This window comes from Flavobacterium sp. XN-5, assembly GCF_008033395.2.
GTDB classification, from domain to species: domain Bacteria; phylum Bacteroidota; class Bacteroidia; order Flavobacteriales; family Flavobacteriaceae; genus Flavobacterium; species Flavobacterium hiemivividum.
The window spans coordinates 1-229,277 of the sequence record NZ_VOGZ02000006.1 but is presented as its reverse complement, the minus strand read 5'-3'; the positions used below and the strand labels follow the sequence as shown (position 1 = coordinate 229,277).

182 protein-coding genes and 2 pseudogenes are annotated in these 229,277 nt (G+C 34.6%); 81 read left to right on the top strand and 103 right to left on the bottom strand.

Features of this window, described 5'->3' with window-relative positions; genetic code table 11:
* The first annotated feature begins 188 nt into the window (after positions 1–188).
* The gene (gene pafA / locus FQU23_RS12010) at positions 189–1,805 is read left to right on the top strand and encodes an alkaline phosphatase PafA (protein WP_147674033.1); all 1,617 of its coding nucleotides are present in this window, start codon (positions 189–191) and stop codon (positions 1,803–1,805) included.
* Positions 1,806–1,895: 90 nt separating this feature from the next.
* Here pafA and FQU23_RS12005 read toward each other — a convergent pair whose 3' ends face one another.
* The 4 genes from FQU23_RS12005 to gltB all read right to left on the bottom strand — a co-directional run bounded on the left by FQU23_RS12005 (position 1,896) and on the right by gltB (position 10,914).
* Positions 1,896–3,311, bottom strand: a complete 1,416-nt coding sequence (locus tag FQU23_RS12005; protein ID WP_147674032.1) for an alkaline phosphatase — start codon at positions 3,309–3,311, stop codon at positions 1,896–1,898.
* A gap of 151 nt (positions 3,312–3,462) precedes the next feature.
* Positions 3,463–4,683 (bottom strand): diaminopimelate decarboxylase, encoded by a 1,221-nt coding sequence (gene lysA / locus FQU23_RS12000; protein WP_147674031.1) that lies wholly within the window; start codon positions 4,681–4,683, stop codon positions 3,463–3,465.
* Between the two features lie 258 nt (positions 4,684–4,941).
* Positions 4,942–6,396: a glutamate synthase subunit beta gene (locus FQU23_RS11995; protein WP_147674030.1), complete on the bottom strand. Its 1,455-nt coding sequence runs from the start codon at positions 6,394–6,396 to the stop codon at positions 4,942–4,944.
* A gap of 3 nt (positions 6,397–6,399) precedes the next feature.
* Complete coding sequence (gene gltB / locus FQU23_RS11990) at positions 6,400–10,914, bottom strand: glutamate synthase large subunit (RefSeq protein ID WP_147674029.1); 4,515 nt, start codon at positions 10,912–10,914, stop codon at positions 6,400–6,402.
* 430 nt (positions 10,915–11,344) lie between these two features.
* On the opposite strand from gltB, the gene sucC reads away from it, so the two are divergent.
* A complete protein-coding gene (gene sucC / locus FQU23_RS11985; protein WP_147674028.1) occupies positions 11,345–12,538 on the top strand; it encodes an ADP-forming succinate--CoA ligase subunit beta in 1,194 nt (397 codons plus the stop codon).
* Between the two features lie 68 nt (positions 12,539–12,606).
* On the opposite strand, the gene FQU23_RS11980 is transcribed toward sucC, so the two are convergent.
* From FQU23_RS11980 to FQU23_RS11955, 6 genes are all read right to left on the bottom strand, one after another.
* Entirely contained in the window at positions 12,607–13,128 is a 522-nt protein-coding gene (locus tag FQU23_RS11980) for a hypothetical protein (protein ID WP_147674027.1), read from the bottom strand.
* A gap of 80 nt (positions 13,129–13,208) precedes the next feature.
* Positions 13,209–13,865, bottom strand: coding sequence for an oxidoreductase (locus FQU23_RS11975; RefSeq protein ID WP_147674026.1), 657 nt, complete (start codon positions 13,863–13,865; stop codon positions 13,209–13,211).
* 7 nt (positions 13,866–13,872) lie between these two features.
* Positions 13,873–14,337 carry a DUF1456 family protein gene (locus tag FQU23_RS11970; protein ID WP_147674041.1) on the bottom strand — a complete coding sequence of 155 codons (465 nt, stop codon included), beginning with the start codon at positions 14,335–14,337 and terminating at the stop codon, positions 13,873–13,875.
* A gap of 47 nt (positions 14,338–14,384) precedes the next feature.
* Complete coding sequence (locus tag FQU23_RS11965; protein ID WP_147674025.1) at positions 14,385–15,428, bottom strand: aminotransferase class I/II-fold pyridoxal phosphate-dependent enzyme; 1,044 nt, start codon at positions 15,426–15,428, stop codon at positions 14,385–14,387.
* A gap of 6 nt (positions 15,429–15,434) precedes the next feature.
* Complete coding sequence (locus tag FQU23_RS11960; RefSeq protein ID WP_147674024.1) at positions 15,435–16,445, bottom strand: dipeptide epimerase; 1,011 nt, start codon at positions 16,443–16,445, stop codon at positions 15,435–15,437.
* Between the two features lie 68 nt (positions 16,446–16,513).
* Positions 16,514–17,317 carry an alpha/beta hydrolase gene (locus tag FQU23_RS11955; protein ID WP_147674023.1) on the bottom strand — a complete coding sequence of 268 codons (804 nt, stop codon included), beginning with the start codon at positions 17,315–17,317 and terminating at the stop codon, positions 16,514–16,516.
* Positions 17,318–17,562: 245 nt separating this feature from the next.
* Between FQU23_RS11955 and FQU23_RS11950 the strand changes: the two genes are divergently transcribed.
* Positions 17,563–17,901 (top strand): hypothetical protein, encoded by a 339-nt coding sequence (locus tag FQU23_RS11950; RefSeq protein ID WP_147674022.1) that lies wholly within the window; start codon positions 17,563–17,565, stop codon positions 17,899–17,901.
* A gap of 264 nt (positions 17,902–18,165) precedes the next feature.
* Positions 18,166–18,561, top strand: coding sequence for an excinuclease ABC subunit B (locus tag FQU23_RS11945; protein WP_147674021.1), 396 nt, complete (start codon positions 18,166–18,168; stop codon positions 18,559–18,561).
* Here the strand turns inward: FQU23_RS11945 and uvrB are convergent.
* The 10 genes from uvrB to FQU23_RS11895 all read right to left on the bottom strand — a co-directional run bounded on the left by uvrB (position 18,558) and on the right by FQU23_RS11895 (position 35,704).
* A complete protein-coding gene (gene uvrB, locus FQU23_RS11940; protein ID WP_147674020.1) occupies positions 18,558–20,549 on the bottom strand; it encodes an excinuclease ABC subunit UvrB in 1,992 nt (663 codons plus the stop codon). The genes FQU23_RS11945 and uvrB overlap by 4 nt on opposite strands.
* Before the next feature lie 128 nt (positions 20,550–20,677).
* Positions 20,678–23,713, bottom strand: a complete 3,036-nt coding sequence (locus FQU23_RS11935) for a TonB-dependent receptor (RefSeq protein ID WP_147674019.1) — start codon at positions 23,711–23,713, stop codon at positions 20,678–20,680.
* Between the two features lie 369 nt (positions 23,714–24,082).
* Complete coding sequence (gene rlmF, locus FQU23_RS11930) at positions 24,083–25,042, bottom strand: 23S rRNA (adenine(1618)-N(6))-methyltransferase RlmF (protein ID WP_147674018.1); 960 nt, start codon at positions 25,040–25,042, stop codon at positions 24,083–24,085.
* Between the two features lie 114 nt (positions 25,043–25,156).
* Positions 25,157–25,819: a thiamine diphosphokinase gene (locus tag FQU23_RS11925; protein ID WP_132110786.1), complete on the bottom strand. Its 663-nt coding sequence runs from the start codon at positions 25,817–25,819 to the stop codon at positions 25,157–25,159.
* Between the two features lie 96 nt (positions 25,820–25,915).
* Positions 25,916–26,737, bottom strand: a complete 822-nt coding sequence (locus FQU23_RS11920; protein WP_147674017.1) for a DUF4249 domain-containing protein — start codon at positions 26,735–26,737, stop codon at positions 25,916–25,918.
* Between the two features lie 27 nt (positions 26,738–26,764).
* Positions 26,765–29,146, bottom strand: a complete 2,382-nt coding sequence (locus FQU23_RS11915; protein ID WP_147674016.1) for a TonB-dependent receptor — start codon at positions 29,144–29,146, stop codon at positions 26,765–26,767.
* A gap of 146 nt (positions 29,147–29,292) precedes the next feature.
* Positions 29,293–31,515 carry an NADP-dependent isocitrate dehydrogenase gene (locus FQU23_RS11910; RefSeq protein WP_147674015.1) on the bottom strand — a complete coding sequence of 741 codons (2,223 nt, stop codon included), beginning with the start codon at positions 31,513–31,515 and terminating at the stop codon, positions 29,293–29,295.
* Positions 31,516–31,786: 271 nt separating this feature from the next.
* Positions 31,787–32,137 carry a 50S ribosomal protein L19 gene (gene rplS / locus FQU23_RS11905; protein WP_132110778.1) on the bottom strand — a complete coding sequence of 117 codons (351 nt, stop codon included), beginning with the start codon at positions 32,135–32,137 and terminating at the stop codon, positions 31,787–31,789.
* A 161-nt stretch (positions 32,138–32,298) separates the two neighbouring features.
* Positions 32,299–32,976 (bottom strand): tRNA (guanosine(37)-N1)-methyltransferase TrmD, encoded by a 678-nt coding sequence (trmD, locus tag FQU23_RS11900; RefSeq protein ID WP_132110776.1) that lies wholly within the window; start codon positions 32,974–32,976, stop codon positions 32,299–32,301.
* A gap of 208 nt (positions 32,977–33,184) precedes the next feature.
* Entirely contained in the window at positions 33,185–35,704 is a 2,520-nt protein-coding gene (locus FQU23_RS11895) for a M14 family zinc carboxypeptidase (RefSeq protein ID WP_147674014.1), read from the bottom strand.
* A gap of 336 nt (positions 35,705–36,040) precedes the next feature.
* On the opposite strand from FQU23_RS11895, the gene FQU23_RS11890 reads away from it, so the two are divergent.
* The 4 genes from FQU23_RS11890 (at position 36,041) to FQU23_RS11875 (ending at position 41,637) form a co-directional block, all read left to right on the top strand.
* A complete protein-coding gene (locus FQU23_RS11890; protein ID WP_147674013.1) occupies positions 36,041–38,170 on the top strand; it encodes a M3 family metallopeptidase in 2,130 nt (709 codons plus the stop codon).
* A gap of 260 nt (positions 38,171–38,430) precedes the next feature.
* On the top strand, positions 38,431–39,429 hold the full coding sequence (locus FQU23_RS11885; RefSeq protein WP_147674012.1) for an alpha/beta fold hydrolase: 999 nt from the start codon (positions 38,431–38,433) through the stop codon (positions 39,427–39,429).
* Positions 39,430–39,505: 76 nt separating this feature from the next.
* Complete coding sequence (locus tag FQU23_RS11880) at positions 39,506–40,660, top strand: MFS transporter (protein WP_245181114.1); 1,155 nt, start codon at positions 39,506–39,508, stop codon at positions 40,658–40,660.
* A gap of 44 nt (positions 40,661–40,704) precedes the next feature.
* Positions 40,705–41,637: a peptidylprolyl isomerase gene (locus tag FQU23_RS11875; RefSeq protein ID WP_147674010.1), complete on the top strand. Its 933-nt coding sequence runs from the start codon at positions 40,705–40,707 to the stop codon at positions 41,635–41,637.
* A gap of 277 nt (positions 41,638–41,914) precedes the next feature.
* Here the strand turns inward: FQU23_RS11875 and FQU23_RS11870 are convergent, their stop codons facing one another.
* The 3 genes from FQU23_RS11870 to FQU23_RS11860 form a co-directional block, all read right to left on the bottom strand.
* A complete protein-coding gene (locus FQU23_RS11870; RefSeq protein WP_147674009.1) occupies positions 41,915–42,472 on the bottom strand; it encodes a thioredoxin family protein in 558 nt (185 codons plus the stop codon).
* Between the two features lie 239 nt (positions 42,473–42,711).
* Positions 42,712–43,101 (bottom strand): GreA/GreB family elongation factor, encoded by a 390-nt coding sequence (locus FQU23_RS11865; RefSeq protein ID WP_147674008.1) that lies wholly within the window; start codon positions 43,099–43,101, stop codon positions 42,712–42,714.
* Between the two features lie 6 nt (positions 43,102–43,107).
* On the bottom strand, positions 43,108–44,661 hold the full coding sequence (locus FQU23_RS11860) for an FMN-binding glutamate synthase family protein (protein WP_147674007.1): 1,554 nt from the start codon (positions 44,659–44,661) through the stop codon (positions 43,108–43,110).
* A 408-nt stretch (positions 44,662–45,069) separates the two neighbouring features.
* Here FQU23_RS11860 and FQU23_RS11855 point away from each other — a divergent pair, with 408 nt between their 5' ends.
* On the top strand, positions 45,070–45,405 hold the full coding sequence (locus FQU23_RS11855) for a tRNA-binding protein (RefSeq protein WP_147674006.1): 336 nt from the start codon (positions 45,070–45,072) through the stop codon (positions 45,403–45,405).
* Positions 45,406–45,604: 199 nt separating this feature from the next.
* On the top strand, positions 45,605–46,936 hold the full coding sequence (locus tag FQU23_RS11850; protein WP_147674005.1) for an erythromycin esterase family protein: 1,332 nt from the start codon (positions 45,605–45,607) through the stop codon (positions 46,934–46,936).
* Between the two features lies 1 nt (position 46,937).
* On the opposite strand, the gene FQU23_RS11845 is transcribed toward FQU23_RS11850, so the two are convergent.
* The 7 genes from FQU23_RS11845 to FQU23_RS11815 form a co-directional block, all read right to left on the bottom strand.
* Positions 46,938–47,624 (bottom strand): GNAT family N-acetyltransferase, encoded by a 687-nt coding sequence (locus FQU23_RS11845; protein ID WP_147674004.1) that lies wholly within the window; start codon positions 47,622–47,624, stop codon positions 46,938–46,940.
* A gap of 12 nt (positions 47,625–47,636) precedes the next feature.
* Positions 47,637–48,437, bottom strand: coding sequence for a sulfurtransferase (locus FQU23_RS11840; protein WP_147674003.1), 801 nt, complete (start codon positions 48,435–48,437; stop codon positions 47,637–47,639).
* 11 nt (positions 48,438–48,448) lie between these two features.
* On the bottom strand, positions 48,449–50,968 hold the full coding sequence (locus FQU23_RS11835) for a cation-translocating P-type ATPase (protein WP_147674002.1): 2,520 nt from the start codon (positions 50,966–50,968) through the stop codon (positions 48,449–48,451).
* A gap of 111 nt (positions 50,969–51,079) precedes the next feature.
* Positions 51,080–52,249 carry an MFS transporter gene (locus FQU23_RS11830; RefSeq protein ID WP_147674001.1) on the bottom strand — a complete coding sequence of 390 codons (1,170 nt, stop codon included), beginning with the start codon at positions 52,247–52,249 and terminating at the stop codon, positions 51,080–51,082.
* A gap of 121 nt (positions 52,250–52,370) precedes the next feature.
* Positions 52,371–53,288 carry a mechanosensitive ion channel family protein gene (locus FQU23_RS11825; protein WP_147674000.1) on the bottom strand — a complete coding sequence of 306 codons (918 nt, stop codon included), beginning with the start codon at positions 53,286–53,288 and terminating at the stop codon, positions 52,371–52,373.
* Positions 53,289–53,399: 111 nt separating this feature from the next.
* Positions 53,400–53,783, bottom strand: coding sequence for a PUR family DNA/RNA-binding protein (locus FQU23_RS11820; RefSeq protein WP_132110832.1), 384 nt, complete (start codon positions 53,781–53,783; stop codon positions 53,400–53,402).
* A gap of 71 nt (positions 53,784–53,854) precedes the next feature.
* Entirely contained in the window at positions 53,855–55,615 is a 1,761-nt protein-coding gene (locus FQU23_RS11815) for an ABC transporter ATP-binding protein (RefSeq protein ID WP_147673999.1), read from the bottom strand.
* 202 nt (positions 55,616–55,817) lie between these two features.
* Between FQU23_RS11815 and FQU23_RS11810 the strand changes: the two genes are divergently transcribed.
* The 3 genes from FQU23_RS11810 to yajC all read left to right on the top strand — a co-directional run bounded on the left by FQU23_RS11810 (position 55,818) and on the right by yajC (position 58,343).
* Entirely contained in the window at positions 55,818–56,924 is a 1,107-nt protein-coding gene (locus FQU23_RS11810) for a Glu/Leu/Phe/Val family dehydrogenase (RefSeq protein WP_147673998.1), read from the top strand.
* Positions 56,925–57,130: 206 nt separating this feature from the next.
* Complete coding sequence (gene nusB / locus FQU23_RS11805) at positions 57,131–58,042, top strand: transcription antitermination factor NusB (protein ID WP_147674040.1); 912 nt, start codon at positions 57,131–57,133, stop codon at positions 58,040–58,042.
* A gap of 28 nt (positions 58,043–58,070) precedes the next feature.
* The gene (gene yajC, locus FQU23_RS11800) at positions 58,071–58,343 is read left to right on the top strand and encodes a preprotein translocase subunit YajC (RefSeq protein WP_132110740.1); all 273 of its coding nucleotides are present in this window, start codon (positions 58,071–58,073) and stop codon (positions 58,341–58,343) included.
* A 79-nt stretch (positions 58,344–58,422) separates the two neighbouring features.
* On the opposite strand, the gene FQU23_RS11795 is transcribed toward yajC, so the two are convergent.
* The 4 genes from FQU23_RS11795 to FQU23_RS11780 form a co-directional block, all read right to left on the bottom strand.
* Entirely contained in the window at positions 58,423–58,839 is a 417-nt protein-coding gene (locus tag FQU23_RS11795) for a hypothetical protein (protein ID WP_147673997.1), read from the bottom strand.
* Positions 58,840–59,040: 201 nt separating this feature from the next.
* On the bottom strand, positions 59,041–59,628 hold the full coding sequence (locus tag FQU23_RS11790; protein WP_147673996.1) for a YdeI/OmpD-associated family protein: 588 nt from the start codon (positions 59,626–59,628) through the stop codon (positions 59,041–59,043).
* Complete coding sequence (gene pepT / locus FQU23_RS11785; RefSeq protein ID WP_147673995.1) at positions 59,629–60,912, bottom strand: peptidase T; 1,284 nt, start codon at positions 60,910–60,912, stop codon at positions 59,629–59,631.
* Between the two features lie 101 nt (positions 60,913–61,013).
* The gene (locus FQU23_RS11780; RefSeq protein ID WP_147673994.1) at positions 61,014–61,559 is read right to left on the bottom strand and encodes a phosphoglycerate mutase family protein; all 546 of its coding nucleotides are present in this window, start codon (positions 61,557–61,559) and stop codon (positions 61,014–61,016) included.
* A 174-nt stretch (positions 61,560–61,733) separates the two neighbouring features.
* On the opposite strand from FQU23_RS11780, the gene FQU23_RS11775 reads away from it, so the two are divergent.
* The 5 genes from FQU23_RS11775 (at position 61,734) to guaB (ending at position 67,464) form a co-directional block, all read left to right on the top strand.
* Positions 61,734–62,753, top strand: a complete 1,020-nt coding sequence (locus tag FQU23_RS11775; RefSeq protein ID WP_147673993.1) for a quinone-dependent dihydroorotate dehydrogenase — start codon at positions 61,734–61,736, stop codon at positions 62,751–62,753.
* 126 nt (positions 62,754–62,879) lie between these two features.
* Complete coding sequence (locus FQU23_RS11770) at positions 62,880–63,743, top strand: hydroxymethylglutaryl-CoA lyase (RefSeq protein WP_147673992.1); 864 nt, start codon at positions 62,880–62,882, stop codon at positions 63,741–63,743.
* Between the two features lie 108 nt (positions 63,744–63,851).
* Positions 63,852–64,403: a hypothetical protein gene (locus FQU23_RS11765; RefSeq protein WP_147673991.1), complete on the top strand. Its 552-nt coding sequence runs from the start codon at positions 63,852–63,854 to the stop codon at positions 64,401–64,403.
* Complete coding sequence (locus FQU23_RS11760; RefSeq protein WP_147673990.1) at positions 64,400–65,800, top strand: DUF5723 family protein; 1,401 nt, start codon at positions 64,400–64,402, stop codon at positions 65,798–65,800. The genes FQU23_RS11765 and FQU23_RS11760 overlap by 4 nt, the downstream gene beginning before the upstream one ends.
* A 191-nt stretch (positions 65,801–65,991) precedes the next feature.
* Positions 65,992–67,464: an IMP dehydrogenase gene (gene guaB, locus FQU23_RS11755; RefSeq protein ID WP_132110724.1), complete on the top strand. Its 1,473-nt coding sequence runs from the start codon at positions 65,992–65,994 to the stop codon at positions 67,462–67,464.
* 251 nt (positions 67,465–67,715) lie between these two features.
* On the opposite strand, the gene FQU23_RS11750 is transcribed toward guaB, so the two are convergent.
* From FQU23_RS11750 to FQU23_RS11735, 4 genes are all read right to left on the bottom strand, one after another.
* Positions 67,716–68,078, bottom strand: coding sequence for a hypothetical protein (locus tag FQU23_RS11750; protein WP_209282348.1), 363 nt, complete (start codon positions 68,076–68,078; stop codon positions 67,716–67,718).
* Positions 68,079–68,423: 345 nt separating this feature from the next.
* Positions 68,424–70,664 carry a cation:proton antiporter gene (locus FQU23_RS11745; RefSeq protein WP_147673989.1) on the bottom strand — a complete coding sequence of 747 codons (2,241 nt, stop codon included), beginning with the start codon at positions 70,662–70,664 and terminating at the stop codon, positions 68,424–68,426.
* A gap of 332 nt (positions 70,665–70,996) precedes the next feature.
* Complete coding sequence (purB, locus tag FQU23_RS11740; protein WP_147673988.1) at positions 70,997–72,343, bottom strand: adenylosuccinate lyase; 1,347 nt, start codon at positions 72,341–72,343, stop codon at positions 70,997–70,999.
* A gap of 68 nt (positions 72,344–72,411) precedes the next feature.
* Positions 72,412–73,104, bottom strand: a complete 693-nt coding sequence (locus FQU23_RS11735; RefSeq protein ID WP_147673987.1) for an SIR2 family NAD-dependent protein deacylase — start codon at positions 73,102–73,104, stop codon at positions 72,412–72,414.
* Positions 73,105–73,366: 262 nt separating this feature from the next.
* On the opposite strand from FQU23_RS11735, the gene FQU23_RS11730 reads away from it, so the two are divergent.
* Complete coding sequence (locus tag FQU23_RS11730; protein WP_147673986.1) at positions 73,367–75,373, top strand: response regulator; 2,007 nt, start codon at positions 73,367–73,369, stop codon at positions 75,371–75,373.
* A 115-nt stretch (positions 75,374–75,488) separates the two neighbouring features.
* Positions 75,489–76,151, top strand: coding sequence for a TrmH family RNA methyltransferase (locus tag FQU23_RS11725; RefSeq protein ID WP_147673985.1), 663 nt, complete (start codon positions 75,489–75,491; stop codon positions 76,149–76,151).
* A gap of 145 nt (positions 76,152–76,296) precedes the next feature.
* Here FQU23_RS11725 and katG read toward each other — a convergent pair whose 3' ends face one another.
* From katG to FQU23_RS11690, 7 genes are all read right to left on the bottom strand, one after another.
* Positions 76,297–78,564, bottom strand: coding sequence for a catalase/peroxidase HPI (gene katG, locus FQU23_RS11720; protein ID WP_209282347.1), 2,268 nt, complete (start codon positions 78,562–78,564; stop codon positions 76,297–76,299).
* 434 nt (positions 78,565–78,998) lie between these two features.
* On the bottom strand, positions 78,999–79,517 hold the full coding sequence (locus tag FQU23_RS11715; protein WP_147673984.1) for a MepB family protein: 519 nt from the start codon (positions 79,515–79,517) through the stop codon (positions 78,999–79,001).
* 119 nt (positions 79,518–79,636) lie between these two features.
* Positions 79,637–82,981: a preprotein translocase subunit SecA gene (gene secA, locus FQU23_RS11710; protein WP_147673983.1), complete on the bottom strand. Its 3,345-nt coding sequence runs from the start codon at positions 82,979–82,981 to the stop codon at positions 79,637–79,639.
* Positions 82,982–83,066: 85 nt separating this feature from the next.
* Complete coding sequence (locus tag FQU23_RS11705) at positions 83,067–83,288, bottom strand: DUF2795 domain-containing protein (RefSeq protein ID WP_007138072.1); 222 nt, start codon at positions 83,286–83,288, stop codon at positions 83,067–83,069.
* Between the two features lie 195 nt (positions 83,289–83,483).
* Positions 83,484–84,053, bottom strand: a complete 570-nt coding sequence (locus FQU23_RS11700) for a cob(I)yrinic acid a,c-diamide adenosyltransferase (RefSeq protein ID WP_147673982.1) — start codon at positions 84,051–84,053, stop codon at positions 83,484–83,486.
* A gap of 52 nt (positions 84,054–84,105) precedes the next feature.
* Entirely contained in the window at positions 84,106–84,963 is an 858-nt protein-coding gene (locus FQU23_RS11695; protein WP_147673981.1) for a RimK family alpha-L-glutamate ligase, read from the bottom strand.
* Positions 84,964–85,102: 139 nt separating this feature from the next.
* Positions 85,103–85,789 carry an ABC transporter ATP-binding protein gene (locus FQU23_RS11690; RefSeq protein ID WP_147673980.1) on the bottom strand — a complete coding sequence of 229 codons (687 nt, stop codon included), beginning with the start codon at positions 85,787–85,789 and terminating at the stop codon, positions 85,103–85,105.
* 414 nt (positions 85,790–86,203) lie between these two features.
* On the opposite strand from FQU23_RS11690, the gene FQU23_RS11685 reads away from it, so the two are divergent.
* Positions 86,204–86,863 carry a hypothetical protein gene (locus FQU23_RS11685; RefSeq protein WP_147673979.1) on the top strand — a complete coding sequence of 220 codons (660 nt, stop codon included), beginning with the start codon at positions 86,204–86,206 and terminating at the stop codon, positions 86,861–86,863.
* 59 nt (positions 86,864–86,922) lie between these two features.
* Here FQU23_RS11685 and FQU23_RS11680 read toward each other — a convergent pair whose 3' ends face one another.
* The 4 genes from FQU23_RS11680 to FQU23_RS11665 all read right to left on the bottom strand — a co-directional run bounded on the left by FQU23_RS11680 (position 86,923) and on the right by FQU23_RS11665 (position 92,521).
* Positions 86,923–87,714, bottom strand: coding sequence for an O-methyltransferase (locus FQU23_RS11680; protein WP_147674038.1), 792 nt, complete (start codon positions 87,712–87,714; stop codon positions 86,923–86,925).
* A gap of 267 nt (positions 87,715–87,981) precedes the next feature.
* On the bottom strand, positions 87,982–89,844 hold the full coding sequence (locus FQU23_RS11675) for an ABC-F family ATP-binding cassette domain-containing protein (RefSeq protein ID WP_147673978.1): 1,863 nt from the start codon (positions 89,842–89,844) through the stop codon (positions 87,982–87,984).
* Between the two features lie 298 nt (positions 89,845–90,142).
* Positions 90,143–91,414 (bottom strand): DUF445 domain-containing protein, encoded by a 1,272-nt coding sequence (locus tag FQU23_RS11670; protein ID WP_147673977.1) that lies wholly within the window; start codon positions 91,412–91,414, stop codon positions 90,143–90,145.
* Positions 91,415–91,552: 138 nt separating this feature from the next.
* On the bottom strand, positions 91,553–92,521 hold the full coding sequence (locus FQU23_RS11665; RefSeq protein WP_209282346.1) for a T9SS C-terminal target domain-containing protein: 969 nt from the start codon (positions 92,519–92,521) through the stop codon (positions 91,553–91,555).
* 161 nt (positions 92,522–92,682) lie between these two features.
* On the opposite strand from FQU23_RS11665, the gene FQU23_RS11660 reads away from it, so the two are divergent.
* From FQU23_RS11660 to FQU23_RS11580, 17 genes are all read left to right on the top strand, one after another.
* A complete protein-coding gene (locus tag FQU23_RS11660) occupies positions 92,683–93,846 on the top strand; it encodes a glycosyltransferase family 2 protein (protein ID WP_147673976.1) in 1,164 nt (387 codons plus the stop codon).
* Between the two features lie 84 nt (positions 93,847–93,930).
* Positions 93,931–95,253: a dihydrolipoamide acetyltransferase family protein gene (locus tag FQU23_RS11655; RefSeq protein ID WP_147673975.1), complete on the top strand. Its 1,323-nt coding sequence runs from the start codon at positions 93,931–93,933 to the stop codon at positions 95,251–95,253.
* 175 nt (positions 95,254–95,428) lie between these two features.
* Positions 95,429–96,202 (top strand): 3'-5' exonuclease, encoded by a 774-nt coding sequence (locus FQU23_RS11650; protein ID WP_147673974.1) that lies wholly within the window; start codon positions 95,429–95,431, stop codon positions 96,200–96,202.
* Between the two features lie 69 nt (positions 96,203–96,271).
* Positions 96,272–96,883 (top strand): fumarylacetoacetate hydrolase family protein, encoded by a 612-nt coding sequence (locus tag FQU23_RS11645; RefSeq protein WP_147673973.1) that lies wholly within the window; start codon positions 96,272–96,274, stop codon positions 96,881–96,883.
* Positions 96,883–97,227 carry an Hpt domain-containing protein gene (locus FQU23_RS11640; protein ID WP_147673972.1) on the top strand — a complete coding sequence of 115 codons (345 nt, stop codon included), beginning with the start codon at positions 96,883–96,885 and terminating at the stop codon, positions 97,225–97,227. Before FQU23_RS11645 ends, FQU23_RS11640 begins: the two co-directional genes overlap by 1 nt.
* A gap of 105 nt (positions 97,228–97,332) precedes the next feature.
* Positions 97,333–98,586, top strand: a complete 1,254-nt coding sequence (locus FQU23_RS11635; RefSeq protein WP_147673971.1) for a CinA family nicotinamide mononucleotide deamidase-related protein — start codon at positions 97,333–97,335, stop codon at positions 98,584–98,586.
* A 72-nt stretch (positions 98,587–98,658) separates the two neighbouring features.
* Positions 98,659–98,895 carry a 50S ribosomal protein L28 gene (rpmB, locus tag FQU23_RS11630; RefSeq protein ID WP_007138096.1) on the top strand — a complete coding sequence of 79 codons (237 nt, stop codon included), beginning with the start codon at positions 98,659–98,661 and terminating at the stop codon, positions 98,893–98,895.
* A gap of 30 nt (positions 98,896–98,925) precedes the next feature.
* Positions 98,926–99,108 carry a 50S ribosomal protein L33 gene (gene rpmG / locus FQU23_RS11625; RefSeq protein WP_016988713.1) on the top strand — a complete coding sequence of 61 codons (183 nt, stop codon included), beginning with the start codon at positions 98,926–98,928 and terminating at the stop codon, positions 99,106–99,108.
* A gap of 77 nt (positions 99,109–99,185) precedes the next feature.
* The gene (locus tag FQU23_RS11620; protein ID WP_132110668.1) at positions 99,186–99,338 is read left to right on the top strand and encodes a DUF4295 domain-containing protein; all 153 of its coding nucleotides are present in this window, start codon (positions 99,186–99,188) and stop codon (positions 99,336–99,338) included.
* A gap of 128 nt (positions 99,339–99,466) precedes the next feature.
* Positions 99,467–100,420 (top strand): signal recognition particle-docking protein FtsY, encoded by a 954-nt coding sequence (ftsY, locus tag FQU23_RS11615; protein WP_132110666.1) that lies wholly within the window; start codon positions 99,467–99,469, stop codon positions 100,418–100,420.
* A gap of 282 nt (positions 100,421–100,702) precedes the next feature.
* Positions 100,703–101,803, top strand: a complete 1,101-nt coding sequence (locus FQU23_RS11610; protein WP_165425765.1) for a sensor histidine kinase — start codon at positions 100,703–100,705, stop codon at positions 101,801–101,803.
* Positions 101,803–103,140, top strand: a complete 1,338-nt coding sequence (locus FQU23_RS11605) for a sigma-54-dependent transcriptional regulator (protein WP_147673969.1) — start codon at positions 101,803–101,805, stop codon at positions 103,138–103,140. The genes FQU23_RS11610 and FQU23_RS11605 overlap by 1 nt, the downstream gene beginning before the upstream one ends.
* A gap of 433 nt (positions 103,141–103,573) precedes the next feature.
* Positions 103,574–104,854 carry a Glu/Leu/Phe/Val family dehydrogenase gene (locus FQU23_RS11600; protein WP_132110658.1) on the top strand — a complete coding sequence of 427 codons (1,281 nt, stop codon included), beginning with the start codon at positions 103,574–103,576 and terminating at the stop codon, positions 104,852–104,854.
* A 90-nt stretch (positions 104,855–104,944) separates the two neighbouring features.
* Complete coding sequence (locus FQU23_RS11595; protein ID WP_147673968.1) at positions 104,945–105,361, top strand: GreA/GreB family elongation factor; 417 nt, start codon at positions 104,945–104,947, stop codon at positions 105,359–105,361.
* Complete coding sequence (locus tag FQU23_RS11590) at positions 105,358–105,777, top strand: hypothetical protein (RefSeq protein ID WP_147673967.1); 420 nt, start codon at positions 105,358–105,360, stop codon at positions 105,775–105,777. Before FQU23_RS11595 ends, FQU23_RS11590 begins: the two co-directional genes overlap by 4 nt.
* A 378-nt stretch (positions 105,778–106,155) precedes the next feature.
* Positions 106,156–106,599, top strand: coding sequence for a hypothetical protein (locus FQU23_RS11585; protein WP_147673966.1), 444 nt, complete (start codon positions 106,156–106,158; stop codon positions 106,597–106,599).
* Positions 106,580–106,876, top strand: coding sequence for a DUF721 domain-containing protein (locus FQU23_RS11580; RefSeq protein WP_147673965.1), 297 nt, complete (start codon positions 106,580–106,582; stop codon positions 106,874–106,876). Before FQU23_RS11585 ends, FQU23_RS11580 begins: the two co-directional genes overlap by 20 nt.
* Before the next feature lie 150 nt (positions 106,877–107,026).
* Here the strand turns inward: FQU23_RS11580 and FQU23_RS11575 are convergent, their stop codons facing one another.
* From FQU23_RS11575 to FQU23_RS11565, 3 genes are all read right to left on the bottom strand, one after another.
* Positions 107,027–107,446, bottom strand: coding sequence for a nucleoside-diphosphate kinase (locus FQU23_RS11575; protein ID WP_073021421.1), 420 nt, complete (start codon positions 107,444–107,446; stop codon positions 107,027–107,029).
* 88 nt (positions 107,447–107,534) lie between these two features.
* Entirely contained in the window at positions 107,535–109,124 is a 1,590-nt protein-coding gene (gene bshC, locus FQU23_RS11570) for a bacillithiol biosynthesis cysteine-adding enzyme BshC (RefSeq protein WP_147673964.1), read from the bottom strand.
* Between the two features lie 87 nt (positions 109,125–109,211).
* A complete protein-coding gene (locus tag FQU23_RS11565; RefSeq protein WP_147673963.1) occupies positions 109,212–113,273 on the bottom strand; it encodes a T9SS type B sorting domain-containing protein in 4,062 nt (1,353 codons plus the stop codon).
* A 166-nt stretch (positions 113,274–113,439) separates the two neighbouring features.
* Here FQU23_RS11565 and FQU23_RS11560 point away from each other — a divergent pair, with 166 nt between their 5' ends.
* The 4 genes from FQU23_RS11560 to FQU23_RS11545 all read left to right on the top strand — a co-directional run bounded on the left by FQU23_RS11560 (position 113,440) and on the right by FQU23_RS11545 (position 119,288).
* Positions 113,440–115,629: a B12-binding domain-containing radical SAM protein gene (locus FQU23_RS11560; RefSeq protein WP_147673962.1), complete on the top strand. Its 2,190-nt coding sequence runs from the start codon at positions 113,440–113,442 to the stop codon at positions 115,627–115,629.
* Positions 115,630–115,810: 181 nt separating this feature from the next.
* Positions 115,811–116,296, top strand: a complete 486-nt coding sequence (locus FQU23_RS11555; RefSeq protein ID WP_147673961.1) for an acetyl-CoA carboxylase biotin carboxyl carrier protein subunit — start codon at positions 115,811–115,813, stop codon at positions 116,294–116,296.
* A gap of 4 nt (positions 116,297–116,300) precedes the next feature.
* Complete coding sequence (accC, locus tag FQU23_RS11550) at positions 116,301–117,743, top strand: acetyl-CoA carboxylase biotin carboxylase subunit (protein ID WP_147673960.1); 1,443 nt, start codon at positions 116,301–116,303, stop codon at positions 117,741–117,743.
* A gap of 3 nt (positions 117,744–117,746) precedes the next feature.
* The gene (locus tag FQU23_RS11545; RefSeq protein ID WP_147673959.1) at positions 117,747–119,288 is read left to right on the top strand and encodes an acyl-CoA carboxylase subunit beta; all 1,542 of its coding nucleotides are present in this window, start codon (positions 117,747–117,749) and stop codon (positions 119,286–119,288) included.
* Between the two features lie 139 nt (positions 119,289–119,427).
* Here FQU23_RS11545 and FQU23_RS11540 read toward each other — a convergent pair whose 3' ends face one another.
* Positions 119,428–119,862, bottom strand: coding sequence for a DUF4268 domain-containing protein (locus FQU23_RS11540; RefSeq protein ID WP_147673958.1), 435 nt, complete (start codon positions 119,860–119,862; stop codon positions 119,428–119,430).
* An 84-nt stretch (positions 119,863–119,946) separates the two neighbouring features.
* Between FQU23_RS11540 and FQU23_RS11535 the strand changes: the two genes are divergently transcribed.
* Both FQU23_RS11535 and FQU23_RS11530 read left to right on the top strand, forming a co-directional pair.
* Complete coding sequence (locus tag FQU23_RS11535) at positions 119,947–120,597, top strand: NUDIX hydrolase (protein WP_147673957.1); 651 nt, start codon at positions 119,947–119,949, stop codon at positions 120,595–120,597.
* A 132-nt stretch (positions 120,598–120,729) separates the two neighbouring features.
* Positions 120,730–121,539, top strand: a complete 810-nt coding sequence (locus tag FQU23_RS11530) for a lysophospholipid acyltransferase family protein (RefSeq protein ID WP_147673956.1) — start codon at positions 120,730–120,732, stop codon at positions 121,537–121,539.
* An 88-nt stretch (positions 121,540–121,627) separates the two neighbouring features.
* On the opposite strand, the gene FQU23_RS11525 is transcribed toward FQU23_RS11530, so the two are convergent.
* Together FQU23_RS11525 and FQU23_RS11520 are read right to left on the bottom strand one after the other, a co-directional pair.
* Complete coding sequence (locus FQU23_RS11525; protein WP_147673955.1) at positions 121,628–122,260, bottom strand: hypothetical protein; 633 nt, start codon at positions 122,258–122,260, stop codon at positions 121,628–121,630.
* 5 nt (positions 122,261–122,265) lie between these two features.
* Positions 122,266–122,760, bottom strand: a complete 495-nt coding sequence (locus FQU23_RS11520) for an RNA polymerase sigma factor (RefSeq protein ID WP_132110628.1) — start codon at positions 122,758–122,760, stop codon at positions 122,266–122,268.
* A 315-nt stretch (positions 122,761–123,075) separates the two neighbouring features.
* Here FQU23_RS11520 and FQU23_RS11515 point away from each other — a divergent pair, with 315 nt between their 5' ends.
* Both FQU23_RS11515 and FQU23_RS11510 read left to right on the top strand, forming a co-directional pair.
* On the top strand, positions 123,076–124,380 hold the full coding sequence (locus FQU23_RS11515; protein ID WP_147673954.1) for an NAD(P)/FAD-dependent oxidoreductase: 1,305 nt from the start codon (positions 123,076–123,078) through the stop codon (positions 124,378–124,380).
* A gap of 338 nt (positions 124,381–124,718) precedes the next feature.
* Positions 124,719–125,939 (top strand): 3-oxoacyl-[acyl-carrier-protein] synthase III C-terminal domain-containing protein, encoded by a 1,221-nt coding sequence (locus tag FQU23_RS11510; RefSeq protein ID WP_147673953.1) that lies wholly within the window; start codon positions 124,719–124,721, stop codon positions 125,937–125,939.
* A 117-nt stretch (positions 125,940–126,056) separates the two neighbouring features.
* Here FQU23_RS11510 and FQU23_RS11505 read toward each other — a convergent pair whose 3' ends face one another.
* Positions 126,057–127,043, bottom strand: coding sequence for a DUF3810 domain-containing protein (locus FQU23_RS11505; RefSeq protein WP_317165202.1), 987 nt, complete (start codon positions 127,041–127,043; stop codon positions 126,057–126,059).
* Positions 127,044–127,458: 415 nt separating this feature from the next.
* Entirely contained in the window at positions 127,459–128,556 is a 1,098-nt protein-coding gene (locus FQU23_RS11500) for an acyltransferase family protein (protein ID WP_147673951.1), read from the bottom strand.
* Between the two features lie 602 nt (positions 128,557–129,158).
* Between FQU23_RS11500 and FQU23_RS11495 the strand changes: the two genes are divergently transcribed.
* Positions 129,159–130,622 carry an aminoacyl-histidine dipeptidase gene (locus tag FQU23_RS11495; RefSeq protein ID WP_147673950.1) on the top strand — a complete coding sequence of 488 codons (1,464 nt, stop codon included), beginning with the start codon at positions 129,159–129,161 and terminating at the stop codon, positions 130,620–130,622.
* A 335-nt stretch (positions 130,623–130,957) separates the two neighbouring features.
* Here the strand turns inward: FQU23_RS11495 and FQU23_RS11490 are convergent, their stop codons facing one another.
* The 4 genes and pseudogenes from FQU23_RS11490 to FQU23_RS11475 all read right to left on the bottom strand — a co-directional run bounded on the left by FQU23_RS11490 (position 130,958) and on the right by FQU23_RS11475 (position 136,689).
* Positions 130,958–131,725 (bottom strand): carboxypeptidase-like regulatory domain-containing protein, encoded by a 768-nt coding sequence (locus tag FQU23_RS11490; RefSeq protein WP_147673949.1) that lies wholly within the window; start codon positions 131,723–131,725, stop codon positions 130,958–130,960.
* Between the two features lie 87 nt (positions 131,726–131,812).
* The gene (locus FQU23_RS11485) at positions 131,813–133,744 is read right to left on the bottom strand and encodes a DEAD/DEAH box helicase (protein WP_132110614.1); all 1,932 of its coding nucleotides are present in this window, start codon (positions 133,742–133,744) and stop codon (positions 131,813–131,815) included.
* A gap of 203 nt (positions 133,745–133,947) precedes the next feature.
* Complete coding sequence (locus FQU23_RS11480; RefSeq protein WP_147673948.1) at positions 133,948–134,526, bottom strand: non-canonical purine NTP diphosphatase; 579 nt, start codon at positions 134,524–134,526, stop codon at positions 133,948–133,950.
* A gap of 692 nt (positions 134,527–135,218) precedes the next feature.
* Positions 135,219–136,689, bottom strand: a pseudogene (locus FQU23_RS11475) (FMN-binding glutamate synthase family protein).
* A gap of 211 nt (positions 136,690–136,900) precedes the next feature.
* Between FQU23_RS11475 and FQU23_RS11470 the strand changes: the two are divergent.
* A complete protein-coding gene (locus FQU23_RS11470; RefSeq protein WP_147673947.1) occupies positions 136,901–139,276 on the top strand; it encodes a hybrid sensor histidine kinase/response regulator in 2,376 nt (791 codons plus the stop codon).
* On the opposite strand, the gene FQU23_RS11465 is transcribed toward FQU23_RS11470, so the two are convergent.
* Positions 139,273–140,076 carry an NYN domain-containing protein gene (locus FQU23_RS11465; RefSeq protein WP_209282345.1) on the bottom strand — a complete coding sequence of 268 codons (804 nt, stop codon included), beginning with the start codon at positions 140,074–140,076 and terminating at the stop codon, positions 139,273–139,275. The two genes, FQU23_RS11470 and FQU23_RS11465, sit on opposite strands and share 4 nt — an antisense overlap.
* Before the next feature lie 251 nt (positions 140,077–140,327).
* Here FQU23_RS11465 and FQU23_RS11460 point away from each other — a divergent pair, with 251 nt between their 5' ends.
* On the top strand, positions 140,328–141,590 hold the full coding sequence (locus FQU23_RS11460) for an aminotransferase class I/II-fold pyridoxal phosphate-dependent enzyme (RefSeq protein WP_132110606.1): 1,263 nt from the start codon (positions 140,328–140,330) through the stop codon (positions 141,588–141,590).
* A 121-nt stretch (positions 141,591–141,711) separates the two neighbouring features.
* Positions 141,712–142,188: a hypothetical protein gene (locus tag FQU23_RS11455; RefSeq protein WP_147673946.1), complete on the top strand. Its 477-nt coding sequence runs from the start codon at positions 141,712–141,714 to the stop codon at positions 142,186–142,188.
* A gap of 89 nt (positions 142,189–142,277) precedes the next feature.
* On the opposite strand, the gene FQU23_RS11450 is transcribed toward FQU23_RS11455, so the two are convergent.
* On the bottom strand, positions 142,278–143,396 hold the full coding sequence (locus tag FQU23_RS11450) for a GTP cyclohydrolase (protein ID WP_147673945.1): 1,119 nt from the start codon (positions 143,394–143,396) through the stop codon (positions 142,278–142,280).
* A 9-nt stretch (positions 143,397–143,405) separates the two neighbouring features.
* A complete protein-coding gene (locus FQU23_RS11445) occupies positions 143,406–144,371 on the bottom strand; it encodes a transporter (RefSeq protein ID WP_165425764.1) in 966 nt (321 codons plus the stop codon).
* 132 nt (positions 144,372–144,503) lie between these two features.
* Here FQU23_RS11445 and FQU23_RS11440 point away from each other — a divergent pair, with 132 nt between their 5' ends.
* From FQU23_RS11440 to FQU23_RS11415, 6 genes are all read left to right on the top strand, one after another.
* Positions 144,504–144,782 (top strand): DUF4834 family protein, encoded by a 279-nt coding sequence (locus tag FQU23_RS11440; RefSeq protein WP_147673944.1) that lies wholly within the window; start codon positions 144,504–144,506, stop codon positions 144,780–144,782.
* Between the two features lie 48 nt (positions 144,783–144,830).
* Complete coding sequence (locus FQU23_RS11435) at positions 144,831–147,263, top strand: YfhO family protein (RefSeq protein ID WP_147673943.1); 2,433 nt, start codon at positions 144,831–144,833, stop codon at positions 147,261–147,263.
* A gap of 58 nt (positions 147,264–147,321) precedes the next feature.
* A complete protein-coding gene (locus tag FQU23_RS11430) occupies positions 147,322–148,614 on the top strand; it encodes a glycosyltransferase family 4 protein (protein ID WP_147673942.1) in 1,293 nt (430 codons plus the stop codon).
* Between the two features lie 17 nt (positions 148,615–148,631).
* On the top strand, positions 148,632–150,095 hold the full coding sequence (locus tag FQU23_RS11425; RefSeq protein WP_147673941.1) for a lipopolysaccharide biosynthesis protein: 1,464 nt from the start codon (positions 148,632–148,634) through the stop codon (positions 150,093–150,095).
* Between the two features lie 332 nt (positions 150,096–150,427).
* Positions 150,428–150,727, top strand: coding sequence for a hypothetical protein (locus tag FQU23_RS11420; RefSeq protein ID WP_132110592.1), 300 nt, complete (start codon positions 150,428–150,430; stop codon positions 150,725–150,727).
* Between the two features lie 49 nt (positions 150,728–150,776).
* The gene (locus FQU23_RS11415) at positions 150,777–151,577 is read left to right on the top strand and encodes a DUF3575 domain-containing protein (protein WP_147673940.1); all 801 of its coding nucleotides are present in this window, start codon (positions 150,777–150,779) and stop codon (positions 151,575–151,577) included.
* Positions 151,578–151,626: 49 nt separating this feature from the next.
* Here FQU23_RS11415 and uvrA read toward each other — a convergent pair whose 3' ends face one another.
* Positions 151,627–154,419 carry an excinuclease ABC subunit UvrA gene (gene uvrA / locus FQU23_RS11410; protein WP_147673939.1) on the bottom strand — a complete coding sequence of 931 codons (2,793 nt, stop codon included), beginning with the start codon at positions 154,417–154,419 and terminating at the stop codon, positions 151,627–151,629.
* 189 nt (positions 154,420–154,608) lie between these two features.
* Here uvrA and FQU23_RS11405 point away from each other — a divergent pair, with 189 nt between their 5' ends.
* The 9 genes from FQU23_RS11405 to FQU23_RS11365 all read left to right on the top strand — a co-directional run bounded on the left by FQU23_RS11405 (position 154,609) and on the right by FQU23_RS11365 (position 169,740).
* On the top strand, positions 154,609–157,410 hold the full coding sequence (locus FQU23_RS11405; RefSeq protein WP_147673938.1) for a triple tyrosine motif-containing protein: 2,802 nt from the start codon (positions 154,609–154,611) through the stop codon (positions 157,408–157,410).
* Positions 157,411–157,648: 238 nt separating this feature from the next.
* Positions 157,649–160,693, top strand: coding sequence for a SusC/RagA family TonB-linked outer membrane protein (locus FQU23_RS11400; protein WP_147673937.1), 3,045 nt, complete (start codon positions 157,649–157,651; stop codon positions 160,691–160,693).
* An 11-nt stretch (positions 160,694–160,704) separates the two neighbouring features.
* Complete coding sequence (locus FQU23_RS11395) at positions 160,705–162,183, top strand: RagB/SusD family nutrient uptake outer membrane protein (protein ID WP_147673936.1); 1,479 nt, start codon at positions 160,705–160,707, stop codon at positions 162,181–162,183.
* 11 nt (positions 162,184–162,194) lie between these two features.
* Complete coding sequence (locus FQU23_RS11390; protein WP_147673935.1) at positions 162,195–163,820, top strand: hypothetical protein; 1,626 nt, start codon at positions 162,195–162,197, stop codon at positions 163,818–163,820.
* Between the two features lie 11 nt (positions 163,821–163,831).
* Entirely contained in the window at positions 163,832–165,472 is a 1,641-nt protein-coding gene (locus FQU23_RS11385; RefSeq protein WP_147673934.1) for a family 16 glycosylhydrolase, read from the top strand.
* Positions 165,473–165,542: 70 nt separating this feature from the next.
* Positions 165,543–167,843, top strand: coding sequence for a beta-glucosidase BglX (gene bglX, locus FQU23_RS11380; RefSeq protein WP_147673933.1), 2,301 nt, complete (start codon positions 165,543–165,545; stop codon positions 167,841–167,843).
* 2 nt (positions 167,844–167,845) lie between these two features.
* Positions 167,846–168,601 (top strand): family 16 glycosylhydrolase, encoded by a 756-nt coding sequence (locus FQU23_RS11375; protein ID WP_147673932.1) that lies wholly within the window; start codon positions 167,846–167,848, stop codon positions 168,599–168,601.
* A 360-nt stretch (positions 168,602–168,961) separates the two neighbouring features.
* A complete protein-coding gene (locus FQU23_RS11370; protein ID WP_147673931.1) occupies positions 168,962–169,546 on the top strand; it encodes an RNA polymerase sigma factor in 585 nt (194 codons plus the stop codon).
* Positions 169,547–169,596: 50 nt separating this feature from the next.
* A complete protein-coding gene (locus tag FQU23_RS11365) occupies positions 169,597–169,740 on the top strand; it encodes a hypothetical protein (protein ID WP_165425763.1) in 144 nt (47 codons plus the stop codon).
* A 90-nt stretch (positions 169,741–169,830) separates the two neighbouring features.
* On the opposite strand, the gene FQU23_RS11360 is transcribed toward FQU23_RS11365, so the two are convergent.
* Entirely contained in the window at positions 169,831–170,481 is a 651-nt protein-coding gene (locus tag FQU23_RS11360; protein WP_147673930.1) for an endonuclease III domain-containing protein, read from the bottom strand.
* Positions 170,482–170,589: 108 nt separating this feature from the next.
* On the opposite strand from FQU23_RS11360, the gene bcp reads away from it, so the two are divergent.
* Positions 170,590–171,042: a thioredoxin-dependent thiol peroxidase gene (gene bcp, locus FQU23_RS11355; protein ID WP_147673929.1), complete on the top strand. Its 453-nt coding sequence runs from the start codon at positions 170,590–170,592 to the stop codon at positions 171,040–171,042.
* A 256-nt stretch (positions 171,043–171,298) separates the two neighbouring features.
* Here the strand turns inward: bcp and FQU23_RS11350 are convergent, their stop codons facing one another.
* Positions 171,299–172,774: a TonB-dependent receptor gene (locus FQU23_RS11350; protein ID WP_132110566.1), complete on the bottom strand. Its 1,476-nt coding sequence runs from the start codon at positions 172,772–172,774 to the stop codon at positions 171,299–171,301.
* Between the two features lie 96 nt (positions 172,775–172,870).
* Between FQU23_RS11350 and FQU23_RS11345 the strand changes: the two genes are divergently transcribed.
* Positions 172,871–173,635, top strand: a complete 765-nt coding sequence (locus FQU23_RS11345) for an MBL fold metallo-hydrolase (RefSeq protein ID WP_147673928.1) — start codon at positions 172,871–172,873, stop codon at positions 173,633–173,635.
* Between the two features lie 11 nt (positions 173,636–173,646).
* Positions 173,647–174,147, top strand: a complete 501-nt coding sequence (locus tag FQU23_RS11340; protein ID WP_147673927.1) for a hypothetical protein — start codon at positions 173,647–173,649, stop codon at positions 174,145–174,147.
* A 42-nt stretch (positions 174,148–174,189) separates the two neighbouring features.
* Here FQU23_RS11340 and FQU23_RS11335 read toward each other — a convergent pair whose 3' ends face one another.
* The 4 genes from FQU23_RS11335 to FQU23_RS11320 all read right to left on the bottom strand — a co-directional run bounded on the left by FQU23_RS11335 (position 174,190) and on the right by FQU23_RS11320 (position 178,464).
* Entirely contained in the window at positions 174,190–174,828 is a 639-nt protein-coding gene (locus FQU23_RS11335) for an alpha/beta hydrolase (RefSeq protein WP_147673926.1), read from the bottom strand.
* A gap of 75 nt (positions 174,829–174,903) precedes the next feature.
* Positions 174,904–175,230, bottom strand: coding sequence for a hypothetical protein (locus FQU23_RS11330; RefSeq protein ID WP_147673925.1), 327 nt, complete (start codon positions 175,228–175,230; stop codon positions 174,904–174,906).
* 9 nt (positions 175,231–175,239) lie between these two features.
* The gene (locus tag FQU23_RS11325) at positions 175,240–176,490 is read right to left on the bottom strand and encodes a dihydroorotase (RefSeq protein WP_147673924.1); all 1,251 of its coding nucleotides are present in this window, start codon (positions 176,488–176,490) and stop codon (positions 175,240–175,242) included.
* A gap of 45 nt (positions 176,491–176,535) precedes the next feature.
* Positions 176,536–178,464 carry a BatA domain-containing protein gene (locus FQU23_RS11320; protein ID WP_147673923.1) on the bottom strand — a complete coding sequence of 643 codons (1,929 nt, stop codon included), beginning with the start codon at positions 178,462–178,464 and terminating at the stop codon, positions 176,536–176,538.
* Between the two features lie 226 nt (positions 178,465–178,690).
* Here FQU23_RS11320 and FQU23_RS11315 point away from each other — a divergent pair, with 226 nt between their 5' ends.
* Positions 178,691–179,806, top strand: a complete 1,116-nt coding sequence (locus FQU23_RS11315) for a lactonase family protein (protein ID WP_147673922.1) — start codon at positions 178,691–178,693, stop codon at positions 179,804–179,806.
* Between the two features lie 66 nt (positions 179,807–179,872).
* On the opposite strand, the gene FQU23_RS11310 is transcribed toward FQU23_RS11315, so the two are convergent.
* From FQU23_RS11310 to FQU23_RS11275, 8 genes and pseudogenes are all read right to left on the bottom strand, one after another.
* Positions 179,873–181,225 carry a DEAD/DEAH box helicase gene (locus tag FQU23_RS11310; RefSeq protein ID WP_147673921.1) on the bottom strand — a complete coding sequence of 451 codons (1,353 nt, stop codon included), beginning with the start codon at positions 181,223–181,225 and terminating at the stop codon, positions 179,873–179,875.
* A gap of 242 nt (positions 181,226–181,467) precedes the next feature.
* Positions 181,468–184,020 carry a T9SS type A sorting domain-containing protein gene (locus FQU23_RS11305; protein ID WP_147673920.1) on the bottom strand — a complete coding sequence of 851 codons (2,553 nt, stop codon included), beginning with the start codon at positions 184,018–184,020 and terminating at the stop codon, positions 181,468–181,470.
* 79 nt (positions 184,021–184,099) lie between these two features.
* Complete coding sequence (locus tag FQU23_RS11300) at positions 184,100–185,365, bottom strand: YaiO family outer membrane beta-barrel protein (protein ID WP_147673919.1); 1,266 nt, start codon at positions 185,363–185,365, stop codon at positions 184,100–184,102.
* Between the two features lie 38 nt (positions 185,366–185,403).
* Positions 185,404–186,825 (bottom strand): glycosyltransferase family 2 protein, encoded by a 1,422-nt coding sequence (locus FQU23_RS11295; protein ID WP_165425762.1) that lies wholly within the window; start codon positions 186,823–186,825, stop codon positions 185,404–185,406.
* Between the two features lie 11 nt (positions 186,826–186,836).
* Positions 186,837–187,943: a hypothetical protein gene (locus tag FQU23_RS11290; protein ID WP_147673918.1), complete on the bottom strand. Its 1,107-nt coding sequence runs from the start codon at positions 187,941–187,943 to the stop codon at positions 186,837–186,839.
* Positions 187,944–187,948: 5 nt separating this feature from the next.
* Entirely contained in the window at positions 187,949–188,308 is a 360-nt protein-coding gene (locus tag FQU23_RS11285; protein WP_147673917.1) for a response regulator transcription factor, read from the bottom strand.
* Positions 188,309–188,633: 325 nt separating this feature from the next.
* Positions 188,634–189,399 (bottom strand): annotated as a pseudogene (locus FQU23_RS11280) (TIGR02757 family protein).
* A 54-nt stretch (positions 189,400–189,453) separates the two neighbouring features.
* Complete coding sequence (locus tag FQU23_RS11275; protein WP_147673916.1) at positions 189,454–190,119, bottom strand: ABC transporter ATP-binding protein; 666 nt, start codon at positions 190,117–190,119, stop codon at positions 189,454–189,456.
* A 245-nt stretch (positions 190,120–190,364) separates the two neighbouring features.
* Here FQU23_RS11275 and msrA point away from each other — a divergent pair, with 245 nt between their 5' ends.
* Together msrA and FQU23_RS11265 are read left to right on the top strand one after the other, a co-directional pair.
* On the top strand, positions 190,365–190,913 hold the full coding sequence (gene msrA / locus FQU23_RS11270; RefSeq protein WP_147673915.1) for a peptide-methionine (S)-S-oxide reductase MsrA: 549 nt from the start codon (positions 190,365–190,367) through the stop codon (positions 190,911–190,913).
* Positions 190,913–191,212 (top strand): hypothetical protein, encoded by a 300-nt coding sequence (locus FQU23_RS11265; protein WP_132110538.1) that lies wholly within the window; start codon positions 190,913–190,915, stop codon positions 191,210–191,212. The genes msrA and FQU23_RS11265 overlap by 1 nt, the downstream gene beginning before the upstream one ends.
* A gap of 7 nt (positions 191,213–191,219) precedes the next feature.
* Here FQU23_RS11265 and FQU23_RS11260 read toward each other — a convergent pair whose 3' ends face one another.
* From FQU23_RS11260 to FQU23_RS11235, 6 genes are all read right to left on the bottom strand, one after another.
* Positions 191,220–191,522, bottom strand: coding sequence for a DUF6787 family protein (locus FQU23_RS11260; RefSeq protein ID WP_147673914.1), 303 nt, complete (start codon positions 191,520–191,522; stop codon positions 191,220–191,222).
* A 32-nt stretch (positions 191,523–191,554) separates the two neighbouring features.
* Positions 191,555–191,989, bottom strand: a complete 435-nt coding sequence (locus tag FQU23_RS11255; RefSeq protein ID WP_147673913.1) for a DUF6146 family protein — start codon at positions 191,987–191,989, stop codon at positions 191,555–191,557.
* Positions 191,990–192,108: 119 nt separating this feature from the next.
* The gene (locus FQU23_RS11250; protein ID WP_147673912.1) at positions 192,109–192,672 is read right to left on the bottom strand and encodes a hypothetical protein; all 564 of its coding nucleotides are present in this window, start codon (positions 192,670–192,672) and stop codon (positions 192,109–192,111) included.
* Positions 192,673–192,765: 93 nt separating this feature from the next.
* Positions 192,766–193,716, bottom strand: a complete 951-nt coding sequence (locus FQU23_RS11245) for a D-2-hydroxyacid dehydrogenase (RefSeq protein WP_147673911.1) — start codon at positions 193,714–193,716, stop codon at positions 192,766–192,768.
* A gap of 170 nt (positions 193,717–193,886) precedes the next feature.
* The gene (gene serC, locus FQU23_RS11240; RefSeq protein WP_147673910.1) at positions 193,887–194,957 is read right to left on the bottom strand and encodes a 3-phosphoserine/phosphohydroxythreonine transaminase; all 1,071 of its coding nucleotides are present in this window, start codon (positions 194,955–194,957) and stop codon (positions 193,887–193,889) included.
* A 93-nt stretch (positions 194,958–195,050) separates the two neighbouring features.
* Positions 195,051–196,109: an acyl-CoA reductase gene (locus FQU23_RS11235; protein ID WP_147673909.1), complete on the bottom strand. Its 1,059-nt coding sequence runs from the start codon at positions 196,107–196,109 to the stop codon at positions 195,051–195,053.
* 135 nt (positions 196,110–196,244) lie between these two features.
* Here FQU23_RS11235 and FQU23_RS11230 point away from each other — a divergent pair, with 135 nt between their 5' ends.
* Positions 196,245–196,595: a 4Fe-4S dicluster domain-containing protein gene (locus FQU23_RS11230; protein WP_147673908.1), complete on the top strand. Its 351-nt coding sequence runs from the start codon at positions 196,245–196,247 to the stop codon at positions 196,593–196,595.
* An 83-nt stretch (positions 196,596–196,678) separates the two neighbouring features.
* On the opposite strand, the gene FQU23_RS11225 is transcribed toward FQU23_RS11230, so the two are convergent.
* Positions 196,679–197,212 (bottom strand): hypothetical protein, encoded by a 534-nt coding sequence (locus FQU23_RS11225; protein WP_132110524.1) that lies wholly within the window; start codon positions 197,210–197,212, stop codon positions 196,679–196,681.
* A gap of 239 nt (positions 197,213–197,451) precedes the next feature.
* Complete coding sequence (locus tag FQU23_RS11220; RefSeq protein WP_147673907.1) at positions 197,452–200,085, bottom strand: TonB-dependent receptor; 2,634 nt, start codon at positions 200,083–200,085, stop codon at positions 197,452–197,454.
* Between the two features lie 221 nt (positions 200,086–200,306).
* Between FQU23_RS11220 and ychF the strand changes: the two genes are divergently transcribed.
* The 5 genes from ychF to FQU23_RS11195 all read left to right on the top strand — a co-directional run bounded on the left by ychF (position 200,307) and on the right by FQU23_RS11195 (position 208,147).
* Positions 200,307–201,401, top strand: coding sequence for a redox-regulated ATPase YchF (gene ychF, locus FQU23_RS11215; protein WP_132110520.1), 1,095 nt, complete (start codon positions 200,307–200,309; stop codon positions 201,399–201,401).
* A gap of 278 nt (positions 201,402–201,679) precedes the next feature.
* The gene (locus FQU23_RS11210) at positions 201,680–202,204 is read left to right on the top strand and encodes an NADPH-dependent FMN reductase (RefSeq protein ID WP_147673906.1); all 525 of its coding nucleotides are present in this window, start codon (positions 201,680–201,682) and stop codon (positions 202,202–202,204) included.
* Between the two features lie 6 nt (positions 202,205–202,210).
* Positions 202,211–203,407, top strand: a complete 1,197-nt coding sequence (gene pncB / locus FQU23_RS11205; protein ID WP_147673905.1) for a nicotinate phosphoribosyltransferase — start codon at positions 202,211–202,213, stop codon at positions 203,405–203,407.
* A gap of 134 nt (positions 203,408–203,541) precedes the next feature.
* Positions 203,542–205,404 (top strand): DNA topoisomerase IV subunit B, encoded by a 1,863-nt coding sequence (locus tag FQU23_RS11200; protein WP_147673904.1) that lies wholly within the window; start codon positions 203,542–203,544, stop codon positions 205,402–205,404.
* A gap of 52 nt (positions 205,405–205,456) precedes the next feature.
* Positions 205,457–208,147, top strand: coding sequence for a DNA gyrase/topoisomerase IV subunit A (locus FQU23_RS11195; RefSeq protein ID WP_147673903.1), 2,691 nt, complete (start codon positions 205,457–205,459; stop codon positions 208,145–208,147).
* A gap of 71 nt (positions 208,148–208,218) precedes the next feature.
* Here FQU23_RS11195 and FQU23_RS11190 read toward each other — a convergent pair whose 3' ends face one another.
* From FQU23_RS11190 to FQU23_RS11145, 10 genes are all read right to left on the bottom strand, one after another.
* A complete protein-coding gene (locus tag FQU23_RS11190) occupies positions 208,219–208,878 on the bottom strand; it encodes a PolC-type DNA polymerase III (RefSeq protein ID WP_147673902.1) in 660 nt (219 codons plus the stop codon).
* Positions 208,875–210,794 carry a DUF294 nucleotidyltransferase-like domain-containing protein gene (locus FQU23_RS11185; protein WP_147673901.1) on the bottom strand — a complete coding sequence of 640 codons (1,920 nt, stop codon included), beginning with the start codon at positions 210,792–210,794 and terminating at the stop codon, positions 208,875–208,877. Before FQU23_RS11185 ends, FQU23_RS11190 begins: the two co-directional genes overlap by 4 nt.
* A gap of 174 nt (positions 210,795–210,968) precedes the next feature.
* Positions 210,969–211,739 (bottom strand): TerC family protein, encoded by a 771-nt coding sequence (locus tag FQU23_RS11180; RefSeq protein WP_147673900.1) that lies wholly within the window; start codon positions 211,737–211,739, stop codon positions 210,969–210,971.
* A 39-nt stretch (positions 211,740–211,778) separates the two neighbouring features.
* On the bottom strand, positions 211,779–212,153 hold the full coding sequence (locus tag FQU23_RS11175) for a DNA topoisomerase IV (protein ID WP_147673899.1): 375 nt from the start codon (positions 212,151–212,153) through the stop codon (positions 211,779–211,781).
* Between the two features lies 1 nt (position 212,154).
* The gene (locus FQU23_RS11170; RefSeq protein WP_147673898.1) at positions 212,155–212,658 is read right to left on the bottom strand and encodes a DUF1572 family protein; all 504 of its coding nucleotides are present in this window, start codon (positions 212,656–212,658) and stop codon (positions 212,155–212,157) included.
* Positions 212,659–212,660: 2 nt separating this feature from the next.
* On the bottom strand, positions 212,661–213,233 hold the full coding sequence (locus FQU23_RS11165) for a pentapeptide repeat-containing protein (RefSeq protein WP_147673897.1): 573 nt from the start codon (positions 213,231–213,233) through the stop codon (positions 212,661–212,663).
* The gene (locus tag FQU23_RS11160; protein WP_147673896.1) at positions 213,233–213,454 is read right to left on the bottom strand and encodes a DUF6095 family protein; all 222 of its coding nucleotides are present in this window, start codon (positions 213,452–213,454) and stop codon (positions 213,233–213,235) included. The genes FQU23_RS11165 and FQU23_RS11160 overlap by 1 nt, the downstream gene beginning before the upstream one ends.
* A gap of 66 nt (positions 213,455–213,520) precedes the next feature.
* On the bottom strand, positions 213,521–214,333 hold the full coding sequence (gene murQ / locus FQU23_RS11155; RefSeq protein ID WP_147673895.1) for an N-acetylmuramic acid 6-phosphate etherase: 813 nt from the start codon (positions 214,331–214,333) through the stop codon (positions 213,521–213,523).
* A gap of 67 nt (positions 214,334–214,400) precedes the next feature.
* Positions 214,401–215,069 (bottom strand): ZIP family metal transporter, encoded by a 669-nt coding sequence (locus FQU23_RS11150; protein WP_132110494.1) that lies wholly within the window; start codon positions 215,067–215,069, stop codon positions 214,401–214,403.
* Entirely contained in the window at positions 215,070–215,834 is a 765-nt protein-coding gene (locus FQU23_RS11145; RefSeq protein WP_132110492.1) for an SAM-dependent methyltransferase, read from the bottom strand. It lies immediately after the preceding gene.
* Positions 215,835–215,996: 162 nt separating this feature from the next.
* Between FQU23_RS11145 and FQU23_RS11140 the strand changes: the two genes are divergently transcribed.
* A complete protein-coding gene (locus tag FQU23_RS11140; RefSeq protein ID WP_147673894.1) occupies positions 215,997–217,196 on the top strand; it encodes a class I SAM-dependent RNA methyltransferase in 1,200 nt (399 codons plus the stop codon).
* A 74-nt stretch (positions 217,197–217,270) separates the two neighbouring features.
* Positions 217,271–217,507 (top strand): hypothetical protein, encoded by a 237-nt coding sequence (locus FQU23_RS11135; RefSeq protein WP_147673893.1) that lies wholly within the window; start codon positions 217,271–217,273, stop codon positions 217,505–217,507.
* Between the two features lie 182 nt (positions 217,508–217,689).
* On the opposite strand, the gene FQU23_RS11130 is transcribed toward FQU23_RS11135, so the two are convergent.
* The 5 genes from FQU23_RS11130 to FQU23_RS11110 all read right to left on the bottom strand — a co-directional run bounded on the left by FQU23_RS11130 (position 217,690) and on the right by FQU23_RS11110 (position 223,793).
* Complete coding sequence (locus tag FQU23_RS11130; RefSeq protein WP_147673892.1) at positions 217,690–218,541, bottom strand: DUF6048 family protein; 852 nt, start codon at positions 218,539–218,541, stop codon at positions 217,690–217,692.
* Positions 218,525–219,046 carry a DUF6452 family protein gene (locus FQU23_RS11125; protein ID WP_147673891.1) on the bottom strand — a complete coding sequence of 174 codons (522 nt, stop codon included), beginning with the start codon at positions 219,044–219,046 and terminating at the stop codon, positions 218,525–218,527. Before FQU23_RS11125 ends, FQU23_RS11130 begins: the two co-directional genes overlap by 17 nt.
* 80 nt (positions 219,047–219,126) lie before the next feature.
* Entirely contained in the window at positions 219,127–220,542 is a 1,416-nt protein-coding gene (rlmD, locus tag FQU23_RS11120) for a 23S rRNA (uracil(1939)-C(5))-methyltransferase RlmD (RefSeq protein ID WP_147673890.1), read from the bottom strand.
* Positions 220,543–220,835: 293 nt separating this feature from the next.
* Positions 220,836–222,152 (bottom strand): mechanosensitive ion channel domain-containing protein, encoded by a 1,317-nt coding sequence (locus tag FQU23_RS11115; RefSeq protein ID WP_147673889.1) that lies wholly within the window; start codon positions 222,150–222,152, stop codon positions 220,836–220,838.
* Between the two features lie 111 nt (positions 222,153–222,263).
* Positions 222,264–223,793 (bottom strand): carboxypeptidase-like regulatory domain-containing protein, encoded by a 1,530-nt coding sequence (locus FQU23_RS11110; RefSeq protein ID WP_147673888.1) that lies wholly within the window; start codon positions 223,791–223,793, stop codon positions 222,264–222,266.
* 280 nt (positions 223,794–224,073) lie between these two features.
* Here FQU23_RS11110 and FQU23_RS11105 point away from each other — a divergent pair, with 280 nt between their 5' ends.
* Positions 224,074–225,921 carry a CocE/NonD family hydrolase gene (locus FQU23_RS11105; protein WP_147673887.1) on the top strand — a complete coding sequence of 616 codons (1,848 nt, stop codon included), beginning with the start codon at positions 224,074–224,076 and terminating at the stop codon, positions 225,919–225,921.
* 112 nt (positions 225,922–226,033) lie between these two features.
* Here FQU23_RS11105 and FQU23_RS11100 read toward each other — a convergent pair whose 3' ends face one another.
* Positions 226,034–226,666 (bottom strand): SGNH/GDSL hydrolase family protein, encoded by a 633-nt coding sequence (locus FQU23_RS11100; protein ID WP_147673886.1) that lies wholly within the window; start codon positions 226,664–226,666, stop codon positions 226,034–226,036.
* A gap of 886 nt (positions 226,667–227,552) precedes the next feature.
* Between FQU23_RS11100 and FQU23_RS11095 the strand changes: the two genes are divergently transcribed.
* Positions 227,553–229,277 (top strand): Ig domain-containing protein (locus FQU23_RS11095; protein WP_209282344.1); only part of this gene is annotated, 1,725 nt, incomplete at its 3' end.

The window sequence follows — 229,277 nt, the reverse complement described above, 5'->3', positions numbered from 1 at the left end:
ATAGGCTTTTTTGTTTTAAATCGGATTCTAACTTGGAATCTGGTATATATGTTCTATTCATTGATTTGAATAGGTTTTTTGTTTTTAAGTTTTTTTCGATAAAAATCTGATTTTAATAAAAAATGATTGGGTTTTTTCTTAATCTTTATTAAAGTTTATGGGTATTTTTGTTATCAAAAAATTTGATTATGAAAAAAATATTTTTGTATTTACTTTTAAGCTTTGTTCTTACAATTCAAGCGCAACAACGCCCTAAATTAGTGGTAGGAATAGTGGTTGACCAAATGAAAATGGAATATCTATATCGCTTTTCGGAAGATTTTTCCACAAATGGTTTTAAAAGATTGATGAATAATGGATATGCCTTTCATAATATGCATTATAATTATGTGCCAACGTATACTGCTCCCGGTCACGCAAGTATTTATACTGGTGCCACACCTTCCACACATGGTATTGTTGGAAATGATTGGTTTAATAAAGCTATCGGAAAAGACATGTATTGTACCGAAGATAAATCTGTTAAAACAATAGGCAACGGTACAGAAGAAGAAGGGGCAATGTCTCCTAAAAATTTATTAAGTACTACCATTACTGATGAGTTGCGAATGGCAACTAATTTTAAAGGAAAAGTAATTGGATTAAGTGTAAAAGATCGTGGTGCAATTTTGCCTGCAGGGCATTTTGCCAACTGGGCATTTTGGTATAGTAAAACAGGTGCTTTTATCTCTAGTACTTTTTATGGTGATGCATTACCGGATTGGGTAACCGAATTCAACCAAGAAAAAAGATACATGAATTATATTAATAAAGGTTGGGATTTATTGAAACCCATTGCTACTTATAATGAAAGCCTTGCTGACGATAATCCGTATGAAGGGAAATTAGATAAAACTAATGCGCCTGTTTTTCCATACGATTTGAGTAAGATATATAAAGAAAGGGGAGCTGATGTTTTAAGAAGTACACCTTTTGGAAATGATATTTTGGCTGAGTTAGCGATGAAAGCTATAGAAAAAGAAGAGTTGGGCAAAGATGATATCACGGATTTTCTAACTGTTAGTTTTTCGTCCACAGATTATGTAGGTCATACTTTTGGTCCACGTTCTATGGAATTACAGGATACTTATTTGCGTTTAGATCAAACATTAGCTCAATTTTTAAACTATTTAGACAAGACAGTGGGAAAGGATAATTATCTGCTTTTTCTGACTGCAGATCACGCTGGAGCTGAGAATCCAAATTATTTGAAGGATAATAAATACAATGTAAAAAATATTCCTTCAAAAGATATCGTTACGGGATTAAAAAAATATTCTAATGAAACTTTTGGTGCTGATTTAATATTGGATTATTCGAATTTTAATCTGTTTTTCAATAAAGAAATTATAAAACAGAAAGTTTTAGATTTAACGAAGGTGAAACAAAGCTTCAAAGAATTTTTGATGACGCAAGAACAAGTAAAAAGAGTATATACTGAAGAGGAAATTTTAGCTTCTTCTGGTGATGATTATTTTTTAAGCTTTATTTCTAAGGGGTATGATCCTAAACAGAATGGCGAGATTGTCATTCTGGATAAGACGGGGTATATGCAATATCAAGCAACTGGGACTACACATGGTTCGCCTAATAGTTATGATACACATGTGCCATTACTTTTTTATGGATGGCAAGTGCCAAAGGGAGAATTACACTCTAAAAAATATATTACGCAAATTGCACCTACACTTTCGCAGATGTTGAAGATTCCTTTTACCAATGGAACAGAAGCAGAAGTATTGGAAACGCTTTTAGAAAAAAATTAAATTATTATATTTTTTTTGCTGTGTAATTAAAAAAAAACTCCTGTCTTTGAATGAGATAGGAGTTTTTTTAGCTTGTAACTTAAATAGATGCTAAAATTTATTTTCTACTTCAGCAGCTTCTAACATTAAATAATGTAAGTCCGTATTTTTAATGAAAGGCTTCAATAGATCACTTCCAGGACCATACATCGCTAGTTCACTATAATCAGCAGAATGATCCATACTAATCCAGCCAACTGAATTGTATTTCTTTTGAATATCAGCTAGTAGTTTGAAAGGCAAATGTCTAGGATTATAAAGACCTTCTTCTAATTTTATATTCGAATAAAAATTTAAAATTTCCTTAGCTTCGTCCTGTTTTAGAATTGTTTTATTTGCGTATTCGATTCTGTCAATTAACTGAGAAACTGTAGTTTCTTGGCCAATTCCATTTAAAATCCATTCATTAGTTTGTTTGTAATTTTGGATACTATCAAAATTAGCATCTGCATCTCTACCGTAGATAATTCCCGGATTGGCATTTCCATGGTCAGTGGTAATAATTACAAGGGTGTTTTTGTCTTTTTCAGCAAAATCAATAGCAAGTTTTACAACTTCATCGTGTGCTACTTGATCGTAAAGTAGACCTGTAATATCGTTTCCATGTGCCGCCCAATCCACTTTTCCAGCTTCTACTTGAAGTACAAAACCATTGGGATGATTTTTCATTTTATCAATAGCACGTTGTGCCATTTCTGCTAATGTAGGAATAGTTCCAGTTAATTCTTTACTACTTTCTCTATCTTTAGAATAGGGTAATCCATCGTTATAAAATACGCCAAGAATAGGTTTGCTATTACCGCAAGCAAACATTTCACTTTTGTTTTTTACTACAGAAAATCCATTGTTAGAAAACTCTTGATACAGATCCCGTTTATCTTTGCGGCTTTCAGAAGAAAAATAGTTATTTCCACCACCCATCATAATATCAAATTTCAGGTCAAGATACATTTCGGCAATACTATCCTGACTATTTCTGCTTTTTGAAGCAACACAAAATCCAGCAGGTGTGGCATGAGTAATAGGAACGGTAGTCACACAACCCGCCATTTTTCCAGCTTTTTTAAATTTCTGCCAAATTGGAAGGTAGTCTTCTCCGTTTACACCAACATTTAAAGAACCATTTTTTACACGGAAACCACTTCCCCACGAAGAACTTGCTGCTGCAGAATCAGTAACGATTGATGATGCCGAAGCCATATCCATCAAACCTCGAGTTACTTTATTGTCTTTATATAATTGAATCCAGTTACTCCCTTTTCCAGTTTTTCTATTGAGGTAGATATCAGCCATGTTTAGTGTACCAATGCTCATTCCATCGCTAACAATCACAATGATATTTTTTGCTTTTGTATTCTTTTTTAAAGTGTCAAAATCAAGTTCTTTTGCATTTCCTTCGAAAGGATTTAATATGGTCGCTCCAATAGCAAATAAAGAACCGTTTTTGAAAAATTTCCGTCTATCCATTGTTTTTGATTTTTTTTGTAAGAAATTCAAATGTAAATAAACTACTTCATTTAGTATGTTAAGAACTGATTATTTTTGGGTAAATATGTTTTTCGATTGCTTTTTTTGATAAAAAAAAATCCCATTCGGACTAACGAATGGGATTGTTGTTTTAGATTATTGCCGTTGTTACGGGAAGTGGAATTTGATTTTTAAGTAAATCTTCAAAGGTTTCATGAGCTCGTATTAAATGCCCTTCGCCGTTCATCCATAATACTTCAGCTGGTCTGTATCTTGAGTTGTAGTTAGATGCCATAGAATAACAGTATGCACCTGCATTTTTAAAACTTAATATGTCGCCTTCTTTAATTTCTGAAATTCTTCTATTATTAGCAAATGTATCTGTTTCACATATATAACCTACAACCGAATAGAATCGTTCTTTTCCCTTAGGATTAGAAATGTTTTCGATATGGTGCTGTGAGCCATATAGCATTGGACGAATTAAATGATTGAAACCACTATCAACTCCAGCGAAAACAGTCGAAGTTGTTTGTTTGATTACATTCACTTTCACTAAAAAGGAGCCTGCTTCACTTACCAAAAATTTCCCTGGCTCGAATATTAAAGTTAACTCTTTCCCGTATTCAGTACAAAAAGCGTTGAATCTTTTAGATAATTTTTTACCTAACTCTTCAATATCAGTTTCGATATCATCTTTTTTGTATGGCACTTTAAATCCACTACCGAAATCTAGAAATTCAAGGTTTTTAAAGTTTTTGGCTGCGTCGAATAAAATTTCGGCAGCATATAAAAATACTTCGATGTCAAGAATATCTGAACCTGTATGCATGTGTATACCTACGATGTTCATTTTTGTATTTTCTACAATTCGAACTAAATGAGGCAATTGATGGATAGAAATTCCGAATTTACTATCGATATGTCCTACCGATATGTTAGTGTTACCACCCGCCATTACATGAGGATTGATACGAATACAAACCGGCACATTAGGATGTTTTGCACCAAATTGCTCTAGTATAGACAGATTGTCAATATTGATTTGAACTCCCATAGCGTGTACCTCTTCAATTTCTTCAAGAGAAACACCGTTTGGAGTGTAAAATATTTTCTCTGGATCATATCCAGCATGAAGACCTAATTGAACTTCTTGTATAGACACCGTATCAAGTCCAGATCCCATTTCTTTTAATAGTTGAAGTATCGCAATATTAGACAATGCTTTCATGGCATAATTGATACGCAACTTTTCTACCTTAGAAAATGCCTTAGTTAATCTATTGTATTGAGATTTTATTTTTTCGGCATCGTAAACATAAATTGGACTTCCAAATTGTTCGGCTAATTGTAGTAGATCTTTTGATTGCATCGTTATTATTTTTTAGCAAATTTATTATTCTTTATTGATATAACAAGGGAATATTTAAATTCTAACAATTTGTAACAAAAAGTTACAAATACAACATTAAGTACGTTTTACTTAATTAGATTCAACATTCTTAAATAAGGCGATCTAAAATTGAAATAGTTGGCATAAATCTGACCTAGTGTGAATTATTGATACCTTCAAATAAAAATGGCTGTCAGAAAAAAAAATCTGACAGCCACTTTTCAATAGTAGTATCATTTATAGACCTGGTAAATCACCATTCCCTTTTGTAGGTAAATTAGTGTAGCCCATCAAATAATTATCAACTTCTCTTGCTGCTTCACGGCCTTCGGAGATTGCCCAAACAATTAAAGATTGTCCTCTTCGCATATCACCAGCGGTGAAGATGTGCGGGACATTTGTTTGATAATTTTTTGCTTTATAATTGCTACGCATATCTATTTCTAATCCCAGTTGGTCACTTAAGGTTTTTTCAGGACCTGTAAATCCAAGAGCAAGTAAAGCCAAATCACAAGGCCATGTTTTCTCAGAGCCTTCCTTTTCGACTAATTCTGGTCGTTGTCCTGGAGTCATTTTCCAAGCTACTTCTACAGTTTTTAATCCTACCAATTCTCCTTCTTCATTTGCAATAAATTCTTTGGTATTGATTAACCAGTTTCTATCACAACCTTCTTCATGCGAAGAGGATGTTTTTAATTGCAAAGGCCAGAAAGGCCAAGGTGTAGTTTCGCTTCTTCCAACTGGTGGTTTAGGCATAATTTCGAAATTAGTAACCGATTTTGCTCCGTGTCTGTTTGAAGTTCCTACACAGTCAGAACCTGTATCTCCACCACCAATTACGATAACGTCTTTCGCAGTCGCTTTGATTTGGTCAGGAATAACTTCTCCGTAAACTACTTTAGTTTGCTGAGTTAAAAAGTCCATTGCCTGAACAACACCTTTTGTTTCAATTCCTTTAGTAGGTAAGCTTCTTCTTTCGGTAGCTCCACCGCACAATACGATTGAGTCAAATTCATTCAATTGTTCTACACTATAGTTTACTCCAACATTTACGTTCGTTTTAAAAACGATTCCTTCGGCTTCTAATATTAGAACACGTCGGTCAATTATTCCTTTTTCTAATTTAAAATTCGGAATTCCGTAGCGCAATAATCCCCCAATAGCATTATCTCTTTCAAAAACAGTTACAGTGTGTCCTGCTCTGTTTAATTGCTGAGCAGCAGCTAATCCAGCAGGTCCAGAGCCAATCACAGCTACTGTTTTACCAGTTCGTTTTAATGGAGTTTGTGGTTTGATCCATCCTTCTGCAAAACCTCTTTCGATGATGTTTTTTTCAATATTTTCAATTGCTACAGGTTCTTCGATAATACCTAATACACATGATTTTTCACATGGGGCAGGGCATAAGCGACCTGTAAATTCAGGAAAATTATTTGTCGATTGTAAAATCTCTAAAGCACTTTGCCATTCTTCCTGATGAACCATATCGTTAAAGTCAGGAATCAAATTGCCTAATGGACATGCGCTATGGCAAAATGGAATTCCACAATCCATACATCTCGATCCTTGTTCTTTAATTTTATCTTTCGATAAAGGAATTGTAAACTCATTATAATTTGTGACACGATCCTTTACTTCTATATTACTTTCGTCAGTTCTATTGTATTCTTTAAATCCACCTATCTTTCCCATGACTTATGCTATTAATTCTTCAATTTTCTTTTCTTCTGCTAATCGTTGCAATGCTATTTTATAATCAGTAGGCATTACTTTGATGAAATGTTTTTGTTGGTTTTCCCAATCTTTCAAGATTCTTGAGGCTAACGGACTGTTAGTATACATCGAGTGATTTTTGATTAATCGTCTTAGCTTTGTCAAATCTTCTTCTTCCAATGTTTCTAAGGCTACCATTTCCATATTGCATAAACCATTTTCGAATTGTTTTTTCTCATCAAAAACGTAAGCAACACCACCACTCATACCAGCAGCAAAATTCCTTCCTGTTTTACCTAAAACAACTACTGTACCTCCGGTCATGTATTCACATCCATGATCCCCAATTCCTTCTACAACTGCTGTTGCCCCAGAATTTCTTACAGCGAATCGTTCTCCGGCCATACCATTAATATAGGCTTCACCAGTTATAGCGCCATACAATGCTACGTTACCAATAATAATATTTTCTTCGGGTTTAAACGTTGCAGTAGGAGGAACTTTGATGATTAATTTAGCTCCAGAAAGTCCTTTTCCTAAATAATCGTTACAGTTACCATGGATTTTAAAAGACAATCCATTCGTAGCAAAGGCACCAAAACTTTGTCCAGCAGAACCTTCAAAATCTACAAGAATAGTGTCGTCTGGCAAACCTTGGGCACCGTATATTTTTGAGATTTCGTTACTTAAAATTGCACCAACAGAACGGTCTGTATTTTTAATTTTAAAAGTTACTCTCGTTTTTTCTTTTCTATAAATTGAAGGAATTGCTTCTTTTATGATTGCAAAATCAAGTACATTTTCTAAGGCATGATCTTGAGTCGTTGTATTGTGATTTGGTACCGTTTTCGCTTTTTCTGGTTTGTACAAAATAGTAGATAAATCTAAACCACTTGCTTTATAATGTTTGATGGCTTTGTTGACATTCAGTTTTTGCGATTGTCCTACCATTTCTTTCAATGTTCTAAAGCCTAACTGCGCCATGATTTCTCTCAACTCTTCGGCAATAAAATACATAAAATTAATAATGTGCTCTGGTGTTCCTTTGAAATTTTTTCTTAATTCAGGATCTTGAGTAGCAATACCAACTGGACATGTGTTTAAATGACAAGCTCTCATCATAATACAACCTGATGCGACTAGAGGAGCAGTGGCAAAACCAAACTCTTCCGCTCCTAATAAGGCTGCAATGGCAACATCACGTCCTGTTTTTAATTGTCCGTCGCATTCTAATACAACACGACTTCTTAAATCATTTAATATTAGTGTTTGTTGTGCTTCGGCAAGTCCAAGTTCCCAAGGAATACCAGTATGTTGTAAGGAAGTCAATGGTGCAGCACCAGTTCCTCCGTCGTAACCTGAAATCAAAATTACATCCGCTTTTGCTTTTGCAACACCAGCAGCGATGGTTCCAACACCTACTTCAGAAACTAACTTAACGTTTACGCGAGCTTCACGATTAGCATTTTTTAAATCAAATATCAATTGGGATAAATCCTCAATAGAGTAAATATCGTGATGCGGAGGCGGCGAAATTAATCCAACATAAGGAGTTGAATTTCTAACTTTTGCAATCCATGGCACTACTTTTTCGCCTGGTAGTTGACCACCTTCACCTGGTTTAGCCCCTTGCGCCATTTTTATCTGAATCTCTTTGGCACTGGTCAAATAGTTAATAGAAACTCCAAATCTTCCTGAAGCAACTTGCTTAATAGCACTATTTCTTGAATCGCCATTCATGTCTTGTTGAAAACGGGTAGGATCTTCCCCTCCTTCTCCAGAATTACTTTTTCCACCTATTCTGTTCATGGCAATCGCCAAGTTCTCATGTGCTTCCTGGCTAATCGATCCATAAGACATCGCGCCAGTTTTGAATTTTTTTACAATTTCTGTCCAAGGTTCTACTTCATCAATTGAAATAGGATCCAAGTTATTGAATTCGAATAAACCTCTAATTGTCATTAGGTTTTTACTTTGGTCATTAACCATAGTTGAATATTCTTTGTAACTCTCAGGACTGTTTAAACGAACTGCTTGTTGCAATTTAGCAATAGTAGTTGGGTTAAACATATGCTTTTCTCCGGTTCTTCTCCATCTGTAGATTCCTCCAATTTCTAGGGACAATAGATTGGCAACTTTTGAATTCGGGAATGCTTTCTGGTATCTTTTTTTAATTTCTTTTTCGATTTCCATTAAACCGATTCCTTCAATTCTGGAAGGAGTATAGGGAAAATATTTAGTAGAAAAAGTTTTGTTTAAACCTAAAATTTCAAAAATTTGAGCAGCTCTATACGAATGTAAAGTAGAGATACCAATTTTATTCATGATTTTCAGAATCCCTTTTGCAATCCCTTTATTATAATTTGCAATTGCATATTCAGGTGTAATACCTGTAATGGATCCTTTCTCTACTTGATCATGGATAATTTCATTTACTAAATAAGGATTAATGGCACTTGCACCATATCCAAATAAAAGGGCAAAATGATGTGGTTCACGTGGTTCTGCAGATTCAATTATAATTCCGAATTTAGAGCGAACTTTTAGAAGATTCAGCGAATGATGAATGTAAGAGCAAGCTAATAGCATTGGTATTGGAGCCTTTTTGTCGCTAACCCCTCTATCTGAAAGTATAATGATATTGTATCCTTCTTGTACTGCTTTGAAAGTTGCTTGAACACATTTTTCTAGCGCACGCTCTAGTCCATTTGCTCCTTTTTCTATTTCATATAAGGTAGAGATCGTCGCCGATTTGAAATCGGGATGGTCAATATTTCTAATTTTATCTAAATCTTCTTTTGAAATTACCGGATTCTGAATTTTTAACTTTTTACAATGCTTTGGAGCAATGTCAAAAATGTTGAAATCTCCTCCAATCGCTAAGCTAACATCAGTAATAATTTCTTCACGAATTCCGTCCAAAGGTGGGTTCGTAACTTGCGCGAATAATTGTTTGAAATAATTATATAAAAGTTGGGGTTGGTCTGATAGCACAGCTAATGGAGTATCATTCCCCATGGAACTAATAACCTCTGCGCCTTTTGCTCCCATCGGGGTAATTACGGTCTTAACATCTTCAATCGTGTAACCAAATAATCGCAATCTCGTTTCGAAATCTACCTTTTCAGTAGGAGTGCTATTATTAGTATATGGTATTTGTGATAGTTGTAGTAAATTTTCGTCTAGCCATTTTCTGTAAGGACGTTTGGTTACAATAGCATTCTTGATTTCATCATCTTCTATAATTCGACCTTCATTCATATCAACAAGGAACATTTTCCCTGGTTCTAGTCGGCCGTGCTGGACTACATCTTCTGGCTTTATATCAAGAACACCTATTTCTGATGCCATAATCACAAATCCTTCTTTTGTAAGTGTGTAGCGTGAAGGACGCAATCCATTTCTGTCAAGAAGTGCACCTATCACGTTTCCATCCGTAAACGGAATAGAAGCAGGACCATCCCATGGTTCCATAATGCAAGCATTATACTCGTAGAACGCTTTTTTATCGTCGGACATGGTTTGGTGTTTTTCCCATGCTTCAGGAACGACCATCATCATAGCTTCAGGTAAGGAACGTCCTGTCATTAATAACAATTCGACAACCATATCCATAGAAGCGGAGTCAGATTTACCGTCTAATATTATAGGAAACAATTTTTTAATATCCTCGCCAAATACGTCACTTTGCATTAACTCTTCACGAGCACGCATTCTACTTACATTTCCACGAAGGGTATTTATTTCACCATTATGACACATGTACCTAAAAGGCTGTGCTAACTCCCAAGAAGGAAAAGTATTAGTGGAAAAACGCTGGTGAACCAAAGCTAGTCGAGTAACTAAATCGGTATCGGTTAAATCAGTGTAGTATCTACTAATGTCTTCTGGCATTAATAAACCTTTATATATTATAGTAGTGGTTGATAAACTAGAGAAATAAAACATATGACTTTCTGAAGTTTTTGAACTCAGAATTGTATGTTCGGCTATTTTTCTTGCTGCAAATAATTTGGCATTGAATTGTTGTTCGGTTAGTTCTAAACCGTTCTTACCAATAAATACTTGTTTTACTGTTGGTTCTTTTTCGGCTGCTATTTGTCCAAGGTTGGAAACGTCCACAGGAACATCTCTCCATCCGATGATATTCAAATTTTGATTGCGAATCGCAGTTTCAAAAGTAGTTTTGCAAAAATCAGATTGGTTTTCCTTTTTTGGTAAAAAAACCATTCCTACTGCATATTCTCTCGTTTCTGGAAAAGTAAAGTCACATACTTTTTTAAAAAAATCATGGGGAATATCAAAAAGAATTCCTGCTCCATCTCCTGTTCTTCCATCAGCGCTTACTGCACCACGATGCTCTAATTTAATTAAGATGTCGAGTGCTTTATGTATAATGTCATTAGATTTAATTCCATTTAAATTACAAATAAATCCTGCGCCACAGTTATCATGTTCAAATTCGGGCAAATAAAGGCCTTGTTCTTTAACTTTCATGTCTTTATAATTTTTTTTATACAAAAATAGAGATTTCATTGCGTTTAATGTATTGAAATGGGGTAAAACGGGTAATTTTTGCTATAAAATTAGAATAACGGTAAATAAATGTCAATAATCATTTTTAGGCATAGCTGAATTACAATATTGGTAAACTGATTTTTCTATTGAGACGATATAATGATAAATGGGAGGGGTATGTTCAAATTTACGGAATTAATTTCAAACGATATAGTGACTTTTGGATCACTGTTTTAATTTATTTTTATTTTTCGAAAAGCTTAATTTCCGCTGTTATTTTACAATTATTATGGAACTTATAATATAAGAAATTTAAATAGGTAAAAGATTTTTCTGTTCAGATGAATTTTGCTATTTTTGTGCCACTTATATTCTGAAATAAATTCAGGAGCCAGACAAATTCTATATTATGAACATACACGAATATCAAGGAAAAGAGATTTTAGCTAGTTACGGAGTTCGCATTCAACGCGGTATCGTTGCTAATAATGCAGTTGAAGCTGTATCTGCTGCAAAACATTTAACTACTGAAACAGGAACAAGTTGGTATGTAATTAAAGCACAGGTTCATGCAGGTGGACGTGGAAAAGGTGGAGGAGTAAAACTTGCCAAAAACTTACAACAAGTAGAAGAAATTGCAGAACAAATTATTGGAATGCAATTGGTTACGCCTCAGACTTCTGCAGAAGGAAAAAAAGTACGCAAGGTTTTAGTTGCTGAAGATGTTTATTATCCTGGTGAAAGTGAAACTTCAGAGTTTTATGTATCTGTTCTATTAAATAGAGCGACAGGTCGTAATATGATCATGTATTCTACTGAAGGTGGAATGGATATCGAGGAGGTAGCAGAGCATACTCCGCACTTAATCTTTAATGAAGAAGTTAATCCTTCTGTTGGACTTCAAGGTTTTCAAGCAAGAAGAATTGCTTTTAATTTAGGTCTTTCTGGAAATGCTTTTAAAGAAATGGTGAAATTCATCGACTCTTTATACAATGCATATATCGGTTCTGATGCTTCCATGTTTGAAATTAACCCAGTTTTAAAAACATCTGACAATAAAATTTTAGCTGTTGATGCTAAAGTTAATATTGATGATAATGCTTTATACAGACAAAAAGCGTATGCTGAGATGCGTGATATTCTTGAAGAAAATCCAATCGAAGTAGAGGCAAAAGAAGTAGGATTAAACTATGTAGATCTTGACGGAACTGTTGGATGTATGGTTAACGGAGCTGGATTAGCAATGGCAACTATGGATTTAATTAAGTATGCTGGTTTTGAGCCTGCAAACTTTCTTGACGTAGGTGGAACGGCTGATGCAAAACGTGTTGAAACTGCTTTCCGTATTATCTTAAAAGATCCAAACGTAAAAGCAATTTTGATTAATATTTTTGGTGGAATTGTTCGTTGTGACCGTGTGGCACAAGGAGTTGTTGACGCTTACAAAAACATGGGTGATGCTATTAAAGTGCCAATCATTGTTCGTTTACAAGGTACAAATGCAGCTATTGCAAAAGAATTAATTGATAATTCAGGAATGCCAATTTTATCGGCTGTTGAATTCCAAGAAGCAGCTGACCAAGTAAAAGCAGCTCTTTCTTAATTAGAAATCATTAGATATAAAAAAATCCTGTTTGCCTCGGTAAACAGGATTTTTTGTTTTTAAAAAAGTTATTTTGTGCCAATCGCTTCATAGCCTCTTAATATAATCTTGTTTTCATTGTCTAAATTTTCGTTGGTTTTCACCAAGATATTAATGATATTAAATTTGAATGCATTATTTCTTAAATTGTAAAACTCGGTTGAATTGGTGATTTCGACCTTTAAGATATAGTTTTTATCTATTTTGAACGTGTTGTAATTGTCTTTAATAAATGCTCCATTTATCATATAAATCGCATCGTTATTTTTTATTTTGGTAAATTGAGATTTTACTTGCTCTAAACTTATAAAAGCATATTTTTTTGGATTTTTTGAAGTAATATAAATTTGTCCAACATAGGAGATGTTATTAATTACAGTATCATTTTTAATAACATTTACTGACTCTAATTCGTCAGGATTAAAGTATTTCATTGTTTCCCCAGAAATAAAAGCTGAATCAAGAAATATAGCTGCTTCTTTAATTTTATTGTTTTGTCCAAAAAATAGTGCTGTAATGAATAGTAATGCAAGGGTTAGGAATAGTTTCATATTTGTGGAGCTAAAATGTTTTACAATAAATGAAATTTATAAAAAAATCCTGAACTTTCATTCAGGATTTTGAATTGGTATTATTTTCCAATTTCTTGAATCACATCTGATTCATATATTTTATAACCTTTATTATTTCTTTGGGCGATTTTTAAAAGTGCTTTTGCGACAACGGTGCTTTCAATGGGTTTGTATTTTTTTAATTTTCCAAGAAATAGAAAGGAAAAAACCTTCATGAAAAAACCACCCACTTTTTCTGCCATTCTAAATTCAGTTCTGTCACCCAAAAGTAATGAAGGTTGTACTACAGAAACGCTTTCGAAACTAGAATTTTTAAGAAACTCCTCCATCTCGCCTTTTGTTTTCAGATAGAAATTACCAGAATTTACATCAGCTCCAAGTGATGATATAATTAGGAATTGTTTGACCTTATTTTGAGCTGCCAAAGCCGCAAACTGACTTGGATATTCAAAATCGACTTTTCGAAAGGCTTCTTTACTTCCCGCTGTTTTTATTGTCGTTCCAATGGTGCAAAAGAAATCATCACCCTGAACTAAATCTTTATAGGTTTCTATTTTATCAAAATCTACAATATGTTGCGTTAATTTCGGATGCTTTATTTCGGATGCACTTCTTACAAAAGTGATTACTTTTTCATAGTCATTACTCGCTAAGAGAAGTTCTAATAAATGGGAACCTATTAAACCAGTACTTCCTATAATTAAGGCTGTTTTCATGTAATGATTATTTTTTATCCTTACCGAAATTGTATTTCACTTTTTCTACTACCTGCACTTTTGCGTTTCCTTTTGGGTATTGTTTTTTGGAAGGCTTTTTAGTAGCTGAACTTGATTTTGAAGGACTTTGATCACCTCTTGACTTTTCTTCGTCTCTTGGTTTTGCTTTAAATTCGGGTCTTTCTTTTGTGCTATCTTTTGCTGGAATTTGAGCTTTGTGTTTTGCTAAAACATCATTTGGGTTTTTCGGATTTTCTTTTGTTCCACGCAAATGGATAACCAAAGCATTTAAAAAGTTACGTAAAACCTGATCACCACATTCCATATAGTTTTCATGTTTTTCGTCACGGAAAAAAGCGCCTAATTCAGACTTGGTAATTCTAAAATCTACCAATTCTAATATTTCAACTATTTGGTCGTCACGTAACATCAAGGCTACGCGTAATTTTTTGAAGATATCGTTATTTGTCATCATATTCTAAATTTTTTACAAAGGTACGTTTTTAAAGCATTTGTACATCAATTTTGAGTTTTCTGTTGGCTATCGTTTAATACTTGAATTATTTTATCCAAATCTTCTTTAGTATGATTGGCTGTAAATATGATTCTATTCAAATCTTTACCATCGGTAGTATATTTAAAATTAGTCACAACGATGTTATTCGCAGTGAATATTTCATTTATTCCGGGCATGTCTGGGTAGATTACCGGATATTCAGGATTAAAGGGAAATCCTTTATTTTCTAATAATATGCTGTCAATATATTTAAGATTGTTTTTTAATTTTAAATGTTGGCTTTTATAAATTTCCTCAGCTTCACCCAAGGCTTCAATTAAAGCGGGACTCATTCCTGCGCTTGATACAAAGGAGGGATTGTTCATTATTTGGTTAATAAAGGATTGATCAGATGCAATTACACCTCCAGTAACGCCCATCGCTTTTCCTAAAGAAGCGAGCATAATCTTCCGTTTGATATTTTTGCAGTTAATAGACGAATAAATTCCGCAGCCGTTATTTCCTAAAACACCCAATGAATGCGATTCATCAATAACCAGAGTGATTTCTTTATTCGATACAATGGATTCTACGGCAGCAAGTTCTACAGCTTTTATTTGAAAGCTAGGCACGGCATCTGTCAAAATTGTAATCCGTTCAGTTGCGCTATCTAACAATCGAGGATTTAATTTGTTTTCGATTAAAAAAGGCAAGCTATTAGGAACTCTTAGCGCTGCGTGAGTATTGGGAAAGTGAAAAAAAACATCGGTAGTGTCGCTAAGCTCTTCGATTACTAATTTTGCAGCCAACATTCCTGAAGAAACAGTGACTACGGTTTCTGCTTTAATATAATCGGTTAGAAATTGTTCTCCTTTTTCGTATGCTGTAAGTTGTATGTTTGAATTTCTGGAACTTCCGTAAGCAGAACCCCAGCGAAGAATATTTTTTACAATTAACTGCTGGAATTCAGTATTGGCTGGCATTCCTAAATAAGCTGTTCCGCCAAAATACAAATAACTCTTGTCTTTAACCTCAATTATTCTATCTGGAAACTGATTGATTTTCATTGTAGATTATTTTAAAATAACGCCAGTTCCATTTAGCTCAGAATAGCTGATTTTTCCGTTTTTGATGGTCACTCCATTTGCGATATCTTCTGCAAGAAGAAGCGCACCGTCCATATCGACATAATCCAATTGCGGTAATAAATGAGCAATAGCTGAGATTCCGACAGAGGATTCCGTCATGCATCCTACCATTGTTTTTAAACCTAGTTTTTTAGCTTCTTTAATCATGCGTCGCGCCGGAGTTAAACCACCACATTTTACTAACTTTATATTTACGCCATGAAAATGATTGTGGCATTTAGCGACATCTTCTTCGATAATACAACTTTCGTCGGCTATTATTGGAAGAACTGAATGTTTAAAAACTTCTTTGTGTCCTTCCCAATTATCTGCTTTCATAGGTTGTTCTAGGAATTCCACGCCTAGTTTTTTCAATTCTACAGCATTGTTGATGGTTTCTTCAACTCCCCAACCACAGTTTGCATCAATTCTAAAAATAGCATCAGTATGTTTTCGAAGTTCTTTAACGATGGCAATATCTTCCTTGGTTCCTAGTTTGATTTTATAAATAGGCCAAGGCAACTCCTTCATTTTTGACACCATTTTATCGATAGATGCAATTCCAATAGTGTAATCAGTTAGCGGATTGTTTTCTGTCTTGTAGTTCCAATACTCGTACAGTTTCTTTCCTTTTTTTCGAGCATACAAATCTGTATAAGCCATGTCCAAAGCGCATAAGGCAAACATGTCTTCTTTTAAATAAGGATGCATTTTTGCCCAAAATTCTTCGGGAGTTTCATTAGTGGTAGATTCAATTACAGATCGGAATATGTTCAAATCGTCGATCATAACAGGAACGGTTGTTTTGTAATAAGGGTTTGATGTTGCTTCTCCAAAACCCGAAAACCCTTCGCTTTGTAATTCCACTATCAACGAGGGTTGCATATCGATCGATTCTCTTGAAATGGTAAACGTATGTTTAAGTTTGAGGTCGTATGCTCTTAGTATTAATTCCATAATTTATTGAGGATGTAAAATTTTATGTAAATCGGTTGCGAAAACAGTTTATAAATATAGTGAATTAGTTAATATCCCAACCAAAGAATGGCTTCTGTAAATCCATCACGCCATAATTTTTCGCTGTGCTTGCCTCCACTAATAATTTCCTTTTTATTTAAGTGCAAACAACTACATCGCTTCGTGTTTACTACATGTTCCATTTTATTCATGTCGGCAACCATATCTTCGCTTTCTTTATCGCCGCACATGAAATATATTTTAGTTTTTATTTTTTTAGTACTTTCTGCTAAGTCGAATATCTTATCGGAGAACCAAAATGAAGGGCTAAAGACTCCCGCTTTCCCGAATACATTTGGATGTTTCAAAATAGCGTAATACGAAACTAATCCGCCAAGAGAGCTTCCCATTATTAGGGTATTTTTCTTTTTAGTCTTCGTTCTGTATGTTTGGTCAATTTCTGGCTTTAAGGTGTTGACAATAAATTCAAGGTAAGCATCGGCATTTCCGCCACCATATTTTTCGTTTTTAAAGGGAGTCAGCTCGTCCATTCGTTTCTCATTCCCATGTTCGATTCCTATTACGATGAGCTGGGCATTTATACTGTCTAGCTTTTCGTCAACATTCCATTCGCCGGCATAGGAAGTTTTAGCATCAAATAAATTCTGCGCGTCGTGCATGTAAATAACAGAATAATTTTTCTTGGAGGTTTCGTAATTCTTTGGAAGATAAACCCATATTTTTTTTGTGGTTTTTAATTCTGGGGCTTCAATAGTAAAAGTAGAAACTTGTTTTGAGGCGGTGCTTTCTTGAGCAATTGTATTTGATAGGAAAAATAATAGTGCAAGAGTGGGAAGTAGTTTTTTAATCATTGAAAAGGGTTTTTATAGCTAAAAATAGTAATTATTTTATTTTACAACTGAATGTGTAGTTCTTGTTAGCACTAATATTTTTTTTATATTTTATTTAAAGATTGTAAATACCTGATTATGTGTATGTATAGTTTTTGTAGTTAATGATTTCAGTTGGCTTTAATAATTATCATTGTTTGTTGAACAATTAAGTGGCATAGTTATTGGCTTGGGTTAAGATAGTTGTAATTTAAATTTTAGAACATATGAAAAATATAAAAGTACTTGCAATACTAGGAATCGCCTTTTTTGCCTCAAGCACGATAAATGCGCAAGTTTCAGTGGGTGTCAACATCGGACTTCCATCAGTAGTTATATCAGGTCAGTATGAACGCGGCTATGAGCCACAAAGGAGAAATGTTGAATATCGTGAGGAACGTGTAATATATGTAGAACGTGAAGACTGTGATGATAGATGGCATGACGATCGAAGATATTACGAGAAAAATTATAAGAATAAAAAATACCACAACGGGAAGCATTATGACAAAAAATATAAAGGAAAAGGTCATAAAAAACACGACGATGATGATTGGGATGATTAATAGCAGATCAAGATAAGAGTACGTAAAGAGAACCAATTTTGGTTCTCTTTTTTGTTTCCTACTTTTTTAATGGAGCTCTAAAAGTAGTGAACTCCCATTAGATTGCGAAGTGTTTAATACGACCTTTAGTAAGTGTTTAGTGTTTTAATTAAGGTTTTACTGTTATTATGAAAAAAAAATAATATAATTGATGTGATTTGTTGAATCACTGCTTATTCTAGGGTTTTAATTTTAAAATCCATATTTTAGCTAAAATTAATTATTATGAACGAAGAAAAAAGGAGCCTGCTCAAAGAGATGATTGCGTTTTCGACCGTTGATGGCCATTTGCAAAAGAAAGAATACGAATTATTATTTCTAGTTGCCAATGAGTTGAATATCGAAAAAGGAGGTTTTAACGATTTATGCCATCAAAAATTACCGAAACTTTCGCAAAAGAAGGAGTCAGAAAGGATTCAGCAATTTTATAGATTAGCAGTATTATTGAATAGTGAAGGTAATTTGTATGTACGAGAAGCAGCAGCAATTAAACAAATTGGAATGAGTATGGGGCTGAATCCAGATGCTACCAAACGAGTTTTGAGGAAAATGGAAAAAGCGCCAACTATTACTATTACTGAAGATGTATTAGTACGAATTTATAAAGAGGAACAAAATTAGCTAAGTTGTGTTTGTAATTTTTTGATGTCATCACGCAGTTTTGCAGCTTGCATAAAGTCTAAATCTTTTGCAGCTTTCTCCATTGCTTTTCGTTTTTCACGAATTCGTTTTTCTAGTTCTGCTTTCGATAAATATTCGGTTTCAGTTTCAGCGGCGGTATCTAAAGTTAATCCTAGTTCGTAATCAACTAATGGATTTTTAGTGAAAGCACTTTCTATTTTTTTGTTCAGTGCTTGTGGAACTTGGTTGTTCTCTGTATTGTAATTGATTTGTTTGGTTCTACGGTACGTTGTTTCATCAATAGTCTTTTGCATACTTGCTGTAATTTTATCAGCATACATAATTGCTTTTCCATTTAAATTTCTTGCAGCTCGGCCAATAGTTTGTGTCAGTGAACGATGGCTACGCAGGAACCCTTCTTTATCGGCATCTAAAATGGCGACAAGAGAAACTTCCGGTAGATCCAGTCCTTCCCGAAGTAAGTTCACTCCAATTAATACATCAAACAATCCTTTTCTTAAGTCTTGCATGATTTCAATGCGCTCTAGAGTATCAATATCTGAGTGGATGTAGCGGCAGCGAATATTGACTTTTGTTAAATATTTAGCTAATTCTTCGGCCATTCTTTTGGTTAAAGTGGTTACTAAAACTCGCTCGTCAACTTCACTTCGTGCATGGATTTCCTCAATTAAATCATCGATTTGGTTTAAACTTGGTCGAATTTCAATTACGGGATCTAATAATCCTGTAGGGCGGATGACTTGTTCTACAACTACACCTTCCGTTTTTTGTAATTCATAATCCGCTGGAGTTGCTGATACGTAAATGACTTGGTTTTGCATAGCTTCAAATTCGTCAAATTTCAAAGGACGATTGTCCATCGCAGCTGGAAGTCTAAAACCATATTCTACTAAGTTTTCTTTACGGCTACGGTCACCACCGTACATGGCATGCACTTGCGAAAGTGTGACGTGGCTTTCATCAACAACCATCAGGAAATCTTTTGGAAAATAATCCAATAAGCAAAATGGTCTTGTGCCTGCTAATCTTCCGTCAAGGTAGCGAGAATAATTTTCGATACCAGAGCAATAACCTAATTCTCGAATCATTTCTAAATCGAAATTTGTACGTTCTTCTAAACGTTTTGCTTCCAGGTGTTTGCCAATTTCTTTGAAATAATCAACTTGTTTGACTAAATCTTGTTGGATTTCCCAAATTGCTCCTTGCAATACATCCGGAGAAGTCACAAACATATTGGCTGGGTAAATGGTCAGTTTTTCGAATTTCTCAATAACTGCTGCATTTTTTATATCGAAAGATTCAATCTCTTCGATTTCATCTCCAAAAAAATGAATTCGAAAAGCATCATCGGCATAACTAGGATAGACCTCGACGGTATCGCCTTTTATTCTGAAATTTCCCGGGGTAAAATCTGCTTCTGTACGCGAATATAAACTCTGAACTAATTGGTGAAGTAATTTGGTTCTTGAAATAACTTGATCTCTTTCGATCTCAATAACATTTTTCTGAAATTCCACAGGATTCCCAATACCGTATAGACAAGAAACGGAAGCGACCACTAAAATATCTCGACGACCAGAGAGTAGGGAAGAGGTTGTGCTTAATCGCATCTTTTCGAGCTCTTCATTGATAGACAAGTCTTTTTCAATAAATACTCCTGTGACCGGCATAAAAGCTTCGGGTTGATAGTAATCGTAATAAGAAACAAAATACTCAACCGCATTGTTAGGGAAAAACTGTTTGAACTCTGAATACAATTGAGCTGCCAAGGTTTTATTATGTGCTAAAACTAGTGTAGGCCTTTGTACTTCTTGAATAACATTAGCCACAGTAAACGTTTTACCAGATCCAGTGACTCCTAATAATGTCTGGTATTTATCACCATCAATTATTCCTTGAGTTAATTTTTCAATGGCTCGTGGCTGGTCGCCTTTTGGCAGGTAATCGGATACTACTTGGAAATTCATTTGTATAAGGGACAAAGTTTTAGAATTGCAAAGTTACAAAGTTTATAATCATTCTAATCGAAAGTTAGAAACCAAAAAAAAACCACCATGCTGAGCATGATGGTTTGGATTTTATAACTTGTGTTTTATTAGAAGCTGAAACTTAATCTAGCAAAAACGAATCTTCCGTTTTGTCCAAATTGAGATACGTTTCTTGAATACGTAAATTGATTTGAATTCGACAAATCTGATGTTGTTGGAGCTGCTGTATAATCAACAGCACCATTTACTATTCTAGGTTTAATCGCAGTTGATGGACCATAATTTGCGTCTGGGTAAATATCAAAGATATTATTAGCCCCGATAACAATTTTTGCTGATTTAGTAAAATTATAGGCAATTGACAAGTCTGTTATCACTTTTCCTCCCCAAACTGGGTGTTCCGTTTCAACTATTTGACCATTAATAATAGCGCCTTCAATTCTTCCGTCTCCATTTACATCAACTGTATTTGGGTCAGTAACTTCACCGAAATATACATTTCTCAAGAAGAAATCAAATTTATTTACAGAAAGGGAATTGGTTAAATTTGCTTTTACTCTTGGTACAGCCTCTTCTAGATAGATTCTACTAGTCTCAGAATAGTATCTGTTAATTTGGCCGTTAGCTTCTAATATCGGGGAAGCATGAATATCACCTACCCTTGTTGTTTTAGAAATAGTTCCCGATAAATCAGTTTTTAAAGTCAAACCATTTCCGATATTTCTTTTATGGCTAATTACAACATCGATTCCTTTTGATTTTGTGTCAATTGCATTAGCAAAGAATGTTGCTGCTGTAGCATTTGCTGAATCAAACAAAGTGTTTAATTGAGCCGCAGGAGTTCCAGGAGTAGGATTTCCCCCCGGTCTAGAGAACTGGTCTGTAAGTACTACTCTGTCATCAATATTTACAATGTAAGCATCTGCAGTTAAGGTAAGATTAGCTTCTGGAATTTTAGCTGTAAAACCAATACTTGCACTTTGAGACTCTTCTTGTTTTAATTGAGGAATTCCTAATAGTTTAGCCGCTGGTGAATCATTACTGAATGTTCCTACTTCAAATGGTACACCTCCTACGAATTGCGTAGCTGTAGAATTAAAGTAGATTTGGTGTAATGAAGGCGCTCTAAATCCAGTTGAAATTGCTCCACGTAAATTAATATTATCTGTTAATTTGTAACGAGAGGCTAATTTATAATTTGTAGTTCCTCCAAAATCAGAATAATTCTCGTAACGAAGGGCACCGTTCAATAACCATTTTTCAGTTACATCATATTCTAGATCTGCATATATTGCAGCACTATTTCTACCTTTGTCAACTGCATTTACAGGTTTGAAACCTGGGAACACCTGAGATGATCCAGGTCTAAAAGATCCGTAAAAATCAGTTACTTTAATATTATTAGGAGTAGTTGCAGTAACTATACCTCCGTTAATATCGTAGGTGTTATAAGATTCTGGTTGTCCCTCATTTATTTTAAAATTTTCATATCTGTATTCAGCTCCGAATGCTACATTCAGTTTATCAAATTTTCTACTAAAATCAAAATTGGTTGTGTTTTGAGAAAAACCTAATCCTCCAGCATCAAATTCTGTAGGGGATTGTTCTCTTAAAGTGGTATTTACTGTGTTTTCGATGGTGTAGTCGAAGGTGTTTTGACCATAGGTGTTACTTAAATCAAAATTCCAAGTTTCGAATATGTTTCCTCTAAGTCCTGCAGCTGCCGATACGTCATTAATAGTAGAGTGTATTTCAGGTAAGAAACCATTTGGATACAATGCAGTGTAGGCTCTTGATTGATTTGGTCTTCTGTAAAAACCTGCTGCTTCACCCTCTCTATAACTAGTACCTCCAAAAGCGTATACTTCAAGATTTTCATTAATTGGATAGGCTGCATTCAAAAAGAATTGTCCACTTTGTAATGAAGATTGACCTACCGCCATATTGAAGGCACTTCTTTCTAATTTTCTATAGGCCAATTCTCCTGCTGTTGCGTCAAAATTTAATGCAGATTGCATTTGCGTAATAGAAGTGGCTCCTAGTATTGCAGTTTGTTGACCAGCTGTGAAATAATCAACTTGTGGAGCATATGTTTTAATTAGACCAAGAATTTGAGTAGTGTTTGTCGTGTTATCAATATTTCCAAATAAAGCGTTAATATTAGTACCAGCTTCCACCGCTCTTTGTTCTACAGCATTAAAGGCACTAAACAAAGTACCAGTAGCATCTTTTGCTCTTCCTGTTTGCCCTCTTAATTGAAAACTTGCAGTTGCGTTGATAAAACTTTTCTCTTTACCAAGACTAGTACCGTAGTTCATATCTATTTGTACATTATTTCCATCATTACCACCTCTGTGGTCATTTGATGCTTTTGAAAAATGACTTCCTCCAAAAAGGGCAATGTCAAATTTATTAGTATCTTTTTTTACATTGATATTGATCACACCGGCAATCGCATCAGATCCGTACTGAGCTGAAGCTCCGTCTCTTAAGACTTCAATTTTTTCGATAGCAAAAGCTGGAATCGCATTCAAATCCGTTCCTACAGAACCTCTACCTGGTGAGCCATTAATGTTTACTAAAGAAGAAGTGTGTCTTCTTTTTCCATTTACCAATACCAATACTTGGTCAGGACCCAAACCTCTTAACTGTGCAGGGTCAATATGGTCTGTTCCATCAGCTACAGTGGCAGTGTTTGAAGTGAACGATGGTGCTACCATGTTCAAAATTTGATTTAAATTTACTTGTGCACCTTGTGACGAAATCTCTTTTATACTAATCACATCAATTGGCACCGCAGATTCAGTTACTGTCCTAGGAGCACTTCTTGACCCCAATACAACTACATCTTGAAGTGCTAGTCCGCTTTCGGCTAACTTAGCGTTTAAAGTAGTTCCTGTAACTTTTAGTGTTTTAGTTTCCATCCCTACAAATGTGAACTGTAAAAATTCTCCAATTTTTGCACTAATTGAATATTTTCCATCAGCATCTGTTGTTGTTCCTTTAGTTGTTCCTTGCACTAGGACTGATGTGCCTGGTAAAGGTGCATTTGAGTCGTCGGTAACAATTCCTGAAACTTTAATCTCTTGTGCAGTTAATCCTGCCGAAAAAATAAAAGTTAGAATAAATAATAATTTTTTCATTATGTGGTTGGTTTATGGTTAGTCTTGTAAACTTACATATTTAAAATCTAAATGTTATTTAAATGTTAAAAAATATATAAACAGTAATATGTGGAGGTTTTTAGTATCTATAATTGAAATATTGCACTCGTATTAGTATTTTTTTTAGGGATTTTCTTAACTTTTATTTTTTGTTATGGTGAATTTATGAACTGTAAACGACTAGTTAAGAATGTGATTCTAGTAAAAAAACACTTAGTTTTTATCAAAATTTGAATCATTAGTATGATTTTGAATATATCTTAAAAAAAAAGTATGGAAATTTATTTTACATATTGCAAAATAAATTTCCATACTTTAATAAAATCAGTATCAGATTAAATGTAACTTCTATTCAAATTTCCATTGCTTTTGTTGTCTTTCGCTTAGAAAAGTCCAAGCTATAATTCTACTATTTTTTTGGCCTTGAGCCATATCAATAGTTTTAATCATAGCAGCATTCACTTTATTCAAAGTTTTATAAATGCTCGAAAGATGAGATTGTTTTGATACTAATGTAGTGAACCAAAAACATTGCATCGGATATTTGGCACTCTCATATATCATTTGGGTAATGAATCCAAGTTCTCCACCTTCACACCACAATTCTGCATTGTGTCCACCGAAATTTAAAACAGGTTTTGTTGCTTTGTTTGTGACATCACGAGATTCTAGATTATTTACTTTGCGCAACGAACCCTTTGTTGCTTCTTCCTCTGATTTGTGAAATGGCGGATTGCAAATGGTGAAAGTAAATCTATCTTCAGGCGTAATTATATTTTTAAAAATAAATCGCGACTCTGTTTGTTGCTGCAGGCTAATTGATTCAATGAATTTAGGGTTGTTTTCAATTATATCACTACAGTTTTGAAGTGCTTTTTCATCGATATCTGTTCCTACAAAGCTCCAACCATATTCTACATTTCCTATTAGTGGATAAATACAGTTAGCGCCAATACCTATATCTAAACCTTGAATTACATTGCCTTTTGGGATTATTCCGTTGTTGCTACTGGCCAATAAATCGGCTATATAATGAATATAATCGGCTCTTCCAGGAATGGGAGGACAAAGATAATTGGCTGGTATATCCCAGTTTTTAATATCGTAATTCGTGATTAATAATGCCTTGTTTAATGCCTTTACAGCTTCAGGATCACTAAAATCTATAGTTTCGATTTTGTGTTCGTTGATTGAAACATACTTTTTTAAGGCTGGACTATTTTCAATTAAAAGCTTAAAATCGTATCGGAATCTATGTTGATTCCTGGGATGTAAATTTGTTTTCTCTGTATTCGTTTTAGTTGTCATTTTTTTTGTTTCAAGGCAAATATGGAGATTTTTGTAAAATCTAGTTTTGTAGCAAGTTATGTAAAAAAGAATCGCTTTAGTGATTTACTTAAGATTTGTTTTTCGATTTCAAAATTAATCAAAGCATTCCATCATTAATAAATCACCGGCATCATGTTCTATGACTACAATCCCATCTTTTGCTACATGGTTGCTGCTGCCGGTTCGGTATCCAATGGTGAGGCTGTCATTTTGCAAAGGATAAAATAAATTTTCAGAATGAATTCCACTAACATGGCCTATTGGAATTAGTGAAATAGGAGTATTTGCAGTATACCATTTTTCGAATCTTTTAGATAATAAAAAAACTTTGGAATGATCGTCCAGGATAACAATTTTTAATTTTTCGCGGTAGCGTACAATATTGGTAAGGTTCGTTATCGTATGATCGGTGCGTTTTCCTGTAGCCCAAACCACATTTACCGCAGGGATTTTTCTTTCGTACAAGTAATCAAAAGCTTTTTCGAGATCCGTTTTGTTTTGATCTGGCGCATGTATTATTTCAATGGGATACTGGGATTCTTTATATCGAGCCACATCAAAATTACGGTCAAAATCACCTAATAGCACATCTACTTTTATATCGAGCTTCATGACTCTTTCCATAGCCGAATCTAATACGATTACTAAAGGAGACCATTCTAATAATTGTCCCAGTAGCTCAGGGTCGCAAGAAGCACCATTAGCGATTATTAATGCGGGTTCTTGGTCGTCGCGTACAATATGGTGTGAGGACATTCTTGAAATTAGATTTTTGTTGTTCTTAATTTTAAAATTTGATTGTTATACAAACGAATTTCAGTTTGCAAAGTTAATCAAAATCTAATAAGCTTACTACTGTATTATATAGGTTCGTGTATCGGCTTCACTCAGGGCAAAATAACCCAGTGGATAATTTGCAGCATTTGTGGTGTTGATAATATTTCCTCTCACTGTTGCAGGTGGAGATTGAAAAGGCGCGCCACCGTTACCGCCTGCAATACTCACTAGTATTTTAATGTAATTATAATAAGACTTCGAAATACCGAAATGGCTAATAGCGACCTCGTCTCCCTGCTCTAAGTCGTCATTTTGCGAAATACTGAAAAACTTATTTCCCTGAAAAAAGGTATCTTCATCAGCATTGTAATTGATCTTTTTCTCCTTTGGATAACTGTATTTGTACAAGTAATAATTGGATTCGTTAGCCGGATCAGTAAAGTACGTTTTAATTTCAATGTTTTTTCCTGTAAAACCACCCTCATTATTTTGTATTATTTCTGATATTGGGGCTACTGATTTTAATTTTTCTGTAGCCGTATAAGTTTCACCGTCCTCTATTACAGTTAAAACGTAGTCTTCGTTGATGACTGGGACAAAGTTGTTGCAGATGTATTCTCCCGTATTTGGGGTTTCAATAAAATCAAATCGTATATTGGAACTGTTTGTAATGTAAACGGTGGCTCCAGATACCGTCGGAATTGTATTGCTGAAGTAGTCTGTTGTTGTCGTTAATTTTACTTTTTGTACTCTTCCAGTCGTTTCTTTATACCAGTTTATAGAGGCTTCAATAACTAGTTTTGGTGGAGTATTATTTAGATCTACGTCAACAACTTCTTCACAGCTGACAAAGAGGACTGATAGTAAGATTACGATATAGTGAATTGATTTTTTCATAGTATTTTTTTATTTCGAATTACATTCTTAAAATTTAAAATTGTAACTAACTGCGGGAACGATCCCAAAAATTGATGTTTTTACAGCCTCGTTATTTCTTGTGTCTTCATTTTTCCTAAAATTAATAGACGCCGCATTTCTTCTGTTGTATAAATTGTAAACACTAAAAACCCATTCTCCTTGCCATTCTCGGTTCTTATTTTTGCGCGGGGTCAAGGTGGCAGAAACATCGAGATGATGATAGGTGGGAAGACGGTTTTCATTTCGTAATCCATAACTCGGAACGGTAATTCCTAAGTATTCATATTGTCCGTTAGGATAACTCGTTGGTTGTCCAGTTTGCAAAGCAAAATTGGTGCCAAAAGACCATTTCTCATTTAAAGTGTATGATGCAGTTACAGCAAGGTTGTGCGGCTTGTCATAACTAGAATTGTACCAACTGCCGCTGTTTATTCCGGACTCTTCTGCAGTTCTTCCAGGAGTTTGCTGTTCTGACTTTGATAACGTATAGGAAATCCAACCGTTTAATTTACCTTCATTTTTTCGAAGTAGTAATTCAATCCCATAGGATCGCAACTGGCCATTTAAAATTATTTGTTCGATTGCTTTATTTGCAATTAAATTTGCGCCATCAGTATAATCCAATCTGTTTTTCACCTCTTTATAATAGGTTTCTACCTCCAGCGAGTAGCTATCATTTTTGAAATTCTTAAAATATCCAACTGCTACTTGATCTGCGATTTGAGGTTTTATGAAATTATCACTTGGCATCCATACATCTAGCGGAGTAGGTGAGGAAGTATTAGATATTAATTGTAAATATTGGGTCATTCTATTGTAGCTCCCTTTTATCGATTGGTTCTCGTTGAGTTGATACGAAACTGAAAATCGAGGTTCTAGATTATTGTAACTTTGAATGACTTTATTCTTGTCATAGAATTTGGTTCCTATAGGTGTCGCCTTTTCATAAATCTGTAAATCTGTATTGAAAGTCAGCGGACTGTTATTTTCATATATATTCACCGTCGATGATCCTAATCTATAAAAAAGGCTGTATCGCAGTCCATAAGAAAGAGAGAGCCTATCTGAAACTTCTTGGACGGCACTAATATAAAGAGACGGTTCGAATGCATATTTTTTATCTAATTGATCGAAATTGATTCCAGAGTCTTCATTGGATGGCTTTATGGTTCCAGGATTAAAGTCATAATAAATGGCGTTTATTCCATAATTCAATTTAAATTTATCTGAAATATAATTTTTGAAATCATATTTTATATTGTAATTCTTAATACCAGAATCCCATTTGAAGCCAACGAAATCTAAATCCAATCCGTAATAATAGTCGCTGTAAATTATGGAAAGGTTCGAAAATAACTTGTCTGAGAAAAGATGGTTCCATCTTAGGTTCAAAGTCGAATTTCCATAAATATTAGAAAAGCTTTTGTTTATTGAAAACACATCTCTACCAAAATATCCCGATAGAAATAAGTTGTTATTTGGATCTAATTTATAGCTCAGTTTCGTATTCAAATCATAAAAATAAGCAGAGTTGTTTTTTTGCTCTTCAGATAGTTTTAAAAATAAATGGGCATAAGAGCTACGACCGCCTATCAAGAAAGAACCTTTGTCTTTTACTAATGGTCCTTCCAGTAAAAGCCTGGATGAAATTAATCCTATACCACCATTCATGTGGAATCCTTTGCTGCTTCCGTCTTTTTGGTAAATGTCCAATACAGAAGAAACCCGACCTCCAAAATTAGCTGGAATACCGCCTTTATATAACTTTAAATCTTTAATAGCATCAGGATTAAAAACAGAGAAAAAACCAAATACATGAGAGGAATTAAAAATGGTAGCTTCATCCAGTAAAATTAGATTTTGATCTGCGCCACCACCACGAACGTTAAATCCAGAAGCTCCTTCGCCTGCATTTGTTACTCCAGGAAGTAGTAAAAGTGATTTTATTACATCGACTTCACCTAGTACAACAGGCATTTTCTTAATGGCCGAAATGGAAAGCTTGTTGAGGCTCATTTCAGGCGAGCGAATAGCACTGCGGGGACTATTATCTGTAATGATAACTTCTTGGAGTATTTCACCACTTTCAGATAGGCTGAAGTTCATTTTTTTGTTTCCCGATAATTCTATATTTTCAGATACAGTCTGAAACCCGATGTAGCTAATTAAAACTGTATAACTATTTTTAGGGAGTGTTATCGAATAAAAACCGTATTCATTTGTTGTTGTACTAGATTTAATTTCAGGAATGTACACATTCACGCCTATCAGTGTTTCATTATTTTTTATATCGGTAATTGTGCCGCTAAGTGTAAACTTTTCTTGTGAATAGCAGGAAAGTGTAAATAAGAAACCGACAGTTAAAACGATAATTTTATTGAAAAACATACTATTTATTTAGAATTACAAAGTTGATACAATGGTACGTAAAATTCTATTAAACAAAGGTTAAAAAAATAGTAATAAAAAATAGTAATAAAAAAAAGACAACCGTTGCTAGTTGTCTTTTAGAGTGTAATAATAAGATAAATTTATTAAGCAATTTTAGCTAAAATAGTATTAAATGTTGCGCTAGGACGCAGTGCTTTGCTTGTTAATTCAGGACTCGGTTGATAATAACCACCAATTTCCTGAGGTTTCCCTTGGGCTCCAATTAATTCAGTATTAATTTTCGTCTCATTTTCCTCTAACTCTTTTGCAATAGGAGCAAATATAGCTTGTAATTCTGTGTCTTTGGTTTGCGCTGCTAAAGCCTCTGCCCAGTACATCGCTAAGTAGAAATGAGAACCACGGTTGTCTATTTGTCCAATTTTACGAGCTGGAGACTTATCATTTTGCAAGAATTTCTCTGTCGCTTGATCTAAAGTTTCTGATAAGACCAATGCTTTTGGATTTGAATAAATACCAGCTAAATGTTCTAATGAAACAGCTAGAGCTAAGAATTCTCCAAGAGAGTCCCAACGTAAGTAACCTTCGTAAGTGAATTGTTCCACATGCTTTGGAGCTGATCCACCAGCACCAGTTTCAAATAATCCACCGCCATTCATTAATGGAACAATAGATAACATCTTAGCTGAGGTTCCTAATTCTAAGATTGGGAATAAATCAGTTAGGTAATCACGCAATACATTTCCTGTTACAGAGATAGTGTCTAATCCTGCTTTAGTTCTTTCTAAAGTAAAAATAGTAGCTTCTATCGGGTTTAAAACTTGAATATCTAAACCAGCTGTGTCGTGATCTTTTAAATATTTCTTTACTTTTTCAATAACTTTTCTATCATGTGCTCTGTTTTCGTCTAGCCAGAATATAGTAGGTAAATTAGTTGCACGAGCTCTGTTTACAGCTAGTTTTACCCAGTCTTGAATAGGAGCATCTTTAGTCTGGCACATTCTGAAGATATCTTTTTCTTCAACAGCTTGTTCCATCAAAACGTTTCCTTTACTATCTGTAACACGAACAACTCCGTCTCCAGTCATTTGGAATGTTTTATCATGAGATCCGTATTCTTCTGCTTTTTGTGCCATCAAACCTACGTTTGGAACACTTCCCATAGTTGTAGGGTCAAAAGCGCCATTCTTTTTACAGAAATCAATTGTAGCCTCATATACTCCAGAGTAGCAACGATCCGGAATTAAAGCAAAAGTATCTTGAGATTTACCCGCCGCATTCCACATTTGTCCGGAAGTACGAATCATTGCAGGCATAGAAGCATCTACAATAACATCTGAAGGAACGTGAAGGTTAGTAATTCCTTTGTCTGAATTTACCATCGCTAAACCTGGACCATTTTCAATTGCTTGAGTAATGGCAGCTTCTACTTCTGTTTGTTTCGGGTGTCCAGCAATTTTTGCATAAACATCGCCTAATCCATTTCTGGTGTCAATACTTAATTCATTAAATAGGACTCTGTATTTTTCAAATACTCCTGCAAAGAAAACTTCGACAATTGCCCCAAAAATAATTGGATCTGAAATTTTCATCATTGTTGCTTTCAAGTGTACAGAAAGCAATACATTTTCTTTCTTAGCTTCGGTAATTACATTAGCAACAAAGCTTTTCAAAGCCTTTAAGTTCATTACTGAACTATCTATTATTTCTTCGGCTTTTAGCGGAGTACTCGCTTTTAAAATTGTAGTAGCGCCATCTTTTTCAACGAATTCAATTTTTACGTCAGTAGCTTCTGAAACAGTTACTGATTTTTCACTTCCGTAAAAATCACCCTTTTTCATTGTCTCTACTTTCGTTTTCGAATCTGCTGACCAAGCTCCCATCGAGTGCGGGTGTGCTTTTGCAAAGTTTTTAACCGCTTTAGGAGCTCTACGGTCAGAATTTCCTTCACGTAAAACCGGGTTTACTGCTGATCCTAAAACTTTAGAATATTTAGCCTTAACTTCCTTTTCTGCGTCGTTTTTCGGGTCTTCAGGGAAATTAGGTATTTTATAACCATGCTTTTGTAATTCAGCAATAGCTTCTTTTAACTGAGGTACAGATGCAGAAATATTTGGTAATTTGATAATGTTTGCATCAGGAGAAGTCGCTAGTTTTCCAAGTTCAGATAGAGAGTCTTCCACTTTTTGGTCTTGGTTCAAAACTTCTGGGAAGTTAGATAAGACTCTAGCGGCTAGAGAAATGTCTTTTGTTTCGATTTCAATCCCTGCTGTTGCAGTAAATGCTTGTACAATTGGTAAAAAAGAATAAGTAGCCAGCAAAGGCGCCTCATCAGTCAAGGTGTAAACAATCTTTGATTTTTGTATCATTTTTTTATTTTTATAGTCGTATCCCTATTAACTAGGATGTGAAATGTATGTTTTGCCTAAAATTTGGCGAAGCAAATATATGAAAATCAGACTGAAATCAGAGTGGATTTTACATAGAAATAAAGGAATTGTGAGATTGTTATGTTGGTAGTCCTAAATTGTCGATTCCTTGCTTTTTTTAGATAAAATAAGATTTTTATTATTTTTTTTTAATAAAACGCAAAAAAAAGTCCCGACAATGTCGAGACTTTTATGATAAAGAGATATTTGACTATCTTCTTTTGTCTTTAATTTTTGCTTTTTTACCAGTAAGTTCTCTGAAGTAGAAAATTCTAGCTCTACGAACTGCACCTTTTTTGTTGATTTCAACTTTTTGTAAAGCTGGTAAGTTTACAGGGAAGATACGCTCAACACCTACAGCACCTGACATTTTACGAATAGTAAAAGTTTCTGTGTTACCAGAACCTCTTCTTTGGATAACAACTCCTTTAAAAAACTGTGTTCTCGTTTTTTCACCCTCTCTAATTTCGTAGTAAACGGTGATAGTATCTCCAGCTGCAAATACAGGGAAATCTTTTCTTGTTACGAATTCGTCTTGAACGAATTTCATCAAATCTGCCATGATATATTTAATTATGGTTTTGAATTAGAGCAACATACGCGGATCTCGCCAGAGGTTAGTCTAAAGTGGCTGCAAAAGTAGCAAATTATTTTGAATTATAAATTATAAATTTTGAATTATTTAAATTCTTATAATGAGGTGTTTAGAATATAAAATAATGTTTAATCTTCCAGTAAATCCGGTCTACGATCTTTAGTATGTTCATAAGCCATGTCTTCTCTCCATTTATCGATTTTGGCAAAATTTCCGCTGGTTAAAACTTCGGGGACTTTCCATCCTTTATAATCCGCAGGTCTTGTATAAATAGGTCCGGATAATAAACCATCTTGAAAACTATCCGTCAATGCTGAGGTTTCGTCACTTAAAACACCTGGGATTAATCGGATTAAAGCGTCTGATAAAACCAAAGCGCCTAATTCTCCGCCAGATAAAACATAATCACCAATGGAGATTTCTTTTGTGATAAAATGATCACGCACTCGTTGATCTACTCCTTTATAATGTCCACACAAAATGATAATATTCTCATACATCGACATGGTGTTGGCCATTTTTTGGTTCAAAGTTTCGCCATCAGGTGACATATAGATGATTTCGTCGTAGGTTCTTTCGCTTTTCAAATGTGTGATACAGGCATCGATAGGCTGAACCGTCATTACCATTCCAGCGCCACCACCATAGGGATAATCGTCTACACTTTTTTGTCTGTTAGTGGTGTAGTCCCGCAAATTGTGAAAGTGAACTTCTACTAATCCTTTGTCGATTGCACGTTTCATAATCGAAGCCTCAAATGGGCTTCTTAACAATTCAGGTAAAACGGTAACAATATCAATCCGCATAATTTTATTTGTAAGTTTTGAAAGTGCAAAGGTACAAAGTTTTTTATCAGGACTTCATCTTGTTATTGAGCTCCGTTTTTTACAAGTATTTTATCATTCTGAGGTGTTTTTTAATAAAACAGTCCCGCAAGGTTTTGCCAAGCGGGACTGGATTTTATTTATAAAGTAATTCTGTTCGAATATGTATTTTGAAAGATTACTAAAGAGGTTACATCAATTTACTAAAGAAAATTGCGTTCCAAAGTAGCTTTTCTGTACCCAGCCAGAATGCTCTGAAATTTGTATTATCGGTAAATACAATGATTTTTCCTTCACCTTTTTTTATGGATTGAAAAGGAACACTTTCTTTTAATAACTCCAAATTTTGTTTCGAAATATAGCCACTTATCAATGGGTTTTTTGTGTATTGAATAGGGTTGCTGAAACTATTTTTGTTAGGCTCTATTATGATAGATGTGTTTCTAAAAATAGGCATGGTATTTCTAGGCATACCAAAATTGATAGGATGTGATAAATCTAATTTAGTTTCAAATATAGCTCCCGAAATTAGTTGGGCACCTTTGTAATCGTCCGCTTGTGCGAAGGAGACTTCTTTTGCTTCACTTGTAACGGTTTTAAAAGTTAAATCTATCAATTTATTGTCATTTAACCATTTTATAGCATCTTGATAAGCGATAAGAGTTCCGCCATTTTGTGTCCATTGTTCTATTTTATAAATAGCTTTATTGGAAAAACCAGAATAATTTCCATTGGCCAAAATTAAGGTGGTGTATCTACTCAGATCTAGGTTTTGAAGTTGATCAATGTTTATTTTGGTCAAAGGCATTGCTGCTTTTTGATCCAGTAAATGCCAAATTTCCCCTGCATCAGAAGGGTCTACACCTTGTCCTACCACCATGGCAACTTTGGGTTGTGTTAGGGTAACAAAATTTGGATTTCCTAGGTTGATACCTTCGGTAAATCCAGTTTCGACTCCGCTGATTTCGATAGCATACTCAGGAATGATTTTATTTAAATAATTGAATATTTCCTCAGAACCCATTTCTTGGTTTTGAATAGGAAGGAAAATACTACCATAAGAAAAGGTTTTTCCATTTGCTATAAATGACTGCTTGGTCGCTCTAACACGTAAGTTTTTAGAAAGAATTTGGTTTAGAAGCTTTGGAGACTCATAGTCGGTCCATTCGATTAAATAACCAATTTCACTTTTTTTCGAAACAAAACCGTTTTTTGCTACTGGCTCATATTTTGTGCCTGCTTGAGCAAGAGAGCTCATTCCTTCAAAATTTAGATTGAAAGCCAAATCAAAACTCCAAGTAGAAATGTCATAAAATAAACTGTCTTTGAAGGTGGTTTGTCTATCGAAAATAGCATTGATTAGCCTTGTATTTTGTTGCTCTACAGGAATAATATAACTGAGGTTTTTGTGGAATTTCTTTTTGTTTATCGTAATATCCTCTTTCAATTTCAGCATTTCAATTTTATGCTGATTTAATATTTTTGCCAATTCATTTACTCTGGTAGCATCTTTTTCATCACCAAAAATATAAGCTTTTGCTTTACTTTTTTTACTATCATCTTTAGCATTGACGTAAAAGTCTCTTTGATATTCTAAAAGTTCTTTTCGCATTTCATAAGCAGCTTGTAGCGAAGACAAACTAGTAGTGAATTGATTTCTAATTGTAAAAGGAAAAGTTAGAATTCCATTAGCACTTTCTTGCGCAAGTCCTCTTGAACTTGCTTGCTCAAACAAAATTCCTATTGATCCGTTGATATCGGGATAAGACGAACCTTTTCCATAATAAAAATCATCGTAATTCTTTTCGATAAAATACGAACTTCCTATCTTATCTAATGCTTTAGCGTGATAACCGGCAATTTTTCGAGTTAGGATTTGGTTAAGTTCCGGAGTTAAAGGATTGGTTCTACTAGGTTCTCCAGGTTGGAAAAAGTAAGTAGCGTTAGTTCCCATTTCGTGAAAATCACACAAAATATTTGGCATCCATTTGCGATAGGTTCTTATTCTAGCTTGGCTCTCCGGAAGCTGAACTGGTAGCCAGTCTCTGTTCATGTCAAACCAATAATGATTAAAACGACCTCTTGGCCACATCTCATTAAATTCCCGGTCATTGGGATCAGTAACTAAAGTTGTGCTTTTAGCACTGTTTACCCAGCTGGAAAAACGTTGTAAGCCATCAGGATTAAAACATGGGTCTAATAAGATAATTGTTTTGTCTAATGTTTTTTCAAGCTCTGGGCTTTCTGCTGCGGCGAGATAATAAGCTAGCGCAATTGCTGCTCCAGTTCCGCTAGATTCGTTCCCGTGAATGGAATACCCCAAATAAATAACAATAGGTAAATCAGAAAGGTCGCTATTATTGGCTCCAGGATCTGTAATAGCTTGATGTCTTTTTAGGATTTTATCAATATTAGCGAGGTTTTTTGGACTCGAAATAGTTAGTAATTGCAAGGGTCTATTTTCAAAAGTGTAACCTGTGGTTTCAATCGAAATCCTATCTGACGCTTTTGCAACTTCATTCATGTACTGTGCAACTTGGGTGTGATCCGTGTGCATTTCTCCCAGTTCAAAATGAAATATACTTTTAGGAGTAGGGATGTTTTTACTGTAAGTGATGTTTTGCGGCAAATAATAATCTAATGTAGGCTGCTTTGGCTGCGCAATTCCTAAAAAGCTAGAAAAAAGTATAAGACAATAGAGGGACTTCATAGGGGATTTGGTTTGTTTAGTGAAATGGTTTTTAATAAATGGTTCGTATAGTACTGTTTGGGGATTTTATAATTATAAAAAAAAGCTATGCTGTTTTATGGGTTACTTTAAAGTGTTTCGATGCTGTTTTTATCCAATAATCGAAAGGTATTGATGTAAAAAAAACTTTTAATTTTGTTTTTTAGTAAGCAAATATAATGATATTTCTTTATGAGCGTCGTCCTAATTTTGAGAAGCTTACCTACTTGATTTAATAAGCGATAATAGTTACGAAAACGTTTGAGTCACTCTGTTTTTTGACTACTTTTATGCCTCGAGAATTAAACTACTTAAAATATGCAAATCATTTCTAAAATTAATCTGGCAAGTGCCTTGTTTTTGTTTGTGGCTGCACTGCAAACTAACACGCTTCATTCACAAAGTAATTCGGTTAAAATGAAAAATCCTCTTTTACAAAAAAGTACGCTGCAGTATCAGGCACCGCATTTTAATCTCATAAAAGACGAACACTTTAAACCTGCTTTTCGATATGGATTAAGTGCTCATGACAAAGAAATAATGGCGATTGCAAACAATTCTGCTAAAGCCACTTTTCAAAATACGGTGCTTGCATTAGAAACTTCTGGAGTAGATTTAAAAAGAGCTACAGGCGTTTTTTATAATTTAACAGGATCTAATACAAACCCTACGTTGCAAGCTTTACAGGCTGAGTACGCACCTATCTTTTCGGCGCATAGTGATAAAATGTACTTAAATAGTAAATTGTACAAGCGTTTTAAATCCATAGATTTAAATACTTTAAAAGGAGAGGACAAAAGATTAACAGAATACTATTTGCAAGAATTTGAATTGGCGGGTGCTAATTTATCTGATTCCGATAAAGAAAAAATGAAAAAAATCAATGAAGAGCTTGCCAGTTTAGGGACGCTTTTTGGCACCAAATTATTGATTGCCCGTAAAAACGGAGTTGTTTTATTCGATAATGTTAAAGATTTAGATGGTTTGAGCGCTAATGAAATTGCTGCTGCAAAAGCCAATGCCGCTGAAGCAGGTTATGAAGGAAAGTATTTAATAGGATTATTGAATACAACCCAACAACCAGTTTTGCCAAGTCTTACCAATAGAGCAACAAGAGAAAAAATCTTTAAATCGTCTTGGACTCGTTCCGAAAAGAATGACGAAGGAGACACTCGCGATGTACTAGAAAAAATGGCCAAATTGCGTTTGCAAAAAGCCAACTTAATGGGCAAGAAGAATTTTGCAGAATGGAAATTGCAAGACCAAATGGCTCAAACTCCAGAACGAGCAATGAATTTATTAGCGAAAATTGCTGGTCCAGCAGTTGCTAAAGCAAAAGGAGAAGCAAAAGAAATACAAGATTTAATCGACGCTCAAAAAGGTGGATTTAAATTAGAACCTTGGGATTGGAATTTCTACTCAGAGCAAGTGCGTAAAGCTAAATATGATTTAGACCAAAACGAAGTTAAACCGTATTTTGAGTTGACAACAGTGCTAGAAAAAGGAGTGTTTTTTGCAGCCCAAAAAATGTATGGTATTACCTTCAAGCAACGCACAGACTTACCAGTGTACCATCCAGATGTTGTGGCTTATGAAGTTTTTGATAACGATGGAAAATCAATGGCGATCTATTATTTAGATTTCTATACTAGAGACAATAAAAATGGAGGCGCTTGGATGAGTAATTTCGTAGATCAATCTCATTATTTAAAACAAAAACCAGTAATTGTAAACGTTTATAATTTTGCAAAACCAGCTAACGATAACCCTTCATTAATAAGTTTTGATGACGTAACCACTATGTTTCATGAATTCGGACATACATTACACGGTTTGTTTGCAAACCAAAATTACACCAGTCTTTCTGGAACTGCAGTCCCACGTGATTTTGTGGAATTCCCTTCCCAAATTAATGAGCACGCTGCTTTAGATCCTGAAGTTCTAAAAAATTATGCGATTCATTATAAGACTAAAGAGGTGATTCCTCAGGCGTTGATTGAAAAAATTAAAAAAGCAGAGACTTTTAATAAAGGATATGATGTAACCGAACTTTTGGCCGCAGCCACATTAGATATGAGTTGGCATACTGTTGAAAACGAAGCTGATTTTAAACCGACTTTAGTTTTTGAAAATGAAGTGCTTAAAAAGTACGGCTTGTTAGTAAACGAAGTCCCTACAAGATACCATTCGCCTTATTTTGCTCATATTTGGAGTGGCGGTTATTCAGCGAGTTATTACGCTTATACCTGGTCTAAAACGTTAGATTATAATGTCTACGACTGGATGAAAGCAAACGGCGGTTTAACGAGAGAAAATAGTGAGCGTTTTAGAAAATACATTTTATCGGTAGGGAATAGTGTCGATTTAAATAAAGCTTTTAAAGAATTTATAGGACACGATATGGAAATCGAACCTTATTTAGAGAACGCAGGACTTTCTGATAAGTAATCTAAGTTCAACAATAATAAAAATGGCATTCGTAATGGATGCCATTTTTTTTGTACTTTTTTTTGAAGCAATTTCCAGCTGTCCACTATATCTATTGTTCCGAACCCCGGAACAATAGGATGCCGTTTCCATCTGGGCTAGCGCTTGTACTTCGGATTGTGTTTTAGTTTCCAAAATTATAAAGTTTCCTTAATGTTTTTCATACAAAACTCTTTATGTCTAAATTTACGCTTCGCCCTAAAAATTTTAAATGTTTAAAAATGAAAATCAAATTTATTCTACCTCTATTTTTTATCAGCTTGCTTTCTTTTGCTCAACAAGACCAGTTAAAATGGTTGGATCTTAATTTGAGTAATTATGATTATCCGCATCCAGTACATTTTATCACTTTAAAAGTTCAACAGCAGGAACTAAAAATGGGATATATGGATGTGAAACCGAGTAATTATAACGGTAAAAACATTTTGTTGCTACATGGTAAAAATTTCAATGGAGCTTATTGGCAAACGACTATTGCTGCTTTGACAAAAAAAGGTTTCCGAGTGATAGTTCCAGATCAGATCGGTTTTGGAAAATCAACTAAGCCGGATCATTTTCAGTATACTTTCCAGCAATTAGCACAAAATACAAAGCAAATTTTAGATACACTCGGGATTCAAAGAACTGCAGTCTTAGGGCATTCGATGGGAGGAATGCTAGCGACTCGTTTTGCATTAATGTATCCTGAACTTACAGAGAAGTTAATCTTAGAAAATCCAATAGGCTTAGAAGATTGGAAGCTTAAAGTGCCCTATCAAACGGTGGATTGGTGGTATAACAATGAATTGAAACAAAGTTATGAAGGAATAAGAAAATACCAGCTAGAGAGTTATTATGACGGGAAATGGAAACCAGAATATAATGAATGGGTCAATCTTTTGGCGGGATGGACTTTAAATTCTGATTACAAAAAAGTAGCGTGGAATTCGGCTTTGATGTACGATATGATATTTACGCAACCGGTATTGTATGAGTTTCAAAATTTAAAATGTCCTACTTTATTAATCATTGGAACCAGAGATAGAACTGCTGTAGGCAAACCTTTAGTGAGTGATGCTGTTCGGAAAACAATGGGCTTATATGAGGTTCTAGGAAAAGAAGCACAAAAGAAAATACCAAATTCTAAACTAGTCGAAATATCTAATATTGGACACATGCCTCATATAGAAGATTTTAATAAGTTCATTACTCCATTGCTTGAATTTTTAGAAAATAAATAACACTTTATTTGGTCTATATAATTCGTTATAATGTTATTTTTGCAAAATGAATTTATCAAAATCAAACGTACTGTTTATGGCAGTATGTACCGGACTTATAGTGGCCAATTTATATTATTGCCAGCCACTGATTATCTTAATTGCCAACGAATTTAATATCCCTGAAGCCGATGCTGGAACAATAACTTATCTTACACAAGCAGGTTATGCTATTGGTTTGTTCTTTATGGTGCCGCTTGGTGATAAAATGGAAAGAAAGCGTCAAATTTTAATTACAACTTTTGCATCAGTTATCGCGTTGATTCTTGCGGCTACTGCCAATAGTTTCTTTCTTCTTGCAGTTGCCTCACTTCTTATCGGAATTACTTCTATTGTACCTCAATTAATCCTTCCCTTAGCCGCTTCTTTAAGCGAACCTGAACAAAGGGGAAAAGTGGTGGGGACAATTATGAGTGGTTTGTTAATTGGAATCTTATTATCTCGAACCTTGAGTGGATTCGTAGGTGAAGTATTTGGATGGCGCGCTATGTTTTGGATTGCTTCGGCTTTGTGTTTGCTTATCTTTTTTATGATTCGAAAAAAAATTCCGCAAAACATGCCTACGTTTAAAGGATCCTATGGACAATTGATAAAATCGCTTTTTACATTGATAAAAGAGCAACCCTTATTAAGAGAAACGACTTTAATTAATATGTTTTGTTTTGCTCAGTTTGGTGCTTTTTGGACTACAATGGTTTTATTGCTTTCAGCAGAACCTTTTTCTTTTAACAGCGCAACCATTGGTTTATTCGGAATCGTAGGTGCTTCAGGGGCATTTGCTGCGCCTCTTGTGGGAAGACTTGGTGACAAAGGAAACTCTAGAATTGCAGTAGGTTACGGTTGTTTGTTAATAGCCATCAGTTTTTTAATATTTTACTTTTCAGCAAGCAGTGTTATCGGTCTTGTTATTGGAATAATATTCATCGACCTTGGTTTGCAAGGAGTTCATATTTCGAATCAAACTAGGGTTTATTCCTTACTTCCCGAAGCTAGAAACCGAATGAATACTGTATTTATGTCTTTTAGCTTTTTAGGAACTGCCGTAGGATCTGCTTATGGTTTGTTCTTATGGGAACTAGGAGGATGGCATGCGGTTGCTTTAGGTTGTTTGCTTTTGTCAGCCTTGGCATTTGGAGTTTATGGATATACTTTTAAATCCAAACGCAAAGCATTAGAAAGCATCAATGAATAAAAAATTAATTCGTAAATTTGTACTTCAATAAAAATTATACAACAATGGAAAATGGAATATATGCTAAATTCAACTCTGCAAAAGGGTCGGTATTAGTAAAATTAGAGCACGAATTAACACCGGGAACTGTTGGTAACTTCGTAGGATTAGCGGAAGGAAACTTAGAAAATAAAGTAAAACCTCAAGGAACAAAATTTTACAATGGGTTAAACTTCCATAGAGTAATTCCTGATTTTATGGTTCAAGGTGGATGTCCACTAGGAACTGGAACTGGAGATCCAGGTTATAAATTTGATGACGAATTTCACCCAAGTTTAAAACATGATAAACCAGGAATTTTAGCAATGGCTAATTCAGGGCCAGGATCTAATGGTTCTCAATTTTATATTACGCACGTTCCTACTTCTTGGTTAGATGGTAAACACACTGTTTTTGGACATGTAGTAGAAGGACAAGATGTTGTTGATGCAATTGCTCAAGGCGATGTTCTAGAAAGTGTAGAAATCGTAAGAGTAGGAGAAGAAGCTGAAAAATGGAATGCTATCGAAGCTTTTATTGAATTCAAAGGAGCGCGTAACAAACGTGATATCGCTTTGAAAGCAGAAGCAGAAGCAGCAATGGAAAAGTTAGCTGCTGGATTTGAAAAAACAGAAAGTGGTTTGCGTTACCAATTCATCCAAAAAGGTGAAGGTAAACAAGCAGCTGCTGGGAAAATGGTTTCAGTACATTATGAAGGGTCATTAGAAAACGGAAAAGTTTTTGATTCTTCTTACCCAAGAAAAAAACCAATTGAATTCAAATTAGGTCAAGGTCAAGTTATCGAAGGATGGGACGAAGGTATCGCTTTATTGAAAGTAGGAGATAAAGCACGTTTCGTTATTCCATCTCATTTAGGATACGGATCTCGTGGTGCTGGAGGAGCAATTCCACCAAACGCTACTTTGATTTTTGACGTAGAATTGATGGACGTTAAATAGTATGTATTCAGTGATCAGTTTTTCAATGGTCATTATACAAATTACAAAATCCCAATTATCATTTTAGATAATTGGGATTTTTTATATACAGTAAAAAAAATCTATCCGTTAATTCAATTCAGATTTTTAGTGGATTCAGGGAGTAAGTTCGTGCTAAGTGGATCAGCTTTTTTTTTTTTTGAAAAATATTTATTTTCTAAAAAACCTCGACGAAAATAGTTTAAACAACTCCAGAATTTTTAAATTCACCCTTCACTCTTTACTCTTCACTCTGTCCTTATTTCTTCCACTTAATATTACATCCTACGCTCGGTTTTTGATCTGGGTTAATTACTCGATTGTAAAGAACACCGTCTATCGCACCGCGTAGATCGTTAGCGCTTAATGGGATTCCGTTTCCAGGTCGACTGTCATCCATTTGTCCGCGATAGACTAGTTTATTTTGGTTGTCAAACAAGTAAAAATCAGGTGTGCAAGCTGCGTTATAGGCTTTAGCAACCTCTTGTTTGTCATCATAAAGATAGGGGAATTCAAAATTATTTTCGAAAGCAAATTCAGTCATTAGTTCAGGTGCGTCCTGAGGGTAATTAATTACATCATTACTTGAAATAGCAATTACGCCAAGACCTTGCACACGGTAATCATTGGCAATCATAACTAGCTCGGTAATGAGATGATGTACAAAAGGGCAATGATTGCAAATGAATAATACTAGCGTTCCTTTTTCGCCTTGTAAATCTGCAAAAGAAAAATATTCGTTAGAATTGGTATCTTTCAAATAAAACTCGGGGGCAGTGGTTCCCAGAGGGACCATTTTTGAAGCAGTTTTCGACATTGCAGTTTTTCTGATTTAAAGATTTAGCTTTAAAGTTAAGAAAAAAGCACAAGGATTTAAATGGAAAGCCTAATTATTGTAAGCAAACATTTAGTTGGCTGCTTTTTGCTTTCGAAGAAAAGGATGAATAGTAGAAACTGTCCTATAAGAGAGCAGCAATTAAGGCTAAGCTGTTGCCAGAAGAAAATGAGATAAAAAAAAACACCTTCATATAATGAGGTGTTTAAAAGATTCTGTATTTAGTTGCTAGGAGCATTAGATACAGTGATTATTTTTAAGGTCTTAATTCCAGAAGGTAGTTGCCATTCCACTTCATCGTTTTCTTTAAAGCCAATTATAGCAACGCATAATGGTGCTAAAACAGAAACTTTTCCCTCTTTAATGTTAGATTTAGAGGGCATCACAATTTGAACTTTCATTTGCTGTTTAGTGTTCACGTCTTCGATTGTTACCTGTGAATTCATTCGCACGGTGCTATCATCAACAATGTTGTCTTTGTTGATGGTAGCGCGATCTAATTCTTGCGTTAATAACGCTATTTCTCTAATATTTGTACTGTCTTTTGCGTTTTTTGTTAATTCCCTCAAAATATTATAATCGGAAATTGTTAAAGTAGGTATCGGTTTCATAGTAATTTAGTTTAAGTTAATTTTTTCAGTATTTGTTATATTTTCATAATCGTTGAAAAATAACGATGAAAAACTTTCATTAGTTTTGTGGTCAATTCTTCTGTAAAATACATCTGGAGTAATCGCCTTTGGATTATCAAAGCCACAAGCTCCTATGAATTCTGCAAATGCTTTCATTGTATTGTTATGGAAATGAGCAACACGTACACTTTTGTCTGTAATATTTAGACCTCGATATAATTTTTCATCCTGAGTTGCAATACCTACAGGACATTTTCCACTGTCACATTGTAATGCTTGGATGCACCCTAATGCAAACATCATTCCTCTTGCGCTATAACACGCATCAGCACCTAATGAAATCGCTTTGGCAATATCAAACCCTGTAATGATTTTTCCAGAAGCCATCAATTTAATCTGATCCCTTAGTTCGTATTCTTTTAAAACTTTGCTAGCAAAAATTAAAGCATCAGCAAGTGCCATACCCATATAATCGATAAATTCTAATGGAGCGGCACCAGTTCCCCCTTCAGCGCCATCTATGGTAATAAAATCAGGAACAATACCTGTATCTTTCATGGCTCGAATTATCGATATAAATTCATCCTGACGGCCAATACAAATTTTAAAACCAATGGGTTTTCCATTTGATAAGGCTCTCATTTTATTTAAAAATTGTAATAACTCAACACTATTTGTAAAAGCAGTGTGTCCCGCTGGCGAGTGTACTGCAACATGTGGCTGAATGTTTCTTATTTTGGCAATTTCAGGTGTGTTTTTTTCTCCTGGCAATAATCCACCATGACCAGGTTTAGCTCCTTGAGAGAGTTTTAATTCGATCATTTTTACCTGTGGATAGTTTGATTTTACAGCGAATAATTCATCTGAGAACGTACCGTCGTCGTTTCTACATCCGAAATATCCTGTTCCGATTTGCCAAATTAAATCACCGCCTTCTAAATGGAAATCACTGATTCCTCCCTCACCTGTATTGTGTGCAAACCCACCTATTTGAGCTCCTTTATTCAAAGAGGAAATAGCGGTTTTACTTAATGCACCATAACTCATGGCGCTAATATTATAGATGCTAGCGCTGTACGGTTGAAGACACTGGGTGTTCCCAACATTGGTTCTAAAATATTGTTTGTCTGCTCTTTTTGGATAAATAGAATGCGCCGCCCATTCATACCCGATTCTGTTGGGATCATCTTGCATTCCAAAAGAAATAGTTTGCTTTACATTTTTAGCTCTCTGATATACAATAGAGCGTTGTCTGCGGTTAAAAGGTTTTCCATCTAATTCACCTTCGAAAAAATACTGACGTATTTCTGGACGGAAAGATTCTAAGAAATACCTGAATCTACCTACAATTGGATAATTTTTTTTAACTGTGTGGCTGGATTGAAAAGTATCCATAACCAATAGGTACAGCAAATAAAAAGGAACAATCAAGAAGAAGTAACTGAGATAGTGAAAATAAGTCAGTGCGCAGCTGATTATTAAAAATGTAAGGATTGTCAGCCAGATAATTTGGTGTACAGCTAATTTTTTTAAAAACATGTTTTAAATTAGATTTGATTTCAAAAAGATAACTTTTAAAATCGCGGGTTAAATAAATGATTTACAGAAAAACCTTCGTCATGAAGTAGTTTGTTTTTTATAGACGAAGGTCTAAGCAACAAAGGCTTTGGAATGTGAGAATTTAGCACAAAGCACAAAATCCTCCTTAAAGAAAGAGGTAGGGGTCGATGTTATATTAAGAAAGTTCTTCATAAGAATTAAATTTCACTCTGCAAAAATACATCCATTTTTCTATTTTTAATAGTTTTTTTTAGAATTATGTTATATTTATGTTGTTTTTAAGACTCTTTATAAGCCTAATCTTTCTTTTTTTATAAATAGGTCTTGTTGGTATTTAGATTTTGACATAGTTGTAACTATTTTTACCTTTAAACAGAAAAATAATTTATGGATTTAACTTGGCAGGAATTTGATAGAGTGGAAATGTATGTGGGTACCATTGTGGAAGTTAATGATTTTCCGGAAGCTCGAAAACCAGCTTTCCAACTCACGATTAATTTTGGAGAGGCTATTGGCCTCAGAAAATCTTCAGCGCAAATTACTAAGCGTTACTCTAAAGCTGATTTACTCCAACGACAGATTGTTGCGGTAATAAACTTTCCTAAAAAACAGATTGGTAAATTCATGAGCGAATGTCTCGTATTAGGTGCGATGGGGGAAGACGGAGACGTAATTCTATTGGCTCCCGACTTTAAAATTAAAAACGGACTTAGAATCGGTTGATAATCGCTCGAAACTATGCCCTATTATAAAGATCTAAGTCCGTGTTTCTTTTGTATCTTAACTTTTTGTTAGTCAATGTATAGGGTATTTAATTGTAAGTTCAGTATATACTAAATCTAGTGCTTCTTCTTTAAAGATGATTTCACTTCTCAATTAATTTACAATTATTCTATTAATGAACTTAATTACTTAAAATAGTATGGATACGCCTGATTCTAAAAGGACATCACCTGAAATTCTCGATTTGAGGAAGTTAATTCTTGAAAATTCAATCGAATTAAACGAGGAGAATACTTTCGATACATTAATTGAAAAAATTGGTGCTGCTAAATACGTATTGTTGGGCGAAGCCTCGCATGGAACCCACGAATACTATGCGTTACGGATGAAGATTAGCAAAAGGTTAATAGAGAAAAAAGGTTTCTCTTTTATCGCTATAGAAGGCGACTGGCCTGATTGTTATAAACTGAATCAGTATGTGAAAAATGATCCAGATTCAGGAAATTCAGCTTTAGAAGTTCTTCACTCTTTCAACAGATGGCCAACTTGGATGTGGGCTAACTGGGAAACTGCTGCTTTGACAGAGTGGCTCCGTACATACAACGACCGCAGAGATAAGGCGAAAGTAGGATTTTATGGATTGGATATTTACAGTCTATGGGAGTCTTTCGATGCGGTAATTAAATATTTTGAAGATAAAGATCCAATAATTAAAGCGACGGCTAAAGTTGCCTTCCAATGTTTTGAACTCTATAAGAGAGGAGAAGGTCAAGAATATGGACGGGCTGCTCGCATGGTTTCAAAGTCCGGCGAAGACGAAGTAGCTAATCTACTGACAAAAATAACAGATTATATTTCCATCCAGAAGGGCGATTCTGAAGAAATTTTGAATCTCAAACAAAATGCACTCTTGATTCTTAACGCAGAAAGATACTATCGGGCGATGGTAACTGTAGGACCAAAATCTTGGAATATTCGGGATCGTCATATGGTTCAGACTGTTGAAAATCTTATGGAATTTCATGGGTCAGTTACGAAAGGTATTATCTGGGCGCACAATTCCCATATTGGTGATGCGCGAGCTACGGATATGGCGGACGATGAAACCATAAATCTAGGACAAATCTTAAACGAAGATCATAGGCCAGAAGAGGTGTTTTCTATAGGATTTGGTTCGTATCAAGGCACTGTTGTCGCGGGACGAGAATGGGGTGATGTTATGCAGCTCATGAAAATTCCCAAAGCTTTAAAAGACAGTTGGGAATATCAATTACACCAACTCGAGGCTAAAGATCGAATTGTATTTATGACCGAGGCTATGAAAGATAATCTCGGGAAAAAGGAGTTTGAACATCGTGCTATTGGGGTTGTCTATCGGCCAAAAAACGACCATTTAAGCAATTATGTTCCTAGTAAGATTCCTTATCGTTACAATGCCTTCGTTTATTTAGATAAAACTTCGGCATTGCATCCACTTCACATCAAACCGGATGGAAATCAAATGCCAGAAACATTCCCATTTGGAGTATAAATTAGACGTTTTTTGTAATATTCCAAAAACTGATTTTTCTTCTGGCCTCGAATCCTAATTTTTCATACAATTTAATCGCACCAAAGTTTTTTTCATAAACATGTAAAAATGCTGTTTTATTTTGATTAAAAATCACATTTGTAGCGTGCGCTACAAGCTGTTTTGCATAACCTTTGCCAATGTGATCAGGATGTGTAATTACCGCACTGACTTCAACAAAATCATTCATTTGCATTCGCTCGCCTGTAACGGCTGCTAGTTGGTTGTCTATGTAAATGCCATAATAGTTTCCTAATGTGGCTGTTTTAGCTTTAAAATATTCTGGATATACTATTTTGACTAATTCCAAAAGATCTTCTCTGTGACTTTCATCCAGTTTTATAATTGTATCAGTAATGGGAATGTCGATTGGTTTAAGAATAGTCATTTGGAGGCAAACCAATTCATTTCCTATTTTTAAAGTAGCTGGGATTTCTGGCTTTTCGCCAACAATAAAAAAGTTAGCGGATAATTTAGAATATTGAGCAATTGCATTCGAACTATTTTTAGTATCTAAAGCAGCTCCAAATGGAGAGTATTCAGGATCATAAAACTGAGTTTCATCATAGGAAATTGCATGTTTTTTTTGGCTCTCTAATAAGGAATACCAAACGGGATTGTCTAGTTTACTTAAGTCTTCGTGACTCATAATTTAAATTTTTTATTTTTCAATAGGCAAATTTAGGTCTTGTCCCCATTCTGTCCAAGAACCATCGTAGATTGCTTTAGGATTATCTGAAATTAGTTCGTAGGCAATCAAATCAATACAAGCCGTCACACCAGATCCACAAGTAAACAATAGTGGTAGGTCTTGCGGTTGGAGTATTTTTTTTAATTCTTCTTTGGGCAAATATTTTCCGTCTTTAAGCAGCTGGGTAAAAGGGATATTGATCGAGCCGGGAATGTGTCCGCTTCTCAATCCTAGTCTAGGTTCTTCCGTTTCGCCATGAAATCGATCTGTCGAGCGGGCATCGACTAGCAAGGCTTCTTTAGCCTGTATGTTTTCTAAAATTTGTTCCTTGGTTTTAAACAGCTGAGGTTGGAAATTTGCAGTAAAATTTCCTATTGGATAGGATTGCAGTTGTCTTTTTTCAGTAGGATGACCTTCATTTAGCCACTCAGGCAATCCGCCATCGAGCACCCAAACTTTTTCGTGTCCCATGACTTTAAAAAGCCACCACGCTCTAGGGCTAGAATATATTCCTTTACTATCATAAACAACAATTTTACTATTGTTGTTAATTCCGAGTGCACGGCAAGCTGTAGCAAAAGCTTCTGGATCTGGGATTGTATTGGGTAGTGGATTATTAGTATCGCTAAACTTATTTTTTATATCGAAAGTTCGGGCTCCTTTTATTTGGATATTCTCTGAAGGCATATCGATAAATGTATCCAGAATAATTAATTCAGGGTCTTGAAGGTGTTCTTGAAGCCAGGCTACAGATACTATTGGATTTTTCATGATTTTTATGTTTAGTTTGGTTGTTTGTTATTTCTTCTTTTATTCCATTTCCAAATTTCAATCCAAAGCACTGAAACGCCACTTACGCCAATGCAAACTGCAATTTGATAAAGTTCTAATGGAAGAACGTCAAAGAAGCGAGCGATTGGATTTATATATACGATAAGGGCTAGGAAAATCAATGTCAGTGAATTGGTTATCACCATCATGTTGTTTTTATTTTTCAACGAGGTAAAAATAGAATAATAAAACGAACGATTTACTAAGGACAGAATCACATTAGAAAAAACTAAAGTGGTAAATACCATTGTTCTTGTCAGTTGTTCGTTACCTCCATTATGTACGGTCCATTGGTACACAAATAAAATTCCTATGGTAATCCCAATTCCTTGAATAATACTTATTCCGAGTTCTTTTAACGATAAGAACGTACTGCCGGTAGGTCTTGGGGCTTCTTGCATACTGTTTTTTTCGGCAGGTTCATTTTCATACACAATGGAACACATAGGTCCCATTACTAATTCTAAGAAAATGACATGAACGGGTGTGAAAATATCGGGATAGATCCAACCCAGAAATAAGGGTAAGGACACGGTTAATATGATAGGAATATGAATAGAAACGATGTAGCGCACCGCTTTTTTAAGATTGGCATATATACGACGTCCTGCAGCTACCGCGATAATCATTTTTGATAGATCATCATTTACCAAAATAAGATCTGCGGCTTCTTTTGCGATTTCAGTTCCCTTTTTTCCCATGGCGATGCCAATATTTGAAGCTTTTAAGGCTGGGCCATCATTTACACCATCGCCCACCATGGCTACCACTTGCTTGTCTTTTTTTAAGGCATTTACAACGGCCAGTTTAGCTTCTGGAAACATGCGGGTCAAAAGCGTTGTGCCGTGAATGGCTTTTAGCATTTCGCCTTCGTTCAGTTTCATAAACTGTTCGCCTTCCATAACACTTTCGGTATTTTTAATTCCTGCTTTTTCAGCAATGGCTTTTGTGGTGAGCGTGTTATCTCCTGTTATGACTTTTACCTGTATACCTGCTTGATAAAATTGTTGGATTACGCTTGGTATGTTCGCTTTAGGAGGATCGTAAAACACCACCAAACCTATGAAATGAAAAGGTATTTCCTGTTGGTCTTTTGGGTAACTGGTTTCGGTATAATCAGAAGAACCAACACCAAGGATGCGATACCCTTTGGATGCCAGTGCACTAATTGTATCATGAATTTGTTTTTGTTGCTCGGTGTTGAGGTTGGATACCTTTATAATCGTTTCAGGTCCACCTTTGGCAGCAATAATGCGTTTTCCTTCCTTATTTTCAAACACATGCGTCATCATCGGCGGTTTCCCGTCAAGCGGGTATTCATGTGCCATGGAAAATTGTCTGCGTGTATCGATGGTTGTCGTTTTTTCATACGCCTCATGCAAGGTTTTTTCCATCGGATCAAAAGGCACAGGTTCGCTCGCCCACATTGCAATTTCAATGACTTTTTTAGCTTCTTCTGTATTCCATTGCTCTTTGTCGTATAATTTGTCGCTGCTAAAAGCGTAAACGGATTGCAAGCTCATTTTGTTTTGTGTCAGCGTTCCTGTTTTGTCTGTACAGATGATAGTAGCACTTCCCAAGGTTTCTACCGTTCTGATTTTTTTGACTATAACACCTTCTTTCATTAGTCGCCAAGATCCCAAAGCCATGAAAGTAGTAAATGCCACAGGTATTTCTTCGGGAAGAATGGACATTGCTAGCGTAAGTCCTTTTAATAAACTAGTTAATATGTTATGTGTTTTCCAAAAATAAACGCCCCAAACCAATAAGAAAACAGCAATACCCATAATGGCCATCACTTTTACAAACTTTTGAATCTGAACTTGTAATGGCGTAGGCGTTTCTTTGATGTTTTGTAACGAACTGCCTAATTTTCCAACTTCTGTATTAGAGCCAATTTTGGTTACTCGGTAAACAGCTAAACCAGAGGCGACCAAGGTACCACTGAAAACAGATTTTAGCTCTGTTTTTTCTGATTTGAAAACAGCATACGGTTCGCCGGTCAATAGGGATTCATTAACTGAAAAATCATTGCTGTGTATAATTTCACCATCTGCATTAATCGTGTTTCCTTCCTCAGCTACTACTAGATCATCAATTACTATTGCTGCAGTGGGTATTCTTGCAGGTTCTCCATTTCGCAAGACCGTACTCAGGGGCTCATTCAATTTTTCTAAAGCTTCCATCGCAATCCGACTGCGATTATCCTGATAGAAAGAAATTCCAGAGACAGCCACTATTGCAGCCAGCATAAAATAAGCTTCGCTATTTTGCTCCATGATAAAATAAATGATTGCTACGGCTATCAATAATAGCAACATGGGCTCTTTGAACAAGTCAAAAAGGCCTAGCCACCACTGGTGTTTTTGTTTGTGAATTTGTTTGTTGTGACCAAATTTTTTCCTTGAAGCTTGAACTTGCTCATCAGTCAAGCCGATGATGTTTTCGGGAATATTGATTTTTATAGACATAGTTTTGCGAATAAATACTGCTACTCAAATATAAGATTTTTAGTTGTAGTATACCCTTTATAGGCGGTGGTTTATGATGCGAAGAGTGGAATCAGAGTATAAATATTCAAATTATACTTTTTCGGTAGTCATGAAAATAAAATAAAGACTAATTAAAATACTAGCAACTGCAGTCACTATAAATGTGACATTCGCTCCAAACTGATACCAAATAAGTCCTGCCAAGGAACTGGCGAGCATAGTGAAAAAACTTTGAAAAGCAGAGTAAGTTCCAATAGCGGTTGCGGTATCTTTTTCATTTGAAATATTGCTAATCCACGCTTTAGAAATGCCTTCGGTAGCTGCAGCGTAGATTCCATAAAGTGCAAAAAGTCCAGCGAAAACATAAAAATTTTGATTGAATCCCATCCCAAAATATACAATCGAGAAGATACTAATTCCGAAAATCAGCATTTTCTTTAGCCCAATTTTATCGGCCAATATTCCTATTGGGAAAGCAAATAAAGCATAAACGAGATTGTAAAAAATATAAATCCCTATAACCATTGTGTCACTTAATCCAGATTCTTTCGCTTTAAGCAGTAGAAAAACATCAGAGCTATTAAATAAAGTAAAAGCTAAAAGTCCGATTACGACTTTGCGATACATCGGTGGGCTTATTTTCCAATAGTTCAGAAAAGAGAAGAAAGGAGTTGCTTTTTTATCTGTAGTAACTGTTCTTTGTTTTTCCTTTAACAAAAAGGTAGCGGCTATAGCTAAAAGTCCTGGAATAAAAGCGAGGTAAAATAAAGCAATATAATTCTCGGGATAGAAATAGAGGAAGAGCAAGGCTAATGACGGGCCTAAGACCGCGCCCAATGTATCCATAGAACGATGAAAACCGAATATTTTCCCTTTGGTTTGTGCAGTGGCTTCGTCCGAAAGGATGGCGTCTCTCGCTCCCGTACGGATTCCTTTTCCCAAACGGTCGATGGTTCTTGCAAAGAAAATCCAAAGCGGATAAACGAATACTGCCATCATAGGTTTTGAAATGGCGCTAAACGCATAACCCAATTGTACAAATGGAACTCTTTTGCCAGTCACATCAGAACGCTTTCCGAAATATCCTTTGCTCAATCCCGCAGTAGCTTCGGCAACACCTTCAAGGATTCCAATAAGTACAATGGAGAAACCAATCGACTTTAAGTAAATGGGCATGATGGGATATAACATTTCACTGGCCGTATCCGTAAACAAGCTTATCAAAGACAAAATCCAGACGGTACGACTGATGTTTTTCAAAATAGGAACGATTGAAAGTTATGCCCTATAAATGTAAATAAAAAGTCTGAAAAGCACATGGCTTTCAGACTTTTATGATAATGTTTGTATTGGAACAAATTAATTCTCTACATGAATGAGATTAAGATTTTTGAATTTCGTTGGTGTCATTTTTAACCTTGGCTTCTTCAGCATCTTTCGGTCGGTGCATTACCACTTGCGGAAACGGAATTTCTATTCCTTCATTATCAAAGGCAACTTTTAGTCTTTTGCGCAATTCACCAGTGACTTCCCATTGTTTACTGGGTAATGTCTCTCCTAATATTTTAAGCATAATGGAAGAATCGGCAAAGTCATTCACACGTAAAAATTGAGGAGCAAGGATAATGTTACTTTTCCATAACGGATCAGCGGCTAATTCTGTCCCCACTTTGTTTATCACTCCAATTACATGCTCCAAATTAGATGAATACCCTATGCCAATATCTAAGTTAATACGAGAGAAATCCTTGGAAAGATTGGAGACTTTCTTAATTTCTCCGTGAGGAATGTGGTGAACGGTTCCATCTAAGTCTCTTAGTGTTGTTTTTCGTAAGCTGATCTCTTGAACCGTACCACCAGCATTGTCAAAATTAACTACATCACCAACGCGGTATTGATTTTCGAGGATAATAAAAAGCCCAGAAATAATATCCCTAATAAGATATTGTCCACCAAAACCAAAGGCGAGTCCGACAATTCCGGCTGCTGCCAAAATGGGAGCGATTTCTACTCCAAATTCTTGAAGTATCATCAAACCAACGATAGTTATCAGAACAATTGTAGAAGTAGTAGTAAATATTTGAATTAGTGTATTTTCTCTTTTTTCTTCGGCATCTTTGGACGAAATTCCATCAGGTCTAACAGCAAGTCTTACCGCTTTTTCGATAAAGGTTATAATAACCTTGTTTAGAATTAAAGAACCTATAATGATAAAAACGATTTTTAGTCCGCTTGTTAAAAGCCATGGGATAATAAATTCAGCGTATTTATCTGTGTATTTCATGAAAATCTCCTGCATCGGTTGTGTTTTTAGTTGAAATTGGGTTTTTGTAAAAATGTAAAAAGTCCAAAAACCATTTGATTTTTGGACTTCTTGCTTCAGTAAATATATTTAATTTAGAATAAAAAATTAAATGTCATCAAAATCTATATCTGTAAAAGTTGATATGTTTGGCAAAGCTTCATCAGCGGTTGCTTTTTCAGTAACATATTCTTTTTTGAAATCTTTCTGATGTCTCTCTGAAATTACTTCTTCGCCTTTGTGGTTCAAAACGTAAGAAGTCATATCTCCAAGAATTTCTGCGAAAGAGGCAAAATCTTCTTTATACAAATATATTTTATGCTTTTTGAAGTGAAACGATCCGTCTTCTTCAGTAAATTTTTTACTCTCGGTAATTGTAATATAATAATCATCAGCTTTTGTAGCTCTCACATCAAAGAAATAGGTTCTTCTCCCAGCACGTAAAACTTTAGAAAAGATCTCTTCTTTTTCTAACATATCATTTTCTCTCATAATCCTTTTTCTCAATTTATGGTTGTTAAATCGTAACCAAAAATCATAAAAATATATTTATTAAACAACAATTACTGCAATTCTTTTTCGGAAAGTTGTTTTAAATATAATGAGGCATAATAGCCTTCTTGATTTACTAACTGGTTATGAGATCCTTGTTGAATGATTTTACCATCCTCTATAATTATAATCTTATGTGCATTTTTGGCCGATGAAACCCTATGACTTACAATAATGGTTGTTTTATCCTTGCATATTGTGTTTAGATTATTCAGGATTGTTTCTTCAGTTTCAGTGTCAACAGCTGATAAACAGTCGTCAAAAAGCAAAATTGGCGGGTTTTTAATGATCGCTCTAGCAATGGAAACCCTTTGTTTTTGTCCTCCCGACAGTGTAATCCCACGTTCACCCAGAACGGTATCATATTTTTTGTTAAAACCCATGATATTATCATGTACCACAGCACTTTTGGCAGCTGTTTGTACTTCTTCATCAGTAGCATCTTCTTTACCAAACTTGATATTGTTCTTAATAGAATCTGAAAACAGAAAAGCATCTTGTGGAACTATCCCGATGCTGTTGCGCAAATCATTAAGGTTTAAAATGCTTATCTCTTGATTGTCAATTTTAACTTTCCCGTCAGTCGCATCGTAGAGACGTGAAATCAATGATAAAATAGTTGATTTTCCAGATCCTGTTTTTCCAAGAATTGCTAAAGTTTCTCCTTTTTTAACCGTAAAAGAGATGTCTTTAAGTGCTGTAATATTAGTGTCTTCATAAGTATAGCTTACATTTTCGAATGAAATCGAACCGTTTATAATCGAATGCTTTGGGTTGCTATTTTTTATCTCTGGTTCTATTTTTAGGAATTCATTCAAACGTTTTTGCGAAGCTTCTGCTTCTTGAACCATTGACGAAATCCACCCTAACGACGCTACGGGCCAAGTAAGCATGTTGACATACAAAATAAACTCAGCGATCGTACCAATGCTTTTAATCGTTCCGTCAATATACATTAAACCTCCAAAGTAGATTACAACCAAGTTACTGATTCCGATAAGAGCTAGCATAAGTGGCCCAAATAAGGACTGGACTTTGGCTAAATTCAAACTTTTACTTTTACTTTCCTTAGCCAGCAATACCATATTACTCTGGTGTTGCTCTTCTAATGAATAGGCTTTTATCACTCGAATACCTGAAAAGATTTCTTGGGAGAAACTAGATACTTTCGATAAATATTGTTGAAAAACAGTACTTCTCTTGTTTATTTCTGTGCTTAATTTAAAAATACCATAGGACAAAATAGGCAATGGAAGAATGGTGTATAATGTTAGAAGAGGAGAAACATTGTACATGTATATAGTAACAATTGTAAAACGGATAAGCGTATTTATAGAATACATGACAGCGGGGCCCACATACATTCTCACCTTTGATACATCCTCGCTGATGCGATTCATCAAATCACCGGTACGATTCTTTTTATAGAAATTCTGAGATAAGTTTTCATACTGTCTAAAAACCTCGTTTTTTAAATCAAATTCGATATGGCGAGACATCACAATTAGCGTTTGTCTCATCAAGAACGTTAGAAAACCCGCAATTATGGTTGTGGCAATGATTAATAGAATATTCGAAAGTAATTCTTCTCTAATAACTGATGAAGGAATGCTAGAGTCTTTAGCAAATTCTTCAATAGCTTTAAATGAACTGCTAATCAACTTGGGAGTGAACAGCATGAATATTTGTGCGATAATTGTGAAGGCAATACCTAGTAAAAAACGGTATTTATATTTGACGAAATATTTGTTTAAATAGAGTAACTCTTTCATTCTTTTAAGATATTCTGTATTGGTTTTGTTTTATTTTTATGATTTTCTTTAAATATTTAATAATTAGCTAAATTTGTTTTTATAATAATATTGCCAAATAATTAAATTTTATTAAAAATATCGATAGATATTTATTTTTTATGTAATTTTGACTTGTCTTTTTTGACAAATTCATAATTTCACCACTATAAAAAATTATACTATGGATGCAACTTTCACAACAGGAAAGGAACTTCAAAAAATGGATCCCGTTTTTGGACAATTATCATTTGATGATCACGAACAGATTGTTTTTTGCAACGACAAAGATACAGGTTTAAAAGCAATTATTGGTATTCATAATTCGGTTATGGGACCTGCTTTAGGAGGAACTAGGATGTTTAATTATGCTAATGAGTGGGAAGCGCTGAATGATGTTTTGCGTCTTTCTCGTGGAATGACTTTTAAAGCAGCGATTACAGGACTGAATATTGGAGGAGGAAAAGCCGTTATTATGGGCGATGCCAAAACGCAGAAAACACCTGAATTAATGCGCAAGTTTGGTGAATTTGTACATGGTTTAAGCGGAAGATACATTACTGCCGAAGATGTAGGAATGGAAACTAGAGATATGGATATCGTACGCGATGTTACGCCTTATGTTACTGGAATTTCTGAGGAAAGAGGTGGGGCTGGTAATCCATCACCTGTAACTGCTTATGGAGTGTACATGGGAATGAAAGCAGCTGCCAAACATAAATTTGGGTCAGATGTGCTTACAGGAAAGAAAGTATTGGTTCAAGGTATTGGTCACGTTGGGGAAACTTTAGTAGATTATTTAACTAAGGAAGGAGCAATTGTTACCATCGCTGATATCAATGAGGAAAAATTGCTTGAAGTAGGAACGAAGTATAATGCTACTATTTACACCGGTGCTGATTTATATACAGCCGATGTAGATATTTATGCGCCTTGTGCGATGGGAGCAACGATCAACGATGCTACAGTTCACAAAATAAAAGCAAAAGTAATTGCCGGTGCCGCTAACAATCAATTAGCAAATGAAGATATTCATGGTGCAATTTTGCAGGAACGTGGTATTTTATATGCACCAGATTTCTTGATTAACGCGGGTGGAATCATTAATGTTTATGCTGAATTAGCGCATTATGGTAAAGAGGAAATTATGCGCAAAACAGAGAATATCTACAATACAACTTTAGAGATTCTTGATTATGCTGTAGCTAATGGAATTACGACGCATCATGCGGCGCTTACCATTGCTCAAAATCGTATTGATCAAAGAAAAATAGAGAATAGTAAGAAGTAATTTTTCTTTTATTTATCAAAAAGTCACAGTTTTCTAGATAGCCTTGAAAACTGTGACTTTTTTAGGATAAAAGAAACAAATTTATCAGCAAAACCTTTATTTGACATTTTAATTTTATTTTAAAAAAGGAAATGCTTATTTTTGCCAGCTAATTTAATAAAAGTTCTTACAAGGTGGTAAATAGAAGACACATACGCGTTAAAGTCATGCAATCCATTTATGCAATGCATCAAAACGGTTCTGATAATCTAGAAAAAGAAGAGAAATTCCTTTTTTACAGTATCGACAATATTCAAGATTTATACCTTACAATGATTTCTTCCTTAATGGAAATATGTAAAAGAGAGTCCGTTTTTTTACATAAATCAAGTTTGAAACATCTCGCTACAGCTGCGGAACTTAAACCCAACGAAAAATTTATTAAAAACAGTATTTTTCAAATACTAGCCGAAAACAATTCTCTTAGCATTGCTATGGAAACGCGTAAAGTTGACGCTTGGACTTTGAATGATGATTATATTTTGTTGTTGCTTAATGCTATAAAAGCAAGTAAGTTCTATACAGATTATATGAGTAATCCGGCAACTTCTTTTGAAGAAGACAAACAGCTTATTGTAGATTTGTTTATGGAAGTTATTGTGCCAAATGAAAAATTGTACGAATTCCTGGAAGACGATAAACTGACTTGGATTGATGATATACCATTGGTAAACACTCAAATCATTAAGCAGTTAAAAGCGATGAAACCTATCATGGATGATAATTTCACCGTACCTAAAGTGTATAAGGATAGTGAAGACAAAGCATTCGTTAAAGATTTGTTTAGAAAAACGGTTTTGAATGAAGCAGAACTTGCTAAGGAGTTTGTAAACAAAACACCTAACTGGGATAGCGATAGAATTGCTGAGGTAGATACTATTATTCTTAAAATGGCAATTTGTGAATTTTTAAAATTCCCTTCAATTCCAGTAAAAGTAACTCTTAACGAATATTTAGAACTTGCGAAAGAGTATTCTACACCAAAAAGTAGTATTTTTATCAACGGAATTCTGGATAATCTAGTTAAAGAGCTAGAAGTCAGTAAAAAATTAAATAAAACCGGTCGCGGTTTAATGTAACACTAATAAAAAAAAAGAATTTAAAATTATGGAACAATTAACTCAATTTGCACCTTTCTTATTAATGTTTGTAGTGATCTATTTCTTTATGATCAGACCACAACAGAAAAAAGCTAAACAAGAAAAAGAATTCGAAACAGCTTTAAAAGTAGGTGATAAAATCATCACTAAAAGTGGACTTCACGGTAAAGTTTCGGAGCTTGCAGATACTACAGTTGTAATTGAAACAATGTCTGGAAAATTAAAAATGGAGCGTTCTGCAATTTCTATGGAAATGAGCGCAACACTTGCTAAAAAATAATATTTTTTTAAGGTTATATAAAGTCCCATTCGGAATGTAATTCTGAATGGGACTTTTTTTTAGCAATTGTAAAAGGAAATCACTTTTTGCTTTTTTGCTTTTTCTTGCTCTTTTTTGCTTTTGCCTTGGCTTTTTTGTTTTTAAGCTTCGATTTTAATTTCGCTTTCTTGGCTTTGTCTTTTTTAGTTTTTTTGGCTTTAGCTTTTTTGTCTTTTACTTTTTGTTTGGCTATTTCTTTGCCAATGAGTTTTTTTAGTTTTTCCTTCTCTTTTTTCGCCAACTTTTTCAGCTTACTTTTTTCCTTTTTCTTTTCATCCTTGTTGTCTTCCGGAACTGGTTTTTTCTGAACTTCAATTGGCTTTTTATCTATAGTGGCTTTAGGGGCGACGTCAGCAGTTGGTTTATCAACTGTTGGTTTTCTAGATTTAACAGGGGCCACCTTTTTATTGGCGGCCGAAGCTGCTGGAGTTTTTACTTCTACTTTTTTTTCATCCATGATCGTCTATTCGTTTAGTTTTAATAGCACGACTCTTTTTACCGTAATCTAAATGATTTGATAAACAAGTCATTAGTAAATATAGTGAATAATGCGACACGATAATGTTAAGTTTTTGCCTATGGATTTGATTGGTGTAAAAAGTAGAAAATATTGATAGGCCTTAAAACTTAAAAAAAATCCGTTTTTACGTCGATTTTTTCATTTGTACTTATCATTCAAGCCAATGTTTTGTAGGATCATTGATTTTATTTTTTCTATTCTACTAAGTTTAGTGGCGTCTCTTTTAGCTTCCTCAATATACTCGTGAAATTCGCGTTGCTTGGCTTGTGAGAATTTTGAAAAGGCTTCCGCCAAATAAACATTGCTGTCTAATTCGGCTTGTAATTCGAAAGAGATAATCGTTTTCTTGGTCGTTGGTTTAATGACTTTACCCGCTTTTTTAATTTCGATTGCTTCTAGAATATAAGTAAGCACTTCTTTCTCATTAACTTCTTCAATAGAATTAAAACGCCATTGACGCAAAGATTTGGTTACACCTTCTTGTGCGTTTACCAATACTTTTTTTTCATCTTTTAGAAAAACGCCGTTGTAAAACCATATTCCAAAATAACTTTTAAACCCTCCGATTCCTAGTACATTCTTGCCGTCTAAAACATAAACCAGCCCGCCCCATTTTGTAGTGGCTACAAGTTCAGTTTGGGCCAGTATTTCTTTCAGGAGATTTAATTCTTCTGTCCAATTATTAGTTTTGTCCCAAGTATGTTTTTTAGATTCGGATGATTCCAATTATTTTTGCTTTTTCTTTTTGCTTTCCTTTGCTTCTAGGCCAAAGTTGGGCATTGTGGCCAACTCAGCAATTTTTACAATAACGTCAACTGCCTTTTGCATGCTTTCAACAGGAACATATTCGTATTTACCGTGAAAATTATGTCCACCAGCAAAAATATTTGGACAAGGCAATCCTTTGTATGATAATTGACAGCCATCAGTTCCACCGCGAATGGGTTTGATTAATGGTTTAATACCTACTTCCTTCATCGCTTTTTCGGCAATATCAACAATATGTTTTACAGGAACGACCTTTTCTTTCATGTTGTAGTATTGATCATTGATCTCAACTATTGCAATGTCTTCACCAAATTGTTTCGCATATTTCTTATTAATTTTGCGCGCAATTTTCTCTACTTTTTCTTTTCTTTTTTCGAATTTAATCTTACTGTGGTCTCTGATTATTAATTCTAAAACGGTTTCCTCGATACTTCCTGTTAAGTGATGTACATGGAAAAAACCTTGGTATCCTTTTGTGGTCTCCGGTGTTTCATCAGAAGGTAGTGCAGTAATGAAATCATTGGCAATTAACATGGAGTTGATCATCTTTCCTTTGGCATAACCAGGATGCACACTTTTTCCTTTAAAAATAATTTTGGCTGAAGCCGCATTAAAATTTTCATATTCTAATTCTCCCACTTGACTTCCGTCCATCGTGTAAGCCCAGTCAGCTCCAAATTTCTCCACATCAAAATGGTGTGCTCCACGACCTATTTCTTCGTCAGGTGTAAAACCAACTCTAATTTTCCCGTGTTTGATTTCTGGATTGTTAATTAAGTATTCCATTGCTGTCATAATTTCCGTAATTCCAGCTTTATCATCAGCACCTAAAAGAGTAGTTCCATCAGTTGTGATTATAGTTTGTCCCTTGTATTGTAATAAATCTTTGAAATAATTTGGAGATAAAACAATATTTTGTTCCGCATTTAGAATGATGTCTTTACCATCATAATTTGGAATAATTTGAGGTTTTACATTAGCTCCTGTAAAATCAGGAGTGGTGTCAAAATGAGATATAAACCCAATTGTAGGAACCTCGTGATCAACATTACTTGGCAGTGTGGCCATGATATACGATTTATCATCTATAGTCACATCCTGCATTCCTATGCTTTTTAGTTCTTCAACCAATTGATTGGCAAGAACCCATTGTTTTTCTGTACTTGGTGTAGTTTGTGAATTGGGATCTGACTCTGTGTCAACAGTAACATAACTGATAAAACGGTCTATAATATGTTGCATAATTGTATTTTTTAATGAAGAGCAAATATAAGGTTTATTTAGAAAGGAGTGTTCAAAACTCTAACTTTGAGAAGCAATTGCGAGAATAAAATGGTAATGTTTTAGTGCATCATTTGAGCGCCTTCTTTATAGGAATTAGCTTGTCCGTAATGCATTACTTTTACTTTAGTTTTTCCGTTAGGCTGTATTGTAAGCAGAAATAGATAATTGAACTCTTGATCATCAATAGAAGGTATTGGTCTCTTGCTTCCAAAAGCTTCAATCGTTTCTAAAACGGTATTAGAATGACCTACAATTAATGCTGTTTTTCCTTTATTTTCCTTTAGAATTTTGGCCGCTTCGACTGTTAAAATTTTAGCGTCATACAATTGAATATCTTTTTTTTGCTGCTTGGCGCTAGGTATTACTGTGCTTTGTGTACGCTTGTAATTTGTGCTGTAAATGTTGTTTATTGTTTTGTATTTTAGTTTTTTTGCAAGTGCAATGGCTCTTTTGTTTCCATATTCAGTCAATAACGGATCTTTTTCTTTTGGATCATTCGTCATCTTTTCGGCATGACGTACTAAGTAAATTCGGGTTGGATCTTCTACTTGCGCAAAAAGGCTAATGGTTAGAAATAACAGTAGAAAGCTGCAATAATTTTTCATGTTTTTGTTTATTAAATGCTGTGGCTAATTTATAAATAAATAATGATTCTTTCTTTCTCAGCCCGGTTTGTTATAGCCCAAAGTCGTTTGATAGATTTGAAGATCAAATTTTAAGGCTAAATATTTATTTATCGGCTAGATAATTCTATTTTTGCAGCACACAACAAAACACACATGTATAAACTACTTATTCGTCCCATTCTTTTTTGGTTTGACCCAGAAAAAGTGCACTATTTTACCTTTTCTTTGATTCGAACTTTATCTAAAATTCCAGGATTCAGTGCTATCTTTAAATCACTTTATGAAGTAAATGACAAGCGATTAGAAACTGAAGTTTTTGGATTAAAATTTAAAAATCCAGTAGGACTTGCCGCTGGTTTTGATAAAGACGCTAAACTGTACAAAGAATTGTCAAATTTTGGTTTTGGGTTTATAGAAATAGGTACGCTTACACCAAAAGGACAAGAAGGAAACCCTAAAAAACGATTGTTTCGCTTAAAGGCTGATTCCGCTATAATCAACCGAATGGGCTTTAATAATGGAGGAGTTTTAGAAGCAGTAGAAAGGCTTAAGGAAAATACCGGAGTTTTAATTGGAGGAAATATCGGGAAAAATAAATTGACGCCAAATGAAGATGCAACTTTGGATTATGAAATTTGCTTCGACGCCTTGTTTGATCATGTAGATTATTTTGTGGTGAATGTGAGTTCGCCAAACACGCCTAATCTTCGTGCGTTGCAAGACAAAGAGCCATTAACACAATTACTGCAGACTTTGCAAAATAAGAATTTGGCGAAGCCAAAACAGAAACCAATATTACTAAAAATCGCTCCCGATTTAACAGACGAGCAATTGCTAGATATTATAGACATCGTGGCACAAACTAAAATTGCCGGAGTTATTGCTACAAATACGACTATTTCTCGTGAAGGGCTTCAGTCTGAAAACAAAGCAGAAATGGGCGGATTGTCAGGAAAGCCATTAACAAGCCGTTCTACTGAAGTGATTCGTTTTTTGTACCAGAAAAGCAATAAGGCATTTCCAATAATAGGAGTGGGAGGAATTCATTCTGCAGATGATGCAATCGAAAAGCTCGAAGCAGGTGCCAGTTTAGTACAATTGTACACTGGTTTTATTTATGAAGGACCAGCTTTGGTGAAAGCCATAAATCAAAAGGTACTAAGTCGCATGTAAAAGCGATAACTTACAGTATTATCATAATGCGTAATTCTCGACTGAGGATTACGCATTTTTATTTGCTATAAAATTTTATAATCATAATCATTGCCACTTTGCAAGTTTTCTTATCTTTGAAAACCTATGGAGCCAATAAAAATTATAGAATGTCCACGTGATGCCATGCAAGGTATTAAGCCGTTCATTCCCACCGAAAGAAAAGTGGCGTACATTCAATCTTTATTGAGGGTAGGTTTTGATTCAATTGATTTTGGGAGTTTTGTATCGCCAAAAGCGATTCCCCAAATGCAAGATACTGCTGCTGTTTTGGCGCAATTGGATTTATCACAAACAACAAGTAAATTACTGGCAATTATTGCCAATACTCGAGGAGCCGAAATTGCTTCTGAGCATGCTGCAATCCAATATTTAGGCTATCCTTTCTCTATATCTGAGAATTTTCAGATGCGTAATACCCACAAAACTATTGCCGAGTCCTTAGTGACTCTGGAAGAAATTCTAGAAATTGCCGATAAAACAAATAAGGAAGTAGTTGCTTATTTATCAATGGGTTTTGGGAATCCTTACGGTGATCCTTGGAATGTAGAAATTGTTGGCGATTGGACTGAAAAGTTATCAAACATGGGAGTGAAAATTTTGTCGCTTTCAGATACGGTAGGAAGTTCCACTCCAGAGGTAATTAGTTATTTGTTTTCTAATTTGATTCCAAAATACCCCGAAATAGAGTTTGGTGCCCATCTGCATACCACTCCAGATAAATGGTTTGAAAAAATAGACGCTGCTTATAAAGCGGGTTGTCGCAGATATGATGGTGCGATTCAAGGTTTTGGCGGTTGCCCTATGGCCAAAGACGATTTAACGGGAAATATGCCTACTGAGAAGTTGTTGTCTTATTTTACTGCCAATAAAGAAAATGCAAATCTAAATCCATTAAGTTTTGAGAGTGCTTATAATGAAGCTTCTAAGCTTTTTGGAGAGTTTCATTAGAGTATAGCAGGCATAAATTCGTTGAGCTTCAGCTATAGGTAATACTAAGTTAAGAACAGCAACGTTGTAATTATAGTAACATTTATTTATTGCCCTGACATATTCGATATGAATCCATACCGCCCCAATAAAATTTTAGGATTTCTGCTACTCACGTTGCTCTTTTTCTCGTGCAGCAGTGATTTAGATTTTAATCAAGCTAACGATTTTAAATTAGAACCGATTTTTATTGCAAATTTAGCCTCTTTTGAAATTCCTGCCAATCAATTTATAGAGAAGGGAATGGAGCAAAATATTGCTATGGAAGCCCAGGAATTTGATGTTTTCCGGGATTCTTTTTTTCGAGAAAATTTAAGACGAGCCGACTTCTTTTTTGAAATCAACAATACTATTAATAGGTCGTACACTATTGATATCATTCTATTAGATGTCAATGACCAACCGCTTTTCAATATTCCTTTTGATGTTCCTGCCTATACTGGAACTAAAAATCAAGTAACTCGAAAAGTAATCTTCGAAGATGTCAATCTTGAATTGCTCAAAAGTACCAGAAGAATGGACTTTGTATTAACTATGAAAGCCGGTCCTGCGTTGAATGCCAGTAGTCCAGGGAGTTTAAAATTGCGATCGAGTGCAACTGCTTATTTGTTAGTCGAATGAGAAAAACACTTCTATTTTTGATGGTATTTTTCTCTGTTGCTTGTTTGTCTCAAAACAAACAAATCTTGTACAATTTTACCGCAGTCCCGCAGTCTTTAATGACTAATCCCGGTGCTGATGTTAGTTATAAATTTTATTTTGGAGTTCCATTACTATCTGGAATTTCTGCGAATGTTGGCTCTAGTGGTTTTTCGGCCTATGATTTATTTGCTGATAATGGAGTAGATTATAACATTAAATTACGCGACGTAGTGCATCAATCTTCCCGAAATGACAAACTAATTCTCAATGAACAAATAGAATTATTCAATGGCGGTTTTAAACTGGGAGATTGGTTAGAAAACAAAGGATATGTTTCGTTTGGAATGTATCAGGAATTTGATTTTCTAATGTATATGCCAAAGGATATCACTATACTTGCCTTAGAGGGAAACAGCGAATACATTGGAAAATCATTTAATTTAGGAGATTTAAATTTAAGAACAGAGCTGCTTTCGGTGCTGCATTTGGGTTATCATAAAAATGTAACTGACAAGCTTATTCTTGGGGCTCGAGGTAAAATTTATTTGAGTTCGTTTAATGCTACTTCAACTAAAAATTCGGGATATATCTATACCGTTCCCGGGACAACTAACGCATTCGAACAAGTCATTTCTTCCAACTTGCAATTAAAGATCTCTGGAATTTCAGAATATATCGCCGAAGGTTATGATGGTGACGCGGCCGCTGATTTTAGAAAAAAAGCGTTGTTTGGCGGTGACCTAGGCCTAGGATTTGATTTGGGACTGACCTATTATCCCAAAAAGAATATTCAGTTTACAGCGAGTATTCTTGATGTGGGTTTTGTAAAACACAGCAGAGATGTAGAGACATTTACCTATAAAGGCTTTTATAGATATGAAGGAATAAATCCTAATTTTAATGGCACGGATGATCCTGATGGTGCTTACACACAGTTTAGGAATGCTATCCAGCTCGACACTATTTATAACGGCTACAACACTTGGAGACCTATAAAAATCAATAGTTCATATCAATATTCTTTTAATGACTCAAGAGGAGGAGAAGATTGTGATTGTGTTACAACAGAATCAGTTTATAGAAATGCAGTAGGAGCACAGCTGTTTGTCATGACAACTCCTAGAGCGCCTTTAATGGCATTAACGGGATATTATAGAAGGAATGTCCTCGATAAATTACAAATGAAAGCGACTTATACGGTAGATTCTTTTTCATATAAAAATATAGGTTTAGGAATTTCAAGTACGATAGGGAAGTTCAATTTGTACATGATGGCTGATAATCTATTAGAATATCGGGATTTGTCGAAAGCCAAGAGCGTATCGTTTCAATTAGGCTTTAACGTTATTTTCGAAGACAGTAATAAACCATTTTAATATCGTTTTTCATTTCGAAAGGAAAAATGCAATCTGTTTTTAATTTTTCATGGCTAATTGTCAAATTACTTCGTAAGAGGAGTAGTATAAATTAGGAATATTGAAGTCTGTTTTTCACATGCTTGGGCTATCACTTTTTTAAATTAAAATAATTTGTTATATTTGCACGCAATTCAACTACAAATTGCAACATGATAGCACATAACTCCAAGATTATCGGCGAAGGTTTAACGTACGATGATGTATTATTAGTTCCTAACTACTCTAATGTGCTTCCTCGCGAGGTAAGTATCCAAACAAAATTTTCAAGAAATATAACGCTTAATGTTCCTATTGTATCCGCAGCTATGGATACCGTTACCCAAAGTTCTATGGCAATTGCTATGGCTCAAGAAGGTGGAATAGGTGTTTTGCACAAAAACATGACTATCGAGCAGCAAGCTGCCAAAGTACGTAAAGTAAAACGTGCAGAGTCAGGTATGATTATCGATCCTGTTACTTTACCGCTTACTTCTACAGTAGCGGATGCTAAAAATGCTATGAAAGAATACGGAATTGGTGGTATTCCAATTATTGATGAAGAAAGCCGATTGAAAGGTATCGTAACTAATAGAGATTTGCGTTTTGAAAAAAACAATGCAAGACCTATTATTGAGGTAATGACAAGTGAAAACTTAGTTACTGTAGCCGAAGGAACTTCATTAGAACAAGCCGAAGTAGTTTTACAAGGTCATAAAATCGAGAAACTTCCAGTTATAAGTAAAGATGGTAAATTAGTAGGTTTAATTACCTTTAGAGATATTACTAAATTAACTCAAAAGCCAATTGCTAACAAAGATGTTTTCGGACGTTTGCGTGTAGCAGCTGCTATTGGTGTTACTGGTGATGCAGTAGAAAGAGCAACAGCTCTTGTAAATGCAGGTGTTGACGCTATTATTATTGATACGGCGCACGGGCATACTCAAGGTGTGGTGAACACATTGAAAGAAGTAAAAGCTAAATTCCCTCAAATAGATGTTATTGTAGGTAATATTGCTACTCCTGAAGCGGCAAAATTCCTAGTAGAAAACGGTGCTGATGGGGTGAAAGTAGGAATTGGACCTGGTTCAATTTGTACAACACGTATTGTTGCAGGTGTAGGTTTTCCTCAATTCTCTGCAGTGTTAGAAGTTGCAGCAGCATTAAAAGGAACTGGAGTTCCCGTAATTGCTGATGGTGGAATACGTTACACAGGAGATATTCCTAAAGCAATTGCTGCAGGTGCTGACTGTGTGATGTTAGGTTCACTTCTTGCTGGTACTAAAGAGTCTCCTGGAGAAACTATTATTTTTGAAGGAAGAAAATTCAAATCATACCGCGGAATGGGTTCTGTGGAAGCAATGGAAGGTGGTTCTAAAGACCGTTATTTCCAAGATGTAGAAGATGATGTTAAGAAACTAGTTCCAGAAGGAATTGTAGGACGCGTGCCTTACAAAGGAGAATTAAACGAAAGCATGTTACAATTCATTGGTGGTCTTCGTGCCGGAATGGGATATTGTGGTGCTAAAGACATTCCTACTTTGCAAGAAACAGGTCGTTTTGTTCGTATCACCGCTAGTGGTATCAACGAAAGTCACCCACATAACGTTACAATTACAAAAGAAGCGCCAAATTATTCAAGATAATTTCTCGTTTTATTTCATATAAAAAGGCTGTCTAAAGTGTTGAAACTTTATGACAGCCTTTTTTTTGTTCTTTGCTAAATTTAAATTGAAACTTTGCTTGAGAAGAGAGGTGGAGAATTTGTATGCTTTTCAATTTTCTGCTTAAGGAAAACTTGATGCGAAACGGTGATTTTACTAGAGTATAGCTAGGTCAATGGCGGTTATAGGTTGTTATTCTTTTATCCAATTTGTGTTTATTCATATGATATGGCCTACAAAAAAAAGTCAGAGCGTTCGTTTCTGATTTCTTTCGACACGTTTTCAATCAATTCAGCACAATCCAAAACAAATTTGTCATTAACTTCAATTAAAGTCGAAACTTCTGCAATATCACCTTCCTCAAAGAAATTTTCTCCAATTAATTTTATTTTGAAAGGTAATTTAGTTGATTGTGAAACTAAAGCATTATAACTTTTCCCCTTTCCGTGTTTCAATACGTTTATAGCGCAAATAAATTCTTCGAAATTGTTTTTAAGAGTAATATTTCCAGCTTGAACAAGTATTTTTTTTGCTTCCTCAAAACCATTTCTGCAAGATAAGGCTTCTTGTAACATTGATTCGAATAATGAAAACATTCCAACAGCAATAATTGCTTTTTGTAACTGAATCGCTTGCAGATTCTTAACGGCAATTGTAGAACCTCCTGTTTGTAGTTCTTCTATAACTTTAGCACGTGTCTCTTCTAATACGTTTAAAGTAAATACTGTGGTTCTATTATTAAGTCGTCAAATAAGTGCATATTTTCTATTTATTATAACCCATAACCTAGTATACAACATCAAATATATACATCTTTATCTATCGTATTAAATAACTATAGATGTATTTTCTTATTTTTCAGCTATTAAGTTCACTGCCAGAATAGTTTTAAACTTTTGTAAAAATCTCTAATGCAATCAAATAAAGAAAAAAAAAGAAATTTACTCAGCAAAGAACTGATTCATTCGCTTTTTATCACCTACAACCCATAGAATATCATCTTTCTGTAACACTAAGTCAGATTCTGGATTCAATAGACGTTTACCATTTCGTTCGATACCTACGACCATACCGTTTGCTTTTTCTCTAATAAGAGATTGACTGATGCTTTTCCCTATCAAATCTACTTTGTTTAATTCCAGTTGTTGCAATATAATTTCCGGCTTTTCGACATTTTTAGGCGGCTCAAATTCGTGTTGATGTAAGTAACCCTTAAATTCTTTTACCTGTGCATCCGTACCGATGACACAAATTTCATCACCCGGAAACAAACGCTCATTTTTGGTTGGGATCTTAACCATTATTTCTCCTCTTTTTATAAAAGCAATGTTGATTCCCATTTCCTCGCGCAAACGTAATTCTTGCAAAGTTTTACCCGCAATGTTCGAGTCTTTGGCAATTGTAAATGTAGTCATGTGACCGTCCCAAGGTGTTAGACTAGCGTATTTCCTGTCTATTTTTATTATGTCACGATTGTTAAGATTTTGAAGGAAGTGATTCTCAATTTTAAGGTATTGGCTGTGCAATTTCTTTGGAAAAAATACATAAGCGGCAATAGCTGTAACCAAGGCAAAGAAAGCAATAAGAGGAGAGAAAAAGATATTGAGTAAGAAACCAATGTAAAAGATAGCTAATCCCATTCTAAATAAAACCATCATCATGATAGGTCCTTTGTATTTTCGCTCTTTACGAAGGATTTCTACTTCTTTAACGGCAACACGACGTAAAGACAACGCCCATAAAAAGGGAGCTAAAACAATTATTGTAATTAGTGCTGTAATCGCATTTCCAAATTTAGAGTTTTCTACTAACGGCAAGACAAACTTAGCCGAGAGCAATATGATCGCTAATATGATTATGGTGTGAATTACGATTTGTAAAATATAAGCTTTTAACACGACTTGCCAGGTACTTGCCGACTTAATAGCTTGCGTATTGGTACTGTATCGCGTTATATTTTTCAACCATTTTTTCGGCAGTTTTCGCTCTAAATAGGCAGAAAAAGGAGTCGCCATTTTCACCATAAACGGAGTTGTAAACGTGGTAACGGCGGATACTGCTACGACAACCGGGTACAAGAATTTACTGGTGACATTCATGGACATTCCTAATGTGGCAATAATAAAGGAGAACTCACCTATTTGTGACAAACTCATTCCCGTTTGCACGGATTGTTTTAAAGGCTGGCCTGAAATCAACGCACCAATGGTGGAACTTATCGATTGTCCAAAGATGGTTACGAAAGTCAAAACAACTACTGGAAACGCATATTCATACAGCATTTTTGGGTCGATCAACATACCTACAGATACAAAGAAAATAGCCCCAAATAAATCTTTTATAGGTTTAATGAGGTGTTCAATGTGTTCTGCTTGCGTAGTTTCGGCAATAATAGATCCCATGATAAAGGCTCCTAGAGCAGGTGAGAATCCTGCATTCGATGCTAAAATAACCATCATCAAGCACAGTGCTAAGGAGACAATTAAAGTCATCTCATCAGTTAGTAAATGTTTTATTTTTTTTAATAAAGTAGGAATAAAAAATATCCCACCCACAAACCAAGCAATTAAGAAAAAAACAAGTTTTAAGACAGAAAACATTAATTCACTTCCGGAGAACTGCTGACTCACGGCAACTGTAGAAAGTAATACCATCATTAAAATGGCAACAATATCCTGAACGATAAGGGAACCAATAACGATTCCGGCAAATTTTTGCGCCTTGACGCCTAGTTCATCGAAGGTTTTTAAGATAATCGTGGTGGAGGAAATCGATAGAATCACACCTAGAAAAATACTGTCCATTTGCTTCCAGCCAAGCCATTGGCCCACTAAAAAACCCATTATTACCATGGTGATAATCTGCGTGATGGCGGTGATAGAGGCGGTGCCGCCCACTTTCATCAACTTCTTGAAACTAAATTCGAGTCCCAAGCTAAAAAGTAAAATAATCACCCCTATCTCTGCCCAGACATCAACACTCTTCGGATCTGTTACAGATGGGAAAAAATCAATGTGGTTTCCCGCAAGAAATCCGGCTATAAGATAACCTAGCACTAAGGGTTGTTTTAATTTTTTAAATACTAAAACTGCAATACCCGCGGTCATTAGGATTAATCCTAAGTCGCTAATAAGTGGTGTTAAATGTTGTGATGCTTCAGCAACTGTCGCTACGGTACTCATATTTTATTTTTTATTAGGAGCAATTTCCTGCCTTTCATTTTAAGCTTTTGTCTAAAAACCTTTTTTATTAGGCATTTGCAGGAGCTTCCTTCGGTCGCTCTGCAATTTGCCATGAAAATTGTTTTTCGCCTGCAAGGCTTTCCATTGCAGTCAGGGCTAAACTTTAGATTTCCTCTTCACAATGAGTTGTTATAAGAGGATTGTCAAAAAAAAAGCTACCGATAAAGATAGCTTTTTTTGGAGTTGTTTGATTTAAAATAGCATTGGCACGATCTATTTTTATGAATTTCAAAAAAACAGAAGCTATGAATTACTATTTTATTGTTTTGGTATTAGATTCCAACGAAATTACTTGGTGTGATTTGCATTAATTCTGCTCTCACTTCTTCAGATACGTCTAGTGTTGCAATAAAACCATGAATCGCTTTTTTATCAATCGCTTCATTTGTTCGAGTTAATCCTTTTAATGCTTCATAAGGATTAGGATATGCTTCACGACGCAAAATAGTTTGGATTGCCTCTGCAACTACAGCCCAGTTTTTCTCTAAATCTTCGTGGAATTTTGGCTCGTTTAATAACAATTTGTTTAAACCTTTTAAAGTCGCTTCAAATGCGATGATCGTATGACCTATTGGTACACCTACATTTCTTAAAACTGTACTGTCAGTTAAATCACGTTGTAATCTTGACAATGGCAGTTTAGCTGAAAGGTGTTCGAAAATAGCATTTGCTATTCCTAAATTTCCTTCAGAGTTTTCAAAGTCAATTGGGTTTACCTTGTGTGGCATCGCCGATGATCCTATTTCTCCTGCTTTTATTTTTTGTTTGAAATATTCCATCGAAACATAAGTCCAGATGTCTCTGTCTAAATCGATGATAATCGTATTGATTCTTTTTAAAGCATCAAAAAATGCTGCAAAATGGTCGTAATGTTCGATTTGGGTTGTTGGGAAAGAATGGTGTAATCCTAGATTTTCTTCTACAAATTTACCTCCAAATTTTTTCCAGTCAACCTGTGGATAAGCCACATGATGTGCATTGTAATTTCCTGTAGCACCACCAAATTTAGCAGCAAACGGAATGTTAAACAACAAACGCATTTGCTCTTCTAAACGTTCCACAAAAACGCCAATTTCTTTACCCAAACGAGTAGGAGAAGCGGGTTGTCCGTGAGTACGTGCTAGCATAGGAACTGCAGCCCATTCGATACTTAAATCTTTCAATTTAGAAGTCAAAGTAATTAGAGAAGGCATATAAACTTTCTCAAAAGCTTCTTTTGTCGAAAGTGGAATTGCTGTATTGTTAATATCTTGAGAAGTCAACCCAAAATGGATGAACTCTTTGTATTGTGATAGGCCTAATTTCTCAAAGGCATCCTTGATAAAGTATTCAACGGCTTTTACATCGTGGTTCGTTACCTTTTCAGTTTCTTTGATCCACAGCGCGTCTTCAGTCGAGAAGTTTTTGTAAATGTCTCTTAGGGTATCGAATAAATCAGGATTTACCCCGTTTAATTGTGGCAAAGGCACTTCGCACAAAGCAATAAAATATTCAATTTCAACCAATACGCGGTATTTGATTAACGCTTCTTCCGAGAAAAAAGGAGCCAAAGAAAGAGTCTTGTTTCTATATCTTCCGTCAATTGGAGAAATAGCATTCAATTCGTTTAAAGTAGTCATTGTAGTGTTGTTTGTTCGAAAGGCACAAATATAAACCTTTAGAAACAATTTCGAAAAGGATTACTTTTTTAAATACCAGCAATTAGCATCTTTTTTAATCGTTTCATTCCTTCAGAAGCGATTTCTGGTATTACTTCTAATGGATTTCTGAGATTTGGAATCCGAATCGGTTTTGGATCAATATAAAAAACGGGAACTTCAGGATGCGTGAAGTCGATTAATCCCGCTGCCGGATATACTTGTAGTGAGGTACCTATAACTGCAAAATAATCGGCGGTTTTTGTAATGGCGATGGCTTCGTCTAAGGCAGGAACTTCTTCGCCAAACCAGACAATGTGAGGACGCAACTGGTTTTTTTGCGCATCGAAATCTCCAGTATTGAGATCTTCCGTCCAGTCTAGAATATGATTTGGGTTCGTCGTGCTTCGTACTTTTAATAATTCTCCATGGAGATGCAATACATTTTTACTTCCTGCACGTTCGTGCAGGTCGTCGACATTTTGTGTGATTACAAAAACATCAAAATGAGCTTCTAATTCCGCTAGGATTTCATGTCCTAAATTTGGGGTTACTTCTTTTAACTGTTGTCTGCGTTTGTTGTAAAAGTCAAGGACTAATTCAGGATTTCTTATCCACCCTTCAGGTGTGGCGACGTCCATAACGTTGTGTCCTTCCCAGAGACCGTCGCCATCCCTAAAAGTTTTTATACCACTTTCGGCACTTATTCCGGCTCCGGTTAGCACAACTAATCTTTTTCTCATAATGGGTACAATAGACATTGATAATGCGATACTGAAAATCTCAGATTACCGCTAAATTAATGATTTTTTGTATTCATTATTGATTTGATAATTTAAGTTGTAGACGAGTTTTACACAAAAACTATTAGAAACAGTAAAATATTATTAGTCGTAGCGTTTAATTTAGTACTTTTAATAGTTTCTAAGTTATTGTTATAGTATAAGTTATAAAAAATACCACGATGCCATTTTTTTAATCGAAGTAATTAAAGTAGCTATTGTTATGAAAAATAAATTCGTTGAATTTGACGCAAACGGACTAACGTATAAGTTGGTGTGTTTCTTTTTTCTTGGCTTGTTGAGCGTCGTAATTATCTTGTCTTATCTAATGTATACTAACTTTAATGCAATTACAAAAAAGCAAGAAAACCGGCATGAGTCCTATCTTGTTGCTGACTTATTAAGACAAAGTGCTGACGATTTAACCCGCTTTTGCAGATTGTATATCATTACCCAGGATGAGAAATATGAAAAGATGTTTTGGGAGGTTTTAAATATACAAAACGGTAATTTGCCTTTTCCTAAAAATTATAATAGAGTGTATTGGGACGTAGTTTTAACCCAAGAGAAAAAGGTGCAGGCTGATTTAAAAGCAGAGTCTTTAGCGGCTAAAATTAGGAATTTGGGTTTTACAACTGAAGAGCTTATAAAGTTAAAGGAAGCAAAATTAAAGTCAGACGATCTAGTCTTTATCGAAGAAAGGGCCATGAATGCCATCAAAGGATTGTATAGAGATGAATCTGGCAATTATACAATTAGGGATAAACCCAATAAAGAGCTCGCTACGGATTTAGTTTTTGGACCGCAGTTTCATAGGGAAAAGGCGGAAATCGCGGAGCCAATCAATGATTTTTTTGAAATGATAGATGTCAGAACAAAAAATGATATTGAGAAAGCTGTAAATCGAGAGAAATTGATCTTGGTTTTAATTTTTGTCTTTATTACAATTACCATGTTAGTGCTATTTTATATACTAATTGTTTTAATGAAGAAAACATTTGCTAATAAAGCCTTAATCGAAAAATACAATAAACGCCTTCGAAGGGATAATAAATTATTAGAAGAAAATAAAAACGAGCTGTCTAAGGCTACTGATATTGCCGAATTAGCAAATAAAGCCAAGTCAGATTTCTTGGCAAATATGAGTCACGAAATCCGGACTCCTATGAATGGTATTTTGGGCTTTATCGAGATCTTGTCTGAAAAAGAAACAGACGCCGAGAAAAAAGAATATTTAGACATTATCAATACCGCTTCTAATAACCTGTTGAACATTATAAATGACATTTTGCATCTCTCAAAGATAGAGTCCGGTTCTTATTCTATAAAGAAAGATGTAGTTGATCTCTATAATGTGGTCAAAAAATCCTCTAGACTATTTGAAGAGCAAGCAAAAGCAAAAGAAGTGAAGTTTATTTTTGAGTTTGATGATAATTTAAAAAAGCATGTGTTGCTATGTGAAATTTCAATTTTACATATTTTAAACAATGTGCTTTCTAATGCAGTAAAATTCACTCATACTGGATTTGTGAAATTATCGGTTAAAGAGCTAGAAGGCGGGATATTAGAGATAGTAGTGGAGGATACCGGAATTGGAATTTGCGAAATTAAGCAGCAAAATTTATACAATCCTTTTGATCAAGGCGAGCATTTTTTAACCAAAAAATATGGCGGAACAGGATTGGGTTTACCCATCGTAAAAAAGCTAGTGGATTTAATGGAGGGCGAGGTGCATTATAAATCAGTTGTAGGGGAGGGAACTACAGTTACCATTTTATTGCCTTTTGAAAGAGCCTCAGATCCTAAAAGTGATGAAATCATTAAGGCGGAGTACATAGAAGTGAAAAAGAACTTAAGAATTCTATCAGCTGATGATGTAGAGATAAATCAGAAGGTACTAGAGAAAATGTTGAAAGGACAATATTTAGAATTCAAAAAAGTATATGATGGAAATGAACTAATCGCTGAATTGGAGAAAGGACATTATGATATTGTTTTTATGGATATTCAAATGCCAGAATTAAATGGAATCGACACGACAAAGTGGATTAGAAACAACAGTAAGTTTCGTTCTATAGTAATTATTGGTGTATCTGCGTTTGCATTAGGTGACGATGCACAAAAAGCTATAGATGCCGGAATGGATGATTACATTACTAAACCGTACAGTAGAAGTGTATTAGTAAATATAGTTAACAAATGGGGAATTAAGATCTTTGCTGCAAATTAATGATTAAATAAATAAAGAGGACTACTTTAATACTCTTCTAATAGAAAGAAGTGCAGTATTGTAGTAAGAAACCTTAATGAATTATCATATTTTTGCAAAAAAAGAATAATTCATAATGATTGATATCGACTACTTAAATTTCCTTGAAAACATTCTTACCGATAACCGCAAAGAGAAATTTCTAAAAGTTTTAGAAAACAGAACAAAACATTTTACTATTGCGGTTGAAGATATTTTCCAGATGCACAATACTAGTGCGGTAATGCGCAGTTGCGAAGTTTTTGGAATTCAGGAATTGAATGTTATCGAACAACGTTATGGGAAAAGTATCGATAAAGAAATTGCAATGGGTGCTCAAAAATGGGTTGATATAAACACCTTTGATAGTATAACCGATTGTGTGGACACTTTGAAAAATAAAGGCTACCAAATCATTGCAACTACTCCCCATGACAGCGATTGTTTATTAGAAGATTTTGACATTTCAAAACCCAGTGCTTTATTTTTCGGAACGGAAAGAGATGGATTATCAGAAGAGATTTTGAACCGTGCTGATGGTTTTTTGAAGATTCCGATGGTGGGTTTCACCGAGAGTTTAAATATCTCTGTGTCTGCTGCAATTATCATTCAAGACTTGACAAATCGACTGCGAAAATCAGATATTGACTGGCATTTATCCGAAGAGGAAATCCTTGTAAAAAGATTAGCCTGGGCTAAGAATTCCATTAAAGATATCAAACGAATAGAGGAGCGATATTTTACAGATAATCCTATTTAATCTTGATACATTTTTCCTGCGTTCTAGTTCGTGAAAAACACTCGAACCGAGGTATTTAATCAATAAAATCCCCAACTACAGCGTGTAATTGGGGATTTTGAATATTATTCTGACATCCTTATTAAGTATATAGGACTGGAGAATATTATTTTAAATCGAAACGATCGGCATTCATTACTTTAGCCCAAGCTTTTACGAAGTCGATTACAAATTTTTCTTTGTTGTCGTCTTGTGCATAAACTTCAGAGTAAGAACGTAAAATAGAATTAGATCCAAATACAAGATCCATACGTGTTGCAGTCCATTTTACTACTCCTGTTTTGCGGTCGCAAATTTCGTAAAGGCCTTTTTCTGTTGGTTTCCATGTATTTCCCATATCGGTTAGGTTGACAAAGAAATCGTTAGTCAAAGCACCTATTGTATTAGTGAAAACACCATGTTTTTCATTGCGATAGTTAGTTCCCAACATTCTCATACCACCAACAAGAACAGTCATTTCTGGTGCCGTTAATCCCATTAGTTGGGTGCGATCCAGCATTAATTCTTCAGAACTCACTACGTACTCTTTTTTACTGTAGTTGCGGTAGCCATCAGCTAATGGTTCTAAAGGTTCAAAAGATACAGCATCGGTCATTTCTGCAGTAGCATCTCCACGACCTGCTGAAAAAGGAACAGTAATTGCATAACCTGCAGTCTTTGCAGCTTGTTCTACTCCTATATTACCTGCTAAGACAATCGTATCAGCGATACTAATACCAAACTCAGATGCAATAGGCTCAAGTACCGATAAAACATATGCCAAACGTTGTGGTTCGTTTGCTTCCCAATCTTTTTGCGGCGCTAAGCGAATACGTGCTCCGTTTGCACCACCACGTTTATCAGATCCACGGAACGTACGTGCGCTATCCCATGCAGTATTTACCATTTCTGAAATAGATAATCCTGATGCAGCAATTTTATCTTTTACAGCAGGTAGATCGTAATCTGTGGTACCTGCAGGAATAGGATCTTGCCAAATTAAATCTTCCTGCGGTACATCTGTACCAAAGTAATTTGCTTTCGGCCCCATATCTCTATGTGTTAATTTAAACCAAGCACGAGCAAAAGTATCTGAAAAATATTCTTGGTCGTTCATAAACTTCAAAGATATCTCTCTATAAATTGGATCAACTTTTAAGGCCATATCAGCGTCTGTCATCATTGGATTTTGGCGGATACTCGGATCTTCAACATCTACGGGTCTGTCTTCATCTTTGATATTCACAGGTTCCCATTGCAGTGCACCAGCGGGACTTTTGCGGGATTCCCATTCGTGATTGAACAACATCTGGAAAAATCCATTATCCCACTTTGTTGGGTGTGTCGTCCATGCACCTTCGAGTCCACTTGTAACAGTATAACGACCTTTCCCTGAATTAGTAGGGTTTCTCCAACCTAATCCTTGTTCTTCTATCCCAGCTGTTTCAGGATCATCGCCTAAAATACTAGCATCACCATTACCATGAGTTTTACCTACGGTATGTCCACCTGCAGTTAAAGCGACCGTCTCTTCATCATTCATGGCCATACGTTTAAATGTTTCACGCATTTGTCCAGCAGTTTTCATAGGATCTTGCTTTCCGTTTACTCCTTCTGGATTCACATAAATTAGCCCCATTTGTACGGCAGCAAGCGGGTTTTCCATCGTTTTTGGATCTTCTACATTAGCATAACGCTCGTCGCTTGGTGCTAGCCATTCTTTTTCAGCTCCCCAGTAAGTATCTGTTTCAGGGCTCCAAATATCTTCACGTCCAAATGCGAATCCGAAGGTGTTTAATCCCATATCTTCATAAGCGATGGTACCTGCGAGCGCAATTAAATCGGCCCAACTTACTTTATTTCCGTATTTTTTCTTGAGAGGCCATAATAATCTTCTTGCTTTGTCTAAACTAACATTATCAGGCCAAGAATTTAAAGGTGCAAAACGTTGATTTCCTGACGCAGCACCTCCACGACCATCAGATATACGGTATGTTCCCGCTGCGTGCCAAGATAATCGTATCATTAAACCTCCATAATGACCCCAATCTGCGGGCCACCAATCTTGACTATCTGTCATTAGAGCATGCATGTCTTTTTTTAAAGCCTCAATATCTAGTTTTTTAAGTTCTTCTTGATAATTAAAGGCTTCTCCTAAAGGATTTGTTTTAGTATCATGTTGATGCAAAATATCAAGGTTAAGGGCATTAGGCCACCATGACATAACACTTGATTTTGATGCTGTATTTCCACCGTGCATTACAGGGCATTTACCTACTGCTGGATCATGGTTGCCTTCAACAATAGTTGCGCCTTGATTTAGTGGAAGCTGTTCGTGATTGACTGGGCATTTACCTTGACCGTTTGCTGGATCTGTATTGTTATTATTTTCCATATTTAATGTTTTTATGAATTTAGTGTGTTTCTTATTTAGTAAATCTAGTGATATTGTATCTTAAAAATCGACATAGTTCATCTTCATGTTTTATCCTGTTATAGATATAATTTATCGCGAAAAAAAATAATATAGAATATACATATAGTAAGCTAAAGAAATAAAAACTATTCGATAGAATTTAAAAATTCACTTGTTTCTTGACTAACTTTTAATCTTAATCTAAGAAAAAACTTTGCCTTGGTTTCTCTCAAAAATAACGAAAATAGTTGAGTTAAAGCCAAAATAATGTGGCTTTAAATAAGTACCACATAGCAATGAAGTGATTTCAATCTGTTGTTTTCGAAGAATGTACGAAATACTGTTTGATTCATAAAATGCTAGTAGGCTTGTGGATTTTTCTATAAATAAAATTTCCGTTCAAGTCTGAAACATTACGATAAAAGCAATTTAGCACGGTCTATATTGATTGGAATATCAGATGGGATTTCTAAGAAATATTCTAATTGCCATTTTTGGGTTTTCTGTGCTTGATTGTTGGTCGCTAAATCCCAAGGAGGATAGACTCTAATAGCGCGCTTACCTTCTTTTCTGCTAGTTGAAATAATGCCCTGCTCGCAAAGTACTGATTTTGGAAATATAAACTGCCCAAGACGATCATCTTTTCTAGTGTTTATAATGACAAGATCAATTGGATCAGTATCGTCAAAGGGTTGAATTGGACCCTTCTCGATTCTTTTCCACAGCGTAACAAATTGTCCTGTTTTAGTGGGAGTGATTTTAGCAGTACGAAAAAGTACCGATTGACTATTTAGAGTAAAAACACAAGCTCCATATTCTGCGCTTTCTTTTTCCTTTTGCGGAAGCGAACATTCAAAACCACATTTATCATAAACTTGTTCTTTGGCGACAAGCAAATCATTATGAATTGTAGTACTATTTGTGCAAGTCATTCGATATAATTTTAAGATTGTTCCAAATATAAAAAATCCCCAACTACATTTCGTAATTGGGGATTGTAATTATTTAGGACTATTTTCAAGACCTGAAAATGGTAATTTAAAAGGATTTATTATTTTACAACAACCCATTGGCCAGTAGCGATTAAGCTTTCGGCTTTTTTAAATTTCATTTCTTGAGTTTGACCGTTAGCCACATTTTGAATCGTAACAGTATCATTACGGTTAATTTTTGGCATATCTCTCACTATAGTTTCAGTAACTTGTCGTTGTTGCGTTTCCCCAGCTTCACGATTTGCACTTTCACTATTTGGAATTGCGTCTTTGCTTAATTGTAAATTTTCTTTAGGACGTACCACTTCTCTAGCTTCCTGAATTTCTGGAGCACTTTGTTGTGGTAAATCACCTTTGAATAAGAAAGAAATCACTTCTTTATTTACACCGTTCAACATAGCGTTGAATAAGTTAAATGCTTCAAATTTATAGATTAGCAAAGGATCTTTTTGTTCGTGAACGGCAAGTTGAACTGATTGTTTCAATTCGTCCATTTTACGTAAGTGCTTTTTCCAAGCTTCATCAACAATAGATAAAGTGATGTTTTTCTCGAAATCAGCAATTAATTGTTTTCCTTCAGTATCATAAGCTTTTTTCAGATCAGTAACAACGTTCAATGATTTCACACCATCTGTAAATGGTACTACAATGCGTTCAAATTGGCTGTTTTTATCTTCGTAAACATTCTTGATGATAGGAAAAGCTTCTCTTGCGCTGCGCTCTGTTTTTTCTTGGTAATATTTTAAAGCTTCTTTGTATACTTTTCCTGTTAGTTCGATTTCAGTCAGTCTTGAGAAATCAGACTCACTAACCGGAGAAGTAATAGAGAAGTAACGAATAAGATCAAATTCAAAGTTTTTGAAACTATTTTCTGCTTTTGCGCTTTGGATAATTAACTCACAAGTATCATACAGCATGTTAGCAATATCCAGTTTTAAACGTTCTCCAAATAAAGCATGACGACGACGTTTGTAAACTACTTCACGTTGTGCATTCATAACATCATCATATTCTAACAAACGCTTACGAACGCCAAAGTTGTTTTCTTCCACTTTTTTCTGCGCGCGCTCGATAGATTTAGTCATCATAGAATGCTGAATCACTTCACCTTCTTCAAGTCCCATTCTGTCCATTACTTTGGCAACTTTTTCAGAACCAAATAAACGCATCAAGTTATCTTCAAGAGACACATAAAATTGTGAACTTCCTGGATCTCCTTGACGACCAGCACGACCTCTTAACTGTCTGTCAACACGACGTGAATCGTGACGCTCTGTGCCTACAATTGCAAGTCCACCAGCAGCTTTAACTTCAGCTGATAATTTAATATCCGTTCCACGACCAGCCATATTAGTTGCAATAGTAACCACACCGGCTTTACCAGCTTCTTCTACGATTTGTGCTTCTTGTTTGTGCATTTTTGCATTCAAGACATTATGAGTAACACCTCTCATTTTAAGCATACGGCTTAATAATTCAGAGATCTCAACAGAAGTAGTACCAATAAGAACTGGTCTTCCTGCATTTGATAATGCTGTAACATCTTCAATAACGGCATTGAATTTCTCACGAGTTGTTTTATAAATAAAATCCTCTTTGTCTTGTCTTGCCATTGGTCTGTTAGTAGGAATTTCTACTACATCCAATTTGTATATTGTCCATAACTCACCTGCTTCAGTAACGGCAGTACCAGTCATACCTGCAAGTTTGTTGTACATTCTAAAATAATTCTGTAAAGTAACAGTAGCAAAAGTTTGAGTTGCAGCCTCGATTTTTACATTCTCTTTGGCTTCGATTGCTTGGTGTAACCCATCAGAATAACGACGTCCATCCATGATACGTCCTGTTTGCTCATCGACAATCATGATTTTATTGTCCATGATAACATATTCTACATCTTTTTCGAAAAGGCTATAGGCTTTCAAAAGTTGAGTCAAGGTGTGAATACGTTCGCTTTTTATTCCGAAATCTTGGAATAATTTTTCTTTTTCTTCTGCTTCAGCATCCTTTTCTAATTTTTTCTTTTCGATAGCAGCAATTTCAGTTCCAATATCTGGAAGAACGAAAAAGTCTGGGTCAGTATCTCCTGAAAGGAATTTAATTCCGTTATCAGTTAATTCTACTTGATTGTTTTTTTCTTCAATTACAAAATACAAGGCCTCATCAATCTTATGCATTTCGCGATTGTTGTCTTGCATGTAGCTGTTTTCGGTTTTTTGAAGCAATTGACGCATTCCTTCTTCACTTAAAAACTTAATTAAAGCTTTGTTTTTAGGTAAACTTCTGTATGCTCTTAAAAGTAAAAACCCACCTTCTTTAGTTTTTCCTTCTTTAAGTAATTTTTTTGCTTCAGATAAAAAACCGTTTGCTATTTGACGTTGTAAACTAACTAAGTTTTCAATTTTTGGTTTTAATTCGTTGAATTCATGACGATCCCCTTGTGGTACTGGACCTGATATAATCAAAGGAGTTCTTGCGTCATCAATCAATACAGAATCGACCTCATCGACAATAGCATAATTGTGTTTTCTTTGTACTAAATCATCTGGCGAATGTGTCATGTTATCTCTTAGATAATCAAAACCAAATTCGTTGTTTGTTCCGTAAGTTACATCAGCGTTGTATGCTTTTTTTCTTCCTTCAGAGCTTGGTTGGTGATTGTCAATACAGTCAACAGTCATACCGTGAAATTCGAATAAAGGCGCTTTCCAGGTACTATCACGTTTTGCTAGATAGTCATTCACAGTTACTAAATGCACTCCGTTTCCAGTTAAAGCATTCAAGTAAATTGGTAAAGTTGCTACTAATGTTTTTCCTTCACCCGTTTGCATCTCTGCCACTTTTCCTTCGTGAAGTACCATACCACCAATTAACTGAACATCATAGTGAATCATGTCCCAAGTAATTTCTTTTCCGGCAGCATTCCATTTATTTTGCCACACCGCTTGATCTCCGTTAAGGCTAACATAAGCTTTAGTTCCAGAGAATTCTCTGTCCATTGCAGTTGCTGTAACAGAAATCTCTGAGTTGTCTTTAAAACGTCTTGCCGTTTCCTTTACAACAGCAAAGGCCTCAGGAAGAATATCTAATAAAGTTTTTTCGGACACCTCGTATGCTTCTTTTTCTAAAGCATCGATTTCCAGATAGATATCTTCTCTTTTGTCAATGTCATCAACTCCTTCAACATCAGTTTTAAGCGTTGCTATTTTAGCATCGATTCCAGCACGGTTCTGTTTAATTTTATCTTTAAAGTAGTAGGTGCGATCTCGTAATTCGTCATGTGTTAGGGCGATAAGACTGATTTCAAAAGTCTTGATTTTGTCAAGGTAAGGTTGCAAAGCTTTAACATCTTTGTCGGATTTGTCTCCAACAAAGGCTTTGATGATGCTATTTATGAAACTCATAATATATTTGTATTTTTAGTTTATTTTAAAATGTAAATTTAACCAAAAAAAAAGCCTCTTCTGAGACTTTTTCCTTGATTATTTTCTAATATTCATCCTCGTTCCAAAGATAATCTTCGTCTGTAGGGTAATCCGGCCAAATTTCTTCCATCGACTCATATATCTCACCTTCGTCTTCAATAGACTGTAGGTTTTCTACCACTTCTAACGGAGCTCCTGCACGTATAGCGTAATCAATAAGTTCGTCTTTGTTAGCAGGCCACGGTGCATCACTTAAATAAGATGCTAGTTCTAATGTCCAATACATTTTTTGTCGATTTAGTTTTGTGCAAAAATAAAAATTTTACTGAAAAAGACAAGTAAAATTCTATTTATTTTTAAAAAAAGTTAAGAACGTTTTGCTTTTAGTGTTCAGTTGTCAGTTTTTAGTGTTCAGTTAATGCTGAAAACGTATCATATATCAGATTTTTTAACTGTGGTCTGAATACTTTCTTACTGATTACTACTTCCTCGGAATCCATTTAACTTCCTCCGCGTTCAAGTCATGAGACAACTTTCGTGCCAATACAAAAAGATAGTCAGAAAGTCGGTTTAGGTATTTAATTGCTATTTCAGCGACTGGTTCATTATGGCTTAGATGAACAGCAAGGCGCTCTGCACGGCGGCACACGCATCTCGCTATATGACAATATGACACAGTTGTGTGTCCGCCTGGTAAGACAAAATGCGTCATTTGAGGGAGTTCACTCTCCATGCTGTCAATTTCGTTTTCTAATAATTCAATGTCAGTTTCTACAATCCCCAAATTTTTCAAGCGAAGTTCTCCACTTTTTAATACTTCTTTTTCTTGGGGCGTAGCTAGAATTGCTCCAATGGTAAACAAACGATCTTGAATTTCTGCTAGGGTTGCTTTGTAATGCGCATTCATATCCTGATCACGAACTAATCCTATATAAGAATTTAGTTCGTCTACAGTTCCATAACTTTCAATTCTAATATGGTCTTTAGGAACTCTTGTCCCTCCAAAAAGTGAGGTTGTTCCTTTGTCACCAGTTTTAGTATATACTTTCATCTCTTTATTTTTTTATTCGTGAATTTTCTTGCTTTTTCAAGGAACTCCAAATTTACTTTATTAATTCCACTATGGCATCAACAAATCGTTCTAAGGAACCTTCGCTTAGGTTAAAATACAAATCAGGTTCGATGCATTCTACTTCCATCAGGTGTAACTCCTTGTCTATTACAATTCCGTCTACTCTGGCGTACAATAATTTTCCTGTAAAGCTGTCTACAACTTTTTGCGCTTTAGCGATTAGTTCTGCGTCAGGATGTATCACTCGATATATTCCGCCAAATTGTACTTGAATCCTGAATTCACCTGGAACTGGTTTTTTATTTACCGCATGGGAGAACTTTTTATTAAAGAATATAAAGGAAGTTTCGCCTACAGTTTGAATTTCGGGCATAAATTGCTGTACTAGCAATTCTTTTTCGGAAGCAATAGTTTGATATTGGGTATTTATTTTGTCTATATCGGCAGTAACAAAGACTTCAGTGAGGTAAGATCCTGCAGAAAAGGCTGGTTTTATCACTGCTTTTTCCCAATGCGTCGGTATAATCTCTTTTAAATTGAAATCAGTAGTTTTATCTATGAATACGGTAGGGATAATTTTAATTCCCTGCTGTTCTAATTGACGCAGATAAAATTTGTGCTTGTTCTGTTTTATGACTTCAATGGGATTGAGTGTCTTAATTCCTAGTTTTTCTATTTGGTCAAGCCAAAGGTTGAATTCGGTTTCTTTTTCAAAATAATCCCAGGTATTTCGAAAAATCAAATAATCAAAATCATTCCAATTACTATTTTTATCATCCCAAATTTCAGCGGTTGCGGTAATATTGTATTTCGCTAATTCTGGAATTAAAAGTTGGTCTTGCGGCGTTAATTTATGAAGTTTTTGGCAGGTTAGTAAGGCTATTTTCATTTTCGAATAGTGTAATGGGTTAATGGATTCTATTTTAGAAACGATTCTCCTAGCCCAGATAGAAGTGAAAATCCTTTTTTATCCTGAGTTAAGGATAAAAAAGATTGTAGCGGATAGCTGGAAAAGCTCCTAACTAAAACTATTTTGTAGTATCACTTTCAATCATACCATCACGCAAACGAATAATTCTATGTGCGTAAGCGGCCACTTCCTCTTCGTGAGTCACTAAAATAACGGTATTGCCTTGTTCATGAATATCGTTAAAGAGTTTCATGATTTCATCAGAAGTTTTACTGTCTAAGTTTCCTGTGGGCTCATCAGCAAGAATGATAGACGGTTTATTGACTAAGGCTCTGGCAATGGCTACCCGCTGGCGCTGTCCACCTGATAATTGATTGGGCTGATGGTCCATTCGATCACCAAGGTTGACTTGCTCTAAAACTTCGGTAGCGCGAGCCGTTCTTTCTGATTTTGAATATCCAGCATAAATCATTGGCAAAGCAACATTAGCAAGCGCCGTAGTACGCGGTAAGAGGTTAAAAGTTTGAAAAACAAAACCAATCTCTTTGTTTCTGATTTCGGCTAATTCATCATCTTTTTGTTTGCTTACATCTTGTCCATTAAGAATATAGGTTCCAGATGTGGGTGTGTCTAAGCAACCTAAAAGATTCATCAAGGTAGACTTTCCAGAGCCTGATGGTCCCATAAGTGCTACGTATTCTCCTTTATTAATTTCTAAATCAATACCTTTTAAGACATAAATAATCTCGTTACCAAGGACAAAATCTCTTTTGATATCGGTTATTTTTATTAATGGATTTGACATGTTTTTTTGCAATTGATGAATTATGGTTTCTGAATTTTAAAAGTACAAAACACTTTTTAATTAAAGGTAAGTTGCTTAAAATAGATTTTTGTTACAAAAATTTAAAGGATAGTACTTATAATCTTTTGACAGTCACTTTCTATATAAGGTGTAAATTTTAAATTGACATCGACTATTTGATAGTAATACTATATAAAATGGATGAAATAATCTGTTCCTGTGCAATATAATAGTACTATTTTTATAATTGAATAGTTTAATATAAGCCTTCTCAATTCCTTTAGATTTGATGTTTATTCCAATTTATTTCACAATTTTGGGAATTGTTTATATAATTAACATGTTTATATTGAATGCAATACAATGCTATGTACATTTGAATTATAATATTTAACTAATATAAAATCAAACATTATGAAAAGTACAAATTTAGTATTGGGAATGGCGGTTATCGCCTTAGGATTTACATCTTGTAAAGACGAAAAAACAGAAGCAGCAAATAAAACAGTAGAGTCTTATGTTGTATATGTTGACTCATTAGAAAATGTAGCTGTAGAAGATGCTAAAGCGAACTGGTCTGCGATTGAAGCTACGTATGAAGTAAGAAGCAGTCAAGCTGAAACGGCACTTGTAGATTTAAAAGAAAGTGCAGACGCAAAAGCTAGAATAGAAGCAAGTAGAGCAAAATATGCTGCATTGCAAGCTAGAATGCAAGCAGACATGCAGGCTGCAGCTCCAAGTTCAAAACAACAAATTAGAAATTCATTGTTTGGTGAAGGAAAAATTGGAGATGATATGAATTTTGATTGGGTAAATAAAGACAATATTCTTAGTGTATACAGACAATTTATTCATACTGCCGAAGATAATAAAGACAACTATTCTCGTGAAGATTGGGATGAAATTAAATTAATGTATGAAGCATTAGACAGCAGAAAAAACACTGTAGAAAAAGAAGGTCTTTCTTCGTCTGACAATAAAGAAATTGCAGGTTTAAAATTCAAATTTGCACCAATGTTAAAAGTTAACAGAATGGGTGCTAAATCTGAAGAAATGCAAGAAGCTAAACAATAATGTTTTACTAATTTATAGTATAAAAGGCAGTCAGGGATGGCTGCCTTTTTTTGTATTTATCAAATTCTAATGATAAAATGTTCTTTTGGTTGTTCATATCTAAAGAAAACAAATCCCCATTGAAATGTGTCAATGGTTACTGTAACCTTTGGATGTTTTTTTATTGTTTCCCAAGCACCCTCCATTTCTGCTGACCAGTGTATATCATCAAAAATCCACACGGTGTCATTAGTTATGGTGGGTAATAAAAGGTCAAAATAGTCTAATGTTGCCTGTTTCTGATGGTTGCCGTCGAAGTAGATTAAGGAAAAGTTTTTAGTTTGTATTTTCGATGATAAATTCAATTTTTCTAAATAACTGCTGAACTCACTTACGACAAATTCTACATTGGTTAAACCAAATTTTTCTAATCGCTCTTGGGCAATTTTTGATGTTTCTGGACAACCTTCAAGTGTCGTTATTTTTGCGTTTTTATATCCCAAAGAAATCGCAGCTGTTGCTAATCCCAAAGAAGTTCCTATTTCTAAAACGGTGTCTGTTTCAAAATAATTACTAATTCGGAATAATAACTCCGCTCTTTTTTGAGATATTCCGGCCGTTCTTGCAATCTTGGCTATTTCTCTGTTATTGGATTTAAAGACTTTGGAACCGGCGCCAAAATCTGTGACCTCAATTGTGTTTTTGTTTGCTAAAAGTGCCTTACGATATTCTTTTAATACCTGGTATTCCGGTTTTGGCTTGCTATCATAAAAACATTTGGTAATCAAATTGAATACAAAAGGGGAGTGTACGGCATGCTCGTTCTTCGAGTGCCACAAGAAATTTATGTAAGATTTGATTTGGAATAGCATGGTCATATTTCGCAAAGATTCACAAAGAAAGCGCGAAGATACACAGAGAATTGTTTACAATAAATAGAAAACTCGCAGATTTATGCTTGTTGTTGATCTCAAGTGACTATTGTTTGATGTTTTTAGAAGTTTTTTAATTAGGGCTAAAGATATTGGATTAATAAAAACAAACCCCAACAATTCCAGCATTACTGCTAAAAATATTGGGGAATTTTAAATTATAAAAAGTTCTAGCAATCAGTTCCCCCTTTGGGGGTTAGGGGGATATTATCCCTCCATTTTTGCGCTCAGTTCAAACCATCTTTCTTCTTTGGCTTCCATTTTATTGATGAGGTTTTGTAGTTCTTTGCCTTTTCTTTCGATATCAACATCTGCTACTTTTCCTTCAGAGAATAATAGCTCAATCTTGGCTTTTTGTTCTTCCAAATCCTTAATTTCTCTCTCTGTTTTTTGGAATTCTTTTTGCTCGTTGAAAGTTAAATTCCCTGTTGGGTTATTTTGCTTCCAGTCTTTCTTCTCTGCTTTGTTTTCCTCTTTTTGTGCTACGTCTGCACTGTCTTCGTAAGCTCTAAAATCAGAATAGTTTCCAGGGAAATTTTCTACAACTCCTTGTCCTCTAAAGATAAACAAGTGATCCACAATTTTATCCATGAAATAACGGTCGTGCGAAACTACCAAAAGACACCCAGGATAATCCAAAAGAAAACTCTCAAGAACGTTTAAGGTTACGATATCCAAATCGTTTGTTGGCTCATCGAGAATCAAGAAGTTAGGATTTTGAATCAAAACGGTACACAAGTACAAACGTTTTAATTCCCCACCGCTCAAGCGATCTACAAAATCGTATTGTTTTTTGGCGTCAAAAAGAAAACGTTCCAATAATTGTGAAGCTGAAATCAATTTCCCTTTCATCAACGGGATAAATTCTCCATATTCCTTGATGACATCAATTACACGTTGTCCCGGTTTTGGGTTGATTCCACTTTGAGTATAGTAGCCTAATTTTATGGTTTCGCCGATAACCACTTTTCCACTATCAAGAGGCAACGTTCCAGTCAATAAGTTCAAAAATGTTGATTTTCCTGTTCCGTTTTTACCAATGATTCCAATGCGTTCTCCTGGTTGAAAGTCAAAACTGAAATTATCCATGATCACATGCTCCTTGAATTTCTTGGAGATTTTGTGAAGCTCGATAATCTTACTTCCCATACGTTCCATATTGATTTCCAGTTCCACTTTGTTTTCCTTACGGCGACTTTGGGCTTTTTCTTTAATGTCGTAGAAATCATCTTGACGCGATTTCGATTTAGTCGTTCTCGCTTTTGGCTGACGTCGCATCCATTCTAATTCTTTTACGAATAGATTTTGTGCTTTGTCAACGCTGGCGTTTTCAGAGGCAATGCGCTCTTCTTTTTTCTCTAAATAGTAAGAGTAGTTTCCTTTGTAGGAATATAATTTACCGTTGTCTAATTCGATGATTTCATTACAAACGCGCTCTAAGAAAAAACGGTCGTGAGTTACCATGAACAAGGTAATGTTTTCTTTGGCAAAATAGCTTTCTAACCATTCGATCATCTCTAAATCCAAGTGATTGGTAGGTTCATCTAAGATCAATAAATCAGGACGGTTAATCAAGATGATAGCTAGAGACAAACGTTTTTTCTGTCCACCCGAAAGATTTTTTACTTTCAGTTTGAAATCTTCTAATTTCAGTTTGAACAAAATTTGCTTGTATTGAGTCTCAAAGTCCCAAGCATTATGTCTGTCCATTCCGTCAAAAGCTTTTTGGTAAACCTCTTCATCTTCGGGGTTTTCCAATGCTTTTTCGTAGGCTTCAATTACTTTCAAAATCTCATTATCTGAGGCGAAAATGCTTTCTTCAATGGTCAGTTCGTCTTGTAGATTATTATTTTGAGATAAGAAAGCCATTTTGATTCCTTTTCTCAAAACTACTTGTCCCGAATCAGATTCTTCCAAGCCATTAATGATACTCATTATGGTGGTTTTTCCAGAGCCGTTTTTGGCTATAAAAGCAATTTTTTGGTCTTTATTAATCCCAAAAGAGATATTTTCAAAAAGCGTTCTCTCGCCAAAAGATTTCGAGATATTTTCAACAGATAAGTAATTCATGCTTGTAACTTGATGTATATGTTATGATTAGGGTCTTTTTTAATTGGGAATTTATAATTAGATGCCTAATTATAAGATGCCAAAAAAAAAACCACCGTGCAAAGGTAGTTTATTATTCTTAGGTTAAAATTATTTCGAAAAAAGAACTTTTTCTAATTCAGCGATTATAAGCCAGTTAAATAAATCATAAACATGTGTATTAATTTGAGATTTATCAGTTTATGCTACAGAGTTGATTGCATTAGAATTGCTTTTATTGATTCGAATTTTTCACACTGCTTATTACTTGCAATTATAGCTAAAGCAATTTAAGCAATGCAAGTATAACACCTACAATCCCGCCTACAACAGCACCATTCAATCGGATGTATTGTAAGTCATTACCAACTTTATCTTCAATTTGTTCGACAAGTTCTTTATTGTTGAGTTTCATCATGCTAGAGCGAACCATATTCCCTATTTCACTGTGGAATTTTACCAGCAATTCCGAAACGGTTTCCCGAATATAAATGTTGATTTTTTGTTGAGCAGCTGGATCCTCTCGTAAATCAACTAACATGCGATTGAGATTAGAAATCAGGAATTGCATCAGCGGCGTTTCATTGTTCTGCAATTGTGCCGTTAGCGTTTCTTTGGAACTAATCAAAAGCGTGTGTATTACTTTTTCCTCTTCAACATGCTGCATTACACGTTCTTTTAGATTTTCGATTAAGTTGATTGACTTTTCATCACCAGAAGTGAGTTGCTGTGCAAAACCAAGCATCCAGTCGTCAAATTTGGATCGAATGGGATGATTAGCGTCTGTTTTAGCATCTGACATCAGCTCTTTTGCTTTCAAAAGAAGGTCATCAGCAATAAGATTTAAATCAATTCCGCCACTTTTCTCCGCTAAAAACAGCGCTGTTTTTTTGAAAAAACCTTTCTCGGAGTATTCCTCTGCTGCCTCTTTAAGCTTTGCAAGAAGTAATGTTTTTGTCTCGGGATTTGTAATAGATTTTCCAGTTTCCTCAATAATTAGTTCCCATATTTGATGATGGTCTCCATTCTTAATCGATTTTTGTAACCAAGCGCCTAAAGGTGAGGCTAAATCGATACTGGAAACCTGATCTTTTAGTATTTTTTGTAAGGCGTCAGCAAATCTTGGATTGTCTAATTCATCAACTAATTTCAAAACTATATTTTGAATTAAACTAATCGCATTCTGTTGGTTTTTTGGTTGCTGGATGAAATCCAAAATAATTTTAGCCAAGTCCACTTCGTTTAGTTTCTCGGCAATAACATCGGGTGAAAGCCATTTATTAGTCACTAAATCGACGATTCCTTCGGTAAGTTTTTCACGATTCTTAGCAATTATATTCGTGTGCTTACGCACAAATGGAATTGGAATTTCATGAAATAATGCACTGACCGCAAACCAATCAGCAAATCCACCGATGGTCGCTGCTTCAAAACCTGCGGTGACAATTTTCCAACCTTGATGAGTTAGAATATCCATGCGAAGCAATACTTCAAAAAACACTAGTCCTCCGAAGGCAACAAGTAAAGAGATCGATCCGAGGTTGTTTTTCATGGGTTTTATTAGTTTAATAAAGACTTTTGACTGTAGAAATGTAGGGAATTATCGTGGAATATTTTTCGTAAAATCAATTTTATTGATACAAAAAGAATATTTTCTGTAAAATGAAAGCGTGAAATAATCCTACTCGAGTTATTGTCGTAGATAGTGAGACAAAAAAGGACTCAAATTCAATTGATGCAGCTGCTGGGGTACAGCTAAAAATGGTTTTCTTGTAAATTTTTCATTGCTTAGATAGTACTGCAAGCCATTTTGAGTGGTAATACCTTCAATTTGGTGAAAAGGGAGTGCTATTTTGATTTTTCGTTTATTGCCCGAGAAAAAGTTGGAACGTTCATAGTCATAGAAAAGATAAACAAACGGAGATAACGATTTACTATAACCGCTAAGTACAAGCAGTTTTTTATCTGGTACAATCGTAGCCGAAGTAATCAAGCCATTTACATTAAAAACGTCTTTCAATTGAGCGGTATAATTCCCTGGAGTCTTCGGGATGACATAGACAGTCGTTCTTTTTTGCTTCCATTGTTTTGTAAATAAGTAGATGCTATCATTTAAAACAACAAAGGCTTCGCAATCAAAATTAGTTGTGTTAGATTTTATTTTGGTAAAATCAGTCTGGTTTGAATATGAGAATGAAATAGTATCTATTTTTTGAGAATTCCCTTCTAGCGATTTTTTTTCGACTCTTAAAATACACAGGTCTTTTCTATTTCCTGATACATTATTTCCAAAATCACCAATATAAAAATAGCTGCCGTCCTGTGCGATTTCTTCCCAGTCTTTGTTGGTTACATTTTTGAGAGCTATTTTCTTTTGAATCACACCGCTGGTATGGACTCCGTAAATTGTGTTGTCAGTGTCGTCATTCATCGTCCACAATAGATTATCGCTGTAAACTAAGCCAGATGTTTCGTGAAGCGCGTCAGTTAATAGTGCAGAGTACGTCGGTTTTATTTTTGTCGAAGGATACTTACAACTGCCGTCATTTACAGTCGCTGTTGGATTGAAATTTTTAGACAGCGGATCTGTACATCCCGAAATTTGAGCGTGAATCTGACTAATGAAAAACAGGAATGTTATTAAAAATGCTTTTTTCAATGACGAGGATTGGTTTTATTATAATTTTTTGTTTTCCAAAAGTAGTTGATTCGCGGGATTAAAATCGGTTTTAGAGATGAATCATTGGGTTTTATTTGGATAATTGCAGCTCTGTTTTACTTTGTCGTTGTGATTTTGCATCTTAAAATATATCTTTGGAGATGCAATTGTCAGTAATCATTCTCAATTATAACGTCCGTTATTTCCTGGAATTATGTGTTTTAAGCGTGCAAAGTGCTTTAGAACATATTGATGGCGAAATAATCGTTGTCGATAATAATTCAGAAGATGATAGTTGTCAAATGATGAAGCTGCGTTTTCCGAATGTAAAACTCATTGAAAATAGAGATAATTATGGTTTTCCGAAAGGGAATAATATAGGTGTTGCTGTCGCTCAAGGCAAATACATTTGCATCCTTAATCCAGATACCGTAGTTGCCGAAGATACTTTTACAAAAGTATTGGCTTTCGCCGAAAGGCAAAAAAACCTCGGAATCGTGGGTACGAAACTCATTGACGGGGCAGGAAATTTTCTACCAGAAAGTAAAAGGGGAGTGCCCACACCTTTTGTAGCTTTTACAAAAATGATAGGCGTGTACAAGTTGTTTCCAAAAGTGAATGTATTGGGAAAATATTATGCACAACATGTATCAGAAAATGAAACGGCCAAAGTCGATATTCTCGTTGGTGCTTTCATGCTGATGAAAAGGGATTCGTATCAGGAATTAGGTGGCTTTGATGAAAACTGTTTCATGTACTCAGACGACATAGATTTGTCCTATAGAATGCTATTAAAAAGAAAGTCCAACTATTATTATCACGAAACTACAGTTATTCATTATAAAGGCGAAAGTACCATAAAAGATGGGGTTTACATGAAACGGTTTCAGGAGGCCATGGAGTTTTTCTATAAAAAGCACTTCAAAGTATCGAGGTTCTTTTCATTTTTCATGAAAACAGGGATTCTATTTTTTTCTTTTATAAAAATGTTTCAAGGTCAAGCCAAAGCAAAGAAGATCCCGCAGTCGTATATTTTATATTCTTCTAATGTTGAGTTAATTAACAAAATAGCGTCAAAACTTCAAAAAAAAGTGTTTTTACACGATTTGAAAACAGAAAAAATGGTAATTTCGTCAAAGATTTCATTGGAAACCAAGACAGAAGTATTGTTGGATAACAATTATATTTCATTTAAAGAACTAATAAATTTTATAGAATCGTTAGAAAACAAGAGGTTATCCTTTAAAGTGTTACCAAAAAACACTGCTTTTTTTATAGGCAGTGATCATTCTAATGAAAGAGGAGCGATTGTAAAATTAGAATGATAAATTACATTAAATGTAATTTATGTTTAAAATATTTAGTAATTTCGCAAACTGAAAACAAAAACGCCTTCTTAGGTTAACAATATGGCAAAATTTGAATTAAAGCTTCCTAAAATGGGAGAAAGCGTCGCAGAAGCAACCATTACAAATTGGTTAAAAGAAGTAGGCGACAGGATTGAAGCAGATGAAGCAGTACTCGAGATTGCAACTGATAAGGTTGATAGCGAGGTGCCGAGTGAAGTTTCAGGTATTTTGGTGGAGCAATTATTTGGTAAAGATGATTTAGTTCAAGTGGGTCAAACCATTGCAATCATCGAAACTGAAGGCGGAGAGTTGGTTTCGGTTGTTCAAACAGCTGCAACTCCAGAGGCTGTTGCCGAAGTGTCAAAAACCGTTGATGCTGCTAAAGAAAGTGTTGCTTCCGCAAGTTCGGGAACGGCTGATTATTCTGATTCAGATAAATTCTTTTCGCCATTGGTGAAAAATATAGCTTCGACAGAAGGTGTTTCTGTTGAGGAATTGGAACAGATAAGCGGAACAGGAAAAGACGGTAGAGTTACTAAAAATGATATTTTAGAATACGTTAAAAATAGAGGAAGTCAAGCAGCGGTTGCTCCGGCAAAAGTTGTGGAAGCTCCAAAACCGGAGCAAGCTGCGGCGCCAGCAGCACAAAAAGCAGCGCCAGTATCAGTAAACGGTGGTGATGAGATTGTTGAAATGGACAGAATGCGTAAGCTTATTGCGGGTTACATGGTCGCTTCAGTTCAAACTTCAGCACACGTACAGTCTTTTATCGAAGTCGATGTGACTAACATTGTGAAATGGAGAGAAAAAAACAAAGGTATTTTCGAAAAGAGGGAAGGAGAGAAATTGACTTACACTCCAATTTTCATGGAAGCCGTTGCTAAAGCTTTGAAAGATTTCCCAGGGTTGAATATTTCTGTAGATGGTGATTATATCATCAAAAAGAAAAACATCAATTTGGGTATGGCTGCCTCATTGCCTAACGGTAATTTAATTGTTCCTGTTATCAAAAATGCAGATCAATTGAACTTGGTAGGAATGGCAAAAGCTGTGAATGATCTTGGAGGACGTGCTAAGGCAGGAAAATTGAAGCCGGATGATACACAAGGTGGGACTTACACAGTAACAAATGTAGGTACTTTTGGAAGTGTTTTTGGAACGCCAATTTTGAATCAGCCGCAGGTGGGAATTTTAGCTCTTGGAGCGATTCGAAAAGTACCAGCAGTTATTGAAACGCCAGAAGGTGATTTTATAGGAATTCGTCAAAAAATGTTTCTTTCTCACAGTTACGACCATCGTGTTGTAGATGGAGCGCTAGGAGGTGGTTTTGTAAAACGAGTTGCTGAATACCTAGAAGCATTTGATGTGAATAGAGATTTTTAATTTCGAAATAAAAACATAAAGAAACCCAACAGATTTATTTTAAATTTGTTGGGTTTTGTTATTTTAGAATAGATTGCCACTTTAAAATGCTTTGTTATTTTGGGCGAAATTAATACCTGATTATTGGTGAAATTCAGCTTTAAAATTTACATTTGTATGATAATAAAAACAAAAAATGGAACTTAAACTTAATAAACCAATTTGCTTTTTTGACCTTGAAACCACTGGAATTGATGTTGGAAAAGACCGAATTGTAGAAATATCAATATTCAAAGTTTTTCCTAACGGAAATAAAGAAAGTAAAACCTGGTTAGTGAATCCTACTATTCCTATTCCGGCACAAACAACGGCTGTACATGGAATCACGGACGAAAAAGTAGCAAATGAGCCTACATTTAAGGAGCTAGCTTCGCAAGTTCATGCGATGATAAAAGATTGTGATTTAGCAGGATTTAATTCTGATCGTTTCGACATTCCTTTGTTAGCAGAAGAATTACTTCGTGCAGGTGTCGATTTTGACATGAAAAATAGTGTTTCAGTTGATGTGCAAACCATTTTTCACAAAAAAGAGGAACGTACATTAAGTGCAGCCTTGAAGTTTTATTGTGGTCAAAGTTTAGAAAATGCACATTCGGCAGAAGCAGATACTATGGCGACTTATGAAATTTTGAAAGCGCAGTTAGAACGTTATCCTGATTTACCAAATGATATGAAAGCGCTGTCGGAATTTTCGACAAGAAAGAAAATTGCTGATTTTGCAGGTATGATAGCCTTTGACAAAGATGGAGAAGAGATTTTCTCTTTTGGAAAACACAAAGGAATAAAAGTTGATAAAATTTTAGAAACAGAACCGGGTTATTTTAGTTGGATACAAAACGCAGATTTTCCTTTGTATACTAAAAAAGTATTAACGGCAATCAAACTTAGAAAACTGAATACTAAAAACTAAGTGAGTAGTGATTAGTGAATAGTGGAATAGACTATTTACTAATTACTATTTACTATTCACTAGAAAAAAATGAAAATAATCTGTATTGGTAGAAACTATGCTAACCACATAGAAGAATTACAAAATGAGCGACCGACGGAGCCTGTTATTTTTATGAAACCTGACTCGGCGATTTTATTAAAGCAACATCCTTTTGTAATTCCTGAATTTTCGGAAGATATTCATCACGAAATTGAAATTATTGTAAAAATTTCTAAGGTTGGGAAATACATCGAGCCAAAGTTTGCTCATAGGTATTATGATGAAATTAGTGTAGGTATTGACTTTACGGCTAGAGATTTACAATCGAAGTTAAAAGCCAAAGGATTGCCTTGGGAAAAAGCCAAAGCTTTTGATGGTTCTGCTGTGATTGGTGATTTTTTACCAAAAGAGCAATTTAGTTCGTTAGAAAATCTTACTTTTGAGTTAACTAATAACGGTAAAACGGTTCAAATCAGTGATTCCAGCTATATGTTATGGAAAATTGATGCGCTCATTTCGTATGTTTCTCAATTTTTCACATTAAAAATTGGCGATATTATTTTCACTGGAACTCCTGAAGGGGTGGCAGCGGTTAAACCAGATGATGTTTTAGAGGGATTTTTAGAAGGACAAAAACTATTTAGAATACAGGTAAAATAATGGCTTTAAAATACAACCTTGCAAAAGTGTACGCACTTTCAGATAACGATCCAGAATTTGTAAATGAAATTCTAACTTTATTTGTAACAGAAGTTCCAGCTGATTTGAAACAAATCAAAGAGGGAATAAAAAAGAAAGATCATAAGCATGCTTATGCTTATGCCCATAAGATTAAACCAACTTTAGACCTGCTTGGTTTGAATGTTGCATTCGAAGAAATCCTGCAATTAGAAGCTTGGACAAAAACGGAAGGTAAAAAGAAAGAAATAATTGATACTTTTAAGAGTATAAAGTCGCAGGTTAAAGAGGCGATCAAAGAAATTAAAAAGGATTTTGAGTTGTAAGATTCTTTCAATTCCTATTTTTTTAAAAAACACTAAAATTCAACATTCAAGTTATTTGGGTGTTGAATTTTAGGTATACAGCAAAACCTAAATCCATATAAAAAAATGAAGGCAACCATTGTTACTATTGGCGATGAAATTTTAATTGGGCAAATTGTCGATACAAATTCGGCTTTTATAGCGAAGTCACTCGATAAAATTGGAGTCGAAATCAACGAAATGATATCGATAAGCGATGACAAAAAGCATATCTTAGATACATTTGAAAAGCTTCAAAATAATGTAGATTTGGTTATTATTACTGGTGGTTTAGGGCCAACAAAAGATGATGTTACTAAAATAACTTTTTGTGATTATTTCGAAGATGAATTAATTGTAGATCACGCTGTTTTAGATCATGTTACTGCGTTGATAGAAGGTTTTTATAAACGGGCTATAACGCAAATTAATAAAGATCAGGCGCTTGTTCCTTCAAAATGTACGGTTTTGCACAATGCGGTGGGAACTGCTCCGGGAATGTGGATGAAAAAAGAAAGTACCGTTTTTATTTCGCTGCCTGGAGTTCCTTACGAGATGAAGTATTTGGTTGAAAACGAAATAATCCCAAAAGTAGTACGAGAGTATAGCAGGCCGTATATTATACATAAAACAATTCTTACTTACGGGCAAGGAGAGAGTATGGTGGCAGAGCGAATTGAAGCTTGGGAAGACAGTCTTCCAGATTTTTTAAAGTTGGCTTATTTGCCGAGTCCGGGGACTGTTCGTTTGCGGCTTTCGGCTCGTGGTACAAACAAAGAATTCTTGGAAAATGCATTAGAGCAATATGTTAGGTCTTTGGATGCGATTATCAATGATATTATCGTTGGCTTTGAAGAGGACGAAACTATTGAGTTTTTAGTTGGGAAAATGCTAAAACAACAACATAAAACACTTGCTACGGCTGAAAGTTGTACTGGTGGTAAAATTGCGGCTTTATTAACTGCGATTCCAGGCGCTTCTGAATATTTCCAGGGCAGCGTAGTCTCTTATGCTACGGAGGTTAAAACTGGCGTTTTAGGGGTTTCTGAGAGTGTGATTAATGAATTTTCTGTAGTGAGTGCGGAAGTGGCTTCGGCAATGGCTTTGCGCGTAAAGGAAATTATGAATACTGATTATGCGATCGCTACAACTGGAAATGCAGGCCCAACAAAAGGAGATGAAAAAGCCGAAATTGGGACTGTTTTTATTGCATTGGCAACGCCAAATGAAGTTATTGTCGAAGAATATAATTTTGGCCAACCACGTGAGAAAGTGATAGATAGAGCGGTGATAAAAAGTTTAGAGTTATTGAAGAAAGAAATTTTTAAAATTGTATTATAATTTTGTTGGTTTATAGGTTTATTTTTCTTTTCTTTGCACCCTGATTTTGAATAACGATAAAAGATAAGCATAATGTCAAGAGTTTGTGACCTTACAGGTAAAAGAGCGATGGTAGGAAATAACGTTTCTCACGCTATGAATAAAACTAAGAGAAAATTTTCTGTTAACTTAGTGAAAAAGCGTTTTTATCTTCCAGAAGAAGATAGATGGATTACTCTTAGAGTAGCTGCATCTACGGTAAAAACAATTAATAAAAATGGAATTGCTGCAGTTTTGAAAAAAGCGCAAGCACAAGGATTTATCAAATAATCTTTAACTTCCAATAAAAAAAATAGCAAGATGGCAAAGAAAGGTAATAGAATCCAGGTAATTTTAGAATGTACGGAACACAAAACAAGTGGTGTTGCAGGAACTTCAAGATACATAACTACGAAGAACAAAAAAAATACTCCAGATAGATTAGAGATTAAGAAATTTAATCCAGTCTTGAAACGCGTAACTGTTCACAAAGAAATTAAATAATAATTAAAAGTTTTAATACAGATCTCAATATGTTAGCATTTAGAGGTTTTATTTAAATTTAAATACACATTTGAATCATGGCAAAGAAAACAGTAGCATCGTTACAAACATCTTCTAAGAGATTATCAAAAGCCATCAAGATGGTTAAATCTCCAAAAACTGGCGCTTATACATTCGTAGAGACTATATTAGCACCTGAACTAGTTGATGAATTCTTGAAAAAGAACTAATTAATAAAAGCACTATATAGAAAAGCTACTTTCATTCGGAAGTAGCTTTTTTATTTTATATCTTTACCCTTCTGAAGAGGGTGTTAGTTCATTGTGTCTAATGCTTTATTCCTAACACTGTTAATACAATGAGTTTTTTTAAAAAATTATTTTCATCAGAAAAAAAGGAGACTTTAGATAAAGGTCTTGAAAAATCAAAAACAACTTTCTTTTCTAAATTAAGTAAAGCTGTTGCAGGAAAGTCTAAAGTTGACGATGCAGTTTTAGATAATTTAGAGGAAATTCTCGTTTCCTCAGATGTTGGAGTTGATACTACCCTAAAAATCATTACTCGAATTGAAAGTCGTGTTGCGGCTGACAAATACCTTGGAATTCAAGAACTCAATAAAATTCTGCAAGAAGAAATTTCAGGATTGCTTTCTGAAACTAATACAGGTGAAGCAACTGAATTTGTAATTCCAAAAGATAAAAAACCATACGTTTTAATGGTAGTAGGTGTGAATGGTGTTGGTAAAACAACTACTATTGGAAAGCTTGCATACCAATTTAAAAAAGCGGGTTATAAAGTGGTTTTAGGTGCAGGAGATACTTTCCGAGCCGCAGCGATTGATCAATTACAAATTTGGGCTGACAGAGTAGGTGTTCCTATTGTTAGACAAAACATGGGTTCTGATCCTGCTTCGGTAGCATTTGATACTTTGCAATCAGCGGTTGCGCAAGATGCTGATGTTGTAATTATTGATACTGCAGGACGTTTACATAATAAAGTTAATTTGATGAACGAATTAACAAAAGTAAAACGTGTGATGCAAAAAGTAATTGTTGATGCTCCGCACGATGTTTTGTTAGTTTTAGATGGTTCAACTGGTCAGAATGCTTTTGAGCAAGCTAAACAGTTTACAGCAGCTACTGAAGTAACTTGTCTAGCGGTAACTAAATTAGATGGTACTGCAAAAGGTGGTGTAGTAATTGGGATTTCAGACCAATTTAAAATCCCCGTAAAATATATTGGTGTTGGTGAAGGAATTGAAGACCTACAAGTTTTTAACAAACACGAGTTTGTGGATTCTTTCTTTAAATAATTTAACAATATGAATTTCTCTTCAATCAAGAATTTGAACCCAATGGTTTTGTACTTAGTCAGTGTTGTTTGCTTCGTTTTAGCAAATGTTGTCAGAGATAAATACATTGTTTTATACTACATATTAATAATTACAGGCGTATTATTATTTGTTGTTGGTTTATTTAATCGAAGTAGGAAATAAGAGTTTGAATATAAGTCGCTCTTTCTTTTTTAACGAAGTAGGGTTTCTTTAAAACTCGATTTTAAGCTAAAATTATTACTTTATATCCCTTTAAGCATCATGAATTCTACTATTTCTACAGAAGAATTACTTCAAGAACGGATCAAGGAATTATCTTGCTTATATGAAGTTTCAGCTATAATTGCAGCGCACCAAGGATCATTATCAACCACTTTAGATAAGATTTGTTTGGTTTTAAAACAGGCTTGGCGATTTTCTGAACATGCAATTATTGAGTTGCAGTTAGAGAGCTATTATTGTGCAACAGGTATAATTCCCGAAAATACTGTTTTTCAAAATTCAGCTATTATCATTTTTGATGAAGAAAGGGGATTTGTAAAAGTGCATTATCCATCAGATCAATTTACAGAAAAACACTTCTTAGCTGATGAAGAAAAATTGCTTAACAAAGTAGCTTCAGATGTCAGCGTGCTTTATGAACGACATTTGAACAAAGGAAAAGAGGAGTTGTTGAAACGAAGTGTAGAACGTGTAGATCGTCTTTCGATTTTAGGAGAAATCACTGCAGGAATTGCACACGAACTCAATACGCCACTTGGAAACATCCTTGGTTTTGCTGAATTTATACGAGATCGTACTGTTGAAAAACAATCGCAATTAGATAGTGCTAAAATTATTAAAGCTGCGATTTATTCGAGAGAAGTAGTAAAGAAGCTTATGTTTTTTTCCTGCGAAATGCCTCAAAACATGAAGTTTGTCGAAATAGTTCCTATTGTTTCGGATGCATTAAGTTTATTAGGTCCTAATTTTAGTAAAGCAGAAATTAGTTACGAGGTCGATTTTAAAGAATTGCAATTAGAAGCCCAGTTAGATCCTATTCAACTTACCCAAGTCTTATTTAATATTCTGATCAACGCAATTTATGTGTCTCCAAAAAACACAGTTATTAAGGTCAGTGTTTATTCTGATAATTCTAGTTTTTTTATCGAAATTGCCGATCAAGGTCCTGGTGTAGACGCAGCGCTGAAAACTAAAATATTTGAGCCGTTTTTTACTACGAAACCTATCGGAGAAGGTTCTGGTTTAGGACTGAGCGTAGTCCATGGAATTGTTAAAAGTCATAAGGGAGATATTCGTACTTTTGATAATAGTCCGAAAGGAACCGTTGTTCAAGTTCAATTACCTTTAAAGATGTCCTAATGAAATTAAAGAAAGAAAATATTTTAATTGTAGATGATAATTATGATATGCTTGAGTTGCTTCATCGCAATTTAAAAGCGCAGAATTTCCATACTTATAAAGCTTCTTCGGTAACGGAAGCAATTGAAATATTAAAGTTTAGCACTATTGATTTATTGATTACAGATTTGCAGATGCCTGCTATAAACGGTATGGAGTTGATAAAATATGTGCAAGAACATTTCCCTTCTATTCCTAAACTGGTTGTGACTGGATTTCCTTCGGTAGATAGTGCAGTTGAGGCTGTAAAATCAGGAGCATTAGATTATTTAGCAAAACCTTTCACTAATGATGAACTAAAAAGTGCAGTTCAAAAACTTATAGATTCTAAAGGGAATCCTAAAAATATTAGTGAAGAACTTATTGATAGCGCTAGTCATAAAATAACGGAATACGCAGGAATTGTAGGGCAATCTCAGCAGATTGTTCAATTAGTAGATTTGATTCAGCGTGTAAAAGACAATAGAGCGACTATATTAATTCAAGGAGAAAGCGGGACTGGAAAGGAATTAGTAGCCAGAGCCATTCATTTTAAAGGCGCTTTTGCAGCCCAACCTTTTATTGCTGTAAATTGTGGAGCGATCCCCGAAAATTTAATGGAATCAGAACTCTTTGGTTATGTAAAAGGTGCTTTTACTGGAGCTAATGAAACCCGAGGTGGATTTTTTCAAGCAGCTGTAGGTGGGACTATTTTTTTAGACGAAATAGGAACAGCTCCTTTGTCTGTGCAAACCCGATTGTTACGGGTATTACAGGAAAAAGAAGTGAGTATGATAGGCTCTCAGAAAACACAAAAAATAGATCTTAGAATTATTGCTGCCACAAATAGTGATTTATATGATATGTCAATCAATGGTAGTTTTCGTGAGGATCTTTATTACCGACTAAATGTTGTAAATATAGAAACGCCACCTCTTCGTAATCGAATGAGTGACATAAAGCTATTGATTGTCACTTTTCTTAAAAAGTACGGTCTGGAGTATAACAAACCTAAAATTACTATCTCAGATAAAGCTGTTACGGTATTAACGCGTCATTCTTGGCCGGGTAACGTTAGGGAATTAGAAAATGTAATCCAAAGAATGATTATCATGAGTGGTGATCAAATTGAAGTTGCAGATGTTCCGGAATACTTAAAATACCCTATGCCTTCTGAAAAAGAAGAGTTTAAATCATTAAAAGATATAGAGAAAGCGCATATTCTAAAGGTGCTTTCAGCTGTTGATAATAATAAAACTCGAGCCGCAGAGATTCTTCAAATCGATCGAAAAACACTGCGTCAGAAACTAGAAAAATAAATTTCTTTAAGCTGAGTAATTTTTCCTCTTCTGGGTAGTTTCGCCCCACTTTATTTTGTAACTTTAAAAATTGCATTTTCTTAATCCTTTGTATATTAGGTTTTTTTAATTTGCACTATATCGTTGTAGCTATTTGGCATGTTGTTTGTCTGATATGATCGAAATAATTATTGATTGATACAAACAATATTAAAATAAGATGAGATGAACATATTTGAGAGCCAAGGAATTGATTCTATTCCTCTAGTCGTTAACAATAAGAATAAAAGCGATAGTATACTCGTTGACTTGAATTTGCCTGTTATTGGAGCAGAAAAATCAGTGTTAAATGTAAGTTTAGGTGCGGGATTGTGCATCAATTGTAATAATAATAGCCATTGTACTTGGCAACATAGTAATAAAATGCATTGTGAACATTATCAATAAATAAAATATGACAGTTAAAAAAGAAACTACAAAAAGGAGTATGCTTGACAACGTGATGCAACAGTTTAATAAAACAGCTGATGCCATCCACTTAAATTCAAACATTAGAAGAATTTTATCAATAACTAATAACGAAATTATACTGCATTTTCCAGTAAAGATGGATAATGGTGAGGTAGAGATTTTTACAGGATACCGAGTGCAACATAACAATGCATTAGGGCCTTACAAAGGAGGATTGCGCTACCATCCTACAGTTGATGTAGAAGATGCTAAGGCATTAGCAATGTGGATGACATGGAAAACTTCGTTGGCTGGATTGCCTTATGGTGGTGCTAAAGGAGGAATTCAAATTGACCCAAGAGATTATTCTATTGGCGAATTAGAGCGTATTACAAGACGTTTTACTTATGCTTTAGGAGAGAACATAGGTCCGGAGCATGATATTCCAGCGCCAGATGTTAACACGAATGAACAAACTATGGCTTGGATGGCTGACACTTATATGTCAACTAAGTCTTCTTCCGAGCGTTCTCGTAATCAACATGTTGTAACCGGTAAGCCGGTAGGTTCTGGTGGATTAGAAGGAAGAAATCGTTCAACTGGATACGGAGTGTACTTGACAATTAAATTGTTGTACAAAAGTAGAGGAGAAAGCTTGAAAGATAAAAAGTTTATTGTTCAAGGTTTTGGTAACGTAGGTTATTGGACTTCTCATTTCTTAACTGAAGAAGGAGCAATTTTACTTGCGGTTCAAGATGCTCATGCTACCATAATTAATGAAAAAGGAATTGATGTAGAAGCTTTATTCGAACATTCGAAACCAAGAAAAGGCTCTATTCAAGGATTTACAGGTGCTGAAGAAATAGATCCTAAATTGTTTTTTGGCATGGAGTGCGATATTCTTATTCCAGCAGCTTTAGGAAATCAGATTACAGTTGAGAATGCATCAATGGTAAAAGCAACTATTATTGCTGAAGGTGCAAATGGACCTATTGATACTGATGGAGAACAAATTTTATTAGAAAATGGAATCGTTATTATTCCAGATATTTTATGTAATTCTGGAGGAGTAATAGGAAGTTATTTTGAATGGCTACAAAACAGAAATGGGGAGCTTTGGCAACTTGACGAAGTGATGCAAAAGCTTGATAAAAAGATAACGGAGGTATTCTATAAAGTAGAAGCACTTGTTAAAGCAGATAAGATAGACTGGAGAACAGCGGCTTATATAATAGCAATAAGAAGAATTGAAACTGCTTACATACAAAGAGGTATTTTTCCTTAATCTTTGATTAATTCTTTTTGATTTTAAAAGCCTTTATAGTTACTATCCAGTTCTATAAAGGCTTAAAATTTATATGTTTATACCTAAATTATGAAATACGGTCAATTATTAGTAGATAAGAGAGAGTATGATTTATTAAAAGATAATATTGCAAACTCTAAAAGTCAGGATGACAAAATATACCGAGACTCGATTAAGAAATTAAATTTTCAACTAGAGTCGGCTAAAATTGTGGAGGACGGTATGATACCTGAAGATGTGATTCGGTACAATTCTATTGTATCTATCGAAACACCTTCATTTGGGGAACGCAGTTATCAAATTGTAACTCCTGATAAAGGTAATATTCAGCAAAATAAAATTTCTGTTTTATCTCCCATGGCGATAGCTCTATTTGGTTACGCAACCGGAGATGAAATTGAATGGCACTTTCCGTCAGGGATGAACAAGGTTAATATTATTGGCGTAAAGCAACAAGTGGGACCTCTAGAAAATGAAATGGTATGAAAGATTTAATTTATAAGCACGAGACGGTTGACGATATCCAGATGAAGTTTATGGATAAAGATATTGAACTTTGGAAAGAAGATATTTCTATTATTAGAATCGAAATTCTTTTTTTTAAACGAATGCTGTATTCCTCTATTTTTAAAGATTTAGAATCCGATCAGCAGAAAAAAGAGGATTTGATAAAAGACCTTGAGAAGGTGAAGGAAATCAATGAATCGTATCAAGATAAATTAATTGACTTTATTAATAAGTTAGATAACATTAAAGAATGTGACGATGTGCAGTGTGAAACCTTCTATTTGAATAATCATACTAAATTTCGAAATGATATTGAAAGTCATTTTTCGGCGTATCGATTTTATAAGACCAATGTTATTTTGTTTTTTGACAATTGTTTAGAAGACAGGATGTAGAAAATAGATTTATACTTTCTATTTAATGGAACACATTTGAATTCGATTCGGATGTGTTTTTTTAGTTTAAAGGTATACTGATTGATAAAATACTTGAAATATTTAAAGTGGTTTTACAGATGAAATTGCTGATTGGAAAGTGAGCTAGTGAATTTTTTTTTAATGAGTTTTGCTATTTTTGTTTTCTTTAAAATTTAATAAGGTTAGCTTTGTGGTAAAATAGGAGCGCGCTAATTTATTCGATTTTTACGAGCTATTATTGTCCCGATCTTGACGAGTTGGGAAGGAAGAAATTCGTTTTGTTGTACTTTTTAAAATAAAAAGATTAAAGGGAAGAGTAATGACTTACTGCCATCTACTAATAAAAACATAATTGATATGAAGAATACATTTAGATTTTTACTGCTTAGTTTCTTATTTGTTAGTTGTCAGCAAAAGATTGAACCTGCTGATATTGCGAAATTAAATGGCTATTGGGAAATCGAGAAAGTCGTTTTTGACAAAGGGGAAGACAAGGCTTATAAAATGAATGAAAGTTATGACTATTTTGAGATTTCTAAGGAAAATAAGGGAATTCGAAAGAAAGTAATGCCGCAATTAAATGGTAGCTTTTTAGTAAATGATGCGTATGAGGATGTCATTGTTAGATTTAAGGATGGCAAAGCGTTCTTAGATTACTCTACTCCTTTTTCTAAATGGAGTGAGGAGTTGGTCGCAGTATCCGATAAGGAGTTGGTGGTGCGAAATGAAGAAAAAAAGGAATATCATTATAAGAAGGCAGGACCAATAAATTTGACAAACGATGGCGAAAAGACTAAATAATCAAAGTACGGTAGGGGATGTTTTAAAGCAAATTATCCAAGTCAATAAGTTGCAGCCAGGAATGGATCAGATTGATGTAAAAGACGCCTGGAAAAATTTAATGGGGAACGGTGTGAACAGCTATACTAAAAATGTGGTATTGAAAGGAAGTACGTTGTATGTAGAGCTAAGTTCGTCTGTACTTCGTGAAGAATTAAGTCATGGAAAAACTAAAATCGTGACCATGATCAATGAAGAACTGAGAAGAGATGTGGTGAAGGATGTTGTTTTGAGGTGATTAAGAAGTGTTCAGTATTCAGTTTTTGCAGTATTCAGTAAAAAAAAATCCCGTCAAGTTTATTAGAACTTGACGGGATTTTTATATGATGGCCCTTTTTTATTAGTTCTGTTATTTTAACAGAATAATAAAAAACGGGAACACTTAATACTAGAACTGCTCTCTTCCTGCAAAATGGAAAGCACCTTCGATAGCTGCATTTTCATCACTGTCAGAACCATGAACTGCATTCTCTCCAATAGAAGTTGCATATGCTTTACGGATAGTTCCTTCAGCAGCATCAGCTGGATTTGTAGCACCAATTAAAGTTCTAAAGTCTTCAACTGCGTTGTCTTTTTCTAAGATAGCAGCAACAATTGGTCCTCTTGACATAAATTCTACTAATTCACCGTAGAAAGGTCTTGCAGCGTGTACTGAATAAAATGCTTGAGCATCTGCTACAGTAAGTTGAGTTAATTTTAAAGAAACAATTTTGAAACCTGCATTTGTAATCATTGCAAGTATGTTTCCGATGTGTCCGTTAGCAACAGCATCAGGCTTAATCATTGTAAATGTTCTATTAGTAGCCATTTTGTTTATTTTTTTAAATTTTGTGCAAAATTAGTGTTTTTTTATCTAATTAATTTACAAAATCTGCATTATAGTGATAGTTAATAAATTATGTGATAATTATCTCAAATTTGTTATCCAATGGTTTTAGCCTTTCGATTAATTTCGGAATCAAATTTTCTCCACATTCCAAATAAAATTCTGAAAAATTAGCTTGACGTTCCTGCAGACTTTTGTTAGGAAAAAGTTCGTTTTGTAAATCGGTGATCCGTTCCAGAACAGTGCTTAACTTTCTTTTCTGCGCTTTTAATAATCGTTTTTCTAGATTGTCTAAACCTTTATTCTGTTTTATTTCCTGGGCTTTTACAGCGCCAATGAAGGATTTATCAGTTAGTTTTGTCCTCTCGTACAGCTCTCTAAATTGTTCTTGAAGTTGATTTTTTAAAGAGGACATATCAATTGGAAATTCTGATAATTGCTTTGTTTTTGTATCTATTAATTGGGCTTGTTTTGAAAACAAATCACTCCAGTTTAGTTCTAATTTGTCGGTTTTTTTAATTTGCTTTTCAGTTGCTAAAAGAACAGAATTTCGAACTAACAACATTGGGAAGGTAATGTTTACTGCCTTAAAAAATGATTTTAATTCTAGCCAATAAGCAATTTCTCCACCTCCGCCAATGTAGCAAAGATTAGGTAAAATTACTTCCTGATAAAGTGGACGCATAATTACGTTTGGGCTGAACATTTCTGGATTACTCACAAGTAACGTTAAGATTTCCTGCTGCGAAAATTCAATTTTGGTATTGTTTACCTTATATTTACCTTCTTCGAGAATAATACGTTCCCGCAATTTGTCTTCGATATAAAATAAATTGATTTCGCGCGGGTTTACCTGAATGTTGTATTTTTTCAGTTTTTCTGTCGTCGCTAAAACTGCCTTATGTGAAGTTTGGTTTAGTAGTTCTTCTTTTGCAAAAGGTATAAAGCTACGCTTCAAATCAGCATGATCAGCATCAAGAATTACCAGACCCTGTGCTCCAAAAAGTGCATTCGCTAAATGACGTGTAGCATCGGCTAGATTATCGTGTTTGAGATAGGCGTCCGTAAATTGATTCTTCAAGGTTTCAGCATTGGTACTTGAACCCAATTCCTGGGAGTACAATTCAAAAACATCTAATAGTCCTTCGGTAGACAATCTTCCCACTGGTCCAGTGCTTTCCTTGTTCCACCTGAATTTTTTTCCTTTAAAATTAAAATAATTAATTTCTTCAAAATCATGGTCTTCAGTCGCCATCCAATAAATTGGGACAAAGTTATAGGCCGGATATTTCGCTTTTAATTCCTTGGTAAGATTAATCGTGGAGATAATTTTATAAAGGAAATAGAGAGGGCCAGTAAATAGATTCAATTGATGTCCGGTAGTTATTGTAAAAGTATTGGGCACTTTTAAAGCTTCAATATTCTGAAGTGTTGACTGCGAACTTTTAATACAGGCATATTGTTTTTGCAGAACCGAAACTAAAGCGACTCTATTTGAATTATCAAAATTGGCCTGCTTTTCAAGGATTTGTCCCTCAAAGTTTTCGAATGTAGGAAAGCGATTATATAAGGAGCTTAAATTGTCGTTTTGATCTAAATAATCATTCATCAAAGGAGAGAAATATCCTGATTTTTGATAGCTGATACAGTCGGTAGGCATAGTTATGTAATTTCTAAATGTGATGCTAAAATAGTAAAAGTAAAGTTAACTTTTCAAGGATTATGATATGTTTAGGAAATCTAAAAACTATCGTTTCAAGGCAAAATGCCCTTTGTATACTTTTCCATCTGCTTTGGTCACGACAAACCAATAATCTGTTGAGGGAAGTTCATGACCGTTTAAAGTTCCATTCCAAGTCTGATTTTGATTCAATTGCTTAATTAATTTACCATAACGATCAAATAATTGCACGGTTAATCCAATCTCAGTATCTGAAAAATGTATGCTCCAAGTGTCATTGTGTCCATCACCGTTTGGAGTAAAGAATTTAGGGTACATCAGTAGATTGACTTTTTCTGTTACTATTCCGCAACCATTTTTATCTCTCACGTACACGTTATATGCTCCGCTAAGGAGGTTTTGAAATTCATTATTGTCTTGATAGCGAATTCCGTCAACAGAATATTCATAAATCCCAGCACCACTTACATTTATGCTAATCACATTGTTTTTATCTGTCCAGTCCTGTGTTTCAATTGAACTTATAGTTGCAATAGTAGATTTTATTACACTAAATCTTTTCGAATTTGAACAGGATATTTCACCGTAGTTATTTGTTACTGTTACAGTATATTCACCAGGGTCTGTTACTATAATTGAAGGAGTCGTAGCTCCAGTAGACCATAAAAAAGAATCTGTTGCAGAACCGGCGGTTATAGTAATAGTATAATTTTCGCAAATAGGAACAATATCAGGAATGGGAATAATTGGTTTAGCCACGACAGTTAATTTTAATGTGGCAATTGCATAACAAGGAGTATTTGAATTGATGCGAACATAAATACTATTGACACCTAAATTTAATTTGTAGCTCGAAGCGTTTGTAATTTTATTTGCAGGTAATTCGCGTTCGGCTCCAGCTAGGGTGGAGTAGTAAGAGAACGTATAATCTGTGGTATTCGAAATTAACATTGAATTGTAGTTATTTAAATTCACGATTTCTTTGCCGTCATTTAAATCATCACAAAGTAATTCTTCATAATTATTAGCAGCTAAAGTATTGATCAATTCTATTTTTACTGCTAAGCGAGTAGTGCTTTCACAACTGTTTTCTGTTTGTGATGCATAATATGTAATTCCATTTTGTAGCGGATTAGTACTTGGTAAAAGATTTCCATTTGTGTTATTGTCATACCATCTAATAGCTGTTCCAGAAAGAATAATAGTGGACAAAGTTGGGTTTTGACTGCTGCAAAATGTTTGCTGACTATTGCCTGATGGAGCAGAGGTACTTAATACGTTAATTAAAACAGGAACTTTTTCGCTTTCACATCCATTGATTGTTTGGGAAGCATAATAGTTAGTCCCATTTTGAAGTGCTGTATTATTTGGTAAAATATTCCCGTTTGTTAAAGCATCGTACCATTTTATGTTTTGTCCCGAAATAACAACAGCAGATAAAGTGGCATTTTGTTGGGTGCAAAATGTTTGAGGAGAAATTGCTGTAGGCAAAGGCTGTTGATTAATTATAATAGTTTGATTTTGAAAACTTGTATTTCCGTTTCCATCATCATAGTTCCAAATAACAGTATATGTCCCAGGCATGCTGTATGAAAGCGGACTAGTCGTCGTTGCTGTAATTGCTCCTGCGCAGGCATCAGTTGCTGTTGGAACAGTAGATATTATAGTTGTGCAATCTCCTGTAATAGTAGGTAAGCTTACTAAATCAGGAATTGGAGCAACAAAATCTCCTACGACCACATCGATTTTTTTGGTGTCATCACATCCACCAGTTCCCGTTATTGTACAGCTATATTCACCACTATTTAGAGCAGCTGCATTTGGAATTATTGGGTTTTGCTCGGTAGAAGTAAATCCGTTTGGACCAGTCCATAAATAATTTGTTCCACCTGAAGCTGTAAGTTTTAAATCGTTGCCGATGCAGATAGGGGAGTTGCTAGATGCTATAGGATTGGAAAGACAATCTTGGAACTTGGCTATAAAAGTATTACCACCTTGAAGTGTTGGATATTCCGTTCCTATAGTGCCAAGATTAGTACTTCCTGTTGTGGTACCAATAATGTAAATATTTCCATTTTTGTAATAAATGTTTTTGATAAAATCTTGATCAGAGCCGCCGTAGTAGGTCCCCCATAATAGATTGCCAGAAGTGTCAAACTTTGAAATGAAACCTTCATCAGAACCAGCACTCACTGGTTGAAAACTCCCTACGGTTGCAATGTCTGTTTGGCTTCTTGTATTTCCTGTCATAAACGTATCTCCATTTTCGGATGTAAAGCTACTTTCACAATTATCAATTCCTTGAAAATTTTCAGAACCATAATAGGTTCCCCATTCCCTGATTCCACTTGTATTAAATTTGACAATAAATGCATCAACACCGCCTATTGCTTGGTTTTCTTTATAAGCACCAGCTGTCGAAATGTTATTCTTGCTATTTGTTACTCCTGTTGCATATATATTATTAAAAGAATCTGTGCCTAAACCTGTTATACGATCGTAATAATCATTAACTGATATAGAAAATGAAGCATCACCTCCATAGTAAGTACACCAAAGTCTTTGCCCAATTGAATTAAATTTTACAATAAAACCATCCATATGATGAATTTGTGTTTGATGTGCTCCTGGAGTTGATATATCAGGTTGGTCAGAATCTAATATCCAATATTGTCCCGCTAGAATTAAATTATTGTTCTTATCAATTGTCGAATGATTTACTTTTCCGGGAAAATAACTTCCAGAAATCCTATCTCCTAAAGGGGAAAATTTGGCAAAGAAACCACAACCATCAAAAGGGTCATTATTAAGAGATTGAAAAGCATCTGAGGTAGCAATTCCTTCAATGCTATGTGTTTCTCCAGCGATTATTAAATTTTCTTGATTATCGAGACTTAAAGTATTAATCGATTCATTGGCTATTCCCCCATATAATGTTCCCCATATTTGTTGTCCATTATCGTTAAATTTTAGGATTAAACCATCTGACGAAAAATCAGAATTAATAGATTTGTATGCTCCAAAAGTAGATAGTCCGTTTCCAGAAGTATAAAAGACTGACCCACCAATATAAATTTCATTATTGGTGTTTACTACTAGGTCGGATATTCTCGCAGAATTAATATAAGTCCCCCATATTCTGTTGCCATCAGGAGTAAACTTAGAAAGGAATGACGCATCCGATATAGATGTTTTTGTAGTTTGAAAAGCACCCGATGTTGCAATATTCGTTGCGCTAGAGGTTTCTCCTGTAATAATTACATTTTCTAGCTTATCTGTTTTTATTTTTTTAGTGAGATTTGTGTTTCCCCCACCAAAATAAGTCCCCCAAAGTCTAACGGGAACGGGATCAATAATTAATGTTTTATTGGAGAACTTTTCGTTTGTTTTAAAACCGTAAACATTATTCTTTATTTTTTTGTAATCAATACTAATGTCTTTCCTGGCTGTTTTATCTTCTGTCCAGCTTGCTGGTATGGTTTCATCCATTTCACCAAAACGAACATGCATTCGGATTTTATTGTCAATTAATTCTGTTTTTGCCCCTGTAAATTTTAATTGAATGTCCGATATTTTTCCTTTTGGATGAACTATAAAATTGTATTCGACAGTTTTTAAAGTGTCGGCTGGAATAGTGAAAACTACGTCAATATTAGGGTAAATATTTTTGTAAGTGATTTGTTTGAAGCTATGAACTCCTAGTATTCCATTGGGTTGGTTTGGAATGTTATAATAATTATCAAAATCCTTTGATTCTTGTTCTTTAATGAATTCAACATTTGAATTTGAATTTACAAAATCGATGTCAACTCGATGAAATACGTATTCAAAATTATATTCGGGTTCTTTTTTTTCTTTATCAGGACCCTGATATATTATTTTTTTTGATATTTGTAAAGGTAGTGCAGTCGTTTTTTTTACTTCATAAATATCATATGAGAAACCATTTTTTCTTAATTGTACATTTAAGCCATTCGAATTCAATAGGAACTTTACATCTGGGTTTGTCTTTCCCTTTTGGTCAACAATCTGCCCTTTGTTTTCAGAAAAACTTGCTGATTTATTTTTGTATTGCGCAAATGAAGGAACAATAATTAAAATAAAAAGAAAGAGTAAAGTATATTTCATTCGAATAATTTAACAATTGTAAATGTAATTAAATTTGTACAAATTTCACAATAGCAAAAAAGCATTGCTATTTGCATTTAGAACTGGGTACGAATTAAAAATCTAAGCATTTATTTATGTGTAAACTATATAAATAACCCTTATTTTTGCAGAAAATAATTCCCTTTTGAAAACCAAACTATTCCTCATTACGCCTCCTTTTACACAATTGAATACGCCGTATCCAGCAACCGCTTATATCAAAGGGTTTCTGAACACTAAAAACATTGAATCCGTTCAGGCGGATTTGGGGATTGAAGTGATTTTGAAATTGTTTTCGAAAGAAGGACTGTCAGATTTATTTAAAATAGCTGCTATTAACGATGCTATTTCCGACAATTCTAAAAGAATTTTTGCATTGCAGGAGGAATATATTAAAACAATTGACGCAGTTATTTCTTTTCTGCAAGGGAAAAATCCAACATTGTCACTTCAAATCTGCCAAGAAGATTATCTGCCCGAAGCGTCTCGGTTTGCACAACTCGAAGAGCTTGATTGGGCCTTTGGAAGTATGGGAACACAGGACAAAGCCAAGCATTTGTCTACCTTATATCTGGAAGATATCTCTGATTTTATTGTGGAATGCGTCGATGCTAATTTTGGCTTTAGCCGATATGCAGAACGTTTAGGACGAAGTGCTAATTCTTTTGACGAATTGTATGAGGCGCTACAACAAGAAACTACCTATATTGATGAAATACTTCTTTCGATTCTGAAAGAAAAAATTGAAACGATCCAACCTACGATTTTCTTAATTTCTGTCCCTTTTCCAGGGAATTTATACAGTGCTTTTAGATCAGCGCAATGGATTAAAAATCATCATCCTGAAATTAAAATTACCATGGGTGGCGGTTTTCCTAACACCGAATTGCGTTCCCTTTCGGACGAACGTGTTTTTGAGTTTTTCGATTTTATTACTTTAGACGATGGCGAAGTACCTGTTGAGGAATTAATCAATAATATTGAAAACCCAGCTCACAACTCTTTCAAAAGAACCTTCCTTTTAGAAGAAGGGAAAGTCGTTTACAAAAATAATTCGCTAAAATCAGATTATAAGCAAGCGCAAGTAGGTACGCCAGATTATTCTGATTTGCCTTTGGATAAATATATTTCGGTTATCGAAATCGTTAATCCTATGCACCGCATGTGGAGCGATGGACGCTGGAATAAACTTACTATGGCACACGGATGCTATTGGGGGAAATGCACCTTTTGCGATATTTCATTGGATTACATCAAAATTTACGAGCCGGTTGCAGCGAGTTTACTTTGTGATCGCATGGAGCAAATGATGGAGCAAACGGGCGAAAATGGTTTTCACTATGTGGACGAAGCCGCACCTCCAGCATTGATGCGAGCACTAGCTCTCGAGATACTTCGAAGAAAATTATCAGTGACTTGGTGGACAAACATTCGTTTCGAGAAAAGCTTCTCCGGAGATTTATGTTTATTATTAAAAGCTTCTGGCTGTATTGCTGTTTCCGGCGGACTCGAAGTAGCCTCTGATCGTTTGTTGAAATTAATAGATAAGGGAGTGACGGTGGAGCAAGTAGCCAGAGTCACCCGTAATTTTACCGAAGCCGGGATTATGGTACATTCTTATTTAATGTATGGATATCCAACACAAACAGTTCAGGAAACGGTGGACAGTCTGGAAATGGTGCGTCAATTGTTTGAAGCGGGAGTATTGCAGTCTGGTTTTTGGCATCAATTTGCCATGACGGCGCACAGTCCTGTTGGAATGTTTCCAGAGAAATTTGGCGTTGTCAAAGAAACTGAAGTCATCGGAACTTTTGCTAATAACGATATTAACTATATTGATTCGACAGGAATTGACCATGACAAGTTTAGTTTTGGACTTAAAAAATCATTGTTCAATTTCATGCACGGAATCTGTTTCGACTACGAATTGCAGGACTGGTTTGAATTTAAAATTCCGAAGACTAAAATTCCCGAAGACTATATTTTTAATGCTCTAGAAGTAGCAGAAGATTTCAATATAAAAGCGACTGCCAAAATTGTTTGGTTGGGCGGGAAGCCTTCGGTTGATCATTTTACCAAATCTAAGAAAGGAAATTCTTGGGAAATGATGACACTGACTTTTCACGATAAAAAGGAAAGTTTTACCATTCAAACAAATAAGAAAGAAGGAGAATGGCTTGTGGCAATGTTGTTAAAAAGTAGTGTTTCAAACGCTAAGACTTATTCCTTTCAGGAAGTAAAAGCTGATTTTGAAACTCATTTAGAGGACTTTGAGCTATTTTGGTACTCAAAACCAATCAACACTTTAAGAGAATTTGGGTTATTGGTTCTTTAAAGGCCATTGTAACGTTTTTGAAAAAAGAGTTTTTTATATAATTCGAAAATTGAAAGGAATGAGTCAAATTTATATTTTCAAAATATAATTGAATAACTATAGCTTTTTAGCATAAATCTATCTTTTAATCTTACGAAAACGTTTTCTTTTACTTATTTTTACGACCATAAAAATTGCATTAATGAGTGATAGCTATAAAGTAAAAGTAAATGATTCTTTTCAATTTGACTTTGATAAAGAACAAGTTTCACAGCTCGACGCTGTAAATATGGATGCTAAAACATTCCATGTACTGCACCAAAATAAACCCTACAAAGCAGAGATTCTCTCCGCTGATTTTACCCAAAAAACATACACTGTCAAAGTAAATAACAATAGTTATACTGTTGCTATTGCCAATGAATTAGATCAGCTTATCATTGAGTTAGGTTTTGAGGTAGGATTGACTAAACAAATCAATGCTATCAAAGCACCTATGCCGGGATTGATCTTGGAAATTAGTGTGGTAGTGGGACAAACAGTAAAAGAGAACGACAGCCTGTTAATTCTAGAAGCTATGAAAATGGAAAACAGTTTTCTTTCTCCACGCGACGGAATTATCAAATCGATCTCAGTAACATTGGGAGACGCTGTGGATAAAGGGCAGTTATTAATTGAATTCGAATAAGGATATGAAAAAGATATTAGTTGCTAATAGGGGAGAAATTGCGATTAGAGTAATGAAGACCGCCCAGAAAATGGGTATAAAAACAGTGGCTGTTTATTCAACAGTCGATAGAAATGCACCACATGTCAAATTTGCTGATGAAGCCATTTGGATTGGGGAATCACCTTCAAACCAGTCTTATTTATTAGGGGATAAAATTATTGAAGTGGCCAAATCTTTAGGTGTAGATGCTATTCATCCGGGCTACGGTTTCTTAAGTGAAAATGCTGATTTTGCTGAAAAAGCAGAGAAAAACAACATCATTTTTATTGGGCCAAAATCGAAAGCCATACATATAATGGGAAGTAAGTTGGCAGCCAAGGAAGCAGTTAAGGCTTACAATATTCCAATGGTTCCAGGTCTTGACGAAGCTATTACTGATATTGAAAAAGCAAAAGTAGTTGCCCGTGAAATAGGATTTCCTATTTTGATTAAAGCTTCTGCCGGTGGTGGTGGAAAAGGAATGCGTGTGGTTGAGAATGAAGAAGAATTTGAATCCCAAATGAAAAGAGCAATCAGTGAGGCTATAAATGCTTTTGGTGATGGTTCTGTTTTTATAGAAAAATATGTTGCGTCTCCTCGTCATATCGAAATACAGATCATGGCTGATAGTCATGGGAATATTTTATATTTATTCGAAAGAGAATGTAGTATTCAGCGTCGCCATCAAAAAGTAGTCGAGGAAGCTCCTTCTTCAGTTTTAACACCTGAATTGCGTAAAGAAATGGGTGAAGCTGCCGTTATGGTTGCTAAATCTTGTGATTATCTGGGAGCTGGAACTGTAGAGTTTTTATTGGATGAAAACAATAATTTTTACTTCCTTGAAATGAATACGCGCTTGCAAGTGGAGCATCCAGTAACCGAGTTGATTACAGGTACTGATTTAGTTGAAATGCAAATAAAAGTAGCTCGTGGAGAGGCTTTAACGATTAAGCAGGAAGACTTAGTGATTAAAGGTCACGCATTAGAATTGCGTGTCTATGCCGAAGATCCTATGAATGATTTTCTTCCAAGTGTTGGACATTTAGATGTTTACCAATTGCCTGTTGGCGAGGGAATTCGCGTTGATAACGGTTTTGAGCAAGGAATGGATATTCCAATCTATTACGACCCGATGCTTGCCAAGCTGATTACATATGGCGAAACCCGAGAAGAGGCAATCCAACTTATGATCAAAGCAATCGATGGATACTTAGTCGAAGGGGTGCAAACTACTTTGCCTTTCGGGAAATTTGTTTGTGAACATGAAGCTTTCCGTTCTGGTAATTTTGACACGCACTTCGTGAAAAAATACTACAGTGCAGACTTGTTGAAAAACCAATTGGCACAAGAAGCGGAAATTGCCGCTATGATCGCTTTGAAGCAATATTTTGAAGATCAAAAAATAGTACGATTACCAAATCAATAAATTATGGAGTCTAAAATAAAAGAATTAAACGACAAAATTGCTCAAGCCCATTTAGGTGGAGGTAAAAACAGAATTGCAAAGCAACACCAAAAGAAGAAACTAACAGCCAGAGAGCGTGTTAATTATTTGATGGATGAAGGTTCTTTTGAAGAAATTGGTATATTGGTGACACATCGTACTACTGATTTTGGGATGGAGAAAGAAAAATATTATGGTGATGGAGTGATCACGGGATACGGAACCGTGAACGGAAGATTAGTTTATGTTTTTGCTCAAGATTTCACCGTTTTTGGCGGCGCTCTGTCTGAAACACATGCCGAAAAAATCTGTAAAGTGATGGATATGGCAGTCAAAATGGGGGCACCTATGATTGGACTAAACGATTCAGGTGGTGCTCGTATTCAAGAAGGAGTTCGCTCTTTGGGTGGCTATGCCGATATTTTCTTTAGAAATGTACAAGCAAGTGGCGTTATTCCGCAAATATCTGCTATCATGGGGCCCTGCGCCGGTGGAGCGGTATATTCTCCTGCAATGACAGATTTCACCATGATGGTAGAGGACACTAGTTATATGTTTGTGACTGGGCCTAACGTAGTTAAAACGGTTACTAATGAAACCGTAACTTCAGAGGAATTGGGAGGAGCAAGTACACATTCTACTAAGTCTGGTGTAGCACATATTACTTCTGCAAATGATGTAGAATGTCTGGAAGATCTAAAAAAATTGTTGAGCTATTTACCGCAAAGTAATAAAGAGGCGACTGCAAAGTTGCCTTATGAGCTAAACGGTGAGGTGCGCGAACAATTGGCAACGATTATTCCTGATAATCCCAATAAGCCCTATGACATGCATAATGTGATTGCTGGGATTATCGATGAAGATTCCTTTTTTGAAGTTCATAAAAATTATGCCGAAAATATTATCGTAGGTTTTGCTAGATTAGGCGGACGAAGTATAGGTATTGTCGCCAATCAACCTATGTATTTAGCAGGAGTTTTGGATGTAAATAGTTCGATTAAAGCGGCAAGATTTACTCGTTTTTGCGATTGTTTCAATATTCCTTTGTTAGTCTTAGTAGATGTGCCCGGTTTCTTGCCAGGAACAGATCAAGAGTGGCATGGAATTATTGTACATGGTGCGAAATTGCTTTACGCTTTAAGCGAAGCAACCGTACCAAGAATTACTGTTATTACTCGTAAAGCTTATGGTGGAGCTTATGATGTGATGAACTCGAAACACATTGGTGCCGACCTGAATTACGCATGGCCAAGTGCCGAAATTGCGGTTATGGGAGCAAAAGGAGCGTCAGAAATTATCTTCAAAAAAGAAATCAATGAAGCGGCTGATCCTGCAGCTAAACTTTTAGAAAAGGAAGCAGAATATGCAAATTTGTTTGCAAATCCCTATACTGCAGCGCAGAGAGGTTTTGTGGATGAGGTTATATTACCAGAAGATACGCGCAGAAAATTGATTAAAGCATACAGTATGCTTGAAAACAAATTAATTGTTAGGCCGGATAGAAAACACGGGAATATTCCGTTGTAATTTTTTTTAATATGAATCAAAAAAAGCGATTGTTAAATAGAGGAAATTCTATTTAACAATCGCTTTTCTACGTGTAGAAATATAATATAAAGTGGTGTTTTAAAAAGGAAAAAAAGCTAATAAAATTAGCCTTTTGCGACTAAGAAATGTCCTTTATAAAATCATCATATTCAGAATAGAAAAGCTCTAAAGCATTCATCTTTTCGTTGTAAAACGAAAATATCTCATTCCAGTAGTTTCTGTTGCTGACACTTACACCTAGTTTCTCAACCCAAATGCGACTGATTGTTTTTCCGTTTTCAAGAACGTACTCTCTTTCGAACACTAGATCAGCAATGAACTCTTCCGCTAGTATATTTTTTAAGGCTTCTAGTTTCTCAAAATAAGCAATTCGGGTTTCATTATTTCGATGCTCAATATCAATTAGAACCTGGGCTTTTTTATTATCTACATAAAACTTAAAAGAGAAGTCTTTAATTTTGGTGTCATATAAAACCCATTTTCTGGGATATTTTTCTGCGAATGTGACCCAGAACTCTCTCTTTAATTTTTGAGTTTCTTCTTTGCTATACATTTTGATTGTTTGATTATTAGAAAATTTGTGCACTATTATTTTCTGGAGTACTTTTACTATAAGGTGCAAAAATAGACTTTGATTATGGATTTTCAACATTTTTTAGAATATGTTCCTCTTTTCGCTCAAGCGAAACTTCCAGCGATGGAGGCGCATCTTAAAATGGCACCTTTTGAAAGAATGGAAAGCTTGAAAAATGCATTTAGCGAAAATAAAGACCCAAGAATGGCGGCGGTTATGATGTTGTTTTATCCTAAAAACGGGATAACTCATTTGGTTTTAATTGTTCGAAATTCCTATGAAGGCGTGCATTCAGGACAAATAGCATTTCCTGGCGGAAAGTATGAAACTGAAGATGAGAATTTTGCGGTGACAGCTTTGCGGGAAACACATGAAGAGGTAGGAATTCATCCTGATAAGATGGAAGTGATTAAATTTTTTACACCCACTTATATTCCTCCAAGTAACTTTATGGTTCATCCTTTTTGTGGAATATGTAAAGATGAGGTTTGTTTTATTCCACAACCATCAGAAGTTTCTAGCATCATTGAATTACCATTATCCGTTTTCTTGAGCGACAAAATAATTATTGAAACAAAACTTTCTACTTCCTATGCAAAAAATATAAATGTACCGGCTTTTGAAATTGAAGGACATATTGTTTGGGGTGCTACTGCAATGATGCTTAGTGAGTTAAAAGATGTTTTAAAGTCGGTTTTGGGTGCTGATAAATAAAGAGTGAGTCGGCTATTAGGACGAGGATAATCAGAGATTTAATTTCAGTCCGTCAGCTAGCAAAAAAGAGATAGTACAAAAATAATTTTCGTAAGTTTGTATACCAAATTTAGAAAATAAACACAATATTTTATGGGGTTATTGAAGAGAAATCCTTTTGGTCACATCCTTTTTGTAAAAAGATGGTTGATCCGAATTTTCGGGGGGATTACCCATAGACGATATAGAGGTTTCAATGAATTACAGATTGAGGGCTCCGATGTCATTAGAAATTTACCGGACACAAACGTGCTTTTTATTTCGAACCATCAAACCTACTTTGCCGATGTTGTAGCGATGTTTCATGTATTTAACGCCAGTTTAAAAGGGAGGGAAAATAATATAAAAAACGTATTGTATTTATGGAATCCCAAGTTGAATATCTATTATGTAGCAGCTAAAGAAACGATGCAAGCCGGTTTATTACCAAGAATTATGGCTTATGCTGGTGCCATCACTGTAGAGCGAACCTGGCGTGAAAAGGGTAAGGATGTCGTTGATAAAAAAGATGTAAATCCCAATGATACTGAAAATATTAAAATTGCACTCAAAGATGGTTGGGTAATTACTTTTCCTCAAGGAACGACTAAGTCATTCAAGCCTGTTCGAAAAGGAACGGCGCATATAATTAAGGAGCACCGTCCTATAGTAGTACCCATTGTGATCGACGGTTTCCGACGTTCCTTCGATAAAAAAGGATTACGCATGAAAAAGAAGGGGATTCTGCAGTCGTTCATCATAAAAGAGCCGCTTGAAATTGATTATGACAATGATTCTATTGAGAAAATCGTAGAAAAAGTGGAATATGCAATCGAGCAACATTGTTCTTTTCTAAAAGTAATTCCTGTCGAAGAAATTGAAGAGCATGAAAAATTAAATAAATTTCGAAAATGGGAATATTAACTTCGAAGTGTCATTTCTATAAAAAATACAAACCCAGCAATTATTTAAATTTGCTGGGTTTTTAATTTGAAAAAAATAAATATCATTACTACAAGTCTATCTTCTTCAGTTCTTTATAATTGCTATGCAATCTTCGCAGTAAAATACCGTACAATAGTCTATAAAACAGCCAGAATAATCCAAATAGCACAATGGTAACTATGGCTAATATACCAATCGTGATCGCCATTATTTTTGGGTCATGTTCAACTTTATTTCTTAGAATAATGGTTTCTGGATTGTAATATAAAGCGATTATGAAGCCCATAATTAAACCAAACACAATCATTCCCAGATTATACCAAACATAGTATTGTACCATTTTTCGCGTTTTCAATATGTCTTTCATTAATTGTTTTGTAGCTGCGATGGCTGAAATTCGGATGTAGTTTTTGTAAAACAAATAAATAAATATAACAATGACTGCATAATTTAAATAGGTAAAAGCCTTTAAAGTGAAGGACAACCCCTCGTTATTTATTTTTTTAAGGTAATCATCAGCACTAAAAACCATGCTAAATCCAGTCCATAACAAAACCTCCAAAATACTAATGATCAAAATCCACTTCACAATAGAAGAAGAGTTTTTATGAATCATTTTGTAAATTTCTATTTCTGATACCTGCTCAAAAGAATCCGTGTTCTTCTGCCAGTCTTTTTTTAATAAATCCAGCTCTTTCATATTCTTTAAGGATTTAATATTTTTTTTAATTTCCCTTTAATTCTATTCATCTTCACTCTCGCATTTACTTCGCTAATTCCTAGGGTTTCTGCAATCTCTCGGTAATCCTTATCTTCAAGGTACATAAAAACCAATGCTTTTTCGATATCGTTTAATTGGTAAACCGCCTTGTACATTAGTTTAATTTGCTCTTCCTCTTCATAATTGTAATCGACATCTTTAATAAAGTGCTGCCGGCCTTCGTATTCTACGGTGGATATCGAACGTTTGTTTTTGCGGTATAATGTAATCGCCGTGTTGAGCGCTACGCGATATGCCCAAGTGGAGAATTTGCTATCGCCTCTAAACTTTGGGAATGCCTTCCACAATTGAATGGTTACTTCTTGAAATAAGTCTTTATGTGAATCTTCGCAATCAGTATATAACCGACAAATTTTGTGGATTATATTTTGATTTTCCTTCAATTGTGTAACAAAAGAATGTTCTAGATTTTCACTCATAATTGATTAGTGTTCTTCAAGTCAATTTTGTTACAAAGTAATGCATTTTTTAGGAGCACAATTATTTCTTTGTGCATTTTCACCTCGTCCTGCTGTCCATTACAATCTCCCGACGTTTCGGGATCATCAGGGCTATTTTATAGCGTTTATTTTTCAAAATGCTATTTTGTTAAAAATGCGCTGCATCATTCGAAGGTTGAAATATACTTGTAGAATTTGGGCTCATTTTTACAATTCGATGCCATAATAATTGTTGTAACAATCAATTTGTGAAATGTTCCTTAACTTTGTTTTTATACTATAGTACACACATTTATGAATATCCCTAATTCAGCTTTGCCCAGAATCGTAATTATTGGAGGTGGTTTTGCAGGAATTGCAATGGCCAAAGAGTTAAAGAATCAAAAAGTGCAAGTCGTACTTTTGGACAAGCATAATTATCACACTTTTCAACCGTTGCTGTATCAAGTGGCTACGGGAGGTCTGGAGGCAGGCTCAATTGCTTACCCTATTCGTAAGGTAATTCAGGAGTATGATAATTTTTATTTCCGACTCACTTCTGTTCAGGAAATTGATACTAAGAACAAAAAAATCATAGCCGAAATAGGGGAGTTACACTATGATTATCTTGTTATCGCAACTGGTTCTAAAACCAATTATTTTGGGAATAAAGAAATTAAACGCAACAGTATGGCGATGAAAACCATTCCGCAATCGCTTAATATTCGAAGTCTTATTCTGGAAAACTTTGAGCAAGCAGTATTAACGACTGACAATGTCGAAAAAAATAGTTTAATTAATTTTGTACTTGTAGGTGGCGGACCTACAGGAGTGGAACTCGCTGGAGCTCTTGCCGAGATGAAAAAAGCAATTCTTCAAAAGGACTATCCCGACCTAGATATTACTAAAATGGAGATTAATCTCATTCAAAGTGGCGACCGAATTCTCAACACCATGAGTGAAAAATCATCGCTGGCTGCCGAAAAATTCTTAGTGGATTTAGGCGTTACGATTTGGAAAAATGTTCGTGTAACAAATTATGACGGTCGTACCATCACCACAAATTCTGATCTGACCTTTGAAACAGCTACCGTTATCTGGACTGCTGGTGTGCAAGGAGCTGTTGTAGCGGGTTTAGATGCTGATTCTTTGGTAGAAAGGGTAGAACGCATCCGCGTCAATCGATTCAGTCAAGTAAAGGGATATGAGGACATCTTTGCAGTAGGAGATATTGCTTCAATGGAATCAGAAGAGTATCAAGAGGGACATCCTATGATGGCACAACCAGCTTTACAGCAAGGTAGACTGCTGGGTGAAAATATTATGAAATTAATCCAAAATAAAACTATGAAGCCTTTCGAATACAATGACAAAGGATGGATGGCGACTATTGGCCGTAATAAAGCCGTAGTGGATTTACCTAGATATCATTTTAGTGGTGTTTTTGCCTGGTTTGTATGGATGTTTGTGCATTTATTTTCACTAATCGGATTCAAGAATAAAGCCGTAGTGTTTTTAAATTGGGTTTATAATTACATTCGATTTGATAGAGAAGGAAGACTAATAATCAGACCGTATAAAAAGAAAAGCTTTACTGCATTTACTAGTGATGAGGTTTAATTTTTTTATTGGTCAGGGCTAATTTTTAAGGTATGATTTACTGCTGTAGGTATACTTATATACTTTAATAGTTATTAAAAATTGCAACAAGATTCTCATGAAATAGGCTTGTATTATTGATGTAATTACATTCTTACATAGTTGATAATCAGTACTTAAGGAGTCGTAGTTTCATTCTTACAATGTTCTGATTAACAATACTTTAACTTTGTGTCGTTGATTTTAAAACACTTGTTATCAGTGAGTTATTTGGTTTTTAGTTTAATGTGTATTTACGGTCGTTTTTTTTTAATATAATTTTAATTTAAGTTTGACTTTTAAACCAAGTCATACAATAAATGAAAAGTATAATTATCTCGAATTTCAAACCCATTCTTGTGGGTAAATTAGTAGAACAACAAAAGCTTAATCAATACACCAAGTTTCTTTATCATCACTTTCAAAATCTGGCGGTACCTAGTGAGACTGGAAATAATGAAATGCAAATTGAACCTAATAGTTTTGATGTGATTTCAAAGCAAGTAGATAAATATTCTATTCCGCCTGAAAACATTAATAAAAGGCAAATTCTAATTTTTGAGGAGGTGGAAGATTTTCTTGAAAATGAAATGGACTATACGGCACCTTTAGATTATGATTTCCCCTCAAATTTGGAAACAAAAACAGGTGATACCTTTGGACCCAAAATTGGAGTTCGAATGGAATGGTTCAAGAATAAGATGGGATATGTTTTTGATGAATTTTATTCAAATGTAGATAAAGCTCCTGAAAACTTAGTTCATGTAACTTGTTCCGGTTACTCGTCGCCCAGCGTTGCTCAGCATGCGGCAATAAGCAGGGCGTGGGATACCACTCAAGTCACACATTCCTACCAGATGGGGTGTTATGGGGCTTTTCCTGCCATTCGTACAGCTAGTAGCTTGATAAGTGGTAGTACAACTAATGGAAGAGCTGATGTGGTTCATACCGAGTTGCTGTCAGCTCATTTGAATTTAACCGAATTTTCTGTAGCAAATACGATGATTTGCTCCCTTTTTGCTGACGGTTTTATTGGGTATTCTTTGTATGAAGAAGGCTCTTTCATGAATGATGAGACTATATTAGAGAAAAAAGGAATGCGCATTTTAGCTGCCCATGAAGTCATTATTCCAGATTCATTGGAAGATATGTCATGGGAATTAGGAGAATATAATTTTTTAATGACCCTTTCAAAAAGAGTTCCTGTTTTTATTCGTAAAAATATCAAGTCTTTTATAACGACGCTATGCGACAAAGTAGGTATTGATTTTGAAGAAGAAAAATCTACGATGCATTTTGCCATTCATCCCGGTGGTCCAAAAATTATTGATTATGTGGTAGATGCAATTGGAATCACGAAAGAGCAAGCCAGTTGGTCCTATGATATATTGTATCGTCATGGAAACATGTCTTCAGCGACTGTTCCTCATATTTTTAATGAAATAATTAACGATCCGAATATACCTGCAGGAACAAAAATTATAGCAATTGCCTTTGGACCCGGTCTTACGGCTACTGGATTACTACTTGAAAAAATATAAGAAGTTTAAAGATTATAGGCCAATATAAAACCAGATTACTACATTTATTGTAGTATGATTACACAGTAATGAGTTGTAAAAAATCAAGTTAGATATTTATTTAATCTTGCTCATTTTTTATAACTCATTATTTTTTTGACCGTAATAATTCACCATCAAATTCACGAACTTGCTGTAGCTCTCGATACCGTCTTTTTGTTGATTCAGTTTTAGAAATTGATCGTAAAATAGATGAAAACCGGTTTCAATAGGAGATCTGTATTCTTTTCTAAAATCAGTACTTTCTTTATAGTTTTTTATTATTCCAGGATGAACGGTTTTTATCAATTGGTCAAACGATTCCTGACTACTATATTCTAAAATCCCCAAACAATACCACAAAGCATAACTATAACCGGAATATTTTATATACAGATTATCATTTTTCACCGATGCGAGAAACCCAATAAAATTACATTCGCTTTCGCTTGCATATCCCATTTGGTGTGCCATTTCATGATTGGTGGTCATGGGGAAACTATACATTGGCCCTAGATAATTTACTTGAGCTTCATTCGTAAAAGGGTTCAAATAACCACCAAAACCCATGTAGGTCAACGGTAGACTGAATAGTGATTTTTTAGTGCTTAAATTTATAAATGGGAAATTTTGATGCTGCTTCGATAAATTCTTATACCCATTTAAAGTCATGGTAAAAACTTGTTCTTGCGAATATGGGAAGACAACTTTTAAGCTATCTGATTTTGTGATTTGGACTTGAATTTCGTTTGTTTTTTTTATCAATTTTTTTGTAAAAACAGCTAAATCACTATCTGTATACTCTCTTTCAATTTCCATTTTTTTGAAAAGCGGTTGGCGGTAATAATTGAGCGCCCATAAAATATGGAATAAAAAATAAAAAACGGAAAGAAAACTGAACAGCTGCATGCTATTGTCTTTCCAATTTTGTTTCCAAGATTTTCTTTTGGTCCAGAACCATTTTAAAACAAGGAAAATTAAGATAAAATAGAGGCAATCGCCTAATGAAAAAGGAATGCTGCCCAATAATGTTCTAGAGAACTGAGAAAGAGTTAAATAGAATTCGTTACTGTAATATCGCTCCACACTTTCGGGGAAAAACGAAATAATCTGTAGAAGGATTACTTGGACGATAAGAAAAAAAGGAAGAATGAATTTTTGTTTCACGAAGGGGAAAATTATTTGCGTTGCTGTTTTTGTGTGAATAGTAAATATAGTAACTTTTTGTTTTGTAGAGTGATGCTAGGTTTAAACATATAAGCCATGTACGTTTTTTATGCAAAGAAGTAATACACGGAGAGGTTCTATGTCTTTTTATCATATAAGTCAAATAAGTTTTTGTTTCGCAGAGAATTGAATAGGGGAAACTCAGGGAAATATTAAATCACACAGACAAACTCCAAAGATTCATTTCGACGAAAGAGAAATCTCATGATCTAAATCTGATAATTGTTGTGATAGCCTATTGCAAATGGGCTCTCGCCTTATCTTAAATTATATATTATCTCCTTGAGCGCCCTTTTAACTTATCGGTTAAATAACTTCGAAGCGGGAAATCTAAAAATTTAAATATCAAGTAGGAAAAACTTATAAGTAAAATTACTGAAATAGGAATTATCCACATCAAATCAGAAGTACTTGGTTTTTCTACTATTACATAATTCGCAAAAATCCACATAAACGGGTAGTGTGTCATGTAAAGCGGATAAGAAATATCACCAGAAATTTTGTTGATTTTGTAAAGTTTACTTGCCAAGCTTGCGCCCGCACCTAGAGAAACAATTAGTGGGAAATAGAAAACTACTATTATAGGTTCTATCAGCCAGTTCCAATTTTCGTTATAAGGTGTTAAAAAGGCCATCAATAACAAAGCACTCATACCTAGCAAACTTAATTTATTTTTAATTATCCAATTAGAGCGAAAAAGTAGCATTCCCATTAGAAAAGAAAAAGAAATACGAGCTAAGCCATCAAAAAAAGTGGATCCACTCCAACCACCAACTAAATTACCAGAACTCCAACCAACATAAAAAATACCTGCTGCAGCTATTAATACGAGTGGGGTAAGTATTTTTCTAGATGCTTTAAACAATACGGTTGCATATGCTAAATTAGCAACGTATTCCCAAAACAACGACCAACTTGGTGCGTTTAAATTAAATAAATTAAAATAGCGTTCTGATACTACAGGGTATGGGATTAATAAAAGCGATGTTATAAAAATCAATGCAGTTTCTTTAAAACCATAAATGGCATATAAATTACTATAAGGATCAAATAGAAAAGTAAGCAAACCTAAAATCGAGCCTAAAATAACTAAAGGCTGCAAACGAATTAATCTTAGCTTAATAAAAGTTTTTAGCCCCATACTAGCTATACGGGTATCGTAAGCATAGGTAATAACGAAACCAGATAAACAGAAAAAAAAATCTACTGCTAAAAAACCGTGAGAAATAAAATTTTTGCTAAAATCAGTTATAACTATTTCCATAAAGTGAAAAATGACTACTACTATGGCTGCTAAGCCTCGTAAGCCATCTAGTATTTCAAAATGAGGCTTACTTTTTAGAAACTTTGATTCCAGATTTTTTTCCTGCATGAGTTTTTATTTTTGTTTGGGTGTTTACAAAAATAGAGTTTTTGTTTCAAATTCAATTTCAATAATTTCAGATTCTGTATGGCTTTTACTACATTGTTAACTGTTTGATTACGATTAAATTGAAAGTTTATTGCAGTCCGAGAATCGCAAATAATAAAATAAGATACAAAACAATTTATGGTCCGTAAGTAGTAATTACATTATAAAAATCATTTGGTATTTTTAGTTATAGTAGTCTTGATCGTAATTGAAAGTAAAAATTAGTCCTAGTTATTAATTCTGAATTATTTTTTTTCTATAGCTTTTCATAGTGATTTTGGATGTGATTTTCTCCACTAAATTCGAGCACATTTGTCCCCTGGAAAATAATTAATTCTTTCAGCGTCACTAATAGTATTATTTTCTTCAAAGACAAAACAAACTTCTAGTTACTTACTTTAGATGATTTTCGAAATCTTGTTCCAGAGATTAGAGTATTAGATGTTCGGCCGCGTCCAAAATATTGTGCTAGTTTTCAGGGATAAATTCTTTTGTAAGGCTGAAAACGAATTTAAACTTTGTAACTTTGAGCTTTAAAAATGTTAAACTTCAAACAACTATAAATGAGTCAAGAGATAAGAAATTTAGAACCAAAAGTACTTTGGAATAAGTTTGCCGATTTGAATGCCGTTCCTCGCCCTTCAAAAAAAGAAGAAAGAGTAATTGAGTTCATGAAAAACTTTGGTGAAAGCCTTGGATTAGAAACTTTTGAAGATGATATTCGAAATGTGATTATCCGGAAGCCAGCTACGCCAGGAATGGAAAATCGTAAAGCAATCGTGATGCAAGGGCACTTGGATATGGTGCACCAAAAAAATTCAGATACTGTTTTTGATTTCGATACCCAAGGAATCGACATGTATGTAGACGAAGACTGGGTTCGAGCTAGAGGAACTACTTTGGGAGCCGATAACGGATTAGGTGTTGCAGCAATTATGGCGATTTTAGAAAGTACTGATATTCCGCATCCTGCGATTGAAGCTTTGTTTACCATAGATGAAGAGACTGGAATGACTGGAGCTTTGAACCTTAAAGGAGGAATCCTGCAAGGACAAATTCTTTTGAATTTAGATACAGAAGAGGATGATGAAATTGACATTGGTTGTGCTGGTGGAATTGACGTTACTGCTACAGCTGAGTATGATGAAGAGGAAACTCCTGAAGGTTCTGTAGGCTATTCAATTACCGTAAAAGGGTTAAAAGGGGGGCATTCAGGAATGGATATTCACAAGGGGTTAGGCAACGCTAATAAAATCATGAATCGCCTTTTATTTGATGGTTTTGATAATTTTGGATTGCAAATATCAGAAATTAAAGGAGGAAGTCTTCGTAATGCTATTCCACGTGAAAGTGTTGCCAAAGTAATTATTGCTTCGGTATTTGATGAAGCCTTTGTGTTTGATATGCAACAAGTGGTTAATGATATAAAAACAGAATTAAAAACGACAGAACCTAATTTAGAAGTTGTTTTCGAGAAATTAGATAAAGCTCCCGAAAAAGTAATGCCATCTATTGCTCAGTATTATTTTGTGAGAGCAATGTATACTGCTCACAACGGAGTGTATAGAATGAGTGCTGATTTTGCTGATTTAGTAGAAACGTCAAATAATATAGCTAAAGTAGTTGTAGGTGAAGGAAAGCTTTCTGTGCAATGTTTAACCCGTTCGTCTGTGGAAACGGCTAAATTTGATTTAGCAGCTGCTTTAACATCTGCTTTTGAATTAATGGGATGTGAAGTGGAACTTTCAGGATCTTATCCAGGATGGACCCCAAATGCAGAATCAGAAATTCTAGATGTTTTAGTGCCTATTTATGAGAAACAAACTGGTGAAAAACCGAGTGTAGTAGCTTGCCATGCTGGATTAGAGTGTGGAATCCTTGGAACTAATTATCCAGAGATGGATATGATTTCCTTTGGACCTACTATTCATGGAGCGCATTCTCCTGATGAAAGAGCGAGCATCTCCTCTTCTCAAAAATTCTGGAAATTTTTATTAGAAATTTTGGCTAATATTCCATTTAAATAGTATGTAGTGTTCAGTCGCAGTTTTCGGTGTAGCACTGAGACTTGCGACTGCGACTGAACACTAATTTTTAGTCTCTTTTTGGACTGTTTTTCTTTTCTCTCTTTTCTTCTTTCTTTTCTTTAGCCGTTTTAAGTGGCTCTTTTTTTGCGGTTTTCTTCGCGTCTTGACTTTTTGCCATGATTTTCAGTATTTTAATGTGCGTTTCTAATGTAAGTAAATGTATGCAATATTTTGATGTGTTCTAAATGTAATCATAAAAAAATCCCCAAAGACTGATGTAATTGGAGATAATTTTATTGGATTGTAATTTTTCGAAATAGATAGTTTAGTTCGGCTTATTTTTTCTTCAAAATTTTATATTCTTCATAACAGCCACTGATTGCGTCCATGATTTGGAGGTCGTTTGCTGTTTTTATAAAGGACTCAGAGTAGTTGCAGCGTTGTAATATTTCGGGAATTTCTTTTTTATCGATTCCGAGTAGTACAGCAATAGTTTCTCTATCAAACTTTGATTCTAAAAGATTTCGAACCGTATCATCCTTCTTCATTTCCTTCAGCTTTTTTAGCTCTTTTGGATTCTTACCAAAAAAATTATAAAGCATATCTGTAGGATTAAATATGGATCCAAGTACTCTTCCAAATGCATTTGGAGAATATTCACCAGCTTCATATCCATGAGTTAATCCAGAAATACTATAGCGGTAATTTTCGCTTGTAGGAATTGTTTTTGAATCTACTTCCAGATATCCTGTTAAGTTAAAAGGTCTGATGACTACTTCTTCAAGGGCGATAGCTCGCTCAGTCAAAAAGATCTTAGCCATTTTATTTTTGATCCAGTCATTTGTCACTTTTACTCTAAGCGATTGAAATCCTAAAAGAGAAATATGCAAGGTATCAGTTGGTTGCACATCAATTTCAAAATATCCACTAGCGTCCGTTCTTGCTCCTCTAACTTTATTAATGTTGATGATATTTGCATTGTTCAATGCCGACTTATTCAGGTCGTTATAGATGTAGCCGGATACTTTTTGGGAAGGAACTATCTCTTGTGCAGATGCAGTTAAGGATAGCGCTAAAAAAAAGAGAACTATAGAATATTTCATAAACTGGTTTAAAACTTTAAAAGTACTAAACAGTATCAAATATCCTATAGTTCTCTACTATAATTATAAGAAAATTAACAATAAATGTTAGTCTCTTCTTGGTCTTCTTGGTCTAGGTGAGTCACCAAAACTTTCAGAACGTCTAGGAGCTCTGTCTGAAGAACCTTCGCTTCTTGGAGCTGAGCTTCTTCCGCCAAAACCACCTTCTCTAGGAGCTGAGCTTCTTCCGCCGAAACCACCTTCTCTTGGAGCTGAGTTTCTATCGCTTCTAAAACCACCACCAGAACCTTCTCTTCTTGGTGCAAAACTACCTTCTCTTCTTGGAGCAGAACTTCTTCCACCACCAAAACTACTACCACCAGAACTTCTTCCGTTGTGATCACGTCTTCCGCCACCATCATTTTTAGAAATTTCAACATTGATACGACGTCCTTCTAATTGTACGTTGTTCAATACTTCCATAACTTTATCTGTGTGCTCAGGATCTGTGTTAAAGAAAGAGAAACCTTCTTTTACGTCTACTTTGAAAACGTCATCACGACCTAAGTCTAATGTTTCTTTCAAGTAGTCTTTTAATGACATCCAATCGAAGTTATCTCTAGAACCAATGTTCACAAAATATCTTGTTGCTCCACCGCTACTGTCTCTTTGAGCTCCATCTCTATCATCGCGCTCACGTCTATCTGAACCTGAAGCTTGATTAGAGATATCTCTAGTTTTCTTGTAATAGTTGATAAAACGGTTGAATTCAACTGAAACCATTTTCTTGATTAACTCTTCTTTCGTTAAGTCTTCAAGTACATTATTGATTGCAGGAAGGTAATTGTCGATTTCGTGATCAACTTCTACATCCTTAATCTTAGTAGCTAAGTGTAATAATTGGATTTCGCAGATTTCGATTCCTGAAGGAATTGTTTTTTCTTCGAATTTTTGTTTGATGATTCTTTCGATAGAAGAAATCTTACGCAATTCGCTTTTAGTTACAATAACAATAGAAGTACCTAATTTACCAGCACGACCAGTACGACCTGAGCGGTGATTGTAAGTTTCTATTTCGTCAGGTAATTGATAGTTTACTACGTGAGTAATGTTATCAACGTCAATTCCACGTGCTGCAACATCAGTAGCTACAAGCATTTGGATTTGTCTTCCTCTAAAAGATTTCATTACACCATCGCGTTGCGCTTGAGATAAATCTCCGTGCAATGCAGCAGCGCTATATCCATCTTCTACTAATTTCTCAGCAACAGCTTGCGTATCTCTTTTGGTACGACAAAAAACTACAGAGAAGATATCTGGATTTGCATCAGCTAAACGTTTCAAAGCTTCGTAACGGTCACGTGCGTTTACAAGGTAAAACTCATGTGATACTGTTGCAGAACCTGAATTCTTAGCTCCTACTGTAATTTCAATAGGATCTTTCATGAATTGTTTTCCAATTCTAGCTACTTCTGCAGGCATTGTAGCCGAGAATAACCATGTGTTTTTTTCGTCTGGCGTAGTCGAAAGGATGTTTACGATATCTTCGTAGAAACCCATGTTCAACATTTCGTCAGCCTCATCTAGAATACAAAAATTAATTTGAGAAATGTTTACCAACCCTCTGTTAATCATATCTTGCATTCTTCCTGGAGTTGCCACAATAATTTGTGCGCCTCTCTTAATGTCTCTCGCTTGGTCTGTAATGCTAGCTCCACCGTAAACTGCTACCACATTAATACCTTTTTCGTATTTAGAGTAGTTTTTAATTTCGTTGGTAATCTGCAAACAAAGCTCGCGTGTTGGAGATAAAATTAATGCTTGTGTGTTTCTGTTGTTAGCATCAATTTTTTGGATAACTGGAAAACCAAAAGCTGCCGTTTTCCCTGTCCCTGTCTGAGCCAACGCAACCATATCTGTATCTTTTTCCAATAATAGGGGAATCGCTTTCTCCTGTACTTCAGTCGGACTTTCAAATCCTAGATCTAAAATCGCCTTCAGTAACGATTCACTCAATCCTAATTGTTCAAATTTATTCATATGTGTTTTTAAAATAGGGTGCAAAAGTACTGTTAATAATTGAGATAAACTAATGCTATTTCAAGTTTCGGTGATTTATTAATAAGTGATTATCAATATGTTAGATTTTCATTTTCAGATTTGGCGCTTTGAATTTGGAAATAGTTTAGGGAAAAACAGTGAGAGCGGACTCTTTTTGGATTAAAATCAGTGGCTTAGAACGCTTATTTCTCGTTTTTTAAAAAGTCGATTAATAATTGCGTCGCTTTTCCTCTATGGCTAACCTGATTTTTTATTGTCGAGGACAGTTCAGCAAATGTTTCGTCATGTCCTTCCAGTCGAAAGATGGGATCATAGCCGAAACCTTTATTTCCTGCTTTAGCCAAAGTTATCTCGCCACGAGCTATACCAGTAAAAAGATGCTGCTTCCCGTTAAGGTTTAAAGTGATTACTGTTTTAAAATGTGCATTACGATTTGTTTTATCAGAAAGTGCTTTTAATAGTTTATCCATATTGTCTTCAGCGCTTCGTTGTTCGCCGGCATACCTGGCAGAATATACTCCTGGCGCTCCATTTAAGGCTTCGACTTCTAGACCTGTGTCGTCTGCAAAGCAATCGTAGCCGTATTTTTGGGTAACGTAATTGGCTTTTATAATGGCATTCCCTTCAATTGTATTGGCGGTTTCTGGAATTTCCTCATGACAACCAATGTCTTCGAGGCTTATTATTTCAATTGTTGGAGGAAGTAGTTGTTGGATTTCTTTTATTTTGTTTTGATTATTGGAAGCGAAGACGAGTTTCATTTGTTTTTATTTTTGAATAAATCAAAGATATGTATTTTTAAATAATCCTTAAAAAGCGTTATCCTGTATAGTTGTTTCTCTTACTGTCGTAACCGCTAATCTAAATCAGATTGTAGTTATATAACTCTGGTTTATATGAATCATGTTAATATAAAGCTAAAATATTGATTTACAGCGTAATATTTGTTTAATAGTCGTACAATTGAGTATGGTTTTGGTTTATTATTAAGTACGGCCATCTGAAAAGAGTAGCGTATTTTTTTATTTAGAAGTATCGAAAGATATTTAGTTGATTATGATAAACCAAAATTTAATTTAGAGGCCTGTAAAAAGGCCTCTTTTTTTAGAATCAAATGTACTAATTGGATTGATTTTTTAATTTTTATCTGAAATTTGATTGTAAATTAGGGTAATAGAGGAAATTGTACGGCGAAAATTATATTTTATTGAATATTGATTGTCAGTTAGTTAAATAACGGTTAAACGTTGGATTTAGGTGTTTTTAGGCGTGTTTTTTTTGTATCTTTGATATGTGGTTTTGATTAATTACTTGTTTTTGTTAATCTTCACATAAGAATAACAGCGCAATAGTCAGCTATACGAGATTTAATGTATGAGTTGATAATGGTAAATCAGAACTAACAATCGGAGGGCTTTAATAGCCCTCCTTTTTTTGTTTGAACGTGTTTTCTTTAGGAGTCTCTGACGCTTTTTAATATGTCTGGGAAGTATAAATCAGAGAGATGGGTGAATTCATCACCACGCATAAAAATACTACTATCAACCTCTTTATAGCTTGATTTTCCCGCTGCGGCAAGTAATTCGTTTGCAGCATGCAAGGTGTTCTTATGTAAATGAAAAACGCGTTCTGATTTATCTGCTACCACTAAGCCCTTTATCAGCATTTTATCTTGCGTAGCCATACCAGTAGGGCAAGTATTGTTATTGCATCGCAGCGTCTCAATACAACCTAAGGAGAACATAAAACCTCTGGCACTATTGCATATATTGTCTCCCATTGCTACAGCTCTAAGTATAGGATAGCCTGAGATTGTTTTACCGCTGGCTATTATTTTGATTTTGTCTCGAATATTTAACCTGATTAATGTTTTATTTACAAAGATAAGAGCAGGTTCAAATGGCATTCCCACGCCGTCCGAGAATTCTAGTGGTGCGGCTCCCGTTCCGCCCTCGGCTCCGTCAACAGTTATGAAGTCTGGAAAGGAATTCTGCAGAATTATTTCTTGGTAAATTAATTCAAAATCACTTGTTTAACCAATGTATAGTTTAAAACCAACGGTTTTCCATTCGACAATTGGCGTAGATGAGCTATAAACTTTATCAATCGAGCGGCATCATGAAACGCTTAATGGTTTGTTGGGGAAAGTATAGTCGTGTGTGGCAGGACACCTCTTATTTTTGCGATTTGCTCTGTGTTTTTTTTGGCTGGCAATACATCGCCATGAGCTGGCTTTGCCCCTTGTGATAACTTTAATTCGATCATCTTTACAAGTGGATTGTTGGCTTTTTCGGTGAATTTATCAAGATCAAAATTTCCAGCTTCATTACGACAACCAAAATATCCGGTTCCAATTTGCCAGGTAAAGTATCCACCTTTTAAGTGAAATTCGGTTAGTTCACCTTCTCCTGTTATTATGGTAGAAATTACCTTTTTTGGCTCCATTATTAAGGGCGATAATCGCGTTTTCACTCAAAGAACCAAAACTCATCGCGGAAATATTCAGTAAAGAAGCCGAATAAGGTTGGCTGCAATCTTGACTGCCCACCATAACTCGGGGTAGCTCGTGGTTGACTTGCGCGGGAAAGACAGAATGTTTTATGCCTTCATAACTGGACTGATTAATATCTAGTTGTTTTCCAAAAGGAGTGGTGGTATCGATATTTTTAGCTCGTTGATAAGCAAGAGCACGTTCGGTTCTTGAAAATGGTTTTCCATTAGTGTTTCTTTCGATAAATTATTGCTGTATTTCTGGGGCGATACTTTCAAAAGCATATCTAAAATAGCCCAATATGGGGAAGTTTCTTAGAATGGCATGCTTTGGTTGTATTCTATTGAAAAGGCCTATTACCAAGAGTAATAGTATAAAGACAGGGAAGATAAATCCAGTTATTTAAATAGTAATGCGTGGCTACCGAAACTATAAAAAGAGCTAATCCATAGATGAAAAATTACATTCTCATATCAAATCGTTTTTATAGCCTCTAATTTAACAAGAATATAAGTTCTTTAGCATATAGAATTGATATAAAAAAAAACATTGTACATTTCGAAAATATCTCAATGAGTAAGTAAAACAAACTGAACACCTATTTTCTACGTAGATAGGACTAGTAGGAAGAATAAAATTTAGTAATGAAAAAACGCACCAACACTAGAAATGCTGTAATGACTTTCTTTTTCATGTTCATTTTTATGAATTCGTACGCTCAATATGTATTTCGCGCAGACGCATTGCCACAGGAGATATCGTTACACCCTTATACCTCAATAACAGATCTTGGTCAGAAAGAACTGGGTATCCAATTTGTAATTTCGAACTATGAATCATTGAACTCAATATCTTTAAAAACAGCCAACGATGATTTAGGTTTTACCCAAAATAATTTTTGGGCACAATTAGCACTTCATAACCCTACTGATTCCGACTTGCATTATTATTTAGAAACGGCACTTCCTATAACTGATCTCGTGGAGTTATATACGGTCGATGAAGTTTCGGGTGAAATTTCGAAAGCAATAAGCGGGGATATTTTACCATTTTCTAAACGGGCGTATGATAATCGTAGGACAATTTTTAAAATTGATATCCAGTCTAAAGCAAAATTAAAATTATTTCTACATTTAAAAAGTGATGGCGAAGTACTGAAAATCCCTGTAATCTTGCGTACAGCAGATAATTTTATCCAGAAAGTTGCTTTTGAGCAATTAATCTTTGGAGTCTTTTATGGTATTTTGGCAATTGTAGCGATTATTTACTTCTTTTTCTTTTTTGCTTTAGGGAAAATTACCTTTTTATATTATAGTTTGTATGTTATTTTTGTAGGGCTATTGCAATTCGCATTAGATGGATTCTTCTATGAGTTTGTAACTCCACAAGCTGGATGGTTTTCAAACCACGCAATCCTTTTTATTGCGATTATTGCCGTTTTTTTATCTGGAAAATATAGTGAGGTATTTTTGAAAATAAAAAAACATAGTAAAACAATTTACAATTTGTTTAACCTAGCTTATATACTACTTTTTTTGCTATTAGTCTCTGTTGTTTTATTTCCTACATTGTTATTGCTAAACTACCTTTTGATTAACATACTTACGCTTGTTTTTCTTGTTTTGATAGTGTATTCAATAGTTTACCTATACTATAAAAGGAAACCAGTTGACTCTTTTTTCACCGCAGGTATTTTGTTTTTGATTCTAGGATTTACAGTTTTTATACTTCACAATTTTGGGCTACTTCCTAGTAATTTTATAACTCAAAATAGTTCTAAGTTAGGTACCGGTATGGAGGTTGTTTTTCTTTCGCTTTCGATGTCTAATCTAATCAGAAGTTTGAAAAACGAAAAAAATGAGCTGAACCGTATTGCTTTAGTTCGATCAGAGGAGATGAATGATTTAAAGACTTATTTTTTGTCTAACATCAGTCATGAGTTAAGAACTCCTTTAAATGCTATTATGAATTTAATAGATTCTGTTTCTAATGATGTAGAAGATGAAAAAATAAGAAAGAATTGCCAAGTCATCAAATATTCGTCCCATAGTTTACTAAGTTCTGTAAATGATATTTTAGATTTTTCGAAAATTGAAAAAAAAGAACTGAAAATCGAAAACATCCCTTTTAATCCAATGAAAGTTATCGAGAGTTTAAAAAGCAATGCCGAGATTCGAGCAAAAGACAAGGGACTGGATTTTCAATTTTTAATTTCAAATGATATTCCGGAGCTAATTAAGGGCGATGAAACCAGATTAGTGCAAATTATTAATAATGTATTAAGTAATGCTATTAAGTTTACCTCTGAGGGCTTTGTGAGTTTTAATATTAATGCCCACATCAAGGACGATAATAAAATGAGTTTAATAATTAAGGTTTCTGACTCAGGAGTGGGAATACCAAAAGATAAAATGGAAAGTATATTCGATTCTTTTTCTCAAAATAATATAGACAATAAAAGAAAGTTCGGCGGACTTGGTTTAGGTCTGTTTATTGTAAAAACACTTGTGGATATGCAAGATGGCAAAATAAAAATGCAAAGTGCTGTTGGTGAGGGTACAAGTTGCGAAATTACGATTGATTATGACATTGCTGAATTAAGAAGAAGTGAAATCTTAGCTTCTGAGCCTGTTGTTTATGATTTAGGCGGGAAAACCATATTAGTGGTCGAGGACAATGCGATGAATCAGATTGTTATTAAAATGATTACTAAAAAATGGTTGAATACCACTGTTTTATTTGCTAATAATGGTCAGGAAGGATTAGAAGCGTTTAAAACTGCTAAAATAGACCTTGTTTTAATGGATCTTCAAATGCCGGTTATGGATGGCTATGAAGCTACAATAGCAATAAGAAATAGTGAAGTAGGTCTTGAAAATGCGAACATTCCTATTATTGCTGTTACGGCTGATGTCATGGAAAGTACAAAAGCACGCGTCGCAGAAATAGGAATGAACCATTATTTGTCAAAGCCAATAAAAAAAGAAGATCTATATAATATCGTAAAAGAATTAGCCTAACTAAAGCGTAACCTTACATAAACATGCTTAATTCCTTTTTTTTCTGATTCTCTTTCGTCGATTTCTAAAATATCAGTCAAAGATTTAAGCATGGGTGTCAGTTTAGCAAAACCATAATTTCTTGGGTCAAACTCGGGTTTTTTCTTTACAATTAAGTTTCCTACGTCACCAAGAAAAGCCCATCCACTGTCATCAGCAATGTCATCTATTGAGTCTTCGATTAAATCTATTGTTGGTTCGTCGACTTTACTTAGTGGTTTCCTAATGTTTTTATCCTGTGTTTTTTCTATGTTCTTTCCAGTAACTTTTTTAGTTTCTGTATTTGATACTCTTTTAGGTGCATTTTTCTTAATTGCCCCATCTAGTACTTCGATAAATACAAATCGATCACATGCACTTATAAAAGGTTTAGGAGTTTTTTGTTCTCCTATTCCAATCACTTTCATGCCGGACTCACGCAAACGAATGGCCAAACGTGTAAAATCACTATCGCTGGAAACGATACAAAAACCATCTAATTTTCCGGAATACAACAAATCCATCGCATCGATTATCAATGCTGAGTCGGATGAGTTTTTTCCAGTAGTATAACTATATTGTTGGATGGGAGTAATGGCGTGCTCTAATAAAACAGCTTTCCAGCCATTTGCATTTGGGCGTGTCCAGTCGGCATAAATACGTTTTGTTGTAGGTGTTCCGTACTTGGTGATTTCTTCCATCATACCTTTTACATTGCTGTATGGTACGTTATCAGCATCAATTAAGACGGCTAATTTTAGTTCTTTAGTATTTTGCGACATAATAGTAATTGCATTTTGTGATTTTTCAAAGATACAAAGTTTATTATAAAAATGACTTCTAGAGCAAACAGGAGCAACACCTTTTCCCATCCTAAATATTGTACAGAATCCTGAAATAAATTCAAGAAAAAATAAGATATAAATGATAACAGGATTAGCTAGATAAAAATAAATTTACTTTAAAGACTTTTATAAAATATAAATATTATTTTTGCAACTTCTTAAAATTAAAATTATTACTTAAATATATTATGGTAAAGGATTTATTCGAAAGAATTCAAAACAATAAAGGACCATTAGGAAAATGGGCTTCACAAGCAGAGGGTTACTTTGTATTTCCAAAATTAGAAGGTGATTTAGGACCAAGAATGAAGTTTCAAGGAAAAGAAGTTTTGAACTGGAGTTTGAATGACTATTTAGGTTTAGCTAATCACCCTGAGGTAAGAAAAGCAGATGCAGATGCAGCTTTAGAATACGGTGCAGCTGCCCCAATGGGAGCTCGTATGATGAGTGGACACACTAAATATCACGAGCAATTGGAGAGTGAATTGGCAGCTTTTGTAATGAAAGAATCTGCTTATTTATTGAATTTTGGTTACCAAGGAATGGTGTCAATTATTGACGCTTTGGTTACTAGAAATGACGTAATTGTGTATGATGTTGATGGTCATGCATGTATTATTGACGGAGTTCGCTTACACAGCGGAAAACGTTTTACATACAAACACAACGACATTGAAAGTATGGAGAAAAACTTGCAACGTGCAACTAAAATTGCTTCGGAAACAGGTGGAGGAATCCTTTTTATTACGGAAGGTGTTTTTGGAATGCGTGGGCAACAAGGGAAATTGAAAGAAATTGTTGCTATGAAGCAAAAATACAACTTCCGTTTGTTAGTTGATGATGCACATGGTTTTGGTACACTTGGTGAAACAGGTGCTGGAGCAGGTGAGGAGCAAGGTGTTCAAGATGAAATTGACGTTTACTTCTCTACGTTTGCAAAATCAATGGCAAACATTGGTGCTTTTGTAGCGGCAGATCAAGATGTAATTGACTATTTGAAATATAATTTACGTTCTCAAATGTTTGCAAAAGCATTGCCTATGATTCAAACAATAGGTTCATTGAAACGTTTAGAGTTGTTGCGTAATCACCCAGAATTGAAAGACAAACTTTGGGAAAACGTGAATGCATTGCAAAACGGATTGAAATCTAAAGGATTTAATATTGGAGATACAAATACTTGTGTTACGCCAGTATATCTTGAAGGAAGTGTTCCAGAAGCGATGGTGATGGTAAACGATTTAAGAGAGAACTACGGAATTTTCCTTTCGATTGTAATTTATCCAGTGATTCCAAAAGGAATTATTTTATTACGTGTTATTCCTACTGCGTCACATACTTTGTCTGATATTGACGAAACATTGACTGCGTTTGAAGCGATTCGTGAGAAATTAGTAAACGGTACTTATAAAGAAATTGCATCAAGAACGAAAGTTGACTTAGACGCGTAATTCAATATATTTTTCAAATTCTCCAAGTGGGAATTTTATAAAAAAAACCATTCATTGTATGAATGGTTTTTTTTGTTTTTTAGTAATTTTAGCAATCTAATAACTATAAATAAAAAGAATTATGAAAAATGAATATTTATTTTCTACCGTATTATTATTGGCCCTAACTACGTCTTGTATGAATAATAAAAAAGAAGATGTAAGTGTACCGCAATTAGAAGTGGAAGCGCCATTAGAAACAGCAGCTAATCAATGTTATCAAGCCATAATTGGAAAAGATACCATTACACTAACTTTTATGGTCAATAGTGTGAACCAATTTGAAGGTGAATTAGATTATTCTTATTATCAAAAGGATAAAAGTTTTGGAACGCTTTTAGGGAATGTAAAAGGTGATACTATTTTTGCCGATTATACTTTTCAATCGGAAGGGAAAACATCAGTAAGAGAGTTGGCTTTTCTTAAAAATGATCCAAACACTTTTGTAGAAGGACATGGAGAGGTTGTAGAAGTAAATGGGAAAGCGGTTTTTAAAGATAAAAGCAAAATTAAGTTTGACGGAAACATAATTTACAATAAAATTGAATGTCAAGAATAATTTAAGAGCAATTCAAAGAAGCAAAAAATCCATTAGTTTGACGCTAATGGATTTTTTGTTTATCAGATTATAAAAACGGATTACTATTTTTAAAGTTCTTTTCTAAAAGTTTTTCTTCTGCAGCAAACTTCAGGCTTAAAATGTTTCCATAAATTTTGAACTGCAATATTATCAGCTAATTCAGGAGTTCGGTAACAGTTGATCACCCCTTTTTCTTTAAATGTATGATAATATTCATTGAAGATAATCGCTGTAACCGCTTTGTTTTGATAATCAGGATGCACACCGATTAAGTAGAAAATCATATCCTTGCTTTGTTTTTTAGCTTTTAGTAAATGAATAAAACCAAAAGGGAATAATTTTCCTTTTGCCTTTTGTAAAGCTTTAGAAAAAGAAGGCATTACGATACTAAAAGCGACAATATTATGGTCTTTATCCTCCACAAATTTAATATACTCAGGATTGATTAAGCTGATGTATTTTTTCTTGAAATATTCTTTCTGAATATCAGTTATTGCTACAAATGAAGATAAGGAAGCATAAGATTCGTTAAATAAATCAAACATCTTATCTACATGTGGCATTACCTCTTTTGTAGTTTTAAAATTAAGCGGACTCAGCTGGTATCTTCTTTTTACCAAATCATTAGCTTTCTCAAAAAACTCTGGTTTTACATTCGAAAAAGGAAACTTACTTTCAATATATTCTTTTTCGGTGACATAACCCAGCTGCTCAAAATGAGTGGCATAATAAGGATGATTGTACCAGGTAATCATCGTTCCTAATTCATCAAATCCTTCGGTAAGAACACCTACTTTATCTAAATTAGAAAAACCCATCGGGCCTTCGGCATATTCGAGATTGTTTTTTCGTCCTAATTCATATACTTTTTCTAGGAGTGCTTTTGTGACTTCGATATCATCTATTACATCAAACCAACCAAAACGAACTTTCTTTTTTTGTTGGTCATTTACCTCACTCCAATTGATAATTGCCGAAATTCGTCCTACAATTTCATCGTTTTTATAGGCAAGAAAAAAATAAGCTTCGGCATTTTCGAAAGCAGGATTTTTCTCTTTGTCGAATGATTCCAGTTCATCGGCAATGATGGGCGGAACCCAGAATTCGTTGTTTTTATATAGGGAGAAAGGGAATTTAATATATGATGTTAATTCACTCTTTGTAATCGCTTCTTTTATAGTAATCATTGTTGTTTATTAATTTGTAGACTCTAGTTGTTCTTTACGTTTTTTATTCTTTTTTTCGACTTTCTTCTGTGTTCTTGACTTGGGACTGCTACCACTGTCAATATTTATTCGAACTTCTTTATAATTTGTATCATAGCGCCATGAAAAACCAACACCTCCGTATAATATAGAAGGAGTCGTTTTTAAACTAGAACTTATTGAAGCGTCAATTTGAATGTCTTTATTGACTAAATACGCAGCACCACCTCTTACAATAGCATCGCTGTAGAAATCACTTTTAAATCCTTGATTCTCAATAAAAGCAGACCATTTGTTACTTATTCCTCTAGTAAGCGTAAGTGCATATCCATAACTCGGATATTCTGTTGAAATATAGTCGGCAATAATATTAGATACTAAAACCCATCTTCCGTCACCAAAATGGTTTTGAGTAATCAGCATGATTTTTGGGGAAACTGTTGATTGCGTTGGAAAGGAGAATGGATTATTTGAAAAGTGGAAATTTGCACCGGCATAAACGGAAACAGCAGGTACTAATTGTCTCCAATTAAAGGTTCTATTTGCCTTCCAGCTGTAAATATTAATTTTTTTTTCGTAATTTTTAAACGGATCATAAATTAAATATTTGGCACCAAGAACAGTTTGCTTTAAAGCGGACTTATCTACGCTACTGAAGGGTGTGGTGAAATTCTCGTTCTGATACTGCAAGTCAGCAATTAATTCTAGTCTTTCAAGTAATAGACCATATCTCAAAGTAAGATCTAAACCGAAACCTTTAGCATCGTACTCTAATAAGCTGTGGTTTTCTTTGATCCCATAAATACCTGCTTCGGCTTGAAGTACAGATTTGCCTACTGAAAATGCAGACATCGTTTCACCAGGTCTATTTGAATTTATTTGATCTGTATGTTGTCCATAATGAATTATTGGAAACATAAAAATCACAGCAGCAAGTATTATTTTAAGTTTTGACATATTCTTTTTGGATTTAAAAGTAATAACGCTGTTCAAATGTACTATATTTTATCATTTATTTAAGAATGATATTTTAATTTTGTCGCGAAATTGCGGGATTGATTTATTAATTTTGCTAAAAAATATTTGATTATGCAAACGGCCTCCTTTACAGGTTTTATAAAAACACTTTTTTACTTTGTGGCTTTCTATTACATTTTTAAGTTTGTGGCAAAATTACTATTGCCATTACTTGTTAAAAAAGTGGTGAAGAAAGCAGGAGAAAATTTCCAGCAACAACAGCGAAGTCAAGATACTTCATGGCAGAAAGCGCAATCTAATGACGAAATAATAATTGATACTTCAAATTCGAAGAAACCACGAGAGTCCAAAAAAGTAGGAGATTATGTCGATTACGAAGAAATAGATTAGATTTGCGCTAATTAACGGTCTCATATTTTAAAACATAACTCTGGAAATTTGAAAATTATAAATAAATTTTACCCGCACGCTTTAGCCATTCTTGGTTTTGTCATCGTATCTTTACTCTATTTTTATCCTGTTTTACAGGGAAAACAAATCTTCCAGTCTGATATTGCTCAGTATACGGGTATGGCCAAAGAGCAAAATGACTTTAGAGCCTCTGACCATGTGGAGCCCTTTTGGACGAACAGTGCTTTTGGAGGAATGCCTACCTATCAATTAGGAGCTAAGTATCCTTATGATTTTATAGGAGCTATTGATGATGTATTACGATTTTTGCCTCGTCCAGCTGATTATTTATTTTTGTACTTCTTAGGGTTTTACGGCTTATTATTAGTGCTAAAAACAGATCCGCTTAAGGCCTTTTTTGGTGCTTTAGCTTTTGGTTTTTCTACTTATTTGATTATTATTCTGGGTGTTGGACATAATTCCAAAGCACATGCGATTGCTTATATGCCGCTTGTGATTGCGGGATTTATTTTAGTTTTTAGAAAAAAATATTTTCTGGGTGGTTTACTTACGATGTTTGCGACAGCATTAGAAATCAATGCGAATCACTTTCAAATGACCTATTATTTATTGATTTTCTTATTGATTCTATCGGGTTATTTTATCTATTTAGAAATTAAAGAGAAATCATATAAAACGCTTTTAAATTCGCTTGGTGTTCTTGCAGTCGCTGGAGTGTTTGCGATAGGTGCCAATGCGACAAATTTATTAGCAACTGCTGAATATGCCGGTTTTAGTACCAGGGGAAAAAGCGAATTGAGTTTTAATCCTGATGGTTCAAAAAACACTTCTTCGACTGCGATGACCAGGAATTATATCACCGAATATAGCTACGGTCTGGCAGAAAGTTTTAATTTGATTGCTCCAAGACTTTTTGGAGGTTCGAATAATGAAGCGCTAGGAAAAGATAGTAAAATGTACGAATTCATGATTGGTCAGGGAGTTCCAGAGGGACAAGCAGCCGATTATGTAAAAGGGATGCCAACCTATTGGGGAGACCAACCGATAGTGGCAGCGCCAGCTTATATTGGTGTTGTTGTTTTCTTTTTGGCAATTATGGCTTTATTTATTGATGATAGAAAAATAAAATATGTTTTTCTTTCGGGAGCCATTGTGGCTTTGATACTTTCATGGGGAAAGAATTTTCCTTTATTGACTGATTTCTTTATCGATTATGTGCCGATGTACAATAAGTTTAGAGCGGTCTCTTCGATACAAGTTATTCTAGAATTATGTTTCCCTGTTTTGGCCATTATGGGATTACAGTCATTCTTTAAACTGGATAACAAATTACAATGGAAAGCAGTATATAGTTCGGTAGGAGTAGCTTTTGGGCTCATAGTGGCTTTGTTTTTAAGTAAAAGCATGTTTGATTTTACAGGTGCTAATGACGGATATTATAGAGAAAGTTACGGTCCTGAATTTGTTGATGCACTTATAGGTGACAGGATGAGTTTGTATAGTGCGGATTTATTGCGATCAGGATTTTTTATACTTTTAGTTGCTGGAGTTCTTTGGTTGTTTATAAAAAATAAAATTGCTCAAAATACCGCAATAATTCTTGTAGGTCTATTTATGGTGTCTGATTTATTCTTTGTTGCTAAAAATTATGTTTCGGCAAAAGATTTTGTTAGTGGGAGAGAAGTTGAAGTTCCTTTTCAAGAAACAGCTTCCGATATTGAGATTCTAAAGGATACTTCTCACTATCGTGTTTTTGAGGTGAGCGGTAATTTCTCGAGTGCGAGAGCTTCTTATTTCCATAAATCGATCGGTGGATATCATGCTGCAAAACCTAGAAAAGTACAGCAACTTTTCGATTATCAGATTGCTAAAAACAACATGGAAGTTTTAAACATGTTAAACGTTAAATACATTATACAGACTAATAAAGAAGGAAAAGAATTCCCAACGATTAACCCAAATGCTAACGGGAATGCTTGGTTTGTAAATGATGTTAAATTAGTGAATAAGGCTAATGATGAAATGAAGCTTTTAGAGCAACTGGACACAAAAAGAGCAGCTATTTTCAATATTCATCTTTATGGAGATAAATTTAAAAATGCGCGATTAAAAAGAAATTTGGACACAACAGGAACAATTAAAGTTGAAGTTTATAAACCCAATTATATAAAATACACTTCGAATAATAAAGGTGAAGGCCTAGCTGTTTTCTCTGAAATCTATTATGAAGACGGATGGAATGCCTACATCGATGATGTAAAAACAGAACATTTTCCTGTTGATTATGTTTTGAGAGCTATGATTGTGCCTGCAGGAGAACATACTATCGAATTTAAATTTGAACCACAAGTAATAAAAACAGGAAGTATCATTACTTTAATTAGTGCTGCTGGAATGTTATTGCTTGTTGTTGGTGGGATATATTATGAAAGAAAAAAAAGTTTAAAGTCTAACGTTTAGAGTTTTTATAATATCGATTTTTTTGGGTTTCGAACCCTTAAACCTTAACCCTTAAACTTTGGAATCAAAGAAAATCTTAATTATAACCTATTATTGGCCACCGGCAGGAGGACCAGGAGTTCAGCGTTGGCTGAAGTTCGTGAAGTATCTTCCGGAATTTGGAATTCAGCCTATAGTTTATGTTCCTGAGAATCCTACTTATCCAATTGTTGATGAAAAATTGGTGAAAGAAGTGTCAGATAAGGCAATTGTATTGAAGCATAAAATCTTTGAGCCTTATCAATTAGCTTCTTTATTTTCTACAGCTAAAACTAAAAAAATTAGTTCAGGTATTATTCCAAATAAGAAAAAACAATCCTTTATGGACAAACTTTTTCTTTTAATTAGGGGTAATTTATTTATTCCCGATGCGCGTTTTTTATGGGTAAAGCCTTCGGTAGCTTATTTAGAAAAATACATTGTTGAGAACAATATTGACACTATTGTTACATCGGGACCACCGCATAGCTTACATCTCATCGGACTTCAATTAAAACGAAAGTTAGATTTGAAATGGTTTGCTGACTTTAGAGATCCTTGGACAACCATTGGATACCATAAATCCTTGAGATTATCAAATTACGCCACCGACAAGCATAAGATGTTAGAGCGCAAAGTTTTGACCTCTGCAGATACTATTATAGTGACGAGCAAGACTACGAAAAAGGAGTTTGAAGCCATTACTAAAAAGCCTATTGCGGTGATAACAAATGGTTATGATGTCGAGAAAGTAGAAATACAGCCACTCGATGCAAAATTCAGCTTGGCGCATATTGGTTCTTTTCTTTCAGAAAGAAATCCTATGATTTTATGGGATAGTATAGTTGAATTAGTGAATGAAGTTCCAGATTTCAAATCACATTTAGAGATAAAACTGATAGGAGCTGTAAGTCAGGAAGTACTGGAAACTATTTCGGAATTTGGATTGAATTCTTATTTAAATAATCTAGGATATGTTTCACACGGTGAAGCGATCGCGCATCAACGCAAATCGCAAGTTTTGTTATTGATCGAAATCGATTCTGACGACACAAAAAGTATAATTCCAGGGAAATTATTCGAATATATAGTTTCTAATAGACCTATTATTGCAATTGGCCCCAGAAATTCTGATTTTGCAGAAATAATAACGACGACTAATACGGGAGTATTTTTTAACTATTCGGAGAAAACCAAGCTAAAAAGTGTAATTTTGGACTTTTACAATCAATTTTTAGAAGGGAAATTACAATCGAATGGAGTAGGATTGCAGCAGTATTCCAGAAAAAGTTTAACCAAGGAGTTAGCGCAATTGATTAATTCTAAATTCTAATAAACTACTAAGCTTTCATGGGAATAGTTTTAAATCAATCGTTAAAAAACACAATAATAACTTATATCGGTTTTGGCATTGGGGCTGTAAATACAATTTATTTATATCCCTTTTTTCTTGGAGCAACCTACTATGCATTAACTAATTATGTGCTGTCGGCATCTAGTATTATTATGCCTTTGTTAGCTTTTGGTATGCAAAATACTTTGGTTAAATTTTACTCACAATGTAAAACAGAACAAGAGCAAGCTAAATTTTTATCATTTACGGTTCTGTTTCCGTTACTCTTAAGTGTTCCTTTGATCTTATTAGGAATGCTCTTTTACACTGATATTTCTGATTTCCTTTCTAGGGAAAACCCAATTGTGAAGGATTATTTATGGTTAATTCCTTTTACGGGTTTATGCATGGCTTATTTCGAAATATTTTATGCTTGGGCTAGAGTACATATGCACTCGGTTTTTGGTAATTTTATTAAAGAAGTAGGTCTTCGTTTTTTTTCCCTACTCGCATTGATTGCAGTTTATTTTAATTGGATTACAGTGATACAATTTGTTTATGTTACTGCTGGTATTTATTTTGTGGCCTGCATAGTGACTATGTTTTATGCATTTTACCTTAAAAAACCAGAATTTCAGTTTTCAGTACCTCATAATGTAAAGGAAATTATGGTGTATACTTTTTTTATTATTTTATCGGGAAGTGTGGCTACATTGCTTTTAGATATTGATAAATTAATGCTGAACCAATATATCAAAATCGAAAACATAGCTTATTATTCAGTGGCGACTTATATTGCATTGGTTATTTCAGTTCCTTCTAGGGCAATGCACCAAATCGTATATCCGATTACTGCAAAATTAATGCATGAGAATAAACATGATGAACTAAATGTTTTATATAAGAAGACTTCTATTAACCTTCAAGTGGTGGGTGGATTTGTGATGTTGTGTATTTTTGTCAATATAAACCAACTTTATGAAATGGTACCCAAAGAGTATGGAGGCGGGATTTTTGTGGTTTTTATGATTGGGATATCGAAGTATTTTGATTTAATTTTAGGAAACAATAATGCGATAATTTTTAATACTAAATATTACCGAGCCGTTTTATTTCTTGGAGTAATCTTGGTTTTTTTAACAGTTGGTTTAAACATGATTTTCATTCCTATTTATGGCATTATAGGCTCTGCTTTTGCTACTTTATTATCCATCACCTTATATAGTTTAGCTAAACTACTTTTTGTTGTTAAAAGGCTGCATTTGTATCCGTTTACAAAACAGACTATTTATTCTATGGGGCTTACCCTTGTTTTATTTCTATTATTTTATTTTTGGGATTTCCCTTTTATTCCAATTGTTGCTATTATATTGAAGTCTATATTGGTTACTGGTACTTATATAGTAATCAATTATAAGTTTGTTATTTCAACTGAAATAAATGATGTAATCAACACACTAATAAAAAGAGTGGGAATTTAGCCTTTGGCTTAATTTTTAATCTATTTTATCTCTATTATTTGATAGCGTGTGTTTTTTTTAGGCAATTTTTTTTGGTGTTTTTTTATCTTCTATACTAAATTGTTTTAAGAAGATAAATCAGTAAATTTTATAAACCTTAATGTTTTATGTGTAATAATATTTATACGTTATAACAATATATTTGTAGGAACCGTTTAGTGTTTTTCCTGATTAATATTTTTTAAAATATCACTAAAAGTGGGTATTGTAACTCTAAACGGAACAATGTAATTTTACAACCCCCATCAAGTACATTGCTTAAAGTGTAATTGATTATATGAAAACATTAAATTATGAATTCGATAAACATTACTCCAGAAGAGAATCTATTTAAACTTAAAAAGATTTTAAATGAAAAAGTTAGTAAAGGCTTCACGATTGAAGAAATAAATAATAAAATGCCTTTTGCAGTTTTATGTAAAAAAGGCATAAAGGTAAATCATAATATTAATTTTTTATTTTCATGTGTAACTCTTGGTTTGTGGTCTATACCATGGATTTATAAAACATGTATTTCCTCAAAAGATAGAAAAATAGTAGTTGCCATCGATGAAGATGGAAATCCATTTGTTGACAAATGTTACAGTAATTAACTAAATTGCAGTTTATTTCAAATAATAAATAAATTTTTAACTAGCAATAATGAAAAAAAAAATACTTTATGCAACCGCAATTATGTTTAATGTTTTTGTGGCTTCATCGCAAACTGATACAGCAACAAATACAATAACAGAAAATAGTTCTATAGCAATAGATAATGAACAGTTTTTACCAAAAAAAAATAATATTAAAATCAGTTTAACGAGTCTTGCTTTTAAGAATTTTCAATTTCAATATGAAAGAAGCCTTACCAAGCGTATCGGTGTTGTAATAGGGTATAGTTTTATTTCAAAAGGGAGTGTGCCTTTTAAATCGCAAATAAATGATTTGGTATCTGATGACCCTGACTCTCAAGATATGTTTACTAATGCTGAATTAGGGTACAATGCTATTACACCTGAAGTTCGATTTTATTTAGGAGAAGGCTATGGAAAAGGATTTTATATTGCGCCTTTTTACAGACACTTACAATATGATATTACGGGAGTTAATTTTACTTACACCAATCAACTAAGTGGAAAAGATGATATTGATATGGGTGGAAAACTTTCTGCAAATACTTTTGGATTACAATTTGGTGCACAGTTTAATTTAGGAAAGCACCTTATTTTAGATTGGTGGATTGCAGGTCCTCATTATGGTACTTCTAAAGGGGATTTTCTAGGAGTATCTGACCGAACCTTAACACAATTTGAGCAGGACGAACTTCAAAAAGAGCTTGATAAAATTGAACTTCCTTTATCGGATGTGAATGCCAAGGCTAATGCAAATGGAGCCACAATAAATATTAGTGGACCTTGGGGAGGAATTCGAAGTGGACTAAGTTTAGGGTATAGATTCTAAAGAATATAAAAAAAAAGCAGAAAATTCGATTCGGAATTTTCTGCTTTTTTTATAATTTTAAAGCTGTTTTTAAGTATGCTCCAGTAATTGATTTTTTGTTTTTTACAATTTCTTCGGGAGTTCCTACAGCTAGTAATTGTCCTCCATTTTCCCCGCCTTCAGGACCTAAATCAATAACCCAATCGGAACATTTTATAAGATCGAGATTGTGTTCAATAACTAATATTGAGTGTCCTTTTTCTATTAGTGCTTCAAAAGAAGCTAATAGTTTCTTTATGTCATGGAAATGCAATCCAGTTGTAGGCTCATCGAACACAAATAATGCTTTTTCTTTTGTTGCTCCTTTTACTAAGAAAGAAGCTAGTTTTATCCTTTGGGCTTCACCACCGGACAAGGTAGAAGAGGATTGTCCTAACTGAACATACCCCAATCCAACGTCTTGCAATGGTTTTAGTTTCTGTGTAATTTTATGCTGCTGATTTTTTTCGAAAAAGGCCACAGAATCATCAATAGTCATTGTCAGGATATCATTGATGTTTTTGCCAGCAAAAGCGACTTCGAGCACTTCCTTCTTAAATCGCTTTCCATTACAAGTTTCACATGGCAATTGCACATCGGCCATAAAGACCATTTCTACATTAATAGAACCTTCACCTTTGCAGGTTTCACATCGGCCAGCATCGACGTTAAAAGAAAAGTGCTTTGGTAAATAACCTCTTATTTTAGATAATTTTTCTTTGGCATACAATTCTCTAATGTCATCATAAGCTTTAATATAAGTCACTGGATTAGAACGAGAGCTTCTCCCAATAGGATTTTGATCTACATATTCAATATGTTTTATATTAGAAAAAGAGCCTGTCATCTCAGTAAACTGACCTGCTTTTTCACCCGCATTGTCTAATTTTTTTTGCATTGCAGGAAACAATATTTTCTTGATCAGCGTACTTTTTCCACTTCCTGAAACTCCTGTAACGACAGTAAGTACATCCAAGGGGAAAGTAACATCAATATTTTGAAGGTTGTTTTCTCTAGCTCCTTTTATATCGATGAAATTTTTGAATTTTCTTCGTTTTTTTGGCACCGAAATTTCTAAATCACCATTAAGATACTTCGCAGTAAGTGAAGTTGTTTTTAAAATTTCTTCGAATGTTCCTTGAGCAACTAATTCTCCACCGAAGGAACCCGCTTCTGGACCGATGTCGATAATCATATCGGCAGCTTTCATAATATCTTCATCGTGTTCCACGACTATTACGGTATTGCCTAAATCTCTTAACGAAAGCAATACTTTTATCAATCGTTCCGTATCTTTTGGGTGTAACCCAATACTTGGCTCATCTAAAATATACATCGAGCCCACCAAACTACTCCCTAGTGATGTGGCTAAGTTGATACGCTGTGATTCTCCACCAGAAAGAGTAGCTGAATTTCGATTTAAGGTGAGGTAATCTAAACCCACTTCGGTTAAAAAAGACAATCGGTTGTTGATTTCTAATAGTAGACGCTTGGCTATTTGTTTTTCGTATACATCTAATTCGATGCTTTGGAAAAAAGAAACTAAATGCTTGATTGGTAAATCAACTAAGTCAGAAACCGTTTTTGAATTAATTTTTACATAAGAAGCTTCAATGCGCAAACGCTTTCCTTTACAGGAATGACATTTAGTTTTACCGCGATAACGAGAAAGCATCACGCGATTTTGTATTTTATAATTTTTTTCTTCTAATTCTTTAAAAAAGTCGTTGAGACCTTGGAAATATTTGTTTCCTTTCCATATCAACTCTTTTTGCTCGTCTGTCAATTGATAAAACGGTTTGTGAATTGGGAAATCAAACTTGTATGCGTTGTTTACTAGTTCATCACGAAACCAGCTCATACTTTCGCCTCGCCAAGGGAAAATGGCATTCTCGTAAACCGATAATGAAGTATTAGGAGTCACAAGTTCAGCATCAATACCTATTATATTACCATATCCTTCGCATACAGGACAAGCTCCATAAGGATTGTTGAAACTGAATAAGTGAACATTTGGCTCTAAGAAAGTAATACCGTCTAGTTCGAAATTATTCGAATAAGAAAATCTTTTGTCCGAATTTAATTCTTGTAAGTGGCAGATTCCTTTTCCTTCATAGAAAGCAGTTTGCACCGCGTCTGCAAGGCGATTAAAGAATTCCTCTTCGTCTTTTACTACAATTCGGTCAATGATTAAAAGAATGTCTTTATTGTCAAGCGAGTGCTGGTCGATTTCGTCCAAACGAATCATTTGATTGTCAACTAAAATACGCGCAAACCCTTGCTGTAGCAACGCTTTTAACTTGTCCTCAAGCTTCCTGCCTTCTTCGAGATGAATTGGTGCGAGAAGTAGCCATTTGCTGTCTAATTCAAAATTTTTGACGTCAGTTACGACATCGGTAACTGTGTTTTTTTTAACTTCTTGTCCGGATATTGGTGAAAATGTTCTGCCTATTCGGGCAAAAAGCAATTTCATATAATCGTAGATCTCAGTAGAAGTTCCCACTGTAGATCGAGCGTTTGTAGTGTTTACTTTTTGTTCAATAGCAATCGCAGGTGCAATTCCTTTAATATATTCTACCTTAGGTTTGTCCAGTCTTCCAAGGAATTGTCTCGCATAAGAAGACAAACTTTCTACATAACGACGTTGTCCTTCGGCATACAAAGTATCAAACGCTAAACTGGATTTTCCAGAACCGGAAAGACCAGTAATTACAACTAATTTGTTGCGCGGAATTACAACATCCACATTCTTTAGATTGTGAACTTGTGCACCTTTAATAATTATGTTTTTCTTGGGATCTATTTTGGAAAGGTCAACTTGCATAAAAAGAAATGTATTTATGCAAAAGTAATCAATTTTGGATAGAGAAACGGAACTGAACAAATCACAAATTTTAGCTTATTGATGTATTTTAAATTAAATTTGGTTTTCATGACTTAATTTTAATATTTCCTTTCAGACAATAAGTGCTTTTTTAGTTTTATTTTTGAAATATACTAAAATCCTTTTCCATTGAAAACAAAATTATACATCCTTTTCATTTTAATTTCTTCTTTGGCTTTCTCTCAGGAGTTACCACCAATTGTCAAATATTCACCCAATATTTATGGTGCAGGAAATCAAAATTGGATGATTTCTCAGGATAAAAATCATTTCTTATTTTTTGCTAACAATGAAGGACTACTCGAATATAATGGTTCTAATTGGGAATTATACCCGTCGCCAAATGAAACTATTATACGTTCTGTAAAAGTAATTGATGATAAAATCTACACGGGTAGTTATATGGAATTTGGTTTTTGGGCAAGAAAATCTAATGGGAAGCTCAGTTATACTTCCTTAAGTCAGACCATTAAAACTAAGCTCCTCGACGACGAACAATTTTGGAACATATTAAATTTTGATCAATGGGTTATTTTTCAATCATTAAATAGAATTTATATTTATGATTCCAAGGCGGCTAATTTTAAGATCATATCCCCTCCTACAGGCGTAAATAAATCTTTTAGAGCTAGTAATTCTATTTATTTTCAAACAACTGATGGAGGGCTTTATGAAATTGAAAGTGGAAAAGGTCGATTAGTTTCTGAGCACCCTATTTTGAAAAAAAATAGGATAATAAATATTTCTGTATCTGATGATGGTCTTTTAATCCAAACGCAATTAAATGGATTTTATAAACTGATAGGAAAGGAATTATCTAAGTTTTCAACAGAAGCTGATGCCCAACTGTCAGCCAGTAGTGTGTATAGCAGTCAAGTACTTTCTGATGGTAATATTGCTATAGGAACCGTGTCTAATGGAATTTTCATTACAGACCGCGCTGGAAAATTGGTATATCATATCTCGCAAAGTAGGGGATTGAGTAATAATACAGCCTTGTCTTTGTTTGAAGATGCAGATGGCAACCTTTGGGTTGGTTTAGATAATGGTATAAATTGTATTAATCTTCAGTCAGCGATTCATAGTTTTGTTGACAATACAGGTGTTTTAGGAACGGTATATAATTCTAAAGTATATAAGGGTAATTTATATATAGGAACTAATCAAGGGTTGTTTTATAAAAAGTATCAAAGTAATGATACTTTTAAATTTATTTCAGGGACTAAAGGACAAGTATGGTCTTTGTTTGAATACGATGGAACCTTATTTTGCGGTCATGATTCAGGAACCTTTGTAGTAGGAGAAGGTATTGCAAAAAACATATTCCCTTTTTCCGGGACATGGAAATTCGAAACGGTTCCAAATAAAAAAGAGCTGTTGCTTCAAGGAAATTACTATGGTATTTCGGTATTGGAAAAAGTAAATAACCAATGGATTTTTAGAAACAAAATTTCAGGATTTGATTATTCTTCCAAGTATTTTGAAATTGTAAACACAAATGAGTTATATGTAAGTCATGAGTATAAAGGCGTTTTTAGACTGCAACTAGATAATCAATTATCGAAAATAAAAACTTTCACCTCATATAAAACTCCTAGAAAAGGAAAAAATGCAGGTTTGATCAAGTTTAATAATGCAATTTATTACGCCTACAAAGAAGGTGTATTTAAGCTAAATAATAAAACAAAGCAATTTGAAAAAGATAAGGTATTAAGCGCTATTTTCGAAAAAGACGAATATACTTCTGGAAAATTAATTGTGGATAATTCCAATAAGATCTGGTTATTCTCGAAAAATTACATTCATTATTTTTCACTGAGTAAAATAAATAACCAGCTGAAGCAAAATGTAATTTCTATTCCTTCGTCGTTGACCAACTCTATGTTAGGTTATGAAAATATATCACAGTTGTCAAACTCTGACTATCTTATAGGTACGACTGATGGTTATTATGTTATGAATATCAATGAGTTAAGTTTTAAAAACTACAATGTATCCATCACTAACATTGCTACAAATAAACAAAATGGAGCGAATGTTAGTCAGTCTGTTAAAGAAAATGGGGAATTTAAATACGATGATAATAACATTAGTTTCAGTTATACTGTCCCTGAGTATAATAAATATATAAATGTCGAGTATCAATATTTTCTCGAAGGTGTTCACGAAGAATGGAGTGCGTGGAGTGCAAAATCTACAATAAATTTTAAAAACTTACCGCCTGGCGATTATACATTTAAAGTGAAAGCGAAATTTGCAAATTCAACTTTGGATAATACTGCAACATATTCATTTACTATTTTTAAACCTTGGTATGGAACTAACGTTGCTATCTTTATTTATCTCATTTTAATTCTTGTAATGGCATATTATATTCATAAAGCGTACAAAAATTATTATCAAAAGCAGAAAGAGAAGTTGATTGAAGAGAATAATCTTTTGCTAGAGATTAAAGAATTAGAGAATGAACAACAAATGATGCGAATTAGAAACGAACAGCTTTCTCAGGATGTGGATTCTAAAAGTAGAGAACTGGCGGTCTCCACCATGAGTCTAAATAGTAAGAATGAATTACTGGCTTTCATTAAAGAAGATCTGAAAAAAACAAATGAAGATGGAAATAGAAGTGTGAAATCTGTTATATCTACTATTAATAAAAACATCTCCAAAGACGATACTTGGAATGTTTTTAAAGAAGCGTTTGATAGTGCCGACAAAGATTTCTTGAAAAAAATAAAATTAGCTCATCCTTCCTTAACACCAAACGACCTTAGACTTTGTGCCTATCTTAGATTAAACCTTTCTTCTAAAGAAGTAGCTCCATTATTGAATATTTCTGTACGTAGTGTCGAAATTAAAAGATACCGATTAAGGAAGAAAATGGAATTGACTCATGAGCAAGGTCTTGTAGAGTATATTTTGGCTGTATAGTTTTACTGTTTTTAAAGTAAATCACCTATACATTGCCACAACATTCACGTTGTAGTTGTTGGTTTTACTGTTTTTCAGTATAAAATTTCATTCGGTATTCCTTAGTAAATCCGCGGTTTTTTTTGAGATCATATAAAAAATTGTTGTTTTTTTTACGATGTATGTTTTATATAGAGGTGCTTTTTAACAGAAACTTATGTTTTGAGTGTATTTTTATAATTCACAAAAAACATAAATTATGAAGTCGAATTATCTATTAATCATTTTTCTATTTCTCTCCTCTTTTGGCTTCGCCCAAAGTTTTGATATTGGAGGGACTGTCACCGAAAAAAGTTCTGGGTTATCAATACCTGGAGTTAATGTTCAAATAAAAAACACCAATAAAGGAGTTTCAACTGATTTTGATGGTAAGTTTTCTCTAAAGGGAATTTCATCAGGTTCTGTTGTTGTATTTACATTTATAGGATATAAAACATTTGAATATAAAGTAACTACTTCTATTAATAGTTTGAATATCTCGATGCAAGATGACGCTAAAGCTTTAGATGAAGTTGTCGTTATTGGTTATGGTAGCCAAAAAAGAAGAGAAATTACAGGTGCTGTATCTGTAGTAGATAGTAAAACACTAGAAATTTTGAAGCCTGTTAAAATCGAACAAGCTTTGCAAGGTACCGTTTCTGGTGTGAATGTTACTACACAATCAGGTTCGCCAGGTGCTGCCTTAGATATTAGAATTCGTGGTATCGCTACAAATGGAGAAAACCGTCCAACGACTATCATTGATGGTTATGTAGGGGAATTAGGACTGTTAAATCCTAATGATATTGAGTCAATCACAGTATTGAAAGATGCTCAGGCCGCTATTTATGGAACTATTGGTGCTAACGGGGTTATCTTGGTAACCACAAAATCAGGTAAAAAGAATTCTAAATCTCGAATTTCTTATAATACTTATACTGGTTTTCAAGAAGCTTCTAAAAATTTAAACCTATTAAATGCTACTGAATATGCTTTGTTACTAAACGAAAGCTATGCAAACGGTGGTAGGGCATTGCCATATACTAATGTAAGCGGATTAGGAAAAGGAACGAATTGGCAAAAAGAAGTGATGAGTACTTCTGTGCCAATCATCAATCATGACCTATCTATTTCTGGAGGATCTGATAAGGTAACTTACGCTGTGAGTGGTTCTCATTTAGACCAAGAAGGAATAGTAGGCCAAAAAAAATCTGGGTTTTTAAGAAATACTGCCAGAGTAGCTTTAAATGCGGATGTTTCTGATAAATTGAAGTTGAAAACCAATGTGATTTATACTTATTTTAATCGCAAAACTTTAAATGAAAACGGATTAGGTTCTGTTTTATTTAACGCTTTGAATATTCCTTCTACATTGAGTCCTTATGACACTAATAATGAGTTAACATTAGTGCCTAACACTACAGGACTAGGAAATGAAATTATCAATCCATTAGCACAAATAGCCAATACGAATAATGACTATAGTTTCAAAAAGCTAAATGGAAACTTTGGCTTAGAATATAAATTGATAGATGGCTTATTATTAGCTAGTTCAATGGGATTTAATACTTCTAATAGTAAGTCGAGAGATTTTGCTAAGCAAATTAGTTATGGCGGGAAAGTATTTGATGTCGTTCGTAGTTCTGTAACACAAGGTGCTGTAAATGATAACAATTATTCCTTTGATGCTTTTGCAACTTATACTAAGAAAATTGCTGACCACAATTTTGTAACCACACTTGGTAACACGATTTTTAAAGAATGGGGAAATGGTTTATTTGCTACAGGATATGACGTTCCTAATAATTCATGGGACTATGCTGATATTTCATTAACCACTGGAATATTAGATGCAAAAACGAATAGTGCGTATGCCTATGATGAAAGGCGTCTTTCTTATTTTGGAAGAATGCAATATGACTTTAAAGGGAAATACCTTGTATCAGCAATGTTAAGACGTGACGCTTCGACCAAATTTGGACCTGGAAATAAAGTAGGGTATTTTCCTTCTTTTACTGCTGGTTGGGTAATTTCTGATGAAGGTTTCTTTGGCGAAGATAAAAAAATCAACTTCATGAAATTAAGAGCTAGTTATGGTACACTAGGAAATGACCAAATTCCAAACAACGGATATGTAAGTTTATTATCTGGGGAAGCAACCTATGTTTTTGATGGTTCTTTAGTAAATGGTACGGCAGCGGGTCAAATTGCAAATCCTAATTTGAAATGGGAAGAAGCTAGAAAATTTGATGTTGGTTTAGATCTTAAATTATTTAATGATAAAGTTTCTATCGTAACAGATTACTTTATAGATACTCGTAAGGACTTATTAATCCCTAATATTCCAGTATCAGGAATTACAGGAAATTATGCTCCCGGAGCTTCGGCACCTACAGTTAACGCTGGTACAGTTCGTAATTCAGGTGTTGAATTCTCGATAGATTATAAAAATAAATTCTCAGAAAACTTCAATATGAGCCTTGGCTACAATGTTACTTTCTTAGAAAATGAAGTTTTAGAAGTGAATAACGGTACTGGATTTATTGAAGGTGGTGCTTTTGGAGTAGGTCAGCCGTCTCCATCTAGAATGCAAGTAGGATTACCAATTGGTTATTTCTATGGATACAAAACGGATGGTGTTTTTCAAAATCAAGCAGAAGTTGCTGCACATCCTTCACAAGTAGCATTAGGAGCTAATGCAGCGCCTGGAGATATTCGTTTTGAAGATGTTAATAATGATGGTGTTATTGATTCTAACGATAGAACGAATTTAGGAAATCCAATACCTACAGCGACAATGGGTTTCAATTTACAAATGAATTATAAAAATCTTGACTTTGCCGTTTATACTTTCGCTTCGGTAGGAAATGATATGGTGAGAAACTACGAGAGAACATTATCTGATGCTAATCGTTTGAATTATGTTTTAGATAGATGGACTGGCGAAGGGACTTCGACTTCAGCTCCTAGAGTGACTACGGGTGCAACTGCAAACAATGTATTCTCTGACTACTTTGTTGAAGACGCTTCGTACTTAAGAATCCAAAATATTCAATTAGGATATACTTTAAACCCTACAATTTCTGAAGTTGCTAAAATCACGAAACTACGTCTTTATGCAGGAGTAAATAATTTATACACCTTCACTAAATACAAAGGTTTTGATCCAGGAGCTTCAAATGGTAATCCTATTGGTGGCGGAATCGATTATGGTTTTTATCCCGTTCCTAGAACCTTTTTGTTAGGTCTAAATATTAATTTTTAATTCCAATTAAGATGAAAAAATACACATATATATCAATCACAGCGGCAGCGCTCTTTTTGTTGCTTACTGTTTCCTGTAACGATGACTTTGTCAATCGCGACCCAGCTTACTCTATTGATTCTGAAAATTATTTCAATTCAAAAACAGATTATGAAAATGCTCTAGTTGCCGCTTATGATCCACTTCAATCATCCTATGTAAACGTGATTTTAGGAGAAATAGCTTCTGACAATACATTAGCGGGAGGAGAAAGCCAAACAGATGTTATCGGTTTTCAACAAATCGACGATATGATTCACACACCAATAAATAGTAATATAAGAGATATTTGGAATTGGATGTTTGCAGGCGTAAGTAGAACAAATTACATTCTTGAGTTTCAAAATAAAATAGAATTCGAAGGCAAAAAACAAATCCTTGCTGAAACTCGTTTTTTAAGAGCTTATTATCACTTTGAACTAGTGAAATGGTTTGGTGAGATTCCTTTAAAAGGAGATACTCGTTTTAAAATTGGTGATGAAAAAACAATTGCACGCTCTTCTGTGGCCGATGTTTATGCATCAATTGAAGCGGATTTAATTTATGCTTCTGAAAATTTGAATGCTACTGCATCGCAAAATGGACGAGCTACTAAAGGAGCTGCACTGTCTTTATTAGGAAAAGCATATTTGTTTCAAAATAATTTTGCTAAGGCGGCAACGACTTTTGATCAAGTTATTGCATTACAAAAATATTCATTAGTTGCAGACTATAATTCAATATTTGAAGCTGAAGGAGAAAACGGAGCTGAATCTATTTTTGAAGTTCAGTATACGGATGTAGAAGGTGCCGGATTTGGATGCTTACAATGTAGTGAAGGAAATGTAGCAGTTGGGTTTAACGGACCTAGAAATTACACAGGAACGGTTTTCACCTCAGGTTTTAGTTTCAATGTGCCTACCGCCAAAATTGCAAATGCTTTTGAAGTCGGAGACAATCGTAAGGATGTTGCTATATTAGACATCAAAGACTGGGCATTGAAAACTGGAGCAACTTATGGTGAAGGCTATGAGCATACAGGCTTTTTTAATAGAAAATACATCCCAAGAAAAAGAAGTGCCTCTGCGGCAGGGGATTTGAATTTAACTAATCCGAATAATTACAGAGCCATTCGTTATGCTGATGTATTATTAATGGCAGCCGAAGCGAATAGCAAAGGGAATATTGATGAGGCTAAGGCTAGAGATTATTTGAATCAAGTAAGAAGAAGAGCATTTGGAGATTTGAATCACGATATTACTGCATCTGGTCCTGCATTGACAGATTTTATTTTAGCCGAAAGAAGGTTAGAGTTAGTAGGTGAAGGTCACCGTTTCTTTGATTTAGTTCGAACTGGTAAAGCAGCTCAAGAAATACCGGGATTTACAGCTGGTAAAAATGAAGTTTTTCCTGTACCTATCGAAGAAATTCAATTTTCTAACGGAAACTGGAAGCAAAATCCTAACTATTAAATAGCAAAACGATGAAAAATATAAAATATATAACAAGTCTTATTGTGGCAGCCCTAGTTTTTAGCTGCTCTACAGAGAATGATCTTATTGACTTAGATTCTCTTGCAGCGCCATCTAATATTTCGGCATTGACTACGGTGACTCAGGATAATACGGGAAAGGTGACTTTTTTACCAAAGGGGGAAGGCGTTACTCGATATGAAATTCTATTTGGAGACGGAACAATTGCTCCTGCGTATGTAGGTCCAGGAGATACCGTAGAACATACCTATAAAGAAGGTGTTTATGACGCAAAAATTATAGGAACGACTCTTAACGGTAAAAAAACAGAGGTTACTCAAAAAGTGGTGGTTTCATTTAGAGCACCTGAGAATTTAGTTGTTACTATCGAAAATGATTTGGCTGTTTCTAAAAAAGTTAACGTAAAAGCAACAGCAGATTTTGCTTTGTTTTATGATGTTTATTTTGGTGAAACCGGAAATCCAGACCCAATAAGTGCTAATAATGGAGAATCACTTTCTTATACCTATCAAAATGCTGGAGTTTATACTATTAGAGTGGTTTCTAAAAGTGCTGCTGTTAAAACTACCGAATTTACGCAAGTATTCACGGTAACTGTAGTGAACAAGCCTTTTACCTCTGCACCAATTCCTCCTAATAGACAAGCTGGGGATGTGATTTCTATTTATAGTGCAAAATACACTGACGTTGCTGGAACTAATTATTTTCCAGATTGGGGACAAGGCGGTCAAGGAAGTTCTTGGGCTGAGTTTGATTTGAATGGTGATAAAATGCTGAATTATATTAAGTTGAGTTACCAAGGGATTGCTCTGGCTGACGGTAAAACAATTGACGTGTCTGGAATGGAATTCATTCACATGGACGTTTGGACTTCGGATTTACAAAAATTAGAAACCTCTTTAATTAGTAAAACTAATGGTGAAAAACCTGTCGTAAAAGACTTAGTTGCTAACCAATGGAATAGTATTGATATTCCAATTTCGGCCTTTACAAGTCAAGGATTAACTGTGGCTGATATCTTTCAATTAAAATTTGTTGGGACACCTTGGGCAACTGGAAGTGTGTTTATTGATAATATTTATTTCTATAAAGCACCTGCAGCATTGCTTCAAATACCAATTGATTTTGAATCGACTACATTAACCTACCCATGGGCTGGTTTTGGAGCTTCTGATTTTGGGCCTATTCCAGTTTCAGTAGTAGCTAATCCAGACAAAACAGGGAACAATGTTTCTAATAAAGTGGTTAAAATAGAAAAACCTGCCGGTGCTCAAGTTTGGGCGGGAGCTAGTTTAGATTTAGATTCGAAGGTTGATTTTACCAAAGGGACTAAAGTGAAAATTAATGTTTGGTCACCAAAAGGGGGTGCGAAAATATTATTGAAAATGGAAGTTTCTACATCTCCAAAAGATGGAAATGGAAATCCAACTGTTTTTGTGGAGGTGGAAGCCACTGCTACTGTCGCTAATTCTTGGCAAGTACTCACTTTCGATTTGACTACTTCATCGGCATTTAATTCAGCTAATGCTTATGATAGAGTGATTTTGTTTCCAGATTTTGGAGTAGCTGGTTCCGGCACAAGCTATTATTTTGACGACATTAAACAATCCAACTAAAAATTTACAAGATGAAAAAGATATTAATAAATTCAATAACCATTATCACATTGCTTTTGATGGTGAATTGTTCCAAAGATGATTATTCGTTTGGCTCATTGACGGCACCTTCAAATATAGAGGTTCAATATGAGGTAATTGGAAAGACAAGTGCTACACCTGATGGTGATGGAACAGGAAAAGTAAAATTTACAGTAAAAGCTGAGGATGCCATATCCTATAAATTTGTTTTTACTGATGGTACTTCTGAAAATGCACCAAGCGGTGTTTTTGAAAAGCGTTTCACTAAAGTGGGTGTAAATACATACACCGTTACTGTTATTGCGTCTGGAAAAGGAGGAGTGACTTCTAATACTACTGTTGATGTAAAGGTTTTAAGTACTTTTAGTGATGATGAAGCAGTTGCATTATTAACTGATGGAACATCAAAAAAATGGTATTTCTCCGCTTCAGAAGTAGGACATTTAGGTGTGGGTCCTAACAATTCAGATGCGACTCAAAATTATTATGGGTTTTATTACCAAGCGGCCGCTTTTGAAAAAGCAGGAGCAGCAAGTAGCAGTTGTCTATACGATAATGTACTAACTTTTTCTGTTGTTGGTGATCAGTTGAAATACAATTTAGACAACGGAGGAAAAACATTTTTTAATGCTGCTTTCTTAAGTGTTGGCGGTGGTTCAGGAAATGATGATTCTTGTTTGAATTATACTTCTTCTGGAATAAAATCAGTTTCATTAAGCCCTTCGGAATCATTTGTAACTAAAAATCCAGATGCTGCGACTCAAACAAGAGGAACATTAATGACTATCGCTGATGGCGGATTTATGGGGTATTATATAGGTCAAAGTAGTTATGAAATACTGTCTTTAACAGCTAATCGTATGGTGGTAAGAGCAGTTATGGGTGGGGATCCAGCTTTAGTTTGGTATCACACTTTTACCACAACAAAACCAACACAAACAGTAACGGATTACACGAAATTAGTTTGGTCTGACGAATTTAATACTGACGGCGCACCAGATGTTACCAAATGGACTTATGATTTAGGTGCAGGTGGTTGGGGAAACAGCGAAGTACAGACCTATACAAGTAGTGCCGAAAATGTGATTGTTGCTGGTGGAAACTTGAAAATTACCGCTAAAAGAGAGGGTTCAGGATATACTTCGACTCGATTAAAATCAGAAGGGAAATATAAGTTCACCTATGGTAAAGTTGAGGTGAGAGCTAAATTGCCTTCAGGCGGCGGAACATGGCCTGCAATCTGGATGTTGGGTTCAGATTATGAAACCAATACATGGCCAGGTTGCGGTGAGATAGACATTATGGAACACAAAGGAAATGAACCAAATGTAATTCATGGAACCTTGCATTATCCAGGGCGTTCTGGAGGAAATGGAAACACAAGTACCAAAACGATTGCAAATGCTTCTTCTGAATTTCATGTTTACAAAGCGATATGGAGCCCTGCTTCGGTAAAATTGTATATAGATGATGCATTATTTCACACTGTGGCAAATGATAATACTTTGCCCTTTAACAAAGACTTTTTTATGATTTTGAACGTAGCTATGGGAGGGACTTTTGGAGGCGCAGTAGATCCAGCTTTCACTCAATCTTCGATGGAGATCGACTATGTGCGAGTGTACCAATAACCAGATGAATTAATTAAATACTTAAAAGGTCGATTTTTATCGACCTTTTAAATAAATAAAAATATAGAAGATGAGGAATATAAAGATAGTATCATTAGTTATATCTACCGTTGTTATCCTAAGTTGTAGCCAAAAAATAATTCAACCAAAAGTCACGTTTTCTCAAAAAGATATTTTGGAAAATAGAGTAGATTCGTTAATGAAACTAATGACATTAGAAGAAAAAATTGGACAATTAAATCAGTATAATGGTTTTTGGGAAATAACGGGGCCTACGCCAAAAGAAGGACAAGCTGCTAAAAAATATGCCGATCTAAAGAACGGATTAGTCGGTTCGATGCTAAATGTCAAAGGAGTTAAAGACGTTAGAGCCTTACAGAAAATTGCGGTGGAAGAAACCCGATTAGGGATTCCGTTAATTTTTGGATTTGATGTGATTCATGGATACAAAACCATAAGCCCTATTCCATTAGCGGAAGCGGCAAGTTGGGATTTAGTCGAAATTAAAAAATCAGCGGCAGTTGCTGCCGAAGAAGCGGCGTCTGTTGGGTTAAACTGGACATTTGCACCTATGGTAGATATTTCTCGTGACGCCCGTTGGGGTAGAGTCATGGAAGGTTCAGGCGAAGACCCTTATTTAGGGAGTCAAATCGCAATCGCTCGTGTACAAGGTTTTCAAGGAGATAATTTAAAGGCGAGGAATACAATTTTGGCTACCGCCAAACATTTTGCTGGATATGGCTTTTCCGAGTCGGGAAGAGATTACAATACGGTTGATGTAGGTGAATCTACTCTGCAAAACATCATTTTCCCACCTTTTAAAGCAGCGGTGGATGCAGGTGTACGCACATTCATGAACTCGTTTAATGAATTAAACGGAATCCCTGCCACAGGAAATAAATATTTGCAAAGAGATATTTTAAAAGATGACTGGAAATTTGATGGTTTTGTAGTCTCAGATTGGGGGTCAATTAACGAAATGATGGCTCACGGTTATGCTAAAGACAGTAAACAAGCTGCTGAAATCGCAATCAACGCAGGTTCAGACATGGATATGGAATCTAATGCTTATGTAGAATATTTATCGGAATTAGTAAAAGAAGGAAAAGTAAAAGAAAGTGTAATAGATGATGCTGCTCGAAGGATATTGAGAGTGAAATTTGAATTGGGCTTATTCGATAACCCTTATTTATACTGTGACGAAAACTATGAGAAAGAAACAGTAGGAAAACCTGCTTTTCAAGAGGCGGTTCTGGAAATGGCCAAAAAATCAATCGTACTATTAAAAAACGAAAAAGAACTTTTACCACTTAAAAAATCAGGTCAAAAAATAGTTGTAATAGGTGCATTAGCAAATGATAAAACAAGTCCACTAGGAAGTTGGAGAATTGCTGCTGACGATGAATCTGCCGTTTCTTTGTTAGAGGGAATGCAAAAATACAAAGGCAACAACTTAACGTATGTTAAAGGTGCTGATGTAGCTGTAGGTAGAACTCAGTTTGTTTGGGAAACTAAAATTAACATGACGGACAAAAGCGGATTTTCCGAGGCAATCAAAGCAGCCAAAGGAGCTGATGTGGTAGTTATGTCCTTAGGAGAACACGGATTGCAATCTGGAGAGGGTAGAAGTAGAACAGATCTTGGCTTACCAGGTGTGCAACAAGAATTATTAGAGGAAGTTTATAAAGTAAATCCTAATATTGTCTTGGTACTAAATAATGGACGACCACTAGCGATTCCGTGGGCAGATGAAAATATTCCGGCGATTGTTGAAGCATGGCATCTGGGAACACAAAGCGGAAATGCAATTGCACAAGTTTTATACGGTGATTACAATCCAAGTGGAAAATTACCTATGACTTTTCCTAGAAGCGTCGGTCAAGTACCGATCTACTATAATTACAAAAACACGGGTCGTCCAGTGATGACGGAGCCTGATAGTGTTTTTTGGTCACATTACATTGATGAGGAAAATACGCCTCTGTATCCTTTTGGATATGGACTAAGTTATTCTAAATTTGAATATTCTAATATAGAATTAAGTCAAAAATCATTTGCAGATAATGGACAAATCGAAGTATCGATACTATTAAAAAATACTGGCAAATATAGAGGTAAGGAAGTTGTGCAGTTGTACATTCGTGATTTATTTGCCTCGGTAACTCGTCCAGTTTTAGAATTAAAAGGATTTGAAATGATAGAATTGCAACCAAACGAAACAAAAAAAGTTTCCTTTGTAATCAATAAAAAAATTATAGAATTTTTCACGGCTAATTCAAAATGGGAAGCTGAAGCAGGTGATTTTAAAGTGTTCGTAGGCGGAAGTTCTACAAAAACATTAGAAGCCGATTTTCAATATCAAAAGAACTAATGATGAATAAATTTTTAATTTTACTGATGGTAGGTTCGATTTCTTTGGCACAGCCAAAAGGAAAGAAACTGGTATGGGAAGAAAATTTTAATGGAACTCAATTAAATGAGGAAACTTGGAATGTTGAACTAGGAAATGGATGCCCCAGCTGTGGTTGGGGCAATAATGAACGTCAATTATATACCTATGAAAATCATCAGTTGGTGAACGGGAAATTAGTAATTACTGCTAAAAAAGAAGGCGCTAAATACTCATCAACCCGAATCACGAGCAAAGGGAAAAAAGAATTTCAATATGGTTATTTTGAAGCCAAAGCTAAGCTACCTATAGGTCACGGAGTTTGGCCCGCATTCTGGATGCTCGGAGCTAATATTGATAGCGTGGGTTGGCCAAAATGCGGAGAAATTGATATTTTAGAATATGTAGGCAAAGAACCTGATATTGTTTTTACTTCACTACATACACAAGACAGTCATGGAAATACTATTAATACTAAGAAAACAAAAATAGAAACCATCGAAGAAGGTTTTCACGTTTATGCAATAGATTGGACGAGGGATAAAATTGATTTTTTTGTCGATAAACAATTAGTATACACTTTTAATCCAGAGAATAAAACGGACGCAACTTGGCCATTTAATCAACCTTTTTATTTTTTAGTAAATCTGGCAATTGGAGGAAATTTTGGAGGGCCAGAAGTTGATGATTCTATTTTTCCGCAAGATTTTTCTGTAGATTATATTAGAGTTTATCAATAAATAGGGACGTTACCCGTAAGAAAAGTAGCAAGTAAATTTAAACTTGCTACTTTTTTATTTTCAAATAATAGCTAACATCTTGACATTTGATTGCCACACTTTTCGATGCTATTAATACGTACTGCAATGTTTGTCATGTCTTATGCTGTTCTGTAAAAATATTTCGAGTGAAAGTTAGCTCCTTATTTTTAACATTATAAAACATACGCTGTTAATTTTTCGTAATTTTATTTGCTTGTTAGCGTAAATATTTGTTAAATTTGAATAACAAATTGAATTATAAATAAAGCCAGCCTATAGTATAAAACTACTTTTTAGAAAATTTATTCCAAATTTTAACAAGAACTAAAAGGTATAACTATGGATTATATACAACCTTCAGACGCTTTATTGGTACAGAATTATGTAGCAGGTAATGAAGAAGCCCTGTCAACATTAATCAAGAGACACGAATCAAGAATTTACGGCTTCATCTACTCTAAAATCTCAGATCGAGATGTTTCAAATGATATTTTTCAAGATACTTTTATCAAAGTAATCAAAACTCTAAAGTCTAACTCCTATAATGAAGAGGGAAAGTTTTTACCTTGGGTAATGCGTATCTCGCACAATCTCATTATTGACCATTTTAGAAAAAACAAGAAAATGCCTCTATTTAGAGAAACCGAGGAGTTTTCTATTTTTTCAATAATGTCTGATGACTCTCCTACAATCGAAAATAAAATCATAGCTGATCAAGTAGAGCTGGATATAAAGAAGCTGATAGAAGAGCTTCCTCTTGATCAAAAAGAAGTGTTAGTGATGCGCATGTATCAGGACATGAGCTTCAAAGAAATTTCAGAAATTACAGGGGTTAGTATTAATACGTCTTTAGGCAGAATGCGTTACGCTTTAATGAATTTGAGGAAAGTTATTGACAAACATCAAATTGTTTTAACAAATTAACAATATATCAATATATGCTGCGTTAATAATATAAACAAACTAATCGCAGCATGGCAAAAATTTACTCTAAAAAATCATTAGCTAATAAGGCAATGAAACCAAGAAAAGAAGTCATTTCTTTTCTGTTAAACTATTCTAAGGCATTATGCATGATAGAAATTGATAATCATAGTTTCGAAATTATTTCTAATTAGAATTATTTTTAATTACAATGCTTAAACTTCAAATTCTATAGGGATTTGGATGTGTAAATTTCACTAGTCTGTAGTTCAAACTAGTGAAATTTATTTTTTATAGTAACTAGCTAAAACAGTTTTTCTTCCTATCGTTTTAGTAATAATGTCTTTTTCTAAATCCCAACCTCGGGCTGGAGAATATTCCCTACCATACCATATTATTTGCAGGTGTAAATCATTCCAGATTTCTTCTGGAAAAATACGTTTAGCATCTTTCTCCGTTTGGACTACGTTTTTGCCATTAGTCAAATTCCAGCGATACATCAAGCGATGAATGTGCGTGTCAACAGGGAAGGCTGGAACCCCAAAAGCTTGAGACATAACTACACTAGCAGTTTTATGTCCCACAGCTGGTAATTCTTCGAGATACTCAAAGCTCTGCGGTACTTCTCCGCCGTGTTTGTCGATTAAAATATGGGATAAACCATGAATTCCCTTCGATTTCATTGGTGATAAACCACAAGGTCTAATGATCTCCTTAATTTCTTCAACTGACATTTTTATCATATCATACGGATTATCAGCCTTGGCAAAAAGTAAAGGCGTAATTTGATTCACACGTACATCGGTACATTGTGCAGAGAGCAGCACCGCAATCAATAAAGTATAAGGATCCTTATGGTCTAATGGAACTGGAATGCTGGGATATAATTCTTTTAATGTATTTATGATAAATGTTACTCTTTCTTGCTTGTTCATTTTTATATTAACAAATTTGGAATCACGAAAATACGAATTTTAATCTTTACCTAATAATCGAGGAATACTTTGTAACTTTGATACTTTAGAACTTAGAAACTATAAAAGATGACAACATTAAAAAAAGGGGATAAAGCGCCTGATTTTTCAGGATTAGATCAAGATGGGAATTCTCATAAACTGGGAGATTACAAAGGGAAAAAATTAGTGGTTTTCTTTTATCCAAAGGCAAGTACACCAGGTTGCACCGCTGAAGCTTGTGACCTAAGAGATAATTTCGAGCGTTTTAAAGCTAATAATTATGCACTCTTGGGCGTAAGTGCTGACGCAGCAGCAAAGCAAGCTAAATTTAAAGAAAAATATGATTTCCCATTTCCATTATTGGCAGATGAGGATAAATCAGTAATTGAAGCTTTCGGAGTTTGGGGACCTAAAAAATTCATGGGAAAAGAATACGATGGAATTCACAGAACTACTTTTGTTATCGACGAAAACGGAATTATAGATGAGGTAATAGAAAAAGTGAAAACCAAAGCTCATGCTGATCAAATATTGAAGTAAGTCCATTGTTTTATACTACAATTTCGTTTAACTTTTACTAGCGCTATTTGTCACGCTGGAAGCGCCTCAGTAAAGTTACTCACTTGTCAATAGATGCTTTCAGCGAGACAAACTAGGAGGTTTAGTTTGTGAAAAATAGAATGCTTTGTTATTGGATAACACTGTATTCATGATTGGTACAAATCTAATCACTTAAAAATAAAAACCTCGTTTAAAATAGCTTTAAACGAGGTTTTATGTGTTTTAATAGTTTGAATTAACTATCAGTATTCAAATTAGTATCGATCAAAGTTTTCGTTGGATTGTACCCAAAAAGACTGTGTTCCTTTATTATTTCAGAAATTCCGGGAGGAAGCATTGGTTCCCATCCAGGCTTACCGTCGCTAATCATTTTTAAAACCTCACGAGAGAACACTTCTAGAATTTCGGGTTCAAAATCATCGATATCAACTACTTTTCCATTGAATTTGAAGAATTTGTACAATTCTTTCATTCTAGGATGTACTTTTAGATTTTCGGAGGTGGTGATATTCCCATCTTCATCAAGCATTGGATACAAAAACACTTTCATATCACGGAAAAATAATTTCCCGAAAGCTTCCAGAATTCCACCACTTAAATGGCGGTAGTATTTTTCATCAAAAATATCAACCAGGTTATTTACTCCCATGGCTAATCCCATTCTTGCTTTGGTATAATTAGCAAAATATTCGACAACTTTGTAATATTCCTGGAAATTCGAAATCATTACTGTTTGTCCAAGTGAACAAAGTAATTCCGCTCTGTCCATGAAATCGCGTTCGTCGATCTCACCGTCAGAACGCAAGTTAGATAAGGTGATTTCAAAAACAACCAGAGTATTTTCTTTTTCCACTTTATTTTCCTCAAGAAACATTTTTAGTGATTTCTTGTACATGTCCATATTTACTCTCGTTACAGGACGGAAACTACCTCTTAGAGCAAGGATATTCTTTTTATACAATATGGCTGCAGGAAGTATGTTTCTACCTTCAGGATCGAACATAACCGCATCAGTCATTCCGTTTTTTACTAATTGTAAACTCATCAAACGATTGTCTACATCAGCAAAGCGAGGGCCTGAGAAATTAATAGTATCTATCTCTAGTTGGTCTTTGTCTAAGTGGTCGTATAAATAGCGCAGTAATCGTTTCGGATCATTGTATTTATAAAAAGCTCCGTAAATTAAATTTACTCCAAGGATACCCAGGGTTTCTTGTTGTAATCGAGCGTCAGTTTCTTTAAAACGGATGTGGAGTATAATTTCGTTGTAGTCTTCATCAGGTTCGATTTGGTATCGAATTCCTACCCAACCGTGTCCTTTAAATTGTTTGGCAAAATCAATAGTAGCGACCGTATTAGCGTAACTAAAAAACATTTTATTGGGATGTTTTTCTCTGCTCAATCGTTTTTCAATGAGTTCACCTTCCATGGTGATCATTCTTTTAAGTCGGCTTTCAGTTACATAGCGGCCGTCTTTTTCGATACCATATATTGCGTCACTAAAATCTTTGTCATAAGCTGACATTGCCTTCGCGATAGTTCCAGAAGAACCACCAGATCTAAAAAAATGTCTTACAGTTTCTTGTCCTGCACCAATTTCGGCAAAGGTTCCATATATATTTTCATTCAAATTGATACGGAGTGCTTTATCTTTTATTGAGGGTATTTGTGCGATGACTTTGTCACCTTTTAATTTTATTTCTGTGTCCATTTTATTTTAAATATGGCTAATATGTTGCAAAGTTAGTTAAATAGGTTTCTAATGAAAGATAATTAATCCTATTTTTGTAAAAAAATCAAAGAGCAATTGAAGGTATATTTTTTAGGCACTGGTACATCACAAGGGATTCCTGTTATTGGCAGTAATCATCCGGTATGCAATAGCACTGATTTGAAAGACAAAAGACTTCGCGTTTCTGTTTGGATTAGTTGGGATGAGCATTCCTATGTAGTTGATTGTGGTCCTGATTTCAGGCAACAAATGCTTGCCTCTAAGTGTCAAAAAGTAGACGGAATTCTTTTTACTCATGAACATGCAGATCATACCTCAGGTTTAGATGATATTCGTCCATTTAATTTTAGACAAGGAGAGATTCCTATTTACGCACATAATCGTGTTATTGATAATCTTAAGGAGCGCTTTGAGTATATTTTTAGAACCGAAAATCGATATCCTGGTGCGCCCTGCGTGAACACGATTGAAGTGATCAACGATGAACCCTTTCAAATAGGAAATAAAGTAGCGATTCCTGTAAACGTAATGCATGGTGATCTACAAGTGTTTGGTTATAGAATTGATGATTTTGCTTATCTGACTGATGTAAAAACGATAGACGATATTGAAATACAAAAACTTAAAAACTTAAAAGTATTAGTAATAAATACTTTGAGGGAAGAGCATCATTTCTCCCATTTAAATCTGGAGGAAGCCTTAGCTTTAATTGAATTGGTTCAACCAGAAAAAACCTATTTAACTCATATTAGTCATGTCTTCGGTTTTCATGAAGAGGTGCAAAAAAAGTTGCCAGAGAATGTCTTTCTGGCTTATGATAATTTAGAAATCACACTATAATAAAATTTAAAATGAAAAAATCCTTTCTTCTCTATGCCTTTATAATTCTTGCTCTAATGCTCGTTTTTACCTATAGTTTTTATAGCAAACAAGTCGCTTATGAACAGGACAGATATGAAAAAACGACTAAAAAACTAAGAGACAGTTTGAATTCAGTTACTACTAAATGGAATGATGCTAATTATTTTTCTTTGGAAAGAAATGAAAAAGCTCAGAATTATTTCGAATCAGGAACTTCAGAAAAAATGATTAAGTACGAAGAATTAATCCCTTATGTGACGGAGAAATTATTAGACTACAATTCGAATCCAAAAGGGAATCCTTATGTAGGTCAAGATCAAATAGGGGCAAATAAGTTTGTCATCAACAAGGTGAAAGTGCTTAACCACCGATGGATTATTGCTGATTACAATGATGGAGATATATGGGGTGAAGTATTATTGAAATACTTTGTCAATGAGGATGAAAGCATATCGTTTGAAGTAAATCAAACGCTACTGTATCAGAAATAACAAAAAAGGTTCCAAATTTTGGAACCTTTTTTTTGCTTTATTTTATAACCAGTTTTTAAAATCTGTAAATATCTGAGGAGAAATTCCGTGTCCAATTGGATATTCTTTATAAATAGAATCGATTCCTAATGCGTCTAAAAACGGTGTTGTTTTTCTTGCCCAAGTTACTGGGATTACTTGGTCAACGACACCATGAGAAGCAAATATCTTGAGTTTTGATAGATCGTTATTTCGATAATTTTCTTTAAAAATTTCGTCATTTACATAGCCACTCAATGCAATTATTTTGTTGATTTTTTCAGGATGCGAAAGCGCAATTGCGTAACTCAATATCGCACCTTGGCTGAAGCCAAGTAAGGAAACTGCTTTTGCATCAATCGGATAATTGAGGAGTAGTTCGTCAATAAAACCAGCAATTAATTCGCGGGAAGATTTTGCTTGTTCGTTATCTGAAAATTTATTTTGATCAGCATCAAAATTGATGGCATACCAAGCATAACTACCGTATTGTAAATCGTACGGTGCTTGTGCAGCTATTACAAAATATTCATCAGGAAGTTCATCAGCAAATGAAAATAAATCTTCGGCGTTGCTGCCGTATCCGTGAAGTAAAAGTAAAAGTGGGTTTTTTTCTAATTTTATTTTTGGCTCTCTAATGCGATATTGTAAAGATAAATTCATTTTGTTTTTATGATTTTAAAAATCTTTGTCACATTTTTTAAATTTGACAAAGTGGAAGGATTTTGAAATTATTATTTAGGAGATATTTGAAAACCATTTTTGGAAAAGCTCGCCTAGAAGCGGCATTGGTTTGGTTTCTCCTTTTATTGCACTAAACATGCCATAAGACCAGAGTACAAAAACACAAATCCACATTGGTGCAGAAATCAGCATGCTGTCAAAATTACTGATAATTAAACCCAGCGATATGAAAGTAAGAGTAATTCCTAGTCCTTGACGGATATGAAATGATGCAAATGTATTTTTTTCTTCGGAGTTCATGGACATGGCGATAAAAACGCCTATACCTAAAATATAACTTGTAATCGCTGCCGTTTTTCCTTTTTCAATTGTATTATTCATGTTGTATTATTATACTATTATTTTCCCTTGGTTGACAATTCCGTATACTTTTCCTTTTGTTTCGGTTCCTAAAAAAGCTGAATTTTTAGATTTTGATAAAATATTTTCTTTGGTAAAAACACCTTTTCCTTCTGGTGTGAATAAGCTCAAGTTTGCTTTGGCTCCTTCTTCAATAGGATATCGTTCAATACCAAAAACTACTTTACCTGAAGTCAATTTTTCTACGACTGTTTCTAATGGCAAAACGGTCATCAAAGCACCAAATGTACTTTCTAAACCTATAGTTCCGTTTTTGGCCATATCAAACTCCATTTTCTTATGTTCGATATCGATCGGATTATGGTCTGAGGTAATCATATCGATGGTGTTATCTTTTACTGCTTTGAGCAATGCTTTGCGATCTTCTTCAGTACGTAATGGCGGCGAAACCTTAAATCGGGTGTCAAAACCTTCTAGTTTTTCGTCGGTCAGCACTAAATGATGCACGGCGACGCTGCAGCTTACCTGCAAACCTTTTACTTTTGCATCTTTTATTAATTGAACTGATTTTGCAGTGGAAACTGTGGGAATATGCAATTTACCGCCAGTATATTCTAATAAAAATAAATTTCGTGCGATTTGTAATTCTTCGGCAAGATTTGGAATTCCTTTCAATCCTAATCGAGTAGAGACAACACCTTCATTAACTACACCTTGACCTTTTATTTTTTCGTCTTGTGGAAAAGCAATTACTAATCCGTCGAAATCCTGAACATATTGTAAGGCAATTTTTAGCAAATTAGCATTGTCTTGGCTTTTATTATAATCTCCAAAGGCAACTGCTCCGCATTTTTTCATGTCATAAATCTCAGCCATGTCTTTTCCTTCGCTTCCTTTTGTTAAAGCTCCAATAGCGAAAAGCTGTGTAGCACTTTGTATCGCTTTATTTTGAACAAAGTTCACTTGCGATTGATTGTCAATGACAGGGAAGGAGTTGGGTTGCAAAGCGATAGCTGTAAAACCACTTTTTGCAGCAACATTTAATCCATTCGCAATCGTTTCTCTTTCTTCATAACCGGGTTCGCCCAATGAAACGCTACTGTCAAACCAGCCTTGTGATACATGGAGATTGTCGAGGTTTATTTCTTCGGTTTTATCTGTATTGGGAAGGGAAGTAGCTATTTTTTTTATAAAACCATCTACAATTAAAATATCTACTGTCTTGTTGTGAAAAGGACTGCTTGAATCGATAATTTTGGCGCTTCGGAGGATAAATTTCATATATAGAGACTGTTTTTTTATTTTTTGGAGTCCAAAAACATGTAATTATTTCAGGAATCGGATGATTGCCATTTCAGTGACTAGAAAGAGCAGTGCAAAGATAACAAACCATTTCCAAATTTGATTATCCAATCGGTTGGTTTGTAAAGTATCGAATACTTTTGCTACAGAATCTATTGTTTTGAAATTGGAAAGTGAATTTTCATTGCTTGCGCTAAGGTCACTTTCGGTTCTATCGAAGTTAAAACTGATGTTTTCCACAAATTCCTGTTGGTTATAAATTCCGTAATTTCCTGCTTCCTCTGGATAATCATTAAACGTTAATTTCACTTTGCTATTTATGATTTGCTGAATCGGGATGAAATTTTCAGCAGCATTTTTCACCGTAAGAATTGCATCTTTCGATAAAGCTACATCCACTAAATATGGATTTGTATTCCCGATAGTTAGTGCGTTTATTCCTTTTGGCTGATTGTTCATTGCCATTTTATAAAAAGTGGGAACGATAAGGGGAGATTGTTGAAAGTTTGAGTTTGTTGTGTTTATAGGTGCTGAAAAAACATAGACAGTAGAAATTGCATTGGGCAAAGCCGTTAAAAATGCACTTTGATCCGCATTATAGAGAGCGGCCGGATTTGTATTTGATAATGAAAAGGAACCGCTTGTTTTTGGATATTGAAAATTCGTAATTTTATTTTCGAAAACGGATTTAAACAGCGGGTGATTGAAATTGATTTTCGTGATTAGTTTCTCTCCATTTTCAAAAGATTTAAATTGGATGCCTCCAAAATTACCTAGAAACTGATTCAAATTTGCCGTAGTATCTTTCTCTGATGGAATAACGATAAGACTGCCGCCTTTTTCTACAAATGACTTTAAAGTTGTCTGAAGCGCTTGCGGAATTGCATCGAGTTCATTTAAAATGATGACATTTTGTTTATCAATACTGTTGTAATCTAATGAGCCAATTGTAGAATTGGTGAAATTAAACTCACCATCCGTATAAATCCGACTCAGAAAGTTGCTTTTTTCGGCTGCGCCAATGCTAATAATATTCGTCTTTTTTATTTTTGAAATAGTGAAATATAAGGTATTGTCATAGCTCAGACCGTTATCAATGATAGAGGCATAACCATGAAAAGGCTGTTTTGGGATAGTGAAATTGATGCTTTTTTTGTTGGTTTCGAAGTTAACAGCGGTTTTTGCAACCAGTTTATTTTGATTGTAAATCGCTATAGGAACCGCATTCAAATTAGCACCATAATGTGATAATTCAACTGTGATATCATAGAAATTATCTGAGATATCATTGATATAAACGCTGTCAATCGAAGTATTATTTTTTTGTTCTGACTTCGGGATTATAAAATAAAGGACATCATTTTTATCCCGGTTTTTGAGTTGTTTTTCGGTAAGACCGATGCCATCTGTGATAATGACAATATCTTTCTTAAAAGCAGATTTATGCGCTTTTACTTTTGTCATTATCCGATCTAGTTGAAAGGGCGTAGCACTGTATTTAAGGTTTTGGAGTTCCGTACGAATGGATTTAATATCTGTATCCCAATAGTCTTCAGCATTTGTCAGTAAAGAGAAACTAGTGTTTTCGGGAGTATCTTCCAGTAATTCTTGAACGGCGCGCTTTAGTAATTCGCCTTTTTTGCCTTTAGCCTGCATACTAAATGAATTGTCTAAAACAATATACATTTCATTGCTTGCATTTCGCTTGTCTTTGGCTTCAAAAAAGGGTTGAGCGAAAGCTATAATGATACAGCTAAGTAATAACAATCGGCAACTTAGAAGCAACCATTTTTTTATTTTCGAACTTTTTCTAGTTTGGACAGAAAGGGCTGCGAGGAATTGTACGTTTGTAAAATATTCTTTTTTAAAACGACGAAATTGAAATAAATGAACCAAAATTGGTACAATTAGCAACAAGAGAAAGTATAAAATTTCGGGATGTTTAAATTGCATTCTTTGATCGAGTTAGCTACATTAGATTATATTCTCAATGAAGATTGATTCAAAAATACAAATTTGTACACAGTTGCATGATGCTATTGTTTAAAATTTTCGTTGAACTTTCACTTTTTCTTACAGTTTATAACAAATCACATTTATATTGACTTTATATTATTGGAACGTAATAAATAGACTGCCATATATTATGTATTTTAGCCCTAAAATATAATTTACAAAAATGAAAAAACAATTTATAATAGTACTGATCTTTTTAATCTCCAGTAGTATTCAAGCGCAGGATTCTAAATTTAATTTGCTAATAGGAACTTATACCAATAAGTGCGACAGCAAAGGAATATATGTTTATGATTTTGATTCGAATACAGGAAGTTTTAATTTTAAAAACACTTCTGAAAACGTTGTGAATCCAAGTTACTTGACCGTGTCGAAAGATAATAATTATGTATATGCTGTAAATGAAAATGGGGCCGAAAGTGGTGTGAGTTCTTTTGGATTCGATCCTTCGAGCGGAAAATTAAACTTTATAAACCAACAAAGTTCGAAAGGAGCTGACCCGTGTTACATTATTAATAATAATAAAAATGTTATTGTTGCTAATTATTCAGGTGGGAATATATCCGTTTTTGCGAAAAACAGTGATGGAAGTCTAACCGAAGCCAAACAAATAGTTTCGCATTTGAGAAAAGCGAAAGATGGTGAAACCCAGAAAAATCCTCATGCGCACATGGTGTATTTTTCTCCAAATAAAAAATATGTTTTGGCTAATGATTTAGGGAATGACATGGTTTATACCTATAAGTATAATCCAAATTCTTTTTCTGAAATTCTAAAAATAAAAGATAGTGTTTCCGTAAAAGCAGGAAGCGGACCACGACATTTAACCTTTAGCAAAAACGGAAAATACGTTTATTTACTGCAAGAATTAGATGGGGCATTGACTGTTTTCAAGTATTCGAATGGAAAATTGAAAAAAATTGATGAAGCTACTGTTGTTGCAAAAGATTTTAAAGGAAAAAATGGTGCGGCTGACATTCATATTTCACCAGATGGTAAATATTTGTATGCCTCTAATCGTGGAACAGCAAATGATATTTCGATTTTTAAAATCCTTAAAAATGGAAAATTAGAATCAAAAGGTCAAACAAGTACTATGGGTAAAGGACCTCGGAATTTTGCGATTGATCCAAGTGGTAATTTTCTTTTGGTTGCGCATCAATATACAAATGATGTTGTAATTTTTAAAAGGAATAAAACTACTGGCGCGCTTACAGCTACTGGAAAAAAAATAGAATTGTGTGCTCCAGTTTGTTTGGTTTTTACTGAAAACAAATAGAAAGATAATTTCTTGAAAAGAGAAAAGGCTATAAAAATGAAATTCATTCTTATAGCCTTTTTTATATTATTTCTTTTTGTCTTTTCGTTTTTTGTCTCTCGTTTTTAACATGTTACGATTGACAGATCCATGAGTTTTTTTCTTGGTAACTCCAGGCCCACCCAAATTGACTTTCTTATTCTTTTTACTTTTTTCTTGGAAAGCACCATCTCCATCAAGTGTTTTCTTTTTCATTAAGAACTTAACAACTTGACGTTCTTTTTCTGGCTCAATTAATTTGGCCGAAACTTCTACTGCTTCAGGGAATGCCTCAACGGGTAATTCCATGTTCATTAAAACTTCAATTTCCACTTTAGCTTCTTCCTCTCTAGGAGCAACAAAACTAATTGCTTTTCCTGTTTTATCAGCACGTCCCGTTCTACCTATACGGTGCATGTATAATTCTGGCATTGCAGGCATTTCGAAGTTGATAACATGGGTAATATTAGAAATATCTAAACCTCTAGCCATAATATCTGTAGTGATAAGTCCGCGAAGATTTCCTTCTTGGAAAGAAGCCATCGTACTTAGACGATAATTTTGAGATTTGTTAGAGTGGATTACTCCAAATTGATCTGCAAAATCTTCATCGATACGTACGTGAAGCATATCAGATATTTTCTTGTTGTTTACGAAAATCAACACACGACTCATGTCTTCATTTTCTTCTAACAAGTGTTTAAGCAAGTTTACTTTAGTATTAAAGTTAACTGCATTATACGATACTTGTTGAATGTTTTCCAATGGAGTTCCAGATGCTGAAAGAGTAACTTCTTCGGGATAATCGAAGTAGTCATTTAATATAGCATCCACTTCGTCAGTCATCGTAGCAGAAAATAATATGTTCTGACGTTTTTTAGGCATCATCGCTAAAATAGCAGTCAACTGAGTACGGAATCCTAAATTCAACATTTCGTCGAACTCATCGATAACCAGTTTTTGCATTTCTTCAAAACGAATAACATTGTCTAATGTTAAATCCATTATCCTTCCTGGTGTTCCTACCAGTATGTCGCAACCTTGATAAATAGTTGTTTTTTGAGTGTTGATGTTTACACCACCAAAAATACCAACAGTACGAACTGACATGTATTTCGTCAATTTTTCTACCTCCTCTACTACTTGAACCACCAGTTCACGCGTAGGCACAAGTATCACAATTTTAGGAGTGTGTCCCGGAAGAAATTTGTATAATTTTAATAAGGGTAATAAATAGGCAAATGTTTTACCCGTTCCCGTTTGTGCAATTCCCATCATATCACGACCTGACATTATCACAGAAAAAGTTTTTTCCTGAATAGGAGTAGGCGTTGTAAACCCTAAATCATCTATTGCTTTTTGAACGGATTTAGGAAGATTGAATTGCTCGAAAGTGGTCATTTGCTTAATTTTTTTGCAAAGGTACGTTATTTTTAAGGATACTCCTATTTACGATGGTAATGGTTTCATTTTGAGCTAATAGATTAATGATAAATTAATTAAAGTGGATATAAAAAGGATTGAGCCCGATATAGTATCGAGCTCAATATTGTCAACTTTTATGATGACTTGACAAAGTATAAAATTGCTTTCAAAATTATATGCAAAAGCTTTTTCCTTTTTTTTACTAAATGAATTAAGTCTTACTTCTTGATGATCTTGGCAGAGGAGGTTTTTCCGTCTATGATACCTATAAGATAATAGATTCCTGTTGGAAGATTACTTAAATTTATGTTTGCCGTTCGATCGAAATTTGGATATGAATTCATTTTCTTTCCGGTGTTATCAAAAATCATCAACTCATCAAAGTTTGTAGGTGCTTCCACAGTTAAAATGTCCGCTACTGGATTTGGATATACATTTATGCGCGTTTTAAAGGAAGTGATACTTAGGTTAGGTTTTTTAACATTTAGTACAACCGTGGTAGGTGTCGATAAACTATAACCGTCATAAATAGCATATTGAAAAGTATCTATTCCAACGAAATTAAGAATAGGAGAATATTCAAAAGAACCATCGGTTTGTAATGTTAAAATTCCGCTTTTAGGATTTTTAAAAACAACCGTCATTTTTTCTGTTCCGTCCAAATCAAAGTCGTTTTTGAGTAAACCGTAAGGAGCATTAATAAAGGCAGGATAACTACCATCATTAAAAGTGTACTCATCACTTACGCTTATGGCACTAGTGTTGAATTTCTGTAAATTGTCTTGCATCACATAAAAAGAAACTTTTCTTTTCTCAGGAATATTTTTTAAATCAAGCGCATTCCAATCATTCCAAACAAATCTATCGGCGTGCTGAAACCAATTTTGCTTGTAATAGGCATTTATTTTGATTCCGTCAGTAACAATTTCTTCTTTTGCTTGGGTTTCTTTGGTGTCGTTTAGTACGGTTTTAGTGTTTGGAGCTACAAAATTAATGTAGTTCCAAGGCAAACGAATGTGGATTGATTTATCGGCAATAGTCACCGCATCTTTAGAGGAATAAGGTTGAAAATCATAATTTACCTGTAATTTTCCAATGTATTGGATATCAGCATTAGAATTAGTACCGTTATTTTTAATTCTAACTATATTCCAAGGTTTACCATCAGTAGCTACTGAATGGTACAATTGGTTTGCTGTAGAAACATTATGCCAGTTCCCAAAAGTATCATACGCTTCGGTAACATACAATTCGGCAGAATGATTGGTTATTTTTATGGCAAATTCACTTCTGTTGGGGATGCTGGCTCCATTAGGAAGCAAAGATTCTCCAAGAGTTGTATCATAAGTGTCTAAGGCTACCCAAAGTTCATCGATGGTTTTAAAATTATCTTTAAGCTCTAGCTTGATCTCCAAAAATTTGAGGTTGGCATCTGCACTTATTTTTGTTACGGCATCTGCGCGGTTATCTTTCAAGGTTTTAAATTGAGAGGGCTTTTCGAAGCTTAACAAACCAAAATTTTGTTCAGCAGAATTAAGGTTTTGCCACAGTACTCTGCTTTCAGGAGTATAATCCAAAGGATCTGCTAACCAAGTTCTTTTAAACCATTCGTCTGTAAGTGAAAATTGGATTCCACCACCACATTGGGTATCAAAAATCGACTGTAAAATTCTCATATCTGTAAGACCTTGATTATATTCATCAAATCCTCCGTGATTCATGCCTGATGATGTGTAATGTGCCGTAGTCCAACTACTAGGAACGCCATATTCAGCAATTATTAATGGGAATTTGGTATAATGCGATTTAAGATCTTGTAAATAGGCTTTGTAGCTATTTGGACCAAAATTATCAGAAGTATTTTGATAAGAAGCCTGATTACCAATGAAATCGGGGTAATACGGATAGGCATGATAGCTCATAAAAATCCCCGACGGAGCGTTTACGATTTCAATTTTAGACAAATTAATTTGCTGACTGTCTTCTGGATCATTTACTTCGCCTGTATGTGTCAATGGGTCTAATGTGGGCCAGCTTGAAAAACTAATAGGTCTTTGTGTATCAAAAATAGTTTGTTCAAAATCAAGCGCGAAATCCATCATTCTTGTTTCCCACTGTTCAGCAGGGGAAGCATTCACTATTTTAAGATGCTTACCTGTAAATTGCGTGTCATTTGGGTTTGAAAGATTAGTTGTTGCAACTTCTTGCGGCATAACTTCTCTACCGATGATATAAGCCAGACACCATTTTGACACGTCAGATGTATAACTACCGGAAGCTTTTCCAAATCGTTCTGGAATTGTGTTGTCTCCATGCAAAGCTTTTATGTTGTCCTGAATTTCTAATTGAAAAGTGTTAGTTAGATAATTTAAGTCGTTATTATATCCTGGGGCCTCTTCGTCAAGCCAAACTCCCTGCATAAAAAGTAAAGGATTGTCAGAATGGAGGTTGTTATAATCACTTAAGGCTTTATAAAAACGTGGGTAATGCAAGGTGTAAATTCGGAACGAATTGAAACCCGCCGCTTTCATTTCTTCAAACCAATGAAAATATTGCTCATAAGAGGGAGCCAATTCTCCAGGGAATGTTCCGGGAATACCAACTCCTAAATTAGTTCCTTTTATGAAAAAAGGAACGTAGGCTTCTCCATTCCAAATGGTTAAAAAATCCTTATTTGTGGCATAAGGATATTTATTGACAGTCTGTCCAAACGCAGTTGTACAGAATAGGATAAGGTTTAACAATAATACTTTTTTGTAATTTTTTTTCATATTTTTTTTCTTTTAACTTATTTGTAAACTCATAAATTTCTTCCTAATTTATAAAAGGCTATATTATGTTTTATTAAATTTATCTGAAACGCACATCCCAAGTAAAGGCTACGAAATAAACCCAATAATAATCACCAGGACTGGATAGTTGCTCCTGATGTGTTATTCCGAATTGAGTGTTGTAAATATTTAGCTGATTACGAGAAGTAAAATTATAACCTAAATTAATTTTTTGCGATTTCAATCCTATTTTGACGTTATCCACAGCCGTGGAATTGAATTGGTTTAGCTCGGGCGAATATCCCATACCTGCTGAAACACTGAAATAATTATCGGCATCTGATCGGTATTTTCGATAAGTCAAAACCCCAGAAAAACTGGTTCCCAAATCTCCCGGAGTAAGATACGGACGAAACGACCAGTAGCTGTTACCCGTGTACCAACTTACAGAAGCAGTGTAGAAATTAGTTGTGGTGGCATAATTCAGCGTACGAAAACCAAGGGATGCTTCGAGACCGTGAGGTAATGCTTTGAAAAGTTCAGCACCGTATTTTGTTTTAGGGAAAAGTGAAGAATTTGAATATCCTGCATTAATGTAACCATAAAGTCCATTAATAATTTTAGGATACATTTCTATTTCTAGCTGTTCACCGTTAGTATTTAATTTCCTGTTGAAATTCAGTTTAGCAGTTACAAATCCCAGTTTAGTTTGGCGTCCATATTTCAGACTATGGTATTGAATAGGTTCGAAAACTTCAGAAAAAAAATCGGCTGACACAATTAAACCGATAGTATTGAGACTTACTTTTTTTAGTAAAATGTATCTAAGGTCTTCTGCTTTTTGGTTCTTTGGATTTTCCTGAAGTATCAAATTGACAGTATCCAAAGCATCCGAATTTTTTTCTACCTGTTCCTGGGACTTGGCTTTTAAGAACAATATGTCCGCGTCTTTTGGAAAATGCTCCAAGGCTCTGTCAGACATTTTTAAAGCAATAAAAGGAGCATTTGCCCATAATTCATTTTGAATTATTCCCTGCCAGGCAGGCTTGTTTTTTGGATCTTTTTCTAAAACAGCTTCAAATTCCTTTTTTGCTTTTTTATTATCTCCGTCCCATCCATAAGTCGTCGCCAAGTAAATACGAACATCATGATAATCTGGATATTTTGTCAAAATAAAAATTAAAGTATCCTGCGCTTGTTTACGTTGATTGTTAGTTGCTAAGTCTCGTGCAGTCCTGAAGGCGCCGTCTGGATCTCCGCTGAATTCTTTTTCTTGCCCTAACAGTTGAAAGGCACATAAAAAAATCAGTATAACACTTAGTTTTGAAATTATTTTATAGATCATTTTTTTAATCTCCATCTCTTAGATTTACATTTTAAAATTTAAACTTTAGACATTCCAGTTCTAGTCATTTCTCCCCATTTTTTCTTTTTGTTAAAATAGTAGTCCATGTTTCCTCTAAAAGCAGCATATAATATGAACGGATGAATGACAAATGGTTCTAAGAATGTGATAAGAATTAATTTAATTCCTGTTCCTTTTTTCTTGTATTGATGATAAGTAAGTTCTTCAGAAATTATGGATATTATCGAAAACAAAACAGTAAATAAATAGGCTACAAGTATAAAAGCAAGGGTGTAATCCCATCTTACTTTTTCGTAAGCAATAAGAACTCCAAAATAGATTAGTCCTAATATCTCGATTATAGGTGCCATTCTTTCGAATAAAAACCAATAGGGATAACTTAGAAGTCCCATCGCTCCGTAATTTCTATTGAAGCCAATTTTTCTGTGTATTTTAAGTGTTTCTATAGTGCCACGAGTCCAGCGATTTCTTTGAGAAATAAATACTTTATAACTATCAGGAGCTTCTGTCCAGCAAAGTGGATCAGGAATATAGGCCACTTTATATTTGGGTTTACTTTCTAATTCTTCCATATAGCGTCTCATTCGAACAATAATTTCCATATCTTCTCCTACAGTTTTAGTGTCGTAGCCTCCCACACTAATTGCAATCTTTTTATCGAATAGTCCAAAAGCTCCTGAAATAACCAACAATCCATTTAACCTGCTCCAAGCCATTCTTCCAAGTAGAAAAGCTCGTAGATATTCTAGAATTTGCCCTTGGAGCATTAGTTTATTTGGAAGGTTGATTTCAAGCATTTTACCTTCTTTAATAATGCAGGAATTTGCAATCCTAATTACACCACCGGCAGCAATAACTTGCGTGTCTGTAGTTTCGAGAAAAGGCTTGACCAATTTGAGTAATGCGTCTTCGATTAACAGACAATCGACATCGATACAGGCAACATATTTGTTAGCACTAATATTCAATCCCATATTAAGAGCGTCTGCCTTTCCGCCATTTTCTTTATCAACAATTATTAATTTTTCAAAGGCTGGATTGGTTGATTTGTATATCCCGTTTCGAAGTGGTTTTGTAGGTATTTGCTCATTAATTAGGAAGTCTACTTTTACCAAATCGTAGGCTGCGATAAGCTTTTCTAAACTGTCGTCTTTACTACCGTCGTTTACAATTATAACGTCATAATTAGCGTAATGACAGGAAAGTAATGACCGTACATTTTCAATAATATTTAAACTCTCATTATAAGCCGGAGCTATTATGGAGATTGAAGGAGAAATATTAGAAGATAAAATTTTGTTGTAGTTAACAAAACTATTCTTCTTCATATAGGCGATACTCTCAATTATAGAAATAATCCCAAGAACAATGTAGGATCCTATAAGTACAAAACTATAGAGGAAAAATAAAAACCGCATAACGAGGATAAAATTATTCATAGAGGAAGTGCTTAATTTAATTCTAAATGTTTGATAATTTTAACAAAATCAGGATCCACAGACAACACCTTAAAACTATTGAAATCTTCTAGACTTAATTCTTTTAAAATTGTTAGTGCTGAGAATTTAATTTCAAAATTTGGATTTTGGATGTTATCCAGAATAAATGGCTTGTCGGTCACTTCATAGGTGCTTTCCATCATTGTAAAAAAGGCAATTTGTTCTTCTATAGCAAGATGTTCAAAATTTGCAATTAATTCTGGTTTAGCTTCTATAATACTCAGGTGGCTGATTACTTGAATTGCTTGAATTCGTACTGCTAAAGAAGGGTGTTTTAAAAGTGAAATAAGCTCGTCCTTTGCGCCATAACGATTGTATATTTTGGCCATTTTTAAAGAAAAAATTACTACAGATTCATTAGATGATTTAAGCCAGTTGTTTATACCCGAAATTTCCTGAGTTTTCAGTAACTGCAGCACTTCTAATAATTGGATTTGGTCCCATTCTGATATAGGGGTTTTTATGTCATTCAAAAAATCCAGACCTTTAAAATGAAACAAACTAACAAGGTATAATTGTATTACACTTCGCACTTCACTTTTGGGATGGTTGATATGCTTTTTAACTAAGTCTTCAACTTCCTTTACTTCAAACAGCGTAAGTTCTCTGATTCCTTCAGCAATTAAATTCCATTTTTTATTTTTTATTTTCCAAAGGGAATGTTCTAGCAAACTAGTTTCTACATAAAGCTTATTGATCGAATTAGCCATTTCTCCAGAAATTTCATAACTCAACTTTAACATCGTTGCAATAAGAATGTCTTTTCTATACTCTTTAGAAGTTTCTTTTTTTAAATCTTCAATGATTAATTGTTGCTCTGAACTAATTTTATCAACATCCTCATCACCTGAATATAAATAGGTGATAACTTTAGTTTCAAATTCTTTTCCTAAGGTCTTTTTTGATTTTTCATTTCTGCGTAAGATCGTTCTTAAAAATTTCAAATAGATTAGGACAGCAATAATGGAAGCGATTAGAATTACTATTAGAATCCATACTAATTCAATGACAACAGAAGAGTTTTTAAAAAGATCAATAAAATAATTACTCGAAATCATATCTATTATCGCAAAATTCGTTTTACTCTATTAACCATTTCATTTGGGCTAAAAGGTTTTGTCATAAAATCAGTAGCTCCTAATTTAAAGGCTTTTAGTACTATTTCTTCTTGGCCTGATGCCGAAAAAACGATTATAGGAGTGCTGTTTTTTAATGTATTACGTACATGACTTATGATTTCAAGTCCGCTAATAAAAGGCATCATTATATCTGTTAGAATTAATTCAGGACTGTGTTCCTCAATTAGCGCTATCGTTTCTTTTCCATTTTCGGCAATTAGAAGCTCGTATCCTTCTTTTTCTAACCGGAATTTAAGTAATAAGGATAGCATTGAATTATCTTCGGCTATTAAAATCTTTTTCATATTAATGTCGTATCATAATTTTAGTTCACTCGAACTTGATCTTTTATACTGATGTATACGTATTATTCTTTCTCTGAGTTTTTATTTTATAAATAATTTCCTTTCTATTTTAAAAAAGATTGCCATTTTTTAATATTTATTTAGTGCGAAAATAGTGTAATTTGTTCATGATAAACACGATAAAGTGTTAAATGTATCGATGAATAACATATCTATTCTTTTTAACATCAAAAATAGGTTGGTAACAATCCAAAATATCCGTTTTATACAAGAGATATTTTATAAATAGAGCAAATATCTGCTGGTAAACAGTATAATTTAAATATTAAAATCCTTCAAAAACTCCCAATCCAAAGAGTGCAAAATCATATTTAACGGGATCCGTTGAATCTAATTTCCGAAGTTGTAAATCTAATTCCGCTAGTGCTTTGCCATCATTTTGTTTTCGAGTCAGCAGCCCAAGTTTTCGAGCAACATTACCAGAATGGACGTCTAAAGGGCAAGATAAAATGGAGGGCGGGATACTTTTCCAAATTCCTAAATCTACTCCTTTGTTGTCTTGGCGACACATCCATCTTAAATACATATTAATTCGTTTTGCCGCCGATCCATTCATGGGGTCAGAAACGTGTTTTTGAGTACGTTGTGCATGTGGGATTTCGAAAAATATTTTCTTAAACTCAGAGATGCTTTTTTGTATCGAAGGTGTCTCTTGATTTTTAGAAAAAACAGCTTCAAGGCCATCGTGATTCGTATAAATATTTTGAAGACTTTTTATAAAAAAGCTAAAATCCTGACCGTTAAAAGTGCGGTGTACAAAAGTGGCTAATCTTTGTAAATCGTCCTCAGTATGCGACATCACAAAGTCAAAAGGAGCATTTCCCATCAAATCGATCATTCGATGCGAATTTTTGATAATCATAGTACGATTACCCCAAGCAATGGTTGCGCTTAAAAAACCCGCAATTTCGATATCTTCTTTTCGAGAAAAAAGATGCGGTATTTGCACCGGATCACTTTCTATAAAAAACCAAGGTATTGTATTGAATGACTTTTTCGTCGAGAAATGATTTGAGTTCAGCTTGATTCATTTAATGAGATACGGATGATATGGATTTTTCTGTTTATTCAGAACAGAATACTGATTACTGTGCACTTATTTGCCCATCGACCATGACCAGTTTCCTGTCGGCCATATTCGCTAATTCTTCGTTATGAGTTACAATTACAAAAGTTTGACCAAATTCGTCACGCAATTTAAAAAACAATTGATGCAAGTTTTCTGCAGATGCGGTATCGAGGTTACCAGAAGGTTCGTCTGCAAATATTATTGCGGGCTTGTTGATCAATGCGCGTGCTACCGCAACTCGTTGTTGTTCTCCTCCTGAAAGTTCGTTAGGCTTATGATTAAGTCGATGCGATAAACCTAGAAAATCCAATAATTTTTTCGCCTCAGTTTCTGTTTCTTGTTTTGATTTATTGGCAATATAAGCAGGAATACATACGTTTTCTAATGCTGTAAATTCTGGCAGTAACTGATGAAACTGAAAGATAAAACCAAGATTTAAATTTCGAAATTTAGAAAGGTTTTTATCATTCATTTTCAGTATGTCTTCATTGTTGATTCGAAGCTCGATGTCCTTTTCTTCTGATGGTTTATCCAAAGTTCCAAGGATTTGCAAAAGCGTCGTTTTTCCTGCCCCAGAAGCACCGACGATAGAGACGATTTCCCCTTTTTTAATATGTAAATCCACTCCTTTTAATACGTGGAGTTGGTCGTAATATTTATGCAGATTTTTGGCATGTATCATAGGAAGCTATTTGCTACAAAGAAACAAAGATTTAAATGAATATTAAATGAGTGACAAATTAATTTTGAAAGAACAAACTATAAAATTTAGTTAATTAGAAATAGGAGAGACTTTTTAAAACCCTAAATTTGAATTACAAGAAGGGTGTTACGGATTTAAAGACAATTTTATTTGTAATGTTGTGAATTTCGAAATGTAAGCTGAAAAACAGTAGTATATACCCTAAATTAAAATACTTAAAAACAATGGAAATAGAAAAAGGAATGGAAGTAGCTACGTTTGCAGGAGGTTGTTTTTGGTGTACAGAAGCAGTGTTTTTAGAATTAGAGGGAGTAAATAGGGTTGTTTCAGGATATATTGGAGGAGAGACGATAAATCCTACATACAAAGAGATTTGCGGTGGCGACACAGGTCATGCTGAAGCGATTCAAATCACTTTTGATCCGGAGGAAATATCATTTGGCGAACTCTTAGAAATATTTTTCGCCACCCATGATCCTACGACATTAAATCGTCAAGGAAATGATGTGGGGACTCAATACCGCAGTGAAATTTTTTATCATAGCGAAGAACAGAAAAAGACAGCTGAAGACTACATTGATTTAATGACGAGAGAAGACACCTTTGGAAAGTCTATTGTAACTGCTATTTCGTCAGTATCAAAATTTTATGAAGCTGAGGATTACCATCAAAATTATTATAACGGTAATAAAACGCAAGGCTATTGCTCTTACATCATCACTCCTAAGATAGAAAAATTGAAAAAAGTGTATCACGATAAACTTAAAAAATAATGGAAAAAGTAGGGCTGCAGTTGGATAGAAACACTAAAAAAAGAGATCTATTTCTAGGTCTTTTATTTGATGCTATTGGGATGTTATCTTTTACAGTCCCTATGATTGGTGAGTTCTCAGATGTTATTTGGGCACCAGTTGCAGCTTATCTAATGACAAGAATGTATAAAGGAACTGCAGGTCGAGTAGGTGGAGTGGTCGCTTTTTTAGAAGAAATACTCCCATTCACTGACTTTATACCTTCTTTTACATTAATGTGGTTCTATAATTATGTTATAAAAAGAGAAAGTAAAAGTTAAGTCTTTTTTATGTTCTAAAAAGAAAACCTAAGCCCATGCTTTTAAGCATTTTTTGCTCAAATGCCCAAAAGAATTTAAATTGGCCCAAAAGAAATCCTACTAAGACCAAAAGCACTTGGTATATTGGAAAAATTATCAGTAAACGAAGTGGAGTGTACCAAAAACCGAAATCTTCTTTCATAATTCCCAACCAAAAACAAACTGGTTTTGATAGCCAAGCCGAAGTAGATCCAGTAATTGCAAAGCCGATAAATATAATGGCTAGTTGAAAATTGGACTCAATTTTCCAACGTTTTTTTAATTCCTTCATTTCTATTTATAATGATTACAAATATAGGAACATTATCTCGAAGGAACATAACCAAAAAGTTTTTGTTTGTAGGTATTTTGAAAATAGACCAGGTAGTTATAAATTAAGTAATTCACCTCATATCCATAATCGACATTTTGATCATAGTTTATGGTCATTTCGTATAGATTGGGATTATAGCGAAAAGGTTGTAAAACCCTACTATTCCATTCGGTGATCCATAATTTATTTTTGTTTTCTAAGTAAGATTGCGAGTGATAACCCCTAGAGAATGCCCTTGAGGCTAACCAAGAACTATAACCTGGATCGATTATGATTACTTCATATTCTAGTTTATCATTGGCAATTCTAACAGTATCGCTAGTCAAACCTGTTAGTTTTTCTTTCTCAATTATAGTAGACTTGGAAGTGTTACAACTAATTAAAATACAAAACATTACGGCTACTATATAAAAGCTTTTTTTCATGATATGTGGATTATATCAATAAAGTTACGGATAATAAAGGACTGATTACTAGTTTTTTCCAATAAAAAAAAGTCATTTAATTTGATAAATGACTTTCTATAATTTGATAAATGACTATTTTATTTACCAAAAAGTTTACCCAATATTCCTCCCACACCGCCACTATTTTTTGTAACGGCATCTATTGCGTCTGACATATCTACTTTACCATCCGCATTTTGATCTAGGCCAAATTGCCCGCCATATTTTGAAATAGCATCCATAACACCAGAGTTTTTATCACTTCCGCCAGAAATAACATTCACTAAATCTGAAATGTTTAAGCTAGAATCATTTGGGTCTTTAGCTTTACCAATCAAAGATCCTAAAATTTTAGGAATCATACTGCCAGCAACTCCAGAAGCTACTTCATTACTCAAGCCAAATTTAGCGCCAAGGTTCCCCGTAAGTTGTTCCGTAAGTTTTTGTGCAACGGGATTAGAATCAGTTTGAGCATTATTTCCGTTAAATAAACCAGCAAGTTGTTCTACACCACCTTCTGATACCATCTTTTGCAGTCCAGAAAGAATAGAGTTACTGGCTTCATTCATTACCGCTTCGTTTTGTTCGTTTGGAATGGCATCGTTTTTAACAACTGATTCATTACCATATTGTTGTACTAATTGATTTAATTGTTCAAACATGAGTTTTAAGATTAGATTAGATAACAAATTTATATAAAAAAAAGGATTTACTAAACGAGTTAATAAATCCTTTTTGATTATTTATTGCAATTATTAGTTCAATAGACTAATTATTTGTGAAGCTAATTCAGTACCGATTCTGTCTTGCGCTTCTCCCGTTGCAGCACCAATATGTGGAGTCAACGAGATTTTAGAATGCATTAAGATTGCCATTTCTGGTTTTGGCTCACTTTCAAAAACATCTAAGCCAGCAAACAATACTTTTCCGCTGTCTAATGCTTTTACTAAAGCTACTTCGTCAATTACACCACCACGAGCACAGTTTACAATACCTACACCATCTTTCATCGTTGCTAGTTCTTTTTCTCCAATGATGTAGCCATCTTGAGCAGGAACGTGTAAAGTAATGAAATCAGCCTCTTTAAATAATGATTCTACTGATTGAGAAACGATTGTTGTAGTGATCGATTGTCCGTCAAAGAATTCTACTTTTACGCCAACTTGTGGAATAAAACTATCCGCAGCAATTACTTTCATACCTAATCCAAGAGCCATTTTTGCAGTAGCTTGACCAATACGACCAATTCCAACTATTCCAAGAGTTTTTCCTCTTAACTCCACGCCGTTAGCGTATGCTTTTTTCAAACCATCAAAGTTTGAATCTCCTTCAAGAGGCATTGTTCTGTTAGAATCATGTAAGAAACGTACACCAGAAAATAAGTGCGCAAAAACTAATTCAGCTACTGATTCTGATGATGAAGCCGGAGTGTTTATTACGTGAATTCCTTTGCTTTTAGCATAATCCACATCAATATTGTCCATTCCTACACCACCACGACCAATAATTTTCAATCCTGGGCAAGCATCAATAATATCTTTACGCACTTTAGTAGCACTTCTTACAAGAACCACATCTACGTTATTTTCGTTTACAAAGTTAGCTACCTGTTCTTGGGCTACTTTTGTTGTAATTACTTCAAATCCACCTTTTTCTAAAGCTACAATTCCACTTTTTGAAATTCCGTCATTTGCTAATACTTTCATTTTTTATTGCATTTCGAGGAAAAAATAAATCTAATCCTCCTATTTTATATTATTGTTTTTAGGAGCTATTTCCCGCTATTCGTTTCAATCTTTATATTTTTTTAAAGAAAAAAATATAAAGGATTTTCACTACTATCGGGGCTAGGAATCCCACTTATGATATTGTTTACTTATACTTTCGCTTCAAGCGCTTGCATCACATCAACAAGTACTTGAACGCTTTCAACTGGCATTGCATTATACATAGAAGCTCTGTAACCACCTACTGAACGGTGTCCAGGTATTCCTGATATTCCTGCAGCTTTCCACATTGCATCAAAGGTTTCTGTGTGTGCAGCATCATTTAATAAGAAAGTAGCATTCATGTTAGAACGGTCTTCAACAGCTGCAGCTCCTTTAAATAGTGGGTTTCTGTCAATTTCATCATATAATAATGCCGCTTTTGCGTTGTTTAATTTTTCAACAGCAGCAATTCCTCCAAGGTTTTTCAGCCATTGTAAAGTTAATAAGGAAGCATAAACTGGAAAAACAGGGGGAGTATTGTACATACTATCTGCTTTAATATGTTTTTCATAATCCAATATGCTTGGAATCGTTCTACCTGATTTACCTAGAATTTCTTCTTTTACGATAACTAAAGTAGTTCCTGCAGGGCCCATATTTTTTTGAGCTCCGGCGTAGATAATGTCAAATTTTGTAAAGTCTAATACTCTAGAAAAAATATCAGAACTCATGTCACATACCATCGGCATGTCTAATGAAGGAAATTCTTTCATTTGAGTTCCAAAAATGGTATTGTTACTAGTACAGTGAAAGTAGTCTGCATCTGCAGGTACTGTATATCCTTTTGGAATATTATTGTAATTTTCTTCTTTTGAAGAAGCAACAACAACAGTTTCTCCAAAGAATTTAGCTTCTTTTATCGCTCCGCTAGCCCATGTTCCTGAGTCAAGATAAGCTGCTTTACCGTTTTCTTTCATCAAGTTATAAGGAACCATCAAAAACTCTAAACTAGCACCTCCTGCAAGGAAAAGTGCTTTATATCCTTTGCCTTCTAAACCTAATAATTCAAGAGCTAGTGTTCTAGCTTCATCCATAACGGCTACAAAGTCTTTACTTCGATGCGAAATTTCTAAAATAGATAATCCTGAATCGTTAAAATTTAAAATAGCTTGTGCTGATTTCTCAAATACTTCTTGTGGTAAAATGCATGGTCCTGCGCTGTAGTTGTGTTTTTTCATGGTGTAGTTTAAGTCCAAAAAATTAAAAAGCAAATTTCGGGAATAGGACTTTAAAAAGCGATTAATATTCGATTATTATTGCACATATTTCTATTATGTTGTTAACAAAAACGATATAGTGTCCACATTGTCTGCGTAATCTGATAATTTAGGATGTTGCGTTTGTCCAAAATCAATACTGTTTTCAATTAAATTAGTACTCACCACACATTGTATTTGGTCGCGCTCTTCCTCTAATCGAGTTTGCAATTCATTGATGTTATCATAATATTCATAGAACACACTCGAAATTGGAGATGCATGGCTTTTGTCTTCTTTTAAAGTCAAAAAACCATTATCTAACAATTTGAAATTGCTCATTAGGAAAACAGCCTTATTGTAATCGTAATTATTGGCATATTTTTCATAATGAATAACATCTTGATATTCGAAAATAGCTTCAAAAAAAGTATCAAAAGAGTAGCCTTTTGGTACAAAAAGTTTAGACACATTGCGGCATCCTAAACCAAAATAACGGAATATATCTTCACCTAATGCGGTCAGTTGTTCTGTAGTCTCTTTTCCATTTAAAATAGCAACTGAATTTCTACTTTTTCGAATAATAGAAGGTTTGTCTTTAAAATAATATTCAAAATAACGAGCCGTATTGTTGCTTCCTGTAGCTATTACGGCATCAAAATTTTCTAATTTTCCTTCGACAAAAGTAATTTTATCAGCAAATTCTGGATCTATAGCGATAATATATTTCGCCATAAACGGAAGTAAATGTTGGTCGTTAGAGGATGTTTTAACTAAGACACTATGGCCTGAAATTAATACCGACAGGAAGTCGTGAAAGCCAACTAAAGGAATGTTTCCAGCTAAAATTAAAGCAATGTTTTTCGGGTTTTCATTATCTATAGTGTAAGCAGAAAGCCATTGATTTAAGCTTTCTTCAGTAAGTGCGCTAGCCCATGATTGAATCGAAAAATAAACCTGTTCTGGCGTGTACCAGCCATTATGAGATTGCGATAATTTTATCAGATCAATAAAGTCGTCAAAAAATTGATCGTTCTTTAAAACTTCAGGGTTTTTAATCGTATTATCTTCAGAAAATTGGCTTAAGAACTTTCCTAATTCAACAAAAACACTTTTTTTTGTTTCTAATGTCATAATGTTTGCTTATGAATTGTTTTGATTGTAATTTTGTACAAAAATAAGCTTTAATATGTCGAAAGTCAAAAGTCTTAAAGTCATAAAATGACTTAGTGAGACTTTTTTATTTCGAATAACCAATACTATAATAAAATGGCAATAATTATAACTGACGAATGTATCAATTGTGGGGCTTGTGAACCGGAGTGCCCAAATACAGCAATATATGAAGGTGCAGACGACTGGAGATATAAAGATGGAACTAAATTAACGGGGAAAGTTATTTTACCAGATGGTACTGAGGTTGATGCTGAAGACGCACAAACTCCAATATCTGACGAGGTATATTACATTGTTCCTGGAAAATGTACGGAATGTAAAGGGTTTCACGATGAGCCACAATGTGCCGCTGTATGTCCTGTAGACTGTTGTATTCCTGATGATGATCATGTTGAAACAGAAGAGACTTTATTGAACAGACAAGCATTTTTGCATAACGAATAGATTAATACTTGTTTAAATAATATAAAAAAAATCCTGTTAGCCACGGTTAACAGGATTTTTCGTTTTTAAGAAATTACTTTCTACTATTTAGTAATAATATAAGTTGTAATCGTTATTGTATCAGTATTTTCATCATAAGTCTCTAATACTAAATTTCCATCAGCGTTAAAATGACCATAAGATGTTTTATCTTTTGCTTTGTAGATATAATTGTTGTTAGATGTTTTTCTTAATACAGCTGATTTTTCGCCATTAGGATTAAACATGATGTAGCCATTATTGTCACTAGCTACCTTATATTTTTTTCCGTCTAATTCATAATAAGCAGATCGATCCACAGAAATTACTTTCGTTACTCCGTTTTCTGTGATTTTTGTAGTTGCAGTAACTTCTACTGGACTTTCTTTTATGTCTTTGTTTAGTACTTTAGAATCAGCATCTTTCAGTTCAATAGTTTGTACTTCTTCGATTTCCTTAGTTTGAATCACACTTTTTTTTCCGTCAGAGTCTTTTACCGTAGTGATGTTAGTCTTAACTTCTGTCTTTACATTTTTTTTCTGAGCTTGAATATTTAAAGAAAATAAAAAAGCTACCATTCCTATCATTATAATTTTCATAATATTTAATTTTAGTAATTTGTATATCACAAATTTAAAAGTAATTGACTTTTAAGCTGTTATAATATTATCAGTAAAGTTTGTATTATTCACTCCTTAGTTAATAATAAGAATACAGTAATGAACAATTTGAATGTTGGCTTTCTTAAAGCAGATTGTTTTTAGAATGGGGAATAAAAAAAGAGCTGTCATCAGACAGCTCTTCCTCGCATTATTAGAAATTTTATAAAATGAATTAATTAGAAATTAAATCCTAATCTTGCATAATAATAAGCTCCGCTGAATCCCATTTGTACTGAATCCCAGTAACCACCAGCTTCAGTATTTCCTTGTTCATCTTGCTTGTCTGGATAAATATTAAATAAATTGTTACTTCCTACGCTTAATTTAAGACTTTTAGAAAGCTTATATCCTAGAGTTAAATCAGTAATTGTTTTAGCAGTATAAACATCATCTTCATCATTATAATCAACTAATACTACTTTACTGAAATTAGTGAAAGCCAAACCTGCATCAAATTTATTTTTTGAATAATTAAGGTTTAAACCAAATTTCGATTTTGGTGCAGATGCCAGTAAAAATGCTTTTTCTCTATCTCCAAAGAAAATAGCTTCATCTAAATTATCGTTTTTGACATTTTCAATTTTCATGTCATTGATATTTCCAACAAGTGTTACTCCGAATTTTGAATCTCCAAATGATTTTTTCCAATTTAAAACTAAATCTAAACCTGTAGTTTTTGTATCCACTCCATTTGTAAAGAACTGAGCTTCTGAAACACCTAAGTTGAATGAACTTGCGTCAAAATATCCAGTTAAAACGATTCTGTCTTTAACTTTAATAGAGTACCCATCAACTGTCGCAGTGAAATCACCATAATTTGCAGTAAATCCTAAAGAGGCATTAACCGCTTTTTCTTCATTTAGTTTTTGTATTCCAAAGGCGTTAGTAACCGGACTGTTGTTAGGCGAAAGTATAACTTCTGTCGCTCCCGAGGCATTGAAATTTGTAAAACGCAAATTGTAATAAATTTGTGCTAATGAAGGAGCTCTAAATCCTGTACTCAAAGATCCTCTAATATTGAAATTTTCTGAAGCTTTAATTCTTGCCGCTATTTTTCCGTTTACGGTACTTCCAAAATCGCTATAGTTCTCATAACGAACTGCTCCACTTATTAAGAGTGAATTTGTAATATCAAATTCGGTATCAGCGTATAATGACAAGTTCGTACGGCTTTTGTCAACTTTGTTAGCTGGACTATATCCGGGAAAACCTTGAGATCCACCTGGTCTTAATTCTCCAGAGATAGGATCCGTTGGCGCTGTTTGGGTTGTATGGTCGACGATCACTCTTCCATTAGTGTCATAAGTAGAGTACGAACCTTCTTCTCCAGCAAAAATATTGAAGTTTTCTGTTCTAAATTCAGCGCCAAAAGCGATATTCATTCCGTTTAATACAGAGCTATAATTTTTAGAGAAATCAAAATTAGTTGTGTTTTGACTCAAACTATGTCCACCAGCATCAAATTCTGTAGGTGAAGCTCCTTCTAATGAAGCATTAATAGTTCCTTTTATGTAGTAATGAAAAAGGTTTTGACCATAAGCATTACTGATGTCAATTTTCCAACCGCTAGCGGTCTCAGTTCTAAAACCAGCTGCAAATGAATTATCTAAAATGTTTGATGTAATTCTTGGTGAATAACCTCCAGGATAGATTGATTCTACAACTCTTTCTCCATCATTTCTGGTAAAAGCATAAGCGTCTGTATCTCTATAGTTTCTTCCTCCAAAAGCATAGAACTCAGTTTTGTCAGATATTGGCATTGCAAAATTTCCAAAAAGGTTAAATCCTTGAATAGCTGCTTCTCCAAATCCTTTTCTGAAATCATATCCAGGACGTAATGTTTTATTTTTGTTTAAATACTCAGTAGTGAAGTTGGCATAACCACCTTTGTCACCCACTGCAACACCATAATTTGCAGCAACTTTAATGGAGCCACCATCAAAAGATTGATCTTTTCCATATGAATTTCCATTTCCGTTTTGATCTAAGCGATATCCATCTGTATTTGTAGTTCCGTCAAGGAAATCGCCTTTAGCATTAGTATTAAATGCTCCGTATGTAATAGATCCAGTTAGTTCATCCACATTATCATTTAATACAATATTAATTACTCCCGCAATAGCGTCAGAACCGTATTGTGCCGCAGCGCCATCTCTCAAGATTTCAATTCTTTTAATAGAAGCCGCTGGAATTGCATTTAAATCGATTCCTGTATTTCCACGTCCGCGAGTTCCAAAAAGGTTGATAAGAGACGATTGATGTCTTCTTTTTCCATTAATTAAAACTAGAGTTTGATCTGGACCTAAACCTCTTAATGAAGCTGGATCCACGTGATCTGCCCCATCTGAACCAGATTGTTTATTAGCATTAAATGAAGGAGCAACATATTGTAGCAATTCATTAATCTCTAATTTTCCACTTTGCGTTGTTACATCTCTTACATTAATAACATCGATAGGGACTGCTGAATTTACTACAGTTCTTTTTGCGTTTCTAGAACCTACAATTTGCACTTCTTGTAATGTCTGCCCACCTTCTTCTGATAAAACAACATCAACTTTCGAACTTGAAGTCCCTTTTTCTACTTTGGTAAAACCAATGTAGCTAAAAACGATTGTAGCTCCTTCTTGAACTTTTATCTTGTAAGTTCCTGCCATATCAGTAGAAACACCATTATTAGTTCCTTTTTCAACGATGTTAACTCCAGGAAGTGGGCTGCCAGAGTCGTCTTTTACTACTCCAGAAATCTCTTTTTGTGCAAAAAGAAACGAGGCGTTTAGCAGTAAAAATAATAATGCAATTTTTTTCATAATAAAGTTAATTTGGTTTTTGTTTAGTGTAAAAGCATTCGCAATTTAATTTTTTTTTAACAAAATAAAGGCAAAATCAATTTTTTTTTATAAAAAATATACATAATTGTATTAATGTAATGTTTTTTCTGCTTGAGCATTTATTAAATCTTATATTTGCAAAATTTTAAAGTAAACATAGAACTTATAGTAGTACAATACTATACGTAAATATAAATAATATGAAAGCAGGAATTGTAGGGTTACCAAATGTTGGAAAATCAACTTTATTTAATTGTTTATCGAATGCAAAAGCGCAAAGTGCTAACTTTCCTTTTTGTACAATCGAACCTAATATAGGTGTTGTAAACGTACCAGATCCAAGAATTGAAAAACTAGAAGAACTAGTTAAACCAGAACGCGTTCAGATGGCAACTGTTGATATTGTAGATATTGCAGGTTTAGTTAAAGGAGCTAGTAAAGGAGAAGGTTTAGGGAATCAATTCTTAGGAAACATTAGAGAGTGTAACGCTATTATTCACGTTTTACGTTGTTTTGATAATGATAATATCGTTCACGTTGACGGAAATGTAAACCCAATTCGCGACAAAGAAACAATCGACATTGAGTTGCAATTGAAAGATTTAGAAAATGTTGAAAAACGTTTAGAGAAAGTAAATCGCGCGGCCAAAACTGGAAATAAAGAAGCGCAAACTGAAAAAGCACTGTTAGACCGTATCAGAGAGACATTGCTTCAAGCAAAATCAGCTAGAACAATAACTCCTCAAAATAATGATGAAGAGGTTTTGATGGAAGGTTTTCAATTAATTACTGCAAAACCAGTATTGTATGTTTGCAACGTAGATGAGAACTCTGCTGTAAACGGAAATAAATATGTGGATCAAGTTCGTGAATTAGTGAAAGACGAGGATGCTGAGGTTATTATCCTTTCGGTAGGTGCTGAAGCTGATATTACTGAATTAGAAAGCTACGAAGAGCGTCAGGTTTTCCTAGAAGATATGGGTTTAACTGAGCCAGGTGCATCTGTTTTAATTAGAGCAGCTTATAAATTATTGAAACAACAAACTTATTTTACAGCAGGTGTAAAAGAGGTGAGAGCTTGGACAATAGACGTTGGATCTACTGCACCACAAGCTGCGGGAGTAATTCATACTGATTTCGAAAAAGGATTTATTCGTGCTGAGGTGATTTCTTATGAAGACTTCGTTCATTATGGTTCAGAAGCTAAAGCAAAAGAAGCTGGGAAGTTCAAAGTAGAAGGAAAAGAATATATAGTTAAAGATGGCGATGTTATGCACTTTAGATTTAACGTTTAAGAAGAAAGAAGAGAATAGAACAAAGAATATAGAAAGCCGTAGAAGTAATTTTACGGTTTTTTTGTGGGATTTATTTTTTTTTCGACCACTTTTGGACGCCAAGTTTGTTACGCTGGAAGCATCTCGTACAAACCATGAAACAGCTATTTTGTCCCCTTATAATTCTTTTAGTATAATTTATTGGGTTTGAGATTCCTCCGGAATGTAAAACTGGGTGTTAATTTGTACCGCTAAATTTCCATCGGTGTGCTAATTTTACTATTTTTATAAAAAAAGTCATGAAGATTATAGCTTTTGGCGCAAGCCCCAGTAAAAAATCCATTAATAAAAGATTAGCAGCCTATGCTTCCAGTTTATTCGAAAATGCCGAAGTGGAAGTATTGGATTTAAATGCTTACCAGATGCCTATTTTTAGCGTGGATGTCGAAGAAGAAATGGGGAAACATTCTTTAGCGCAAAAGTTTCTGGATAAAATTGCCAGCGCCGATATCTTAGTCGTTTCGATGGCCGAAAATAATGGAAACTATTCCGCAGCTTTTAAAAATGTTTTTGACTGGTGTACCCGAATACAAAAAAGGGTTTTTCAAGATAAACCCATGCTTCTGATGTCAACTTCTCCAGGTGCAAATGGTGCCGCAATTGTATTAGGAATTGCTAAAAATGCTTTTCCGTTTTATGGAGGAAATGTAAAAGCAACTTTCTCTTTACCCAGTTTTGACGCTAATTTTGATAGTGAAAAAGGGGAAATTAGTAACGTCGAGTTGCGAAAAGAACTTCAAAAACTAATTATAGATAATTTTTAACGAGATATGATTTCAGTTCAATTACATTCCATTTTAGATAATGACTTCTATAAATTTACCATGCAGCATGCTGTAATCAAGCTTTTTCCAAAGGCTAAAGTTCGCTACGCATTCATTAACCGAGGTAAACATCAGTTCCCACCTCATTTTGCTAAATTACTTCGCAATGCTGTCGATGCGATGGTTGATTTAAGGTTGACAGTTGCCGAAAAGAAATTCCTTGCTGATAATTGTCCCTATTTAGACCCAACTTATTTAGATTTTTTACAAGGCTATCAATACGATCCTGCCGAAGTTACAATTGAGCAGCAGGGAAGTGATTTGAAAGTTATTATCGAAGGATATTGGTATCGAACGATTCTTTGGGAAGTTCCTTTAATGGCTTTGATTTCAGAACTTTTTTATACTTCGCAAAACTTAATTCGTGTTGATGATGAAGAAGTGAAACGCATTACAAAATCAAAAATAGAGAATTATAATAATTTAGGTGTTGTGATTTTAGAATTTGGGACCCGCCGTCGTCATTCGTATAAAGTTCAAAAATTAGTTAATGAAACCTTAGACACTTTTGGTGCGAATAGTTTTTTAGGAACTAGCAATGTGCATTTGGCGATGATGCAAAACAGAAAACCGTCGGGAACACATGCTCATGAATGGTTTATGTATCACGCTTCGGAATACGGATTTAAAGTGGCCAATGCCGTAAGTCTCGAAAATTGGACAAAAGTGTACCACGGCGATCTTGGAATTGCTTTAACGGATACGTACACTACCGAAGTCTTTTTCGAACAATTTAATAAAAAATATTCTAAACTTTTTGATGGTGTTCGACACGATAGTGGCGATCCAATAGAGTTTGCCAAAAAAACGATCGAACATTACGAAAAAATGAGCATAGATCCGAAATCGAAAATTATTGTTTTCTCGGATTCTTTGAATTTTGAAAAGGTAAAAGTCATTGCCGATTTTTGTCGAGGAAAAATAAAAATGTCTTTCGGTATTGGAACAAACTTTAGTAATGATGTGGGTTTACCCGCTATGAATATGGTAATTAAACTTACGGATACTAAACCTGAAAATAGTCATTGGGAAGCGGTGGTAAAACTATCAGATGAAAAAAATAAACATACTGGAACTCCAAAAATGATTGCTCTTGCCCAACAAGTTTTAGGAATAGAATCCCAAAATGAATTGATTTTATGATGTCGAAATCATTTTTAATAACTTTGAAGCGAAGCCCTTTTTAAATTTATCGAATTACACTATATTAGCACACTCAAGGTCTATGCTGAAAGCGAAGTCCGAACAGAACGAAGTTAAAATCCACAAAATTTACAATGTCCGATCAAAATCAATATACCGAAGATAATATTCGGTCACTCGACTGGAAAGAGCACATTCGCATGCGTCCCGGAATGTATATCGGGAAACTGGGAGACGGTTCTTCACCAGATGATGGTATTTATATTCTTTTAAAAGAGGTTCTAGACAACTGTATCGATGAATTTGTCATGGGTGCAGGAAAAACGATTGAAGTTACGATTAAGGACAAAACGGTTTCCGTGAGAGATTACGGTCGTGGAATTCCATTAGGAAAAGTGATTGATGTCGTTTCTAAGATGAATACCGGAGGAAAATACGATTCTTTGGCCTTCAAAAAATCGGTGGGTTTGAACGGAGTAGGAACAAAAGCGGTAAATGCTTTGTCTAATTATTTCCGTGTAGAATCAGTGCGTGATGAGAAACAAAAGGCAGCCGAATTTTCAGCTGGAAATTTAATGCTGGAAGAAGATGTTATTGATACGACGAAACGCAAAGGAACTAAAGTTACTTTTATTCCAGACGAATCCATCTTTAAAAACTATAAGTTTAGGTTTGAATATATCATCAAAATGCTTAAAAACTATTGTTACTTAAACAATGGTTTGACCATCATTTTTAATGGTGAAAAATATTTTTCTGAGAATGGACTGAGAGATTTATTAGAAGAAACTATTAATGCTGAGGATTTAGAATACCCAATTATTCACCTGAAAGCAGAGGATATTGAAATTGCTTTAACACACAGTAAAACGCAATATAGTGAAGAATACCATTCGTTTGTAAACGGACAAAACACCACACAAGGTGGAACGCATCTTGCTGCTTATCGCGAAGCTATTGTAAAAACGATTCGGGAGTTTTATAACAAAAGTTTTGAAGCCTCAGATGTTCGAAAGTCTATAGTTACGGCGATTAGCATCAAAGTAATGGAACCTGTTTTTGAGTCGCAAACCAAAACCAAATTAGGTTCGACGGATATGGGGTCTGAACCAGGAATGCCTTCAGTAAGAACTTTTGTAAATGATTTTGTAAAAACAAAATTAGATAACTATTTACACAAGAATCCACGAACTGCCGATGCTTTGTTGCGTAAAATTTTACAGGCCGAAAGGGAACGTAAAGAACTTTCAGGAATCAGAAAACTTGCCACAGATCGCGCTAAGAAAGCCAATCTACATAATAAAAAACTGAGAGATTGTAGAGCGCATCTTCCAGACACAAAAAATCCTAGAAATTTAGAAAGTACTCTTTTTATAACTGAGGGAGATTCAGCATCTGGATCGATTACAAAGTCACGTGACGTAAATACACAGGCCGTTTTTAGTTTACGTGGAAAACCTTTGAATTCTTACGGAATGAGCAAAAAAATTGTTTATGAAAATGAAGAGTTCAACTTATTGCAATCGGCGTTAGATATCGAGGATGGATTAGAAAAGTTACGTTATAATAATATTGTTATCGCCACAGATGCCGATGTCGATGGAATGCACATTCGCTTGCTGTTGATTACTTTTTTCTTGCAATTTTTTCCAGAATTGATAAAAGAAGGGCATTTATATATTTTGCAAACCCCACTTTTTAGAGTTCGAAACAAGAAAGAAACAATCTATTGCTATTCTGAAGAAGAGCGAAAAGAAGCTATCGAAAAGCTAAAACCGAAACCAGAAATTACCCGATTTAAAGGATTAGGAGAGATTTCGCCAGATGAGTTTAAAAACTTTATTGGAGAAACCATTCGCTTAGATCCTGTTATGATGGATAAAAATACCTCGATTGAGCAATTACTCTCTTTTTATATGGGAAAAAATACTCCCGATAGGCAAGAGTTTATTATCAAGAATTTGAAGGTGGAGCTGGATGTTATTGAAGCAGTATAAAAAAAAATATAAAGTTGATAAGAGCATTTCTTATACAATTCAAAGAAAATAAATGGACGAAGACGAAGAAAATATCATACCAAACGAAGACGAATCTCAAAACGAAATCAACGATTCCAGCGAATCAAATGATGAAGGATTTGACGATATAGTAACTTCGGGCGAACACCATTTTTACGATAATCCCGAAGACAGCCACGATACCATTACCAAAGTTACAGGAATGTACAAGGACTGGTTTTTGGATTATGCTTCTTATGTAATTCTGGAGCGTGCTGTTCCTGCAATTGAGGATGGTTTTAAACCGGTTCAACGTAGAATCATGCACTCTCTTAAAGAGTTAGACGATGGCCGTTATAATAAGGTAGCTAACGTTGTAGGTCATACCATGCAGTATCATCCTCACGGGGATCAGAGTATTGGAGATGCGATGGTACAGATTGGTCAGAAAGAATTATTGATAGATTGTCAAGGAAACTGGGGAAATATCTTAACTGGTGATGGTGCTGCGGCTTCTCGTTACATTGAAGCGCGTTTGTCTAAATTTGCTTTGGAGGTTATTTATAGTCCAAAGATTACTGATTGGGGAATGTCTTATGATGGAAGAAGAGCTGAGCCTAACAATCTTCCTGTTAAGTTTCCATTACTTTTGGCACAAGGTGCAGAAGGTATTGCAGTGGGACTTTCGACAAAAGTATTACCACATAATTTTAATGAGTTAATCGATGCTTCAATAAAAATATTAAAGGGGAAACCTTTTACACTTTATCCCGACTTTATGACTCAGGGTATCGCTGATATCTCGAACTACAATAATGGATTAAGAGGTGGTCGTGTGCGTGTTCGTGCAAAAATTGCACAATTGGACAAAAATACTTTGGTGATTACCCAAATTCCGTTTTCGACAAATACGACTACTTTGATCGACAGTATTTTGAAAGCCAATGATAAGGGTAAAATCAAAATCAAAAAAATTGAAGACAATACCGCCGCCGATGTTGAAATTCTAATTCATCTTTTTCCTGGAGTTTCTCCTGATAAAACCATCGATGCATTATTTGCTTTCACGGCCTGTGAAACTTCTGTAGCGCCTTTAGGATGTGTTATTGAAGATAATAAGCCTTTGTTTATAGGCGTTTCTGATATGTTGAAAATTTCGACTAATAGAACAGTTGGATTGTTGAAAAGTGAACTCGAAATTCAACTGAGTGAACTCGAAGAACAATGGCATTTTCTTTCTTTGGAACGTATTTTTATCGAAAACAAAATCTATCGTGATATTGAGGAAAAAACCACGAGAGAAGATGTTTTACAAGCAGTTGATGATGGTTTAAAACCACACATAAAACATTTAAGAAGAGCTATTACCGAGGAAGATATTCTACGTTTACTAGATATTCGAATCATGCGTATCTCTAAATTCGACAGTAACAAAGCCCAAGATAAAATTGAAGCGCTTGAAGGAAATATAGAGCAAGTAAAGCACGACTTAGAGCACTTGATCGACTTTGCAATTGCTTATTTTACCAAGCTGAAAGAAAAGTACGGTAAAGGTCGCGAACGCCAAACTGAACTTCGTGTTTTTGATGATATCGAAGCCACAAAAGTAGTTTTAAGGAACACAAAATTATACGTTAACAGAGAAGAAGGATTTGTAGGAACGAGCTTGAAAAAAGACGAATACGTTACAGATTGCTCGGATATTGATGATGTAATTGTTTTTTTACGGGACGGAAGTATGATGGTTACTAAGGTAGACGCTAAGACCTTTGTGGGTAAAGATATTATTCACATTGCAATTTTTGACAAAAGCGACAAACGCACCACGTACAATATGATTTATCGTGACGGTAAATCAGGGCCTTCTTATATCAAGCGATTCAACGTTTCAGCGATAACCAGGGACAAACTGTATGATTTGACTAATGGAACCAAAGGATCACAAATTCTCTATTTTACTTGTAATCCAAACGGAGAAGCTGAGGTGATAACGGTGATTTTGCGCCAGATAGGAAGTATTAAGAAATTGAAATTCGATATCGATTTTGCTAAAATGGCTATTAAAGGACGTAGCTCGAAAGGGAATTTGGCCTCAAAATATCCAATTAAGAAAATTGAAATTAAAGAAAAAGGAATATCGACTCTACTGCCAAGAAAAGTGTGGTATGACGATACTGTTCAGCGATTAAATGTAGATGAAAGAGGGGAGTTGCTTGGCGAATTCAGACCAAGCGATAAAATTTTGATTATTCAACAATCAGGGAAACTAAAAGTAATTACGCCAGAATTATCCACTCATTTTGATTCAGATATGGTGGTATTAGAAAAATGGGTTCCTAAAAAACCAATTTCGGCCATTTATTATGATGGTGAAAAAGAGCGCTACTACATCAAGCGTTTCTTGGTTGAAACCGAAAATAAAGAAGAGGTTTTTATCTCAGAGCATCCAAATTCGCAATTAGAAATTGTATCAACGGATTACCGTCCGGTGGTTGAACTTGTTTTTCCAAAGATAAAAGGTGTGCAAAAAGAGTCAATTACAGTAGATATAGAAGACTTTATCGCGGTAAAAGGATTCAAAGCTTTAGGGAATCAATTAACGACTGATAAAATAAAACAGGTCAATATGTTAGAGCCATTGCCTTATGAAGTTCCAGAAGAAATTGTACCGGAACGCCGAATCATAAATGATGATGGGAGTGATGTTCCTCTCGATGAGGATGGACAGCCAATCTTGTTCTAAAATCATAAAAACAGCTCCTTCATAGGAGCTTTTTTTATGGTTTTTCAGTTTTGAAAAAGAACTGTAATCGATTATTTAAACAGTTGGTGTAAGCTGATTTCTTTTTTCTCTCGTAGTTTTTTCAAAATCTTTAAAAATGCAATCGCAGTGATATAAGCGTCTCCCATTGCGGTATGTCTATCTTTTAAGGGAATATCAAATTTATCAGTCAGCTCATCTAATGAATAATGGTCCTTATGATTTAATAGATTGGATTTTATTAGTGTTTTCTTGTACAAGACTCCGGTATCTAAAGTTTTGTTTTTTAGAATAGGTAAGCCATTTCGTTCCAGTGCTCTATTGATCATAGTGATGTCAAATAAAGCGTGATGGGCGATTATGATTGAATCTCCCAGAAAATCCAAAAATGCTTGCAAGGATTCTAATTCGGTTTTTGTGTTACTGACCTCACCTTTTAATATTCCATGAATTTTTGCACTTGAAGAATCATAATGTTCTTGATAAATATAGATTTCGACACTTTCTTGAATGGGAATAACGCCATTTTGCAATACGATGGCTCCTATACAAAGTATTCGATCTGTTTCATAATTAAAACCGGTAGTTTCAGTATCTAAGACAACAAAACGTGTCGAATCAATTGCACCCGATAATTGTTCGTCTGTACTCTCGTTCGATAATCCCAAAAGATGGTATAAATAATATTTGGCTTTGTTTATAAAATGGATCATAAGACTATTTTGCTGGGATTGAATCGAATGGATATTAATTCCTGAAGTTCTTTAATTGTCTTAAAAGTTCGCTTTAGTTTTATTTTTTCTAATTTAGTTAATGCATCTAAAGCAATAAATTGTCCCGAATCGTTGTGTAAAAGTCCTTGCTTCGTTCTGAATTTTAATAATGCCTTGTAGGAGTAAGAACAGGATAAATACAGCTCTTTGTTACTGGGTTCAAGTTCTGCTAATTTTTCAAACCGCTCTGGAGTATTGCTAATAGATTTCACAGAATGGGAAACAATCAACATCCTTGCTGCATCTGCCAGCGGCATTAAAGCTCGTTTTTTTATATCGAAATGATCTTTATGAATTCCATTTTGTTCTACTACGAATTGCCTAAAAAATCCGGTGGGAGAAGGACTTTGCAAGGCGCCACTAACTAAATGCACGTAGAAAGTTGGATTTGCTTTTATTATTTCGAAAATATATTCTGAAAGTTTATTTACAATTTCGGCATCTCCATAGGAAAGACTGTAATCAAAAAAGATAAATGACAGTAGAACTTCTGTTTTTCCAGGATTTGTGACCCATTGATGAACTTGGTTTTTCCATTGATTGAGACTCAAACACCATTTCGGATTGGAAGCCATCATTTCCGCTGGGCAATAATCATAACCAATTTGGAAAAGTCCTTTGTTTATATGAGTCGCCAGTTCTAAAAAGTAAGTATTGGTTTCAATAGCTAACTCTTCTGGAACATCTTCATAAACAAGCGCATTGTCTTGGTCTGTGTGAAGAAGTTGTTCTCTCCTTCCTTGGCTGCCTATTGCTAGCCAAGCAAATTTAACAGGAGGTGGTTGCTGCATTTTTGAAAGTACAATTTCTATAACTCGCTCGATGCAGGCATCGTTTAGTTCTGTAATGATGTTACTGGTTAGCGTTATCGGAATGTTTTGATCTAAATAACCTTGTAATAATTGCATTATTCTGGCACGAATAGGCTTGATATTTTTAATTTTTTTAGCACGTTTAATCGCTTTTATCAATACTGCGGGATTATTCCCTAAGGCAACCATGACATCGTGCTTAGATAAAACCCCAACTACTTTAGTATTTACCGTGCCGTCTTTAGTGAGACATAAATGACTTATATTGCTTTTCATCATGGCCATCTGTGCTTGTGTGATGGTCATTTTTTTAGGGTAAGTAATTACAGGCGAAGTCATTATTAAATCGGCAGTAGTGGTGATGGGAAATTCTCCAGTGACAATTTTATTCCTTAAATCTTTATCAGTTATAATTCCTATAGGTAGCATCTCTTCGACTACAATGATTGCTCCTACATTTTTGCTTGTCATTATTTCAGCAATTTCCTTCACTGTTGTTGTTGCTGTACAGCTAATTATTTTTTTCGAATATTTAACCGGTTGCAGATCTAACAGTTTAGTTTCAGTTTCTAGGCTGCTTTCAACGGCATCTCCATATAGTTTTCCTCTGTGGTTTTTCGAAAAAGGATTTCGAGTTGTGGAAGCAAAGCTTTCGATTAAAAAATTTCCTACAGCTGGATTTTCTAGTGCATACGGTTTAAAAATGGTTATTGGTATGGCGTAAAGTATGGTTTCTTCATGGGCTGTAGCGTCCATTTTATAGTTTTCATTTGCAAGAAGCGGTCTTAACCCAAAAATATCTCCTTCATCGCACATGTCCAAAATATCATTGTCTGCTGCATTTTTTAGTGTTACAGCACCTTTATGAACTACATAAAAGGAATCATGAACCTCTTCATTTTCGGAAAATATTACTGCATTTTTTTCTTTATAGATTATAGATATATGCTGAGAAAGTAGCTCAATATCCTTTTGATTTAAAAAATTAAATGGAGGGAAGTTCTTTAAAAAGTCGGCAACTCTATGTGAGATGGTGTTTTTCATTAGTTGATATTTGAGCCTAAGTTACTACTAAAATTGCTAGATTAAAATCAAAAAATAATTTCTTGTTTTCGAATAAATACTAGCGAATGATGCAGTAAAACAGTTACTTATTTAAAGTTAAGAATTTTGCATAAAAAAAGCTCCACAAAGGAGCTTTTTTAGAAAATATTTTTTTTAATTCTTTTTTCTCATTTTCATATTTAAGAACTCTACTGCCAGTGAAAAAGCAATGGCAAAATATAAGTAGCCCTTTGGAACGGCACCAACATGTTCACCAACTAAAGCTGCATTTGATAAGTGCATACTTTCAGTAATCAACATAAAACCAATCAGGATTAAGAAGGCCAATCCTAAAATTTGAATCGATGGATTTTGGTTTACAAAATTCCCAACAGGAACTGCAAAAAGCATCATCACCCCAACCGAAATTACAACAGCTGTAACCATGATATACAAGGCGCCTTCGACACCATTAGTCATCCCAACAGCAGTTAAAATACTATCGACTGAGAAGATAAGATCAATAAGCAATATCTGGAAAATTACATTGCCAAAAGATTTTGTGGCCGTAGTTTTTAAGGTTTTTTCTTCTTCACCTGTGTGATCTACTTTTTCATGAATCTCTTTAGTACTTTTATATATTAAAAAGAGTCCTCCCAGAAATAAAATGATGGCTTGACCAGTAAAATCAGCACTAAACCATCGCCAGTTTATACTGAAAAATGGTTCTTTCATTGCAATTAAAAGTGAAATTCCAAACAGCAATGCGATACGCATAAACATGGCTAGAAATAAACCAATTTGCGTTGCTTTTTTTCTTTTCTCTTCAGGTAATTTCCCTGTAACTATAGAGATAAAGATGATATTGTCGATTCCTAGAATAATTTCCAGAAAAGTTAACGTTAATAAGGCAACCCAAGCATCGGGATTTAAAAATACTTCCATCTTTTATAATTATTAGTTTTTTTTTTTAACGATTAGTCTTTATTCCTCTAGTTTTGTTACGGTGCCTTTTTGTTTTTGGCCTGAGCCAACTAAACCAAATTCAAATGTATATGAGTTTTCTGAAGTTGTCAAAATTTTCATGCTTATTGACTTTTCTTCTGCCATATTTTTTGGATGTAATTTTTTCAAAATGTACTCACAATCATTAGTCCATCTTATTGATGCCGTATCAGTTTTTCCATTGTAGGTTTCAATTTCTATACTGTCATTTCGTTCAAAAAGTGTTGTTTTAACTACGCCATCCACTTCGTAATCAAAACGAAATTTACCGGTTCTAAAATCTTGGCAGTTGCGTTCCACATTATAGCAGGAAACTACTAAAAGGAGTAAAGGAAATAGGAGTAATTTTTTCATTTTATTTGTTTGATTTATTTTTCGGAATTGATAAACTTTCCCAGTCACTATTCTTTAATTGTTTAGCATAAAATACAATTTGTCCAATATGATAAGGATAATGTGCTACTTGTCTATTTATTGCATCAATTGCCGTTTGTCCTTCATTTCGAATATAAATAATTTTCGAAAGGTCTTCTGGATTTAAGGATTCAATTGCTTGAAAAAAACAATCCCACCCTTTGTCCCATAGCGCTAACACGTCTTCTTTGGATGTGATGCTGGTTTCAAATTCAGCATCGCGTTCTCTCCATTCTTTTTCTCCATCAGAAGTTAAAAAATTAGTCCAGCGAGACAGCATGTTTCCGCAAAGGTGTTTTACAATTGATGAAATACTATTAGAATCATCATTTGTCACTATAAAAAGCTGTTCTGGCTCTAATTGATCCATTGCTTTTTCGCCAACTGTTTTGTAATAGTGCATTTGCTTTATTACACTCGAAAGATATAACTCACGGGTTTCCATTATTACTCTATTTTTATATCATATTTTTCCAAAAGTCCAGGAATTCCTTGCGCAGAAAACTTTGCTTTTTTCATTGGATTGAATTCCGGATCAATTTTGTAATTGTAAGCGGTCAGGAAATTTACCTCTTTTAATTGAGTATCGTTAAAAATGGCATTGTCTAAATTGCAATTCTCAAAAACCGAATTAGAAAGTGTACTTCCTATAAAACTGACTTCTTTCATCGAACAGGAACTAAACTTTGTCTTTGGCATTTTCTTATTGGCAAATGAAGAATAATCCAAAACACAATCGTGAAAACTCACTGTAAATAAGAAATCAGTACAGCTATTAAACTGAATTCCTAATAATTTGCAATTGCTAAAATGTACCGTTTTTAAACTGCTGCCCATCAAACTTGTCATCGAAAGATTGCAATCGATAAACTCACAGTCCATGAAGGTATTATTAGAGAAATCGCTGTTAGACAAGTCGCAGTTTTTAAAGATACAATCTTCAAATTCCCGATTATTGACTCTTTTGTCTATAAAAACAATTTTTTCAAATGTTTTTTGAATGTGGATTAAGTCTTCCATTAGTCGTTAAATAAACTTTTCATTATTGTATTCAATCCTTGAAAAAGTAAATACACTGCTGCACCACAAGTAGCAATGCCGATGGCTAGAATAAGATAGTGCCATAGGTTTTCCTTATTGATAAAAGCATTGTAAATGAGTGATGGACCTATAAATAGCAAAGGTAAAGCTCCTGCTATATATTTAACTCCTTTAGCTAAAAGTTCTTTATTAGTGCCCATTTTATATATTTTAAATACTAGCTGTACTTAGTTTTCACAAAGTACAGCAATTACTAAATTAAGTTTTTATTTATTAAAAAATTCTACAGCTTTTCTCACACTTCCGTGTTCTTTCAATAAAGCAGCAGCTTCTTCATAGCTAACTGAGATTTCTCCCATAATCATTTTCACCCCGCGATCAACAAGTTTAGTGTTGCTTAGTTGCATGTCTACCATTTTGTTGCCTTTCACTTTTCCAAGTTGGATCATGGTGGCTGTAGTAATCATATTGAGTACTAATTTTTGAGCTGTACCTGCTTTCATTCTGGAACTACCCGTTACAAATTCAGGACCCACAACTACGTCTATCGGGAATTGCGCCGTTTGAGAAAGCGGACTTTCTGCATTACAAGAAATACTTCCTGTTATAATATTATTTTTGTTGCATTCCTCTAAACCAGCAATGACATAAGGCGTTGTTCCTGATGCGGCAATACCTACCACGACATCATTCTTATTTATATGGTATTCCTGTAAATCTTTCCAAGCCTGAGTGTTGTTGTCTTCTGCATTTTCTACAGCTTTGCGAATGGCAGTATCGCCACCAGCAATGATTCCTACAACTAAATCAAAAGGAACGCCAAATGTAGGCGGACATTCTGAAGCGTCTAGAACTCCTAAGCGTCCTGAAGTTCCCGCTCCGATGTAAAAAAGTCTCCCGCCTAATTTCATTTTTGGGATGATTTGTGCTACTAAATTTTCAATTTGTGGTAAAGCCTTTTCCACCGCATTAGGAACTATTTTGTCTTCCTGATTGATGTTGATGAGTAATTCCTGCACCGACATTTTTTCTAGGTGTTCGTATTTAGAGGCTTGTTCGGTAGTTTTAGTAAATGCCATTTTTTAAATAATCAAAATTTATATGGAAAACTTTTTTGTTGATTTTATGTGTTTTGCTTAAAACTTATTAAACAAAGTAGGCTAGGATAATTCCCAAAACAATCATGGAAACTTTGGCGACATTGAATTTATGCCCTTCGCTACTTTCAAAAATAATGGTCGAGGAGATGTGAAATAATATTCCAATTACCACGGCCGTTATTTGGGTATGATATGCATTTAAAACCGGTAAATAATCGGATGCCAATGTCCCCAGCGGAGTCATTAATGCAAAAGTGATCATAAAGGCAAAAATTGCTTTTTTGTTCAAATGTGCATTAATGAAAAACGTTGTTAGTATAATCGCAATAGGCAAATGATGAATAGCAATACCTACAGCCAGATCGTGATGATGTCCTACAGGAAACCCTTCCAAGAAAGCATGAATACAAAGGCTAATAAATAATAACCAAGGTATATGAGTCATATTTGGCTGCCCGTGTACGTGTCCATGTTCTGCACCTTTCGAAAAAAATTCCAATATAATTTGGAATAAAATACCCAACATGATAAAAATACCAATATCATGGCTGTGACTTTCATAAACTTCCGGTAATAAATGCATTACCGTTAAAGAAAGTAGAAAAGAGCCGCTAAAAGCTAATAGTAGTTTTAGATTAGTCTTGTTTTTCGGTTTTATTATCAAAGCCAAAATATAACCAAGCAATACGGAGAGTAGAGGTAGTAGGTAATTCATTTATTTAAAAATAAGAATAAGTCTTTCGCTTTCGGTTTTGTGGAAACTTTTCAGTTTATAATCTCCAAAAATATCTAAAAGATAAATTCCGGCTTCTTCCATCATGGATTCAAAGTCTTCCAGGGTTAATGCTTTTACTTTTTCAGTAAAATGAAACTTTTGTCCTTTGTCTTCAAAGTCAATTTCTTTATAAATATGACCGTCTTTTAGATAGCGCTTCAAGTGAAAATCAATTCCTTCGACAGTTTTTGTTTCCTCAGGAACCAGAGTTTTAAGTACTTGATTGACATTCATGAAGTCAATTACTGCAAAACCATATTCAGATAAACTTTCTTTGATTGCTTTTAGTGTTGTAAGATTGTCTTCGTCATTTTCGAAATAACCAAAACTGGTAAACAAATTAAAAATGGCATCATATTTTTCTTCGAAGGGCTCTCGCATGTCGTGCACTTTAAAATGCAGAGTGTCATTTGCGTTTTCGTTAGCTTCGGCAATACTGTTTTCTGATAAATCAGCTCCCAAAACATCAAATCCTAATTGGTTCAGATAGATAGAATGGCGGCCCTTACCGCAGGCCAAGTCAAGAACTTTAGCGTTTTCTGGCAGATTAAGGTAGTTTGTTATGTTGTCCATAAAAAGCTGTGCCTCAGTGCAGTTTCTCTCTTTGTAAAGGATGTGATAATAAGGTGTATCGAACCAAGAACTGAACCAAGCTTCTGTTGGTTGTTCTGGATTTATATTCGTTGGTTTTTGTTCTTCAGACATTTATTCTTTTTCAATTAATTCAAGTCCCGCAAATTTAGTGTATTTTTGCTGAAAAATAAAGAAACCGTGGAGATACAGAGTGATTCTCGATGAGAAACTTTTAATTTCTATCACGGCCTAAACATAAAGCAGAAAAAGGTCTGTTTTAATTGATACAAACAAATGGAAAATAATTTTAAGATGGTTGCCAAAACCTTTTTTGGTTTTGAGGAAATTTTAGCAAAAGAATTACAAATGTTAGGCGCACAAGATGTCGAACAAGGCGTAAGAATGGTAAGTTTTAAAGGGGATAAAGGGTTTATGTACAAAGCCAATTTGTCATTGCGTACCGCTTTAAAGATTTTGAAACCTATTTATTTCTTTAAGGCAAACAACGAACAAGCTTTATATAAAGGAATTTCGGGTGTAAACTGGTCAAGATACATTAGCGCTAATCAAACTTTTGTGATTGACGCTACGGTACACTCTGATAATTTTAATCACTCTGAATTTGTTTCCCAAAAATGTAAGGATGCGATTGTAGATCAATTTAGAGAACGTACAGGACAACGTCCAAGCATCGATAAAATACACCCAGATTTAAGAATCAACATCCATATTGACAAAGACCAAGTTTCGGTAGCATTAGATACTTCAGGAAATTCGTTGCATCAACGTGGCTATAGAACAGCAACTAATATTGCTCCTATAAATGAAGTATTGGCTGCAGGTGTTTTATTGCTCTCGGGTTGGGATGGACAAGGCGATTTCTTAGATCCAATGTGTGGTTCTGGAACTTTCCTGGCTGAAGCAGCTATGATTGCTTGTAATATTCCGGCAAACATTAACCGTAAAGAATTTGCATTCGAAAAATGGCACGACTGGGACAATGATTTGTTCGACAATATCACCGACAGTTTGTTGAAAAGAGTTAGAGAATTTCATTACACTATAAAAGGTTTCGACAAAGCGCCATCTGCAGTAAGCAAAGCCAAAGACAATATTAAGAACGCCAATTTAGAGGAGTATATCACTATTGAAGAGAGAAATTTCTTTGATACTGAGAAAACGACACAAGGGAAATTGCATATGGTATTTAATCCTCCTTATGATGAGCGATTGGATATTCATATGGAAGAATTCTATAAAAACATTGGTGATACATTGAAGAAAAACTATCCTGGAACTAATGCTTGGTTTATCACAGGAAATCTTGATGCATTGAAATTTGTTGGATTAAAACCTTCGAGAAAAATCAAACTTTTCAATGCTAGTATTGAAGCTCGATTAGTTAAATACGAAATGTACGAAGGAAGTAAGAGAACTAAGTTCCAAGTGTCAGCAGACAACCATGTTGAAAGTTCTGATAAAAGTGTTGATTAAATTAGATTCCTGTAATAGGTTTCTGTTTTCAGAGAACTCATAACTCATAATTTATAACTCATAATTATTATTCGATGACAAAATTACAAATAAGAGCATTTTTATACCAATTAGGCTGTTTTGCCATATTATTCGTCTCAGCGCGTTACTTAGTAGAGCGTTATACTGGATTAACCGATTTATGGATTCCTTTGACAGCATTTGTAGTAGGAACGATTTTATCGCCAAAATTCAAAGCTATTAAAACTCAAGACGGTGAGAAGTTGTATATGAAATGGGTTTTTACCAAAGATGTTAAAGAAATAGGCTAACTATTTACCTTGAAAAACGATAGTAATAAAAAACCGCCGATTCACAGATTGTTATAATCTTTGAATCGGCGGTTTTTTTAGTAAAACAGTGAAACGCTGTGTATTCTATAACTAAAGAAATGTCTTTTTAAGCGTAATAGAAACGATGTTTCTCTGTGTTTTAAAAAGTAGAGAAAGGATTTTTATTTTGCAACTCCTTTTTTAGTCAGTTCTACTGGCACTACTTTCTTTTTATAGATAGGTATGAAATAAGTAACTGTATAGTTAAATCCTACTCCAAAATCACCATCATAGGTTCTATTAAAACCTGGTATATAAAGGTTATCGAAATTACCTGGTTTTTTATTGGATACCAATCGGTTCAATCGAAGGCTGAAACCTGCAAAAACATTATCAAATACTTTTGCTTTTATACCCGCAACCACTTCGATCCAACTAGCTGTTAATCCATTGAATTTTTCTCCTGATGGAATGGCTGCTCCTTCTCCAAAATAAGGATTGGAATTATATATTTTATAGCTGTTCAATTCTTGATTAAAAGTGCTGAAACCATAGCGCAATCCAATAGAGAGAATATTCTCCATGTCTAACCAGTTTTCGTAGGCATTGTAATCAAAACCTCCTTTTAGATAAGATCCTTTTGTAGTGAAATTTAGACGGTCGTCATCTGTAGTTTTATTTTCATTACCTATTTCTGCTGCCAAAAAATATTTTTTTGTCAATCTGTAATCACCTACAAATTCGATTCCTTTATAATCCTTGTCATACAACGCACGAGTTAATTTATACAAATCAACACCCACACGAAGTCCGTAACGGTCTGTTTTTACAGGAATGACGCTGTCTTGTATTTCCTCAGGCAATTTTACTGTCTTTAAATTTCCATTATAAGGAATAATAGGAGCTGTACGAGTACTGTCAGCTACGTTTTTTAAGGTAGTGGTTTGCTTCGCCAGTTTGCCTTTTTGGCTGGTGTCTTGCGCTTGTGCTAAAAACAGAGATAAAACGAGGCAAATACTAAAAAAATATTTCAAGGTGTGTTTCATTTTCGTTAGCTATAATACTGTTTTTCACTGCAATGAATTGAATCCATTTTTGATCTGAAACCGCTGCGTCAGTATGGACATAAGGTGTTTGAGAATCAAGAGTATATTCTGTCTTAAAACCACAGGCACGAGACACAAATAAATTTTCTCGCACATAATTAAATTTCAGTACGTCTTCGTTTATTAATGCTGGATTTGTATTTTCAGCATTCAGAATAAAACGAAAAGTAGTTGTATCTGCATTTGTTTTCAGCGGAATCGAAACAGTGCTTCCGTTGATCAAAGTCGCTCCACTAAAACTAACTCCATCAGTCATTCCTTCACCGATTATTTTGAGATCAGTAACATTTTTTTTAACAGACGAATTCGTAACGTCATAAAATGTAATCACTAGCCGAGAAGTTGTAACCGTTTTGGGATCACAGATATCATCTTTCTCACAACTGGAGAAAGAGAAGGTGATAACAAATAGCAACAGTATTAATTTTTTCATATGATGGTATTCAGTATTCAGTTCTCAGTGTATAGTATTCAGTAGTATTAGAACTGAATACTACGACTGCAAACTGATAACTATTTTCTTCTTTCTAAAAGAACCACGTTCTCTACGTGATGTGTTTGCGGAAACATATCCACAGGTCGCACACGAGCTACTTTGTATTTCTCGTCCATCAAGGCTAAATCACGTGCTTGTGTAGCCGAGTTACAGCTTACATAAACGATTTTTTCAGGAGCAATTTTCATAATTTGTTCAACAACGTCTTTGTGCATTCCGTCTCTTGGTGGGTCAGTAATGATAACATCAGGATGACCATGTTGCGCAATGAATTCGTCATTAAATACGACTTTCATGTCTCCTACAAAGAACTCGCAATTATCAATATTATTACGTACGGCATTTGCTTTAGCATCCTTGATAGCGTCAGGAACACTTTCGACACCTATTACTTTTTTTGCTTTTTTAGAAACAAACTGAGCAATAGTTCCAGTTCCAGTATATAAATCATAAACGATTTCATTTCCAGTTAAACCAGCAAAATCTCTTGTGATTTTGTATAATTCATACGCTTGGTCAGAGTTGGTTTGGTAGAAAGATTTGGCATTAATGCTAAATTTCAAACCTTCCATTTCTTCAAGTATATAATCTCTTCCTTTATATAGTTTAATATCGGTGTCGTATAAAGTGTCGTTCGCTTTATTATTCACCACATATTGTAAAGAAGTAATCTGTGGGAACTTCTCATATAAATGATCCAAAATTAATTCTCTGTTTGCTTTGTCATTCTCAAAAAACTGAATCAATACCATGATTTCTCCAGTAGAAGAAGTACGCAACATTAAAGTACGTAGCAAACCTTCGTGTGCTCTTGGATTAAAGAAAGTCAGGCCATTTGCGTTAGCAAAATCTCTAACCTCGTTTCTAATTGCGTTTGATGGATCTTCTTGTAGGTGACATTTATTGATGTCAAGGATTTTGTCCCACATTTTCGGAATGTGAAAACCTAATGCATTTCTGTTTCCTAAATCCTCGGTACTTGCAATTTCAGATTCTGTCAACCAACGGCTGTTTGAAAACGAAAATTCCATTTTGTTTCTGTAGAAAAACTGTTTTTCTGAACCTAAGATGGGCTCAAATTCAGGAAGGTCAACTTTCCCAATGCGTTGCAAGTGGTTTAATACTTCATTTTGTTTGTAATACAACTGTTGGCTGTATTTCATATTTTGCCATTTACAACCCCCACAAACGCCAAAGTGCTCGCAGATAGGTTCTATACGATGTTCTGAAAATTCATGAAAATGAATTGCTTTTCCTTCATAATAGGCTTTGCGCTTCTTAAAAGTTTGCACGTCAACCACATCACCCGGAACTACATTTGGGATAAACACTACTTTACCGTCTGGAGCTTTTGCTACTGATACTCCTTTTGCACCTGCATCGATGACTTTTATCTGGTGAAACACCACCTTATCTGTATTTTTCTTTGCCATGGCGCAAAAATAAGCGTTTGTACGCTAATATTTTCAAAAAGAGGTGATTTTTATTTGTGCCTATTCCCGCTTTCCGCTGTAAATCCCTAGTTCTTCAAGCAAGAACACTACGCCTGTAAAGGAGCTTCCGTTGGTCGCTCTTTACAGTCAAGTGTTCTAAAGCTTTCAATCCTGCGGGTTTTTCGCTATAATCGGGGGCATCACTACTACGAGACCAGCTGTTCTCATCATTTTAAAAAGCATTGGTTAAACTAGAATAAACGGCAATTATAACTAGAATTTCTTTCTAATTATTACTCAGAATACATATTAGAAACTCGTGCTGGCTGATGTTGGGAATCTACTAAGCTTCTAAAGTCTCTACCTGTAGGCTCTTCAAAAACTTCCAGTTGGAATTGAGAGGTAATGGTAAGCAGGTGATCAAAAATATCCGATTTGATTTGCTCGTATTTCTTCCATTCTTTGACTTTACTAAAACAATAGATTTCTAAAGGCATTCCTTTAGAAGTCGGATCCAGTTGTCGAACCATATGGGTCATTTCCAAATTTATATTCGCATTGGAACGAATGTAGTTTTCGGCATAAATTCTAAATACACCAATATTTGTTAGGCTTCTGCTATTAACAACATTAGATTCATTGCCAGCTAACGTTAAATTTGATTTCTTAATTTCTGCTTCTTTATCAAGGATATAGTCCTTTATAAGGGCATATTTTTTAAACTGTTCTAGCATTTGCTCATCACAAAAACAAAAACTACTCACCTTTAGATCAATGGATTTCTTGATTCTTCGACCTCCAGAATTACTCATTCCGCGCCAGTTTTTAAAAGAATCAGTAATAAAAGCATAGGTAGGAATTGTGGTGATTGTCTTATCCCAATTTTGGATTTTAACGGTGCTTAGATTTATGGAAAGTACATCGCCATCTGCATCATATTTTGGCATAGCAATCCAATCTCCCACGCGTACCATATCGTAAACTGACATTTGAACGCTGGCTACAAAGCCTAGGATAGTGTCTTTGAAAATCAACAGTAAAATGGCGGTCATAGCACCCATTGCGCCTAGAAAGTAGAACGGACTCTTTCCTAGAAGTACAGACAAGATTAAAATTCCTCCCACAAAATAAACAAAAATATTCATTACTTGAATGTAACTCGTAATGGGCTTGTCTATAAAAGCGGGAGATACAGAAAGGATCTCGTTAAGAACCGCTAGAAAAGCAATGATGGTCCAGACAATAATCAACAAAATTACAATCGTTGCAAGAGTTATTGCATAACTAGAAAGTGCAGGGTACGCTGCTAGAATGGAAGGCACTGCAAAAATCACAATAAATGCGGGAATGATGAAAGCAAGTTTGTCAAATATTCTTTTTTCGATTAGGATATCGTCCCAGGTAATTTTAGTTTTTAAAAATATTTTGTGAATCGAATTAACGATTATTTTTTTGGTTAAAAGCCAAGCGATAAAACATATAATCAGTAAGCCAAAAAGGAGAATTGGAAGATTGATGTAATAAGCAATTTGAGGATCTACATTAAAATAGTCAGTTAACCAGTCAGGATCTATTTGTATAGCGGCATATTGTTTACTAGGTGGAATCATTGTTTTAATTTGTTTTATGCAAAGGTAACATTCACAAACTAAGACAAGAATAGATCCTAGGGATTGGCATTTTCTTAACAGTTTAAGGTTTCTCTACTATTGTTTAGTAAGTTAATTAATGGTTTTGAACTGCTTCATTTCTTGCAGTGGTTCTATGGCATTGTAATCTTTCCATATCTTGGGGTCATAGGATTTGATATTTGTAAATTTAAAATCGGTTTCCTTAATTTTCTCAATGGCAGCAGCAGTTGTTTCAGTACGTGACATGTTCAGGAACTCTGTTTTATTTCGAGTATTGGCTTCAATTTTAAAATCAAGGGCCAATACATCTTTTTCTCCCTTAGCTAATTCTATAAGTTTCAATGGGCGATTGAGATAAAAGTAATTTCCACTTTCTATAGTGGCATACTGTATGTAATAGCTATCATCTTCGGCTCTTTTTTTGTAAATGACTGTTCCTTTACTAACATTCTGGGATACTTTAATTCCCAAAAGAAACTTCATATTAAAATTACTAAGCTTTTCACCTTCGTCAAGGACATACTCTGCTCTTAGGACAGCATAATCGGTTTCAGAAATATATAATTTACCCACATACATGCCTTTGCTTCTTCGAGGTTTAAAAGTAAGGACATAAGCAAATTCATTTTCATTAGTGTAGGTCGAGCCTTCAAAAGTATAGTCATATAACTCTGGTTTTTGTATAAAATCAAACCTCTTGTTGTTTAACAAATTGTTTTGATACATAAAGCTGTTCAGGTTACTCTTGGTAGCAGTTAACTGGCTGTTTACTTCTATGTTAATACCTGTTTTTTTCTTTCTATTGAAGTCTTTACGTAGCGAAATAGTATCCCTTGATCCTATAAGTCCGCTTTTTATGCGGTAAAATTTAGTAGTATCGAGGTGTTGTAGCATCAGGTTTCTTGCTTTTTTTTCTAAATCGTCTAAGGAAGTAGACTCGCCTTCATTTTTTAAGAGAGTGGCTTTTAAAACATCTAGTTTAGAGGTAAAAACAAACTTCTCTGCTTTTTTTGTTTTAACCGAATAATAATTACAAAGGATATCAGTAAATGACACTGGTGGATGCTTAATTAATTTACTGGAAAAAGACTGAAGGTCATTATTGATTTTTGATAATGCTTGCTTGTTAAAACCAGTTGATTTGGCAATTTCGACATCAATGATAGAAGGATTAAAATAACTAGAGGTTCTATAAAAGAACATTTCTTTAGACCCTTTCTCGCCGGTTGTATAGTTTCGGCTCAAGTTGGCTTTTACATTTGCCATAATCTCGTAGGGATTTGGTTTTATGTTAGACACTTCAACATCATCCAGTTCGTAAACGGCAGGTAGAAGCTTAATTGTAAAATCGCGCTTTTTCAATTCGCGCACAGTTAATTGCTGATTAACAAAACCCAAATAGGAAACCACAAGTAGTGTTTCGTCCTGGCTGTTGCTCTCCGAAAGTGAAAAATAGCCTTCACCATTAGAAACCAAGTTTTCGGACTCGTTTACCCTAATATTAGCGTACGGAATACTTTCACCAGTTGCCGAATCAATGATTTTTCCTTTAATATTCTGTGCTATTCCAAACTGGAAATTAAGTAATGTAAAAAAGGTGATTATAAAAATTGTTCTCATATTATGGCAGGTGCTTCAAAAAGTAAGACGAAGTTAGCGCTGTTTTGTTACAAAATCACAGATTGCTTATTATTAATAATTTACCTCAAGAGCGTTTGAGTTTTGTGGGTTTTTATGGGTAGTGGAATTTATAATCGTTACTAAACGGCTTTGTAATATAAAGAGCAGGGATACAGTTATCAAATCCACATTTAGAACTTTGTTTAAATACTAGCAAGTAAATTTTAATATTGGTTTTATTCTAAATATATTTACCGTTCTATAATTAGCAATTACTTAAATGAAAAAACTACTATTTGTTGCGTTTTTGGTGCTTTCGACCAGCTTATTTGCGCAAAACAACAGTCTCTATGCTGTTAGTGAAAATTATACTAAGAAAGAAGTGCACATTAAAATGCGTGACGGAGCTTCGCTTTACACAGTCATTTACACGCCAAAGGATCAATCAAAGAAATACCCAATTATCATGCAACGCACGCCTTATAGTTGTGCTCCTTATGGCCCTAATGAGTTCAAGAAAAGCATTGGTCCCAGCGAAACCATGATGAAAGAAGGTTATATTGTGGTGTATCAAGATGTACGTGGGCGATGGATGAGCGACGGCTTGTATGATAACATGCGCGCTTTTATTCCAAATAAAAAATCAAAAACCGAAGTGGACGAAGCTTCTGATACCTACGATACAATTGATTGGTTAGTTAAAAATGCAGCGAATAATAATGGGAATGTGGGAACTTGGGGAATTTCATATCCTGGGTTTTATGCAACTTATTCTTTATTAAGCAGGCATCCCGCACTGAAAGCGGTTTCGCCTCAGGCTTGTATTAGTGATTTCTTTTTCGATGATTTTCACCATAATGGAGCCTATTTATTGAGTTATTGGAAAGCAACACCACTTTTTGGAATTCAAAAAAAGGAACGTACCACTAAATCTTGGTACACTTTGCCCGACTTAGGGACTAAAGATGATTATCAATTTTTTATGGATGCGGGGCCTTTGTCTAATTTAGATAAATTTTATGGCAAAGACAATGAGTTTTGGCAACAACTAAAGGACCATTCCAGTTATGATGAATTCTGGCAAAAGAGAGGTATTCTACAACATTTAAAAGATATTAAACCTGCAGTTATGACTGTAGGAGGTTGGTTTGATGCCGAGGATTTATACGGTCCTTTGAACACCTACCAAACGATAGAGAAAACCAGTAAGAACTACAATACTATTGTTATGGGACCTTGGAGTCACGGTGATTGGGCTAGAAATACAGCAACGGCTACTATTGGAAATATAAAATTTGGCGATAGTGTTTCAAGTTTCTATCAGAAAAATATTGAAGCTAACTTTTTTCGTCATTTCTTAAAAGAGAATGGAAAAGACAGCAACAAACTTCCGGAAGCCTATGTTTTTGATACAGGAGTTAAGGATTGGAAAACCTATGACGTTTGGCCTCCGAAAAATGCAGCGAAAGAAAGTTTTTATTTGGCAAACGATAAACTAATGACTTCTGTGCCAATTGAGTTTGGATTTCAGGAATTTATTAGCGATCCCAAAAAACCTGTTCCTTTTACCGAAGATATCAATCAAAAAGGAATTACACCAAGAAAATACATGACCGATGATCAGCGTTTTTCGGCGCGTCGTCCTGATGTCATCGTTTATGAAACCGAAGTTTTAAAGGATAATATGACTTTGGCAGGAGATATCTTGGCACAACTGCAGGTTTCTACTTCAGGAACAGATGCCGATTGGATTGTAAAAGTAATAGATGTTTTTCCTAGTGATGAGCCAGAAACGATTGAGGTAGCTCCTTATTTAAAAATGAGTAATTACCATATGATGGTGCGAAGCGAAGTAATGCGCGGTCGTTTTAGAAATAGTTTTATCAATCCAGAACCTTTTGTGGCTAACCAGAAAACGGCGGTAAATATCAAATTGCAAGATGTGATGCATACTTTTAAGAAAGGACACAAAATCCAAATCCAGATTCAAAGTACCTGGTTTCCATTGATTGACTTGAATCCGCAAACGTTTGTGGATAATATCTTTTATGCTAAATCAGAAGATTTTAAAAAGCAAACACACCGCGTTTATGACGATTCTAAAATTATATTTACAGTTGTGAAATAAAAGCAGACTTCTTTAAAAATAAAAACCCAATCCTAAAATAGTGATTGGGTTTTTGGTTTTGTAATATGTTTGTAATGTGTATTCGTCTTAAAAAAGTCGCAATAGTAACGATTTAATCCATAGATAAAGCAATAGCATTTTCTACTAGAGGTTCCATTATTTGATAACCTTTTTTGTTAGGATGCACACCATCTTCAGAATAATCTGCATCTAAGCCGCTGCGTTCATCTACCATTGCAGTATAATAATCAAGATATACGAGTTTATTTGCTGCGGCATAATTGATTAGTATTTCATTTAAACCTGTGATTTTATCTACCGGTTGTTGATTACGTTTCCACGGAAAATCAAAAGCGGGTAAAACTGAGCAGAGTACCACTTTTATTTGATGGGCTTGCGCCAATTCGACCATAGAAAAAATATTGTTGGTAATCATTTCTAAGGTTGAAGGACCTGTGTTTCCAGCAATGTCATTCACTCCCGCCAGAATCACCACAACCGAAGGTTTTAATGCAATCACGTCTGCTCTAAAACGAATAAGCATTTGCGGTGTGGTTTGCCCATTAATTCCACGATTAATGTACGACTTTCCTTCAAAGAATGTTCCGTTAACAGTACTCCAAAACTCTGTTATGGAATCTCCCATAAAAACGATTCTATTTTCTCCCTGTACAGGAATGTTTAATAGGGAGTTTGCCTTCGCATACTTACTTAAATTAGGCCAATCTTGTACTTTGCTATTCATAAGATCTCATCGTATATAATAGGAAACAAATCTATAAAATATTAACGGATTCCTATTTGGATATGATATTAATTGTGTTCTAAAGCTGAAAAGGCAACTTGTTTATTTTATTAATTGCGTTGTAGCAAAAGTGGTTTACCAACAAATAAATTTAGGGAGTTTTAATTCCGAAATTGCTCTTTTATCGCTAACTCTTGCATATTATTTTTTCGCTTTTTATATTTCATTATGAAGTCAATTAATTAGAAAAAAATATTAATAAGTGCATTCTGGCAAAGCTGATTTTATTAGTAAGTCAGCCCAATTTATTTATATTTTTCCCTTTTTAAAACGCTTGTATTTGAAAAAAAGTTGCTTACGATTTTTATAAAATCACAATTGCAAGGTTTTTTCGTTGAATGGCTAATCTAAATTCTAAATTAATAGATAGTAATACACCTTAAAGTCAATACAGGCTTGCTTTTAGCTATTATATACTCTTTTTTTCAATAGGGGAAACTCATTATAATTTTTATTCAATACCTCATGTTTAGATTTTTATTTGCTATTATTTTTTAGAAAATAAGTTCGAAAAGTAATATATTTTAAATTTTATACTGTTTGTAAACTACTTAAAAATAGACTATTATGTAGTTTGTAGATTTTTTTAACACTTTAATCGGAAATGTAAAATAAATCGCAACAGTATGTTAAAAATAATATAATTTAGTTTTACGATGAAGATTTTATAGTCCTTGTCTAGATGTTTTTCTACCTACAAAAAAACATTTGCTTTGAATTAATAGAGTGCAATAAATCAACTATAGAAAACCACGTTCTATTCGATTTTCCTTTTTACAGTTAGACAATAAGTATTTTATATATAATAATTTCAATTCAAGTGAGTATGAGAACAATTCTACCTAAATCGGGATTTTTTACTTTTATTTTTTTATTTTCTAGTTTGTTTTTTGCCAATGTGGTTTTTTCGCAGGCAACTGTTATGACTGATAAGGATGATTATGCTCCTGGTGAGTATGTGATTATTACGGGGACCGGCTGGCAACCTGGAGAGCGGGTTGACTTCAACTTTGTCGAAACACCCAAACCGGCAACTTGTGTGAACTCTCACGATAATTTTGCCATCGCAGATGCGAATGGCAATATTTATAATAATCAGTTTGAGATAAAAATTAATCACCTAGGAGTGGCATTTGTATTAACGGCTACAGGGCAGGTTTCTGGTAGAGTTGCTGTAACTGAATTTACGGATGCAAATGTTAAGTTTTCCACCAGTGGGCTTCCTCCAAATGTGAATGTTACAGTTCAATATCAAGGAACGGGACCTGGACCAACTCCCGTAAATACTTCTATTACCTTCTCCACTGGAGGAGGTGGGAATGGGGCCACTGGAAATATTGCGCTGATTGGAAATTTAAGTTTTCAATTTCCTAGTACAATTACTGTTGGAACTAGTGCATATACTTTGTCGTCCACAAATCCTGTTTCACCTACATCAGTTCCGTCAACAGGTAATTATCCTATCGAAGCAGTCTATGTTACTTGTGCAAATCCATCAAAGCCCACAATAACAGCAGGAAATTCAACAACAATTTGTGATGCTGCTTCTGTAGTGTTAACATCATCAGCCACAACTGGTAACCAATGGTATGTGGGTGGAACGCTTATTTCTGGGGCAACAAGCCAAACTTATACAGCAACAACTGCTGGGTCTTATACCGTAATAGTAACTGTTGGTTGTCCTTCGGCTCCTTCTGCAGCAACAGTGGTTACAATAAACAATATAACTGCTGGGGTAATTGCAAAAGGTGGTGTTCAATCTGGTCCAGGTTGTGGCACATTAGATCCGGGAATTACTGCAATTACAACTGCTGCAACAGGTTCGGCTACTCCAACCTATATTTGGCAACAAAGTATTGACGGAGGATCAAGTTGGTCAACCATTCCTTCAGAAGTTTCGGCTCAAATAAATCCTGCTTCTTTTACCGTAACTACTTCTTTCAAACGGATAGCAACTTCTACTTTAAATTCTGTCTCTTGTTCTGCTACTTCTAATGTATTGGAATATGTTGTTAATCCTTTACCAACTGTAAACGCAATTAGTCCGGGAGGAACTACAAATGTTTGTGTTGGCTCAACTTTACTTTTATCAAATACAACAGTTGGAGGTGTTTGGAGCACCAGTAATTCATTACTGGCAACAGTTTCTGAAGGACTTGTTACAGGTGTTGCTGCAGGAAGTCCTGTAATAAGCTATACGGTTACTGACGCTATTACAGGTTGTTTCAGAACTGTCACTAAAACGGTAAATGTATTGGCACAACCAACCGCACCAACCGCTGGAAATATTTCTACTATTTATGATGGTACTCTAAAAACAGGAACTGCGACAGTATCTACAGGTGAAACAGTTGACTGGTTCACAACAGAAAACGGAGTTACCACAACATCGGCGCCTTCAGGAACCAATTTTGGAACCTATACTGCCTGGGCACAAGCTAGAAATACAATTTCTGGATGTAAAAGTGCTACAAGAACATTGGTGACGGTGACGATCACTAAAGCTAACTTAGCAGTAACAGCAAATACAGGACAAACGAAAGTTTATGGT

What these genes read in the sequence shown, in the direction of transcription:
- pafA (WP_147674033.1), top strand. Translation starts at nt 189, where the DNA reads ATGAAAAAAATATTTTTGTATTTACTTTTAAGCTTTGTTCTTACAATT.
- FQU23_RS12005 (WP_147674032.1), bottom strand. Translation starts at nt 3,311, where the DNA reads ATGGATAGACGGAAATTTTTCAAAAACGGTTCTTTATTTGCTATTGGA.
- lysA (WP_147674031.1), bottom strand. Translation starts at nt 4,683, where the DNA reads ATGCAATCAAAAGATCTACTACAATTAGCCGAACAATTTGGAAGTCCA.
- FQU23_RS11995 (WP_147674030.1), bottom strand. Translation starts at nt 6,396, where the DNA reads ATGGGAAAGATAGGTGGATTTAAAGAATACAATAGAACTGACGAAAGT.
- gltB (WP_147674029.1), bottom strand. Translation starts at nt 10,914, where the DNA reads ATGAAAGTTAAAGAACAAGGCCTTTATTTGCCCGAATTTGAACATGAT.
- sucC (WP_147674028.1), top strand. Translation starts at nt 11,345, where the DNA reads ATGAACATACACGAATATCAAGGAAAAGAGATTTTAGCTAGTTACGGA.
- FQU23_RS11980 (WP_147674027.1), bottom strand. Translation starts at nt 13,128, where the DNA reads ATGAAACTATTCCTAACCCTTGCATTACTATTCATTACAGCACTATTT.
- FQU23_RS11975 (WP_147674026.1), bottom strand. Translation starts at nt 13,865, where the DNA reads ATGAAAACAGCCTTAATTATAGGAAGTACTGGTTTAATAGGTTCCCAT.
- FQU23_RS11970 (WP_147674041.1), bottom strand. Translation starts at nt 14,337, where the DNA reads ATGACAAATAACGATATCTTCAAAAAATTACGCGTAGCCTTGATGTTA.
- FQU23_RS11965 (WP_147674025.1), bottom strand. Translation starts at nt 15,428, where the DNA reads ATGAAAATCAATCAGTTTCCAGATAGAATAATTGAGGTTAAAGACAAG.
- FQU23_RS11960 (WP_147674024.1), bottom strand. Translation starts at nt 16,445, where the DNA reads ATGGAATTAATACTAAGAGCATACGACCTCAAACTTAAACATACGTTT.
- FQU23_RS11955 (WP_147674023.1), bottom strand. Translation starts at nt 17,317, where the DNA reads ATGATTAAAAAACTACTTCCCACTCTTGCACTATTATTTTTCCTATCA.
- FQU23_RS11950 (WP_147674022.1), top strand. Translation starts at nt 17,563, where the DNA reads ATGAAAAATATAAAAGTACTTGCAATACTAGGAATCGCCTTTTTTGCC.
- FQU23_RS11945 (WP_147674021.1), top strand. Translation starts at nt 18,166, where the DNA reads ATGAACGAAGAAAAAAGGAGCCTGCTCAAAGAGATGATTGCGTTTTCG.
- uvrB (WP_147674020.1), bottom strand. Translation starts at nt 20,549, where the DNA reads ATGAATTTCCAAGTAGTATCCGATTACCTGCCAAAAGGCGACCAGCCA.
- FQU23_RS11935 (WP_147674019.1), bottom strand. Translation starts at nt 23,713, where the DNA reads ATGAAAAAATTATTATTTATTCTAACTTTTATTTTTTCGGCAGGATTA.
- rlmF (WP_147674018.1), bottom strand. Translation starts at nt 25,042, where the DNA reads ATGACAACTAAAACGAATACAGAGAAAACAAATTTACATCCCAGGAAT.
- FQU23_RS11925 (WP_132110786.1), bottom strand. Translation starts at nt 25,819, where the DNA reads ATGTCCTCACACCATATTGTACGCGACGACCAAGAACCCGCATTAATA.
- FQU23_RS11920 (WP_147674017.1), bottom strand. Translation starts at nt 26,737, where the DNA reads ATGAAAAAATCAATTCACTATATCGTAATCTTACTATCAGTCCTCTTT.
- FQU23_RS11915 (WP_147674016.1), bottom strand. Translation starts at nt 29,146, where the DNA reads ATGTTTTTCAATAAAATTATCGTTTTAACTGTCGGTTTCTTATTTACA.
- FQU23_RS11910 (WP_147674015.1), bottom strand. Translation starts at nt 31,515, where the DNA reads ATGATACAAAAATCAAAGATTGTTTACACCTTGACTGATGAGGCGCCT.
- rplS (WP_132110778.1), bottom strand. Translation starts at nt 32,137, where the DNA reads ATGGCAGATTTGATGAAATTCGTTCAAGACGAATTCGTAACAAGAAAA.
- trmD (WP_132110776.1), bottom strand. Translation starts at nt 32,976, where the DNA reads ATGCGGATTGATATTGTTACCGTTTTACCTGAATTGTTAAGAAGCCCA.
- FQU23_RS11895 (WP_147674014.1), bottom strand. Translation starts at nt 35,704, where the DNA reads ATGAAGTCCCTCTATTGTCTTATACTTTTTTCTAGCTTTTTAGGAATT.
- FQU23_RS11890 (WP_147674013.1), top strand. Translation starts at nt 36,041, where the DNA reads ATGCAAATCATTTCTAAAATTAATCTGGCAAGTGCCTTGTTTTTGTTT.
- FQU23_RS11885 (WP_147674012.1), top strand. Translation starts at nt 38,431, where the DNA reads ATGAAAATCAAATTTATTCTACCTCTATTTTTTATCAGCTTGCTTTCT.
- FQU23_RS11880 (WP_245181114.1), top strand. Translation starts at nt 39,506, where the DNA reads ATGGCAGTATGTACCGGACTTATAGTGGCCAATTTATATTATTGCCAG.
- FQU23_RS11875 (WP_147674010.1), top strand. Translation starts at nt 40,705, where the DNA reads ATGGAAAATGGAATATATGCTAAATTCAACTCTGCAAAAGGGTCGGTA.
- FQU23_RS11870 (WP_147674009.1), bottom strand. Translation starts at nt 42,472, where the DNA reads ATGTCGAAAACTGCTTCAAAAATGGTCCCTCTGGGAACCACTGCCCCC.
- FQU23_RS11865 (WP_147674008.1), bottom strand. Translation starts at nt 43,101, where the DNA reads ATGAAACCGATACCTACTTTAACAATTTCCGATTATAATATTTTGAGG.
- FQU23_RS11860 (WP_147674007.1), bottom strand. Translation starts at nt 44,661, where the DNA reads ATGTTTTTAAAAAAATTAGCTGTACACCAAATTATCTGGCTGACAATC.
- FQU23_RS11855 (WP_147674006.1), top strand. Translation starts at nt 45,070, where the DNA reads ATGGATTTAACTTGGCAGGAATTTGATAGAGTGGAAATGTATGTGGGT.
- FQU23_RS11850 (WP_147674005.1), top strand. Translation starts at nt 45,605, where the DNA reads ATGGATACGCCTGATTCTAAAAGGACATCACCTGAAATTCTCGATTTG.
- FQU23_RS11845 (WP_147674004.1), bottom strand. Translation starts at nt 47,624, where the DNA reads ATGAGTCACGAAGACTTAAGTAAACTAGACAATCCCGTTTGGTATTCC.
- FQU23_RS11840 (WP_147674003.1), bottom strand. Translation starts at nt 48,437, where the DNA reads ATGAAAAATCCAATAGTATCTGTAGCCTGGCTTCAAGAACACCTTCAA.
- FQU23_RS11835 (WP_147674002.1), bottom strand. Translation starts at nt 50,968, where the DNA reads ATGTCTATAAAAATCAATATTCCCGAAAACATCATCGGCTTGACTGAT.
- FQU23_RS11825 (WP_147674000.1), bottom strand. Translation starts at nt 53,288, where the DNA reads ATGCAGGAGATTTTCATGAAATACACAGATAAATACGCTGAATTTATT.
- FQU23_RS11820 (WP_132110832.1), bottom strand. Translation starts at nt 53,783, where the DNA reads ATGAGAGAAAATGATATGTTAGAAAAAGAAGAGATCTTTTCTAAAGTT.
- FQU23_RS11815 (WP_147673999.1), bottom strand. Translation starts at nt 55,615, where the DNA reads ATGAAAGAGTTACTCTATTTAAACAAATATTTCGTCAAATATAAATAC.
- FQU23_RS11810 (WP_147673998.1), top strand. Translation starts at nt 55,818, where the DNA reads ATGGATGCAACTTTCACAACAGGAAAGGAACTTCAAAAAATGGATCCC.
- nusB (WP_147674040.1), top strand. Translation starts at nt 57,131, where the DNA reads ATGCAATCCATTTATGCAATGCATCAAAACGGTTCTGATAATCTAGAA.
- yajC (WP_132110740.1), top strand. Translation starts at nt 58,071, where the DNA reads ATGGAACAATTAACTCAATTTGCACCTTTCTTATTAATGTTTGTAGTG.
- FQU23_RS11795 (WP_147673997.1), bottom strand. Translation starts at nt 58,839, where the DNA reads ATGGATGAAAAAAAAGTAGAAGTAAAAACTCCAGCAGCTTCGGCCGCC.
- pepT (WP_147673995.1), bottom strand. Translation starts at nt 60,912, where the DNA reads ATGCAACATATTATAGACCGTTTTATCAGTTATGTTACTGTTGACACA.
- FQU23_RS11780 (WP_147673994.1), bottom strand. Translation starts at nt 61,559, where the DNA reads ATGAAAAATTATTGCAGCTTTCTACTGTTATTTCTAACCATTAGCCTT.
- FQU23_RS11775 (WP_147673993.1), top strand. Translation starts at nt 61,734, where the DNA reads ATGTATAAACTACTTATTCGTCCCATTCTTTTTTGGTTTGACCCAGAA.
- FQU23_RS11770 (WP_147673992.1), top strand. Translation starts at nt 62,880, where the DNA reads ATGGAGCCAATAAAAATTATAGAATGTCCACGTGATGCCATGCAAGGT.
- FQU23_RS11765 (WP_147673991.1), top strand. Translation starts at nt 63,852, where the DNA reads ATGAATCCATACCGCCCCAATAAAATTTTAGGATTTCTGCTACTCACG.
- FQU23_RS11760 (WP_147673990.1), top strand. Translation starts at nt 64,400, where the DNA reads ATGAGAAAAACACTTCTATTTTTGATGGTATTTTTCTCTGTTGCTTGT.
- guaB (WP_132110724.1), top strand. Translation starts at nt 65,992, where the DNA reads ATGATAGCACATAACTCCAAGATTATCGGCGAAGGTTTAACGTACGAT.
- FQU23_RS11750 (WP_209282348.1), bottom strand. Translation starts at nt 68,078, where the DNA reads ATGTTTTCATTATTCGAATCAATGTTACAAGAAGCCTTATCTTGCAGA.
- FQU23_RS11745 (WP_147673989.1), bottom strand. Translation starts at nt 70,664, where the DNA reads ATGAGTACCGTAGCGACAGTTGCTGAAGCATCACAACATTTAACACCA.
- purB (WP_147673988.1), bottom strand. Translation starts at nt 72,343, where the DNA reads ATGACTACTTTAAACGAATTGAATGCTATTTCTCCAATTGACGGAAGA.
- FQU23_RS11735 (WP_147673987.1), bottom strand. Translation starts at nt 73,104, where the DNA reads ATGAGAAAAAGATTAGTTGTGCTAACCGGAGCCGGAATAAGTGCCGAA.
- FQU23_RS11730 (WP_147673986.1), top strand. Translation starts at nt 73,367, where the DNA reads ATGAAAAATAAATTCGTTGAATTTGACGCAAACGGACTAACGTATAAG.
- FQU23_RS11725 (WP_147673985.1), top strand. Translation starts at nt 75,489, where the DNA reads ATGATTGATATCGACTACTTAAATTTCCTTGAAAACATTCTTACCGAT.
- katG (WP_209282347.1), bottom strand. Translation starts at nt 78,564, where the DNA reads ATGGAAAATAATAACAATACAGATCCAGCAAACGGTCAAGGTAAATGC.
- FQU23_RS11715 (WP_147673984.1), bottom strand. Translation starts at nt 79,517, where the DNA reads ATGACTTGCACAAATAGTACTACAATTCATAATGATTTGCTTGTCGCC.
- secA (WP_147673983.1), bottom strand. Translation starts at nt 82,981, where the DNA reads ATGAGTTTCATAAATAGCATCATCAAAGCCTTTGTTGGAGACAAATCC.
- FQU23_RS11705 (WP_007138072.1), bottom strand. Translation starts at nt 83,288, where the DNA reads ATGTATTGGACATTAGAACTAGCATCTTATTTAAGTGATGCACCGTGG.
- FQU23_RS11700 (WP_147673982.1), bottom strand. Translation starts at nt 84,053, where the DNA reads ATGAAAGTATATACTAAAACTGGTGACAAAGGAACAACCTCACTTTTT.
- FQU23_RS11695 (WP_147673981.1), bottom strand. Translation starts at nt 84,963, where the DNA reads ATGAAAATAGCCTTACTAACCTGCCAAAAACTTCATAAATTAACGCCG.
- FQU23_RS11690 (WP_147673980.1), bottom strand. Translation starts at nt 85,789, where the DNA reads ATGTCAAATCCATTAATAAAAATAACCGATATCAAAAGAGATTTTGTC.
- FQU23_RS11685 (WP_147673979.1), top strand. Translation starts at nt 86,204, where the DNA reads ATGAAAAGTACAAATTTAGTATTGGGAATGGCGGTTATCGCCTTAGGA.
- FQU23_RS11680 (WP_147674038.1), bottom strand. Translation starts at nt 87,714, where the DNA reads ATGCTATTCCAAATCAAATCTTACATAAATTTCTTGTGGCACTCGAAG.
- FQU23_RS11675 (WP_147673978.1), bottom strand. Translation starts at nt 89,844, where the DNA reads ATGAATTACTTATCTGTTGAAAATATCTCGAAATCTTTTGGCGAGAGA.
- FQU23_RS11670 (WP_147673977.1), bottom strand. Translation starts at nt 91,414, where the DNA reads ATGAAAAACAACCTCGGATCGATCTCTTTACTTGTTGCCTTCGGAGGA.
- FQU23_RS11660 (WP_147673976.1), top strand. Translation starts at nt 92,683, where the DNA reads ATGCAATTGTCAGTAATCATTCTCAATTATAACGTCCGTTATTTCCTG.
- FQU23_RS11655 (WP_147673975.1), top strand. Translation starts at nt 93,931, where the DNA reads ATGGCAAAATTTGAATTAAAGCTTCCTAAAATGGGAGAAAGCGTCGCA.
- FQU23_RS11650 (WP_147673974.1), top strand. Translation starts at nt 95,429, where the DNA reads ATGGAACTTAAACTTAATAAACCAATTTGCTTTTTTGACCTTGAAACC.
- FQU23_RS11645 (WP_147673973.1), top strand. Translation starts at nt 96,272, where the DNA reads ATGAAAATAATCTGTATTGGTAGAAACTATGCTAACCACATAGAAGAA.
- FQU23_RS11640 (WP_147673972.1), top strand. Translation starts at nt 96,883, where the DNA reads ATGGCTTTAAAATACAACCTTGCAAAAGTGTACGCACTTTCAGATAAC.
- FQU23_RS11635 (WP_147673971.1), top strand. Translation starts at nt 97,333, where the DNA reads ATGAAGGCAACCATTGTTACTATTGGCGATGAAATTTTAATTGGGCAA.
- rpmB (WP_007138096.1), top strand. Translation starts at nt 98,659, where the DNA reads ATGTCAAGAGTTTGTGACCTTACAGGTAAAAGAGCGATGGTAGGAAAT.
- rpmG (WP_016988713.1), top strand. Translation starts at nt 98,926, where the DNA reads ATGGCAAAGAAAGGTAATAGAATCCAGGTAATTTTAGAATGTACGGAA.
- FQU23_RS11620 (WP_132110668.1), top strand. Translation starts at nt 99,186, where the DNA reads ATGGCAAAGAAAACAGTAGCATCGTTACAAACATCTTCTAAGAGATTA.
- ftsY (WP_132110666.1), top strand. Translation starts at nt 99,467, where the DNA reads ATGAGTTTTTTTAAAAAATTATTTTCATCAGAAAAAAAGGAGACTTTA.
- FQU23_RS11610 (WP_165425765.1), top strand. Translation starts at nt 100,703, where the DNA reads ATGAATTCTACTATTTCTACAGAAGAATTACTTCAAGAACGGATCAAG.
- FQU23_RS11605 (WP_147673969.1), top strand. Translation starts at nt 101,803, where the DNA reads ATGAAATTAAAGAAAGAAAATATTTTAATTGTAGATGATAATTATGAT.
- FQU23_RS11600 (WP_132110658.1), top strand. Translation starts at nt 103,574, where the DNA reads ATGACAGTTAAAAAAGAAACTACAAAAAGGAGTATGCTTGACAACGTG.
- FQU23_RS11595 (WP_147673968.1), top strand. Translation starts at nt 104,945, where the DNA reads ATGAAATACGGTCAATTATTAGTAGATAAGAGAGAGTATGATTTATTA.
- FQU23_RS11590 (WP_147673967.1), top strand. Translation starts at nt 105,358, where the DNA reads ATGAAAGATTTAATTTATAAGCACGAGACGGTTGACGATATCCAGATG.
- FQU23_RS11585 (WP_147673966.1), top strand. Translation starts at nt 106,156, where the DNA reads ATGAAGAATACATTTAGATTTTTACTGCTTAGTTTCTTATTTGTTAGT.
- FQU23_RS11580 (WP_147673965.1), top strand. Translation starts at nt 106,580, where the DNA reads ATGGCGAAAAGACTAAATAATCAAAGTACGGTAGGGGATGTTTTAAAG.
- FQU23_RS11575 (WP_073021421.1), bottom strand. Translation starts at nt 107,446, where the DNA reads ATGGCTACTAATAGAACATTTACAATGATTAAGCCTGATGCTGTTGCT.
- bshC (WP_147673964.1), bottom strand. Translation starts at nt 109,124, where the DNA reads ATGCCTACCGACTGTATCAGCTATCAAAAATCAGGATATTTCTCTCCT.
- FQU23_RS11565 (WP_147673963.1), bottom strand. Translation starts at nt 113,273, where the DNA reads ATGAAATATACTTTACTCTTTCTTTTTATTTTAATTATTGTTCCTTCA.
- FQU23_RS11555 (WP_147673961.1), top strand. Translation starts at nt 115,811, where the DNA reads ATGAGTGATAGCTATAAAGTAAAAGTAAATGATTCTTTTCAATTTGAC.
- accC (WP_147673960.1), top strand. Translation starts at nt 116,301, where the DNA reads ATGAAAAAGATATTAGTTGCTAATAGGGGAGAAATTGCGATTAGAGTA.
- FQU23_RS11545 (WP_147673959.1), top strand. Translation starts at nt 117,747, where the DNA reads ATGGAGTCTAAAATAAAAGAATTAAACGACAAAATTGCTCAAGCCCAT.
- FQU23_RS11540 (WP_147673958.1), bottom strand. Translation starts at nt 119,862, where the DNA reads ATGTATAGCAAAGAAGAAACTCAAAAATTAAAGAGAGAGTTCTGGGTC.
- FQU23_RS11535 (WP_147673957.1), top strand. Translation starts at nt 119,947, where the DNA reads ATGGATTTTCAACATTTTTTAGAATATGTTCCTCTTTTCGCTCAAGCG.
- FQU23_RS11530 (WP_147673956.1), top strand. Translation starts at nt 120,730, where the DNA reads ATGGGGTTATTGAAGAGAAATCCTTTTGGTCACATCCTTTTTGTAAAA.
- FQU23_RS11525 (WP_147673955.1), bottom strand. Translation starts at nt 122,260, where the DNA reads ATGAAAGAGCTGGATTTATTAAAAAAAGACTGGCAGAAGAACACGGAT.
- FQU23_RS11520 (WP_132110628.1), bottom strand. Translation starts at nt 122,760, where the DNA reads ATGAGTGAAAATCTAGAACATTCTTTTGTTACACAATTGAAGGAAAAT.
- FQU23_RS11515 (WP_147673954.1), top strand. Translation starts at nt 123,076, where the DNA reads ATGAATATCCCTAATTCAGCTTTGCCCAGAATCGTAATTATTGGAGGT.
- FQU23_RS11510 (WP_147673953.1), top strand. Translation starts at nt 124,719, where the DNA reads ATGAAAAGTATAATTATCTCGAATTTCAAACCCATTCTTGTGGGTAAA.
- FQU23_RS11500 (WP_147673951.1), bottom strand. Translation starts at nt 128,556, where the DNA reads ATGCAGGAAAAAAATCTGGAATCAAAGTTTCTAAAAAGTAAGCCTCAT.
- FQU23_RS11495 (WP_147673950.1), top strand. Translation starts at nt 129,159, where the DNA reads ATGAGTCAAGAGATAAGAAATTTAGAACCAAAAGTACTTTGGAATAAG.
- FQU23_RS11490 (WP_147673949.1), bottom strand. Translation starts at nt 131,725, where the DNA reads ATGAAATATTCTATAGTTCTCTTTTTTTTAGCGCTATCCTTAACTGCA.
- FQU23_RS11485 (WP_132110614.1), bottom strand. Translation starts at nt 133,744, where the DNA reads ATGAATAAATTTGAACAATTAGGATTGAGTGAATCGTTACTGAAGGCG.
- FQU23_RS11480 (WP_147673948.1), bottom strand. Translation starts at nt 134,526, where the DNA reads ATGAAACTCGTCTTCGCTTCCAATAATCAAAACAAAATAAAAGAAATC.
- FQU23_RS11470 (WP_147673947.1), top strand. Translation starts at nt 136,901, where the DNA reads ATGAAAAAACGCACCAACACTAGAAATGCTGTAATGACTTTCTTTTTC.
- FQU23_RS11465 (WP_209282345.1), bottom strand. Translation starts at nt 140,076, where the DNA reads ATGTCGCAAAATACTAAAGAACTAAAATTAGCCGTCTTAATTGATGCT.
- FQU23_RS11460 (WP_132110606.1), top strand. Translation starts at nt 140,328, where the DNA reads ATGGTAAAGGATTTATTCGAAAGAATTCAAAACAATAAAGGACCATTA.
- FQU23_RS11455 (WP_147673946.1), top strand. Translation starts at nt 141,712, where the DNA reads ATGAAAAATGAATATTTATTTTCTACCGTATTATTATTGGCCCTAACT.
- FQU23_RS11450 (WP_147673945.1), bottom strand. Translation starts at nt 143,396, where the DNA reads ATGATTACTATAAAAGAAGCGATTACAAAGAGTGAATTAACATCATAT.
- FQU23_RS11445 (WP_165425764.1), bottom strand. Translation starts at nt 144,371, where the DNA reads ATGTCAAAACTTAAAATAATACTTGCTGCTGTGATTTTTATGTTTCCA.
- FQU23_RS11440 (WP_147673944.1), top strand. Translation starts at nt 144,504, where the DNA reads ATGCAAACGGCCTCCTTTACAGGTTTTATAAAAACACTTTTTTACTTT.
- FQU23_RS11425 (WP_147673941.1), top strand. Translation starts at nt 148,632, where the DNA reads ATGGGAATAGTTTTAAATCAATCGTTAAAAAACACAATAATAACTTAT.
- FQU23_RS11420 (WP_132110592.1), top strand. Translation starts at nt 150,428, where the DNA reads ATGAATTCGATAAACATTACTCCAGAAGAGAATCTATTTAAACTTAAA.
- FQU23_RS11415 (WP_147673940.1), top strand. Translation starts at nt 150,777, where the DNA reads ATGAAAAAAAAAATACTTTATGCAACCGCAATTATGTTTAATGTTTTT.
- uvrA (WP_147673939.1), bottom strand. Translation starts at nt 154,419, where the DNA reads ATGCAAGTTGACCTTTCCAAAATAGATCCCAAGAAAAACATAATTATT.
- FQU23_RS11400 (WP_147673937.1), top strand. Translation starts at nt 157,649, where the DNA reads ATGAAGTCGAATTATCTATTAATCATTTTTCTATTTCTCTCCTCTTTT.
- FQU23_RS11395 (WP_147673936.1), top strand. Translation starts at nt 160,705, where the DNA reads ATGAAAAAATACACATATATATCAATCACAGCGGCAGCGCTCTTTTTG.
- FQU23_RS11390 (WP_147673935.1), top strand. Translation starts at nt 162,195, where the DNA reads ATGAAAAATATAAAATATATAACAAGTCTTATTGTGGCAGCCCTAGTT.
- FQU23_RS11385 (WP_147673934.1), top strand. Translation starts at nt 163,832, where the DNA reads ATGAAAAAGATATTAATAAATTCAATAACCATTATCACATTGCTTTTG.
- bglX (WP_147673933.1), top strand. Translation starts at nt 165,543, where the DNA reads ATGAGGAATATAAAGATAGTATCATTAGTTATATCTACCGTTGTTATC.
- FQU23_RS11375 (WP_147673932.1), top strand. Translation starts at nt 167,846, where the DNA reads ATGAATAAATTTTTAATTTTACTGATGGTAGGTTCGATTTCTTTGGCA.
- FQU23_RS11370 (WP_147673931.1), top strand. Translation starts at nt 168,962, where the DNA reads ATGGATTATATACAACCTTCAGACGCTTTATTGGTACAGAATTATGTA.
- FQU23_RS11365 (WP_165425763.1), top strand. Translation starts at nt 169,597, where the DNA reads ATGGCAAAAATTTACTCTAAAAAATCATTAGCTAATAAGGCAATGAAA.
- FQU23_RS11360 (WP_147673930.1), bottom strand. Translation starts at nt 170,481, where the DNA reads ATGAACAAGCAAGAAAGAGTAACATTTATCATAAATACATTAAAAGAA.
- bcp (WP_147673929.1), top strand. Translation starts at nt 170,590, where the DNA reads ATGACAACATTAAAAAAAGGGGATAAAGCGCCTGATTTTTCAGGATTA.
- FQU23_RS11350 (WP_132110566.1), bottom strand. Translation starts at nt 172,774, where the DNA reads ATGGACACAGAAATAAAATTAAAAGGTGACAAAGTCATCGCACAAATA.
- FQU23_RS11340 (WP_147673927.1), top strand. Translation starts at nt 173,647, where the DNA reads ATGAAAAAATCCTTTCTTCTCTATGCCTTTATAATTCTTGCTCTAATG.
- FQU23_RS11335 (WP_147673926.1), bottom strand. Translation starts at nt 174,828, where the DNA reads ATGAATTTATCTTTACAATATCGCATTAGAGAGCCAAAAATAAAATTA.
- FQU23_RS11330 (WP_147673925.1), bottom strand. Translation starts at nt 175,230, where the DNA reads ATGAATAATACAATTGAAAAAGGAAAAACGGCAGCGATTACAAGTTAT.
- FQU23_RS11325 (WP_147673924.1), bottom strand. Translation starts at nt 176,490, where the DNA reads ATGAAATTTATCCTCCGAAGCGCCAAAATTATCGATTCAAGCAGTCCT.
- FQU23_RS11320 (WP_147673923.1), bottom strand. Translation starts at nt 178,464, where the DNA reads ATGCAATTTAAACATCCCGAAATTTTATACTTTCTCTTGTTGCTAATT.
- FQU23_RS11315 (WP_147673922.1), top strand. Translation starts at nt 178,691, where the DNA reads ATGAAAAAACAATTTATAATAGTACTGATCTTTTTAATCTCCAGTAGT.
- FQU23_RS11310 (WP_147673921.1), bottom strand. Translation starts at nt 181,225, where the DNA reads ATGACCACTTTCGAGCAATTCAATCTTCCTAAATCCGTTCAAAAAGCA.
- FQU23_RS11305 (WP_147673920.1), bottom strand. Translation starts at nt 184,020, where the DNA reads ATGAAAAAAAATTACAAAAAAGTATTATTGTTAAACCTTATCCTATTC.
- FQU23_RS11300 (WP_147673919.1), bottom strand. Translation starts at nt 185,365, where the DNA reads ATGATCTATAAAATAATTTCAAAACTAAGTGTTATACTGATTTTTTTA.
- FQU23_RS11295 (WP_165425762.1), bottom strand. Translation starts at nt 186,825, where the DNA reads ATGAATAATTTTATCCTCGTTATGCGGTTTTTATTTTTCCTCTATAGT.
- FQU23_RS11290 (WP_147673918.1), bottom strand. Translation starts at nt 187,943, where the DNA reads ATGATTTCGAGTAATTATTTTATTGATCTTTTTAAAAACTCTTCTGTT.
- FQU23_RS11285 (WP_147673917.1), bottom strand. Translation starts at nt 188,308, where the DNA reads ATGAAAAAGATTTTAATAGCCGAAGATAATTCAATGCTATCCTTATTA.
- FQU23_RS11275 (WP_147673916.1), bottom strand. Translation starts at nt 190,119, where the DNA reads ATGATACATGCCAAAAATCTGCATAAATATTACGACCAACTCCACGTA.
- msrA (WP_147673915.1), top strand. Translation starts at nt 190,365, where the DNA reads ATGGAAATAGAAAAAGGAATGGAAGTAGCTACGTTTGCAGGAGGTTGT.
- FQU23_RS11265 (WP_132110538.1), top strand. Translation starts at nt 190,913, where the DNA reads ATGGAAAAAGTAGGGCTGCAGTTGGATAGAAACACTAAAAAAAGAGAT.
- FQU23_RS11260 (WP_147673914.1), bottom strand. Translation starts at nt 191,522, where the DNA reads ATGAAGGAATTAAAAAAACGTTGGAAAATTGAGTCCAATTTTCAACTA.
- FQU23_RS11255 (WP_147673913.1), bottom strand. Translation starts at nt 191,989, where the DNA reads ATGAAAAAAAGCTTTTATATAGTAGCCGTAATGTTTTGTATTTTAATT.
- FQU23_RS11250 (WP_147673912.1), bottom strand. Translation starts at nt 192,672, where the DNA reads ATGTTTGAACAATTAAATCAATTAGTACAACAATATGGTAATGAATCA.
- FQU23_RS11245 (WP_147673911.1), bottom strand. Translation starts at nt 193,716, where the DNA reads ATGAAAGTATTAGCAAATGACGGAATTTCAAAAAGTGGAATTGTAGCT.
- serC (WP_147673910.1), bottom strand. Translation starts at nt 194,957, where the DNA reads ATGAAAAAACACAACTACAGCGCAGGACCATGCATTTTACCACAAGAA.
- FQU23_RS11235 (WP_147673909.1), bottom strand. Translation starts at nt 196,109, where the DNA reads ATGACATTAGAAACAAAAAAAAGTGTTTTTGTTGAATTAGGAAAGTTC.
- FQU23_RS11230 (WP_147673908.1), top strand. Translation starts at nt 196,245, where the DNA reads ATGGCAATAATTATAACTGACGAATGTATCAATTGTGGGGCTTGTGAA.
- FQU23_RS11225 (WP_132110524.1), bottom strand. Translation starts at nt 197,212, where the DNA reads ATGAAAATTATAATGATAGGAATGGTAGCTTTTTTATTTTCTTTAAAT.
- FQU23_RS11220 (WP_147673907.1), bottom strand. Translation starts at nt 200,085, where the DNA reads ATGAAAAAAATTGCATTATTATTTTTACTGCTAAACGCCTCGTTTCTT.
- ychF (WP_132110520.1), top strand. Translation starts at nt 200,307, where the DNA reads ATGAAAGCAGGAATTGTAGGGTTACCAAATGTTGGAAAATCAACTTTA.
- FQU23_RS11210 (WP_147673906.1), top strand. Translation starts at nt 201,680, where the DNA reads ATGAAGATTATAGCTTTTGGCGCAAGCCCCAGTAAAAAATCCATTAAT.
- pncB (WP_147673905.1), top strand. Translation starts at nt 202,211, where the DNA reads ATGATTTCAGTTCAATTACATTCCATTTTAGATAATGACTTCTATAAA.
- FQU23_RS11200 (WP_147673904.1), top strand. Translation starts at nt 203,542, where the DNA reads ATGTCCGATCAAAATCAATATACCGAAGATAATATTCGGTCACTCGAC.
- FQU23_RS11195 (WP_147673903.1), top strand. Translation starts at nt 205,457, where the DNA reads ATGGACGAAGACGAAGAAAATATCATACCAAACGAAGACGAATCTCAA.
- FQU23_RS11190 (WP_147673902.1), bottom strand. Translation starts at nt 208,878, where the DNA reads ATGATCCATTTTATAAACAAAGCCAAATATTATTTATACCATCTTTTG.
- FQU23_RS11185 (WP_147673901.1), bottom strand. Translation starts at nt 210,794, where the DNA reads ATGAAAAACACCATCTCACATAGAGTTGCCGACTTTTTAAAGAACTTC.
- FQU23_RS11180 (WP_147673900.1), bottom strand. Translation starts at nt 211,739, where the DNA reads ATGGAAGTATTTTTAAATCCCGATGCTTGGGTTGCCTTATTAACGTTA.
- FQU23_RS11175 (WP_147673899.1), bottom strand. Translation starts at nt 212,153, where the DNA reads ATGAAAAAATTACTCCTATTTCCTTTACTCCTTTTAGTAGTTTCCTGC.
- FQU23_RS11170 (WP_147673898.1), bottom strand. Translation starts at nt 212,658, where the DNA reads ATGGAAACCCGTGAGTTATATCTTTCGAGTGTAATAAAGCAAATGCAC.
- FQU23_RS11165 (WP_147673897.1), bottom strand. Translation starts at nt 213,233, where the DNA reads ATGGAAGACTTAATCCACATTCAAAAAACATTTGAAAAAATTGTTTTT.
- FQU23_RS11160 (WP_147673896.1), bottom strand. Translation starts at nt 213,454, where the DNA reads ATGGGCACTAATAAAGAACTTTTAGCTAAAGGAGTTAAATATATAGCA.
- murQ (WP_147673895.1), bottom strand. Translation starts at nt 214,333, where the DNA reads ATGGCATTTACTAAAACTACCGAACAAGCCTCTAAATACGAACACCTA.
- FQU23_RS11150 (WP_132110494.1), bottom strand. Translation starts at nt 215,069, where the DNA reads ATGAATTACCTACTACCTCTACTCTCCGTATTGCTTGGTTATATTTTG.
- FQU23_RS11145 (WP_132110492.1), bottom strand. Translation starts at nt 215,834, where the DNA reads ATGTCTGAAGAACAAAAACCAACGAATATAAATCCAGAACAACCAACA.
- FQU23_RS11140 (WP_147673894.1), top strand. Translation starts at nt 215,997, where the DNA reads ATGGAAAATAATTTTAAGATGGTTGCCAAAACCTTTTTTGGTTTTGAG.
- FQU23_RS11135 (WP_147673893.1), top strand. Translation starts at nt 217,271, where the DNA reads ATGACAAAATTACAAATAAGAGCATTTTTATACCAATTAGGCTGTTTT.
- FQU23_RS11125 (WP_147673891.1), bottom strand. Translation starts at nt 219,046, where the DNA reads ATGAAAAAATTAATACTGTTGCTATTTGTTATCACCTTCTCTTTCTCC.
- rlmD (WP_147673890.1), bottom strand. Translation starts at nt 220,542, where the DNA reads ATGGCAAAGAAAAATACAGATAAGGTGGTGTTTCACCAGATAAAAGTC.
- FQU23_RS11115 (WP_147673889.1), bottom strand. Translation starts at nt 222,152, where the DNA reads ATGATTCCACCTAGTAAACAATATGCCGCTATACAAATAGATCCTGAC.
- FQU23_RS11110 (WP_147673888.1), bottom strand. Translation starts at nt 223,793, where the DNA reads ATGAGAACAATTTTTATAATCACCTTTTTTACATTACTTAATTTCCAG.
- FQU23_RS11105 (WP_147673887.1), top strand. Translation starts at nt 224,074, where the DNA reads ATGAAAAAACTACTATTTGTTGCGTTTTTGGTGCTTTCGACCAGCTTA.
- FQU23_RS11100 (WP_147673886.1), bottom strand. Translation starts at nt 226,666, where the DNA reads ATGAATAGCAAAGTACAAGATTGGCCTAATTTAAGTAAGTATGCGAAG.